219 protein-coding genes and 2 pseudogenes (1 of these 221 running past the window's edge) are annotated in these 230,686 nt (G+C 64.9%); 88 read left to right on the forward strand and 133 right to left on the reverse strand.

Annotated features, from left to right (window positions below; all coding sequences use genetic code 11):
- From RND64_RS21650 to ku, 5 genes are all read right to left on the reverse strand, one after another.
- A protein-coding gene (locus RND64_RS21650; RefSeq protein WP_049699491.1) for a DUF4267 domain-containing protein crosses the window boundary here: on the reverse strand, positions 1-206 show its 5' portion. It extends 166 nt beyond the left edge of the window; only the first 206 of its 372 coding nucleotides appear in the window; the start codon lies at positions 204-206; its stop codon lies off the left edge, out of view.
- Between the two features lie 119 nt (positions 207-325).
- Positions 326-1,072, reverse strand: coding sequence for an SGNH/GDSL hydrolase family protein (locus tag RND64_RS21655; RefSeq protein WP_235434373.1), 747 nt, complete (start codon positions 1,070-1,072; stop codon positions 326-328).
- A 23-nt stretch (positions 1,073-1,095) separates the two neighbouring features.
- On the reverse strand, positions 1,096-2,397 hold the full coding sequence (locus RND64_RS21660; RefSeq protein WP_049699400.1) for an MFS transporter: 1,302 nt from the start codon (positions 2,395-2,397) through the stop codon (positions 1,096-1,098).
- A gap of 29 nt (positions 2,398-2,426) precedes the next feature.
- A complete protein-coding gene (locus tag RND64_RS21665; protein ID WP_049699399.1) occupies positions 2,427-3,899 on the reverse strand; it encodes a flavin-containing monooxygenase in 1,473 nt (490 codons plus the stop codon).
- The gene (gene ku, locus RND64_RS21670) at positions 3,896-4,864 is read right to left on the reverse strand and encodes a non-homologous end joining protein Ku (protein WP_442903959.1); all 969 of its coding nucleotides are present in this window, start codon (positions 4,862-4,864) and stop codon (positions 3,896-3,898) included. The genes RND64_RS21665 and ku overlap by 4 nt, the downstream gene beginning before the upstream one ends.
- A 91-nt stretch (positions 4,865-4,955) precedes the next feature.
- On the opposite strand from ku, the gene RND64_RS21675 reads away from it, so the two are divergent.
- The 3 genes from RND64_RS21675 to RND64_RS21685 all read left to right on the forward strand — a co-directional run bounded on the left by RND64_RS21675 (position 4,956) and on the right by RND64_RS21685 (position 9,204).
- Positions 4,956-7,436: an ATP-dependent DNA ligase gene (locus RND64_RS21675; protein WP_049699397.1), complete on the forward strand. Its 2,481-nt coding sequence runs from the start codon at positions 4,956-4,958 to the stop codon at positions 7,434-7,436.
- A gap of 75 nt (positions 7,437-7,511) precedes the next feature.
- Positions 7,512-8,291: a dienelactone hydrolase family protein gene (locus tag RND64_RS21680; protein WP_049699396.1), complete on the forward strand. Its 780-nt coding sequence runs from the start codon at positions 7,512-7,514 to the stop codon at positions 8,289-8,291.
- A 172-nt stretch (positions 8,292-8,463) separates the two neighbouring features.
- Complete coding sequence (locus RND64_RS21685; protein ID WP_049699395.1) at positions 8,464-9,204, forward strand: metallophosphoesterase; 741 nt, start codon at positions 8,464-8,466, stop codon at positions 9,202-9,204.
- On the opposite strand, the gene RND64_RS21690 is transcribed toward RND64_RS21685, so the two are convergent.
- From RND64_RS21690 to RND64_RS21725, 8 genes are all read right to left on the reverse strand, one after another.
- Positions 9,176-11,500 carry a SulP family inorganic anion transporter gene (locus RND64_RS21690; protein WP_200903259.1) on the reverse strand — a complete coding sequence of 775 codons (2,325 nt, stop codon included), beginning with the start codon at positions 11,498-11,500 and terminating at the stop codon, positions 9,176-9,178. The two genes, RND64_RS21685 and RND64_RS21690, sit on opposite strands and share 29 nt — an antisense overlap.
- Positions 11,501-11,624: 124 nt before the next feature.
- A complete protein-coding gene (locus RND64_RS21695; protein ID WP_049699394.1) occupies positions 11,625-12,653 on the reverse strand; it encodes a YdcF family protein in 1,029 nt (342 codons plus the stop codon).
- Positions 12,654-12,747: 94 nt separating this feature from the next.
- Positions 12,748-14,856, reverse strand: coding sequence for a DUF308 domain-containing protein (locus tag RND64_RS21700; protein ID WP_235434372.1), 2,109 nt, complete (start codon positions 14,854-14,856; stop codon positions 12,748-12,750).
- A 103-nt stretch (positions 14,857-14,959) separates the two neighbouring features.
- Positions 14,960-16,477 (reverse strand): NAD(P)(+) transhydrogenase (Re/Si-specific) subunit beta, encoded by a 1,518-nt coding sequence (locus RND64_RS21705; RefSeq protein ID WP_083444394.1) that lies wholly within the window; start codon positions 16,475-16,477, stop codon positions 14,960-14,962.
- Positions 16,474-16,779: an NAD(P) transhydrogenase subunit alpha gene (locus RND64_RS21710; protein ID WP_005177965.1), complete on the reverse strand. Its 306-nt coding sequence runs from the start codon at positions 16,777-16,779 to the stop codon at positions 16,474-16,476. Before RND64_RS21710 ends, RND64_RS21705 begins: the two co-directional genes overlap by 4 nt.
- On the reverse strand, positions 16,779-17,876 hold the full coding sequence (locus tag RND64_RS21715) for a Re/Si-specific NAD(P)(+) transhydrogenase subunit alpha (RefSeq protein WP_005203205.1): 1,098 nt from the start codon (positions 17,874-17,876) through the stop codon (positions 16,779-16,781). Before RND64_RS21715 ends, RND64_RS21710 begins: the two co-directional genes overlap by 1 nt.
- A gap of 229 nt (positions 17,877-18,105) precedes the next feature.
- A complete protein-coding gene (locus tag RND64_RS21720) occupies positions 18,106-19,437 on the reverse strand; it encodes a PE-PPE domain-containing protein (RefSeq protein ID WP_049699392.1) in 1,332 nt (443 codons plus the stop codon).
- A gap of 85 nt (positions 19,438-19,522) precedes the next feature.
- On the reverse strand, positions 19,523-21,115 hold the full coding sequence (locus RND64_RS21725; protein ID WP_049699391.1) for a molybdopterin-dependent oxidoreductase: 1,593 nt from the start codon (positions 21,113-21,115) through the stop codon (positions 19,523-19,525).
- 94 nt (positions 21,116-21,209) lie between these two features.
- Here RND64_RS21725 and RND64_RS21730 point away from each other — a divergent pair, with 94 nt between their 5' ends.
- Entirely contained in the window at positions 21,210-22,670 is a 1,461-nt protein-coding gene (locus RND64_RS21730) for an FAD-binding protein (protein ID WP_049699390.1), read from the forward strand.
- A gap of 109 nt (positions 22,671-22,779) precedes the next feature.
- On the opposite strand, the gene RND64_RS21735 is transcribed toward RND64_RS21730, so the two are convergent.
- From RND64_RS21735 to RND64_RS21760, 6 genes are all read right to left on the reverse strand, one after another.
- A complete protein-coding gene (locus tag RND64_RS21735; RefSeq protein ID WP_049699389.1) occupies positions 22,780-25,056 on the reverse strand; it encodes a heavy metal translocating P-type ATPase in 2,277 nt (758 codons plus the stop codon).
- A 1-nt stretch (position 25,057) separates the two neighbouring features.
- Positions 25,058-25,261 carry a heavy-metal-associated domain-containing protein gene (locus RND64_RS21740; RefSeq protein ID WP_005203212.1) on the reverse strand — a complete coding sequence of 68 codons (204 nt, stop codon included), beginning with the start codon at positions 25,259-25,261 and terminating at the stop codon, positions 25,058-25,060.
- A 50-nt stretch (positions 25,262-25,311) separates the two neighbouring features.
- Positions 25,312-25,647: a metal-sensitive transcriptional regulator gene (locus tag RND64_RS21745; protein WP_049699488.1), complete on the reverse strand. Its 336-nt coding sequence runs from the start codon at positions 25,645-25,647 to the stop codon at positions 25,312-25,314.
- Between the two features lie 110 nt (positions 25,648-25,757).
- The gene (locus RND64_RS21750; protein ID WP_049699388.1) at positions 25,758-26,636 is read right to left on the reverse strand and encodes a hypothetical protein; all 879 of its coding nucleotides are present in this window, start codon (positions 26,634-26,636) and stop codon (positions 25,758-25,760) included.
- A gap of 133 nt (positions 26,637-26,769) precedes the next feature.
- Positions 26,770-28,443 (reverse strand): L-aspartate oxidase, encoded by a 1,674-nt coding sequence (gene nadB, locus RND64_RS21755; protein ID WP_049699387.1) that lies wholly within the window; start codon positions 28,441-28,443, stop codon positions 26,770-26,772.
- A gap of 76 nt (positions 28,444-28,519) precedes the next feature.
- Entirely contained in the window at positions 28,520-30,607 is a 2,088-nt protein-coding gene (locus tag RND64_RS21760) for a heavy metal translocating P-type ATPase (protein ID WP_442903960.1), read from the reverse strand.
- 79 nt (positions 30,608-30,686) lie between these two features.
- On the opposite strand from RND64_RS21760, the gene RND64_RS21765 reads away from it, so the two are divergent.
- The 4 genes from RND64_RS21765 to RND64_RS21780 all read left to right on the forward strand — a co-directional run bounded on the left by RND64_RS21765 (position 30,687) and on the right by RND64_RS21780 (position 35,492).
- Entirely contained in the window at positions 30,687-31,994 is a 1,308-nt protein-coding gene (locus RND64_RS21765; protein WP_049699385.1) for an MFS transporter, read from the forward strand.
- Between the two features lie 9 nt (positions 31,995-32,003).
- Complete coding sequence (locus tag RND64_RS21770) at positions 32,004-32,360, forward strand: ArsR/SmtB family transcription factor (protein WP_049699384.1); 357 nt, start codon at positions 32,004-32,006, stop codon at positions 32,358-32,360.
- A 109-nt stretch (positions 32,361-32,469) separates the two neighbouring features.
- A complete protein-coding gene (locus tag RND64_RS21775; protein ID WP_049699383.1) occupies positions 32,470-33,840 on the forward strand; it encodes an ABC1 kinase family protein in 1,371 nt (456 codons plus the stop codon).
- An 89-nt stretch (positions 33,841-33,929) separates the two neighbouring features.
- Positions 33,930-35,492: a DUF3068 domain-containing protein gene (locus RND64_RS21780; RefSeq protein WP_049699382.1), complete on the forward strand. Its 1,563-nt coding sequence runs from the start codon at positions 33,930-33,932 to the stop codon at positions 35,490-35,492.
- 282 nt (positions 35,493-35,774) lie between these two features.
- On the opposite strand, the gene RND64_RS21785 is transcribed toward RND64_RS21780, so the two are convergent.
- Positions 35,775-36,734 (reverse strand): alpha/beta hydrolase, encoded by a 960-nt coding sequence (locus tag RND64_RS21785; protein WP_049699381.1) that lies wholly within the window; start codon positions 36,732-36,734, stop codon positions 35,775-35,777.
- 346 nt (positions 36,735-37,080) lie between these two features.
- On the opposite strand from RND64_RS21785, the gene RND64_RS21790 reads away from it, so the two are divergent.
- From RND64_RS21790 to RND64_RS21810, 5 genes are all read left to right on the forward strand, one after another.
- Positions 37,081-38,757, forward strand: coding sequence for an FAD-binding dehydrogenase (locus tag RND64_RS21790; protein ID WP_414651996.1), 1,677 nt, complete (start codon positions 37,081-37,083; stop codon positions 38,755-38,757).
- Positions 38,758-38,855: 98 nt separating this feature from the next.
- Positions 38,856-39,932: a Dyp-type peroxidase gene (locus tag RND64_RS21795; RefSeq protein ID WP_049699486.1), complete on the forward strand. Its 1,077-nt coding sequence runs from the start codon at positions 38,856-38,858 to the stop codon at positions 39,930-39,932.
- 64 nt (positions 39,933-39,996) lie between these two features.
- Positions 39,997-40,797: a family 1 encapsulin nanocompartment shell protein gene (locus tag RND64_RS21800; RefSeq protein WP_049699380.1), complete on the forward strand. Its 801-nt coding sequence runs from the start codon at positions 39,997-39,999 to the stop codon at positions 40,795-40,797.
- Between the two features lie 71 nt (positions 40,798-40,868).
- The gene (locus tag RND64_RS21805; RefSeq protein ID WP_049699379.1) at positions 40,869-42,602 is read left to right on the forward strand and encodes an ABC transporter ATP-binding protein; all 1,734 of its coding nucleotides are present in this window, start codon (positions 40,869-40,871) and stop codon (positions 42,600-42,602) included.
- A complete protein-coding gene (locus tag RND64_RS21810; protein WP_049699378.1) occupies positions 42,599-44,554 on the forward strand; it encodes an ABC transporter ATP-binding protein in 1,956 nt (651 codons plus the stop codon). The genes RND64_RS21805 and RND64_RS21810 overlap by 4 nt, the downstream gene beginning before the upstream one ends.
- Here RND64_RS21810 and RND64_RS21815 read toward each other — a convergent pair.
- Both RND64_RS21815 and RND64_RS21820 read right to left on the reverse strand, forming a co-directional pair.
- The gene (locus tag RND64_RS21815; RefSeq protein WP_049699377.1) at positions 44,470-45,483 is read right to left on the reverse strand and encodes a type IV toxin-antitoxin system AbiEi family antitoxin domain-containing protein; all 1,014 of its coding nucleotides are present in this window, start codon (positions 45,481-45,483) and stop codon (positions 44,470-44,472) included. The two genes, RND64_RS21810 and RND64_RS21815, sit on opposite strands and share 85 nt — an antisense overlap.
- 67 nt (positions 45,484-45,550) lie before the next feature.
- Positions 45,551-46,219 (reverse strand): hypothetical protein, encoded by a 669-nt coding sequence (locus RND64_RS21820; protein ID WP_049699376.1) that lies wholly within the window; start codon positions 46,217-46,219, stop codon positions 45,551-45,553.
- Positions 46,220-46,263: 44 nt separating this feature from the next.
- Here RND64_RS21820 and RND64_RS21825 point away from each other — a divergent pair, with 44 nt between their 5' ends.
- A complete protein-coding gene (locus RND64_RS21825) occupies positions 46,264-46,836 on the forward strand; it encodes a YdeI/OmpD-associated family protein (protein WP_049699375.1) in 573 nt (190 codons plus the stop codon).
- 12 nt (positions 46,837-46,848) lie between these two features.
- Here the strand turns inward: RND64_RS21825 and RND64_RS21830 are convergent, their stop codons facing one another.
- The 6 genes and pseudogenes from RND64_RS21830 to rnhA form a co-directional block, all read right to left on the reverse strand.
- Entirely contained in the window at positions 46,849-47,640 is a 792-nt protein-coding gene (locus tag RND64_RS21830) for an SDR family oxidoreductase (protein WP_049699374.1), read from the reverse strand.
- Positions 47,641-47,706: 66 nt separating this feature from the next.
- A complete protein-coding gene (locus RND64_RS21835; protein ID WP_049699373.1) occupies positions 47,707-48,708 on the reverse strand; it encodes an aldo/keto reductase in 1,002 nt (333 codons plus the stop codon).
- Positions 48,705-49,172: a MerR family transcriptional regulator gene (locus RND64_RS21840; protein WP_049699372.1), complete on the reverse strand. Its 468-nt coding sequence runs from the start codon at positions 49,170-49,172 to the stop codon at positions 48,705-48,707. The genes RND64_RS21835 and RND64_RS21840 overlap by 4 nt, the downstream gene beginning before the upstream one ends.
- 29 nt (positions 49,173-49,201) lie before the next feature.
- Positions 49,202-49,686 (reverse strand): annotated as a pseudogene (locus RND64_RS21845) (gluconokinase).
- Positions 49,679-50,614, reverse strand: a complete 936-nt coding sequence (locus tag RND64_RS21850; RefSeq protein ID WP_049699371.1) for a D-isomer specific 2-hydroxyacid dehydrogenase family protein — start codon at positions 50,612-50,614, stop codon at positions 49,679-49,681. The pseudogene RND64_RS21845 and the gene RND64_RS21850 overlap by 8 nt, the downstream one beginning before the upstream one ends.
- A complete protein-coding gene (gene rnhA, locus RND64_RS21855; protein WP_049699485.1) occupies positions 50,614-51,102 on the reverse strand; it encodes a ribonuclease HI in 489 nt (162 codons plus the stop codon). The genes RND64_RS21850 and rnhA overlap by 1 nt, the downstream gene beginning before the upstream one ends.
- A 69-nt stretch (positions 51,103-51,171) precedes the next feature.
- On the opposite strand from rnhA, the gene RND64_RS21860 reads away from it, so the two are divergent.
- Complete coding sequence (locus RND64_RS21860) at positions 51,172-51,948, forward strand: methyltransferase domain-containing protein (RefSeq protein WP_049699370.1); 777 nt, start codon at positions 51,172-51,174, stop codon at positions 51,946-51,948.
- 102 nt (positions 51,949-52,050) lie between these two features.
- Here the strand turns inward: RND64_RS21860 and RND64_RS21865 are convergent, their stop codons facing one another.
- On the reverse strand, positions 52,051-53,280 hold the full coding sequence (locus tag RND64_RS21865; protein WP_049699369.1) for a citrate synthase: 1,230 nt from the start codon (positions 53,278-53,280) through the stop codon (positions 52,051-52,053).
- A 54-nt stretch (positions 53,281-53,334) separates the two neighbouring features.
- Between RND64_RS21865 and RND64_RS21870 the strand changes: the two genes are divergently transcribed.
- Positions 53,335-54,468: a citrate/2-methylcitrate synthase gene (locus RND64_RS21870; RefSeq protein ID WP_049699484.1), complete on the forward strand. Its 1,134-nt coding sequence runs from the start codon at positions 53,335-53,337 to the stop codon at positions 54,466-54,468.
- 1,564 nt (positions 54,469-56,032) lie between these two features.
- On the forward strand, positions 56,033-56,557 hold the full coding sequence (locus RND64_RS21875; RefSeq protein WP_049699368.1) for a DUF1697 domain-containing protein: 525 nt from the start codon (positions 56,033-56,035) through the stop codon (positions 56,555-56,557).
- Here RND64_RS21875 and RND64_RS21880 read toward each other — a convergent pair.
- From RND64_RS21880 to RND64_RS21900, 5 genes are all read right to left on the reverse strand, one after another.
- Positions 56,554-57,042: a hypothetical protein gene (locus RND64_RS21880; protein ID WP_049699367.1), complete on the reverse strand. Its 489-nt coding sequence runs from the start codon at positions 57,040-57,042 to the stop codon at positions 56,554-56,556. The genes RND64_RS21875 and RND64_RS21880 overlap by 4 nt on opposite strands.
- Positions 57,043-57,092: 50 nt before the next feature.
- Positions 57,093-58,058 carry an isopenicillin N synthase family dioxygenase gene (locus RND64_RS21885; RefSeq protein ID WP_049699366.1) on the reverse strand — a complete coding sequence of 322 codons (966 nt, stop codon included), beginning with the start codon at positions 58,056-58,058 and terminating at the stop codon, positions 57,093-57,095.
- Between the two features lie 33 nt (positions 58,059-58,091).
- A complete protein-coding gene (locus RND64_RS21890; protein ID WP_049699483.1) occupies positions 58,092-58,544 on the reverse strand; it encodes a MarR family winged helix-turn-helix transcriptional regulator in 453 nt (150 codons plus the stop codon).
- Between the two features lie 81 nt (positions 58,545-58,625).
- Positions 58,626-59,369 (reverse strand): hypothetical protein, encoded by a 744-nt coding sequence (locus tag RND64_RS21895; RefSeq protein WP_049699365.1) that lies wholly within the window; start codon positions 59,367-59,369, stop codon positions 58,626-58,628.
- A complete protein-coding gene (locus RND64_RS21900) occupies positions 59,366-59,830 on the reverse strand; it encodes a CoA-binding protein (RefSeq protein ID WP_442903961.1) in 465 nt (154 codons plus the stop codon). The genes RND64_RS21895 and RND64_RS21900 overlap by 4 nt, the downstream gene beginning before the upstream one ends.
- Positions 59,831-59,937: 107 nt before the next feature.
- Here RND64_RS21900 and RND64_RS21905 point away from each other — a divergent pair, with 107 nt between their 5' ends.
- Positions 59,938-60,405 (forward strand): hypothetical protein, encoded by a 468-nt coding sequence (locus RND64_RS21905; RefSeq protein WP_005177875.1) that lies wholly within the window; start codon positions 59,938-59,940, stop codon positions 60,403-60,405.
- Positions 60,406-62,127: 1,722 nt separating this feature from the next.
- Here the strand turns inward: RND64_RS21905 and RND64_RS21910 are convergent.
- The 12 genes from RND64_RS21910 to RND64_RS21965 all read right to left on the reverse strand — a co-directional run bounded on the left by RND64_RS21910 (position 62,128) and on the right by RND64_RS21965 (position 67,959).
- Complete coding sequence (locus RND64_RS21910) at positions 62,128-62,613, reverse strand: phage protease (RefSeq protein WP_331436300.1); 486 nt, start codon at positions 62,611-62,613, stop codon at positions 62,128-62,130.
- 16 nt (positions 62,614-62,629) lie between these two features.
- Positions 62,630-63,505 (reverse strand): major capsid protein, encoded by an 876-nt coding sequence (locus RND64_RS21915; RefSeq protein WP_331436301.1) that lies wholly within the window; start codon positions 63,503-63,505, stop codon positions 62,630-62,632.
- 11 nt (positions 63,506-63,516) lie between these two features.
- Entirely contained in the window at positions 63,517-63,894 is a 378-nt protein-coding gene (locus RND64_RS21920) for a capsid cement protein (RefSeq protein WP_331436302.1), read from the reverse strand.
- 2 nt (positions 63,895-63,896) lie between these two features.
- Positions 63,897-64,448, reverse strand: a complete 552-nt coding sequence (locus tag RND64_RS21925) for a hypothetical protein (RefSeq protein WP_331436303.1) — start codon at positions 64,446-64,448, stop codon at positions 63,897-63,899.
- Positions 64,449-64,450: 2 nt separating this feature from the next.
- Positions 64,451-64,846 carry a helix-turn-helix domain-containing protein gene (locus tag RND64_RS21930; RefSeq protein WP_331436304.1) on the reverse strand — a complete coding sequence of 132 codons (396 nt, stop codon included), beginning with the start codon at positions 64,844-64,846 and terminating at the stop codon, positions 64,451-64,453.
- A complete protein-coding gene (locus RND64_RS21935) occupies positions 64,836-65,111 on the reverse strand; it encodes a hypothetical protein (RefSeq protein ID WP_331436305.1) in 276 nt (91 codons plus the stop codon). The genes RND64_RS21930 and RND64_RS21935 overlap by 11 nt, the downstream gene beginning before the upstream one ends.
- Positions 65,104-65,280 carry a hypothetical protein gene (locus RND64_RS21940; RefSeq protein WP_197501571.1) on the reverse strand — a complete coding sequence of 59 codons (177 nt, stop codon included), beginning with the start codon at positions 65,278-65,280 and terminating at the stop codon, positions 65,104-65,106. The genes RND64_RS21935 and RND64_RS21940 overlap by 8 nt, the downstream gene beginning before the upstream one ends.
- The gene (locus tag RND64_RS21945; protein WP_331436306.1) at positions 65,277-65,579 is read right to left on the reverse strand and encodes a WhiB family transcriptional regulator; all 303 of its coding nucleotides are present in this window, start codon (positions 65,577-65,579) and stop codon (positions 65,277-65,279) included. Before RND64_RS21945 ends, RND64_RS21940 begins: the two co-directional genes overlap by 4 nt.
- The gene (locus RND64_RS21950) at positions 65,576-65,986 is read right to left on the reverse strand and encodes a hypothetical protein (RefSeq protein WP_331436307.1); all 411 of its coding nucleotides are present in this window, start codon (positions 65,984-65,986) and stop codon (positions 65,576-65,578) included. The genes RND64_RS21945 and RND64_RS21950 overlap by 4 nt, the downstream gene beginning before the upstream one ends.
- A 199-nt stretch (positions 65,987-66,185) precedes the next feature.
- Positions 66,186-67,430 (reverse strand): winged helix-turn-helix domain-containing protein, encoded by a 1,245-nt coding sequence (locus RND64_RS21955; protein WP_331436308.1) that lies wholly within the window; start codon positions 67,428-67,430, stop codon positions 66,186-66,188.
- On the reverse strand, positions 67,427-67,708 hold the full coding sequence (locus RND64_RS21960; protein WP_331436309.1) for a DUF2742 domain-containing protein: 282 nt from the start codon (positions 67,706-67,708) through the stop codon (positions 67,427-67,429). The genes RND64_RS21955 and RND64_RS21960 overlap by 4 nt, the downstream gene beginning before the upstream one ends.
- A complete protein-coding gene (locus RND64_RS21965) occupies positions 67,708-67,959 on the reverse strand; it encodes a DUF6011 domain-containing protein (RefSeq protein ID WP_331436310.1) in 252 nt (83 codons plus the stop codon). Before RND64_RS21965 ends, RND64_RS21960 begins: the two co-directional genes overlap by 1 nt.
- On the opposite strand from RND64_RS21965, the gene RND64_RS21970 reads away from it, so the two are divergent.
- Positions 67,950-68,099 carry a hypothetical protein gene (locus tag RND64_RS21970; protein WP_331436311.1) on the forward strand — a complete coding sequence of 50 codons (150 nt, stop codon included), beginning with the start codon at positions 67,950-67,952 and terminating at the stop codon, positions 68,097-68,099. The two genes, RND64_RS21965 and RND64_RS21970, sit on opposite strands and share 10 nt — an antisense overlap.
- A 652-nt stretch (positions 68,100-68,751) precedes the next feature.
- Here the strand turns inward: RND64_RS21970 and RND64_RS21975 are convergent.
- The 4 genes from RND64_RS21975 to RND64_RS21990 all read right to left on the reverse strand — a co-directional run bounded on the left by RND64_RS21975 (position 68,752) and on the right by RND64_RS21990 (position 72,746).
- Entirely contained in the window at positions 68,752-70,137 is a 1,386-nt protein-coding gene (locus RND64_RS21975) for a recombinase family protein (protein WP_331436312.1), read from the reverse strand.
- Positions 70,138-70,237: 100 nt separating this feature from the next.
- Complete coding sequence (locus RND64_RS21980) at positions 70,238-71,110, reverse strand: hypothetical protein (RefSeq protein WP_049699364.1); 873 nt, start codon at positions 71,108-71,110, stop codon at positions 70,238-70,240.
- A 1-nt stretch (position 71,111) separates the two neighbouring features.
- The gene (locus RND64_RS21985) at positions 71,112-72,422 is read right to left on the reverse strand and encodes an NAD(P)/FAD-dependent oxidoreductase (RefSeq protein ID WP_049699363.1); all 1,311 of its coding nucleotides are present in this window, start codon (positions 72,420-72,422) and stop codon (positions 71,112-71,114) included.
- A gap of 3 nt (positions 72,423-72,425) precedes the next feature.
- The gene (locus RND64_RS21990) at positions 72,426-72,746 is read right to left on the reverse strand and encodes a hypothetical protein (RefSeq protein WP_049699362.1); all 321 of its coding nucleotides are present in this window, start codon (positions 72,744-72,746) and stop codon (positions 72,426-72,428) included.
- A 96-nt stretch (positions 72,747-72,842) separates the two neighbouring features.
- Between RND64_RS21990 and RND64_RS21995 the strand changes: the two genes are divergently transcribed.
- Positions 72,843-74,543 carry an FAD-dependent oxidoreductase gene (locus tag RND64_RS21995; RefSeq protein WP_049699361.1) on the forward strand — a complete coding sequence of 567 codons (1,701 nt, stop codon included), beginning with the start codon at positions 72,843-72,845 and terminating at the stop codon, positions 74,541-74,543.
- 2 nt (positions 74,544-74,545) lie between these two features.
- On the opposite strand, the gene RND64_RS22000 is transcribed toward RND64_RS21995, so the two are convergent.
- Positions 74,546-75,628, reverse strand: a complete 1,083-nt coding sequence (locus tag RND64_RS22000) for an alpha/beta hydrolase (RefSeq protein WP_049699360.1) — start codon at positions 75,626-75,628, stop codon at positions 74,546-74,548.
- A 66-nt stretch (positions 75,629-75,694) separates the two neighbouring features.
- Between RND64_RS22000 and RND64_RS22005 the strand changes: the two genes are divergently transcribed.
- The 4 genes from RND64_RS22005 to RND64_RS22020 all read left to right on the forward strand — a co-directional run bounded on the left by RND64_RS22005 (position 75,695) and on the right by RND64_RS22020 (position 79,183).
- Positions 75,695-76,555 carry a ribokinase gene (locus RND64_RS22005; protein WP_049699359.1) on the forward strand — a complete coding sequence of 287 codons (861 nt, stop codon included), beginning with the start codon at positions 75,695-75,697 and terminating at the stop codon, positions 76,553-76,555.
- Positions 76,556-76,649: 94 nt separating this feature from the next.
- Entirely contained in the window at positions 76,650-77,201 is a 552-nt protein-coding gene (locus RND64_RS22010; protein WP_049699358.1) for an AAA family ATPase, read from the forward strand.
- A 124-nt stretch (positions 77,202-77,325) separates the two neighbouring features.
- Entirely contained in the window at positions 77,326-78,936 is a 1,611-nt protein-coding gene (locus tag RND64_RS22015) for an HNH endonuclease signature motif containing protein (protein WP_049699357.1), read from the forward strand.
- 16 nt (positions 78,937-78,952) lie between these two features.
- Complete coding sequence (locus RND64_RS22020) at positions 78,953-79,183, forward strand: hypothetical protein (protein ID WP_235434371.1); 231 nt, start codon at positions 78,953-78,955, stop codon at positions 79,181-79,183.
- A gap of 41 nt (positions 79,184-79,224) precedes the next feature.
- On the opposite strand, the gene RND64_RS22025 is transcribed toward RND64_RS22020, so the two are convergent.
- Entirely contained in the window at positions 79,225-80,322 is a 1,098-nt protein-coding gene (locus RND64_RS22025) for an NAD(P)/FAD-dependent oxidoreductase (RefSeq protein ID WP_049699355.1), read from the reverse strand.
- Positions 80,323-80,426: 104 nt separating this feature from the next.
- On the opposite strand from RND64_RS22025, the gene RND64_RS22030 reads away from it, so the two are divergent.
- Complete coding sequence (locus RND64_RS22030) at positions 80,427-80,996, forward strand: type 1 glutamine amidotransferase domain-containing protein (RefSeq protein ID WP_049699354.1); 570 nt, start codon at positions 80,427-80,429, stop codon at positions 80,994-80,996.
- Between the two features lie 6 nt (positions 80,997-81,002).
- Here the strand turns inward: RND64_RS22030 and RND64_RS22035 are convergent, their stop codons facing one another.
- Entirely contained in the window at positions 81,003-81,488 is a 486-nt protein-coding gene (locus tag RND64_RS22035; protein ID WP_049699353.1) for a PPOX class F420-dependent oxidoreductase, read from the reverse strand.
- A gap of 160 nt (positions 81,489-81,648) precedes the next feature.
- Between RND64_RS22035 and RND64_RS22040 the strand changes: the two genes are divergently transcribed.
- Positions 81,649-83,652: an OPT family oligopeptide transporter gene (locus RND64_RS22040; RefSeq protein ID WP_049699352.1), complete on the forward strand. Its 2,004-nt coding sequence runs from the start codon at positions 81,649-81,651 to the stop codon at positions 83,650-83,652.
- A 26-nt stretch (positions 83,653-83,678) separates the two neighbouring features.
- On the opposite strand, the gene RND64_RS22045 is transcribed toward RND64_RS22040, so the two are convergent.
- A complete protein-coding gene (locus RND64_RS22045) occupies positions 83,679-84,281 on the reverse strand; it encodes a TetR/AcrR family transcriptional regulator (RefSeq protein WP_049699351.1) in 603 nt (200 codons plus the stop codon).
- Between the two features lie 41 nt (positions 84,282-84,322).
- On the opposite strand from RND64_RS22045, the gene RND64_RS22050 reads away from it, so the two are divergent.
- From RND64_RS22050 to trxA, 3 genes are all read left to right on the forward strand, one after another.
- Positions 84,323-85,465 carry a phosphotransferase family protein gene (locus tag RND64_RS22050; protein WP_049699350.1) on the forward strand — a complete coding sequence of 381 codons (1,143 nt, stop codon included), beginning with the start codon at positions 84,323-84,325 and terminating at the stop codon, positions 85,463-85,465.
- Positions 85,465-86,580 carry a hypothetical protein gene (locus RND64_RS22055; RefSeq protein WP_049699349.1) on the forward strand — a complete coding sequence of 372 codons (1,116 nt, stop codon included), beginning with the start codon at positions 85,465-85,467 and terminating at the stop codon, positions 86,578-86,580. Before RND64_RS22050 ends, RND64_RS22055 begins: the two co-directional genes overlap by 1 nt.
- Before the next feature lie 66 nt (positions 86,581-86,646).
- The gene (trxA, locus tag RND64_RS22060) at positions 86,647-87,036 is read left to right on the forward strand and encodes a thioredoxin (protein ID WP_049699348.1); all 390 of its coding nucleotides are present in this window, start codon (positions 86,647-86,649) and stop codon (positions 87,034-87,036) included.
- Between the two features lie 4 nt (positions 87,037-87,040).
- On the opposite strand, the gene RND64_RS22065 is transcribed toward trxA, so the two are convergent.
- The 3 genes from RND64_RS22065 to RND64_RS22075 are packed head-to-tail and all read right to left on the reverse strand — an operon-like array spanning position 87,041 to position 89,629.
- Positions 87,041-87,475: a hypothetical protein gene (locus tag RND64_RS22065; RefSeq protein ID WP_049699347.1), complete on the reverse strand. Its 435-nt coding sequence runs from the start codon at positions 87,473-87,475 to the stop codon at positions 87,041-87,043.
- Positions 87,476-87,478: 3 nt separating this feature from the next.
- Positions 87,479-88,408 (reverse strand): cytochrome c oxidase assembly protein, encoded by a 930-nt coding sequence (locus tag RND64_RS22070; RefSeq protein ID WP_049699346.1) that lies wholly within the window; start codon positions 88,406-88,408, stop codon positions 87,479-87,481.
- Between the two features lie 3 nt (positions 88,409-88,411).
- Positions 88,412-89,629, reverse strand: coding sequence for an NAD(P)/FAD-dependent oxidoreductase (locus RND64_RS22075; protein WP_049699345.1), 1,218 nt, complete (start codon positions 89,627-89,629; stop codon positions 88,412-88,414).
- A 304-nt stretch (positions 89,630-89,933) separates the two neighbouring features.
- On the opposite strand from RND64_RS22075, the gene RND64_RS22080 reads away from it, so the two are divergent.
- Entirely contained in the window at positions 89,934-90,914 is a 981-nt protein-coding gene (locus tag RND64_RS22080) for an alpha/beta hydrolase (protein ID WP_235434370.1), read from the forward strand.
- A gap of 27 nt (positions 90,915-90,941) precedes the next feature.
- Here RND64_RS22080 and RND64_RS22085 read toward each other — a convergent pair whose 3' ends face one another.
- Positions 90,942-91,703, reverse strand: a complete 762-nt coding sequence (locus RND64_RS22085) for a siderophore-interacting protein (RefSeq protein ID WP_049699344.1) — start codon at positions 91,701-91,703, stop codon at positions 90,942-90,944.
- A gap of 147 nt (positions 91,704-91,850) precedes the next feature.
- Between RND64_RS22085 and RND64_RS22090 the strand changes: the two genes are divergently transcribed.
- From RND64_RS22090 to RND64_RS22105, 4 genes are read left to right on the forward strand one after another with little or no spacing between them, the layout of a single operon-like run.
- Positions 91,851-92,543, forward strand: a complete 693-nt coding sequence (locus RND64_RS22090; RefSeq protein WP_049699343.1) for a hypothetical protein — start codon at positions 91,851-91,853, stop codon at positions 92,541-92,543.
- Complete coding sequence (locus RND64_RS22095; RefSeq protein WP_049699342.1) at positions 92,540-93,340, forward strand: carotenoid biosynthesis protein; 801 nt, start codon at positions 92,540-92,542, stop codon at positions 93,338-93,340. The genes RND64_RS22090 and RND64_RS22095 overlap by 4 nt, the downstream gene beginning before the upstream one ends.
- The gene (locus tag RND64_RS22100; protein WP_083444393.1) at positions 93,324-94,496 is read left to right on the forward strand and encodes a glycosyltransferase; all 1,173 of its coding nucleotides are present in this window, start codon (positions 93,324-93,326) and stop codon (positions 94,494-94,496) included. Before RND64_RS22095 ends, RND64_RS22100 begins: the two co-directional genes overlap by 17 nt.
- Complete coding sequence (locus tag RND64_RS22105) at positions 94,493-95,983, forward strand: phytoene desaturase family protein (protein WP_049699479.1); 1,491 nt, start codon at positions 94,493-94,495, stop codon at positions 95,981-95,983. Before RND64_RS22100 ends, RND64_RS22105 begins: the two co-directional genes overlap by 4 nt.
- A 23-nt stretch (positions 95,984-96,006) precedes the next feature.
- Here the strand turns inward: RND64_RS22105 and crtI are convergent, their stop codons facing one another.
- The 3 genes from crtI to idi are packed head-to-tail and all read right to left on the reverse strand — an operon-like array spanning position 96,007 to position 99,088.
- A complete protein-coding gene (crtI, locus tag RND64_RS22110; RefSeq protein ID WP_083444392.1) occupies positions 96,007-97,617 on the reverse strand; it encodes a phytoene desaturase family protein in 1,611 nt (536 codons plus the stop codon).
- Positions 97,614-98,528: a phytoene/squalene synthase family protein gene (locus RND64_RS22115; RefSeq protein WP_049699341.1), complete on the reverse strand. Its 915-nt coding sequence runs from the start codon at positions 98,526-98,528 to the stop codon at positions 97,614-97,616. The genes crtI and RND64_RS22115 overlap by 4 nt, the downstream gene beginning before the upstream one ends.
- Complete coding sequence (gene idi / locus RND64_RS22120) at positions 98,525-99,088, reverse strand: isopentenyl-diphosphate Delta-isomerase (RefSeq protein WP_049699340.1); 564 nt, start codon at positions 99,086-99,088, stop codon at positions 98,525-98,527. Before idi ends, RND64_RS22115 begins: the two co-directional genes overlap by 4 nt.
- 222 nt (positions 99,089-99,310) lie before the next feature.
- On the opposite strand from idi, the gene RND64_RS22125 reads away from it, so the two are divergent.
- A complete protein-coding gene (locus RND64_RS22125) occupies positions 99,311-100,171 on the forward strand; it encodes an LLM class flavin-dependent oxidoreductase (protein ID WP_049699339.1) in 861 nt (286 codons plus the stop codon).
- Positions 100,172-100,217: 46 nt separating this feature from the next.
- The gene (locus RND64_RS22130; RefSeq protein ID WP_049699338.1) at positions 100,218-101,525 is read left to right on the forward strand and encodes a competence/damage-inducible protein A; all 1,308 of its coding nucleotides are present in this window, start codon (positions 100,218-100,220) and stop codon (positions 101,523-101,525) included.
- A gap of 13 nt (positions 101,526-101,538) precedes the next feature.
- Here the strand turns inward: RND64_RS22130 and RND64_RS22135 are convergent, their stop codons facing one another.
- The 4 genes from RND64_RS22135 to RND64_RS22150 all read right to left on the reverse strand — a co-directional run bounded on the left by RND64_RS22135 (position 101,539) and on the right by RND64_RS22150 (position 105,564).
- A complete protein-coding gene (locus RND64_RS22135) occupies positions 101,539-102,357 on the reverse strand; it encodes an SHOCT domain-containing protein (protein WP_049699337.1) in 819 nt (272 codons plus the stop codon).
- Positions 102,358-102,578: 221 nt separating this feature from the next.
- Positions 102,579-103,643 carry an NAD(P)H-dependent flavin oxidoreductase gene (locus tag RND64_RS22140; RefSeq protein WP_049699336.1) on the reverse strand — a complete coding sequence of 355 codons (1,065 nt, stop codon included), beginning with the start codon at positions 103,641-103,643 and terminating at the stop codon, positions 102,579-102,581.
- Between the two features lie 114 nt (positions 103,644-103,757).
- Positions 103,758-104,864, reverse strand: a complete 1,107-nt coding sequence (locus RND64_RS22145) for an ABC transporter permease (protein ID WP_049699335.1) — start codon at positions 104,862-104,864, stop codon at positions 103,758-103,760.
- Positions 104,865-104,943: 79 nt separating this feature from the next.
- On the reverse strand, positions 104,944-105,564 hold the full coding sequence (locus RND64_RS22150) for a TetR/AcrR family transcriptional regulator (RefSeq protein WP_049699334.1): 621 nt from the start codon (positions 105,562-105,564) through the stop codon (positions 104,944-104,946).
- Between the two features lie 79 nt (positions 105,565-105,643).
- Between RND64_RS22150 and RND64_RS22155 the strand changes: the two genes are divergently transcribed.
- Together RND64_RS22155 and RND64_RS22160 are read left to right on the forward strand one after the other, a co-directional pair.
- Positions 105,644-106,048 carry a DoxX family protein gene (locus RND64_RS22155; RefSeq protein WP_049699333.1) on the forward strand — a complete coding sequence of 135 codons (405 nt, stop codon included), beginning with the start codon at positions 105,644-105,646 and terminating at the stop codon, positions 106,046-106,048.
- A complete protein-coding gene (locus RND64_RS22160) occupies positions 106,045-106,470 on the forward strand; it encodes an HIT family protein (RefSeq protein WP_049699332.1) in 426 nt (141 codons plus the stop codon). Before RND64_RS22155 ends, RND64_RS22160 begins: the two co-directional genes overlap by 4 nt.
- Positions 106,471-106,500: 30 nt before the next feature.
- Here the strand turns inward: RND64_RS22160 and RND64_RS22165 are convergent, their stop codons facing one another.
- From RND64_RS22165 to RND64_RS22175, 3 genes are all read right to left on the reverse strand, one after another.
- Positions 106,501-107,658: an acyl-CoA dehydrogenase family protein gene (locus tag RND64_RS22165; RefSeq protein ID WP_049699331.1), complete on the reverse strand. Its 1,158-nt coding sequence runs from the start codon at positions 107,656-107,658 to the stop codon at positions 106,501-106,503.
- A 68-nt stretch (positions 107,659-107,726) separates the two neighbouring features.
- Positions 107,727-109,268 (reverse strand): acyl-CoA synthetase, encoded by a 1,542-nt coding sequence (locus RND64_RS22170; RefSeq protein ID WP_049699330.1) that lies wholly within the window; start codon positions 109,266-109,268, stop codon positions 107,727-107,729.
- A gap of 51 nt (positions 109,269-109,319) precedes the next feature.
- Positions 109,320-110,759 (reverse strand): aldehyde dehydrogenase, encoded by a 1,440-nt coding sequence (locus RND64_RS22175; RefSeq protein ID WP_049699329.1) that lies wholly within the window; start codon positions 110,757-110,759, stop codon positions 109,320-109,322.
- Positions 110,760-110,997: 238 nt separating this feature from the next.
- Here RND64_RS22175 and RND64_RS22180 point away from each other — a divergent pair, with 238 nt between their 5' ends.
- The 3 genes and pseudogenes from RND64_RS22180 (at position 110,998) to RND64_RS22190 (ending at position 113,464) form a co-directional block, all read left to right on the forward strand.
- Positions 110,998-111,921 carry an oxygenase MpaB family protein gene (locus RND64_RS22180; protein WP_270486367.1) on the forward strand — a complete coding sequence of 308 codons (924 nt, stop codon included), beginning with the start codon at positions 110,998-111,000 and terminating at the stop codon, positions 111,919-111,921.
- A pseudogene (locus tag RND64_RS22185) lies at positions 111,918-112,972 on the forward strand (AMP-binding protein); the annotation flags it as partial. The gene RND64_RS22180 and the pseudogene RND64_RS22185, both read left to right, overlap by 4 nt.
- A 174-nt stretch (positions 112,973-113,146) precedes the next feature.
- Positions 113,147-113,464 (forward strand): AMP-binding enzyme, encoded by a 318-nt coding sequence (locus tag RND64_RS22190; RefSeq protein ID WP_270486645.1) that lies wholly within the window; start codon positions 113,147-113,149, stop codon positions 113,462-113,464.
- 59 nt (positions 113,465-113,523) lie between these two features.
- Here RND64_RS22190 and RND64_RS22195 read toward each other — a convergent pair whose 3' ends face one another.
- The 5 genes from RND64_RS22195 to RND64_RS22215 form a co-directional block, all read right to left on the reverse strand.
- Positions 113,524-114,189: a TetR/AcrR family transcriptional regulator gene (locus tag RND64_RS22195; RefSeq protein ID WP_049699327.1), complete on the reverse strand. Its 666-nt coding sequence runs from the start codon at positions 114,187-114,189 to the stop codon at positions 113,524-113,526.
- A gap of 138 nt (positions 114,190-114,327) precedes the next feature.
- Entirely contained in the window at positions 114,328-114,939 is a 612-nt protein-coding gene (locus RND64_RS22200; protein WP_331436313.1) for a TetR/AcrR family transcriptional regulator, read from the reverse strand.
- Between the two features lie 14 nt (positions 114,940-114,953).
- Positions 114,954-117,119, reverse strand: coding sequence for a 3-hydroxyacyl-CoA dehydrogenase NAD-binding domain-containing protein (locus RND64_RS22205; protein WP_049699325.1), 2,166 nt, complete (start codon positions 117,117-117,119; stop codon positions 114,954-114,956).
- A gap of 78 nt (positions 117,120-117,197) precedes the next feature.
- The gene (locus RND64_RS22210; protein WP_049699324.1) at positions 117,198-118,337 is read right to left on the reverse strand and encodes an acyl-CoA dehydrogenase family protein; all 1,140 of its coding nucleotides are present in this window, start codon (positions 118,335-118,337) and stop codon (positions 117,198-117,200) included.
- A gap of 36 nt (positions 118,338-118,373) precedes the next feature.
- On the reverse strand, positions 118,374-120,152 hold the full coding sequence (locus tag RND64_RS22215) for an AMP-dependent synthetase/ligase (RefSeq protein ID WP_049699323.1): 1,779 nt from the start codon (positions 120,150-120,152) through the stop codon (positions 118,374-118,376).
- Positions 120,153-120,270: 118 nt separating this feature from the next.
- Between RND64_RS22215 and RND64_RS22220 the strand changes: the two genes are divergently transcribed.
- Positions 120,271-121,626 carry a flavin monoamine oxidase family protein gene (locus RND64_RS22220; RefSeq protein ID WP_049699322.1) on the forward strand — a complete coding sequence of 452 codons (1,356 nt, stop codon included), beginning with the start codon at positions 120,271-120,273 and terminating at the stop codon, positions 121,624-121,626.
- Positions 121,627-121,633: 7 nt separating this feature from the next.
- On the opposite strand, the gene RND64_RS22225 is transcribed toward RND64_RS22220, so the two are convergent.
- Positions 121,634-122,185, reverse strand: a complete 552-nt coding sequence (locus tag RND64_RS22225; RefSeq protein ID WP_049699321.1) for a YceI family protein — start codon at positions 122,183-122,185, stop codon at positions 121,634-121,636.
- A 60-nt stretch (positions 122,186-122,245) separates the two neighbouring features.
- Here RND64_RS22225 and RND64_RS22230 point away from each other — a divergent pair, with 60 nt between their 5' ends.
- Positions 122,246-123,103: a D-hexose-6-phosphate mutarotase gene (locus RND64_RS22230; RefSeq protein ID WP_049699320.1), complete on the forward strand. Its 858-nt coding sequence runs from the start codon at positions 122,246-122,248 to the stop codon at positions 123,101-123,103.
- 10 nt (positions 123,104-123,113) lie between these two features.
- On the opposite strand, the gene RND64_RS22235 is transcribed toward RND64_RS22230, so the two are convergent.
- From RND64_RS22235 to RND64_RS22255, 5 genes are all read right to left on the reverse strand, one after another.
- On the reverse strand, positions 123,114-124,154 hold the full coding sequence (locus RND64_RS22235) for an NAD(P)-dependent alcohol dehydrogenase (RefSeq protein ID WP_049699319.1): 1,041 nt from the start codon (positions 124,152-124,154) through the stop codon (positions 123,114-123,116).
- A gap of 199 nt (positions 124,155-124,353) precedes the next feature.
- Positions 124,354-124,881 (reverse strand): hypothetical protein, encoded by a 528-nt coding sequence (locus RND64_RS22240; RefSeq protein ID WP_152930085.1) that lies wholly within the window; start codon positions 124,879-124,881, stop codon positions 124,354-124,356.
- 59 nt (positions 124,882-124,940) lie between these two features.
- On the reverse strand, positions 124,941-125,540 hold the full coding sequence (locus RND64_RS22245) for a DUF6611 family protein (protein ID WP_049699477.1): 600 nt from the start codon (positions 125,538-125,540) through the stop codon (positions 124,941-124,943).
- Between the two features lie 213 nt (positions 125,541-125,753).
- On the reverse strand, positions 125,754-126,053 hold the full coding sequence (locus RND64_RS22250; protein WP_049699317.1) for a YiaA/YiaB family inner membrane protein: 300 nt from the start codon (positions 126,051-126,053) through the stop codon (positions 125,754-125,756).
- A 91-nt stretch (positions 126,054-126,144) separates the two neighbouring features.
- Positions 126,145-126,981 (reverse strand): Cof-type HAD-IIB family hydrolase, encoded by an 837-nt coding sequence (locus RND64_RS22255; RefSeq protein WP_049699476.1) that lies wholly within the window; start codon positions 126,979-126,981, stop codon positions 126,145-126,147.
- A gap of 124 nt (positions 126,982-127,105) precedes the next feature.
- Between RND64_RS22255 and RND64_RS22260 the strand changes: the two genes are divergently transcribed.
- On the forward strand, positions 127,106-127,759 hold the full coding sequence (locus RND64_RS22260) for a hypothetical protein (RefSeq protein ID WP_049699316.1): 654 nt from the start codon (positions 127,106-127,108) through the stop codon (positions 127,757-127,759).
- 51 nt (positions 127,760-127,810) lie between these two features.
- On the opposite strand, the gene RND64_RS22265 is transcribed toward RND64_RS22260, so the two are convergent.
- From RND64_RS22265 to RND64_RS22285, 5 genes are all read right to left on the reverse strand, one after another.
- On the reverse strand, positions 127,811-128,542 hold the full coding sequence (locus tag RND64_RS22265; RefSeq protein ID WP_049699315.1) for a DUF1206 domain-containing protein: 732 nt from the start codon (positions 128,540-128,542) through the stop codon (positions 127,811-127,813).
- A 221-nt stretch (positions 128,543-128,763) separates the two neighbouring features.
- Positions 128,764-129,147, reverse strand: a complete 384-nt coding sequence (locus RND64_RS22270) for a YybH family protein (protein WP_049699314.1) — start codon at positions 129,145-129,147, stop codon at positions 128,764-128,766.
- A 45-nt stretch (positions 129,148-129,192) separates the two neighbouring features.
- Entirely contained in the window at positions 129,193-130,335 is a 1,143-nt protein-coding gene (locus tag RND64_RS22275) for an alcohol dehydrogenase catalytic domain-containing protein (RefSeq protein WP_200903258.1), read from the reverse strand.
- The gene (speB, locus tag RND64_RS22280) at positions 130,332-131,318 is read right to left on the reverse strand and encodes an agmatinase (protein WP_049699313.1); all 987 of its coding nucleotides are present in this window, start codon (positions 131,316-131,318) and stop codon (positions 130,332-130,334) included. The genes RND64_RS22275 and speB (RND64_RS22280) overlap by 4 nt, the downstream gene beginning before the upstream one ends.
- Positions 131,318-132,817, reverse strand: coding sequence for a purine-cytosine permease family protein (locus RND64_RS22285; protein WP_049699312.1), 1,500 nt, complete (start codon positions 132,815-132,817; stop codon positions 131,318-131,320). The genes speB (RND64_RS22280) and RND64_RS22285 overlap by 1 nt, the downstream gene beginning before the upstream one ends.
- A 167-nt stretch (positions 132,818-132,984) precedes the next feature.
- Between RND64_RS22285 and RND64_RS22290 the strand changes: the two genes are divergently transcribed.
- The gene (locus RND64_RS22290) at positions 132,985-134,481 is read left to right on the forward strand and encodes a PucR family transcriptional regulator (RefSeq protein WP_049699311.1); all 1,497 of its coding nucleotides are present in this window, start codon (positions 132,985-132,987) and stop codon (positions 134,479-134,481) included.
- A 9-nt stretch (positions 134,482-134,490) separates the two neighbouring features.
- Here the strand turns inward: RND64_RS22290 and mhpA are convergent, their stop codons facing one another.
- From mhpA to RND64_RS22310, 4 genes are all read right to left on the reverse strand, one after another.
- Positions 134,491-136,113 carry a bifunctional 3-(3-hydroxy-phenyl)propionate/3-hydroxycinnamic acid hydroxylase MhpA gene (mhpA, locus tag RND64_RS22295; protein ID WP_049699310.1) on the reverse strand — a complete coding sequence of 541 codons (1,623 nt, stop codon included), beginning with the start codon at positions 136,111-136,113 and terminating at the stop codon, positions 134,491-134,493.
- A 59-nt stretch (positions 136,114-136,172) separates the two neighbouring features.
- Positions 136,173-138,035 carry an acetoacetate--CoA ligase gene (locus RND64_RS22300; protein ID WP_331436314.1) on the reverse strand — a complete coding sequence of 621 codons (1,863 nt, stop codon included), beginning with the start codon at positions 138,033-138,035 and terminating at the stop codon, positions 136,173-136,175.
- An 82-nt stretch (positions 138,036-138,117) separates the two neighbouring features.
- Complete coding sequence (locus RND64_RS22305) at positions 138,118-139,041, reverse strand: VOC family protein (protein WP_049699308.1); 924 nt, start codon at positions 139,039-139,041, stop codon at positions 138,118-138,120.
- A gap of 21 nt (positions 139,042-139,062) precedes the next feature.
- The gene (locus RND64_RS22310) at positions 139,063-139,926 is read right to left on the reverse strand and encodes a fumarylacetoacetate hydrolase family protein (RefSeq protein WP_049699474.1); all 864 of its coding nucleotides are present in this window, start codon (positions 139,924-139,926) and stop codon (positions 139,063-139,065) included.
- Positions 139,927-140,102: 176 nt separating this feature from the next.
- Between RND64_RS22310 and RND64_RS22315 the strand changes: the two genes are divergently transcribed.
- Complete coding sequence (locus RND64_RS22315) at positions 140,103-140,804, forward strand: GntR family transcriptional regulator (protein WP_049699307.1); 702 nt, start codon at positions 140,103-140,105, stop codon at positions 140,802-140,804.
- Positions 140,805-140,849: 45 nt separating this feature from the next.
- On the opposite strand, the gene RND64_RS22320 is transcribed toward RND64_RS22315, so the two are convergent.
- The 10 genes from RND64_RS22320 to RND64_RS22365 all read right to left on the reverse strand — a co-directional run bounded on the left by RND64_RS22320 (position 140,850) and on the right by RND64_RS22365 (position 150,682).
- Entirely contained in the window at positions 140,850-141,956 is a 1,107-nt protein-coding gene (locus RND64_RS22320; protein WP_049699306.1) for an MSMEG_0565 family glycosyltransferase, read from the reverse strand.
- Positions 141,957-142,802, reverse strand: a complete 846-nt coding sequence (locus tag RND64_RS22325) for a carbon-nitrogen hydrolase family protein (RefSeq protein ID WP_049699305.1) — start codon at positions 142,800-142,802, stop codon at positions 141,957-141,959. It lies immediately after the preceding gene.
- Between the two features lie 57 nt (positions 142,803-142,859).
- The gene (locus RND64_RS22330) at positions 142,860-144,299 is read right to left on the reverse strand and encodes an MSMEG_0567/sll0787 family protein (protein WP_049699304.1); all 1,440 of its coding nucleotides are present in this window, start codon (positions 144,297-144,299) and stop codon (positions 142,860-142,862) included.
- Between the two features lies 1 nt (position 144,300).
- A complete protein-coding gene (locus tag RND64_RS22335) occupies positions 144,301-145,368 on the reverse strand; it encodes an MSMEG_0568 family radical SAM protein (RefSeq protein ID WP_049699473.1) in 1,068 nt (355 codons plus the stop codon).
- Between the two features lie 26 nt (positions 145,369-145,394).
- The gene (locus tag RND64_RS22340; protein ID WP_049699303.1) at positions 145,395-146,840 is read right to left on the reverse strand and encodes an AMP-binding protein; all 1,446 of its coding nucleotides are present in this window, start codon (positions 146,838-146,840) and stop codon (positions 145,395-145,397) included.
- Positions 146,841-146,861: 21 nt separating this feature from the next.
- Positions 146,862-148,157 (reverse strand): MSMEG_0569 family flavin-dependent oxidoreductase, encoded by a 1,296-nt coding sequence (locus tag RND64_RS22345; RefSeq protein ID WP_049699302.1) that lies wholly within the window; start codon positions 148,155-148,157, stop codon positions 146,862-146,864.
- Between the two features lie 18 nt (positions 148,158-148,175).
- Positions 148,176-148,472 carry an MSMEG_0570 family nitrogen starvation response protein gene (locus RND64_RS22350; protein WP_049699301.1) on the reverse strand — a complete coding sequence of 99 codons (297 nt, stop codon included), beginning with the start codon at positions 148,470-148,472 and terminating at the stop codon, positions 148,176-148,178.
- The gene (locus RND64_RS22355; RefSeq protein WP_049699300.1) at positions 148,465-149,364 is read right to left on the reverse strand and encodes a carbon-nitrogen hydrolase family protein; all 900 of its coding nucleotides are present in this window, start codon (positions 149,362-149,364) and stop codon (positions 148,465-148,467) included. The genes RND64_RS22350 and RND64_RS22355 overlap by 8 nt, the downstream gene beginning before the upstream one ends.
- 34 nt (positions 149,365-149,398) lie before the next feature.
- Positions 149,399-149,923 (reverse strand): MSMEG_0572/Sll0783 family nitrogen starvation response protein, encoded by a 525-nt coding sequence (locus tag RND64_RS22360; protein WP_005203430.1) that lies wholly within the window; start codon positions 149,921-149,923, stop codon positions 149,399-149,401.
- A 375-nt stretch (positions 149,924-150,298) separates the two neighbouring features.
- A complete protein-coding gene (locus RND64_RS22365) occupies positions 150,299-150,682 on the reverse strand; it encodes a DUF5997 family protein (RefSeq protein WP_049699472.1) in 384 nt (127 codons plus the stop codon).
- Positions 150,683-150,728: 46 nt separating this feature from the next.
- Between RND64_RS22365 and RND64_RS22370 the strand changes: the two genes are divergently transcribed.
- Entirely contained in the window at positions 150,729-151,490 is a 762-nt protein-coding gene (locus RND64_RS22370) for a LysR family transcriptional regulator substrate-binding protein (protein ID WP_049699299.1), read from the forward strand.
- Positions 151,491-151,624: 134 nt separating this feature from the next.
- On the opposite strand, the gene RND64_RS22375 is transcribed toward RND64_RS22370, so the two are convergent.
- The 5 genes from RND64_RS22375 to RND64_RS22395 form a co-directional block, all read right to left on the reverse strand.
- A complete protein-coding gene (locus RND64_RS22375) occupies positions 151,625-152,905 on the reverse strand; it encodes an FAD-binding oxidoreductase (protein WP_049699298.1) in 1,281 nt (426 codons plus the stop codon).
- Positions 152,905-153,672, reverse strand: a complete 768-nt coding sequence (locus tag RND64_RS22380) for an SDR family NAD(P)-dependent oxidoreductase (RefSeq protein ID WP_083444391.1) — start codon at positions 153,670-153,672, stop codon at positions 152,905-152,907. Before RND64_RS22380 ends, RND64_RS22375 begins: the two co-directional genes overlap by 1 nt.
- Positions 153,669-154,148 (reverse strand): MarR family winged helix-turn-helix transcriptional regulator, encoded by a 480-nt coding sequence (locus RND64_RS22385; protein WP_049699296.1) that lies wholly within the window; start codon positions 154,146-154,148, stop codon positions 153,669-153,671. The genes RND64_RS22380 and RND64_RS22385 overlap by 4 nt, the downstream gene beginning before the upstream one ends.
- A 91-nt stretch (positions 154,149-154,239) precedes the next feature.
- Positions 154,240-154,689: a winged helix-turn-helix transcriptional regulator gene (locus RND64_RS22390; RefSeq protein ID WP_049699295.1), complete on the reverse strand. Its 450-nt coding sequence runs from the start codon at positions 154,687-154,689 to the stop codon at positions 154,240-154,242.
- 82 nt (positions 154,690-154,771) lie between these two features.
- A complete protein-coding gene (locus RND64_RS22395) occupies positions 154,772-155,707 on the reverse strand; it encodes an NADP-dependent oxidoreductase (RefSeq protein WP_049699294.1) in 936 nt (311 codons plus the stop codon).
- A 177-nt stretch (positions 155,708-155,884) separates the two neighbouring features.
- Here RND64_RS22395 and RND64_RS22400 point away from each other — a divergent pair, with 177 nt between their 5' ends.
- The 5 genes from RND64_RS22400 (at position 155,885) to RND64_RS22420 (ending at position 161,890) form a co-directional block, all read left to right on the forward strand.
- Positions 155,885-156,562 carry an SDR family oxidoreductase gene (locus tag RND64_RS22400; RefSeq protein WP_049699293.1) on the forward strand — a complete coding sequence of 226 codons (678 nt, stop codon included), beginning with the start codon at positions 155,885-155,887 and terminating at the stop codon, positions 156,560-156,562.
- Between the two features lie 57 nt (positions 156,563-156,619).
- A complete protein-coding gene (locus tag RND64_RS22405; protein WP_049699292.1) occupies positions 156,620-157,099 on the forward strand; it encodes a MaoC family dehydratase in 480 nt (159 codons plus the stop codon).
- 53 nt (positions 157,100-157,152) lie between these two features.
- Positions 157,153-157,998 carry an MBL fold metallo-hydrolase gene (locus RND64_RS22410; protein ID WP_049699291.1) on the forward strand — a complete coding sequence of 282 codons (846 nt, stop codon included), beginning with the start codon at positions 157,153-157,155 and terminating at the stop codon, positions 157,996-157,998.
- Positions 157,999-158,145: 147 nt separating this feature from the next.
- A complete protein-coding gene (locus tag RND64_RS22415; RefSeq protein WP_049699290.1) occupies positions 158,146-158,967 on the forward strand; it encodes an alpha/beta fold hydrolase in 822 nt (273 codons plus the stop codon).
- A gap of 190 nt (positions 158,968-159,157) precedes the next feature.
- Positions 159,158-161,890: an ATP-binding protein gene (locus RND64_RS22420; protein ID WP_049699289.1), complete on the forward strand. Its 2,733-nt coding sequence runs from the start codon at positions 159,158-159,160 to the stop codon at positions 161,888-161,890.
- Between the two features lie 21 nt (positions 161,891-161,911).
- On the opposite strand, the gene RND64_RS22425 is transcribed toward RND64_RS22420, so the two are convergent.
- From RND64_RS22425 to RND64_RS22435, 3 genes are all read right to left on the reverse strand, one after another.
- Positions 161,912-162,763: an LLM class flavin-dependent oxidoreductase gene (locus tag RND64_RS22425; protein ID WP_049699288.1), complete on the reverse strand. Its 852-nt coding sequence runs from the start codon at positions 162,761-162,763 to the stop codon at positions 161,912-161,914.
- A gap of 25 nt (positions 162,764-162,788) precedes the next feature.
- Positions 162,789-163,532, reverse strand: coding sequence for an SDR family oxidoreductase (locus RND64_RS22430; RefSeq protein ID WP_049699287.1), 744 nt, complete (start codon positions 163,530-163,532; stop codon positions 162,789-162,791).
- 120 nt (positions 163,533-163,652) lie between these two features.
- Positions 163,653-164,231, reverse strand: a complete 579-nt coding sequence (locus RND64_RS22435) for a TetR/AcrR family transcriptional regulator (RefSeq protein WP_049699286.1) — start codon at positions 164,229-164,231, stop codon at positions 163,653-163,655.
- Positions 164,232-164,697: 466 nt separating this feature from the next.
- Between RND64_RS22435 and RND64_RS22440 the strand changes: the two genes are divergently transcribed.
- Positions 164,698-165,219, forward strand: coding sequence for a PadR family transcriptional regulator (locus RND64_RS22440; RefSeq protein WP_200903257.1), 522 nt, complete (start codon positions 164,698-164,700; stop codon positions 165,217-165,219).
- Positions 165,212-166,297 carry a BtrH N-terminal domain-containing protein gene (locus tag RND64_RS22445; RefSeq protein WP_049699284.1) on the forward strand — a complete coding sequence of 362 codons (1,086 nt, stop codon included), beginning with the start codon at positions 165,212-165,214 and terminating at the stop codon, positions 166,295-166,297. Before RND64_RS22440 ends, RND64_RS22445 begins: the two co-directional genes overlap by 8 nt.
- Here the strand turns inward: RND64_RS22445 and RND64_RS22450 are convergent.
- Both RND64_RS22450 and dnaB read right to left on the reverse strand, forming a co-directional pair.
- On the reverse strand, positions 166,183-166,677 hold the full coding sequence (locus tag RND64_RS22450; protein WP_331436315.1) for a TnsA-like heteromeric transposase endonuclease subunit: 495 nt from the start codon (positions 166,675-166,677) through the stop codon (positions 166,183-166,185). The two genes, RND64_RS22445 and RND64_RS22450, sit on opposite strands and share 115 nt — an antisense overlap.
- Positions 166,678-166,812: 135 nt before the next feature.
- On the reverse strand, positions 166,813-169,047 hold the full coding sequence (dnaB, locus tag RND64_RS22455; protein WP_049699283.1) for a replicative DNA helicase: 2,235 nt from the start codon (positions 169,045-169,047) through the stop codon (positions 166,813-166,815).
- Between the two features lie 617 nt (positions 169,048-169,664).
- Between dnaB and RND64_RS22460 the strand changes: the two genes are divergently transcribed.
- Complete coding sequence (locus RND64_RS22460; protein ID WP_049699282.1) at positions 169,665-170,285, forward strand: hypothetical protein; 621 nt, start codon at positions 169,665-169,667, stop codon at positions 170,283-170,285.
- A 14-nt stretch (positions 170,286-170,299) separates the two neighbouring features.
- On the opposite strand, the gene RND64_RS22465 is transcribed toward RND64_RS22460, so the two are convergent.
- The 3 genes from RND64_RS22465 to RND64_RS22475 form a co-directional block, all read right to left on the reverse strand.
- Positions 170,300-170,911, reverse strand: a complete 612-nt coding sequence (locus RND64_RS22465; RefSeq protein WP_083444388.1) for a universal stress protein — start codon at positions 170,909-170,911, stop codon at positions 170,300-170,302.
- Between the two features lie 281 nt (positions 170,912-171,192).
- On the reverse strand, positions 171,193-171,894 hold the full coding sequence (locus RND64_RS22470) for a hypothetical protein (protein ID WP_160318052.1): 702 nt from the start codon (positions 171,892-171,894) through the stop codon (positions 171,193-171,195).
- Positions 171,891-172,784, reverse strand: coding sequence for an Lrp/AsnC family transcriptional regulator (locus RND64_RS22475; RefSeq protein WP_049699279.1), 894 nt, complete (start codon positions 172,782-172,784; stop codon positions 171,891-171,893). Before RND64_RS22475 ends, RND64_RS22470 begins: the two co-directional genes overlap by 4 nt.
- Before the next feature lie 260 nt (positions 172,785-173,044).
- Between RND64_RS22475 and RND64_RS22480 the strand changes: the two genes are divergently transcribed.
- From RND64_RS22480 to speB (RND64_RS22515), 8 genes are read left to right on the forward strand one after another with little or no spacing between them, the layout of a single operon-like run.
- Positions 173,045-173,881 (forward strand): ABC transporter substrate-binding protein, encoded by an 837-nt coding sequence (locus RND64_RS22480; protein ID WP_049699278.1) that lies wholly within the window; start codon positions 173,045-173,047, stop codon positions 173,879-173,881.
- A gap of 2 nt (positions 173,882-173,883) precedes the next feature.
- Positions 173,884-174,618 (forward strand): amino acid ABC transporter permease, encoded by a 735-nt coding sequence (locus RND64_RS22485; RefSeq protein ID WP_049699277.1) that lies wholly within the window; start codon positions 173,884-173,886, stop codon positions 174,616-174,618.
- Positions 174,615-175,382, forward strand: coding sequence for an amino acid ABC transporter ATP-binding protein (locus tag RND64_RS22490; RefSeq protein WP_049699276.1), 768 nt, complete (start codon positions 174,615-174,617; stop codon positions 175,380-175,382). The genes RND64_RS22485 and RND64_RS22490 overlap by 4 nt, the downstream gene beginning before the upstream one ends.
- A gap of 57 nt (positions 175,383-175,439) precedes the next feature.
- On the forward strand, positions 175,440-176,417 hold the full coding sequence (locus RND64_RS22495; protein ID WP_049699275.1) for a C-terminal binding protein: 978 nt from the start codon (positions 175,440-175,442) through the stop codon (positions 176,415-176,417).
- Positions 176,411-177,301, forward strand: coding sequence for a sugar phosphate isomerase/epimerase family protein (locus RND64_RS22500; protein WP_152930082.1), 891 nt, complete (start codon positions 176,411-176,413; stop codon positions 177,299-177,301). Before RND64_RS22495 ends, RND64_RS22500 begins: the two co-directional genes overlap by 7 nt.
- Positions 177,298-178,494, forward strand: coding sequence for an aromatic ring-hydroxylating oxygenase subunit alpha (locus tag RND64_RS22505; protein WP_049699273.1), 1,197 nt, complete (start codon positions 177,298-177,300; stop codon positions 178,492-178,494). Before RND64_RS22500 ends, RND64_RS22505 begins: the two co-directional genes overlap by 4 nt.
- On the forward strand, positions 178,494-179,258 hold the full coding sequence (locus tag RND64_RS22510) for a class II aldolase/adducin family protein (protein ID WP_049699272.1): 765 nt from the start codon (positions 178,494-178,496) through the stop codon (positions 179,256-179,258). The genes RND64_RS22505 and RND64_RS22510 overlap by 1 nt, the downstream gene beginning before the upstream one ends.
- A gap of 6 nt (positions 179,259-179,264) precedes the next feature.
- Positions 179,265-180,233, forward strand: a complete 969-nt coding sequence (gene speB, locus RND64_RS22515; RefSeq protein WP_049699271.1) for an agmatinase — start codon at positions 179,265-179,267, stop codon at positions 180,231-180,233.
- A 111-nt stretch (positions 180,234-180,344) separates the two neighbouring features.
- On the opposite strand, the gene rplI is transcribed toward speB (RND64_RS22515), so the two are convergent.
- The 4 genes from rplI to rpsF form a co-directional block, all read right to left on the reverse strand.
- A complete protein-coding gene (rplI, locus tag RND64_RS22520) occupies positions 180,345-180,797 on the reverse strand; it encodes a 50S ribosomal protein L9 (RefSeq protein ID WP_049699270.1) in 453 nt (150 codons plus the stop codon).
- An 18-nt stretch (positions 180,798-180,815) separates the two neighbouring features.
- A complete protein-coding gene (gene rpsR / locus RND64_RS22525; RefSeq protein WP_005177187.1) occupies positions 180,816-181,073 on the reverse strand; it encodes a 30S ribosomal protein S18 in 258 nt (85 codons plus the stop codon).
- 61 nt (positions 181,074-181,134) lie between these two features.
- Positions 181,135-181,656, reverse strand: a complete 522-nt coding sequence (locus tag RND64_RS22530; protein ID WP_049699269.1) for a single-stranded DNA-binding protein — start codon at positions 181,654-181,656, stop codon at positions 181,135-181,137.
- Between the two features lie 126 nt (positions 181,657-181,782).
- Positions 181,783-182,064 (reverse strand): 30S ribosomal protein S6, encoded by a 282-nt coding sequence (gene rpsF, locus RND64_RS22535; RefSeq protein WP_005202393.1) that lies wholly within the window; start codon positions 182,062-182,064, stop codon positions 181,783-181,785.
- Between the two features lie 206 nt (positions 182,065-182,270).
- Here rpsF and RND64_RS22540 point away from each other — a divergent pair, with 206 nt between their 5' ends.
- Both RND64_RS22540 and RND64_RS22545 read left to right on the forward strand, forming a co-directional pair.
- Positions 182,271-183,722 carry a membrane protein gene (locus tag RND64_RS22540; protein WP_049699268.1) on the forward strand — a complete coding sequence of 484 codons (1,452 nt, stop codon included), beginning with the start codon at positions 182,271-182,273 and terminating at the stop codon, positions 183,720-183,722.
- Between the two features lie 10 nt (positions 183,723-183,732).
- Positions 183,733-184,314, forward strand: a complete 582-nt coding sequence (locus RND64_RS22545) for a GNAT family N-acetyltransferase (RefSeq protein WP_049699267.1) — start codon at positions 183,733-183,735, stop codon at positions 184,312-184,314.
- Here the strand turns inward: RND64_RS22545 and RND64_RS22550 are convergent.
- The 4 genes from RND64_RS22550 to RND64_RS22565 all read right to left on the reverse strand — a co-directional run bounded on the left by RND64_RS22550 (position 184,305) and on the right by RND64_RS22565 (position 189,918).
- Positions 184,305-185,255, reverse strand: coding sequence for an 8-oxoguanine DNA glycosylase OGG fold protein (locus tag RND64_RS22550; RefSeq protein ID WP_049699266.1), 951 nt, complete (start codon positions 185,253-185,255; stop codon positions 184,305-184,307). The genes RND64_RS22545 and RND64_RS22550 overlap by 10 nt on opposite strands.
- Before the next feature lie 5 nt (positions 185,256-185,260).
- Positions 185,261-186,892 carry a glycosyltransferase family 87 protein gene (locus RND64_RS22555; RefSeq protein WP_083444387.1) on the reverse strand — a complete coding sequence of 544 codons (1,632 nt, stop codon included), beginning with the start codon at positions 186,890-186,892 and terminating at the stop codon, positions 185,261-185,263.
- A 76-nt stretch (positions 186,893-186,968) separates the two neighbouring features.
- Positions 186,969-189,281: a transglycosylase domain-containing protein gene (locus RND64_RS22560; protein WP_049699265.1), complete on the reverse strand. Its 2,313-nt coding sequence runs from the start codon at positions 189,279-189,281 to the stop codon at positions 186,969-186,971.
- Positions 189,282-189,519: 238 nt separating this feature from the next.
- Positions 189,520-189,918: a DUF5318 family protein gene (locus RND64_RS22565; protein WP_039854392.1), complete on the reverse strand. Its 399-nt coding sequence runs from the start codon at positions 189,916-189,918 to the stop codon at positions 189,520-189,522.
- 231 nt (positions 189,919-190,149) lie between these two features.
- Between RND64_RS22565 and RND64_RS22570 the strand changes: the two genes are divergently transcribed.
- A complete protein-coding gene (locus RND64_RS22570) occupies positions 190,150-190,845 on the forward strand; it encodes a PadR family transcriptional regulator (protein WP_049699264.1) in 696 nt (231 codons plus the stop codon).
- Positions 190,838-191,926, forward strand: coding sequence for an inositol-3-phosphate synthase (locus RND64_RS22575; RefSeq protein WP_049699263.1), 1,089 nt, complete (start codon positions 190,838-190,840; stop codon positions 191,924-191,926). Before RND64_RS22570 ends, RND64_RS22575 begins: the two co-directional genes overlap by 8 nt.
- Before the next feature lie 110 nt (positions 191,927-192,036).
- Here RND64_RS22575 and RND64_RS22580 read toward each other — a convergent pair whose 3' ends face one another.
- On the reverse strand, positions 192,037-192,768 hold the full coding sequence (locus RND64_RS22580) for a response regulator (protein WP_049699262.1): 732 nt from the start codon (positions 192,766-192,768) through the stop codon (positions 192,037-192,039).
- A gap of 235 nt (positions 192,769-193,003) precedes the next feature.
- On the opposite strand from RND64_RS22580, the gene RND64_RS22585 reads away from it, so the two are divergent.
- The 6 genes from RND64_RS22585 to RND64_RS22610 all read left to right on the forward strand — a co-directional run bounded on the left by RND64_RS22585 (position 193,004) and on the right by RND64_RS22610 (position 198,691).
- Positions 193,004-193,618: a helix-turn-helix transcriptional regulator gene (locus tag RND64_RS22585; RefSeq protein ID WP_049699470.1), complete on the forward strand. Its 615-nt coding sequence runs from the start codon at positions 193,004-193,006 to the stop codon at positions 193,616-193,618.
- 49 nt (positions 193,619-193,667) lie between these two features.
- Positions 193,668-194,597, forward strand: coding sequence for an NADP-dependent oxidoreductase (locus RND64_RS22590; RefSeq protein ID WP_049699261.1), 930 nt, complete (start codon positions 193,668-193,670; stop codon positions 194,595-194,597).
- A gap of 61 nt (positions 194,598-194,658) precedes the next feature.
- Entirely contained in the window at positions 194,659-196,068 is a 1,410-nt protein-coding gene (locus tag RND64_RS22595; RefSeq protein ID WP_049699469.1) for an acyl-CoA synthetase, read from the forward strand.
- 223 nt (positions 196,069-196,291) lie between these two features.
- Positions 196,292-196,867, forward strand: coding sequence for a TerD family protein (locus RND64_RS22600; RefSeq protein ID WP_049699260.1), 576 nt, complete (start codon positions 196,292-196,294; stop codon positions 196,865-196,867).
- A 125-nt stretch (positions 196,868-196,992) separates the two neighbouring features.
- A complete protein-coding gene (locus RND64_RS22605; RefSeq protein ID WP_049699259.1) occupies positions 196,993-198,153 on the forward strand; it encodes a DUF475 domain-containing protein in 1,161 nt (386 codons plus the stop codon).
- On the forward strand, positions 198,083-198,691 hold the full coding sequence (locus RND64_RS22610) for a TerD family protein (RefSeq protein WP_049699258.1): 609 nt from the start codon (positions 198,083-198,085) through the stop codon (positions 198,689-198,691). The genes RND64_RS22605 and RND64_RS22610 overlap by 71 nt, the downstream gene beginning before the upstream one ends.
- 95 nt (positions 198,692-198,786) lie before the next feature.
- Here the strand turns inward: RND64_RS22610 and RND64_RS22615 are convergent, their stop codons facing one another.
- Genes RND64_RS22615 through RND64_RS22625 form a run of 3 tightly spaced genes read right to left on the reverse strand, consistent with a single transcriptional unit; the run spans position 198,787 to position 200,886 of the window.
- The gene (locus RND64_RS22615) at positions 198,787-199,551 is read right to left on the reverse strand and encodes an AIM24 family protein (RefSeq protein ID WP_049699257.1); all 765 of its coding nucleotides are present in this window, start codon (positions 199,549-199,551) and stop codon (positions 198,787-198,789) included.
- On the reverse strand, positions 199,548-200,258 hold the full coding sequence (locus tag RND64_RS22620; protein ID WP_049699256.1) for an AIM24 family protein: 711 nt from the start codon (positions 200,256-200,258) through the stop codon (positions 199,548-199,550). Before RND64_RS22620 ends, RND64_RS22615 begins: the two co-directional genes overlap by 4 nt.
- A gap of 7 nt (positions 200,259-200,265) precedes the next feature.
- Entirely contained in the window at positions 200,266-200,886 is a 621-nt protein-coding gene (locus tag RND64_RS22625) for an AIM24 family protein (protein WP_049699468.1), read from the reverse strand.
- A 127-nt stretch (positions 200,887-201,013) separates the two neighbouring features.
- Between RND64_RS22625 and RND64_RS22630 the strand changes: the two genes are divergently transcribed.
- From RND64_RS22630 to RND64_RS22655, 6 genes are read left to right on the forward strand one after another with little or no spacing between them, the layout of a single operon-like run.
- Positions 201,014-202,117 (forward strand): hypothetical protein, encoded by a 1,104-nt coding sequence (locus RND64_RS22630; protein ID WP_049699467.1) that lies wholly within the window; start codon positions 201,014-201,016, stop codon positions 202,115-202,117.
- A complete protein-coding gene (locus tag RND64_RS22635) occupies positions 202,114-203,316 on the forward strand; it encodes an HpcH/HpaI aldolase/citrate lyase family protein (RefSeq protein WP_049699255.1) in 1,203 nt (400 codons plus the stop codon). Before RND64_RS22630 ends, RND64_RS22635 begins: the two co-directional genes overlap by 4 nt.
- Positions 203,313-204,638, forward strand: a complete 1,326-nt coding sequence (locus tag RND64_RS22640; protein WP_049699254.1) for a phosphoribosyltransferase family protein — start codon at positions 203,313-203,315, stop codon at positions 204,636-204,638. Before RND64_RS22635 ends, RND64_RS22640 begins: the two co-directional genes overlap by 4 nt.
- Entirely contained in the window at positions 204,635-205,777 is a 1,143-nt protein-coding gene (locus tag RND64_RS22645) for a cysteine protease StiP family protein (protein WP_049699466.1), read from the forward strand. The genes RND64_RS22640 and RND64_RS22645 overlap by 4 nt, the downstream gene beginning before the upstream one ends.
- Complete coding sequence (locus tag RND64_RS22650) at positions 205,774-206,613, forward strand: hypothetical protein (protein WP_049699253.1); 840 nt, start codon at positions 205,774-205,776, stop codon at positions 206,611-206,613. Before RND64_RS22645 ends, RND64_RS22650 begins: the two co-directional genes overlap by 4 nt.
- Positions 206,610-207,839: a TerD family protein gene (locus tag RND64_RS22655; RefSeq protein WP_152930081.1), complete on the forward strand. Its 1,230-nt coding sequence runs from the start codon at positions 206,610-206,612 to the stop codon at positions 207,837-207,839. Before RND64_RS22650 ends, RND64_RS22655 begins: the two co-directional genes overlap by 4 nt.
- A gap of 22 nt (positions 207,840-207,861) precedes the next feature.
- On the opposite strand, the gene RND64_RS22660 is transcribed toward RND64_RS22655, so the two are convergent.
- Positions 207,862-208,353, reverse strand: a complete 492-nt coding sequence (locus RND64_RS22660; RefSeq protein ID WP_270486431.1) for an LURP-one-related/scramblase family protein — start codon at positions 208,351-208,353, stop codon at positions 207,862-207,864.
- Between the two features lie 195 nt (positions 208,354-208,548).
- Here RND64_RS22660 and RND64_RS22665 point away from each other — a divergent pair, with 195 nt between their 5' ends.
- Together RND64_RS22665 and RND64_RS22670 are read left to right on the forward strand one after the other, a co-directional pair.
- Positions 208,549-208,923 carry a YidH family protein gene (locus tag RND64_RS22665; RefSeq protein ID WP_049699251.1) on the forward strand — a complete coding sequence of 125 codons (375 nt, stop codon included), beginning with the start codon at positions 208,549-208,551 and terminating at the stop codon, positions 208,921-208,923.
- Positions 208,920-209,258 (forward strand): DUF202 domain-containing protein, encoded by a 339-nt coding sequence (locus RND64_RS22670; RefSeq protein WP_049699250.1) that lies wholly within the window; start codon positions 208,920-208,922, stop codon positions 209,256-209,258. Before RND64_RS22665 ends, RND64_RS22670 begins: the two co-directional genes overlap by 4 nt.
- A gap of 114 nt (positions 209,259-209,372) precedes the next feature.
- On the opposite strand, the gene RND64_RS22675 is transcribed toward RND64_RS22670, so the two are convergent.
- The 8 genes from RND64_RS22675 to RND64_RS22710 all read right to left on the reverse strand — a co-directional run bounded on the left by RND64_RS22675 (position 209,373) and on the right by RND64_RS22710 (position 220,192).
- Positions 209,373-210,110: a DUF429 domain-containing protein gene (locus tag RND64_RS22675; RefSeq protein ID WP_049699249.1), complete on the reverse strand. Its 738-nt coding sequence runs from the start codon at positions 210,108-210,110 to the stop codon at positions 209,373-209,375.
- A 2-nt stretch (positions 210,111-210,112) separates the two neighbouring features.
- Positions 210,113-211,414: a TrpB-like pyridoxal phosphate-dependent enzyme gene (locus RND64_RS22680; protein WP_049699248.1), complete on the reverse strand. Its 1,302-nt coding sequence runs from the start codon at positions 211,412-211,414 to the stop codon at positions 210,113-210,115.
- 127 nt (positions 211,415-211,541) lie between these two features.
- A complete protein-coding gene (locus RND64_RS22685; protein WP_049699247.1) occupies positions 211,542-213,962 on the reverse strand; it encodes a phosphoketolase family protein in 2,421 nt (806 codons plus the stop codon).
- Positions 213,963-214,110: 148 nt separating this feature from the next.
- A complete protein-coding gene (locus RND64_RS22690) occupies positions 214,111-214,785 on the reverse strand; it encodes a response regulator (RefSeq protein ID WP_235434364.1) in 675 nt (224 codons plus the stop codon).
- Entirely contained in the window at positions 214,782-216,446 is a 1,665-nt protein-coding gene (locus RND64_RS22695) for a sensor histidine kinase (RefSeq protein ID WP_049699245.1), read from the reverse strand. Before RND64_RS22695 ends, RND64_RS22690 begins: the two co-directional genes overlap by 4 nt.
- 47 nt (positions 216,447-216,493) lie before the next feature.
- Positions 216,494-217,930, reverse strand: coding sequence for a CitMHS family transporter (locus RND64_RS22700; RefSeq protein WP_049699244.1), 1,437 nt, complete (start codon positions 217,928-217,930; stop codon positions 216,494-216,496).
- Positions 217,931-218,069: 139 nt separating this feature from the next.
- The gene (gene dinB, locus RND64_RS22705; RefSeq protein ID WP_049699243.1) at positions 218,070-219,332 is read right to left on the reverse strand and encodes a DNA polymerase IV; all 1,263 of its coding nucleotides are present in this window, start codon (positions 219,330-219,332) and stop codon (positions 218,070-218,072) included.
- A 53-nt stretch (positions 219,333-219,385) separates the two neighbouring features.
- Positions 219,386-220,192: an IclR family transcriptional regulator gene (locus tag RND64_RS22710; protein ID WP_049699242.1), complete on the reverse strand. Its 807-nt coding sequence runs from the start codon at positions 220,190-220,192 to the stop codon at positions 219,386-219,388.
- A 174-nt stretch (positions 220,193-220,366) separates the two neighbouring features.
- On the opposite strand from RND64_RS22710, the gene dhaK reads away from it, so the two are divergent.
- The 4 genes from dhaK (at position 220,367) to RND64_RS22730 (ending at position 225,653) form a co-directional block, all read left to right on the forward strand.
- A complete protein-coding gene (gene dhaK, locus RND64_RS22715; protein ID WP_049699241.1) occupies positions 220,367-221,356 on the forward strand; it encodes a dihydroxyacetone kinase subunit DhaK in 990 nt (329 codons plus the stop codon).
- 15 nt (positions 221,357-221,371) lie between these two features.
- Positions 221,372-222,016: a dihydroxyacetone kinase subunit DhaL gene (dhaL, locus tag RND64_RS22720; protein ID WP_049699240.1), complete on the forward strand. Its 645-nt coding sequence runs from the start codon at positions 221,372-221,374 to the stop codon at positions 222,014-222,016.
- Positions 222,013-224,607 carry a phosphoenolpyruvate--protein phosphotransferase gene (gene ptsP / locus RND64_RS22725; RefSeq protein ID WP_270486445.1) on the forward strand — a complete coding sequence of 865 codons (2,595 nt, stop codon included), beginning with the start codon at positions 222,013-222,015 and terminating at the stop codon, positions 224,605-224,607. Before dhaL ends, ptsP begins: the two co-directional genes overlap by 4 nt.
- An 83-nt stretch (positions 224,608-224,690) precedes the next feature.
- Positions 224,691-225,653 (forward strand): aldo/keto reductase, encoded by a 963-nt coding sequence (locus RND64_RS22730; protein ID WP_049699238.1) that lies wholly within the window; start codon positions 224,691-224,693, stop codon positions 225,651-225,653.
- A gap of 7 nt (positions 225,654-225,660) precedes the next feature.
- On the opposite strand, the gene RND64_RS22735 is transcribed toward RND64_RS22730, so the two are convergent.
- Positions 225,661-226,323 (reverse strand): class I SAM-dependent methyltransferase, encoded by a 663-nt coding sequence (locus tag RND64_RS22735; RefSeq protein WP_049699237.1) that lies wholly within the window; start codon positions 226,321-226,323, stop codon positions 225,661-225,663.
- A 378-nt stretch (positions 226,324-226,701) separates the two neighbouring features.
- On the opposite strand from RND64_RS22735, the gene RND64_RS22740 reads away from it, so the two are divergent.
- From RND64_RS22740 to RND64_RS22750, 3 genes are all read left to right on the forward strand, one after another.
- Positions 226,702-227,484: an LLM class F420-dependent oxidoreductase gene (locus RND64_RS22740; RefSeq protein WP_049699236.1), complete on the forward strand. Its 783-nt coding sequence runs from the start codon at positions 226,702-226,704 to the stop codon at positions 227,482-227,484.
- A gap of 11 nt (positions 227,485-227,495) precedes the next feature.
- Positions 227,496-228,293, forward strand: coding sequence for a DUF1295 domain-containing protein (locus RND64_RS22745; RefSeq protein WP_049699235.1), 798 nt, complete (start codon positions 227,496-227,498; stop codon positions 228,291-228,293).
- A 202-nt stretch (positions 228,294-228,495) separates the two neighbouring features.
- Complete coding sequence (locus RND64_RS22750) at positions 228,496-230,472, forward strand: TPM domain-containing protein (RefSeq protein ID WP_331436693.1); 1,977 nt, start codon at positions 228,496-228,498, stop codon at positions 230,470-230,472.
- Positions 230,473-230,686: the final 214 nt, after the last annotated feature.

Raw genomic sequence — 230,686 nt, forward strand, 5'->3', positions numbered from 1 at the left:
AAGGTGAAGACGATGACGAGTAGTCCGGTCACGACGTCGCGAATGCCCTTCACCTGCCACCAGCCCCGTGCGTCCGGAGCCGGAGGCGTCGGTAGTCCGAAACCGGCCGCATTCTTCTCGTTCCTCGCCAGGTAAGCGCAGCCGACTGCAATGATCATCAGCGCGCCGGCCCAACTGAGGATGAGTCCGATCGAGGTCGCGAGCATCGCGATTCCTTCCAAGAGGATTTCTTCTATCGTTGTTAACTTCCAACGAACCAAACTCTATCAGTGATAGATCGAAGGTGCGGGGGATTCGCTCAAAAAGAAGCGACGCTGCCTGTCGGTCAGCGACGCGCCGGAGAATCTCCATCAGTAGTGCTCAACGCGGCGTCGATCTGCTCGGCGTAGATCGCGTGGAACGCTGCGGAGGGATGGAATCCGTCGGCGGCGAACAATCCGTCGCCGGACGGCTCGAAGCGCATGATTCTGCGGACTCGCCCGGATCCGGCGACCACGTCGTCTGCGATCGCGTCGAACTGCGCGGCACGCATGCCCAGCGTCTGGGCCAGCGCACCCGGCAGCGCCGGGCACATCTGCAGCATCGGCACCGGCAGCAGCACGATCTCGGCCCGCTCCGCCGCCGCGCACACGGCGTTGAGCAAAGCAGTAAGCTCGTCACGCCACCGACGGGCCGTGTGCATGTTCTTCGCGTCGTTGGCCCCGACGGACACGACCACGACGTCGGCCTGTGCAAGCACGGCGTCGTCGATCAGTGTCATCACCTGCGCAGCGGTGAAACCAGTTCGTGCGGCAACAACCCACTGCACCGAGCGGCACTCTCTGGTGGCGAGCCGTGTCGCGACTCCGCCGGCGAGGGTGTCGAGGTGGTTGTCGACCCCGACGCCGCCCGCGAGGCTGTCGCCGAGGACCACGAGGCGCAGACAATTCGGATCCGACGCGTCGCCGACGGTCCCGAAGTCGCCCTCGGCCTGCGGTAATCGCACGACGCTCCGCTTGGCGCGCAGCCCCTGCCACGCGATCACCGGGGTACGCCAGGTGGCGGCGGCAGCCAGGGTCACAATCTCGCGCATGGCATCCATTGTCGCAATCCCACTCAGGACTCGCTCGGGGCCGTCACCACCACGGCGTCGTCCAACGGATGCTCGATCTCGTCGCGCCAGAGTCGCGCCGCGACGTAGAAGGCGATCGCCGCTGGAACAGGCAGGATGCCGCCGATCACGAACACCGCGGTGAGCCCGATGGCGTTGCTCAACGGTGCGGCGATCGCCATCGACACCGGCATCAGAATGACGGAGACGAAGAAGTCGAGACTCGCGATCCGACCCAACAGCTCAGGCGGCACCCGCCGCTGCAGCAATGTTCCCCACAGCACCGACGGGGCGTCGAATCCGAATCCCAGCAATGCACCGGCGACGATGAACAGCCAGGTGTGCTCGGCGACGCCCATGACAACAAGCGACAGGCTCGACAGACCCCAGATGACGAACATGACGGTGAGGTATCGCCGAGGCATCCTGATCGACGCGAAGTACGCCGAACCGATCGCCGCTCCCGCCCCGTAAGCGGCGAGGACGAGCGCATGGTCTCCCGCGCCACCGTCTACGCGTTCGCGCAGCGCGAAGGGAACGAGCACCTCGATCGGACCCATCGTTGCCAACACAAGCAGCGTCGCGAAGAACAACGTGGCCCATAACCACGGAGTCCGCAGGACGTATCCGAAGCCCTCGACCAGATCGGTGACCGCCGATCGTGCCGGGTTGCCCCGCAACGCTTCTCGACGCTGAGGTAGCGGCTTCATCGTGAGATAGCACGCGCCCGAACAGATACTCGCGACCGCGGCAACCACGACCGCCGGTCCCGGCGCGGCAACCGACACGATCAATCCAGCAACCATCGGGCCGATCGCCTGAAAGACGACGGGCCGGGAGAACCCTTCGATTCCGTTGGCGGCCTGCAACTCCGATGCCGAGACGATCCGCGGGAGCAGCGCCGAGTAGGCCGGGTAGTACATACCGGTGGTGACTCCACCGAGCAACGCGGCGATCACCACCATCGGCAGGGTGAGCACCCCGAAGATCGACAGCACTCCGACGAGTCCGAACACACCCATCTTGACCACTTCGAGCGCCACGATGATCGATCGTTGCGAGACCCGGTCGGCGAGCACTCCGCCCGCGAGCGTCGAGACGATCATGCCCACCGCCGACACACCAGACGCCCACGCGACCTGCGTCGGGCCACCCCCGAGCTCGATGATCTGCCATACCAGTGCGATGGCCCAGACGCCGTCGGAGAACAACGCCAAGATGAGGCCGGCCACGAGCCGACGGAACTGCGCGCCGGCCAATGGCCGTAGAGCGCGCGGCAGCCGGGACTCGCTGGCGGTGATGGTCACCTCCCGAGGATGCCCGTCAGCGCACCCGTTCAGCCAGCGCTTTTTGCCGCCGACTCGCCGACGGTGTGGAACTCCATCGCTTCGGTGACCTCGTAGCGACGCGAATCGATGGCATCGAGTACCAGGTTGTGCCGGACCTGCCACGGCGCTTGATCCGACGACTTGGGGAGAGCGACGGCACCGCGTCGGACATAGCCCGCATCCAGTGCGAACAGCATGTGCTCCGGCAGCGTCGCCGACCCGACGGTCGGCGCCGCAGACGTGTATCCGTGCGCCCGCATGTACGCGATCAGATCACCGACCGCCTTACTGGTCAGATCGACGCGCAATGTCCATGACGCGTTGGTGTAGCCAATGGACCACGCCAGATTCGGTACGTCGTTGAGCATGTACCCGCGATAGGCGAACTTCTCGTGCGGTTTGAATTCGACGCCGTCGATCGACAGCTGCGCTCCGCCGAAGGCGAGCAGCTCGAGTCCGGTCGCGGTCACGATGATGTCGGCGGGCAACTCCTCGCCCGACACCAGCTTGATCCCGCCGGGCGTGAACCGGTCGATCTGGTCGGTGACCACATCGGCATGGTCGGAGCCGAGAGCCTTGTAGAAGTCGGCGTCGGGGATGATGCACAATCGCTCATCCCACGGGTTGTACCGCGGGCGGAAGTGCGTGTCGACGTCGTATCCCTTGGGGAGGTTGCGGATCGCGATCTGACGCAGCAGCTTTCGCGACGTACGCGGAAACCGCCGCGCGAACAGGTAGATCGACAACGTGACAAGTGCGTTGCGGTACCGGATCACGTCGTGTGCCCACTGCCTCGGCAACAGTCGCTGAATCCACGGCGTCGTCGGCTCCTGCCAGCCGACGGGGAACAGGTACGTCGGCGAACGCTGCAGCATCGTCACATGACCGGCGCGGTCGGCCATACTCGGGATGAGGGTGACAGCCGTTGCGCCACTGCCGATCACGACGACGTTCTTGCCCGCGTAGTCGAGATCCTCGGGCCAGAACTGCGGATGCACGATGGTTCCGGAGAAGTCCTCGGCGCCCGCGAAATCGGGGGTGTAGGCCTCGTCGTATCGGTAGTAGCCGGTACACAGATAGAGGAATCGTGTTGTGTACGTGCGGGTTTCGCCGCTCGCGTTGGTCGTGACAGTCCAGGTGTCGGACGCGGTGTCGAAGTCGGCCGCGGTGACCGTGACGCCGAAGTCGATCTGGTCGTAGATCCCGGTGTCGCGGGCGGTGTCTTCGAGATAGTCACGAATCTCGGCACCCGACGCCATGGTCTTGGTTCCGCGCCACGGCCGGAACGGAAAACTGAGTGTGAAGATGTCGGAGTCCGACCGCACTCCCGGGTAGCGGAACAGATCCCACGTGCCACCGATACGTTCACGCTGTTCGACGATCCGATACCGCAAGCCCGGATTTCGCTCCGTCACACGGTAGGCGGCGTCGATCCCCGCCAACCCTGCTCCCACGATGAGCAAATCCAGTACGTCGCTCAACTTGCCGCTCGCTTTCGGGTCGTCTTCTTGGCTGCTGTGGACTTCTCGGCCGTTGCCTTGTCGGCTGTTGCCTTCTTGGCTGCAGTTTTCTTGGCGGCAGCCTTCTTTGCCGGCGCCTTCTTCGCCGCGGCCTTCTTTGCGGGCGGCTTGTCGGCAGCATCGGATGAACCGCCGCTCGCGTCTCCCTTGTCCTTCACCGAAGCACGCAGTGCGGCAAGAAGATCCGCGACGTCGGAGTCCTCGTCGGCGGCTTCTTCCTTCTCATCGCTCTCCGGAAATGCCTCGCCGCCTTCGGCTTTCGCCTCGATCAGCTTCGACAGTTCGTCCTGGTAGGTGTCGGAGAACTCGTCCGGGTCGTAGTCGGTGGCCATCGAGTCGATCAACGACGACGCCATCTTCAATTCCTGGTCGCGGATCTGCACGTCGTCGCCGAGGAAGTCGAAGTCGGGCTTGCGCACCTCGTCGGGCCACAGCAGCGTCTGCAGGGTCATCACGCCAGGTTCGATGACCCTCAGCGCCGCCATGCGCGTGCGGTTGCGCAGGGTGAACGACGCGATCGCCAACCGGTCGGTCTCCTGCAACGCCTTCGCCAGCAGCACGTAAGCCTTCGGAGACTTCGACGACGGCTCGAGATAGTAAGGCTTGTCGAAGTAGATCGGGTCGACCTGGTCGACGGGTACGAACTCGACGATCGAAATCTCCGGACTCTTCTGCACCGGCAGACTCGCAAGGTCGTCCTTCGTCAGGATCACCGACTCGCCACTGTCGGTTTCGTACGCGTTGGCGATGTCGGAGTAGTCGACCTCGGTATCGGTTCCCTCCCGCACCCTGCGATAACGGATGCGGGCGCCGTCGGACGAATCGACCTGATACGACTTGCGGTCGTGACTCTCCGTCGCCGAATACACCTTGACGGGCACGTTGACCAGGCCAAAGCTCAGATCGCCCTTCCAGATCGAGCGCATGGGCACCATTGTGCCATCGGTCACGTCGCAAAGTGGCCGCGTACCGACACCGGATATGGGCACGCGACCAGATTCTGGGCACAATGAACTCATGGCGCCCTCCCAGAGCCTGGAGATCGACGGTCACACGATCGCTCTCACCAACTTGGGCAAGGTGCTGTATCCCGCGACCGGCACGCGCAAGGTCGACGTCGTCGACTACTACACCCGCATCGCCGACGTCATGCTTCCGCATCTGCGCGGCAGGCTGATCACCCGCAAACGCTGGCCCAATGGCGTCGAGTCGACGCCCTTCTTCGAGAAAGATCTACCTAGCGGGGTTCCGGAGTGGATTCCCCGCCACGCCGTCGCACACAGCGGGCGCACCATCACCTACGCGATGGCAGATTCTGCAGCCGTTCTCGTATGGCTGGCACAGATGGCCGCGCTCGAACTCCACACGCCCCAGTGGCTCGTCCCGCCGCCCGGCGTGCAGGCCGATCCGGAGAAGTCCGGTCCCAAGGGACTCGGCGAGATCCGCGCGAATCGACTCGTCCTCGACCTCGACCCGGGCCCCGACGTGTCACTCGACGAATGCGCGCAGGTGGCCCTCATGATGCACGAGATGCTCGACGGCGCGGGCCTTGCGTCGTATCCGGTGACCAGCGGCGGCAAGGGAATTCACGTCTACGCGCGTTTCGACCGACCCGTTGCGCCGGATTCCGCACGCACTGTTGCACGTGAGATCGCCTCGACGCTCGCGGCGGCACATCCGAAGACGATCACCGCCACGATGTCGAAATCCGAACGCGCCGGCCGTGTCTTCATCGATTGGAGCCAGAACAGCGCGTCGAAGACGACGCTGGCGCCGTACTCCATGCGCGGACGCGAAGAACCCTGGGTCGCCGCACCGCGGACGTGGGACGAACTCGCCGGTCCGGGACTGACACAGTTGCACTTCGGCGAGGTGCTCGAGCGCGCCGCCGACGGCGATCTGCTCGACGGCCTCGACGACCCCTACTCACCAGACACCGACGACGCGACGACAACCACCAGCGGCTCCGCGGACTCCGCAGACGACTCCGAGGAGCAAGTCGAGGACGCCGGCGCGCGCCCGGTCGTCGACCTGAGCACCTACCGTGCCAAGCGCGATGCGTCGAAAACCCCGGAACCCTTCGGCGACGAAGCGCATCGTCGACGCCGCGCCCAGTCGTCCGACAGCGACGACGAGAGCGACCCCGAGGACTCCGACGACACGGTGAGCGCGGCGTCGGCGGGACCGATCTTCGTGATCCAGGAACATCACGCTCGCCGCCTGCACTACGACTTCCGGCTCGAGCGCGACGGAGTGCTCGTCTCCTGGGCCGTGCCGAAGAACCTGCCGACCGATTCGGGTCAGAACCGGCTGGCCGTACACACCGAGGATCACCCTCTCGACTACGCCGACTTCTCCGGCGACATCCCCGGCGGGGAGTACGGCGCCGGGCACGTGGAGATCTGGGATCGCGGCACATACGAGACCGAGAAGTGGCGCGACTCGGAGGTCATCGTCCGCCTTCACGGCGAGCGAATCCAGGGCCGCTACGCGCTCATCAAGACCGGCGACAAGAACTGGCTCGCGCACCTGATGAGCGACGAGCCGCGGCCCATCCTCCCCGACAGCCTCACACACCCGCGCCCGATGCTGGCCACCGACGAACCTGTCGAACGTCTCGACGGCAGGGACTGGGCGTTCGAGGGCAAGTGGGATGGGTATCGAATTCTGTTGCGCTCCATCGATGGAGACTTCCGCCTCACCTCGCGATCGGGAATCGACATGACCGACGACTTTCCCGAATTGCGCTCGGCGGCAGACGAACTCGGCCTCATCGACGTCGTCCTCGACGGTGAGGTCGTTGCCGTGGACTCCGCCGGGCATACCAACTTCACCCTGCTTGCCTCACGCAGCAATACCGCGGAGGCGTACTCGCTCAAGCTGTACCTCTTCGACATCCTCTATCTCAACGGCACATCGCTCTTGCGTAAGCCGTGGTCGGAGCGTCGACAACTCCTGGAGGCTCTCGCGCCGGCATTCAAAGAGTCTGCGTACGTGGAGATTCCGCCGCTTCTACCCGCTCCCGGCTCGGCTGCTGTGCGTCATAGTCGCGACCACGGACTCGAGGGCGTCATCGCCAAACGCAGGACGTCGACATATCAACAGGGACGACGAAGTAGCCAGTGGCGCAAGCAGAAGAACTGGAGCGACATCGAGGTCGTCATCGGCGGTTACCGACTCGGTCGCGGCAATCGCGAGGGTGCCATCGGGTCACTGCTGGTCGGGCTACCAGAAGAGACCGGGCTGCGCTACGTCGGCAGAGTGGGCACCGGATTCACCGAGGCGTCGTTGAAAAGCCTTGCAGAAGAACTCAAGCCACTGGAGATCTCACGAAGTCCGTTCCTGGAGAAGCTCGACCGCCCCGTCGCGTCCACCGCGACCTGGGTGCTACCGAAGATCGTCGGCGAGGTCAGGTTCATGGATTGGACCAGCACCGGCCACCTCCGCCACCCGAGCTGGCGCGGAATCCGCCGCGACAAGCTTCCGGGCGACCTCTGACAAAACCTTCTGACAAACACCCTCTGACAAACACCGGATAACAGGCCCACCCGCACCAGCGACAGGACACCGAAGATGAGCATCACCCACGACACCGTCGGGAAGTACATCACCGTCGCGGCCGCCGACGGCGACGCGGAGGCATACCTCGTCCGACCCGCCGGTGAAAACCCGGAAAGCGATTACCCCGGCGTGCTTTTCATCATCGACGCCATCGGGTTGCGCCCACAGACCCGCCGCATGGCCGACCGCATCGCGTCGTGGGGCTACGTCGTGCTGGTTCCGAATGTCTTCTACCGCTGGGGCACCGCGGAGGAAACATCGCCGGAGGACGAGCTCCTCGACGCCGACGCACGCAAAGAGTTCTTCAGCGTGGCCATGCCGCGCGTGCATGCTCTGACCGACGATCTCGCCGAACCCGACCTCTCCGCATATATCGACGCCTTGAATGCCACACCCGGCGTCTCGAAAGGCCCGATCGGCGTGACGGGGTACTGCGCGGGCGGCAGACTTGCCCTGCTGGCCGCGGCGACCCGGCCCGACGACGTCGCAGCTCTCGGCATGTTCCACACGGGCGGGTTGGTCACACAGTCGTCAGGCAGTCCGCATCTGCGCCTCGCCGACGTCGACGCCCAGGTGCTCGCCGTGCACGCCGACCGCGACCGTTCGCTTCCCTCCGAAGCGATCGCCCAGTTCGAGCACGCTCTCATAACCGCGGGCGTCACTCACTCCGCGACCGTGTATCCGGGCGCAGAACACGGCTACACGATGGCCGACACCGCGTCGTACAACCACGACGCCTCCGAGTACCACTTCGCCGAGCTTCGGAAGTTGTTCGCACATACGCTGCACTGAATGGCAACGCTGCCCTGAATGCGAACTTTGCACCGAATGCCACGTTGCACACGATCGCCGTCATCGGTCATAGGGGCGCCATAAGTGAGTCTCTCGCCACGCCCACCGACCTCGCTTCGCGATCGGGAACTCCGTTGGCTATGTTCAGTGGTGTCCAACCCCGGGAGAGCCTGTGTTCGTTGTCGCGCACATCAGCGACCTGCATTTCAACGGCACCCGATTCAATCGCGCCCGAATCGAATCGACGTTGAGCTATATCAACGCGCGCGCGGACGGCATCAATGTCCTCCTGATCACCGGTGACGTAGCCGACGAAGGCAGCCCGAGCGAGTACCGCGAGGCATCGCTCGTCATCGACAGCCCGCTGCCCATCCTCATCACCGAGGGCAACCACGACGAGCGCGTTGCGTTCAACGCAGGCATTCTGCGGGCCGAATCATCTGCGCCGATCAACTCGTCGAGCCTCGTCGACGGCGTCTTGTTCGTCGTGGTCGACAGTTCCATCCCGGGCCGCAACGACGGCTACATCGACGACGACACGCTCGCGTGGATGTCTGCGGAGATCGCCGCGCACGGACCCGACACCCCGGTGTTCGTCGCATTCCACCATCCGCCGGTCACGCTGGAGATGCCGTTCATGGACAGCATCCGCCAGACCGGCGAGGAGCGCATCGCAGCCCTCGTCGACACGCATCCCAACATCGTCGCGTTCCTGTGCGGACACGCGCACACGCCCGCGGTCACCCGATTCGCCGACCGCCCGCTTTGCGTCGCACCCGGCGTCTCGTCGACGCTGAACCTGCCCTTCGAGGGCCACGACATCGTGAACCGCGGCCAGCCGCCCGGCATCGCCTTTCATGTCCTCGACGACGCCGGACGGCTGATCACACACTTTCGCTCGGTGATGTTCTAGCGCCTTCGCGGTCCAGCAAGCCACTCACGTGATGGCCGACGCCTGCGAGGTGGATACCGGTCTGGGTGACCTCGTAGACCTGTGCGGTACGAATATCGAAGTAGAGTCCGATGATTCGCAGGCGCGCCTCGGCCGCTGCCCGCCCGACGAGGTGATGGCGACTCAGAATCTCCACCTGCTTGGCGACATTCACCACCGCGAGTTGGTCCACATCGTTGAAACCCATTCTGGCGGCCGACCTTCCAGCGGGATGCCCGAGTTGCAGTGCTGTCCTACTCGGTTCGGCCTGGGCCAGCCACGAGCGGATCGGCGAACTCGACGCCGCATCCGAGGACGATTCGCGGCCACGACTCTGGTCGAGCACCGCTCGCATCGCACCACACGATGAGTGTCCGCAGACCACCACGGCGGTTACGCCGACCTCGTTGATCGCGAAATCCAGTGCGGCCTCGATGGATTCGGCGCCGCCGTTGGGCCCTCCGACGATATTGCCGACGTTGCGCACCGTGAACAGGTCGCCAGGACCGCTCGAGGTGATGATATTCGGCATGATGCGCGAGTCGGCACAGGTGAGGAAGAAGGCGTCCGGCTGCTGGTAGTCGACAACATCCTGCAGGTGGCCACGCAGCACGTCAGCGTGTTCGCGGTGATAGTCGGTGACGCCCGCCATGATCGACCGCAGCGATGCCGGGACGTCGGCAACAGCCTTGTCGTCGACCGGGATCCGTTGGCTGCGCCAGGGGGTAAGACCGACGATGCCGCCGGTGTGTCGACGGGGCGGAGCGAGCGGTGCATGCTCGATTCGAGCCCGACCGCGCTCGACGATCGTGACCTCGTTGCCCGTGGCCTCGCGCGCACGCACCCAGTCGGAGATCATCTCCGACGCCGCGTGGTCGAGGAAGTCGACGTCGAATTCCAATGTGACCGGGACGTCGTCGGGAACCTTGCTCAGAGTGCTGTTGAATCGCGGCATTGACAGGAAGCTCAGCGATCCCCGTACCGCGATCAGCCACTCGTCCGATTCGCCGGTCGCCACCGGTCCCGAGTTGATCTCGACTCGGATGACCCGCCAGAGGACCAGTGCCACAGCGAGGGCAAGGCCGATTGCCACACCCTCGAGAAGATTCAGGAAGACGACGCTGACAACGGTCACGCCGTACACCCACAGGTCACCGGTGCGCAGAGCGGTTTTCATGTGCGCCAACTTCACCAGTTGCATGCCGATCACCACGAGGAGCCCGGCGAGCGCCGCCAGCGGGATCTGCTCGACCAGTGCCGTCAGGAACACCGCGAAGACGAAGACCCACACACCGTGCAGAACCGCCGACCACCGAGTACGCGCTCCGGCAGCAACATTCGCGGTGCTCCGCACGATCACGCCGGTGACCGGAAGCCCGCCCAGGAGTCCGGACGTCATGTTCGCGCTGCCCTGCCCGATGAGTTCGCGATTGAATCTGCTGCGCGGACCGTCGTGCATCTTGTCGACGGCAACGGCAGAAAGCAGGGATTCGACACTGGCGATCAGTGCGACGGTGAGCACGCCTAGAACGAATCCACCCCAATTGCCATGGGGCAGTTCAGGCAGCGAGATTGCGTCGAAGAAGTTGCCGTCGAGACGTACCCGCTCGACGTCGAGGTTGAGCACAGCTGCCAACACGGTCGCTAGCGCGATCGCCGCGAGCGGTCCCGGAATCTTGCGTGCACGTGCGGGAAGATACTTCCAGCCAACCATCACCACGATGACGATCACTCCGATCGTGGCGTCTGCCCAGCTTATGTCGCCGATCCGCTCGGGCAGCTCGCTGATGTTGGCAAGTGCAGAACTCTGCGATTTACCGCCGAGCAGTACGTGGATCTGTTGCAGCGCAATGGTGATTCCGATTCCGGCGAGCATCGCGTGCACCACCACCGGCGCAATGCCGAGCGCGGCGGTCGCGATCCGGCTGACACCGAACAGAATCTGCAGGATTCCCGCACCAACGGTGATCGCACACGTCACCTTCCAACCGAAGTTGGCGACGAGTTCTGCCACCACCACTGTCAGTCCCGCCGCAGGCCCCGACACCTGAAGCGGGCTACCTCCGATCGCTCCCGCCACCACACCACCGACCACCGCCGCGATCAGCCCCGCCATGACGGGCGCACCGGAGGCTACTGCGATGCCGAGCGAAAGTGGCAGTGCCACAAGGAAAACAACCAGCGATGCCGGTACGTCATATTTCAGAACACCACGCCATCGGTCGCGCGATTGTTGGGCCGTGCCTATCCGTCGAGAATCTGTCGGGGTAGTTGCCATGAAACGAACGTACAGATGCAGAGTTAATTAGAGATGCCCTGAGGCATAAAATTCTTGTGAGACTTACACAGCCCGATTTTGATTGTGATTCAGTTCACGCCATCATCGAAAGTCGTTGCGCTGTTCAACTTTTCGATCCGGTCTGCAATAGCTGATCGAGAATCTTGCCGCCGATTTCGGGAATCAGGCCTGGTCCGGTGTCCGGAAGATCATTCGGCAGACCAGGCATATTCGGGATCGATAATTCTGAATTCTTAGTGGTGGGAATTCTTGCGGCGCGGGTCGCTTCGAGGCGAATGCCTTTCTGCTGATCTTTCGTCAAAGGTTTGAGATACTTCGCCATATCGGTCGGCGTAGTGACAGATCCGCTCACCTTCAGTCCCACTGCAGCGAAGTCGGCCGCGGCTCGCCGAATGTGATTCGGTGAGGTGACCAGCACGATGTCGGCAATCCCCCGCGCACCGAGAATTGCGGCCGTGTTCTGTGCGTTCGACACCGTGGACACCGACTTGTCCTCCGTCGTCACCCGCGACGCGTCGACGCCATTGGCGACGAGCCACTTCTTCATCGCCGACGCCTCGGTGATGCCCTTCTTCGGCACGCCACCGGTGACGACGATCGGGAGCGACGGCGCGGCGTCGGCTTGGGCTTTGCCCGCCGTCAGCCGCTTCACCAGTTCGGGTGCCATCGTGCCGTCGGCGCCGAGCCCGTAGCCGAGTATCACAATCGCCGGCTGCCCCGACGCGGGCGCGGGCGAGGTGGACGGGACGATCGCGGCGGCAGCAGAGACGCCGGCAGTGATGTTGCGGACGCTCGTCGCGAGCGTCGGATTGATCATCGAGAGTCGGCTCAGTGCCGCCTTCCCGGTGGCGGCATCGTCGACCTGATCGGACCATACCGACTGCAGCGCAAGTGATTCGGCGTCTGCGGGTGCGACGATCAGCGACTGTTTGAGCGACTCGAGTCCGCCAGCCACGTCACCGGCCGCGAACTTCTGCTGGGCGGAGTTGTAGAGCGACGCCGGATCGATGGCGGTCACGGTCGGTTGCACCTGCGCGTGGTGCACCACCGGCAACGAACCCACCACACCGCCGACCGCTGCCGCAGCGACGACCGCGACGACGCCGCGTCGAATCCGTTTCACTCTGGCCACATGAGTCACTCGTGTAACTCTAGGTTGACTTGTCCAGTACTGGGTCTCCCTGCGATCCCAAGTCGATAACAGCGAGGCTCAGCAGTAGTAAGAGCTAGCTCACCCCGTTGAGCCGGTTCACCGACGCGAACAGGTCTCCGACCCGATAGTTGTTCACCGCGACGAAATTCGGAATCATGTTCCGCTCTGCGCGGCACTGCTCGAGCCGGTTGAACAAGAACTCCTCGCGATTGACCACACCGGCGTCGCGGATCCTGCTGGTGAAGTTGCTCATCCAGTGATTCACCAGAAACAGTGGCGCTGTGGTCGACCCTCTGTTCCGATCGCAGTTGAACTCGGCTGTCGTCCGGAATTCGTACGGTGTGTCCTGGGTCCACTCCTTGCCGTCGAGCAGCCAGGGGCGCTCGGCGCCGCCACCGACGTTCTCGTGCAGCCAGACCAGGGTGTGACGGCTGTCGATCATCTGCCGCAGCGTCGGCCACGGCTGGCCCATGGTCGGGGTGTAGAGCCGGTCGTAGAGTCCCGCCTGCCGCAGCAAGGTCTCCACGTCGGCGGGTGCGACCATGTCCTGCACAAAGAATGTGACCACCTCATTGGGGTGGGCGTCCATCCACTCGCGCACCTTGATCATCAGCGGCAGCCACTCCGTCGAACCGAGTTCGCACAGCTCGTGACACAGGTAGGGCTTGACCGGTCCGACGGGAGTCAGATCGAGGGCGTCGCGCACCCTCAAAGCACTCTGCACGGTCTGCGCGCCATACAGCTGCTCTGCCGCTGCCAATGCCTGTGCGCGGCTGTCCTGAGTGTTGGCGATGATCGGCGGCTTGTTCGACATCTGACCGTTCCAACTGTCGATGAGGAACACGCGTACGCCGTCGTCGAGTTGCCCCATGACGCCGGTCTCCTGTTCCGCGAGAAACCATCGATTGCCGTCGGCCGCCGACATCGAATTGTGCGTCGCGGGAAACGCCACGTCGTTGTATGGCCGGTCGCACAACTCGACGTGACCGTTGCACGCATTCGGATCATTCTCGGCGACAGCGGAACTCAACGCCGGGGTCGGCTGCGGCCAAGACAGTACGCCGACAGTCGCAAGCAGGACCGCTACGCCGACTATCGCCACCGCCGGAATCGCCAACCGGCCGACGATCTGGCGCCGATCGCTGTGCTGCAGTTGCCGATTCGCTGCCCGCAGCAACTCCCCCGCACCTGCGAAGAGCGCGAATGCTCCGAGCAGCACAGCGACGACCGTGACGAAGGTCAGCGGGCGCACCACCGCCAGCACGCCCAGCAACACCAGCACTCCGCCACGCGCGGCGATGGCCGCGGGGGTCGAAGGTCGTCGTATCACCCACTCGCGCAGACGCTCTGCGAGTCTGTCGAGATCGTCGACCGGCGCGAGACTCGACGCCGCGCGCACGGCCAGCCCGATGAGCGCCGCAACCGCAGCGATGATCCACAGCCTGCCGTCGACCTCGCGCCAGACCGCTACCGTGAGAGCGCCGTCGAGGGTGTCGGTCGGGAGGAAGGCGGCAATGATGGTGCAGGCGAGCAGGATTGCGGCGACGAGTGCCGCGAGCCAGATGATCGCCGCGCCAAGGGAGTCGGTGACCGCGGCGATGCGCGAGGCCCGACCCGTAGCCGCGGGCGGAGGTCGGATGAACGCCGCACCCACAATCAGCAGTAGGCCCAGCAGCGGCAACAACCACGCGAGGACTCGTACCCATCTGACGTAATCGAGGATGCCCGAATCCCATTCACTCGCACCGATCGCCGAGAGCGTGACATCCATGTTGTCGGGTAGTCGAGCAGCGACGTCGGGTGCCACCGTCCGCAGCGCGGCGACGGTAACCGCCCCGAGATCGGCCAGACGCAACACGAACAGATTGCTGTCGCCCTGGGTTATCGACCTATGGATCGACGCGGTGAGTCCTCGCACCGCGGGCCCCGCCGCGGGACTCGACACCGCCGAGATCGACACCGATTCCACCAGCGGACGCAGCGCGATGAGTTCCGGCGACGCCGAGATGATCTTGCCGGACACGAGCAGCCCGAGTTGCCGCGCGACCGCGGGATCCTGCCGGATCGAGTCGACATGCGCGGCGAACCGGGCGCTGTTGACGGCCTCGCGGTTGACCACACCCGCGAACAACCCGCCGAGCAGACACAGCACTCCGAGCGCGAAAACAACGTGCGAAATCACCGTGCGAACTCGGGAAGCGTCGACTGCCATCACATACACATAGCAGCGGGCGGCACATTGTGCCGCCCGCTGCTACCAAATCGTAAAGCACTTCATGAGGCTGCTACAGCGCCTTGAGCTCCTCGATGACCTCGGCGACCGACTTCTTCGCGTCGCCGAACAGCATCGACGTCTGCTCCGCGGTGAACAGCGGATTGTCGATACCGGCGTAGCCCGAACTCATCGAACGCTTGAGAACGATGACCGATCGGGACTGGTCGACGTTGAGGATCGGCATTCCGTGAATCGGCGACGACGGGTCGTTGCGCGCCGCCGGATTGGTCACGTCGTTGGCGCCGATCACGATGGTGACGTCGGTGCGAGTGAACTCGCCGTTGATGTCGTCCATCTCCTTCATCGAGTCGTACGGCACGTCGGCCTCGGCCAGCAGCACGTTCATGTGGCCCGGCATACGACCGGCGACCGGGTGGATCGCGTACTTGACCTCGACGCCCTTGTCCTCCAACAGGTCTGCCATTTCCTTGACCGTGTGCTGCGCCTGGGCGACGGCGAGACCGTAGCCCGGAACGACGACGACCTGGTTGGCGTATGCCATCTGGATCGCGGCGTCGGCAGCCGACGTGGCCTTGACCGTGTCGCCCGCACCACCGGCAACACCCGCGGCACCGGCGTCGCCGCCACCGAAAGACCCGAAGATGATGGCGGGAATGGAGCGGTTCATGGCCTTGGCCATCAGCATCGTCAGGATCGAACCCGACGCTCCGACGATCATGCCTGCCACGATCATCGCCTGGTTATTCAGCGCGAGACCCGCAGCGGCAGCGGACAATCCGGTGAGTGCGTTGAGCAACGAGATGACGACGGGCATGTCGGCGCCGCCGATGGGGAACACCACGAACAGACCCATCAGACCCGCGACCACCAGCAGGATGACGATCCAGTACCACGGAGTCGCGTTGGTCGAGCTCGCCTTCACACCGATGACCACGGCCACCGCGACGGCCACGATCGCCAGCACGACGTTGGCGACCTGGAACAGCTTGGCGGCTGCGACGAGCTTCTTCTCGAGGTTCTTGTTGAGCAGTTCCTGCAGCTTCGCGAAGGCGACCAGCGAGCCCCAGAAGGAGATCGAACCGATGATGGCCGCGAAGAGCGATCCGACGATCACGGCCACGTTCGGCTCGTGCGGCACCTGGGTGAAGCCGTCGTACTCGATGTACTCGGCCCACGCGATGAGCGCGACGGTGCCGCCGCCGACGCCGTTGAAGAGCGCGACCAACTGCGGCATCGCCGTCATCTTGGTCTTGAGGGCCGGCGGGATGCCAAGTGCGACACCGATCGCGAGACCGATGGCGATCAACACCCAGTTGACCGTCGGGACACCGACGTCGCCTGCGTCGTTGTAGACGCTGAGCAGGGTCGCGACGATCGCGATGCCCATACCCGTTGCCGCGATCCAGTTTCCGCGCACAGCGGTCTTGGGGCCGGTCAGCCCCATCAGGCCGTAGATGAACAGCGAGAAGGAGACGATGTAGAGAGCCGTGACGCCGTAGCCCAGGCCTTCGGAGACCTGTCCCGTCGACTCGCTCGCCAGCACCGTCGAGGCGAGGATGGCGCTCACTTGGCAGACTCCTTCTTACCCTTGAACATTCCGAGCATGCGGTCGGTGACGAGGAATCCGCCGACCACGTTGAGCGTGCCGAAGATCAGCGCGACGAACGCGATGATCCGGGTACCCCAATTGGCATCTGCCGGAAGCGAACCCAGCACGACCAGCGCGCCGAGCACAACGATGCCGTGAATAGCGTTGGTACCGGACATAAGTGGGGTGTGCAGCGTGTTGGGCACCTTCGAGATGACCGCGAAGCCGACGAATCCCGCTAGAACGAGAATGGCGATGTTCGCCATGAGACCGGTGTACATCAGGCCTTCACCTCCGAACTGGTCGACGTCGACCCGGTCACGCATGCGGATGCGATGACCTCATCGTCGAAATCGGGTGTGATGGCGCCGTTCTCGTCGAGCATGAGCTCGATCAGCGCCTGCAGGTTCTTCGAGTACAGCTCGCTGGCATGCTCGGGCATCGTCGCCGGCAGGTTCAGCGGAGACGTGATGGTGACGTCGTGTTTGACGACGGTCTGACCCGGTTCGGTCAACTCGCAGTTGCCACCGGTTTCACCTGCAAGATCGACGACGACGCTGCCGGGCTTCATGCCCTCTACTGCAGCGGCGGTGACCAGGCGAGGCGCCGGGCGACCCGGAACCAGCGCGGTGGTGATGACGATGTCGAAACCCTTGATCGCGTCTTCGAGCGCCTGCTGCTGCTTGGCGCGCTCGTCGTCGGTGAGTTCACGGGCGTATCCGCCTTCACCGGCGGCGTCGATTCCCAGATCGAGCCACTGCGCGCCGACCGAACGGACCTGCTCGGCCACCTCGGGTCGCACGTCGTAGCCGGTGGTGCGGCCACCGAGGCGCTTGGCCGTTGCCAGCGCCTGCAGGCCGGCGACACCCACGCCGAGCACCAGCACGGTTGCAGGCTTGACCGTGCCCGCCGCGGTGGTGAGCATCGGGAAGAATCGCGTCGACTTGTCGGCTGCCACGACGACCGACTTGTAGCCGCTCACGTTGGCCTGCGAGCTCAGCGCGTCCATGACCTGCGCGCGCGAGATGCGCGGAATCGCCTCGACGGCGTACGCCTCGACGCCCGCTTCTTTCAGCGCTCCGACCTTGGTGTCGGCATTGCGCGGTGCCAAGAAGCCGATCAGCTTCTGGCCGCGCCGCAGCTTGGCGATCTCGGCGTCGCTCGGCGGTGACACACGAAGCACCACATCCGCCGCGTACGGATCGCCGATCGTCGCTCCTGCCTCGACGTATGCGTCGTCGGGGATCAACGCCTCCACACCGGCGCCCGATTCGACGGTTACCGGCACTCCCTTACCTACCAGCGTCGCAACGACCTTCGGGACGAGCGCCACGCGACGCTCACCCTCGGCCGTTTCGCGCACGACTCCCACGCTCATGTTGTCAGTTTCTTCTCTGTCTTCTTCGGCACTGGTCTTCGTCAGTGCTCGATCTGTTTGGGTACGAGCGCACGGTGATCCGCGGGTTTACTCCTCCGGCCACTGCGTTTGGCGCCTCGTCGGGGCGCGTTCGTCAATGAGGTGGTCATCCGCACGCCGCGCCCGCTCGAAATTCGGTGCGACGAACATAGCATGACCTCAGCAGACGCAGATCACGCCGTTGAATTGCTCACTTTTGCTTGACGTTGCCGGCTGCCCACCGAACTAGATGGGCAACCAAGTCGCCGACGGGGTCCTCGGGGACCGCTGCGGGCGCGGTGTCGGCGGCTGCGGGGAGCTGGCCAGGGTTTGTGGGAGCAGGGGTCGGCGTCGCGCTGGTGTTCTGCGGCGGCTGCCACGTCTTGCCCTGTGCCGCGAGGGCGTCCGGGTCGGTGACCGGTACCTGCAGCCCCAACGCGTCGTACAGAGCAACCTGAATCTCGCGCGGTGTCGGCAGCTTCTCGCCTGCATTCGTCGACGCCTCACCCGGCTCCGGTACGGGGACAAGAGTGTCGAGCGCGTCGTCGAATTCTGGTGGAACGGGTATGCCCAAGCTGCGCAGAAAGATCCCCTGCGGATTGCCACCGTCGAGGACCACGTAGGTGGTGGCGCCGACTTCTTTGGTCGAGACCACCCGGTACTGGTTCACCAGGTTGCCCTTTTGGCCGTGGATCGTAGCGCCGGGCAAGAAGTAGAAGGCGGAGGTCAACGGGTGCGCGAGCGGATTTCCCAAGCCGCACACCGAGTCTCCGCGCACGCAGTAGGAAATGACCCGAATGTCGCCGGTACTCGATTCGTCGCGCGGACCGTTCGTGTAGGCACCGGGGATGACGCTGGGTATGACCGTTTCGATGCCGGTGTTGGGAAATCGCGAGTCGGCGCCGACCACCACGACGACGTCGGCGTCCGGGATCGCATCCGCGTCTCCCGCCAAGTACTTCTGGTGGAGTTTGTAGGCGACGTTCATCGCGATGGGCCCGCTCTGCGAGTAGCCATTGAGAACGATGGTGCCCGATTTACCGCGATCAACCCATGCCCGCTCGGCGTCAGCGACCCCGTCGGCGGTACCGATGTCGACCGAATCGTTGTAGGTGCCGTTGCCGGTGAGATCGAACTTCTTATTGCCGACTACGACTCCGAATGCCGCAGGGTATTGCACGACAGGGATTTTCGGATTGTAGGAGCCCGCGCCATGCGGTGCGTCGTAGAACCCGACGTCGACCGTGCGGCCGTACTGGTCGCCTCCCATCGGGGAGCCTGCGCCGCCGATCGCCGTCGAGCTGATCGGTGTGAAGTCGCTGGTGCCGGGGATGAGGAGCACCGTCGAGTCTTCTCCGAGACCCTGCGGGAGCCAGCTGGGTTTGTCCCGGATCGGCGTCGGCTCGTACCAGGACCTGGGCAATTGAACCGTGGGGAGCCGGACGGGACCCTGCGCGCCCTGCGAAGCCGCACCGGCGGTGCCGGGGGTCAGCAGTAGGGCCGCGGCGCACACCGCGAGTCCGGAAGTGACAACCCCGCGCATGTGACCCACCCCTCGATGTGTGCTGCGTCGAAGGGTAACCCCGGCAATAGCCTCACGCCCACGGCGGCACCACTCCGTGCTCTCATCAGCCGACGGTGTAGTCGCGGGAATCGAGTCCGGTCGCGCCGTCGGGAACCGGGTCGGCCTCGGTCTCGGTCTGCGCTTTCCCGTTCTTGTCGATGGCACGGCATTCGACGGTGTGCTGGCCGCTCGTCGCCTGCCAGGTGAACTTCCACTGGCGCCAGGTGTCGATGCTGTACTCGGTTGCCAATTGCGCGTCCTGCCAGGGCCCGCGGTCGATGCGGACCTGCACAGCGGAGATACCCGTGTGCTGCGCCCACGCCGTCCCGGCGATGATCACCTCTCCGGGCTTGACCGAGCCGCCCGCTGGACGGTCGATGCGCGACGCGAGTTTGATCGGACCAAGCGCCGACCAACCGCGCGTCGTCCAGTACGCCTGAGCGTCGGCGAACCGAGTGAGTTCCCAGTCGGTCACCCACTTCGTCGCCGACACATACCCGTAGAGCCCCGGAATCACTTGTCGCACAGGGAATCCGTGTTCGATGGGAAGCGGCTCGCCGTTCATAGCGACTGCCAGCAGCGCGTCACGCTTGTCGGTGATCGCAGACACCGGGGTGCCCGCGGTCCATCCGTCTGAGCTCGTCGAGAGCAACATGTCGGCGCCAGGGCGCACTCCGGCCCTGTCGAGGATGGCCTTCATCGGCACGCCGAGCCAGCGGGCATTGCCGATCAGATCACCGCCGACCTCGTTCGACACGCACGTCAACGTCACGACGCGTTCGGTCATGGGCATGGCGAGTAGTTCGTCCCAGGTGAGGGTGAACTCCTCGTCGACGAGGCCGTGCACCCGTAGCTTCCAGTCCGTGGTGGTCAGTTGAGGCACTTGCAGGGCGGTGTCGATGCGGTAGAACGACGCGTTGTCGGTGACGTACGACGTCGCTCCCTGCACACCGATGTCGACGCCCGCGGGGATCGGCGGCGCGGGTGAGGCGGGCGCGGGGAGCTTGATGCCCGCGCGATCGGCGACGGTGCGCGCGGCGTCGGCAAGTAATTTACGGCCGATGGCGCCCACCGCGATGGCGGCGACCGCGATGCCCGCAGCCGTCAGGACGAAGCGCCGCGGGACCCCGGACTGTCGCTCGTCGTCCTGTTGCTCGTCGCCGTTGCTGGATTGCGGGGCGTCGAGTTGTCGCAGGAGCAGTCGCAGCACCCCGATACCGACGACTCCGGCGAGCAGCGAGGGAATGACGTAGGCGCCGCTCGAACCCGCTCGGTTGAGTGCCGCGACCACCCCGAGCACCGCGAACACTCCGATCACAACGCTCCCGAGCGGAGGTCGACGCCGCTCCAGCACGCCCGTCGCCGCTGCGAGGACGACGATGATCAGTGCCATCCCGGTGAACAACGCCGTCTTGTCCGAGGTGCCGAACACCCCGATCGCCCACTCACGGACCGCCTGCGGCGTGTGGTCGACGACCGTCGACCCGACGCCGAAGAACGGTGAGGAGTTCTCCGAGATCGGAACCGCACACAACTCGCCAATGGCGAGGCCTGCGCCGACGGCGATCAGCCCTGCGACCGCTGCCGGGCCGTCATGAGTCGACGGTCGACGATTGTCGTCGACGTCGGGTCTGGTGAGGGTTCGTCCAGAGGACACACCCCTTGATACCTCCAAAGCCTGAGGAGAAGGCAAACGTACGCGACCCTCAATCACTAGAACACGTTCTAGTTTGTGGTCTACGCTAAGCCGCATGGCTGACGGCACACGGATTCCCGACACCCTCCCCCTCGGCGCGGTGACGCAGTTCAGCGACGAGGTCGACGTCGTGGTGATCGGACTGGGCATCGCGGGCGGTTGCGCCGCGGTGGAGGCGGCGTCGAATGGAGCACGCGTTCTGGTTCTCGAGCGTGCGGCGGCGGCCGGCGGCACGACGGCACTGGCGGGCGGACACTTCTACCTCGGCGGCGGTACGGCGGTCCAGAAAGCCACCGGACACGACGATTCCGCCGAGGAGATGGAGCGGTACATCACCGCGGTCTCCAGCGACCCCGAGCCGGACAAGATCCATGCGTACTGCGTCGACAGCGTCGAGCATTTCGACTGGCTCGAAGCTCTCGGCTTTCAGTTCGAGCGCAGTTACTACCCGGAGAAGGCCGTCGTCCAGCCCGAGACGCAGGGTCTGATGTACACCGGCAACGAGAAGGTGTGGCCGTTCAACACCATGGCCGTTCCCGCCCCGCGTGGGCACAAGGTTCCGGTCCCCGGCGACACGGGTGGTGCCGCGATGATCGTCGAGTTGCTGGTCAAACGTCTCGCCGACCTCGGAGTGGAGGTGCGATACGAGACCGGCGCTCGGCAACTCGTCGTCGACGACGGCGCTGTCGCCGGAGTCGCGTGGCACAGCCCCGGCAGTGGCGACGGGGTGATCAGGGCACAGGGAGTCGTCATCGCCGCGGGCGGGTTCGTGATGAACTCCGACATGGTCGCGGAGAACGTGCCGTGGCTCACCGAGAAGCCGTACGTACTCGGCAACACCTACGACGACGGCCTCGGACTCCGCATGGGTGTCTCGGTGGGCGCCGAACTCAAGCACATGGATCAGGCATTCTGCACCGCACCCGTCTACCCGCCGGCGATTCTGCTGACCGGGATCGCGGTGAACAAGAATGGCGATCGATTCGTCGCGGAGGACTCCTACCACTCGCGGACGTCGAGTTTTGTTCTCGAACAACCGGATTCGACGGCCTATCTGATCGTCGACGAAGCACACATGAAGCGACCACGCATGCCGCTGGTGCCGTTTGTCGACGGCTACGAGACGATTGCCGAAGCCGAACAGGCGCTTGGCATTCCGACCGGGAAGCTCCAGGCGAGCCTCGATCGGTACAACGAGAACGCCGCACGCGGCGAGGACCCTGACTTCCACAAGGCACCGGAATACCTTGCGCCGCAGGACAAGGGACCGTGGGCCGTCTTCGACATGAGTCTGGGAAAGGCGATGTACGCGGGGTTCACCCTCGGCGGCATGGCAACCTCGGTCGACGGCGAGGTGCTCGACGCCTCCGGGACCGCGATTCCCGGGCTCTACGCAGCCGGCGCGTGCGCAGCGAACATCGCACAGGACAGCAAGGGCTACGCCAGCGGAACACAGCTGGGCGAGGGCTCGTACTTCGGACGCCGCGCCGGACGCCACGCCGCCGCGCGCCGCTGATCGAGCGCCCCACTGCAGATCGAGCTGTTCCCGCTGATCGAGCCGCTCCCCGCCGATCGAGCTGGTCCCCGCCGATCGAGCTGCTCCCCGCTGATCGAGCTTGTCGAGATCACCGTCGCGGCGTAAACCGCCGCAGGCGAAGGCTGTTCAGCACGACGAACACCGACGAGAGCGCCATCGCGGCGCCCGCGATCATCGGATTGAGCAGCGCGGCAGCGGCAAGCGGGATCGCGGCGACGTTGTAGCCGAACGCCCAGAAGAGGTTCTGCTTGATCGTCCGTAATGTCGCGCGCGACAACGCGATCGCGTCGAGCACCTTGTTCAGGTCACCGTCGACGACGGTCACGTCGCTGGCGGCGATCGCGACATCGGTACCGGTGCCCATCGCGATGCCGAGGTCGGCCTGCGCGAGGGCCGGCGCGTCGTTGATGCCGTCGCCTACCATCGCCACGGTCGCGCCGGCCTGCTGTAGGCGGACGACCTCTGCGACCTTGTCCTCGGGCCGCACATCGGAGATCACGGTGTCGATCCCGACGATGTCGGCGACGTGCCGGGCGGCTCCTGCGTTGTCTCCGGTCAACAGAACCGGTCGCAGCCCCGCCTTCTTCATGCGCGAAATCGCTTCGGCGGCACCCGGTTTCACCGTGTCAGACACCACGATGACACCGATGGGCGTACCGTCGCGCAGCACGACGACGGGAGTCGCTCCCGCGGCCTGCGCATCGCCGATGGCATTGCGAAGTCCTTCGTCGAGTTCGACGTCGAGATGCGCGGGCCCACTGACGGCCACGCTGCTGGGTCCAACCCTGCCCGACACCCCGACACCGTGAGCGGCGTCGAATTCATCGACCTCGGGCACCGGAAGATCCTGTGCGGCAACGACGATCGCGTGACCGATGGGATGTTCAGAACCCTTCTCCACCGCTGCGGCGAGAGTGGTGACCTCTTCCGGGGTGACCCCAGCTGCAGGGTGTACGGCGTCGACGCGCATCTCGCCGGTGGTCACGGTGCCGGTCTTGTCCAGCACGACGGTGTCGATGCGTCGAGTCTTCTCGAGCACTTCGGGGCCCGACAGCAGGATTCCGAGCTGCGCACCACGTCCGGTGCCGACCATCAACGCAGTCGGTGTCGCCAGTCCGAGCGCACAGGGGCACGCGATGATCAGAACCGAGACGGCTGCGGTGAACGCGGTCAGCACCGAACCGTCGACCCACCAGAAGATCAGTGCGCCAAGGGCGATCAGCATGACTGCGGGAACAAAGACGCCGGAGATCCGGTCGGCGAGTCGCTGGACCTGGGCCTTACCCGCCTGCGCGGCCTCGACCATCCTGGCCATCTGTGCCAGCGCGGTGTCGGAACCGACGTGGGTCGCACGAACCACGAGTCGACCGCTCGTATTGATCGTCGCGCCGACGACGTCGTCGTCGACGGTCACCTCGACGGGCACGGATTCGCCTGTGAGCATGGACATATCGACAGCTGAGGCACCCTCGACGACCACTCCGTCGGTGGCGATCTTCTCGCCGGGACGAACGACGAACTCGTCTCCTACGGAGAGTTCTGCGATCGGGACCCTGACCTCACCGCCCGAACGTCGGATCACGACATCCTTCGCGCCGAGGTTCATCAGAGCACGAAGCGCATCCCCCGCACGGATTTTGGCACGCTTCTCCGCGTAGCGACCGGCGAGGATGAACGTTGTGACGCCCGCTGCGGCCTCCAGGTAGATGAACGACGCTCCCGCTCCGCGATCGGGGAGTAGCTCGAATCCGTGTGTCATGCCCGGCATTCCGGCCATACCGAAGAACAAGGCGTACAAAGACCACCCGAAGGCGGCAAGAGTGCCCATCGACACCAACGTGTCCATGGTTGCAGTGCCATGCCGCAGATTGCGCCACGCGGCGAGATGGAACGGATAGCCGCCCCAGATGATCACGGGTGCAGCAAGAGTCAGCGACAGCCACTGCCAGTTGGTGAACTGCCACGCCGGCACCATCGCGAGGACGATGACCGGTATCGACAACAGCGCCGAGATGATGAGTCGTTGACGCAACCCCCGCAGCTCGACGGCAGCAGGACTCGAATCGACCCCATCGGGCTCGATCCCGTCACCCGGCCCCGAATCAGGGGACTCACCAAGAGTTTTCGGGCGCACGGGTGTGGCCGTATATCCGGCGTCCTTAACCGTGGCGACGAGGGTGTCGACGTCGGCTGTGCCGTCGACCGTCGCCCTTTCCGTCGCGAAGTTCACCGTGGCGTGGACGCCGTCGAGTTTGTTGAGCTTGCGCTCGATGCGATTCGCACACGACGCACACGTCATGCCGGTGATGTCGAGGTCGACGACGGTGGCCGGCCCCTCACCGTGCGTCGTGTACGTCGTCGACATGTCAGACCAGCTCGTATCCGGCTTCGGACACGGCGTCGGAAACCTCGTCGCGAGCGAGTTCGCGATCGCTGGAGATCTCGACGACGCCCGTCTCCAAAGTCACGTCGACATTGTTCACGCCGGGGATCTCGCCGATCTCTTCGCGAACCGATGCGACGCAGTGCCCGCAGGTCATGCCGGTGACGGTGTAGGTGCTCGTAGTCATTGTGTTCGGTTACCTTTCGTAATGGTTGATCGTCGTAGTGGTCGGCTGCATCAGGACTTGACGAGCCGGGCGATCGCGGCCATTGCCTCGTCGACCTTGGCTCGGCCGGCCTCGTCGCTCTCCTGCGCGGCGTGCACCACGCAATGGTTCATATGGTCTTCGAGCAGACCGAGCCCAACGGCCTGCAGCGCTTTGGTCATTGCCGACAACTGGGTGAGGATGTCGATGCAGTACTCCTCGTCGTCGACCATGCGTTGAAGCCCACGCGCCTGACCCTCGATGCGTCGAAGACGCTTGAGGTAGTCGTCTTTGCGCGTGATGTACCCGTGTGCGTTGTGCTCGGCGTCTGTATTGGCCCCGGCGTCCGGTGTCGCGTCTACGGTCATGGTCACTCTCCTCGTATACCCCTCACCGGTATACCAGGAAATGACAATAAACGGTACCCCCCTAGGGTATCTGGATAGCCAACAGCTGAGAGCGGAAGACGAGAGACATCTCAGGAGCGCGCGTGATGGAGCGCGTCGGCGAGCTTCGACAACGCCGCGGCAACCTCGTGTAGCGCGTCACTCACCGGATCGGGCTGCGCCCCGGATGTCGGGTGACCACCCTGCAACGGATCGACGCGCTGCGGCGTCGGGGGTCGAGGTGACGGTGGTTGGGTTGACGGGGGTTGAGGTGACAGCGGTTGAGGCTGCTCGACGGACCGCTGACCAGCGACGTCGAGAGCCTGGTGCCTGTTGGCTTGGTAGACAGGCGTCGAGGGTGGTTCAGCGTTGGTCGACCGGCGTCCACCGCGGTAGGCGTGTGCCGCAGCCGACTGGCCTGACCCCGACTGGCCTGACCCCGAATGTGACGAGACCGGATGCTGTGCGGGTGGGGCCTCACGGAGCGACGACCCGCGCGGATCGTCGAGCCGATGCGACCCGGCGTTACCCGCGGCGATCGGGAGATCGCCGGTCGACGGGCCGCTGCGCTGCGGCTGATCGGGTGCACCGACGGGCTCCCGGGCATCGCCACCGGGCGCGCGCCGGGGACCACCACTGCCGGGACGAGGGCTCGGGGCATGCCCGTTCGATCGGGCATAGAAGTGCGGGCCGCCGTGTCCGTTGAAGAAGACGCAGCGCGCTCCCTCGGGCGACGGGACCGGGCACGGGTTGCGCTCGATGAGCGATTGCGCGCGGTCGTCGAAGTCGTTCCACTCGAGCCAGAGACGTCTGTCGCTTCGCGGTCGAGCACTCGCATCCGTGGCGTGGTTACCCGCGTGTCCGGCCGCCAGCCGACACTGCAGCAACCATTCCGACGACCCGCTCAAACCGAGCGCACGACGTTCCTCCGCGGAGCACACAACCGTTGACCAGCAACCCTGGCCGTCCATACGGTCCTCCCATCGGCCCGAATACGCGCTGCTTACGTGTGGCGACGACGCTACTCGCGATTACCCGGCACGTCACAGTCGAATCGACTGTCATCACGGCCGTGCGGTGCGTCGACCGACCCTCTCCCCGGCGTCAGTCTACGGAAGTCAGCGCCGGCACTTCTACCCCGACGGCGCAGATGTTGCCGTCGACCAATCGGAAGGGTCGCGAGCGCTGTTCGCCGGTCCCGTGATGATCCGTACCCGGGTACTGCTCGTCGGTACGCACATGGCACCCGCGTGAGCTGGTCCGCGCCAGGGCGGCCGTCACGACGGCCCGCGCGGCAAGTGTCAACGCCGCATCTTCGACGTCGCGCCGCGTCGCGAGGACGCGTGGACTCGCATCGTCGAGCATCGCCGCGACTCGCCCGAGTCCCTCCGCGTCGCGGCGCAACCCGACGAAACGCGACATCGCATCCTGCAGCACCTCTCGGTCCACCACCTGCTCGACACCGGGCTCGTCGCCGAGTGACCCGATCGCCTCGGCGACGACGTCGGTGCCGGCCATCGCTGCGACATCGGCAGCACGGACACCCATCACCAGCCCTTCGAGCAGCGAATTGGATGCGAGCCGGTTGGCGCCGTGCAGCCCGGTGCGGGCTACCTCGCCTGCCGCGAGTAGACCTGCGACCGTCGTGCGCCCGTGCGCGTCGGTGAAGACGCCACCGCACTGATAGTGGGCGCCCGGCACCACCGGGATGCGCCCGTCCGCTGGGTCGAGGCCGGCCGTGCGCAGTCCGGCGGTGACCGTCGGGAACCGTGTGACGAAGTCGTCGATCGCCGAGATGTCGAGGTACACGCACGGATGTCCGGTGCGTTCCATCGCCGCCGTCACGGCGTTGGCGACGACGTCGCGCGGTGCCAGGTCGCCGAGCGGATGGACGCCCTCGGTCACCGATTTTCCGTCGGCGTCGACGAGACGTCCGCCCTCGCCTCGGATGGCCTCTGTGACCAGCGTGCGCCGACCTCGCGCTCCCGGCGTGTAGAGCATCGTCGGGTGGAACTGAACGAACTCGAGGTCGGCAACGTCGGCACCCGCGCGTAGTGCGAGCGCGAGGCCGTCTGCCGTGGCGCCCGCCGGGTTGGTGGTCGCGGCAAAAAGGTGTCCGCTGCCGCCCGTCGCGAGCAACACCGTCGGGGCATGCACCACTCCCGGTCCGTCCGCGCCGAGGTACGCGACGCCGACGGCGCGCCCGTTCACGGTGAGGACGCGGGTGACAGTGCAGTCGTCGAGAACGCGCACATCGCCGCGTCGAATCACGGTGGCGACGGCCTCCGACAGTGCCAGCTGAATCTGCGCGCCCGTGGCGTCGCCGCCGGAATGGATGATCCGACGCACGCTGTGCCCGCCCTCGCGCGTACGGGTGAATCTCCCCGAGGCATCGCAATCGAACTGCGCACCCCATCCGAGCAGGCGCGACACCGCAGACCATCCGTCAGCGAGGATCTCCCGCGAGATCTCGGCATCGCCGAGTCCCGCACCGGCGGCCAGCGTGTCGTGCAGGTGCAATTCGACGCTGTCGTCGACATCGTCGGGTGCGACCACTGCGACGCCGCCCTGCGCGTAGTACGTCGACGTGCTGTGTTCGACCGGCCGCCCTGAATGTTCAAGCGATCCGGCACCTTGAAGCGATTCAGGGCTGTACGCAGCACCTTTGTTGCAGATCACCACGCGTAGCCCGAGCTCTGCTGCGTGCAGTGCAGCGGTGAGTCCCGCGACCCCCGCCCCGACCACGACGAGATCGGCACGTGCCAGATCGAGCCCCATGTGCGTGCTCCTTCGCCGAATCGATGTTGTCGACCCCGAGTGTTTTCGACCCACAGTCGAAAACCCTCCACGAAGACTACGCCGAGATTCGCGGTTCGTGTAGATCGGCTCGACGCAGGAGTTGAGCGTTGAGCGCGACGATGATCGTCGACAACGACATCAGCAGGGCCCCGACCGCCATCGGGAGCACGAACCCGATCGGCGCGAGGATGCCCGCCGCCAGCGGCACAGAGATGAGGTTGTACCCGGCGGCCCACCAGAGGTTCTGCTTCATCTTGCGGTACGCCTTGCGCGAGAGCTCGATCGCCGACACGACGGTCCGCGGGTCGTCTCCCGCGAGCACGACGCCGGCCGACCCGATCGCCACATCGGTACCCGCGCCGATTGCGATACCGACGTCGGCGCGCGCGAGCGCAGGCGCGTCGTTGACACCGTCACCGACGAAGGCAACGGTGTGGCCCTGCTTCTGCAGCTCGGAGACGATCTGCTCCTTGTCTTCCGGCCGCACCTGCGCGTGTACCTCGGTGATGCCCACCGCCTTGGCCACCCGGTCGGCGACGTCTCGGGCATCGCCGGTGATCATCACCGACTCGATGCCGCGGTCACGGAGCTCGGCGACCGCCTGTGCCGATTCGGGACGCGGTTCGTCGGCGAGTGCGATCACGCCGACTACCTTGCCGTCGATCATGATGTACAGCACCGTGTTTCCCCGAAGATCCTGTGCAGCAGAGGCGAGATCATCTGGAACCGTCACGTTTTCGACGAGCCTTGGACCGCCCACGGACACCTGCCGACCGTCGACGACAGCGCGCACACCCGTTGCGGCGTGCGTACTGAAATCCTTCGACGGAGCGGTGCTCACTCCCCTGTCCTGCGCGGCGCGCACGATGGCGCGGGCGAGCGGGTGCTCGCTCTGCAATTCGGCCGACGCTGCGAGACCGAGAAGCTCGTCCTTCGAATACCCCTCGCGCGCAACGATATCGGTCACCTCGGGCCGTCCACGAGTAAGCGTTCCGGTCTTGTCGAAGCAGACGACGTCGATTTGCCGAAGGGTTTCGAGCGCGATCCGATTGGTGACGAGCACACCCATCCGGGCGGCACGTTCGGTGGCGATCGAGACCACCAGCGGTATCGCGAGTCCGAGTGCGTGCGGGCACGCGATGACCAGCACCGTGATCGTGCGGATGACTGCGTCCTCGGGTTGTCCGATCGCCGTCCAGATGATGGCGGTCAGCGCCGCGGCGCCAAGCGCGAACCAAAAGAGCCAGCCCGCAGCACGATCGGCGAGTCGTTGCGCACGCGACGTCGAATTCTGCGCCTGCGCGACAAGGCGCTGGATGCCCGCGAGCGTCGTGTCGTCGCCGACAGCTCTGACCCTCACCGTGATCGCCGAGTCGGCGGTGACCGTTCCTGCGACCACCTTGTCGCCGACCTTGCGGGTGACGAGATCAGACTCTCCGGTGATCATCGACTCGTCGAGTTCTGCTGTGCCGTCGATGATTACACCGTCCGCGGGCACCCTGCCCCCTGGACGCGCGATCACCACGTCGCCCTCGACGAGGTCGGCCGGGGCGACCATCTCGGTCTGCCCACTACCCGGATCGCCGACGACGCGCTCGGCTTCGTCCGGCATCAGTGATGCGAGCGAATCGAGTGCCGACGTGGTCTGCGCGATCGAGCGCATCTCTATCCAGTGCCCGAGCAGCATGATGACGATGAGAAGTGCCAGCTCCCACCAGAAGTCGAGATCGTGCGGGAGCAGGTGAAGCGACGCACCCCACGACGCAACGAATGCGACCGTGATCGCCAGCGCGATGAGGGTCATCATTCCGGGTGTGCGCGAGCGAAGTTCGCTTACGGCACCGGTCAGGAACGGCCGTCCGCCCCAGAGGTACATGACCGTGCCGAGCACCGGCGAGATCAGGCGCACCGCGTTGTCGGGGACGGTGTAGCCGACGATCGACCCGAACATGGGCGAAGCCACAACGACCGGGATCGCGATCACGCACATGATCCAGAACAACCGTCGGAACATCGCGACGTGGTCCATGTGCCCGTGCGCCATATCCCCGTGGTTCATGTTGCCGTGGTCCATGTGCTCGTGGCCCATGTGTTCGTCGCTACCTGGTTCTGCGCCCTTGGGCGCGTGCCCGTGCGTTTCCATATCCCCTTTATACCCCCCTAGGGTATGTATCGCACGCGTATATGTGCGCAGATGCGCACATATAGCTTAATATCGCCCTGTGCGGGCATTCACCTATCCGACTTTCCGTCGGCTCTACGGCGCGCAGGTGGTGTCTCTGCTGGGCACTGGCCTGCTCACCGTTGCGTTGGGTCTGCTCGCCTACGACCTCGCGGGCCCCGACGCCGGACGGGTTCTTGGCACGGCACTCGCGGTGAAGATGGTCGCGTACGTCGTGATGGCCCCCGTGATGCGCGCGCTCGTCACCGCCCTACCGGCCTCGCGAGTGCTCGTCGGCGCAGACGTCGTACGTGTCGCAATGGCCTGCTGTCTGCCCTGGGTCGGCCACGTCTGGCAGATCTATCTCCTGGTGTTCGCCTTGCAGACCGCGTCGGCGACCTTCACTCCGACCTTCTCCGCAACCATCGCGCGTGTGGTCGACGACGGTGACGACTACTCATCGGCCGTCGCGGCATCGCGGATCGCCTACGACCTCGAATCCGTCGGCAGCCCGCTGATCGCAGCGGCACTGCTGACCGTCGTGTCGTACTCGACGCTGTTCGTCGGCACCGCGCTCGGCTTTGCCGCGTCCGCCACCCTCGTCATCTCGTGCCGCAGGGGCATCAACGGCCGCCGCATCAACGAAACGCGCGCCCCCAATTCCGCCGAAAGCTTCGCCCGCCGAACCTTCGCGGGTTGTCGAATCATGCTGGCGCGCAGCGCATTTCGCGGCGTGTTGTGGGTCAACGTCGTCGTCGCCGCGGCAACCGCACTGGTCATGGTCGGCACCGTGGTCTTCGTTCGAGCCGACCTCGGAGGTTCCGCGACGGCGGTCGCGGTGGCCTTCGCCGCGTTCGGCGCGGGGTCGATCGCCGCGGCGATCCTCGGGCCGCTGATCTTCCGACGCGCGGGAACTTCACGACCGATGTTGGCCTGTGCCCTCGCCTGCGTGATCGGCGTTGCCGGGATGGCGGCGTGGTTGGGCGCGCCGTCGTACATCTCTTTGCTCGCACTCTGGGCGGTTCTCGGTGCCGCGACGTCGATCATCTCGACCGGTACCGCGCGTCTGCTGCGCGATCACAGCACCGACGCCGACCGCGACGACGTGTTCACCGCACAGTTCTCGCTCTCACACGCCGCGTTTCTGGTGGCCTATCCCCTCGCGGGTCTCGGCACGTCGACCAGCGGGCAAGCGGCGTGTGCGCTCGTGCTGTCGGCGCTCGCGCTGCTCGGACTCGTCGGTGCCGCGTACAGCTGGCGACCAGCGACTACCACCCGAACAGCGAACACACGACCGGCGAACCTACGAATCCACCCGCGGATCTCACTTACGATGAACCGAGCAACCGCAACCGCCGACGAACGGTGATCACCGCCGATGAAACAGGCAGCCACCCCTGCCCCGAGCCTCGAGCACCGGGTCAGTCCCGACCCCGAGCTCCTCGGTACCGCAACAGCGCTCTTCACCATGCTGTCCGACCCCACGCGGCTGCACATCCTGTGGCTGTTGCGCGACGAGGAGCGTGACGTCACCGCTCTGACCGAGGCCGTCGGAGCGTCGCGGACCGCGGTCAGTCAGCATCTGGCAAAACTGCGCTTCACCGGGCTCGTCGACACCAGACGCGAGGGGCGTCGAATCATCTACCGCCTACGCGACGGGCACGTCGGCAGGGTCATCGCCGAGGCTCTCAACCACGCCGACCACCGCGTTTCAGGGGAGCCCGAGCACGGCTGAGGCGCGACCCGATACCTGGGCCGTTCGTACGCCTTGTCCGATTCCCGACACCGACCTCCTACACTGGGCGCGACGCGGGAACCCGCAAGCACGACGAGCAGGGGGGAATATGGACAGCACAGTTGACGACGGTCGCCACGCGCGTCTACGCCCGGCGTCGCCGATCGCCGAGGTCACGCGCCTCGGTGTGACCACCGCCCACGCAACGCTCGGCGTCGGCAGATTCCTCCTTGACACCGCATTCGACGCAGCGCATCTGCGCGCACCGAGTGGCAAGCGCGCGGCGGCGCAGGTGCGCGCGACCTTCGAGCATCTCGGCCCCACCTACGTAAAGCTCGGACAACTCATCACGTCGAGTCCCGGTGTCTTCACCGAGACGTTGGCATCGGAGTTCGAGTCGCTCCTCGACAGCGTGCCACCCGCCGACCCCGATGAGATCCGACAGGTTTTCATCGACGAGATCGGCCGCGCACCCGATGACGTCTTCGCCGAGTTCGACCCCGAGCCGATCGCATCGGCATCCATCGCCCAGGTCCACACCGCGAGGCTGCACAACGGCGACGAGGTCGTCGTCAAAATCCAACGCCCTGGAATCGCCGAGCGACTCGCACCCGACGTCGCGATCCTCGAACGACTCGCCAGCCTTGCCGAGATCTCGGAGTACGGCCGGATGTTGTCGGCGCGACACGTCGTCGAGGATTTTGCCGACGGTCTCGACGCCGAGCTCGATTTCCGCAATGAGGCCGACGCCATGCGCGAATGGTACGAATGTCTCAAACCGGGACAGTTCGGAGATCGCGTCCGCGTTCCCCACGTCTACGACGACCTGACCACCGCGCGCGTCATGACGATGGAACGCATCTACGCCACCCGCATCGACGACGCCGCCGCTGTGCGCGCCGCCGGACACGATGGGGTCGCGCTGTGCCGAAACCTGTTGCTGTCGCTGCTCGAGTCGGCGTTTCACGGCGGCTTGTTCCACGGCGACCTCCACGCCGGCAACGTCCTCGTCGACGCAGACGGTCGCCTGGTGCTGCTCGACTTCGGCATCGTCGGACGCTTCACACCACGCACCCGACGCATCCTGCGTCAGCTCGTCGTCGACCTGATCGTCCGCAACGACTACGAATCGGCGGGTCGCGCCATCTTCTTGCTGGGCGCTGTGCGTAACCCCGGTTCGACGACACAGGGTGGGGCTGACATCCGCAAGATCACCACACCGCTGTCGACCACGGATCTCGGCGACATGAGCTACACCGACCTCGGGCGACAACTCGCGGCGGTCGCACGGGCACACGACGCCCGGTTGCCGCGCGAGTTGGTGCTCGTCGGAAAGCAACTGCTCTACGTCGAGAAGTACATGAAGCTGCTGGCACCGCGCTGGAAGGCGATGTCGGACGCGGAGATCTACGGCTACATGGCCGGAATCATGAAAGAAGCCGAACGGGACAGGCGTGCCGATCGCACCGGCATGGGCTGATTCCCGTTGGCCGACCATTAGGGTGAGAGCGTTGACCGTGGCCTGCTCGTCGACACGACGGGCCAGGCCGAACCGCACAGGAGTCGAGAATGAGACGAGTTTGGCTGGCGCTGCTGGCATTCCTCGGGGTTGCTTGCATTACCGCGGCGATCGCCATCCCGGCGTTCCTGGTGCCTCAGTTGCGGGTGGTGCCACTCGATCTCGACATCACTTCCGTTGCCTCGACGGTTCCTGCCGACGGATCGGCCGGCGAACGGTTCCCGGCGGTCATCTTCGATCGCTGCTCGGTCTCACAGCCCAAGGCCCGCACGCTTGACGCACACCTGACGCAGCAGCGTCGAAGCGTGATCATCGAGCCTTCGGACAAGCGACAGGCCACTCTGCAGTCGGCGCAAACCGTCCAGATCGACCGCATCCGCGACGCCGACGGCAAGGAGACAGACCCACCGGCCCCGCGCGCCGACGGCGACCTGAAATGCGACGACGGCCTGCTCACCGCAACCATCGACAGGGTTTCGGTCAACCGCAAGACGTCGGTGCCCAACGGCACCGTCAGCGCACTGCAGCTCGAGGCCGCACCGGAGGGCGTGAACGTCAAGGACGTGTCGGTCCAGTTGCCCGACCGTAAGGGGTTCCAGTACAAGTTCGGCTTCAACGTCAAGAAGCGGTCGTACCTGTACTACGACCTCAACACCCGCCAGGATCAGCCTGCCAAGTACGTCGGTGAGAAGACCTTCAACGGGGTCAAGACCTACGAATTCGTCTCCGAGGTTCCCGAGACCGACCTCTCGTCGCTGCCCAACGCACAGGGTGAGGCCGCGCTGGGCACGATGCTCACGATGCCCGCGAAGTGGTGGGGAATCACCGGGCGCGGCGTGAAGCCCGACGACAAGATCACGATGCATCGCTACGCATCGGCGACGCGGCACGTCTTCGTCGAGCCCGAGACCGGCACCATCGTCAACGGCCGCGAGGACCAGCGCCAGTACTTCAAGTCGCCCGACCAGAGCGACGGAACGCCCGCACCGGTCCGCGATTTCAAGCTCGACGCCCTGAAGGCCACGTTCCAGTGGGCAGACGGCACCGTCAACGCGCAGGCTGATCGCGCTGGCCACTACATGAATCTGCTCAAGCTCGGCGGATTCTGGTTGCCGCTCATCCTCGGCATCGTCGGAGCACTACTCCTCCTCGCATGGATTCTCATCATCTGGCGGACACGTAACAGCGCCGACAAGAACCTCGAGAACCCCGACGTCTACGACGACGAACCGGGCTTCTTCGACAAACGCGAGTCCGATCGCAGCAGCGCCGCGACAACGACCGCCCTCGCCGGAACAGCCGCGGGTGCAGGCCTTGCTGGCCGCAACCGCCACGCCGCGGCCGACGACACGGACGACGCCGCGACGACCTCGATCGGTGCGGCTGGGACGGAAGCGAACGCCGACGAGGACGACGACGCGTACATGTGGGACCGCCCGACTCAGCGCATCCCGCGCGTCGAAGGTCCCACGGCCTCCGACGCCCCGGAGGGCGACGACCAGCCGACCCGCCAGGTGCCCGCAGTCGATGACGACTCATCCGACACCCCGCGCTCCGCGCTCGACGAGGCCCGCGCCTTCCGCCGCCGCGGCACGCAGGACTCGGGCGAGTAGGCCGCGGCTAGCTCGCCGCTGGTCGGGCCGGCTCACCCCTCGCTGGTTGAGCGGCCGCGAGCGGAGCGAGCAGCCGAGTCGAAACCACTATCCCGCTGTTTGAGCCGCCCTATCCGCTGGTTGAGCCGCCTTTCCCGCTGGTTGAGCGGCCGCGAGCGGAGCGAGCAGCCAAGTCGAAACCACTTACCCGCACACAACACAACGACGAGGGCCGGCGATCGATCCGATCGCCGGCCCTCGTCGTGTTCAGTTGTGCAGTCGTTCAGCTACCTAGCCTCAGGCTCAGAAGAACGCGGGGCGGAAGGTGGTGTTCCACGACTGGCGGAAGTTCTCCTGCCAGTAGTCCCACCAGTGGTCGCCGTCCGGGGTCACATGCGTGGTGAGCTTGACGCCCGGGACCGCTGCGACGCGCGGGATGTAGAGCCGCGTGCTGACCGATGCGGCCACCTCGAGCGGAACCATCTGCGAGAACTTGACCGGGTTGAAGTTCGCGCTCGTCGGGTTGATCGAGCTGTCGAACTTGCTGCCGAGTCCGGTGCCCGACGACAGGTACACGTAGTCGCCGGCCAGGTTGTTGGCACTCAGGAACGGGTCGTTCTGGAACCACTGGCCTGCCGGGTAGAAGCCCCACATGTTGTTGGGGTCGCCGCCCATGGTCGCGACCGACGCCTGGATGCCCTGCGTGAAGCCGGGGAAGGTGACGGTCGGGTAGCCGCTGTAGGACGCGACCGCCTTGTAGAAGCCCGGGTGCCGCGACGCAAGGTTCAGCGCCGACGTTCCCGACATCGACAGACCCGCGATGCCGTTACGACGGTTGTCGGAGTTGTGGTTCTTCTTCATGTACGCGGGCAGTTCGCGTGTCAGGAACGTTTCCCACTTGTTCACGCCCAGCTTGGGGTCGGGACGCTCCCAGTCTGTGTAGAAGCTGCCGCCACCGCCGAAGGGGATGACCAGGTTGGTGCCCTTGCCGGCCATGAAGCGGTCGGCGCCGGTGTTGTTCTGCAGCCAACCGCTGGTGTTGTTGGGAGCCCGCAGACCGTCGAGCAGGTAGAGGGTGGGCTTGGGGCCGCCGCCACCACCGTCGACGATGCGAACCGGGATGTTCTTGTGCATCGATGCGGAATACACGTATTCGGTCTGGCCGGCCGCGTGGGCTTCAGGGGCCACGGCCATGGTCAGGCCGCCGAGCGCCGCCATGGCGCCCACAGCGGCAACGAGGCGCTTGCGCGCACGAGTCAACATATGAGAAGAGTCCTTACGATCTTGACCCGGACGGGCCTCGTTCATACGGGCAGGAAATGGGGGTCAGCGGCCATACCGACTGAGTTGGTCCCCAACGCGACAGAGTGTAACGGCTGCATAACGCAGCAGCAAAAGGTACATCGACCCTTGACCGTCGGTTGAGACACGCAGATGATCATTACCCACGTCACACGCGCGGTCCATACCTGCGCTGCGTCAACTAGGTCACAGGGCGCCCAATTGTCACATGTCGGTCGTCACATCTCGATACCCGTCGGCGCTACCTCACCAAGGGCCCCGGGGATAGGGTCGATCCCACAAGCAGGACATATCGAGGAAGGCTCTCGTGAACACAGCGCACGTGGATGCAGGACAAGCCGACGCCATCGTTGTCGGGTCCGGCCTTGCCGGACTCGTCGCGACCTACGAACTCACCAAGGCGGGTCGTCGGGTGATCGTCGTCGACCAGGAGAACCGCAACAACCTCGGTGGGCAGGCGTTCTGGTCGCTGGGCGGACTCTTCCTCGTCGACACTCCCGAGCAGCGTCGTCTCGGCATCCACGATTCAGCGGAACTCGCCCTTCAGGACTGGATGGGCTCTGCGGGTTTCGACCGCGACGACGAGGACTACTGGCCTCGACAGTGGGCTCGCGCCTACGTCGACTTCGCAGCCACCGAGAAGCGTCAGTACCTGCATGACCTCGGCCTGCGCATCACGCCGGTCGTCGGCTGGGCTGAACGCGGCGGCGGTTTCGCCGACGGCCACGGCAACTCCGTACCCCGCTTCCATCTGACCTGGGGCACCGGCCCCGAGGTGGTCCGGATCTTCGCCGAACCCGTGCTCGACGCCGAGCGTCGCGGACTCGTCGAGTTCCGCTTCCGACATCGCGTCGACGAGATCGTCGTCGAAGACGGCACCGCTGTCGGTGTGCGCGGGTCAAAGCTCGCCCCGACCGCCGCCGGGCGCGGCGAGGCGTCGAACCGCGACGAGATCAGCGACTTCGAGATCCGAGCGGGTGCGGTCATCGTGACGACCGGCGGCATCGGCCACAACCACGAACTCATCCGCAAGAACTGGCCGACGGAACGTCTCGGGCCCGCACCGAAGACGATGATCTCCGGCGTCCCCGCCTACGTCGACGGTCGCATGCTCGGCATCGCCGAGGAAGCGGGCGCAAGCCTGGTCAATCGCGACCGCATGTGGCACTACACCGAGGGCATCCACAACTGGGATCCCATTTGGCCCGACCATGCCATTCGCATCATCCCCGGGCCGTCGTCGCTCTGGCTCGACGCCAACGGCAATCGCCTCAAGCCGCCGAACTTCCCTGGCTTCGATACCAATTCGACGATGCGCGAGATCCTCGCGACCGGCCACGACTACTCGTGGTTCATCCTGACGCAGTCGATCGTCGAAAAGGAGTTCGCGCTGTCGGGTTCGGAGCAGAACCCCGACATCACGGACAAAGACCTGAAGTTCGCCGCGAAGAGTCGTTTCGCCAAGGGCGCGCCCGGTCCTGTCGAGGCTTTTCTGAAGAACGGCAGCGACTTCGTCGTCGCCGACAATCTCGCAGAACTCATCGCAGGCATGAACGAGATCACCCGCGGCCCCAAGCTCGATCTGCAGCATGTCGAGCGCGTGATCTCCGCCCGCGACAACGAGATCGACAACAAATTCTCCAAGGACGCGCAGTTGATGGCGATCACCAACGCGCGCCAGTTCCTCGGCGACAAGATCGTGCGCGTGGCCAAGCCCCACAAGATCCTTGACCCTGAACACGGGCCGCTGATCGGGGTGCGACTGAACATCCTGACGCGAAAGACGTTGGGCGGTCTCGAGACCAACCTCGAGTCGGCTGTGATGCGACCAGACGGTTCGGTATTCGACGGCCTGTACGCCGCGGGTGAGGTCGCCGGATTCGGCGGCGGCGGCGTGCACGGATACAACGCGCTCGAGGGAACGTTCCTCGGCGGTTGCATCTTCTCCGGCCGCGCCGCCGGACGAGCGGTCGCGCGCGGCTGAACCGAAAAGTGTCGTACACGACCAGGCGTGCCTGACCTGAGTTTTGTGAGGACACACTTTCACCGGCGCGCATTGCGCGCTGCATTAGAGTGAAAACCGTGCCCGTACCGCAGACGATTCTGACACGCAAGACAAAGCACGCGTTGTTCCTCGTCCTGACGATCAACGCGGGTGGCGAGGACGCTGTCCGGGGAATGTTCGACGTCCTCGGGTCACGCATCAACTCCGTATCGTCCCGAGCGCCCGAGCAGGCACTTGCGGGCATCGTGTCGATCGGCTCGGACGCGTGGGACCGCTTGTTTGCGGGCAACCGCCCCAAGTCGCTTCGACCCTTCGTCGAGTACGCGGGCGATGTCCACACCGCCCCAGCGACTCCCGCAGACCTCCTGCTCCACCTCAAGGCCGACGCGATGGACCTCTGCTACGAGCTCGGCCGCATGCTGATGAGCGAACTCGGCGACGCGGTCACCGTCGTCGACGAGGTGCACGGCTTCCGCTACTTCGACCTTCGCGACCTCATCGGCTTCGTCGACGGCACTGAGAATCCCGTCGGCCAGGCCGCGATCGACGCGATCACGGTCGGCGACGAAGACCCCGCGTACGCGGGCGGTAGTTACGTCGCCATCCAGCGCTACGTCACCGACTTCAAGGAATGGGATTCGATCTCCGTCGAAGACCAGGAGGCGGCGATCGGGCGAACCAAACTCGACAACATCGAGATGTCCGACGACGTGAAACCGACCAACTCGCACATCGCACTCAATGTGGTCAACGACGTCAACGGTGAGCAGATCGACGTCGTCCGCGACAACATGCCCTACGGTGAGGCCTCGGGCATCGGCGACTCCGGCACCTTCTACATCGCGTATTCCTCGGCGCCCGACGTCACCGAGGAGATGCTGCGCAAGATGTTCATCGGCGATCCCGCCGGAAACTACGACAGGCTGCTCGACTTCACCACCGCCGTCACCGGGGCACAGTTCTTCACCCCGACCGTCGACTTCTTCGACGACCTCCCCGATGCCCCACCCGCGGCCGAGTCGGATTCCGACGACGACGCTCCCCACGACGCACCCGCGCCGGTCACGCTCGACGCCGCATCGCCGGTTCCGCCACCCGAGCCGACGGACCCCGGCGACGGCTCGCTGGGAATCGGATCGCTGCGCCCCTCGTGACTCCTCTGCACCTTCTGCCTGACAACACAACTCGCCGCCAACACCGACTACCAGGAGACGCACCATGAACAACCTGCATCGCGAACTCGCCCCCATCTCCGCGTCCGCCTGGGAGGCCATCGAAGAAGAGGCGGCTCGGTCGTTCAAGCGCAACATCGCGGGCCGTCGACTCGTCGACGTCAAGGGACCGCTCGGACTCGAGGCGTCGTCGGTCACGCGCGGACACCGCACCAAGATCGACGCCCCCGCTGACGGCATCCAGGCGTTCAAGCGCAGCGTTCAGCCGCTGATCGAACTCAAGGTGCCGTTCACCGTCACGCGCGAGGCCATCGACGACGTCGACCGCGGCGCGGAGGATTCGGACTGGGATCCGGTGGTCGACGCCGCGCGCGAACTCGCGCTGGCCGAAGACCGCGCGATCTTCGAGGGCTACGCCGCCGCAGGCATCTCGGGCATCCGCGCCGAGGCCACCGCAACCCCCATCCCGCTGCCCGAGGACGTGCGTGACTACCCCGAGGCGTTCAGCGCGGCGCTCTCGACGCTCAAGCTCGCGTCGATCGACGGGCCCTACTCCATCGCACTCGCAGCGGATGTGTACAACCTCGTCAACGAGACGTCGAATCACGGCTACCCGGTCCGCCAGCACATCCAGCGTCTGATCGACGGCGAGATCGTGTGGGCGCCCGCGATCACCGGAGCGTTCGTATTGTCCACGCGTGGAGGCGATTTCGAGCTGACGATCGGTCAGGATGTGTCGATCGGCTACGACTCGCACGACGCCGACGTAGTGAACCTGTACTTCCAGGAGTCCTTCACCTACCTCACCTACACCGGTGAAGCGGCAGTCGCATTGACGTCCGCCTGACGCGAGCCCCCGGGGTATTTCCCTCGCACCGTGTCGGCACACCTTGCTAGCGTCGTGTGAGTGAGCGCCACATGCTGACCCGCCTGATCAGGACATACCTCTCGCGGTATCCCTGGCACATGCTCGCCGTCGTGATACTGCAGCTCGTCGCGACGGTGGCCATGTTGTACCTGCCGACGCTGAATGCCGACATCATCGACAACGGCGTCGCGAAGGGCGATACGTCGTACATCCTGCGCATCGGTGCGGTCATGCTCGTCATCACGATCGCCCAGATCGTGTGCACCATCATCGCCCAGTACTTCGGCTCGCGGGCAGCGCTCGCGACCGGACGCGACATCCGGCACGACCTACTGCACCGGATCAACACCTACTCCGCCAGGGAAATGGGAACGTTCGGTGCGCCGTCGTTGATCACCCGCACCACCAACGACGTCCAGCAGGTGCAGTTGTTGATCGTCATGAGCACCACCATCCTGGTGATGGCGCCCATCATGTGCATCGGCGGCATCATCATGGGCATCAAGGTGGGGTCGCAGTTGTCGTGGGTGCTCGTCGTCGCCGTACCCGTCCTTGCGGTCGCGATGGGGGTCATCATCGCGCGTATGATCCCCGGCTTCCGCGCGATGCAGGAGCGTATCGACGCGGTCAATCGTGTTCTGCGTGAACAGATCACGGGCATCCGAGTGGTCCGCGCGTTTGTGCGCGAACGCTACGAGATCGACCGCTTCGCCACCGCGAACGACAGCCTCGCCCAGGCGACACTGCGCGTCGGCCGCATGCAGGCGTTGATGTTCCCCGCCGTCATGCTGATCACGAACGTCACGATCGTCGCGATCATCTGGTTCGGTGGCCACCTGGTGTCCGACGGCAGCATCGAGATCGGTGCCCTGACCGCGATGATCACCTACGTCATGCAGATCCTGATGTCGGTGATGATGGCGTCGTTCCTCGCAATGATGGCGCCGCGCGCGACGGTCTGCGCCGAGCGCATCTGCGAGGTCCTCGACACCGAGACCTCCGTTGGCGCACCGCAGGATCCGGTGCCGTTCGCAGCGCAACCGTCGACCGTCGAGTTCCGCGGGGCTCAGTTCCGCTATCCGGGCGCCGACGATCCCGTGTTGTCCGACATCAGCTTTCGCGTCGAACCCGGCACCACGACCGCCATCGTCGGCTCGACCGGCTCCGGCAAGACCACACTCGTCGGTCTGGTGCCCCGACTCATCGACGTCACCGCCGGTGAGGTTCGTGTCGGCGACACCGATGTCCGACGCCTCGACCCCAACACCCTGCGCGACGCCATCGGCCTCGTCCCGCAGCGCCCGTACCTTTTCTCGGGCACCGTCGCGTCGAACATTCGCAACGGCAAACCCGACGCCACCGACGACGAGATCTGGGAGGCGTTGCGCATCGCGCAGGCCGCCGACTTCGTCGAGCGCATGCCCGACGGCCTCGACACCCCGATCTCCCAGGGCGGCACCACGGTGTCGGGTGGTCAACGTCAGCGCCTCGCAATAGCCCGCGCGTTGGTGCGCAAACCGTCGGTCTACCTCTTCGACGACGCGTTCTCGGCCCTCGACGTCGCCACGGACGCCCGCCTCCGCGCCGCACTCGCACCCGCGACGTCGGAGTCCGCCGTCATCATCGTCGCCCAGCGCATCTCGACCATCGTCGACGCCGAGCAGATCGTCGTGCTCGATCGCGGTCGGATCGTCGGGATCGGCACACACGACGAGCTTCTCGCGACCTCCGAGACGTACCGCGAGATCGCGGAGTCGCAGCTCGCGATCGGAGAGTCGGCATGACCCGCGCAGGCGGCGGCGCCCCCGCATCCCCGGGGCCCGGCCGCGGCCCGATGGCTGCGGGACCTGTGGTGGCGAAGGCGCGATCGTTCGGTCCGTCGATCAAGCGGCTCATCGGATTGCTGTTCTCCTACCGGACGTCGATGAGCGTCGTCGTGTTGTCGATCATCGGATCGGTGATCCTCACGGCGTTCGCACCGCGAGTGCTCGGCGACGCCACCAACATCATCTTCGACGGCGTCGTCGGCAAGATGCTCCCCGCGGGGACGACCAAGGCGCAGGCCGTCGAAGGGCTGCGCGAGCGCGGCAACGGCACCCTCGCCGACATGGTGAACTCGATGAACGTCACCCCGGGCGTGGGCATCGACTTCGGCGACGTCGGCCGCGTGTTGCTGATCGTGCTGGCGCTCTACATCGGCTCGTCGCTGTTGTCGTGGCTCGGCGCGTATCTGCTCAACATCGTCGTCGTCGGTACCGTCAAGCATCTGCGCGCAGAGGTCGAGTCCAAGATCCACCGCCTCCCGCTGAGCTATTACGACACCACCGCACGCGGCGATCTGCTCAGTCGCGTCACCAACGACCTCGACAATCTGTCACAGACGTTGCAGCAGACCATCTCCCAGTTGCTGAACTCCATCCTGATGGTGATCGCGATCCTGGTGATGATGCTCTGGATCTCGCCACTGCTGGCGCTCATCGCGCTCGTCACCGTGCCGCTCGCCGCGGGTGCGACCGCGCTGATCGCCAAGCGCTCCAAGCCGCACTTCCTCGCGCAGTGGTCGTCGACCGGCAAGCTCAACGCCCAGGTCGAAGAGGCGTTCACCGGGCACGAACTGGTGACCGCGTTCAATCGTCAGGCCGACGTCGAATCCGAATTCGACGAGCGCAACGAGAAGCTCTACCAGTCGAGTTGGCGTGCACAATTCATCTCGAGCACCGTCATGCCGACGATCATGTTCCTCGGCAACCTCAACTACGTGGCGGTCGCCGTCGTCGGCGGACTGCGCGTGGCGTCGGGCGCGTTGAGCCTCGGCGAGGTGCAGGCGTTCATCCAGTACTCGCGTCAGTTCACGCAGCCGCTCACCCAGATCGGGTCGATGGTCAACCTGCTGCAGAGCGGAGTGGCGTCTGCCGAGCGCATCTTCGACATCCTCGACGCCGACGAGCAGACCCCCGACCCGAAGAACCCGAGAACGCCAGAGCACGACCGTGGCCTCATCGAATTCGACGACGTCTCGTTCCGCTACGTCGCCGACAAGCCGCTCATCGACGACCTCTCACTCGTCGCGCGTCCCGGCCACATGGTCGCCATCGTCGGACCGACCGGCGCGGGCAAGACCACCCTGGTCAACCTCATCATGCGCTTCTACGACGTCGACTCCGGAACCATCACCGTCGACGGCGTCGAATCCCGTGAGATGACCCGCGACGACCTACGCGAACGCACCGGAATGGTGCTGCAGGATTCGTGGTTGTTCGGCGGAACCATCTACGACAACATCGCCTACGGCGACCCCACCGCGTCGCGCGAGGAGGTCCTCGAGGCCGCGCGCATGAGCCACGTCGACCACTTCGTCCGCATCCTGCCCGACGGCTACGAGACGATGCTCGACGACGAGGGCGGCGGCGTGAGTGCCGGTGAGCGACAACTCATCACGATCGCGCGCGCCTTCCTCGCCCGCCCGACCATCCTGATTCTCGACGAGGCCACCAGCTCCGTCGACACCCGCACCGAGCTGCTCATCCAGAAGGCGATGGCAGCGCTGCGCACCGACCGCACAAGTTTCGTTATCGCGCACCGCCTTTCGACCATCCGCGACGCCGACGTCATCGTGGTGATGGAGGACGGGCACATCGTCGAGCAGGGCAATCACGACGAACTCCTCGCCGCACAGGGCGCGTACTGCCGGCTGTACCGCAGCCAGTTCGCCGGGGCCGTCGACTCGGAGGCTTGAGCACTACCCATTCCGCCAATCTCCAAGCGCTCCAGCCACTCTCGGACCATCGGCACCATGCGGTTCTGTCGCAGATCGGCCCAGACCCATCGGATCACCATCGGTCCGAGGCGCCTGACGCCGTCCTCGCGCGCCTTCTCGCGCTTCATCACGTCGAGCGCGGTCTCGTCGTCGCCCAGGTCCTTGGTGTACTTGCGCATACCGTCGAACTCGCCGACGAGCTTGCCCTCCCAGTCGTAGTCGACCTTGGCGACGAATTGGCCGTCGGCGTCGAAGTATTCTCGCTGCAGTCGTGGGACCGGCAGTTCGGCGACGATCATCTGACCTCTGCCCCACGACTCGCCCGCGTTGTCGGCCAGTGGGCTCGCGAACGCAAGCGCCCTTCGTGCGACGGCGACACCGCGGCGTCGAGAGTCGAGTAGCGCCGACATCTTCTCGCGATCGGCACCGAGTCGCAGCGCGGAGTCGAAGACGGCGAGTGCCTGGAAGAAGTTGCCGCTGCACGCGATGTCGACGGCGGTGACCTCCAGTGACGTCACCGTGATGCCGTCGATCACCGTGACGTCGTCGGGCCCCAGACGACCGGAGTGCAGATGCCGCTGGGTTTCGATGCGTCCGCCGGTCTTGTGCCCTGTCGTCAGGTGGACCCGCGAAAGGTCGGGGAACAGCAGCGACATCCCGTGGAGCACGCCCGCCGACTGATGACTCAGCGGTACGTCGGATTCGGACAGCAGCGTTGCCGCGACCGCCTTCAGCCGATGCTTGACCTCCGGCGTGCGGCTCTTGTCGGGCAGCACGTAGGCGCCGGGCCACACCCGCACCAGGGTGCCCGCGTCGACGGCGCGCGTGAGTTGCCGATCGGAGGCGCCCGCGTCGAGCGCCGTGCGTCGCAGTATCAATCCGTGTTCGTTGACCGGGAAAGTGTCCATGTATATCCGACGTCGAGAACGTCGATCTGGATCCACCCGATTCCGACTTGCGCACAGCTCGCCCCGCTCAGCGCTCCAGCTCGCCCGCGATTCGCTGCTCGATCTGGGCGGCGGCGACGTCCGGGACGTCGATGAGTCCGTCGAGCTCCTGGCGGGCCTTGCGGTAGGCGGCCTGGCGTTCCGCGGGTGTGGCGGCGGCGTCTGCGGCGACGGAGATCAGCTTGCGCGCGCGGTCGAGCGACTCGCGCTCGATGGGCGAGAAGTCGGACTGTTTGCGACGCCGCGCCTCGCGTTCGGCCGCGTCGAACGCCGCTGCGTAGTCGCCGACGGCGTCGCGGTAGCGCTCGAACTCGAGCGGGTCGAGCTTCTGGTCGGCCGACGTCGGGCGCAGATCGTCGGCCCGGATCTTCGCGCGATGAAATGCGAGCGTCAGCGGCTCGCGCATGTCGGTCATCATGGGGAACTCGATCAGTGTCGCCAGGTCGAGTTCAAAATCGAACCATCGCTGATCTATCGCGTCGTGCTTCTCGAGCACCTTGGTGATGGCTGACTTGTCGGCCTGGGTGAGTCGTAGTTGCTCGGTCTGCGCGCTCGCCTTGACCCGGGCGAGTTCGATCTTGTCGCGTCGACGCTTCTCGTTGTAGCGGGCGACCGACCCGGCCCAACCGCCGATAACTCCGCCAATCGGGAAAATCAGCCACCAGTTATTGCCCATGAAGTGCAAGAACTGATCCATGAGACAACAGTACCCACGTCAGCGGCCGCGACTACTGTGTCGACATGGCCAAAGCGGACGCCCCTACGCACGTCTTCGACACCATCGACGACTGGCGGAACTGGCTCGCAGACAACCACGATTCGTCGTCGGGAATCTGGTTGGTGTTCTGGCGCAAGGACTCCGGCCGCGTCGCCCTCGACTACGACGAAACCGTCCGCGAGGCGCTGTGCTGGGGGTGGATCGACGGACACACCCGCACACTCGACGAGCAGCGTCGCGGAATGTGGTTCACTCGCCGCGGCCGCACCAGCGCGTGGTCGGCGTCAAACAAGAAGCGCGTCACCGAACTCCTCGCCGCCGGCCGCATGCAACCGGCCGGCCAGGCCGTGATCGACGACGCCAAGGCGCGCGGTCTCTGGAATCTCCTCGACGACGCAGAGGCGGGTGTTGAGCACCCCGAGCTGACCGCGGCACTCGACGCGACGCCGCAGGCGCGCGAGCACTGGGACGCGTTTCCGCCGAGTGCGCGGAAGCTCGCGCTCACCCAGATCGCGATGGCCCGCAAACCCGAGACCAAGTCCACGCGCATCGCGACCATCGTCGAGCGCGCGTCCCGCAACGAACGGCCGTCGTAAGGAGAACCCGTCCTACATATCGGGGATCGGGAGATCGAGGTTCGGAGCGATGATACCGCCGTCGACCTCAAGCACCTTTCCGGTCACGTAGGCACCGGCGGGCGACGCGAGGTAGACGGCCGCAGCAGCGATGTCCTCGGGCTCGCCGAGACGGTGCATCGGAGTCGAGTTCTCGATTGCCGTCCGCATCGTGTCGTCGGCCGCCACGATATCGAGGGCCGACGTCAGGATCGCCCCAGGCGCGATGGCGTTGACCCGGATACGCGGGTTGAGATCCATCGCCGCGAGCCGCGTGTAGTGCGCGAGCGCGGCCTTGGCCGTCCCGTACGCCGCGTATGCACGGCCGGGTAGCCGCCCCATCGCAGAAGTGATGTTGATGATCGAGCCCGAGCCGGCCGTCTCCAACACCAGCGGAACCGCGGCCGTTACCAGCGCATGAGCATTCGCGACGTTGAAACCGAAGGCGTCGCTCAGATTCTTCGGCGAGGTGTCGAGCAGCGGACGTGGCATCGCGCCGCCGACGTTGTTCACGACGGTGTCGAGCCGTCCGAACGCGTCGACGGCGGTCTGCGCGAGGGCTGCCGCAGCGTCGGGATCGGAGAGGTCGGCGACGACGACGCGCGCACGCCTGCCCCGGTCGGCGACCTCGGCGGCCACCTTCTCCAGTTCACTTTCGCTGCGCGCTGAGATCACCGCGTCGGCGCCCGCCTCGGCGTAAGCGACAGCGATCGCCGCTCCGAGTCCGCGCCCCGCGCCCGTGATGACCGCGACGGTGTCGTCGAGTCGGAATCTGTCCAGGATCACGACTCCCGACAATGCCACAGAACTGCAACACGTTCTAGATTTTCACACACAGGAGTGCTGCGCGGACTACGACGACCTGCCCGCCACCCAGTCCATGTCGGGGTAGCGGTCGCCCGCGGGGCGCAGCGTCGACAATCGCTCGAGCTGATCTGAACTCAATTCCACCGACAGCGCGCCGAGGTTCTCGTCGAGGTAGCGAGTGCGCTTGGTGCCGGGGATCGGCACGACGTCGGCACCCTGAGCCAGCAGCCACGCCAACGCGACCTGACCCGGCGTGGCGTCGACCTCGGTTGCCACGGTGCGGATCTCATCGACCAGGGCCAGGTTGTGGTCGAGGTTCTCGGCCTGCCACCGCGGGAGTGTAGAACGGAAGTCGTCGTCGGAAACCTGCACTGCCGCAGCAGATCCCGTCAACATGCCACGGCCGAGCGGACTGTAGGGCACCATCGTGACGCCGAGTTCGCGTGCGGCGACAACATCCGACGATTCGACGTCGCGGCTGAACAGCGACCACTCCGATTGCAGCGCGGCGATGGGATGCACAGCTGCTGCGCGGCGCAGGGTGTCGGCGTTGGCCTCGCTGATGCCGAGCTCGCGCACCTTGCCCGCGGTCACCAACTCTGCCATCGCCCCGACAGTCTCCTCGATAGGCAGCTTCGGGTCGACACGATGCAGGTAGTAGAGGTCGATGGTGTCGACGCCGAGACGTCGCAGCGAGGCGTCGACCGCCGACCGCACATACTCCGGCGAACCGTCGACTTCGCCGTTGGGATAACCGGTTTCGGGATCGAGCACAATGCCGAACTTGGTCGCGAGCACCACGTCGTCTCTGCGGTCGGCCAGAACTGCCGCGAGAAGTTCTTCGTTGGCTCCCGCACCGTATACGTCTGCGGTGTCGAGCAGGTTGACCCCGACGTCGAGAGCGTGATGCAGCGTCGACCTCGCTTCGTCCTGGTCGGCCTCGCCGTACGCGAAACTCATTCCCATACAACCCAATCCGAGCGGTGAGACCTCGAGGGAGCCGATGCGCCTGCGGTTCGCGGTTGTCGGGTCTGTTGATGCGGTCATGGCTGTGTCCTTCCGCCGTAGGTGGCGATCTTGTATTCGGTTGCTGCCAACGAGAGCGTGAGTTCTGAGATCTGCCGTCGAATCGTGTCGCGGTGCTCCAGCAACATCTCGAGCCGCTCCGGGACGGTGTCTTCGCCCTCGTCGACCAGTTCGACGTAGTGCTGGAGGTCACGAATGGCCATGCCCGACAGCCTCATTCGTGTCAGGAAGACCAGTCTCCGCACGGCGTCGGCGTCGTAGCGCCGGTTTCCCGACGCATCGCGGGGCACGGAGACAAGTCCGATCCGCTCGTAGTACCGCAGTGTGTGCGCCGAGACGTCGAGCATCTCCGCCGTCTGGGCAATGGTCAGCGGCTCGTCGATCTCGTCGGCTTCGACCAGGCGGTGGATGACCTCGACCGACAGCGGACCGTCGAGTTCGTTCAACGTGGCCAACGCCCTGCTCATGAGGTGATCTGTGCTCATGACAACAACGCTAGGCCTTTGAGCGCGCTCTAACGCAAGACCTGATCGATGATCACGTCGAGCGGCAGCGTGGCGTCGACGGTCATTCCCCGCTCGTCGGGTCCGAGTGGTTCGAGTGCGGCGAACTGCGAGTCGACGAGCGCGGCAGGCATGAAGTGATCACGCCGCCCGCGCACGCGTGCCAGTGCGGCGTCATGGTCGAGGGCGAGCATCACGAAGAACACCCCGGGAGCCTTGCCGCGCAGTCGATCCCGATAGGCGCGACGCAACGCCGAACAGGCGGCCACGCCGTCGTCGTGCTCGGAGAGCCAGGTACCGACCACATCGAGCCAGGGCAGCCGATCGGCGTCGGTGAGTGGATGTCCCGCAGCCATCTTCGCGATGTTGGCGGCGGGGTGCAGATCGTCGGCATCGACAAACGGCACGGCACCGCCAGACGCGAAGCGAGCGCCAGACCGACAGTGCTCTTCCCGCACCCCGACACACCACAGACGACGATGGGGGACTCAGTAATCGCGACCAGCCGCCACGGTCGACACGAGATCGTCTCCTGCGCGGAACCGACGGATGTTCTCCGCGATCCACGGCGCGAGCTCGCGGGTGAGACCCGACGATGGGTTGGCGATGTGCGGTGTGATGATCACGTTCGATAGCGACCACAGCGGATCGTTTCGCGCGGGCGGTTCGGGATCGGTCACGTCGAGTGCAGCGCCCGCGATCTCATGCCCCTTGAGCGCCCAGTACAGCGCCTGTTGGTCGACGAGAGGTCCGCGTGCGATGTTGACCACCCACGCATGGGAAGGCAACTGCGCCAACACCTTTCCGTTGATCAGGTGATGGGTTTCGGGAGTCGACGGGGCGGCCAGGACCACGTGATCGCACGACGACCACACCTCGTCCATCCGCGACGACGGCAACGTGCGCTCGGCGCCGTCGACCTCGCGTCCCGAATGATTGACCGCGAGAACCGAAGCGCCACAGGCCTTCAGACGTGGGATCAGCGATCTCGCGATGCCGCCCGCACCGATGATCGCCACGGTCGCCCCGCGCAGTGTGCGCACCGCGGGGTCAATATGGTCTTTGTCCCAGCCCCACCGCACCGACGTGTTGATCTGCCGAAGACCGGCCAGCAAGAGCGCGAGTGCGTGCTCGGCGACATTCTCTGCATAGAAGCCGGACGCATTCGTCCACACGCGCTTGTCGTCGAGAACACCCGCGGCGACGAACTCTTCGATCCCCGCCGTCTTCAGCGCCACCCATTCGACGGTGTCGGGGAGATCGGGGAATCCCGCCGCGCCTCCCAACCAGATCAGGACCCGGGCGGCGTCGAGGTCGGTCTGCGTCGCGTCGGCGTCGTCGAGGGCCGCGGTGATGTATTGATCGCGCTCGGGGAGGACGGCGACCGAGATCGTCGAATCAGTATGCGAGGCGGCCGAACTCATCACTCACGCCCAGCGAGTTTCTTTGCGGCTGATGTTGCGAGCGTGTCGGCGATCTCGTTGTAGTGGTCTCCCGCATGACCTTTCACCCATTTCCAGGTCACCTCGTGCACCTTCTCCTCCTCGATGAGGCGGCGCCACAGGTCCGCATTCTTCACGGGCTTCTTGTCTGCTGTTTTCCAGCCGTTGCGCTGCCAGCCACTCACCCACTTGGTGATGCCGTTTCGCACGTAACTCGAGTCGGTGTAGAGGATCACCTTCGACGGCTTGGTCAGTGCCGCGAGTCCCTCGATCGCTGCCGTCAATTCCATCTTGTTGTTGGTGGTATCGGGTTCAGCGCCGGAGATTTCCTTCTCATGACCGCGGTATCGCAGAACCGCACCCCATCCGCCCGGCCCGGGATTCCCCAGGCAGGCGCCATCGGTAGAAATTTCGACGACGTCCGCGGCAGCCGATGCGGCCGTCACCAGTGCGTTGTCACCATCGTTCACGAGAGTCTCTGACACTCCTCCCAGGTTACCCACTGCCATGATCGCTGTGAATTGCATAGAGTTGGTTGCATGCCGGTCTGGGATCCGAGTCGATACCTACAATTCTCCGACGCTCGTGCCCGCCCCTTCCTCGATCTGATCGCCGAGGTGCCGACCAATCCGTCGACCATCGTCGACCTCGGATGCGGGCCTGGGCAGCACACCAAGCACCTACGCGAACGCTGGCCCGAAGCCCTGGTCCTCGGAATCGACGCCTCGACAGAGATGATCGCCGAGGCCATCCGCGAGAACATGGACGGGCTGGCCAACTACGACGTCGCCGACCTCACCGAGTGGACACCTCCCGAACCCGTCGACCTGTTCTTGTCGAACGCGGTGTTCCAGTGGGTCCCCGATCAGGAAGTCGCAATCGAGCGGCTACTGCCCCACCTCAACGACGGTGGCGCCTTCGCAATCCAGGTTCCCAACAACACCGGTGCCGCCACCTATCGCAGCCTCAACGAGCTCGCCGAAGAGGAGCCGTACGCGCAGTACCTCGGCGACGTCCGCAGACTCCCCTGGCTCGAGCCCGATTTTTACCTGAACTTCTTCGCCGAGCGCGGCTACGAGGTCAACGCGTGGGAGTCGACGTATCTGCACATACTCAAGGACAAGGGCGACGACCCGGTCTTCGACTGGATCTCCGGCACCGGTGCGCGCCCCTTCCTCGAAGCGCTTCCCGACGAACTGCGTGACGAGTTCAGCGAACAACTCAAGCACCGACTCCGCGCGGCCTACCCCGCCCGCGACTGGGGCACGGTGCTCCCCTACCGCCGCACCTTCGCCGTGGCCTACCTGCCCCGCTGATCACCCCACCGAACGAGCCTCCTCCGCTGATCGAGCCCCGCCCCGCTGATCGAGCCCCGCCCCGCTGATCGAGCCCCGCCCCGCTGATCGAGCCTGTCGAGATCACACCCCCACCGGCCGCACGCCCGTGTACACCCCCTCGGGCCGGAACCGCAGCCGCTTCTCGCCGTACTCCTCGAGCGCGTGCGCGGTCCACCCGACGATCCGAGCAACGGCGAAGATCGTCTCCGCGGCATCGGGGCGCATCCGATAGCTCAGCGCGAGCGCGGCCAACGCGAAATCGGAGTTGACGAACGTCGACGACCCGAGCGCCCTGGTCACACTCGACATCGCGCTCGACACGCGCGGGTCCCCGTCGCCTGCGTCCCGCAGTAACTCCGTCAACGTCTCCGCGCGCGGATCACTGTGCCGATAAACCACATGCCCAGTACCCGGAATCCGCTCGCCCAGGCGCAGGCGTTCACCGACAACCGATTCCGGATCGTCGAGCGTCTCTGCGAGAAATCGGTACGCGAAAGTCGTTGCGCCGCCGTGCATCGGGCCGTCGAATGCACCAAGACCCGCGCTGACCACGGCGTACACACTTCCCCGCGCGCTCGCCGCGACACGGGCTGCGATCGTTCCGGCGGACAGGTCGTGATCGGCGAGCAGCACAAGTGCCGCGTTGAGTATCCGCACCCGCTCCGGCGTCGAGGGGTCGTCTGTCAGAAGGGGCCAGAGCCGCTCCGCGAACCCACGACCCTCGACGTCGGAACCGTCCACAACGTCAACGCCGACGATCGTCTCCAGAATCGTCGCCGCCTTGACGGTCACGGCTGCGGGATCGAGTTGATGCCTGCGCGCATCGTCGGCTCCGAGAAGGTCGACGATCAGTCGTATCCGATCAAGACCTCGCGCAGCCGGCCCGAGCGCGGCGTCGACCCGACCCGGCACATCGCCGACCGCACCCGGCGGGATAGTCGGCCACGGTTGCTCCCACAGCAGTGCCGCTACCTCCTCGAATGACATGTCCCGCGCGAGGTCGCCGACGGCGTGTCCCCGGTAGTACAGCCGGTCGTCGTGCAGATAGGTCAGTTGCGTCCGAATACGTTCGACGACGCCTGCCGGTGGCCGTGGTCGGCCTGCGGTCAACAGCTTCTCGACCTCGTCTACCGGAAACACGCTCCCCGACACACCGTCGATCCGCTGACTCTGCAACCGCCCGCGACTGACGTAGGCGTAAACCGTTGATGCCTTGACGCCCAACGCCTTTGCGACCTGTTCTGTGGTCAGGTAGTCGCGCCCGTCATGGTGCACCGGTGTTGGCCAGCGGCGTCGATGAATGCGTTGCACATATTGATTGAATCAACATTGACGACGATGCACCAAGGGGTGATCGTTGCACCCATGACTGATGTGCTGATCGCGCCCGCGGGCCTCGCGAATGTCGTTGTCGCCGACACCGAAATCGGTGACGTCCGTGGCGACGAGGGCTTCTACCATTACCGAGAGTTCTCGGCCGTCGACCTCGCACGCACCAAGACCTTCGACGAGGTGTGGTTCCTGTTCGTGCACGGACACCTACCCGACGAAGCCGGACTCGACTCCTTCGTCTCAGCGACCAGAGCGTTGCGGACACTCCCCGACGAGATCTCCGGCATCCTCGCGACGTCGGCGATGCTCGGTGGCGAGCGTGAACTCCTGACCGGCCTGCGCACGGTGATGTCGGCACTCGGGCCCACCTTCGGCGTCCGGCCCCTCTGGGATTCCGACGCACAGACGCGGCACTTCGACGCACTGCGGGCAACCGCGCTCACGCCGACGATCCTCGCAGCGCTGCACCGCATTCGCACAGGTCAGGAGCCGCTCACGCCCCGAGATGACCTGGGCGTCGCGGCCAACTGGCTCTACCTGATCACCGGCACCGAGCCATCACGGGAGCACGCCCGCGCCGTCGAGCAGTACCTCATCCTGACCATGGATCACGGATTCAACGCCTCGACCTTCACCGCGCGTGTCATCGCGTCAACGGGGGCCGACGTCCACGCAGCTCTGTGCGGCGCGCTCGGCGCATTCTCGGGTCCGCTGCACGGAGGCGCCCCGGATCGCGCGCTCGACTCCCTCGACGAGATCGTCGCACACGGCGACGCCCTGACGTGGGCGCGCGAGCAGGTGGCGCAGCGTCGTCGAATCATGGGTTTCGGGCACGCCGTCTACCGCACCGAGGACCCCCGATCGGTGCTGTTGCGCGAGGTCGCGCAAGGTCTAGGCGGACCGACGGTCGACGCCGCGATCGCCGCCGAGCAGGCCATCGTCCAGGCACTCGCGCAAGCCCACCCCGACCACCCGCGCTACGCCAACGTCGAGTTCTACGCCGGGGTGGTGATGGACGCCTGCGGCATTCCGCGATCGATGTTCACGCCGACCTTTGCGGTGAGCCGCACGGTCGGCTGGTCGGCCAACATCCTCGAACAAGCCAACAGCCGCAAGATCATTCGACCCGCCGCGCGGTACGTGGGGCCCGCTCCGATGGTGGGGTGACCTACGAGCCCGACGGCGCGTCGAAGCGCCTGGTGCCTGCCAGTCACACCACCACCACCACGGTTGCGAGACGACCCCTATTCAAGGACGTTCACCGATACGCCTCCTCGCCGACCGCACCCTCGACGAGCAACACCACATCCCCACGACCCAGCTAGGCGGTGCGCTCCCATTTTGCTTGCAGTGTCCCACGTCCACTCTCCGGCAATCCTGGACGCAACAACGTCCAGCTCGGCGCGCGAAGCAACACCACCGGCAGCAACGGAAATATCAATTGACCATACGTCATATTCCAATATCGTCAATATGCAACACAGACGACGAACACTTCTTAAGTGTCTCCGTTAGCGCCCATACGTACGACCCTGCGGGAAGAAGAATGCCAGGCGAGAATGTAACGAGTGGTTTAATCAAGCCCTTTACTGCCGCGACACCACCTAGTCGAAGAGCAATGATTATTGGAACCGCGAGTAGCGCGCCGAATCCACCCAGACAAATCGCGAAGTTGACCGAGTCGGCAATCCAGTCTCTCTTGGGATTATTGGGCTGACTACGCACAGGGCCGGAGCCATCGATGCTAATCCCAATCTTAGGCGGATCGGTTAGAGCACCCCATCCGTTTTCGCCCGGCAAGCCGTTACAGATGACTGAAACTTGGTAGTCGCCATTCGCGATCGGTGTCGTTTGATTCGGCCCCCACGCCCTTGTCGACCAGGTACCGTCCTCCTTCACGGGTACCCAACCGCTGAGGAAAGAGTAGCCTTTACCGCCGTCCGCGTTCGCGGACTGGCCTGTGAAGTAGCACTCGCGGATCACGACCCGCCCAGGAGTGAGCTCGAACCTTGTCCGCAGGCCCGAAGCAGAAGCAGTCAACAGACCGCCACTCTGCGAACCGAATCCGACAACGCCCTCAACCGCTCGATAGTTCGGGGTGGTGACCTTGTCAGCCGAGGCGACTGGGGTGGAAACTACATACGCAGACGCAATGCTCGCGGCTACCACTGCGATCGCGGTTAGTCGAGCCGAGCGGTTCATGAGATGCCTTTCAAGTTCATAGCCTTTGCCGCAACAAACGCTACTTCCAACGTCTGGCCATAACCAGCTCCGGGCCGCAGATTCCCCCGTTCAGACCAACGACTCTCGGTACCGCTAAGAGACCGCGGAAATGCATCACTAGGACGATACGTCGATATCTCAGAAGAGTGACCGATGCCGGTCATCCCGAAACATCAAACTCTTGTTGACGATGCCAAGGAAGTACGCAACGCATGCAACGCCGATGCGACCTTCGTAGCTTTGTCCGGTACTTACTGCAGCGCCTCAATACCGACTCCAACGAGATTCCGCGCCTCTCTGACGACCGCTCCCGCTGAGGGGGCGTCGAGGTCAATGTTCACCGGGTCACCGGCGCCGGCGTTGTGATCGGGGCCACCAGACCTGCTGCCCGCTGCACGGTACGTGGGGCCCGCTCGACGGTGGGCTGACCCACGAGCCTGACGGTGAGTTGACGTTCTGGGGACCAACGACGCTTACAGAGCGCCAAAGTCGGTGAGACACTGTAAACATGCCACGTCGAGCAGTACTGATCAGAGCGATCAACGTCGGTGGTGCGAAGGTTCCGATGAAGGAATTGCGCAGCATCGCAGGCGATCTCGGAGCAACCGACATCTCGACGTACATCGCTTCCGGCAACCTGATCTGCACGCCACCGGCGGCGCCGAACCATTTCGACAGAGCACTCGAGGCGGCAATCGAGCAGCGCTACGGATTCTTCCGCGAAGTGATCAGCCGTTCGCGCGACGAACTCGTGACCGCTCTCGACACCCACCCGTTCGATGTCGTCGACGAGAAGTTCTCGTACGTCTACTTTTTGGTGGATACGCCACCGGAGGATCGACTGAAAGCGTTTTCGGACAAGGTCTTCGGCAACGATCTCTCCCAGGTCATCGGCTCCGACCTCCACATCCGCTACGCGGAGGGCGCAGGCACCTCGAAGCTGACGGCACCCGTGATCGCACGGGGACTCGGCGTGCAGGGCACAGGGCGCAACCTACGGACCGTCCGCAAGCTGATCGAGCTGACCGCCTAGTGGCAGGCCCGCCCGATCGTGCTGATCGCGGCGTCGATATCGCTGCGCTGCTGCTCCGCGGGCGTCTCCCACAGCTTCTTCGGTAGTTCCTCGAGTTCGACGATGGCGGCGTCGATCGCTTCGAGTTCCGAGTCCCGCTCCTCCTCGGGGAGGGTCGAGACGTGAATGAGCTTGTCGTCCAAGTCGAACACTGCCGCGTCCAGACGATCGCGCTCGGCCACCAGGCCGGCGTCGTTGGCGATCCACGGGTTCTGGTGGACGTCGGCGATGGCATAGCGGATTCGACGGTGCATCCGCGCCTCCCGTGACGTCGACGTCGTCCAGTCGTCGGGGGCGCGGCTCGGCTGGCCGGGGATGAGGTCGTTGGAGCGCGCGAAGCGTCGAACCCGCTTGTCGGAATCGACGGCGAACCACGCCGCTCCTGCCAGAATGATCAACGCGACCGCAATGGTCACGATGATGACTATCCACGCGACCGCGCTCATGACTGGACTCCCTGCACCGACATCTCACCCGACACGGACATAGTCCGACCTTAGCCGTGGTGCCGCGCCGCGACGTCGGGATGCGCGCGTGTCCTCGACTTCCACGCGTTCTCCCCGTACGTCGAGTAGAGCGGGTTGGCCGGATCCTCTTCGACGCCGCGCGAGAGTTGTGCGAGGTCGGGCGGTAGGGCGAGCGTCGGGACCCGGGCGTCGAGCGCCGGGTTGAGGAAGTAGGGAATCGAGATTCGGTCGGTTCCCGGCGCCGGAGCGAGTACCCGGTGCCGCGTCGCCCGCAGGAAGCCGCCCGTCGCGACCTCGAGCAGTTCTCCGATGTTCACGATGAACGCACCCTTGAGCGGCGGTGCGTCGATCCACTCGTCGGCACCCGCCTCCACCTGTAGGCCGGTTGAATCCGGTTCGACGAGCAGCAGCGTGAGCACACCCGAATCCTTGTGTGCGCCAACGCCTTGCGATGTCTGCGTGGTGCCCGGATAGCGCACCACCTTGATCAGAGTGGCCGGTGCCGTCGCGAAGGCGTCGTCGAAGACGGTCGCATCGCCGGTGAGTGCGTGCGCCCAGTGACGCAACAGCTCCAACCCGACCCCCGACAGCGCGGCGTCCCACTTCTCGAACGCCGGACGCAGCTCCGGAAGGGCGGACGGCCACAGGTTCGGCCCCTGCAGATTCCAATACCCCTGGGCGTCCTCGATCACGTCGCGCTCGGGTCCGATATCGATCTGCTCGCGCCAGTCGACCTCCGAGTTGGTCAGTTCGCCACCGAGGCGCGAGTAACCACGGAAATGCGGACTCTCGAGCTGGCTGATCTCGTCCTTGGCATCAGCGGGAAGCGCGAAGAAACGCCTGGCCAGCGCCAGGATCTCGTCGATCTGCTGTTGCGGGACGCCGTGTCCGACGAGGTAGAAGAAGCCGACTCGGTGCGTCGCGTCGAGGAGCGCGGATTCGAACCCCGCGGGATCGGAGGCGGCCGTCGAGAGGTCGATGATCGGTAGACCCATCAGTCCATTATCTACCCGAGCTAAAACGGGTCCCTACGCGCTCGGCGCCTTCGCCGCCGCAACCGCGGCAGTGTTGACGCGCGTCAGGGCTCGGTGCAACTCTTCGAGATCAGACAGCTCGACGCCCAGTGCATCGACGACGGCCCCCGGAATCGACAACGCCTGCTCACGCAGTGCACGACCCGACGACGTGAGCTCGACGTCGACGTTGCGTTCGTCGTCGCCGCGACGCCTGCGCACGATGAGTTGCTGTTGTTCGAGTCGCTTGAGCAGCGGAGAAAGGGTCGCGGAGTCGAGTTGCAGCACCGCACCGATGTCTTTGACCGCCCTCGGTTCCGACTCCCAGAGCGCGAGCATGACCAGATACTGCGGATGCGTCAGGCCGAGCGGATCGAGCAATCGGCGATAGATGCGCAGTACCGAACGATTCGCCACGGCCAACGCGAAACAGACCTGCCGCTCCAGGAGTAGCGGGTTGGTGTCCATGTCGTGCGGATCGGCCGTGTCCTGCGAACTCACCTATTCAGTGTGTCATATTCAATCGTTCGCTATCGATTGGCGAGCTGCTCAGGCGGCAGTGCTCGGTGCTTCGGGGTCGGGCTGCGAAGGCCTACCCGCGACGAGGTCGGCAAGCTTCAGTCCATAGGAACCGAATTGCGCGTCGAAATGCTCCGCGCGATACGTGGCACGGTCCTGTTTGGCCTTCGAATAGTGCTTGCGTGCCCAACGAGAACCCGGGCGCGCCAACCGAACTGCGCCGATCCACGCGACCGGCGGGAGGTACGCCCCGATGACGGCCGTCGAATACTTGCCCTTGGCCACGCAGACGAGCAGCACACCGATGTGCACGACGAGGACCACGAGAATCACCACGTGGCCTGCGCCGAACCGTGCCGACTCGTCGTCGTCGGTGGTGACGGGATTGAGACCGAGCAGCAGTAGCCCGAGTGCCGCCACGGTGAGGGCAACGACCTGCACCGAGAGCTGGCCCTCCCGCGACCAGTACACGTCCTGCATGTGGAGGATCATCGCGAACTCGTCGAGCACCAGCGACGCCCCGATGCCGATCAGCACTGCCGCGATCTCGCCGGCGGGCGCAGTGCCGTCAGCCGCCACGGACGTGATGGCGCCGATGATCAACAGGATGATCCCGGGTACCGCGTGATGGATGTGCACGCCACCGGAGACGTTGTTGCGGAACGGCCCCTTGCCTGCGCGGATCAGGCGGGTGATGACGCGGGTGATGACGAACGTCAGCAGGAACGCCACGAACAGCAGCGCCAGTGGTAGTCCCGCCGGACCGTGGTTCATCGCTTCGGCGTGATCCCGGTGCGCTGCTGCTCGATCTTGAGGCAGCGATCCTCGACGTACAGCAGGCCTGCCTCCTCGGCGATCGCGCGCGCCTCCGGCGACGTGATCCCCAACTGCAACCAGAGCGCCTTGGCGCCCGCGGCGACGGCTTCACGAGCGATCTGCGGGCAGTCGGCCGACGGGCGGAAGACGTCGACGAAATCGACCTGCTCCGGAACGTCGGCGAGGGCCGGGTAGACGGCCTCCCCGACAATCGTCTCGGCAGTGGGATTGACCGGAATGATGCGCCAGCCCAGCGACTTCATCAGCGCGGGAACCCCGTTCGACGGCTTGGCGGGGTTGGCGCTGGCCCCGACAAGCGTACGACTTGAACCGTTCTCATATAAGAACGGTCCCGCTCGGTGTTCCAGCACCGGACGAGACCTCGGCCCACAACGGATCGGAACTCCGTCATGAACCATGCCCGGATCATACATCTCGCCGACTGCGTCACGATCATCGTGACGCTGGCTCTCTACTTCGTCCCCCTCGCTGTTCTGCGACTCTGCATGGAGCTGGGGTGGCACGCATGAGCCTCACAGTTGTCGCAGTTCGACGCTCGGAACCATCGGATCTGTCCCAGTTCGGCATCACCGTCAAGCAACGCAACGAGTCGCCGACCTACACAGCGGAGGACGGCGTCGTGTGGAAGTCTGCGTGCCTCATCTATGTCTGGGACGACGGGCGGATGACGGTAGTTGTGTTGACGGCGCTCACTGAGCGAGAACTCGGAGTCGTCTACGGACTCGCAGAAGACGTGTTCAGTGCCGGCGTCGCGAAATGCAAATACGAGAAGTGGACGCGGCTGCGGAAGACCAATCGGCGTCGCATCGGCGGGTACCGGGTTCACTACTACGTGCGTGCCGACGACGCTGATCCCCATAAGAAGTGGATGTCGGCGGCGATGGGCGACGAGCCAGAGAAGCTGTTGAGCACGTTGAAGGAGTCGGTTGACACCGAGGTCTCCGAGCAAGACCGGGGCACTGTGCAGCACTGAGTGCTCAGCACGGGGCTGCTCTTCACCAACAAGTGGATAAGAGCAGACCGACCTGACGACTACGCCGCAACCGTGGGCGTCATGTACACGGTTGGCCCCGCGCGGTGCTCATCACCGCAACTGCATGGCGAATCTCACCACGCAGCTACCTCCTAACGCCCTGACGGCTCAACCGTTGTGCTCATCTCAACGGTTGCCGGGTTCAACTCCCGGCGAGGGCACTCAGCGCACGCAACCACTCCAACCGCGTGCCCGTCGTCATCGACCAGCCCGACGAAAACCAGCGGTCAGCACGTAGCCCAGTCCTCAGCCGTGCTCTGAGGCCACCAGTCCCGACCTCGCGAACCGAGACCCGGTGCCATGACGATCACACCTGTCCAACGGACACGGTGCTAGCAGTCGTGGCCGGACGCGATAGGGGCATGGTTGTCGTGGGTCGAACGGGATGGGGTTAAAGCTTCTGCCACCCGCAGGGTGACACATCTGTGTCAGTAGATGTTCTTCGTCCCGTGTGGCAACGGCTCGGGATAGACCACCCTGAAACAAGCGGCTTTCCCGGCTTTCCCGGCTCACCCGGCTATTCACCCAGATCGAAGCCGGAAGGTGTTGTGCAATCCGGCTCACCCGGCACAACCTCAGGAAAAGGCTCTGAACAGCACGAACGCGAGGCGCGTAAGCCGGATACGCCGGATAAGCCGAGTGAGCCGGATCAAATGGCTATACCCAGCGAGCCGATTCGGATGGGTACCTGCAAGCTGTGCGGACGCCCCTGCAAACCCACGATTGCGGCTCACGTCGAGTGCCTGATGCGGAGAGCATCGTGAGAACGGACTACTCCGCGGGCCTCGTCGGTCTACTCACCGCCACCGCAGTGACCAGGCACGGTGAGGGACTTTCCGTCATTGGCGCCGCCCTGTTCGACCATTTCCTGACGCCGGGAAATGGCGTGCTCAGCGTCGGAGTTCGCCCCGTACGTGAGGTACTGAACGGGGGCAGGTGCAGGTGTGGCATTTGCCCCACCATGCGCCCCCCGTACGTGAGGGACTGAACCGGAAGGGTCGCGTTTGAAATGCGACCCTTCGAGATGCGCCCCGTACATGAGGGACTGAACGTCGGTAGGAGATCGGAATCTTCGGAAGTTTTCGATGCGCCCCGTTCGTGGGGATTGATCCATGCATGGTCATCATGACCACGGTTGCCGGAGCAGATTGCGCGGGTGCGGCGGGCGGAAATCCCAGCGGCGAGTGCCCCATTTGGACCACCTGTCAACTCTCGTGGCACGAGAATTACCCAAGAATCCGACACCGCCGATGCCATCACCGCCCGACTCAAGCGCGACGGCCCTGAACTCGTGCGACCTTATGCCTACGCTCCCACCACTTTCGTGACGCCACGAAAGTGGTGGAACGGAGCCAGGGCGGTGGCTCGAAGCTCGCGGACGTCCTTCGGCGAAAACACCCCGCGACCTGCGAAAAAATAAAAGCCTGACTTACCTCGGCAGTCATGGTGTGGGGGGTGTCTGGATATTTGGTGGGGGTGCCGGGATGGGTAGACCCCCGCTCGCCCGTGGTGGGTTTGCGGGGGTCTGGTGTCGGCGCGCTGGTCGGTCTGTGAGCCTGGAAAGTCCACTGGTGGGGACGGGGGCTCTCGCGGCCATGCATTCCCGTTGCCGGAACTGGAGCTACAGCGAGGGTGAGTTTGACGCGCCGAACGTTGTGGGGGTTACCGGAACCAGGTTGCGGCGTCGGTCAGGTCGTCGGTGTCGGCGGAGTGTCCGATCTCGGTTCGGGGGACGGCGGTCTCGTCGGGGACGGAGGCGAGGACGTCGGCCATGCCGGGGTCTGCGGTGATGAGTGTGACCCAGTGGTCACGTCGGGCTGGGGTGATCTTGCCCGCTCGGATCGCATCGTTGACCTGGCCGTCGATCTTGGCTTTCGCGGCTGCGGCTTTGACCTGTCGGCCTTCGGCGGCTTCGGTGCGGAGTGCGGCGAGGCTGTCGCTGTCGATGACTTCCATGCCGATACGCTTCGCGGCAGCGGCGACCGCAGACGGCTTGGTGTCCTTGCTGTCGCCGGTGTTGGCGGCTTGCTTGGCGAGGTCGTCGATGACGGCGAGGATTGCGTCAACGTCGGCGGGGTCGGTGTCGGCGGGCAGCCCGAGCAGTTCGAACAGTCGGGTGGTCTGGTCGTCGCTGAATGTCAATGTCATGCTGATCGTGTCTCCTTTATCCGGCGAGGCCGGTGATCTTCTTGGCGGCGTAGGGGCGGTCGACACCGAACCCGGGCACACAGAAGGTCTGAACCCATATGGAGCGCGTCGAGCGGTCGTCCCACTTGTCGACGGTCAGGGGTGCTTCGAATCCGACCGTGCCCACAGCACCTGCCTGCACAGCCCACGCGGTTCCAGCAGCGACGCGCGGGTTGGCGAACAGGCTCACACCTGCGCTCTTGAGCATGTCGGCGAGTCCGTCTCCGTAGGCGACGCGCAGGCTGTGCGCTTCGTTCGGATGTGCGACCAACAGGTCGTGGGTGACACCGAGTTCCTCGAGGTCTGCGGCCAACTGTGCGGCCGACAGGTCAGCGGTCGGTCGGGAGCCGGACGGGGTGAGTTGGGTTTCGGGACCGACGAGCACCAGATCCGACCAGTCGTGCCCGGTGACGGCTTCGATGGTGGCGTCGGCAATGGCGCCCATCGCGGCGATGTCGAGCTTGCGGGCAATCGTGTTCGCCAACTGCGTAACCTGCTGGTCTAAGTAGCTGACATCGTTGCGGCTGATCTGTTCGTCGGTGATCTGAAACTTGCCGCCCCAGTCCTCGACGACGGCAAGTTTGGGTTCGGGATCGACACCCTCGACAACCCGGTATTCGTTACCGGGAGAACGCTTCTCAACGTCGGTGGAGTAGAAGTCGGATGCCTGCACCACCGAATAGAGCATGCCGCCCCCGGTGACAGGTGCGCCGAGGTTGGAGAAAAACTTCGGCAGCAGTAGTTGTTCGTCGGCGATCTTGGCGATCTGGTTGCGGATGAGGTTGGGCTGTTTGAGCGCGACATCGACGGTCAGTCGACGCCCGTTCAGTTCGGGGATCAAAGCGTTGGGCATGTCAGTTCCTCTCAGAGAAGCGCGATTTCGGCGTCGGAGTTGTTGGTGGCGGCGGTGACGGCGTAGCCGACGACTTTGCCGCTGGTGGCGGTGATGACGCGGCCCGCGGTGCCGACCTCGACGTCGGCGCCTGCGGCGATCGCTGCTCCTGCGGTGACTTTGACAACGCCGTCACGTGCGACACCGACGAGCTCTCCGGTGTTGGCGTCGTGCTTGGCGACACCGAATGTGCGGGCACCTGCGGCGGGGTGTGCCACTGCAAGGTTGCCGTCCGCGGTGCGGTTGCCTGAGATTGCGACGAATCGGCGTGCGGTGATGGCGGCGGTCGCCTGGGCGGTGACATCACCACCGGGCGCGTACACGCGCGGGTTGGAGATGGATGTCGACATGTTCAGAGCACCTTCCGTTGGTTGCGGCGACGTCGAGCCGCGGCGATGAGAATGGTTGTGCGGTAACCGGTGTCGGGCCATCCGGCACCAGTGGTTGTGAGGGCGACGCGTTTGCGGGCTGACGCGGCCACCAGATCCTGTAGCGAATCAAGGGACGTGATGGCGGGTGCGGCTTCGCCGAGCAGTGCGAGGCCGGTCAAAGCCAGAGGCCACACCGTGCCGGTACCGTCCTGAAAGTCGTAGGCGGCTTCCACGGAACGGTCCGGGTAGTGCAGTGGTGCGGCGTCGGCCAACCATGCCGGCATCACGAGATCACCGACCAGAGTGTCGCCGTTGTTGGTTGTGCGTAGTTTGTCGACGAATCCGAAACTGGGTGTGCCGTCGAATCGTTCGTCGGTGTGACCGAGTTTGATCGGGGGTTTGCGTACGGCTCCCGCTGTGAATGCGTCGATCATGGCGGCGATGTCGTCGCGGGTCACTGTCCACGGTCCGGTGGAAGCTTCCCAGGTGCCTACCTTCACCAGATCGACGCCGGTGATGCGTTTTTCAGCCACGGTCACCCCTGTCGCTCGGCGCGGGCGACCACCGCTGCCGCTGGATATAGCCACCGCCCACCGGAACGTATGGCGGGGAGCCGACCGCGGCGCGCGAGGTCTCGGACGTTGCCGGGGGTGCATCCGAGGACGTTTGCGGCGCGTTCGGTGTCGACGAACTCATAGGCAGACAATGCGTCACGATCCGCCGAATCCTTTGCGCCACTGACGTACCCGCTAGTGGTAGAGCGTGTCGCGTCAGAACTCGCGCGAGAAAGGCGGCGTTCGAGGTCGACCAGCCGAGGCGACGGACGTGAATCTTGCTTGGCCAGTAGCGCGGCGAGTAGTTTCATCGCGCGTGCGAGGTAGTCGGCGTCGGAGGCATCGAGCAGCACACCGGAGACCTTCTCAATCGTCATCAGACACCCCATAGAGGACCGTGAGCCGATCCTGTAGCTGTGTGGGTTCCTCACCGTTGCGAGGCAGGCGAGACAACGCCCAGAACAGGGCGACGTTAATGTCAACGGCGCTCGCCTGCTCGGTGACCCACAGATCGGTGAGCGCGGCGTTGAAACCGTGATTGTCGGCGCGGTATCCGTGCAGCACCGCGCCGATCACCGCGCGCTCGATGCGCAGGCTACGGCGTACAGCTTTCACGTCCTGGTCGGGGAACTTGTCAGTCATGCTGTTGTCTCCTGAGTTCGTCGATAGCTGCGACTAGATCAGTCGCCAGTTGTGTGGCTTCGTCGATGTCGAGGCCGTAGCGGTCACCGACCAACGTCACGACGACTGGCCGCGCATAGTCGCGGGTGACGTAGACCGACGCCGAACCGCCTCTGCCGTAGCGCCTCACGCGGCACCGCTCCGTGGTCGACCAGGCAGGCGGGGTGAGCGAGCAGCGACGACAGAGCCGTCAGTGCGCCGCTGTGCCGCCCAGTCCCGGCACCGCTCGAGCACCGGGCAGCGATGACACAACGCTTCGGCGTTCGCGTGTCGGTACCGGGTGTCGGCGGCGTCCTCGTACGGGGCAGGAGGATCGAACAACTCCGGCGAGCCGACGCACGCGGCACCCGACAGGTCTGCGGTGCCGCGCAGTATCGCCTCGAGCAGATCAACCACGCCGCCCTCACGACGAGACACGTTGCGGCTCATATCGCCTCCAGCGGTCCGTATAGCTCGACACGCATAGTTGCCGCTGCGTCGTCGACATACACGCGGTAGTGGCCGCGGTCGGGTGTGCCGGGGTCACGCAACCTCCGATCGGTGAAGAGGAGTCGTTCGCCGCGTTGCTCGACGACGGCCGCGAACACATGCGAGATGTGAATGCCGCCGTCGACGACCTCGGTGGCTCGGATTGGTCTGCCATCGGAGTAGTGGGTGAACTCGAAGGTGGCTCGGTGCAGATTGGCGACCGTCTCGGCGAGCGCATCGGTCTCGAACTGGTGGTCGTCGCAGACGCCGTGATCGCTGAGGGTGTCAATCACCCACGAGAAACAATCTGTCGTCTCGAGCGCGGCGTAAATCAACATGTCGGTCGTGGGGTTCGGGGATTGGCTCATCAGTGTGTCTCCTTCGGGAAGTGGAATGGTCGTCGAATGCGGGCGCGTTGCACGGAGCCTCGAGGCCAGGCGATGGACGCGCATGTCAGGTGCTGGCCGCGCTCGATGTCCTCGTCAAAACTCATCGGGAACCGGCAGGCGCCACAGAGGGGGAGCCTCCGAGAGTTGTGCCAGATATGTAAGTAGGGGCGGGTAGGAGTCACCTGGAATCACCGCTCTTTCCAGTAGTCCTACGCGCAGGTACTAACTTTTCTGGCACAAGTAGGGACGACGGATCGATGTCGTCGGCGAGGAAGTATCGCCACACGGTGCGCATGTCCCCTTGCTGTTCCTCGTCACAGGTGAGGACTCCCAACATGTGCAGCGCCTGGAGTTGGCGGTCGACGGTGTTGCGCGGTTTATCCAGCCGCTTGCGAACCTCGGTCGTAGAAGATCCTGGGTGCGCAGCGAGGTCGTCGACAATCGCCAGGCGCAGCGGAGGCATCGAGTCACGAGCGCACCGAATCGCCAGCCGCAAGGCATGCTGGCGGTCCATTCCGAGCGCGACCGCACCGCGCATCACCTGCGCGAGTTGCTTGGCGAAGCGGGTGGGCATCTCGGGCGCGTGCGCGTCAATGACGTCGCCGCGGTAGTCGAACTCGACACCCGTGCGCGCGAGCGTCACCAGATCGGCAGCGGCGAGCACCTTGTCGGTCTCGTCCTCGGTGAGTGCGACGCCGACGAGACCTCGTCGCAGAAGCGCAGCCACAACATCAGCGAGGTCACCGCGCATCGCAGCCTCGTGGCCGGTGTTGCCGATAGCCTGCCTGCCGGCCTTCTGGCGACCAGAACGGGAATCCATGCGCACCAGCACGAACCGATCACCCATCGACGCGATGGCCGCGTGCGCTTTATCCCAGGCGGTCGTGACGGCTCCGACGACAACGATGCGACCATGCCAGTCGAGCGTGCGGCCACCATCAGAACCGACGTTGCGCGACCAGTGCCCGTCGTAGACCTCGCGCAGCGCGGCGAGCACCTCGGCGCGAGCGTCCTTGTTCATCGAAAGAATGCTCGTGACGTCCTTGATGACCAGTACGCCGCGCTCACCGATCTTGCGCAGCAGACCACCCGTCGCATCCTTGGCGCGGTCCTTCTGTGCCGTCGCCGACAGCAGTGCGCCCGGTGAGGACACCGTGGACGTGACGATTGCCCCGGCCCCGGCGAGCGCCTGCGCGGTCTCCGTCTTGGCATTGCCCGACCCGGAAATGAGCAGCAACCAGACCGGGTCGCCGTCGAGTTGCTCAACGGCGGCAGCAGCCAACACCGCATCGAGCGCGTCGGTGTCGTAATCGTCACCGAGCCAGTCGGTGAACGCCGCGTGGACGTCAGCGAGAGTCGCTGTCTGACAGGGTAATCCGTTCTCGTCAAATTCGGGCGTGTCGTAGAAATTGGGCACGCTCATGTGGTCACCCGCTCTATATAGGCGCCCGAGCGAACTGCAGCATCACGGTCACGAAGCCGCTTGGCGACCGCGGACCAATCCACAGCCTGCGAGACCGCCACGGCTGCATCCTTCAACGCATTCCGCTTGTCCTCGAGCGCGTCGAGCTCTTGCTCAAGACAGCCGCGGACGCCCTCAGTCAGCAACGCACAGAACATCGCCCGGTCGACGCCCTCCGGCAACTCGACGTCGATGAGTTTGTACCGAAGATTGTTTGCCTGCTCGTAGCTCAGTGACATCACGCGTCACCGTCCCTGCTCCGGCACACCGGGCCACGATGCAACGCAACGGATTTCGGAGCTACGAGCCACGACCCGCACGACCTGCACTGCACGGCAGGCCGGTAGCCGAGTTCGACGACGACAGACACGGCAGCGACCTCAGAGCGCTCCTCAGTGGTGAGGGGTTCGCTATAATCAAGGTAGTCGCGCACCCAATCGACTGCTTGAGATTCCCCGGCCCGCCCGCCGGGGTTTTTCTTTGCAATCATTCGACATCGCCGCCGATTGCGTCGTGGTCGACGTCGACGAGACCGAGGTCCGCGTGATCGGCCTGGGGTCGTGGACCGACGCGGAGCAGAGCCGCGATTCGTTCGCGTTGTTCGGAAGTGAGGGGCGGAGCTTGCGCTAATACCTTCGCGACATAGCTCTCTAGCGTCGCGGCTTTCAGATCCTGACGCGCTTCCGCAAGGGCGGGGTCGTCGGGCTGGCGATCACGAGATAGCGCTCCTACTCGAGCGCGATGGTGTGCGACTACGGAAGATGGCGCGGTAGCCATTGGTGCCTCCAGGGCAGGTCTGAGTAACCCGCCCGCTGAGGCGCTTGAATGCTGCGGATTAACCCTGTCCCAGCTCGGGGCCCATGCCTTAGGGCACCACGCTCGACTACCTAGGTCGAGATGCTTGCAACGCTAGCAGCTAGTCCCGTTAAGCTAATTTCCGACACGCCGTGTATCGACAGTTTGTTCAGAACCGCGAACAGCTTCTCCTCCCGCACAGGAACCGACGACACTCCTCGACACTTGCGGCATTCGAGGACGTAACGAGACCGAACCCGATCGGGTGACACGCGCTGATTGCGAGAGAACATTCCCTTCTCGGGAATGGCGTCATCGACCAACGTCGTGCCCGACTCTCTTTTTCCACTTCCCGAGAAGGGCGACGTATAGTGCTCGTTCCAGCGCCCCTGAGACCACAGCGGTCGTCGGAAGTTGGTTACCGCAACCCTCTTTGAGTGCCGGGGCGAATCACAGAAGATAAAAACCTGTTCGATTGACGGCTCGCTCATTGCTTCCATTCCACTTTCACTCGTTCGCTCACATGAAAGTCTTTACGACGCGCGCGCCCAGGGCCGAGTGGTAGCACCGTCACAACCATTAGCGCGTCGATGATCTTTCCTCGAATATCGGCCGTCAGCGAATCCCATTGAGATGCAATATCTTCCGCCATTATCATGCCGGCAACTGGGGAGCACTCACGCGCGACCGCCAATTGTTTATCCAATCGGTCTATGTCGGACTGGATTCTCGCACTGCCAAGGCGTAGCTGCGAACCGTCGATACTTCCCGTCGCGAAAAGCGCCGCCAACTCATCTTTCCGTGCTTGAAGTTCGGCGCGACGCCGACGCACATCCGACAAGTCCACATCATCGTCAGACGTAAAAACAGAAATCGCGTCCTGTCTTGAGAGCCTTTCCAAGACAAGGGCGCTCACAAACTCGTCTAACGGAGCTTGCATCTGCGACAGGTGATAACTCCGCGAGCACTGATAGTACCGCTCGCGCTTCACCCCGTGTTGCACGCGCATCGGCGCATCACATCGGCCGCAGCGGTAGACACCGGCGCCCTGGTTCCTTCGAGCGAAAGACACGTAGGACCGTCGACTCGGGTCGGACACGATGGTTCGGATTGCATTGAGGGTGTCGGCGTCGTAGATGGCGGGCCACTGGGCGGGTCCGACGATCTTTCCATCGGACTCGACGAGGCCCGCGTTTCGGGCGCGCGTCAACACGCGCCGGACGCTGGTCGCGGTCCAGCGATTCCCCTGACTTGTCGTGAACCCTTCCGCATTCCAAGCCCGCGCCGTCGACATCAACGACGCACCTGCGAGTAGGTCGTCAGCCGCCTTGCGGATGCGTGCTGCCTCCGTCTCGTTAAGCACCATCCCGCCGACCTCGTAGCCGATTGGCCGAACGCCGCCCCGGTACTTGCCCTCACGCGCCTGTGCCTCCTTGGCGCTCCGGATGCGCTCCGCGGATCGCTCGACCTCGTAACGTGAGATCGAGGCGAACATCGTTGCGCTCAGCCGTCCGCTTGGTGTCGACAGGTCGACTTCACCTGCACGGCAAGTTCGAATCTCGATTCCGCGGTCGTCGCAAATCTCGATCAGTTCCGACAGGTCGGGGATTGAGCGATACAGCCGGTCTGTATGCCAGGCCAGGACCGCGCCGACGTTCCCGGTCTTGAGCTTGTCGAGCATCCGCCGATACTCCGGTCGCGGCTTGCCGCTGTAGGCACTCACGTCGTTGTCTACGTAAGTCTCGACGACAGACCAGCCGAGGGAGTCGGCGAGCTTGAAACAATCGGAGCGCTGGCGCTCTACGCCGACGCCTTCACCGGTCCGATCCTGTGAGATTCGGCAGTACACCACTGCCGGTGAGTCGATAGGCACGAAGACAGTCTATCTTGACTTTGTGTCCCGACGACCGTGATCGTGTCGAAGGTGCGCAGGATCTGTTCGGCGACATCATCGGTGCTCATGGTGCCCAAGTCTAGGTGTGCACTCCCTGCGTGGCGGGCTGCTCGCCTTCCTCACTCGTCAACCACGCAACCAACGACGCACCGATGATCGCGCACACGAAGCCGACGACCGCGAGCCACTCCAGTCCGTCGACGGCCTTGTCTCCGAGGAACACCACACCGACGATGGCGGGAAGACCGGTCTCTCCGACGACGAGGACCGCGGTGACGGCGTTGACCGGTCCGATCTGCAGCGCAAGGGTCTGGATGTAGAACGCCATGGCACCCGCGATCGCGATGGTCCATGCTGCCGGATCTTTCAGCACCGTGAGGGGGTCGAACGGGGAGACGCCGTCGAGCACACGCACCGCGACTGCCAGCGCGCCGTACATGAGACCCGCGATCGCGCCTCCGAAGATGGCTCCGCGACTTCCGAGTGCCCGCATGACCGCGACGCCGAGTACCGCAACCGCCGTGGTGATCACGAACAGCGCACAGTGGAATTTCATGTCAGCGTGTGTCGACGCCTCTTTGGACGCCGATGCGCCGAGTACACACAGCGCGAACACGACGAGCAGGATCGCCGCCCAGTCTTTTGCGCGCAGCGCGGTATGGAGCATCACCGTGCCCAACAGTGCGGTCACGATGAGATTGCCCGCCACGATCGACTGCGCGAGGAACAGCGGCAGGAATCGCGCCGCGATCGCGCCTCCGATGAAACCGAGCATCACGGTCAGCGTGCCGAGGAGAAACGTCGGATTGGTGAACGCGGCTAGCGCACCGCTCGCCGATCCGCTGTTGCCGGAACCCTGTGCCGCCTCTTGTGCCCCTTTGGCACGCAGGACCGTCGAGAGTCCGTATGCCAGTGCAGCCAGACACGCCGCGACGATACCGATGACGTACATGTCACTCGTCGGGGTAGGGCTGATGCGCTCTGCGAGGGTCGCCGTAGGTGATCGCTCGTTCGCTTCGAGTTCCGGTGATCAGCGTTGCCGACCAGGTCACCAGCGCGCCCATGCGGTTCCGAACGCCCGCGAGGAAGGCCACGTGGATCACTCCCCACGCGAGCCAGCCCAAGGTTCCCGACATTTCCAGAGGACCACTCTGCACGATGGCATTTCGTCGCGCGATGTAGGCGGCATTTCCGAGGTCGTGATACTTGAAAGGCTTACGTTCTGATTGTCCCGCAACGAGATCCGCGATCACGCCACCCACGTGACGTCCACCCTGCATGGCCACCTCTGCCACGCCCGGCAGTTTGTTCAACGACGACGTGTCGCCCGCGACGAATACCTCGGGGTGTCCTTCGACGGAGAGGTCGTCGCGCACCGGAATCCGACCGGAGCGGTCGGCCTCGACGCCGAGCGCCTTGGCGAGAGTCCGCGCGAACGGGACAGCCTCGACGCCCGCTGTCCACAACGTCGTCCTGGCTTTGTATGTCGTGGTCTCGTCGGTCTTCTTGTCCTTGGTCGTGACCGTGTCCTCGCCGACGTCGACGACATGGACCCCGAGATGGGTTTCCACGCCGATCCTGTCGAGGGTGCGCTGCGCCTTCTTGGACAGCGACTCGGTGAACGACGGCAGGATGCGATCGGCTCCGTGGAAGAGGAGAACCCGGGCTTCGGTCGGGTCTATCGAATCGAACTCTCGACCGAGTGCGAGCGTCGCCAATTCGCGTATCTGTCCGGCGATTTCGACGCCGGTAGGGCCCGCGCCTGCGACAGCGAAGGTGAGCCACTTCCTACGCTCCTCGGGATCGGTGAGTGTCTCGGCAATCTCGAAGGCGCCCAACACTTGTCGTCGAATCGCAAGCGCGTCGTCGAGCGTCTTCATGCCGATCGAGTTCTCGATCGCGTCGTCGCAGCCGTGATACGCGGTCCGCATGCCGGTCCCGACGACGAGGTAGTCGTAGCTGATCTGTGCGGGACTGCCGTCGGCACCGAGAACGGTGAGAACCTTTGCCGCGACGTCGATGTCGTCGGCCTCGCCGAGCACCACGTTGACGTTGCGCTGACGTCGAAGCAGATGCCTGATCGGGCTGGTGATGGCACCTTCCGAGAGCACGCCGGTTGCGCACTGGTAGAGAAGCGGCTGGAAGAGGTGGCTGGTGCCGCGATCGACGACGGTGATCGAGACCGGCACCTTCTTGAGTCGCCGAGCTGCGTGTACTCCGGCGAACCCGGCTCCGATGATCACTACGTGTGGCTTGGAGGCCATGCTTCAGGCTCCCGTGTGAGAGGTGGTGGCGGTGCGGGAGGTGACCGCGTACGTCGCGGCGCCGAAAGCACCGGTCACCGCGAAGACCGCTGGCCATGCGCCGATCTTCTTCGCGAGTGGGTGCGACAGCCCGAACGCTGCGAGGTAGCCCGTGAGAAGTCCGGCCGCCGGTCCCGGCCCCCTGCTCAGCCACTGGCGCGTGCACCAGGCGCCCGCAATTCCGAGGACCACGCCCCCGAGTGGACGTTTGCCGGTGTACCGTGCGGTCGCATATCCGCCGATCAAGCCAGCACTGGCAACACCGACAGTGGGATCCACATGCATGCCGGTCAGCCTAGCAATGGTTGAGGCTGCGCCGCGTGGTTGCGCGTTGAGCTGAGCGCCCACTCGACCGACGCCGATTCCTGCCACACTGGAGCCATGGGTGACCAACCCGCAATCGTGCTCGTGTCGTCCGGCCACGCAGAGCAACTTCGCGGCGAGTTCGGCCGGTACCTCCGTGACTATCGCATCGAGTGTGCGGAGTCGGCCGTCGGAGCGGTCGTGCTCCTCGGCAGCCTTGTGGGCGAGGGGGTTCCGGTGGCGCAGATCGTCGTCGAGTCCGAGTTGCCCGACATGTCGGTGTTCGAGGCGCTGAGCACTTTCCGAAGCATCGTGCCGACGGCCAAGCGTGTCGTCGTCATCTCGTGGGAGAACTTCGGCGCCCACATCGAGTTGCTGCGACCCGCCCTTGCGAAGGGCAAATTCGACACATTTTTACTCATGCCGCGCGGCGCTCGCGACGAAGAATTCCACTACGCGATCACCGAGATGCTCTCGGATTGGGGAGCGACTGTCGCGACCCCGGTCGTCGATTCCGTTCGTGTCATCAGCGACTCGTCGTCGGCGCTCACGCTCGGCATCAGGGACATCCTCGACCGCATGGGGATGCCCAATCGGGTGTACCCCAGCGACAGCGTCGAGGGGCAGGCAGCCATCGCGCTGTACGACTCGGGTGGCGCGCCCGTTCCGTTTCCGCTCGTCCACTCCATGGCCCCGAAGTTGCGTAACCGCGTGATCGCTCCGGGCACAGCCCGCGACGTGTCGGCGCTCATCTACGGACGGCCGTCGGATGTGGATGAGGACGAGATCGTCGACCTGGCGGTCGTCGGCGCGGGACCTGCGGGACTTGCTGCCGCCGTGTACGGCGCTTCGGAAGGCTTGTCGACGGTGGTTCTGGAATCCGATGTCGTTGGGGGACAAGCGGGTACGAGTTCGATGATCCGTAACTACCTCGGCTTCCCGCGCGGCATCTCCGGCATGCGTCTCGCGCAACGCGCCCGCACACAGGCAACACGTTTCGGTGCGCGCTTCTACTCCGGCTGGCCGGTCGACGAACTGCGACTCGGCGTCGACGACGCTCCGCATCGCCTCTGCACCGAGGGTGGCGACGTGTTGGCGAGAAGTGTGCTCATCGCGAGCGGTGTCGCGTATCGACGACTCGGTGTCGAATCGCTGGAATCGCTTGTCGGGTCTGGTGTGAACTACGGCGCAGGGATGTCCGCGGCTCGCGAGATGGACGGCCGTGACGTGTTCGTCGTCGGCGGTGGCAACTCTGCCGGACAGGCCGCGATTCATCTCGCCCGCTTCGCGCGCTCGGTGACGATTCTGGTTCGACGAGCAGACCTCACCGAGACGATGTCGCAGTATTTGATCGGCGAGATCGCCTATCACCCGCGGATCAGCGTGCGTGGTACCACCGAGGTCATCGACGGCGGTGGTGATGGTCAACTGGAATGGCTCGAGTTGTGCGACACCGTCACTCGCGCCAGCGAACGGGTGAACGCAGGCGGACTGTTCTTGCTGATCGGCGCCGAACCGCACTGCGACTGGCTGCCCGACAGTATTGCGCTCGACGACCGCGGATTCGTGCTGACCGGACGCGACGTTCCGAAGGATCAGTGGCCCGGCGAACTGCCGCCGCCGAATCTTGCCACAAGTGCCGCAGGGGTTTTCGCCGCCGGCGACATCAGGGCTCAGTCGATGAAGCGTGTCGCTGCAGCGAGCGGCGAGGGTGCAAGCGCCGTCCCGATGGTGCACGCGTGGTTGGCGGCAAGAAGGACGGCATCAGCCGAGAGCTGACGTCACTTGCGTTGCAGCACTTCTCGCGTGTCGAGGTCGTCGAGGAACTCTTCGACGCGCGGCCACGTCTGTTCCGCGGCGGCGTCGCCCGCGATCAAACCGAGATGACTGGTCTCGACCGTCTGGAAGTGCACTTCGGTTGAGCTGCCGAGAAGTTCGACGCCGTGGTGGGCCGCTTCCCAGCTCGCGATGGCGTCGCGGTGGCTGCCGAAGAGTTGGATGGGCTTGCGGATCGTCGTGAGATCGACGACGCGTCCGTCGAAATCGACTACACCCGACGCCAATTCGTCCCGGAAGACGAAGTTCTCCCACATCTGGAGCGATACCTTGCCCGCGTAGCCGGGCATGGCGTTCTGGAATCGGTCGATGACCTGCATACGGGCGAGTGCCTCATGGTCGTCGGCGTTGCGCATGATGTAGAGCGGCTTCTTGAGTTCACGGTCGGCGGCCAGGGCGCGGTAGGCGATACGCACCAGTGGCGCGGGAATGCCACCCATCACCTTGAGCGCGCCCGTGATCGGCGCGCCTCCGACCGGTCGCATGACCCGCTTGACGAGCGGGTACGGGGTCACTGCGTCGTAGTCGAGCGGCGTACCGATAGCGGTGAGGGAACGCACCGGCAGGTCGGGGTGCGCTGCGAGCATCAGGAGCGACACGGTCCCGCCCAGGCTCCAGGCGGCGGCGTCGAGCTCGTCGGCCGTGTAATCGGTGAGCACTCGGTCGATCGCCTGCGGCACGATGTCGTCGAAGTAGGTCTCGAAGCCGACCTGACGGTGCGCCTGCCCGACGTCACCGAAGTCGACGACGTACGGGATGCGTCCCGCGGCGAGGAGATGTTCGACGGCCGACTGTCCCGGCCCGAGGTCGTAGCAGCGAGCGGGCACCGCGAGTGGCGGGACCAGCAGGATCGGCGGCTTTCCGGACGCGCGGGCAGCCGCAACTTGTTCGGCGGTGCCGTAGCGACGCAGCGTGCGCTGCGGATCGTCGAAGAGCGTGACGTGAGGTGTCTCGGTGTCTGGCGCTACCTGATGTCCGCCGAGGATGCGTGCCAGTGTCTGCACTCGTTTCCAGCGTGACGCGGCCATCTGCACTCCTCTATCGCGGTGATCGAACAGCAATCTACGCGACGGGCCGACCGGCATACTCGGGGTATGGAGGCAACAGGTTCAGGATTGGTGGCTGTCGTCGGAACGTTGAATCTCGACCTGGTGGTCACACTCGCTCGCAGACCCGCCGTCGGCGAGACCGTCCTCGGTCGGTCGTTGACCGAGCGTCCCGGCGGCAAGGGAGCCAATCAGGCACGGGCCGCCGCCGCGGTCGCGTCAACCGCGCTGGTGGGGGCGACGGGTACCGACGCCGCCGGAGACCGGATGGTTTCCGATCTCGTCGACGTGGGCGTCGACGTCACGTACGTGCGTCGGGTATCGGGCACCAGCGGCCATGCGGTCATCGAGGTCGACGACGATGGCGACAACAGCATCATCGTGATCTCCGGCGCCAACAGCGAACTGACCCCCGACGATGTCGGCGCGGCACTCGACGCACTGCACCCGGCCGTCGTGATCACACAATTGGAATCACCCACCGAGGTCACCGCTGCAACCGCGAAGTGGTGCCACGACAACGGGATTCGTTTCGTCCTCAATCCCAGCCCGACGGCACCCGTTGACTCGTCGATACTCAGCGAGGCCGACCCGCTGATCGTCAATCAGATCGAGGCGGCGTACTACGCCGATTTGTCGGACGATGCCGAGCCGGCTGATCTCGCGCGAAAGTTGTTGACGATCAGCAGATCCGTGATCATCACGCGAGGTGGCGACGACGTGGTGGTCGCCGGAAGCGAATCTCTGGACATTCTCGACGTTCCGCAGGTCGACGTCGTGGACACCACGGGCGCGGGCGACGTCTTCGCGGGCACGCTTGTTGCGCATCTGGCCGACGGCGCAACACTTCTCGACGCCGCACGCGCCGCGAACAGGGCGTCGGCCGATCACGTTTCCGCGTCGAGATGAGGCGTGTTGGCTGTGGGCCGCAGACGACTCCCGCCCCCAACATGATTAGCGCGGGGCTCGGCTTGCCCGGCCACTGATACAGAAGGAGAAGCGCGTGCAGCGACCGTCGCGTGCAGTCGTGTTGTCGGGATGCTCGGGCGGCGGCAAGTCAACTGTGCTGGAGGACTTGGCTTCTCGCGGATTCGCCACGGTTGACGAACCGGGCAGACGGATCGTTCGCGACGAGCTCGCAACTGGTGGTCTAGCGTTGCCATGGGTGGACGCCACTGGCTTCGCTCACCGCTGCATAGATACTGCACGAGCCGACCTTGCCCACCACGAGCGCGATCAGTGGGTGTTCTTCGACCGCGGCCTCGTCGACGCCGACACCGCTCTGCGTCACTACGAGGGCGGTCATTGCACGGGTTCATCGGCATGCTCGATCGAGGAACTGCAGAGCTACCACAAGCGGGTCTTCTTCACGCCGCCGTGGCCGGAGCTGTACGCCAATGACGAAGAACGCCAACTGAATTTCACTGACGCTGTCGACGAGTACTCACGTTTGCTCGACGCCTATGAACGGCTCGGCTACAGCATCACCGTTCTGCCGAAAGTAGGCGTCACCGAGCGCTCAGACCTGATACTCGCCGAGCTGGACCTCCTGTGACTCGCTCTGATCCATAGAGCCTGGCCGACTTCGGAATCCGTTGCGCGACTTCGCCGCAAGACGGATTCCACAGGCCGCCGCGCAGGGAACGAGAATTGTCAGACCCCGTCTGTATGTTCGATGTATGTCCTTGGAAACCTTCCCCGACCCGGCCGACGCGGCCGGCGCCACAGGCGTGCCCGCGTCGCAGCCGCCGGTGCTCGCGCGTGTCGCGGAGGACAAATCCCTGTCGAAAACCGATCTGGTGGAGGTGATCGCGCACTGCGCGTCGACCATCGCGTCGGCACAGTTCCGTCTGTTGACGGCGATCAGTCTCATCCACGAGGAACACGAAGAAGACTACGGCGCCGAAATCGGCGAACTCACCGACGGCCGAGCCGACTCACCAGAAGCTGTGCGCGAGTTCGCTGCTCGCGGACAGACCGGCGACGACCCCCGCGCACAATACGGCCCAAATGGTTTGGAACGCACCATCTCCGACGTCGGCGCAGTCTTGTCGCTACCGCCGGGTCGGGCACGCGAACTGATCATCGACGCCCACGCCCTGCGCTACCGACTCCCCTACACCTCCTCACTCCTGGCCTGCGGGCGCATCGATCTGCAGCGGTTCCACATCGCTGTCGCCCGCACCAGCCTGTGCGGCCCCGACACCATCGACGAGGTCGACGCCCGCCTCACCGCAGCACTCTCAGCACGTGACCATTTGTCGACAACACGCTTTGCTGCGCTCGTCGATTCGGTTGTCGCCCACGTCGATGCCGACGCCGTCACACGACGTCGTGCCCGCATCGACGCCGACCGCAACATCCAGGTCCGGCCCGATCGGTGGACTCCCGGCCAATCCCGACTGACCGGCACCGTGCCCGCCGCCTCCGGCGCATTGATCGACCAACGCCTCACCCAACTCGCCACCAGCGTCCACGACGCCGACCCCCGCACCCACGCGCAACGTCGCGCCGACGCCCTGACCGCCTTCGCCAACGGCGACACCACCCTCGCCTGCCGATGCGACACCTGCACCACCCCCAACACCGAACCTGCTGACTCAGACTCCGACCCGACGCCAGCACCAATGCCGGTAGGTCCGCGCGCAATGATCCACGTGGTGGCGAATCAGTCCACCCTTGATGGTGAGGACGATCAGCCTGGCTACCTCGACGGTGTCGGGGTCATCGACGCCGACACCGTCCGCGAACTCGCCGCTAACGCAGCATTCGACTACCTCGACACGGGCGTCGGCGTCGGCGCTCTGGATCCGCGCCACCCCGACCACGCTGCGGCCGCCCGCGCCGCCTTGCGCTACGTGCCCAGCAAGAAGCTCCTCTCGCTGGTCCGCTCGGGGGAACTGTGCTGCACCTTCCCCGGGTGCACCAACCCGGTGTGGCACGCCGACGTCGATCACAGCACCCCATACGCCCACCACAACCCGTCCAGCGGTGGGTTGACCGTGCGCGCGAATCTCAAACCGCTGTGCCGGTTTCATCACCGCACCAAAACATTCGGCCGCTGGCGTGACTATCAACTCGACCTGCAGACAGCGATTTTCGTGTCCCCCACCGGGCACTGCTTTGTCGGCAACGCCTTCGGCGGACTCGACCTGTTCCCCAAACTCATCCCCACCAAACCACCAGATCATCCCGCGCGCCGAACCATCGACACCATCCACACCCAACGACGTGCCAAAGTCACACGCGCCGAAGAGAAGTGGAATGAAGATAACCCGCCTCCCTACTGATCACAATGCAGTGCATGTGAGCAGTCGCCAACCCGAGCAAGACGGCTGCTTCATTGCGCGCGGACCGTGGCAGCGCGACTACTTCGTCGACATGAACAACACCGGCGGGCCAGTCGACGTGTGGCGAGTCTCGAACATCGATCCCGAAGAGTTCGTGACCTCACCCGAGGGATACAGCTACGTGCCCGGCGCCATTGCGGCATCACAACTTGTCCTCACCGACACGGACATCCACCCGCGGGCGTGAGCCGCGCGAATATCGCGACGTCGACCATGGCCTTTCGCGGTTCAGCCCTGGTCGGCACCCAGCTCGTCGGCAGGGGTGAACGGGGTGGGAACCGAGCCCACGTCGACGGCAAGCGCGAGGGTCTCGCCGATCGTCGGTGCGTGCTTGAACAGGTTGTGCCCAGCTAGGGCGAAAACCGGTCCGTTCTGCCAGATCCCGACGCCGTCGTCGCCCCACGGCAGGGCGGTGACCCAACAGTGCACGATGCCGATCGGCGTCGGATCGAATCCTGGGAGTGCGCGCGACATATAGGCGCGGGCGTCGTGGGCATGGCGCGCGAGGGCGTCGCCGTCGACGATCGCGCCGTCGACGTCGGCATCGACCGAATCGGCGAGACCGAGGCCGTACGCCGACCTGTCCGGATAGGCGGCCGCGTAAATGCCACTGAAACCGAAGGCGTCACTACCGTCCTGCAACGTCGGAAGCCGACCGGCGCCATCGCGCACTGCGAACGACACCCGCACGTGCGCACCGAGTTTCACCGGGATCTCGATCCCGACGCCGCGCGCCAGCGCCGCAGTTCCACGCCCGGCACACACGACGGCCGCGGCGTGCTCACCCACCACCGTGGGGCAACGAACCTGCACGCCGTCGTCGACACTCCTCAGCGAGATAACCTGTTCGCGCACAACGTGATCGCCCAGACTCTGGGTGAGCAGTTCGATGGCCGATCGTGTGTGGATGGAGCCCGCAGAGGGATCGAACACCGCCGGGCCGTCGTAGTCGGCCAACTGCGGCAGTAGCGAATGCAACTCGTCCGACCCGATCTCACGCGCACCGATCTCCGAATACTGTTGCATCGCAGGCAATCTCCGTAGCACGGTGTCGCCGAGAGCGAGACCACCGTCGCCGGACACCAACGGCGCGCCGAGTTCGTCTTCCCATCGGCGCCAGTGCGCACGGGCGCGCACCGCGAGTTCGACGAGGCGCGGGTCGTCGTGCGCGTGCCGGAAGATCCGTGACTGCCCGGCCGACTGGCCGAATCCCGGCGTTCCGGTCTCGTACACCGTGACGGTCGATCCCTGTTGGGCCAGTTGATATGCGGTCGAGAGTCCGATGATCCCAGCGCCGATCACTGCCACGTCTGACGTCAGTGCCATGCCCTCACCGTACGTCCGCCCTGCGCATCCGCGTGCGGACCGGCGCGCCCATCTCGACGCGTACGGTCGAAGTAGGGGAGAACAAACGAGAGGAATCGTGTCACATGGCAGACGAACTCAATGGGATCACCGTCGCCTTTCTGGTCGCACCGGAGGGCATCGAGCAGGTCGAGTTGACCGAACCGTGGCGCGCCGTCGAAGAAACCGGCGGTACACCGAAACTCATATCCACCAGCGACGGCGAGGTGCAAGCGTTCAACCACCTCGACGCCGCCGACAAGTTCACCGTCGACGCGACAACCGATTCGGTCACAGCGGCCGACTTCGACGCGCTGGTCCTACCGGGCGGCGTCTCGAATCCGGATTTCCTGCGGACAGACGCATCTGCGGTCGCATTCGCCAAGGGCTTCTTCGATGCCGGCAAACCCGTCGCGGCGATCTGCCATGCACCATGGACGCTCGTCGAAGCCGACGTCGTGCGCGGACGCACACTCACCTCGTGGCCGAGCCTGCAGACCGACCTTCGCAATGCGGGCGCCACCTGGGTCGACGAGGAGTTGGTTGTCGACCGCGACGGCCCGAACACCCTGATCACCAGCCGCAAGCCCGACGACCTACCAGTGTTCGACGCTGCACTGGTCGCCGAGTTCGGACGGAGCAAGGTCGCTCACTGACCCGACCTACCCGTCCCGCGCGTCGAGCTCGGCGGCGATGTCGGCGGGAAAGCCGCCCGTGGCGACCGGACCCCAGGACGTCGGGGTGATGCGGATCAGCGACTTGTTCTGCACCCGCATCGCCGCGCGGTATTCGTCCCAGTCGGGATGCTCACCGGAGATCGATCTGAAGTAGTCGACGAGCCCGTCCTCGGCGTCGGGCATGTCCAACACCTCCGCGGTGCCGTTCACCTGGACCCAGGGTCCGTTCCATTCGTCGGACACGACGCACACGCTGACATTCGAATCACGTTTGGCATTAGAAGTTTTCGCTCGGCCCGGGTAGGTCGCGATGACGATGCGGCCGTCTTCGTCGACTCCGCCCGTCACCGGCGAGAGCTGCGGCGAGCCGTCGCGCCTGCGGGTGAGCAGCAGTAGATGATGACGCGGGCGAACGAAATCGAGAAGAGCATCACGGTCGACGGCGTCGGCGGTCGCAATTGTTCTGGCCATGCCTCGACCATACGTTCTGTGCCCCGACCCAACCTCTGCCCCGACACAGAAGGCCGCGCGCGTGCAACAACACACATCGCTGTGCCCTCGGCCTTAGAGTTGACGAACCAGTCTCGGCAGGCGACGGACACCGAGTGTCCGGGATGCGAGAGGAACTCAGATGTCCGTCACGGCTCCAGAACGTCCGACAGGTCTTCGCGAACTCACGCTGCGCGGGGTGATCCTCGGCGGCGTCATCACCCTGGTCTTCACGGCGGCCAACGTCTACCTCGGCCTCAAGGTCGGACTCACGTTCGCCACGGCGATCCCCGCAGCAGTCATCTCGATGGCTGTGCTGCGCAACTTCGCACATCACTCCATCGTCGAGAACAACATCGTCCAGACCATCGCGTCGGCCGCGGGAACGCTCTCGGCGATCATCTTCGTGATCCCCGGCCTCGTCATGGTCGGCTACTGGACGGGCTTTCCCTACTGGATCACCGTCGCGGTCTGCCTCGTCGGCGGCATTCTCGGCGTCATGTACTCCATCCCGCTACGCCGCGCACTCGTCACCGGATCGGACCTCCCCTACCCCGAAGGGGTTGCAGCCGCAGAGGTCCTCAAGGTCGGTGACACCGCAGAGGGAGGTCGACGCAACCGAATCGGACTGCGCGCCATCACGATCAGTGGCATCACGTCTGCGGTCTTCGCACTACTCGGCAACCTCAAACTGATCAGCACCGACGTCTCGACAGCGTTCCGGGTGGGTTCGGGCGGCACGATGGTCGGTGCGGGACTTCAACTCTCACTCATCGGCATCGGACATCTCGTCGGACTCACCGTCGGCCTCGCCATGTTCCTCGGTGTCATCATCTCGTACGGCGTCATCCTCCCGATCAAATCCGCCGGAGAGTTCGCCGCCAACTCCGACGTCGCAGACGTCGTCAGCACAGTGTTCAAGAACGACGTCCGATTCGTCGGTGCGGGTGCCATCGCGATCGCCGCGATCTGGACCCTGCTCAAGCTCATCGCCCCCATCGTCAAGGGCATCGTCGACGCTCTGGCATCAGCTCGCGCACGCCGCGAGGGTGTCACCGTCGACATCACCGAGCGCGACATCCCCTTCCCCATCGTCGGCGGAACCATCGTCTTCATGCTGCTCCCGATCGGACTCCTCCTCTGGGACTTCGTACACGGCACAGCACTCTCCGGAACTGCGGGCGGAATCATCGCCGCCACAGTTCTTTTCATCTTCATCATCGGCATGGTGATCGCTGCGGTATGCGGCTACATGGCAGGCCTCATCGGATCGTCGAACTCCCCGATCTCAGGCGTCGGCATCCTCGCCGTGATCATCGCCGCACTGCTCATCAAGTTCGTCTACGGCGCCGCCGATCCCGCGCAGTCGTCGACGCTCGTCGCGTTCACACTCTTCGCAACGGCGATCGTGTTCGGCGTCGCGACCATCTCCAACGACAACCTGCAAGACCTCAAGACCGGCCAGCTGGTGGGCGCGACACCGTGGAAACAGCAGGTGGCGTTGATCATCGGCGTGTGCTTCGGTTCGCTGGTCATCCCACCGATCCTCGGGGTGATGAACACCGCCTTCGGATTCGACGGCGCACCGGGCGCCGGAGCCGACGCCCTGCCCGCCCCCCAGGCGAGTCTGATCTCCGAGCTCGCCAAGGGTGTCTTCGGCAACGATCTGAACTGGTCCATGCTCGGCCTGGGAGTCGCCATCGGAGCGGTCGTGATCGTCATCGACGAGGTCGGCCATCGCGTGAACAAGAAGGTCGCCCTCCCGCCGCTCGCTGTCGGCATGGGGATGTACCTGCCGATGTCCGTGACGCTGATGATCACGGTCGGCGCGATTCTCGGTCACTTCTACAACAAGTGGTGCGAGCGCGTCGGCGGCGACGTCGCACAGAAGAAGCGGATCGGCGTGCTCGTCGCGACGGGACTCATCGTCGGCGAGGCGTTGTGGAGCGTGGTCTATGCGGGCATCGTCGCGGCGACAGGCGACGATGGCGTGCTTTCGATCGTCGGCGACGGCTGGGCCAACGGCTCGCAGATCGTCGGCGTGATCGCCTTCGTCGTCGTCGTCCTCGGCATGTACAAGGTGACCGAGATCCTCGCCAAGCGCAGCGAAGACGACGACCCCGCACCGGATCTCACAAAGAAGTGAGCATGCTTCGACGACCCGCCAGCCGCTCAGTCCACGAGAACACCGTGTTCGAGGATGGCGAGAATTCCTGCGCCCCAATCGTTATCCAGCTCGACGTCCGGTAACAGCAACGCCCGCAACATCGCCGCACCGCCCATCATCTCGACGACGCGGTCAGGATCTGTGCCCGCACGCACCTCACCCTTGTCGACCGCGGCCACGAGCCGCTCCCGAAACGCGGCGAACACACTCGCGAACCCCTCGAGCACACGACGATGGAGTTCGGGATCGGCCGCCATATCGGTGACCAACCCCGGCAACGCGGCACGGGTCACCGGCGAGTTGAACACCTCGCGCGCACGGTTGACCATCACCTCGAGATCATCGGCGACGTGGCCCGTCGACGCCGACAAGACCGTCATGCCGGAGAAGGTCGCGTCGTGCACCAGATCCTGCTTGCCCGACCACCGTCGGTAGATCGCCGTCTTGGTGGTGCCCGCCCGCTCGGCGACGGCCGATACGGTCAGCCGCGCATATCCCAGTTCCACCAACAGTTCTCGCGCCGCTGCGAGCACCGCCACGTCGATCGCGCCGTCGCGGGGACGACCTTTTCCGAAAACCTTGCCATCCGTCGTCGTATCTGGTGTCATAACGCTACTCAGCGTAGCGTAATCCGGCGAAAGGACTCGCCATGAGCACCCGACCCACTCTCGAGGAACTCGACCACCTGCAGCGATCGGAACGCGACACCGCGACGATCCCGACGTTGCTGGCGGAATGGCTCAGCGAACTGCTACCGCCGGGTGCCAACCCGAGCGTGACCGTCGACGCGGGCATCGAAGCCAACGGCATGTCGTCGGAAACCGTCATGCTCACCGGCCACTGGACCGAGAATGGCGTTGCGCAAGAACAACAGTGGGTGATGCGGATGCAGCCACGCCCCGCCGATATTCCGGTGTTCGCGGAATACCACCTCGACTACCAATTCGAGGCGATGCGCCTCGCCGCACAACTGACCGACCTGCCCATCCCCACCACGCGTTGGCTCGAACCGACCGGCGACGTACTCGGCTCACCCTTCTTCCTGATGGACCGCGTCGACGGCCTCGTCCCTCCCGACGTGATGCCCTACACCTTCGGCGACAACTGGTTCTTCGACGCCCCCGCCGACAAGCGCAGATCCCTTCAGGACGCGACAATCGGCGTCGTCGCGACACTGCATTCAATTCCCGACGCGCAGAACACCTTTGGGTTCCTCGACCAGCGCGACGACGCGTCGTCGACTCCCTTAGGTCGACGCCTCGACGAGCTACAGCGCTTCTACGACTTCGCCGCAGACGATCTCGGCCGCTCACCGCTCCTCGACCGCGCAATGGTCTGGCTCGACACCCACTTCCCCACCGAGATCGCGGCCGGCGAGACGGTCTTCAACTGGGGCGACGCGCGCATCGGCAACGTGATCTATCAGGACTTCTCACCCGCCGCCGTCCTCGATTGGGAGATGGCAACTCTGGGTCCACGCGAACTCGACATCGCGTGGTTGATATTCGCCCACAACGTCTTTCAAGAACTGGTCGGCCTCGCGAGCATGCCAGGTCTACCCGACGTGCTCCGCGAGGACGACGTCCGTGCCACCTACCGCAAGCTCACCGGCGTCGAACTCGGCGACCTGCACTGGTTCTACCTGTACTCGGCGGTGATCTGGGGAGTGATCTTCATGCGCACCGCGTCACGACGCATCCACTTCGGCGAGATGGCGCCCCCAACCGACATCGACGCCGAGCTGTTCTACCACCGCCCACTATTGCAGCGACTACTCGACGAGGAGATCTGATGCTGGGACCACTCGACGAGTATCCGGTTCACCAACTGCCCCAACCGATTGCGTGGCCGGGCAGCTCCGACCGCAACTTCTACGACCGCTGCTACTTCAACGCCCACGACCGCACCGGCGACATCTTCCTCGTGACCGGCCTCGGTTACTACCCCAACCTCGGGGTCAAGGATGCGTTCGTCGTGATCCGCCGCGGCGACGAACAGACCGCGGTGCACCTGTCCGACGCGATCGATCAGAATCGGCTCGACCAGCACGTCGGCGGCTACCGCATCGAGGTGATCGACCCACTCCACACGATCCGCCTCACCCTCGAAACCACCGACGGGATCTCCTTCGACCTGACGTGGAACGGACTATTCGACGTCGTGCAGGAGTTGCCGCATGTGATGCGCAGCGGCAACCGGATCACGTTGGACGCGCAGCGTTTTGCCCAACTCGGGTCGTGGTCGGGGTGGATCCGCGTCGACGAGACCGAGATCGCCGTCGAACCGTCGACGTGGATCGGGAGCCGGGATCGCTCCTGGGGCATCCGGCCCGTCGGAGAAGCCGAACCCACCGGACGTCCCGCCGACCCGCCGTTCGACGGTATGTGGTGGACCTACGTCCCCATCGCATTCGACGACTTCGAGCTCGTGCTGATCGTCCAGGAGTCGCCCGACGGCATCCGCACGCTCAACGACTGCTCCCGGGTCTGGAAGGACGGCCGCGTCGAACAGCTCGGCTGGCCGCGATTCGACATCCATTACCGTTCCGGAACCCGCGAGGTCACGGGCGCGACCATCGCGGCAACCGCCGCAGACGGTGCACCGATCACCTTCGAGGTCGACTCGCTGCTCGCGGCACCGCTGCACGTCGGCGGCGGATACGGCGGCGATTCCGACTGGCAACACGGCATGTGGCGCGGCGAGGGTTTCACCGAACGCGTCACCTACGACATGACCGATCCCGCAGTCGTCGGACGAATCGCATTCGGTGCCACCGACCACGTGGCACGTGTGCGGTGCCGCGAAGCCGACGGCACAACGCGCGAGGGCTGGGGCATGTTCGAGCACTTCTGCCTCGGCAGACACGACCCGACCGGGTTCACCGATTGGCTCGACGTCGCCCCGTAGCGATCCCGCCGCGTCGATGGTGCGCGAGCACATGACGGGCGTGTTCAGCGTGCGTACCGTGGACTCATGAGCACACAAGAGATCACGCTTGGCAATTTCGAGGACACCATTTCGGCCGGCGGTACCGTGCTGGTCGATTTCTGGGCGGAATGGTGCGGCCCGTGCCGACAGTTCGCCCCGACCTTCGAGAAGGCGTCGGAGACTCACCCCGACATCGTGTTCGGCAAGGTCGACACCGAGGCCGAACAGCAGCTCGCAGCGGGCTTCGGCATCCAGTCGATCCCGACGCTGATGGCTTTCCGCGACGGTGTGCTGGTCTTCAATCAGCCGGGTGCACTCCCGCCGGCTCAGCTCGAGCAGCTCATCACCGCGGTGAACGATCTCGACATGGATCAGGTGCGCGCCGAGATCGCCGCCGCCGACGCCGCACAGGGCGGCAACCAGCAGGAGTCCTGAACTCCTAGAACCGCCCGGCGACGAAACCGGCGAACAGCACGAGAAAGCCGCCGATCTCGCCGACCATCAGCGCGATCATCGACACCCGCAGCACCGGGTCTTCGCGGGCGAACTGGTTGGTGGTGTCGCGCAGCATGCCGTGCATGATGTAGCTGCCGATAGCTCCGACGAAGAACACCACCATCACCATCGCGGCGGCGAGGTTCAACCACGTCGGCCATGCGCTGAGGTAGACGAAGACAGCGACGAGAGCGGTCGCGAACGCGTAGAGCAGCGCCGACCGGTGAGCGATGTCGACGTACGGATGCGCCAGGTGGTCGGGCGAGTTGCGCATCTGCTCGTACTTCCAGACCCCGAGAATCAGGGCAAGAAGGAACACCAGGCCCGATGCCCCGAGAGTGATCGCGGTCGCGTAATCGAGGTCGACGGTTGTGCGCATCGCCTAACGATATCTGTCCCGCAAATTGGGATCCGACTCCCACCACAATCCGCTCGTGGCGTCATCGGCGTCGGGGACGGCCGCCTCGTCACTCGACTCCAGCGCGGCGTCGACCTGCTTTTCGGCCTCGCGTTCGTCGGTACGGAAGCGTCGGAACAGCACCATGAGAAAAGGCAGTCCGACGACGTCGCCGAGAATCCAGAGAATGCCCGCACCGATCGTCTGATCCATGCGCAGACTCGGACCCCAGGTTCTGTGCAGTGCCGTGTAGTAGTCGACCGCCACCAGCGACCCCTGCCACAGCACGATCCCGAGCAGTCCGTCTGCGATGCTCTCGACCGTGGTGATGCCGAGCGACAACGCCTGCGGGTATCTGCGCGGAACCGGATCGACCTGCAGGCGTGCATAGAAGTACCCGACGCCGATCGCCACCAGTAGTAGACGCGTCGCGACGTCGACCGACTCGTCGCGCAGCACCAGCTCGTACCACCCGGTGAAGTAGATCAGCCAGGGCACGCTGAGCATCAGCGCCGACGTCGGGATCGGCCCGAGCAGCACGCGTGCAGCCCGGCTGTTCATCGCGGCGTCGAGTCGTGCACGGCCGCGCGAGCCGAGTGCTTCGCGCAGCACCGTCACGGGTCGGCCCAGGGCCAGGCCGAATGGCGCAACCAGCAGTAGCAGCACGAACTGCAGCGCACGGACCCAGAACAGGGTGTCGGCGTAGACGCCGACCACGCTGACCCCCGCGAGCAGCCAGACTCCGACGCCGAGGACGGTGAACACACACGCGGACCCGCGCGAGACCGTCGAGCTTCGCCGCCAACCCGCCCAGTAGACGGCCAGGACCGCTGCCACGATCACCGTGGTGACCGTGTCGAGGCGCCAGGAGATGAGCGCGACGTCGAAGGTCAGCGGAGTTGTCGACGCGTGCACGACTTACAAGTCTGCAAGTGCCACAGACGAATCGGCAAGAGCGTCCGGGTCGACGGGGTCTCCGCCGAGGATCAGTTGCTTGATGCCGTCGAGCTGATCCCAGATGTTGACCTGCATGCCCGCAAGGACGGTGTTGTCGCCGTCGAGCCAGAAGACGACGAACTCACGACCCGGCACGTCACCGCGGAAGACGACCTTCTCGTAGCCGTCGGCCAGTCCGCTGTACTCCATGCCGAGGTCGTACTGGTCGGTGAAAAAATACGGCAGGTTCTCGTACTCGGCGCTGCCACCGAGCATGTTGGTGACGGCGACGGCCGGTTGGTTCAGGGCATTCGCCCAGTGTTCGACGCGCACCCGACGTTCGAGGATCGGATGCTCGGCATTCGCGATATCGCCGACGACGTAGATGTCGGGGTCGCTGCTACGCAAGCCCGCGTTGACCAGCACGCCACCACCGTCGATGTCGAGTCCCGCAGACTCCGCGACGTCGAGGTTGGGAACAGCGCCCGCGGCGATCAGTACCGTGTCGGCAGCAATGGTGTCGCCGTCGGCGAGACGCAATCCCGTCGCCGCGCCGTTCTCGGTGGTGATCTCGGCGACCTTGACCTCGGTCCGAAGGTCGACGCCGTGCTCGCGGTGCAGGTCGGCGAAGACCTGGGCCACCTCCGGCCCCAGCGCACGCAGCAGCGGGAGCTTCGATGCCTCTGCGATCGCCACCTCGACCCCGCGCTCACGCGCGGACGCCGCGACCTCCATGCCGATCCAGCCCGCTCCGACGATCGCCAGGCGCGACCCCTCGGTGAGCGTCTCGCGGATCGCGCGGGCATCGTCGACGGTCCGCAGGTAGTGGACGCCCGAGGCGTCGGCACCCGGCAGGTCGATAACCCGCGACGACGAGCCCGTGGCCAGCAGCAACTTGTCGTAGGACACCGTCGAACCGTCGGGGAGCGACACTGTCTTGCCAGCGGCGTCGACCTTCTCGATACGGGTTCCCGGACGGAACTCGACGCGCTGGTCGAGGTACCAATCGGTGTCGTGGACCGTGAACTCCGACAGGTCCTGCTTGCCCTGCATGAATTCCTTCGACAACGGCGGACGTTCGTACGGAAGCTCGTTCTCGACGCCGAAGATCACGACGTCGCCGTCGAAATCTTGTTCACGTAGCGCCTCGGCGGCCTTTGCCCCCGCCAGCCCTCCTCCGACTATCGCAATCGTTGTCACAGCGCAGACCTTCCGCCTCGGTAAAAGAATTCCTTCGTGGTGCAGTTACTCGGACTCGACTCCAACGCTACGCGTCGACCCAGCACACGCTGGGCAAACGGCGCATGATGATCACGAAACAATCACGGCGGATTTGTCGGATTGGCGAAGTACACAGGCGTTGGTGCGTCAATATTTGCCGACTTCGTATTACCAAATGATAACGACGCGCTGTAGGCTCAATCGCGATTCCTGAATCGACTGTCACCGATCGGACGATCGGACAACTCTCGAATTCATGTTCTCCTAATGGAAGTGGTCGCTCGTGTCCCACACGCGTCGTCGGGTCCTGCCCGTCTCAGTCCTGATTGTGGCGCTGGCCCTCGTGGTCGGCTTGATCTCCGGTGCCGGTGGCGCGCATGCGTGGGGTCCGCCCGCCAAGCAGATCAAGGGCTTCATCAACGAGCAGATCTACAACTACGGCATGGACCACCCGGTCTCTGTCCGCGCATGGCCGTCGCAAACCACCAACCCGCGCAATGCGCCGACGGTGATCTTCCTCGACGGCCTGCGCGCCACCAATGATTTCAACGGCTGGGAGCGGGAGACCAACGTCGCCTACCTGGCACTGCGTGGTTACAACGTCGTCATGCCGATCGGTGGCCAGTCGTCGTTCTATGCCGATTGGCAGCGAGCATCGGCCAGCGCGGGCCAGCGCAATCCGTACCGCTGGGAGAGCGTGCTCAAGGGCAGCCTTCCGCGGTTCCTCGACAACCACGGCTTCCGTAACCGCACACTCGTCGGCCTCTCGATGTCGGCGAGCCAGGCCGTGATCATCGGCAACGAACGGCGCGATCTCTACCAGCGCGTGGTCTCGATGTCGGGCTTCATGAACCTCGTCGCGACCGGCATGCAGACCATGCTGCGCGCAGCGGCCTGGGATGCCGGCCACTACAACCTCAACGACATGTGGGGCTGGTTCCCCAACGGGCAAGCCTTCCAGCATTCGCCGACGGAAAACCTTCCGGCGATGAACGGCCTGCACCTGTGGATGTACGCGGGCACCGGCGTGTGGGGCGATCACCAGCCTCCCGGCGCCAACAACACCGACTTCTACATCACCGGATTCAACTCGACGGCGATCGAGGCGGTCTCCGGTGAGCAGAGCCGCACCTTCGCGCTCGCAGCACCGCTATTCGGCGTGAACCTGCGCACCGACTTCCCGATCACCGGAACCCACGCGTGGGGTTACTGGCAGCAGGCGATCTGGAACATCTACAACAACGGTTGGTTCCGCAACGGATAAGCGGTGCGCTACCGGCGCCCGGATCGGTCAGGACGGATCGATACCGGTGCGCCAGTACGCCTGGGCTTTGACCGCTTTCTTGTCGAGCTTGTAGTCGGTCTTGAACACGCCCGCGATCGCGCGGGTCGCGGTCATGTCCAGCGCCACCCACGCGAAGTGGTCCGACGCGTCGAACGCCGCTGCCCGCACCTGCTCGACGATCGCGCTGCCGTCTGACCCGCGGTCGACGTAGCTCAGCGTGTCGTGCTCACGCACCGCGATCGGCAGTTCCTTGTCGTCGCCGTGGGAGACCTCGAACCAGATCGTCGCGGGAACGGTCGGCGTCGACGCAGTCAGGGCTTCCAGGAGCGAGTTGATCGCCGGTAGCGCTGCGGGATCACCCGCGATGAGCCACCCCTTCGGCGCGGGTTCGGGAAGCGCGAACTTCGATCCCATGAACGTCGCGCTGATCACGTCTCCCGGCTGTGCCGAGAGCGCCCAGCGTGGCGCAGCGCCGTCGTGGATCGCGAACTCGATCGAGAAGGTGTCGGAGGCGGGGTCGGGATCGACGAGGGTGTATCCGCGCTGGTGGATCTTGCCGTGCTTGTTCACGAACCACATACGAATCCACATGGTCGGATGCACCGGGCGATCCTTGAGCAGTCCCCCGCCGACGAAATCGACGCGGACATAGTGATCGGTGATTTGCCGCATACCGGTCACGGTGAGTTCGTAGTCGTCGGCCCCCATGAGCTTGAGGACCGCGCCCTGCCAGCCACGCGACTTATTCTTCGTGGGTGATTCGACCATTTCTCGACCTTCCGTCCGCGCATCGCCGCCTGTTTGTGAGGGTAGCCTACCTTTTCTCGGTGTCGTGACCGCTCTCCGTCTCACCCATCCCGACCGATGGCCACTCCGAAGAACGTGTGTGAGTTTCCGGCCAGGCGAGGGTGCGCGATGAGCGGACAGGTCGTTGAGCTGCGAATTTGGGAGACCCCGCGGGTGAGCCGAGCAGTGAGCCGCGTGGCGATCAGCCGGCTGCAACTGCGGCGCATATCCGGTCTACGGTTCGCCAAGCTTCTCGGGACCGGTTCGGGAGAGACTTTCACCATGCGCGACGCCGACCCACATCACTGGGCACTGCTCACGGTCTGGGATGACGGTCATGCGGCAGATGCGGGGGCGGCGTCGACGGCGATCGGTGGCTGGTCGGAGGTGAGCACGACTGAGTTGAGGGTCCGCATGACACCGCTCGCGACCAAGGGACGCTGGTCGCGTCGAGAACCGTTCCTCATCGACGATCCGTCGCGCAAACGCGAGTGGGACGGTCCGGTCGCCGCGATCACCCGCGCACGACTTCGACCAACCCGTGCACTCTCGTTCTGGCGCGCGGTTCCGCCCGTCGTCGCCGACCTCACCGGTAGCGATGGACTGCGCCTCGCCGTCGGAATCGGAGAGTCGCCCATTGGATTGCAGGGCACGTTCTCGCTGTGGGAGAACGCCGCCGCCCTCACCCACTTCGCCTATCGGTCCCCCGCCCACGCGAATGCGATCCGCGAGACCCGGCCGCAACGCTGGTACGCGGAAGATCTGTTCGCACGCTTGGCCGTGCTCGATGTCGAGGGCACTTACACAGGAGTCCGCCCGTGACATCGCGACTGGCGTGGCTGCTCCTGGGGGCGACGATCCTTGTGCAGATCTGCTTTCCGCTGACGTCCGGCGGTACCCCTGCCCTGACCACTGCGGCGGTGCTCCTGTTCGCCTCGGCAATGCTTGTCGACGCCGCGACGACTCGGGGCCTGGGTGCCGCGGCGGTATTGCTCGTCGTCGCGGGCGGTGGCGGACTGCTCGCGGAAGCGATCGGTGTGCACACAGGATTTCCGTTCGGCGAGTACGACTACACCGGAACACTCGGGCTGGAGATCGCGGGCGTACCGATCCTGGTTCCGCTGGCCTGGATCATGATGGCGTGGCCCGCGTGGAACGTCGCCCGACGACTCGTCGGCAGACACGGACACGTCGCGACGGTTGCCGTGGGCGCGTGGGCACTGACCGCATGGGACGTCTTCCTCGACCCACAGATGGTCGACGCCGGGCACTGGTACTGGCTGCACACGACTCCGAATCTGCCTGGTGTCGAGGGCATTCCGCTGACCAACTTCGGTGGATGGCTCCTCGTGTCGGTGTTGATGATGACCGTGCTCGAAGCCACCGTCGGGCGCTCCGATAGCGTGCCCACGCTGCACACCGACGCCGTGCCCGTCGCCGCATACCTGTGGACCTATTTCTCGTCGGTGCTCGCCCACGCGGTGTTCTTCGGTCGTGCGCCGGTGGCGTTGACCGGGGCGCTGGTGATGGGGGCGATCGCGATACCGCTTGCGGTCTCGGTGGTCCGGGAGATCCGCACAGCCCGACGGTCGGGAGGTCACCGTGTCCCGACGGCCTGACGATCGGTTCGCGCATCGGCTGTGGCGCAATCTGATCCGCGTCGGTGCGGTCGGTGCACTTGGCGGCCTGGCCCTGACCGTCGACAACGCGCGCCGCATTCGCGTTCCCGACGCCACTCTGCCGTGCGAGCCCGAGCCGCTGTGGGTGTTACTTCCTGTCCGCGACGAGGCCACTGACGTGACGGACTGCGTTCGTTCCCTGCAGGGTGCCACCGCGCGCTGGCCCGGCCCGTCGCGGATCGTCGTACTCGACGACGAATCGACCGATGCGACACCGGAACTGCTCGCCCAATTGAGCGCAGACGACGACGGCCTGGTCGTGCTGCGAGGCGAACCGCGCCCCGACGGATGGCTCGGAAAACCTTGGGCCTGTGCCCAATTGGCCGCGTTCGCCGCCGCCGATACGGATCCGGACCGAGCTCCCGGTGGAGTCCTCGTCTTCGTCGACGCAGACGTCCGCCTGGCCGCCGACGCGCTCGTCGCGACAGCTGCCACGATGCGCGCCGCCCATCTCGATCTCTTCTGCCCCTATCCCCTGCAGGAAACAAGCGGTGCCGCAGAGCGATTGGTGCAGCCGCTGCTGCAGTGGTCGTGGATGAGCACCCTGCCGCTCGGGCTCGCGGAACGGTCGCCGCGACCGAGCCTGTCGGCGGCGAACGGACAGTTCCTTGCCGTCGACAAGAACGTATATGAACGTGCGGGCGGTCATCGGGCCGTCCGTGCCGACGTTCTCGAAGACATCGGACTCCTCCGTGCCGTCAAGAACTCGGGCCGGTGCGGCGTGGTCGGCGAGGGCAGTGCTGTGGCGAGTTGCCGGATGTACGACGGCTGGGAGCAGGTACGTGCCGGCTATCGAAAGTCGTTGTGGGCGGCCTTCGGTTCACCCTCGGGCGCCGTCGCGGTGATGACGTTCTTGATCGTCTCCTACGTCGCGCCGGCTGCAGCGGCCCTCGGAGGCTCGCGAATAGGCCTCGTCGGCTACCTCGCGGGCGTCGCATCGAGAGTCGTGACGGCTCGACGCACCGGCGGCCACTCGTGGCCCGACGCCCTGCTCCATCCGGTGTCGGTTCTGGCGCTGGCGACTCTCACCGCAGATTCGATCGTCGGACATCGACGGGGCGCGCTGCGGTGGAAGGGCCGTCCGGTGCACGCATGAGCGCGATCATCGTCGTCGGAGCAGGTGTCGGAGGACTCGCCGCTGCCGTCCGACTTTCCACGCTCGGACATGAGGTTACCGTTCTCGAACAGGCGCGCGAGATCGGCGGCAAGCTCGGCGTGATCTCGCACGACGGGTTCGTCTTCGACACCGGTCCGTCGTTGGTGACGTTGCCGCACATTCTGGAAGAGCTGTTCGCAGATACCGGTGCACCACTGTCGGATTCGCTGACCCTGCAACGACTCGAGACAGCCGCACGCTACCGCTTTCCCGACGGGACAACCTTCGACATGCCGGGCGAGATGTCGGAGATTCCGGCCGCACTCGACGCCGCCCTCGGCGCAGGTACCGGCCACCAGTGGGCATCGTTCCTTGCGCGGGCAGAACGCATCTGGGACGCGACGCACCGCCCGTTCCTGGAATCACCGATCACCCTGCGCGACATGGCCTCCGGCGCTCTCGACATGCGCGATCTCGCCACCGTGGCACCGTGGCGTACGTTGCGCGGGTTGGGCAATCAGTATCTGCGCGATCCCCGACTGCGGATGCTCCTCGACCGCTACGCCACCTACACCGGGTCCGATCCTCGGCGCGCACCCGCGGCGCTCGCGAGTGTCCCCTACGCCGAACAGCGTTGGGGATCGTGGTACGTGCGTGGTGGGCTCGGCTCGATCGCGACGGCGCTGGCCGATAGGTTGACCGCGCTTGGCGGGAGCATCGAGCTCGGCGTCGAGGTGTCGGCACTGACCACCGATGCCCGTGGACGCGTCGACGGTGTGCGCACCGCCGATGGCAGTGTGCGTGGTGCCGATCTCGTCGTCGCCAATGCCGATGCCGCACAGGTGTATCCGACACTCGTCGCAACTCGTCAGGCACGGCGCGCCGCACGACGACTGAGCAAGACCACGGCGTCGTTCTCCGGTTTCGTACTCTTGCTCGCGCTCGACGATCCGCCGACCGATCAGCCCCATCATCACGTCCTGTTCACCGACGATTACGACGACGAGTTCGACTCGGTCTTCGGACGCGGCGGTCGCGCTCGTCCGGTCGCGAATCCGACGATCTACATCGCTGCGGCCGACGATCCGACGGTCAGTCCCGGACCCGGCACGGCCTCCTGGTTCGTGCTGGTCAACGCTCCGCGCCACGATCCCGCTCGCGGAACCGACTGGGACAGCAGCGGATTGGCCGACTCACACGCCGACCACATCCTCGATCTGATGGCGCACCGCGGGGTCGATGTTCGAGACCGAGTGCGCCACCGCATCGTCGTCAGTCCCGCCGACCTCGAACGTCGGACGCTCACGCCCGGCGGATCGATCTACGGATCGTCGTCCAACGGTGCGCGCGCGGCATTCCTGCGGCCCGCCAACGCATCTGGTGTACCGGGCCTCTACCTGGTCGGAGGGTCGGCCCACCCGGGCGGGGGCCTTCCGCTGGTGATGCTCTCGGCGAACATCGTCGCGGGACTGATCGGACCGGCGTGAATCCCAGGGCGAGGACGGCTGCGTCAGCCCTGCGACGGCCCGGGTGAATGATCGCCACGCAGGCGCTTGCGGATCAGTTCTGCGCTGATCAGACACATCGGCAGCCCGATACCTGGGCGCGTCGTGCCGCCCGCGTAGTACAGCCCGCCCACCTTCGCCGATCGGTTGTTGGCGCGCAGAAATGCGCTCTGCCACAACGTGTGTGCCGGTCCGAGCGCGCCGCCCGACCACGAGTTGAGATCAGCCTCGAAGTCGCCTGGCCCAGTCGTACGTCGGACGACGATTCGCTCGGCGAGATCGTCCACCCCGGTCCACGAGGCGACGAGATCGATGGCACGATCGGCGATCTGCTCGATGACCGGGTCGCCCGCGCCGTCCACACCGCCACGTCCCAGGCCGGGGTCGGCAGGTACCGGGATCAGTATGAACAGATTCTCGTAACCATCGGGAGCAACGGAGTCATCGGTCGCCGACGGTCGGCACACGTACAGCGATGCGGGATCGGGTACAGCCGTTGGTGTTTCGAAGATGTCGTCGAAGTTGGCCGTCCAGTCGGCGGTGAAGAACAGCGAATGATGTTGTAGCTGTGGCAGTTCGCCACGCACACCGAGGAAGACGAGCACCGCACCGGGACCGGAGGTGCGGCGGTTCCACCACCGTTGCGGAAAGGTCTGCAGCGCGTGAGGCAGCAGCCGAGTCTCGATGTGGTGGAGGTCGGCGGCACCGATGACCACGTCGGCGTCGACGATCCGCTCGTCGCCGTCGGCGTCGCTTATGCGCAGACCCGACACGTCGGCCCGGCGTCGGGATACTGAGCGTAGCTTTCCCGCGTGTTCGGTTGGGCGCGTGAGTATCTCCGACACCGTGGTGCCCGTGTGCAGCCGCACGCCCTTCTGTTTTGCCAGCGCGGCGAGCGACTCGACGAGTCGGGTGAAACCACCGTCGGGGTAACGCACCCCCTCGTCGAGGTCGAGCCAGCTCATCAGGTGGTACATGGCGGGCGCGCGCTCGGGAGACGACGCGAGGAAGACCGCGGGATAGCCGAGGATCTGTCGCAGTCTGCGGTCGGTGAAGCGTTTCGCGATGAGCGTGTCCAGGCTCGTGCCCAGCAGCTGCACGAGCGTCTTCGCGTGGCGCAACACCTCCGGGTCGACGAACGCCCGGGGTGTGTCGAAGTTGGTGTAGAGGAAGCGACGGACCGCGATGTCGTAGGCGTGCCGCGCCGATGCAAGGTACTCCGACAGCTGTTGTCCTGCACCATCTTCGAGCTTCTCGAACAGTTCGACGGAGCGTCGTTCATCGCTGTGGACGTCCACCGGATCGGTGTGGCCCTCGAAGAACACCCGGTAGCCGGGGTCGAGTCTGATCAGATCGAGTTGCTCTGCGGTCGACGTGCCGAGCAACTCGTAGAAGTGGTCGAAAACCTCCGGCATCAGCCACCACGACGGTCCGGTGTCGAACCGGAAGCCGTCGGATTCCCACGACCCCGCGCGCCCACCGAGATCGGCGCGCTGTTCGTAGAGATCGACCTCGTATCCGTCGTCGGCGAGCAGCGCTGCCGTCGCGAGTCCCGCGACGCCGCCGCCGATGATCGCCACCCGCTTCCCCTGGGGTTTAACACGCACTGCTTTCACGCGCCCACCACCACGGTCGTCGTCGTGCGGGGGTGGCCCCGCCGCAGCAAAGCGGTCGCCGCGATACGCGTCTTCGTGGCGGTGGGAACCCGAACACGCTGGCGCGCAGCCATACTCGCCGGTGTTGCACGCAGCCTGGCGTTGAGTTCCGCGAAGAGATCATGGGCGACACACACCGCTACCCGACTTCCGCGGGGGAGTCGGGGAATGGTGTCCGCGGCGATGGTGAGGTCGGCGTCGATCTCGTCGAGCCAGCGCGTCCACGCGGCGTCGGTGGGGTCGGCAGGGTCGAGACCGATCAGGTATCGACGCCCCAGGTCGCCACTGTCAGTGCCGAAGTCGCGCAAGAAGTTCACCTTCTGGAAGGCTGCACCCAGATGCTTTGCACCGGTGTACAACTCGTCATAACGCTGGTCCGGCGCGGCTTCGTCGGCGACGAATGCGCGCAGGCACATCAACCCGACGACCTCCGCCGAACCGTAGATGTACTCGGTGAGGCTGGCTTCGTCGTGGACGGTGCGGGTCAGGTCGGTCCGCATGGATGCGAAGAACGGTGCGGTGAGAGAGGTGTCGATGCCGACGTGTCGCGCCGAACGCGCAAACGCATGGACGACGAGATTCGTGCTCGATCCCCGCTCCATCGCCGCGTTCGTCTCGGCTTCCAGCTCGTCGAGCGCCACCTGCCGTTCGTCGACGCCCTGTCCCGGTCGCGGAGCGTCGACGATCTCGTCTGCCACGCGGACCAGCGCGTAGATGTTGCGGACGTGCGATCGCGCCGGTTCGGCGAGCAGTCTCGACGCGAGGCCGAACGACGATGAGTACGAGCTGATGACCAACGCCGCGCTGGCGTCGGCGACCTCGTCGTATCTGGCGTGCGGTCGCACCAGATCGACACGCGTGCGTCTGCTCATCGGGCATCCCGAAGGTCTGACGCTGTGCGTCCGTAGGCACCGACCGCTGGACCCAGTTCGGCGATCTGGTCGACGAACCACGGGCTGAGCATCCACGGCGTGCGTCGCGCGATCTCCCAGATGTCGTCGATCGACGCCCAGGTGTACTGCATGACCTCGTCGGGGTTGGGCGCCACGTCGCCGACCGGTCGCGCCGCGTAGACCGGGCAGACCTCGTTTTCGACGACGCCGCTGGCGTCGACCGCCCGATATCGGAAGTCGGGGATGACCGGCCGCAGATCAGCGACGTCCATTCCGAGTTCGCGCTGCGAATAGCGCGCTATCGCGTCCTCGACGCTCTCACCCGGGCGGGGATGTCCACAGAATGAGTTGGTCCACACGCCTGGCCAGGTCTTCTTCTCCAGAGCACGCCGTGTCATGAGAATGCGCCCGTCCGCGTCGACGAGGTGACACGAGAATGCGAAGTGCAACGGGGTGTCGGTGCCGTGCACGGTGAGTCGATTCGCGGTGCCACGCGGGTGGCCGTTGTCGTCGACGAGCACCACCAAGTCGTCGTTCATCGATGCTCGCAGTTCATCGATCCTCGCAGTTCATCGATCCCCACACCTCTCAATTGTCCGTTGCGGAAGCGATTCGCGCTTCGCGGGGGCTTACGGGCGTGCTCAACAGCGTCTGAACTCACGTCGGGCGAGCTCGGAAGTGTTTCGACGCCGCGCCATTTCTGGATGGGAGCTCGCGTCCGGACGGGAATTGCTGTCGGGGTCGAGCACTAGGCTGACTGCGTGCGCTTTGGAATCTGCATTCTCCCTGATCTGGACTGGCGGCACTCCCGCCCGCTGTGGCAACGGGCCGAGCAGATGGGCTTCGACCACGCCTGGACCTACGACCACCTCGTCTGGGGTGGTCTGCGCGATTCCCGCTGGTTCTCCTGCATGCCGATACTGACCGCGGCGTCGACCGTCACCAGCACCATCGGCCTCGGGGCATTCGTCGTCTCCCCCAACTTCCGACATCCGGTCGCCTTCTCCCGCGAGGTACAGACCCTCGTCGACATCTCCGACGGCCGATTCCTACTCGGACTCGGCGCCGGCGGAACCCCCGACGACCGACTACTCGGTCAGCCGGAGCTCACCGCACGTCAGAAGGTGGATCGCCTGCAGGAATTCTCCCGATTGCTCGACCGCACACTGCGAGACGATCACGTCGACGCCGACGGCGAGTACTACACCGCGCGCGACATGCGGCTCGTCGGCGGATCGGTGCGAGACCGGGTCCCGCTGCTGATGTCGGGCAACGGACCGCGGTCAGTTCGGTTCGCCGCGAGCTTCGGCGACGGTTGGATCACCACCGGCAACACCACAGCCGCCACAACCGACGAGTGGTTCGCGGGCATCGCTCGCAACTGCGAGATCGTCGACGCCGAGCTCGCGAATCGACCGAATGGCTCCGACTTCGCCCGGTACCTCAGCATCGATTCCGGACCCGCGCAGTCGATGGAGAGTATCGGGATGTTCGACGAGCTGACCGGCCGCGCGGCCGAGCTGGGTTTCACCGACGTCATCATGCATTGGCCACGAAGCACCCCACCGCACGTCGCCAGCGAGGCGGTGCTCGACGAGGTCGCCGCATCGAGACTCTCCTGACCTGCATGGATGCTTCGGCCGTCGCGTCAGCGATAGGCTTTTTCCCGTGACGGTACGCGCGGGCATCGTGGTGACTGGGACCGAAGTCCTGACCGGACGAATCACCGACAAGAACGGCCCGTGGGTCGCCGAGCGGCTGTTCGCGATGGGCGTCGACGTCGCTCACATCACCATCTGCGGCGATCGACCGGAAGACCTCACCGCCCAGCTACGGTTCCTTGCCGACGAAGGCGTGTCCTTGATCGTGACAACGGGCGGACTCGGACCCACCGCCGACGACCTCACCGTGGCCACCGTCGCCGAGTTCACCGGCCGACCACTGCAACTCGACGAACCGCTCCGCGACCATATTGCCGACATCATCCGACGCTGGCAGGGCCGTGGCGGCAGCGAGTCCGCCAGCGCGGCAACCCTGGCCGGCATCGACAAACAGGCCATGATTCCGCAAGGCGCACAACCTATTCCACCGACAGGTACCGCACCTGGAGTTGCCGTGCCCGCCGGTGAGGACCCGCGCGCCCGCGGTCGGCTACCCGCTGTCCTGGTGCTCCCAGGGCCGCCACCCGAGTTGCAGGCCATGTGGCCCGACGCCATCACGGCACCGCCGATCGTCGACGCCGTCGCCGGTCACCCCGACATGCGTCAGGACACGATCCGCATGTTCGGGCTGCCCGAGGCCGACCTGGCCGAGGGGCTGCGCGCAGCACCCGACCGCGTACCGGGTTTCGATCAGCTCGAGATCACCACATGCCTACGACGCGGCGAACTCGAAATCGTCACGCGCTACCCGACTTCCGCCGCCGAGGATTACACCGAACTGGCCGACTTTCTGACCGAGGTCTACCCAACCCAGACCTTCTCCACCGACGGCTCGACCATCGACGACCAGGTCGCCGCACTGCTGGCCGGGCGACTGATCGCCACGGCGGAATCGTGTACGGGCGGGATGGTTGCCGCACGACTCACCGATCGAGCGGGATCGTCGGCCTACGTGCAGGGCGGCGTCGTCTCGTACTCGAACGACGTGAAGATCAACAGCCTCGGCGTACCGGCGTCGATGCTCGACGAGTTCGGTGCTGTGAGCGAACCGGTTGCGGCAGCGATGGCCGAGGGCGTCATGGCTCGCCTGGGCGTCGACACCGCGATCTCCACCACCGGCATCGCTGGCCCCGGCGGCGAGACTCCCGGAAAGCCCGTCGGCACAGTCTGTTTCGGCATCGGCATCGCGGGCAGGCCCACACTCACCCGGACACTGCACCTCCCGGGCAACCGGGCAGCCGTGCGCGAACGCTCGACGACGATCGCGTTCCATCTTCTCGCCGGCGCGCTGCGCGCTGACGGAGCGTCGTCTTAAAAGCGGTTCGGACTCAGAGCCTGCCGAGCAGTTCCGCCTTCTTCACGGAGAACTCGTCGTCGGAGAGGATTCCGCGCTGGTGCAGACCTGCGAGCTGCTCGATCGCCGCGATGATCGCGTCCGATCCTGCGGGCGCTGGCGGGGCGTTGTCTGGCACCGGGGCGAACTGCTGCGGTGCGTCGAACTGCTGCGGTGCGGCGTCGAACTGTTCGGGTGCCGCGTGGCGTGGTTCCGGGGCGGCAGTTGGTGTCGCGGCGACGTCGTTGACGCCGAGTTCTCGCAGGCTCGTGGTGTCGAAGGTGCCGAACTGGCTTGTGAAGCTGACCGTCCCGGGCGGTCCACTCTGCTGCTGTTGCACGCCGCCGATCTGGTGCTCGCCGGTGTCGAAGACGCGGACCACACCGTTCACCTGCGTCGCGAGGCGTCGAGTCGCAGGGAACACCGCATACCGCGAGTCGTTCTGACCTCCTGACGAGCTGGGTACTCCCAGGTCAGCGGGCCACCAGGTGTTGGGGGCGGCGTATCCGAACGGCGTGCTGGTCGTCGCGGCCGGCGGGAACACCTGGGTGGTGTTGAGCAGTTGGGAAAGCTCGTTGCAGAGTCCGTCGACGCGGGCTTTGAGGCCGTTGTTGAACATGTCGCCGACCATCGTCATGCCGCCGCGCATCCACTGCCCTGAGCCGCCGAGCTCGGGGATGTTGAACTGGGCCATCGTGCCCCCGCCCGAGTTGACCGCGTAGAGCATGGCCACGACGGCGTCCTGCGAGAGACCGTAGCGCGCGGAGATATCGGAGATGACCTGCTGTGCCTCAGCAGTGACGCCTGGCTCCATTGTGTGCTCTTTCGTCAGCGGAATGTCGCCTACAGCGTAGTGGCCCACGCCCGCCGGGGTCGGGGCGAAGTGGCCCGCCACCGCAGAAACTAGGGGAAACACACTTTCCTCGGGTTTCACACCCTTCCCCGCGAAGCAACTCGAGGAAACGTACAGAACCCGCGGAAAGAACCTTCCCTACTTTCTGCCAGGCCGCGCACCCGCGCAGAGACCCGAGCCGGTCAGCTCCCCGACCCGCGCGCGGCGGCGGTTTGCGACCAGATGTGCGCGATGATCTCGGCGGCGGGGCCGAAGTCGCTCTCGCGGAACGATGTCCCGGCCCACAGGTTGAGGAACTCCGGATCGCCGGCGAGAGCCGCGGCAGAGCGGAGTGGACTCGTCAGATGGTGCAGCTGCGGGTACTCGGCGGGGGCGAGTGGCGAGTAGCGATCGGTGAACTCGTTGCGCAGCGCACGCGCCGGTCGCCCGGAGAACGCTCGGGTCACCACGGTTTCGGTGAACCGCGAGTTGCGCAGTGCTGCACGATGCGTCGGCTTGGTGCCGGCCTCCGCACTGTCGAGGAACGCTGTACCCAACTGCACTGCGACGGCGCCGGCGGCCAGCGCGGCGTCGACGTGCGCGCCGGTTGCGATCCCACCTGCGGCGATGATCGGGATGTCGACGAGTTGGGCGACCTCACGCACCAACTCGACCGTGGACGTCTGCGAAGGTTCCGCCGTCGCCGACAGTGTCGCACGGTGCCCACCGGCTTCGACGCCCTGCACGCAGAGCGCATCAACCCCTTGCGCGGCAGCAGCTTTCGCGTCGATCGGATCGGCCACGGTGGCAACGGCAGCGATTCCGGCGCCGTGAAGCCGGTCGACGACGCTCTCGCCCGGCAGCCCAAACGTGAACGACACCATGGGAACTCGTCGATCGATCACCAGATCGACCTTGTCCGCATACTCATCGTCATCGGATTCGACGACCCGCCCGACGTCGACGTTGTACCTTCGCCCGACGGGCTCCAACTCCTCTCGGTAGCGGAGCACCGCACCCAGATCGCGAGCCGGTCCGCCCGGGACGAAGAGGTTCACGCCGTACGAACCCACACCCGACGCGGCAACCTCGTCGATCTCGCCGGCAAGGGCGTTGACCGACTTGTAACCACCAGCCAGAAAACCGATGGCCTCCGCTTGTGCAGCCGCGATCACCAGCGCAGGCGTCGACGGACCGCCTGCCATAGGTGCGACGACGATCGGCACACGCAGGCTCATCAGGTCGAATACCTCTGCGCTGTGAGGCATCTGCAGCTCCCGTCGTACGAGTTGTGGCGGTTGATCCGACCACTGCCACCGTCGAGGCTACTCACCGCAGCCTTGTCTGGGGGCTACTCGCTGAACATGAACTGCGCCCCTGGGTCACGAGGACGCGGACTCACCAGCCTCACGGCGATGCTCGTGATCACCATCATGATGGTGGTGCTCGTGCGTGATCGGGTACAGGACGTCGACGTCGACGGCGGATGTGCGAGAGCTTCTGTTACCCAAGATGTTCCAGACCAGGACCGTCACCGTGCCCAGACCGGCGTAGAGCCCGAGGCAGATCAGCGCAGTCCCCGACCCCGCTTCAGGGAAGTAGAGCGAGTTGCGAATCAGTTGCGCACCGCCGCCGGTGGGAAGCCACTCGCCGAGCCACGCCCAGAAGGCCGGCATGAAGTTCCACGGGATCGACGCACCCGAAAGCGTCGCGCCGATAAGGAAGTAGAAGCCACCTGCCAACGATCCGATCGGCCCGAACAGCGTCACCAGGCCGGCGGTCGATCCCGCGATGGCCAGCGAGATCAGGGTGTACGTGCCGAAGAGCCGCCACTGGTCCGCAGAGCTGCCGACACCGTAGAACCAGGAGAACAGGAGCACGATCCCCGCCGACACCGCGGCATAGGCGATCAGCGCCGCCACGTGGCCGAACCCGCGTCGTAGCGACTGCGGCACTCGCGGCATCAGCCGCCCGAGGCCCAGCGACGCGATACTGCCGCCGAGCGAGATCACCTGCAGGATATAGCCGATCGACGCACCGTTGATGTCGTCTTCAGAGAGCTTGACGACGTCGACCGCCAGCGTTTGCGGGAGATTGTTGCTCACATTGGCTTCTGAGGCAACGGTTTTCAATGCAGTTGCGGGTAACGCGCCGCCGGCACTCGCCACCACCGGAACGATGCCCTGCTGCGTCACCTCTAGGCCGCCATCGACCTCCCTATCGACGATCGCCGCCCGCAACGAGTCCATGGAGTCATAGGATCGAGCATCGAACTTGCCGTCGGCTTCGACTGCGGCAGTGAGCTTTTGCACCTGCTGCTCCGGGCCGACGATCCCGATGGGTGCGTTTCGCGGCGACGGAGAATGTCCGACGCCGAGATAGAAGGCACCCAGCCCGAGCTGGGTGAGCGCACCGAGGACAACGACGGCGAGCAGCAAGCGCCGGTACTTTGCGCCGAATGACAACGGCTCGGCTTCAGTTTGGAGCATGGTCAACTACCTCAAGGTTTCGTGGACTGGATTCTCGCGAAGAACGGGAAATGAACGAGAAGTACTGGGGAAGATCTGATTACGCGCGGAAGCCGTCGACGGCGATGCTCACCTGGGTGCGCACGTCGTCGAACGGATCGCGATCCGAATGCGCACCTGTCGACGCACGGGCGATTGCCAGTGCGGCGACAGCGAAGATCATGTTGGCCGTGAGCGTTGCCCTGTCTGACACCGCGTCGTCACCGGAATCGGCAACGAGTCTCTGTGCGATCCGGTCCTGCAGTTCGGCGACCAACGCGAGTCCCGCTGCGCGGTAACGATCACCGGAGCCACCGAAGAGCAGCTCCCGGTGATAGGCGTTGCCGTTCTCGGGGTTGGCGCGTGCGTATGCGAGCAGTGGACAAACCATCTCGTAGATCGCCTCGGCTGTATCCGTTGTCGACGCCGCCGAGGCCGCGCCGACGTCGAGTGCTCGACGCAGCTCTTCGTTGAGCACCATCAGGAGCAGTTCACCCTTGGTCGACGCGTAGCGAAAGACCGTGCCCGCCGCGACGTCGGCGCGGTCGGAGACCTGGCCCGTCGACACCGACTCGAAGCCGCGTTCGGCAAACAGGTCGGCTGCCGCGCGGAAGATGCGGTCCTGCTTGTCGCGCATATTGCGGGCGCGCCTACCGTCGGCGGTCGCTGCGTCGGGTGTCATGTCACCTCCAATAATGAGTGGACTCAGGAATGAGTCTACTCATTGCTACGCGCATGACAACGGCGTTAGGCTCGATTTCATGTCACCTCGCACCCTTGTCCGAATCGTCCTCGGCGCATTTATGACCTTTGCCGGAATCTCCCACCTGACCTTCGCGCGCGACGAGTTCCAGGCCCAGGTTCCCGATTGGTTTCCCATCAACACCGACGTCACCGTCCTCGCGTCCGGCGTCGCTGAAATCGGCCTCGGAGCGTCGTTTCTGGCGCTGCCCAAGCACAAGCGTGTGATCGGCATCCTGCTCGCGCTGTTCTACGTCGCGATCTTCCCCGGCAACATCGCGCAGTACGTCGAGCACAAAGACGCGTTCGGACTCGACACCGACCGCAAGCGGCTCATCCGGCTGTTCTTCCAGCCGGCACTGATCGCAGCAGCGCTCTACGGGGGCGGCGTCGGTGCGAGTGGCAAGGGCGCAAGCAAGTCATGACCGACTGCGTCTTCTGCGGCATCGTCTCAGGCGACGTACCCAGCGTGAAGGTCGCCGAAACGGCGTCGACCTACGCATTCATGGACATCAACCCTGCCAACGACGGCCATCTGCTGGTGATCCCCAAGCAGCACAGCACCGATCTGCTCGACATCGGCGCCGACGATCTGAGCGCAGTCACGCTCGAGGCTCAGCGGATCGCGCGAGCGATGGTCGACGACGCAGGCGCCGACGGCGTGAACCTACTCAACTGCTGCAAGGCTCCCGCGTGGCAGACGGTGTTCCATTTCCACCTCCACGTGATCCCGCGCTATGCGGACCGCAGCGTCGACCGCCTGTCGCTGCCGTGGCAACCGGGTGTCGCGGGTGATCGGGTCGTCATGTCGAAGTACGCCGAGACGTTGGCAACAGCGCTTCACTGAGCAAAGGCGCAATGCCATTGCGCCGTGGAGCTATTGCGAGTTTCGGGCGATCTCGCGACCAATGATCTCCTTCATGATCTCAGTCGTTCCGCCGTAGATCGTCTGGATGCGACTGTCGACGTACGCCCTCGCGATGGGGTATTCCATCATGTAGCCATAGCCACCGTGCAGCTGCACGCATCGGTCGACGACCCGCTTCTGCAGCTCGCTCGCCCACCACTTTGCCTGTGCAGCCTCGACCGCGGTGAGGTCGCCGGCGTTGAGCGCCAACACAGCCTGGTCGATATAGGTTTGAGTGACGTCGAGCTCGGTCAGTATCTCAGCCAGCACGAACCGGGTGTTCTGGAAATCACCGACGGACTGCCCGAATGCCTTGCGCTCGAACACATACGTTTTCGTCCACTCGTATGCAGCGCGGGCACTCGCGATGGCACCAACCGCGATGGAAAGCCGCTCCCGAGGCAGTCGCTCCATCAGGTGCATCAGTCCACGACCTTCGGTGCCGAGCAAGTTCGCGGCAGGAACACGCACGTCAACGAATGACAGTTCGGCGGTGTCCTGACCAGCGAGCCCGACCTTCTTCAGTTTGCGACCACGAGTGAAGCCGTCCATATCGCGTTCGACGACGAAGAGACTGTATCCGCGGGAACCTGCGCCGGGATCGGTCCTGGCCGCGACAATCACAAGATCCGCGTGAATCCCGTTGGTGATGAAGGTCTTTTGTCCGTTGAGAACCCAATGGTCTCCGTCACGGACTGCCGTGGTCTTGATTCCCTGGAGGTCGCTGCCCGTACCCGGCTCGGTCATTGCGATGGCGCAGATCAGTTCACCACCGGCCATACCGGGGAGCCATCGTTGCTTCTGCTCTTCCGTCCCCAGGTCGCAGATGTAGGGGATGATGATGTCGTCCTGGGTGCCGAGTCCAGCACCGAACGAGGTGGTGCCGGTTCGCGCGATCTCCTCCGCCACCACATACCGGTACCGATAATCGGACTCCCCCGGACCACCGAACTCCTCAGGGACAGCCAATCCCGTGATGCCGACCTTTCCGGCCGCCAACCATGCCGCCCGGTCGATCAGCCGAGCATCTTCCCACTCCTCGTAATAGGGAATGACTTCCCGCGCGAGGAATTCACGGACAGTCTCCCGATATGCCTCGTGATCCTGGTTGAAAATTGTGCGACGCATTACTTCTCCTCAGTTGTGGACCCGGACGTGCAAGATTTTTGTCAAGGCTGTGGGCAGCTGGTGCGCGGTCAAGCGGAAAGGCTGGCGATACTCGCAGAGAGCTTGCGCTTGATCAGCTTGCCGGTGGGCGTGCGCGGCAGGTCGCCGCTGAACACGATGCGACGCGGCACCTTGTATTTCGCAATCCGCTCCCGCAGATAGGCGTTCAGCTCGGCGGCAAGCGCTTCGTCCCCGACGACGCCCGCGGTCGGTTCGACGACGGCGGTCACCGTCTCGCCCATTTCCAGATCAGGAACCCCGATTACCCCGGCATCGATGACCTTCGGGTGTTCGACCAGAAGATTTTCGATTTCCTGAGGGTAGATGTTCACTCCGCCGGAGATGATCATGAATGAGTCACGATCGGTGAGGAACAGGTAGCCATCGTCGTCGAGATATCCGACGTCACCGGTGGTGGTCCAGGTCGGGTGAGTGGGATGCTGCGCCTCGCGTGTCTTATCTGGCGCATTGTGGTATTCGAAAGGCAAGCTTTCGCGTTCGAAATAGACGGTGCCGATATCTCCAGCGCCCAATTCGTTGCCGTCCTCGGCGCAGATGCGCGCGACACCGAGAACGGCCTTGCCGACGGTGCCGGGCTTGCGGAGCCATTCGTCGGTGTTGACAAGGGTAAGGCCGTTGAGCTCGGTGGACGAGTAGTACTCCGACAGTATCGGTCCCCACCACTCGATCATCTGCCGTTTGACCTCGACCGGGCAGGGGGCAGCTGCGTGAACCGCCACCCGCAGACTCGACACGTCGTAGCTGTCGCGGACGGTCCGCGAGAGTTTCAGCATCCGAACGAACATCGTGGGAACCCACTGGCTGTAGGTGATCCGATACCGCTGGATGTACTCGAGCGCCTTTTCCGCATCGAATCGGTCCATGACGACGACCGTGCCGCCGAGCGCTTGAACCGCTGCGCACGTGCGTAGCGGGGCAGCGTGATACAGCGGCGCGGGCGACAGATACACCGTTTCCGGTCCAACGCCCCACACCGTTGCGTTCATCGCTGTCATCGTGTCGCCGGGGTCACCGATCTGGCGGTCGGGCAGTGCAGGCTTGATTCCCTTGGGCCGACCGGTGGTTCCCGAGGAATAGAGCATGTCGGCGCCCCGGGGCTGATCCGGTAGCGGCTCAGTCGATTCCGCCGCCGCTGCTCGGTCGAGGTCGGCGAAGCCGGGGAGAGCGCCTCCGAAGGAGAGGAGATGTTCGACGTCGGGCACCAAGGAACGGAATTCGTCGGCGAACGAATCGAGCGCGGCGTCGACGATCACGGCCCTGGCGCCGCAGTCGTTGACGATGTAGGCAGCCTCGGCGGCGGTGAGGTGCCAATTCACCATCGTCAGATACAGCCCCGATCGCATTGCCGCCCAGTACAAGTCGAAGACTCGTGGGGTGTTGGTGGCGAGGACGGCCAGGTGATCGCCCCGCCCGAGACCTAAACGTCGGAAGTGGCGGGCGAGTTGGATCGAGTTCGACTCGAGTTCGGCGAACGTGACGGATCTACCGGTAGCGGCCATGATCACCGCCGGCTTGTCCGGCGTGGTGTCGAGATGGGCGCCGGGATACATGCTGAATGTCTACCTCTCGGAAAAGCTTCGGATACCTTGGCAGCGGCGTTGTCAGTCGGTGAGGAAGATGGACTTGGTGTTGAAGTAGGCAAAGAGCCCTTCCGGACCCAGTTCTCGTCCGAGGCCGCTGGCCTTGATCCCACCGAAAGGCGCACCGAAATCCAGGGTGTAGCCGTTGACGCCGAACGACCCTGTCTCCACCCTTCGTGCAACATCGAGCCCGTGGTCGGCGTCGGAGGTCCACACCGTTCCACCGAGCCCGTATTCGGAATCGTTGGCAATCGCGATCGCCTGCTCTTCGTCAGCGTAAGGAATCACCGACAGCACCGGCCCGAAGATTTCCTCACGGGCGATGGTGTGGTCCAGCCCGACCTCGCCGAAGACCGTCGGTTCGACGAACCATCCACGGTCGCGGTCGGCCGGTCGCCCGCCGCCGGTGGTCAACTTCGCACCTTCGCTGCGACCGGCTTCGATATAGGACTCGACTCTGGCCCGCTGACCAGCACTGACGAGCGGCCCGATGAACGTGCTCGGGTCGAGTGGATCACCCACCGGAAGGGAGGCCACCATGGCGGTCACCGCATCGAGCACCTCCGCGTAACGGCTCTGCGGGGCAAGAACTCTCGTCGACGCATAGCACGTCTGACCGGTGTTGATCAGTGACGCGGTCGCCAGTCCCTGCACGGTAGCCGCCAGGTCGGCGTCGTCGAGGATCAGTGCCGCCGACTTGCCGCCGAGTTCGAGTGAGACGGGGCGCAGCAGCCGACCGCATGTCTCGGCAATCTGGCGTCCGGCTGGTGTGGATCCGGTGAAGGCGACCTTCTGCACTCCGGGGTGAGCGACGAGATGCTTTCCGATCTCCGGTCCGCCGGTAACGATATTGAGGACACCGGCAGGCAGACCCGCTGCGGCTGCGGCCTCGGCCAGCACGAAGGAATCAAGGACGGTCTCCGGAGAGGGCTTGAGGACGACGGTGCACCCCGCCGCGAGCGCCGGGGCGATCTTCATCATTGCCAGCAGCGCGGGGAAGTTCCACGGCGCGATCGCGGCGACGACACCGATCGGTTCCTTTCGCACCACCGTGGTTCCGTTGCCTGCCAACGCCGGCCGATGCTCTTCCAGCGCAGTGCCGCGGATCAGCGCAGCGTAATAGTGCAGCAGACCCGCCGGCCCCTGCCCCTCAGCGACCGTGGAGATCGCGATCGGCATTCCGTTCTGCTCACTGACGAGGCGTGCGGAAAGCTCTGCGCGACTTGCCAACTCGATAGCGAACCCGTCGAGGACATCGGCGCGTTGTGCCGGGGTGAGCGCTGACCAGGTCCGGAACGCACGACCAGCGGCAGCCACGGCGGCGTCGACGTCGGCGGTGGTGCTGGCAGGGACCTGCCCGATCTGTTCCTCCGTAGCCGCCGAGTGCACCTCGATGACATCAGCCGAGGTGGGCGCCTGCCAGTCTCCGTCGATGTACAGAGCAGCGTGATTGTGAACCATGGGGCCTCCTCGGGCCTGTGGGTGCCACGTCGAACTCCGATGCCTCGGCGGCGCCCCAAGTGATCTAGCTCATATAGCGAACGTTAAGTAACTTAGGCATGCGGCGCGCGGCTGTCAACGCATCGGGGATGTCGGAGACCAGCCGTGGCCTAGACACGCGTAGTTATCGATCGCTAAGCTAGCGTGTGTTGCCGGTCACACATCCGGCGTCGTGCCGTCGTCCAATGGAGAACACCAGATGAAGCGCTACGAACTGCGTCACCGCACCGATCACCTCGATCCCGACACGCAATACGAGGAGATCTATCGCATTCTCGCGACACAGGAATTTCCCTGGGACATCAACCAGGCGCTCAGCTTCGCGCTGTTTCGCACCTACGCCGTGCCGTCCGTCGGCAGCTTGTTGTTCGGAACCGACGAGTTCACCAGCAGAACGCAAAAACGCTACGACGACACCGGCCTGATCCTCGACGCCGTCCTCGAACACGGCATCACAAGCACCGAGGGACGCTCCGGCATTCGCCGGATGAACCAAATGCACGGCGCCTACGACATCAGCAACGACGACATGCTCTACGTCCTGGCCACCTTCATAGTCACCCCCGTCCGCTGGATAGACCAGTACGGCTGGCGCAAACTCACTGCCAACGAAATCGCAGGTTCGACCAACTACTACCGCGAACTCGGCCGGTACATGGGAATCAAGCAGATCCCCGTCACCTGGGACGACTTCGCCCTGTTCATGGATGCCTACGAGCGCGCGCACTTCAGGTACGACGCCGGCGCTCGAGCTGTCGCCGACTCCACACTGAACCTGCTATGCACGTTCCCCCCAAACAATTTCGCCCCCGCCGTCGCGGTCAAGCACTTCGCCTGGGCTCTGATGGACGACCCCCTCCTGGACGCGTTCCATTACCGCCGTCCCGCCCGCATCGAACGGATCCTGTCAATCGGCGCACTCAAGGTTCGCGCCCGCATCCTCCGCTTCTTCCCGCCTCGCAGCACCCCCAAGTTCGCCCGCGACCTTCCCAACATCCGCAGTTACCCCGACGGATACCAAGTCGACCAACTCGGAACCTTCCCCAAAACCTGTCCCGTGCAGCACAAGACCGTGCAACACAAGACCACGAGTGACGAGAAGCAAGGACACACCATCCGATGACCTACCGCCTCGCTGACGAACCCCGTCGCCATGCACTCGAACGCCCCGACGCTCCTGCCCTGACCGGTCGCGGGAGTTCACTGACCTACGGCGAACTCGATCAGCGCACCAACCGTCTCGCCAACGTGCTTGCGCAGCGCGGGATCGGCCCTCAATCTCGAGTGGCTGTCCTGGACCGCAGTTCAGTGCAGGTGGTCGAAGTACTGTTCGCGAGCGCCAAGGTTGGCGCGGTCACCGTTCCCGTCAACTGCGGCTCACGGCGGGCGAACTCGCCGAAGTCCTCGACGACTGCGAAGCTCAAATCTTGTTCTACGACAGCACTTTCGGCGATACGGTAGCTCAGCTGCGAACCCAGGTACCCTCGCTCACCCAGTTCGTGGTCATCGACGGTGAGGAAGACAGCGACTACGAGGCCCTCATCGCCGCCGCTGACGACACCGATCCCGGGTGGGTGGGCGACGACGACGACATCGTGCTCCAGCTCTATACCTCAGGCACCACCGCCAAACCGAAGGGTGTGCTCAGCTCCAACAGGAATCTCGGTGCCTGTACTCGTTCCGGCGGCCCGTGGGGATTCGACTCCTCCTCGGTGAGTTTGTGTGCGATGCCACTGTTCCACATCGGCGGCCTTGGATTTGCGCTCGTCGGCATTGCTTACGGCGCCCACAACATCATCGTGCGCGATTTCACCCCGGAGTCGCTACTCGACACCTTCGAGCAATACCGCATTACCAACACCTTCCTGGTTCCATCGGTAATCGGAATGATGGTGGAGGTTCCCGGCGCAGCGACACGAGACTTCACGGCGTTGCGCTCGATCGCCTACGGCTCCTCACCGATCACCCCGGCGTTACTCAAGCGCGCGCTGGCCACTTTCGGACGGCCACTGTTCCAGGTGTACGGACTCACCGAGACCCACGGCGCCATTACCCAGCTCGACGCCGATGACCACACCACCGCGGGTGACCGAGTGCACCTTCTGCGCTCCGTCGGAAAACCGTACCCGTGGGTGGAGCTACGAATAGTGCGTCCATATTCGACGGAGCCTGCGGATATCGACGAATCCGGAGAGATTTGTGTGCGGTCCCCGCAGAACACTGTCGGCTACTTTCACCGACCCGAGGAAACCGCGAAGGCGATCGACAACGACGGTTGGTTTCACACCGGTGATGTAGGACGATTCGATCAGGACGGCTATCTCTTCATCACCGACCGGATCAAGGACATGATCATCACCGGCGGGGAGAACGTCTATCCGATCGAAGTCGAGTCGGTCATCGCCGATTACCCAGGTGTCTCCCAAGTAGCCGTCATCGGTGTTCCTGATCCGGTGTGGGGAGAAGCAGTCAAAGCCGTGGTCATCGCCGCACCCGGACAGATGATCGAGCCTCTCGACCTGATGGCGTTCGCTCGCGATCGTCTCGCCGGCTACAAATGTCCCAAGTCGATCGACATCGCGAATGCCCTTCCGCTGGGAGCAACGGGCAAGATCCTGAAGCGTGAACTGCGCAACCAGTACGCCCAACAAGTCTCGACGAGTTAGTCTCCACGTTTCGACGAGTGACGGTGAATGCGAACTGCCGCGCTTGGGTTCAGTGACGGCTACGTAGGCGTCGAGGGTGCTCGCTTACGTGGTTTGGCTGCCGCAGAAACATAGCCAACAGCTGTCAGGGCAATTTCTGAGTACTTGGCGGCAACGACCTCCGGCGCCATGTTCCCCTCAGCGTGGTACCACCGTGGGATCGACTGGCACATAGCCAGGACGGCGCGGGCGGATTCAGCGGGGTCTGCCGTGTAGAAAATTCCTCGCTCGTTCCCATCCTCGATAATGCCGAGTACGAGCTCTTCGATTCCTTTGCGGACGACTCGATACCGGAGGAGGTTCTCCGGACTGAGGTATCGAACCTCACCTTCGAGTGCCGCCAGCCGGGAACGCGTGGTCATGCGGAGGACAATTGCCTCGATGACATTGGATAATTGTTGCGCCGGATCATCGCGCCCATCCGCTTTCGCGGAGTGAGCGCGAGCCAGAACATCGCTCGTGGAGTACTCCAGGAGGGCGAGCAAAATACCCTCCTTACTACCGTGGTGGTAGTACAGAGCCGGGATCGTCACGCCTACCCGCTGAGCAATTTCTCGCACCGAGGTTCCATGGAAGCCGTTCTCATAGAACGCATCCAAAGCGTGCACCAGGATCGGTGACAGCTTCGGCGGATCAACACTCCGCCAGTGTGGATTCCCGACGACAGACGAGCTCACCGTCGCCACCCTCGTACAATGCCCACCAGCCAGAGCCTAACCGTCGATAGTCGATGTCTTTTCAGCATCTAGTCTAGCTAGGTTCACAATCCACGAGGATCACCCGGCACAGCCACGTAACCGACCGCTCCCCCGCCGATTGCGAGTTCAGACAGAACCCGACATGACCCGCTCGGCGAGCGGGACGAGCGTCTCGACGAGAATCGTGCGAGCCTGCTTGCGGGAGAGCGTCTTTCGATCGACCCATTCACGGGCGGTGGCCTTCATCATGCCGCCCCAGCTCCGGAACACGGCGAGCGCCACCTGGTGCTCGCTGCCCGACCCGTCGAAACCGATAGCGTCGAGCACGCGTTGGGCCGCGCGATCGTCGGCCTCGTTGAGGATCGCCGCGATCTGCGGGTCGTCGCCGATCCCCTCCACGCCGACGGCCAGCCACGTCTTTCCGTGGGTGTCGAGGACGGTCATCAGCCAGTCGACCGAGGCCTCGACCCGCTCGCGCAGGGTGCCGCCCGGCAGATTCACCGTGTCGATCTCGGGCACGATCATCATGGCACGCACGACTTCGACGTAGAGGTCGCGCTTGGTGCCGAAATAGTGGTTCAGCAGCCCGCGCGCCACTCCGGCCTCACGGGCGAGCTCGGCCATCTGCACCGTCGCGTAGGGCTGCTCACCGAACATCCGGATGGCGACAGCCAGGATTTCATTGCGCCTGGCGTCGGGGCCGAGTCTGCGCCAACGCGGTTCATCTGCGGTGGTCACAGTGTGTGATGTTGTCACACAAGCTCGCTGCCGTCTGCCGCACGGGCGCGCAGAGCCTCACTGACGACGAATCTGTCGCCGTAGCGCGCACGGAGCTCGTCTGCGCGCGCAACGAATCCGCCCATCCCGCCCGGATACTGATTGATGTACTGCAGCGCACCGCCGGTCCACGCCGGATACCCGATACCCATGATCGAGCCGACGTTGGCCTCGGCCACCGACCCGATGGTGCCCTCGTCGTAGCAGGCGAACGCCTCCAGTGCCGCGGCGACGAGCATCCGTTCTTTCGCATCCTCGAACGGGATCTCGACGTCGGACCTCGTGTAGAGCTCCGCGAGGTGTGGCCACAGTCCCAGTCGCTTTCCACCGGGACCGTCGTAGTCGTAGAACCCGCGGCCTTCCAGGCGACCCGGGCGATCGAACTCCTCGAGCATCCTGTCCACCAACGGATACGACGCACTGGGTACGAATTCGACGCCCCGCGCAGCGGCGTCGGCGATGAATCCCGCACGGATCTTCGCGATGGTCTTCATGTTGATCTCGTCGAACAAAGTCAACGCGCCGGCCGGGAAACCCGCCTGCAGCGCAGCTTGTTCGGCGCTGGCGGGATGCATGCCCTCGGCCACGAGCGAGAGCGCCTCGTCGACGAACTTCGCGATGACCCGATTGGCGTAGAAGCCGTACGTGTCCTGCACGACGATGGGCGTCTTGCGGATCTGCTTCGTGAAATCCAGTGCACGAGCGAGTGATTCGTCTGAGGTCTGCGGTCCGACGACGATCTCGACGAGCGGCATCTTGTCGACCGGTGAGAAGAAGTGCAGGCCGATCACGTCGGAAGGTCGGGTCACCGCACCTGCCATCTCGGCGATGGGCAGTGCCGAGGTGTTCGACGCGAGCAGGGCATCGTCGGCGACGTAGCCTTCGACCTCGGCGAGAACCTTCTTCTTGAGTTCGACATCTTCGAACACGGCCTCGACGACGAGGTCGGCACCCTTGACGTCGGAGATGTTGTCGGTGGCCAGGATTCGGTTGAGGACTCGATCGCGACTCTCCTCGTCGAGGCGGCCCTTGGCGACCTTGGCGTCGAGGATTCGCCGGGAGTAGTCCTTGCCGCGTTTCGCGCCTTCGATCGTGACGTCGCGCAGCACGACGTCGACTCCTGCCTGCGCGGTGACATACGCGATAGCCGCGCCCATCATGCCCGCGCCGAGGACGGCGACCTTGGTGGCCTTGCGTACCGGAACGTCGGCGGGGCGGGCGGTTCCCTTGTTGACCTTGCCCAGGTCGAAGAAGAGGGCCTTGATCATATTGGCCGAGATCTGACCACAGATCAGTCGCGCGCAGTAGCGCGTCTCGGTGGTGAAGGCGGTGTCGATGTCGACCGACGCGCCCTCGACTGCGGCGGCCAGCACCGAGATCGGGGCGTTCATCGGCGAGCCCTTGAGTTGCTTGCGCAGTGTCGCGGGGAATGCGGGCAGGTTGGCCGCAAGTGCGGGCGACGACGGCGTGCCACCCGGAATGCGAAATCCCTTGCGGTCCCACGGTTGCGCGGCGTCGGGGTTGGCTTTGATCCAGGTGCGTGCGGCGTCGAACATCTCTTCTCGGGTTGAGACGACCTCGTCAATCACCCCGACCTGTAATGCCTTGCGCGGCTTCATCCGCTGCCCCTGGCCCACCACGTTGAGCATCGCGTCGACCACCCCGAGCATGCGCACGACGCGTGTCACACCACCGGCGCCGGGCAGCACCCCGAACGTGACCTCGGGGAGGCCGAGCAGGCTTCCTCTGGCGTCCAATGCAATTCGACGATGCGCCGCCAACGCGACCTCGAATCCGCCTCCGAGTGCTGTGCCGTTGATCGCCGCGACCACAGGCCTACCCAGGGTTTCGAGTCTGCGGAACGTCTCCTTGTAATGGTCGAGCCCTGCCGAGATGGCTTCGATGTCATCGGGGCCCGCGGTCATCAGCAGGTTGAGGTCGCCGCCCGCGAAGAACGTGTCCTTGCCCGACGCGATGATCACGCCGGTGATCGAATCCTTCTCATGCTCAAGGCGTTCGACGGAGCTGCGCAGAGCCGCGGCCATGTCGTCGGTCATCGTGTTGGTCGACTGGGTCTTGTCGTCGATGGTGACCGTGACGATGCCGTCCGCGTCGACGTCCCAGCCGATGATGCCGGACATGTGAGTGGTCAAGTCGGTCAAGGGTTTCGCCTTTGTGAGTGTGTGAATCAGATCGCGGCCGAGCTAGAGACTGCAGAGTCAGAGACTGCGCGCGATGAGGTCTTTCATGACCTCGTTGGCTCCCGCGTAGATCTTCGCGATGCGACCGTCGACAAAGAGCCGCGCGATCGGGTACTCCTCCATGTAGCCGTAGCCGCCGTGCAACTGCAGGCACCGGTCGACGACCTGCGTCTGCTGCTCCGAGCACCACAGTTTGATCATGGCGGCGCCCTTGACGTCGAGTTCGCCACGCACGTGCTTGTCGATGGCATCGTTGACGAAGGCGCGCATCACCTCGACGGTGGTGGCGATGTCGGCGAGCTCGAACCGCGTATTCTGCAGTGCGAACAGCGGTTTGCCGAAGGCGTGGCGCTCACGCACGTACTCGAGCGTCAGCTCGTACGCTGCTTCGACGACGCCGAGCGCAGCGACGCCGACGATCAGTCGCTCCTGCGGGAGTTGCTGCATCAGTTGGACGAAGCCGGTCCCCTCCGTGCCGCCGAGCAGATGCGTCGCGGGCACGCGCAGGCCGTTGAAGAAGAGCTCCGTGGTGTCCTGTCCCTTCTGGCCGATCTTCTTGAGCTTGCGTCCACGCTCGAAACCCGCTGGGTTGTCGCCTACTTCGGCAACGAGCAGTGACAAGCCCTTGGCGCCGAGCTCCGGGTCGGTCTTGGCCGCGATGATCAGCAGGTCGCAGGTTGCGCCGTTGGAGATGAAAGTCTTTGCGCCCGTGATGGCATACTCGTCACCGTCGCGCACCGCGCGTGTGCTGATGGCCTGCAGATCCGACCCGGTTCCCGGCTCGGTCATGGCGATGGCACCGATCCACTCACCCGAGACGAGCTTGGGAATCCACCGCTTCTTCTGTTCCTCGTTCGCGTACGAGAGCAGGTAGTGGGGAACGATCCCGGAGTGCACACCGAGTTGCATGGAAAGGTCGGCGCCGCGGGCCTGCTCGCGGAAGAGTACGGCCTCGTGCGCGAATGTCGCTCCGCCACCGCCGTATTCCTCGGGGATCGACATGCCGAGCAGACCGAGTTCGCCCGCGCGACGGTAGAGCGCACGGTCGGGTTGACCGGCCGCCGCGAACTCCTCGTGGCGTGGCGCAACCTCTTTGGTGAAGAACTCGCGGGCGAGCGCAGTGAGGTCGGCGAGTTCGGTTGTCAGATCGTTTGTCATCGTGGTCTGCCTTCGTGGTGCTGGTCGGGAGCGCGTTCAGCGCTGATAGAGCGCGTCGATCTCGTCGGCATACTTTTTGGCGATCGGTGAACGCTTGAGCTTCATCGTCGGCGTGAGCTCGTCGCCACCCGGGGCCCAGTACGTCGGCAACACCTGCCACGCGCGGATGTGTTCGACGCGGCTCAGGCGCGAGTTGGCCTGCGCCACTGCAGTTTCAATCATGCCCAGGATCGTCGGGTGCAGTGCGAGCACTTCTGGTCGGACGTCGACGATGCCGGCCTTCTGACCGAAAGCTGCCACCGCATCGGGGTCGAGGGTGATCAAGGCCGACACGTACGGGCGATTGTCGCCGATGGCGACGACGCTGCCGATCAGTGGACTGGCCGCGGTGAGCGCGCCCTCGATATTCGACGGTGACATGTTCTTTCCGCCGGAGTTGATGATCAACTCCTTCTTGCGGTCAACGATCGTCAGGAAGCCGTCGGCGTCGAGCGTCCCTATGTCACCGGTGTGCACCCAGCCGTCGGCGTCGAGTGTCTGGCCGGTTCGCTCTGGATCGTTGCGGTAGCCGCGCATCACGCCTCCGCCGCGCACCATCACCTCACCGTCGGACGCGAGTGTCACCTCGGTGCCCGGAATTGCCGTACCGACGCTTCCGTAGCGCGGTCGGGCGACCGGGTTGACCGTGGTGACCGCGGACGTCTCCGACATGCCCCACGCCTCCATCACCGGGATGCCCAGTGCGAGCATGAATTCGAGCGCCGCCACGTCGACCGGTGCGGCGCCGGAGACGGCGGCGACGAGCGAATCCATGCCGAGCTTTGCACGTAGCTTCGACAGCACCAGCTTGTCGGCGATCGCCGCGGCGATGGTGTCGCGCAGGCCGAGTCGCCGTCCGCCGACCGTCGCCGCAGCCTTCTTCTTGCCTGCCGCGAGAGCCCACGTGGCCAGTGCGCCTTTGATTCCCGGCTCGGCGTCGAGCGTCGTCTCGATGCTGCCCTTGATCTTGTACCAGAGCATGGGAACGGCGACGAAGAACGTCGGGTGGACCTGACCAAGCGTCCCGACGAGTTGCTTCGTGTCGGGGAGGTCGGTGACCGTGATGCCGAAGTACATGGGTGCGTACTGGCAGATCCACCGGTTGATGAGGTGAGCGTCGGGCAGGTACGAGATGACGCGGCCGTCAGACAGGTCGCCGATCACATCGGTGATCACCTCGAGTTGGTAGAGCAGGTTGGCGTGCGTGAGTTCGACGCCCTTGGGGTTGCCGGTGGTGCCGCTCGTGTAAATCAGCGTGAGCACGTCTGAGCGTTCGACCCGCTGGTACGCGGCGTCGAAGTCGAAGTCGGCCGGTGCGGGCGCGGCGATCAGTTCGGCGAGGGTCGTGACGCCCGCGGTTCCATTCGGCGCGTCGACGACCACGACGGCGGCGGAGCCGTCCCCCGCCTCGACGACCCTCTCGAGGAACTGCGTCTCGGTGATGACGACCGACGGCTCGGCGTTGTGGAAGAGGTAGGCGATCTGCGGGGCGGCGTTGGTGTTGTAGACCGAGAAGGTCACAGCGCCGAGGTGCATCGCCGCGGCGTCGACAATGTGGAACTCGGGTCGGTTGGTGAGCATGATGCCGACGGTGTCGCCGCGTGTGACCCCGAGTGCGGCGAGACCTGCAGCCACCTCGCGCACGCGCCGCCCGTACTGCGCCCAGGTCAACGACGTCGTGCCGTCAGCGGTGCGGATGGCCACCCGATCCGCATGGTCGACCACACGGCGCTGAAAGTGCGTGCACAGGGTGTCTGGTTTCGGGGTACCGGTCATCGTCGTCCTCACTCTATTTGGCGTCGCGCCAACAATCATCGAGGCTCGTTGGCGGGATGTCAATAACTCGGTCGACGCTGCGGTGGCCCCACCTCGCGTCGCGGTGTAGACCGATCTCATGGAGACCTCACGGGCCGGATCGCCACTCGACTACGACACCGTCGTCGTCGGGGCGGGGATCGCGGGCTTGACCGCAGCCCGACTACTCACCCGCGCCGGTCGGCGGGTCACTGTTCTCGAAGCGCGTGACCGGATCGGCGGACGCGTGCACAGCGACCGATCGGGTGGCACGGTGACCGATCGTGGCGCCTCGTGGATTCACGGAATCAACGACGCCCCGCTGCACGCCGTCACCGAGGCCTTCGGCATGCGCACCGTCGAATTCACGGTTGGCAGTTACCAACCCGACAGTCGGCCGATCGCCTACTACGACCCTGACGGCAGACGACTCGACGACGACGCCGTTGCCGCCTTCGCTGCCGACGTGCATGCCTTCGACGACGCACTGTCGAAGTTCGTCGCAACGATCGGCGCCGGGGTGTCGTACGGCGAGGCGACGGAAACGACGCTCACCGCTCTCGGTTGGGATGACGCACGAGCACAACGTGTTCGAGAGTTCGCGCGTCACCGCACCGAAGAACAGTACGGCGTGTGGATCGACGAGCTCGATGCCCACGGACTCGACGACGACGAGACGGATGGCGACGAAGTCGTGTTTCCCGACGGCTACGACCAGCTGGCCACCCACCTGGCAGACGGGCTCTCGGTGACACTCAATCGTTCTGTCGCTCAGATCCATTGGGACGAGAACGGTGTCACCGTGATCGATGCCGCGTGCAAGGAGACGTCGGCCGCACGCGTCGTCGTGACGGTACCCGTCGGTGTTCTCAAGTCCGGCACGCTGACCTTTGATCCGCCACTATCGGAACCTGTTGCGGGAGCGTTGGATCGGCTGGAGATGAATGCGTTCGAGAAGGTGTTCCTGCGGTTCGAATCGAAGTTCTGGGATGACGGGGTGTATGCGATTCGCCGACAGGGACCGGCCGCCAAGTGGTGGCACTCCTGGTACGACCTCTCCGCACTTCACGGCGAGCCGACGCTGCTCACCTTCGCCGCCGGCCCCTGCGCTCGCGCGGTTCGCGAGTGGAGCGACGAGGACATCGCGGCATCGGTCCTCGAATCGCTGCGCGAAATCTACGGCGACGCTGTCCCCGAGCCGACTCGCATCGACGTAACCCGTTGGCAGGATGACCCTTTCGCGCATGGTTCCTACGCATACATGACCGTCGGCTCGACGACAGCCGACCACGACGTGCTGGCGACACCGCTGGGCGGGGGCGTCGTGCATCTGGCGGGCGAGGCCACGTGGACCGACGACCCGGCAACGGTCACCGCTGCGCTCGAGTCGGGACGCAGAGCGGCGTCGAACATTCTCGGGCGCGACGTGCAGGTCGCCGAACTGTGGTCGCGCTGAATAACTCTCAGTGATCTGCCGGTAGCTCGACGTTGATGGTCACGCGCACCTCGTCGTCGACCTTGAGCGCCCCCATCATCATCGAGTACGGCTTCAGCCCGAAGTCGCGGTGGGAAACTGTGGTTTCGATTGTGGCGGTGCGCTTCCCGTCCGCGTCGGCAACCTCGACGTCGAGCGGATGCTGACGTTGCTTGCCGTTGATCGAGAGCGTCCCGTCTATGCGATAGCCCGCCTCGATGGTCGTGATCGACGCGGCGTCGTAGGTGATCGTCGGCGACTTCGACGCGTTGAGCGACTTGAGCGCATTACTTCTGGCGAGAGACTTCTCCGGCCCGGTCAGCGGCGTGACCCCGCCCTCACCGGAGACGACGGTCAGCGAGTCGACGTCGATCGAGGCGGACACGTCGGACGGCACGCCGTCGCTGAGACCGACTGACGCCGACCACTGCTGCATCTCGATGGTCAATCGGTGACCTGTTCGCGATGCCGGACCGGTCACACCGGTGTGAAGGATCAGCGTCCCGTTGGCCGGGCCGAATTGCCATGACTCCTGCGCCATTGCGCCTCCTCGAGTGTCGACGACCACCCTAGGCGCTTCTGCTGTGCCAAGGTTGTCGATGTGACTGCATCGGAAAGTCAGGGAGTCGTGCTCGGGACAGCATTCGGATTCGACGCGTGGCTCGTGACGACGCCGCACGCCACCGCGGCGATCTCGATCTTCGGTGGGCAGGTGCTCTCCTACCGTCCGACCGGAGCCGACGACGTGCTGTGGGTATCGCCGCTGGCCGCGAGGCCGCCGACTCCCATCCGTGGTGGCATTCCCGTGTGCTGGCCGTATTTCGGGAAGGAGAACCAGACCGGTGACGTGCCCTCGCACGGTTACGCGCGCACCGCGACGTGGCAGGTCGTCGACACCGAGGTTCTTGCTGACGACGTGACGCAGGTGCGGTTGGCACCGCAGGGACTCGAGCAGCTCACGCTGCGCCTGGAGCTGATCGTGCGCGTGGGCACGACGCTGGAGATCGGTGTGCGCACCACGAACCTCGCCGACGAGCCCGCGGTGCTCACCGAGGCGCTGCACAACTACCTGCGTGTCTCGGATGCCACCGACGTCCACGTGGAGGGACTCTCGGGTAAGTCGTACGAGGACAAGTTCGACGACCTGAAGGTCAAGACCCAGGAGGGCGACTGGCGCCTCCCTGACGACGTGCCGCGCAGCGACCGGCTCTACCCCGATGCGGGTGGAACCTACCGGCTGGTCGACCCGGGTCTTGGCCGGACCATCCGCGTGACCGGCGATAGCGCGCGCACCGCCGTCGTGTGGAACCCGGGGCCCGACGTCGCCTCCGGGATGGCCGACGTCGGGCCGCACTGGCGCGAGTTCGTGTGCGTCGAGACGGCGAACGCCGGTCCGGATCTCCTCACCGTCGCTGCAGGCGCGACCGTCGAGATGTGGCAGACGATCGCTCTGGAGTGAGGCTTAGGCTTTACGGAACGACGACCGCTCGTCCGCGCAGGTCGTTGGCAGCGAGCTTGCGGTACGCCGCCACGCCGTCGTCGAGGCTGAACCGCTCCACCGCGACGTCGAGGACGCCGTCGCGCGCGAGGTCGAGGACCTCGATCAGCTCCGCACGGGCGCCCCAGTAGGGCGTGCGGACCGACACCTCGTAGGGCTGTGACCAGAAGCCAACACTCGCGGCTGCTTTTCCGTCGCCGAGTCCCACGATCGTGACGTCACCCATCGTGCCGACGACACCCATCGCCGTGTTGATCGTCGGCTGATATCCGACGAAGTCGAAAACGGCTGTCGCTCCGTCCTTCCCGGTGATCTTGCGGACGTTCTCGACGGCGTCGGCGTCGCTGAGTACTGCCTCGTGCGCACCGACCTGCTTGGCGAAATCGAGCTTCTCCTGCGTGACGTCGAGCGCGATGACCCGCGCCGGGGTGAGATGCCGCAACATCTGGATGGCGACGTGCCCCAGGCCGCCTGAGCCGATCACGACGGCGGTTGTGCCGCCGAGAAGCTTGCTCAACGACGCCTTGATCGCGTGATAGGGCGTGAGGCCGGCGTCGGTGAGCGGAACCGTGGTGGCGGGATCGAGGTCACCGATGGGGACGAGGTGCCGCGGGTCGTCGACGACGACGTACTCGGCCATCGCGCCGTCGTGTCCGAGTCCGGGCGGCGTGATCTGCAGGTCGGCGGCCCGCGAGCAGTAGTTCTCGAGGCCCTGCGAACAGAAGTGGCAGACTCCGCATCCCCACGGGCCGTAGATGGCGACCGCCGTGCCCTCGCTGACCGTCGAAACGCCCTGTCCCAGTTCGGCGATCACGCCGACGCCCTCGTGGCCGAGCGTCATCGGGAGCGGATACGGGAATGCGCCTTCCGGCGCGTTCAACACGAAGTCGTCGGAGTGGCACGCGCCCGCCGCGGTGACCTTGACGAGCACCTGCCCCGGACCCGGCGTGGGCTTCGGAACGTCGCGGAGCTCGGGTTCGGCTCCGGCTTTGACCATCTGTACGGCCTTCATCGGTGAACTGCCTTTCGGATCGGCGTACTCCCCTCCCTGATCTCAGGTTTACTCTCCCATCAAGAACTGTGCTTATGAGGGGTGCCGACCCGGCTCGTGGGGTCCGCGGCGGGTGCGAGCACTCCCAGCAGACCCGCTGCCAGCCGAGCCCGATCGCGGGCAGTCGAGCTCATCGACCACCGACTGCGCAACCACGTTGTCACTGCCACGGCCGTGGCTCCGCACGATGCTCGGCGTGGCCACACCACGACGTCACCGCATTGGCGATGTAGTCGCATGATGCCCTGTTCGAGAACAACTTCGACGTGATCGACGGCGCAGGGAGTCCGCCGTTCATCGTCAGGTGATACCAGCTGTCGGCACACACCTGGCCGAACCAGTGCTTGAAGATGACCGGTTCCGTCGGCTCGATTCCCGGGGTGCAGACGACCAGGACGCGGTCGACGTCGGTGTCGAGCACGAGGTCGGTCAGCGAGGAGACAACGACGTTGCGCAGCGCTCGCGTCGGGCGTGCCAGCGTGTCCAGTCCGAAGCGCGATGTCGATCTCTTGATCGAACCTCCGTCGACGAGGATCAGTCCGATCCGTGCTTCGGGCGACGGCTCGGCGTCGACGCGCACTCCCATGTCGCCCAACGCCGCGGCGATATCGGGATTGATCGGCCCGAACGTGCGGACGGCGACATGGTGACGCGAGACCCGCGCGGCACGTTCCATCGCGATGGTCATGAGATCTCCTCCTGGTCTGCGGTACAGCGTGATGTGGGATGAGTTTCGGATCGCCCGGGTCATCGGCGTGCCATTCGCGGGAGTCGACGGCGCCGCTGCGGAATGGAGTCGTAGACGTGCTGCCAGATGAGCTCGTGCTCAACAGGATCGATCACGCCTCGCTCCAATCGACGGTCAGCGGACCGCAATTCGGCGAGGGTGTCGGCGATCGACTTGGGAGTCGGCATCCCTGCGGGGAGGTCGTATCCCGGAATGGTGGTGAGGTCGACGGTGCGTACGGCACCCGGCAGAGTTCCCGCGGTCCGCCGCGCGGCCACACCCGAAACGACGAGCACGGCGGTGGCCGTCGCGAGAACCGTCGTACCCGACGCGCCGATGGAACTGAGACCGACGGCCACGGCCAACCACGCGACCAGGCCCCAGACCGGCCACCCGCGCCACAGTCGCAGACGTCGACGCTGCATCGAGCTGATACCGGGTGGGAAGACAACCAGGCGGTAGCGGCACACTCCGTAACGGCCCGCGCCTGCACTGAACGATCCCCACACCGCAGGCCCCTCGGCGAGCCGGTCGATGATCGCGGAACCCGTTGTTTCCGTACCCAATCGCCCCGAACCCAATCGCTCCGTACCCAATCCCTCGGAGCCGTGTGAACTCATCGTCGTCATTCCGATAGTGCTACGCCGCGCGCTCGACGTCGGGAAGTGTCTTGACTGGTCTTTGACGAGACTTTGACGCGGCGTCGAACAGCCTTGACGGGATGCTGACAGTCGAGTTGCTGACAGTCGAATTGCAGGCGGCACGCATGAGACCGCCCCGGAGTCGAGTGACGCCGGGGCGGTCGGGGGGATTGTTGACGGGTGGAGTGCGGATTATCCGGCGACCCGGTTGAAGGGGTCGTGTTCGGCGATGAGCTTGTCGACGCGGGCTTCGTCGATGCGGGCACGGACCGTTGTGAGTTCTTGGCGGTCACGGACGACCTTGGCGAGCGTGAAGGTGCTGGAGGTGAGGAACAACAGCGTGATGGCGAGGAATCCGCGCTGCCAGGGGTCGATCGGGAGGTAGAGGATGCCGACACACGCGGTGGCGAGGCTGACAGCGAAGGCGATGGCTGCTTGGAGAAAGAAGGCTGCGGTGGTTGCGGTCTGGGGAACTTCGTTGGGGGACGACATGCGTCAACGGTGTCAGCGACGGCAGGCGCGGCGGATGCGTAGGACTACGCGGTTCCCCTGAGTGTTCTGGGCGACTGAGTTTTCCGGGCGGTCAGGAGCCGGCCGCGTCGAGTGCGGCGCGGATCGTCCGCACCACCCCGTTGTCGGTGTTCGACGGCGCGACGTACCGCGCGGCGTCGAGGATACTTCGGTGCGCATTGGCGACCGCGTACGACCAGTCGGCGGTGCCGAGCATCCCGAGGTCGTTGAGGTAGTCACCGAAGACCATCGTCTGCGCCGGACTGATTCCGAGCCGACGCTGCACCGCTCGAACGGCTTGCGACTTGTCGACGCCGCGCGTCATCACATCGAGCCAATGTTGCCCGGACACAACGGCTTCGGCGTCGATCGGCAGTCCTGAGATCGCCGGGGCGGTGGTGTCCTCGATTCCGTCGAAGTCGTAGACCGCCACCTTGACCAGTTCCGCGTCGATGGCGGCGAGGTCGTCGACGATTCTGTTCGCGTAGTAGTAGGGGCGGATCTGTTCGAGGAACCGCTCATCGGACCGCTCGACGTAGGCGACCTCCGGGCTGCACAGCACGACACCGATGTCGGCGCCGTCGGACTGCAGCGACCGTGCGCGGGCGAGGACCGCGGCGGCGCTGCTCGCGGCAAGCGGTTGTGTCCGCAGGATCTCGTTCTGCCGCGCCACCACCGCACCGTTCTCGGCGATCACGACGAGCCCGGGCACTGCCTCACCGAACTGGTGCAGCAGGGTCGCTGCCTGGCGTCCGCTCGCGGGACTGAACACGATGTCGCGGCTGGTCAGCTCGTCGAGCAGCGGCCAGAGGTCGTCGGGGATGTGCTTGGCGTCGTCGAGCAGAGTGCCGTCGAGGTCGGTGACGACGAGGCGCAGGTCAGCGGGCACGGGCGGAATCGTGGTGGACATCGTGGTCCATTGTGGCAGTTCGGTGTCCCAGTCAGGTGTCGCAAACCCGGCCGGAACATTCTCCGTGTCCGGCCGCATCCAATCGGTACTTGCTTACGAGAAGCCACCCGAGAGGACCCCCGACGTGAAGACCACACCGCTCCACACAACAGCCATCCGACGCACCATTCTTGCCCTGCTCGCAGGTATCGCGGCACTCCTCGCCACCGCCGGGGTCGCGGCGACCGCCCACGCCGATACCGGTGGGCGTTACCCGTCAGCGCCGATGCGCGGCGTCGACGGCGATGCGGGGCCGGTCAAGGGCAGCAACTTCAGCCCGTCGGATCGTCCGTACGTCATCTCCAACGACTTCGCAGGCATCGAGTACACGTTCGGCATTCCCGGCGACTGGTCGTGCGGCGCAGGATCGTCAGTTGTCTCGGCCAACGGCGAAGCAACGTGTTTCGAGGAGGACACCACGAAGACGACCGCGGCCGGAGGCTTGGTGGCCTACCAGAAGTGTGCGGAGTCCCGGTGCACCACAACCGACGTCAAGCGCGCCACCTCGCAGCTACGTGTCGATCGTGAAGCGTGGCGAGCTGTCGACGAAACCACCTGGTACGCAGAGCAATCCGGCACCCTCAATGGCGTCCGCAAGGTCCGCGTCGCAGTCGCCCACGTGTTCCGCACCGCAGACGGCGAGCACGGCGTCGCCTTCGCCCAGTTCGACGGTCCGCCGTCCAAGCGCGGCGAACTCCTCAAGATCATCAACAGCATTCGCGCCAACACTCCGCGATAGCACCGCCGACGCCCAGCCCCGGCCTCCCCTGAGGAGGTCGGGGCTTGGGCATTACATGCGCGCGTACCGCGCCATGACGAAGCAGTAGATGCCATACGCCGCAAGGCCTATCGCCGCCAGCACGAGGAAGAACTGCCCGGCAGGCCATCCCGCAACGGTTTTCACCGCACCATCGACGCCGGTGGCTTTCGACGGGTCGGCCGTGATCGCCGCAACGATCACCAGAACTCCCGCTCCGACAAGGACAAGGCCTTTCGCCGTATAACCCACGATGCCAGTGGCATTCACGACAGGATTGCTGTCGATGGTCAGATCGTCGAAGAACGACCTCGTGACGCCCTTGTAGATGTGGTACGCCCCAACAGCAATGATGACGATGCCTGCTACGACGAGCACGAACTTCCCGAAGCCCGAGCCCATCAATTTCGCGCTCATGCCGGCGTTCTGCTGGCCACTCGACTGCCCGTGCCCCATCGCGAATTGTGCTGCCGTCCAGGCGAATGCGAAATAGACGACAGCGAGCGCACCCGCCTTGGCCCGATCGAGCCAACCGTCACCGTCGTCGGCCTTCGGATTGGCCGGGTGCGGACCGATGATGACTTCGGCGATACGCCACAGAGCCATCGCCACGAAGGCGATCACCGCGAGCCACAAGGCAATTCGACCGCCGGTTGACGACGCAAAGATTCCGAGCGCCCCCGATTGGTCTGCATTGCCCGCATCGCCGAACGCCAGCCTCAGCACGATGTACGCGATCAGCAGGTGCAGCAAACCGCTCACCACATGCCCGCCGCGCGCAAGCGCCTCAAACCAACCTGAATCCGTCGCTTCTTGGACGGCCTGCTTACCCGTATGTGTAGGGATGGTGATCGCCGCCCGTCAGTAGTTCAGTCGATACGCGAGTCAGCCGACCCGCATCCACGAGGAATCCTAACGTGTCGACCGAGGCGGTTTGCACCGCACGGCAAAACCGGCAAAACACCCGGCTGGACCGGATGGAGTCATCACGCTGAGAGATGCTCATGCACGACGAGCGGATGCGGTGAGGTCGCGAGGTCGAAGACCACCGTCTCGCGCTCGCTCAGCTCGGTTCCGTCGCCAAGCGTCGTCGACACCCGGTGGGTCACGATGGCGGTGTCACCCACGATCAACACATCGCGCTCGGTGCTGACACACTTGTCGACGCGCCATCCTTCCGAACGCCAACCACGCCAGAGAGTTCCGTACTGTTCGACGCCGAGCGCAACCTCCGGAGTGTCTGGAAACACGAATCGTGCTGTCGGGGCACAGCATCCGAAGTAGGTGGACTCCTCGTTGGAGGCAAACGCGGCGACGAGGCGATCGAGCGCCGCCAAGGCGCGGGTGGACGTGTTGTCAGTGGGCGACATTCGAGCTCCTGTTGGTGAACGGTCGATGATGAAACTGGCGCACGTTCACGGAATGAGAACTGTGCGAAGGCCGGTGGCGGCACGCAGATCTTCGAGTGCCGTGTTGACCTCACCGAGTGGTCGCGTGCGGCCGATGAGGGCGTCGAGCGGGAGTCGACCCGACAGGTAGAGCCGCGCAATTCGGGGGAAGTCCACCGCGGGCACGCTCGAACCGTAGTTGCAGCCCAAGATGCTCTTGCCTTGGTCGGCGAGGTCGAAGGGATCGATCGACGCGCGAGCGCCGATTGCTGTCATACCCGCCAAGACCGCCACCCCTCCCGCCCGCAGCATGGGCGGACACTGCTCGATGGTCGACGTCCGGCCGATCGCCTCGAAGACGTAGTCGGCACCACCTTCGGTCATTTCCTGCACCGTCGCAACGAGATTCGGATCGGATCCGTCGAGCGTCGCGGTGGCTCCCAGATTCTCAGCCTGCGCGCGGCGTCGGGGATCGAGGTCGATGGCAATGATCGGATCGGCCCCGGCAAGCTGCAGTCCGAGGATGATCGACTGACCGATACCACCACAGCCGAACACCACCGCGGACGCTCCGTACGGAACCTTTGCCGTCGACGTCACCGCTCCGATACCCGTGGTGACAGAACAGCCGATCAAGGCGCCTATCTCGAAGGGGAGCTCGTCGGGAACGACCACCGCCGCGGCAGCCGGGACGACGACGCGCTCGGCGAACGCGCCGAGTCCGAGGAACGGCCACACCGGTTCGTCGTCGAGTGTCGTTGTCGCCGTTGACCCGTCAGGTAGCCGGTTTGCCACCGCATTGGTGTTTGTGCACAACCACGCCTTGCCGGACAGACAGTTTCGGCACCGACGGCATGCCACGAACCAGGAAAGTACGACATGGTCGCCGACCTGCACGTCGTCGACACCATCTCCCACTTCCGTCACGATTCCGGATGCCTCATGACCGCCGACGAGGGGTTCGTCCACGGGCCAGTCGCCCGCCACGAGATGCAGATCGGAATGGCACACTCCGACGGCCTTGATATCAACCGCGACCTCGCCTCGGGCAACGCCACGCAGCGCCAATGGTTCGACGGTGAGCGGCTCACCGGCTCCGCGCAACACTGCGGCATGTGTGTGCATATCCGTACCTTCGATCGTCGTGTTGTTCACCAGTTCTGCGGTCATCGATTGGCCGCCAGAACCGAAAGCAGTTCGTAGGCAACGTGTGCGGCAGCGATGCCGGTGATCTCGGCGTGGTCGTACGAGGGTGACACCTCGACGATGTCGGCACCGACCACCTGTAGGCCTGCTAGTGCGCGCAACGTGTGGAGCAGTTCTCGCGACGTCAGTCCGCCGGCTTCCGGTGTTCCCGTCCCCGGCGCGTGCGCAGGGTCGAGGACATCGATGTCGACGGAGACATACACTGGCCCGCCCGCCAGCCGACGACGCATTCGTTCGATGATGCTCCGGGTTCCGTCGACCTCGTAGTCGTCGGTGCGGATGATCGAAAAGCCAAGCCGTGAGTCATCTTCGAGATCGTGACGACTGTAGAGCGGTCCGCGGATTCCGATGTGCAGAGACCGCTCGAGGTCGATCAGCCCTTCTTCGGATGCGCGACGGAACGGAGTGCCGTGAGTGTAGGGCGCACCGAAGTAGGTGTCCCAGGTGTCGAGGTGGGCGTCGAAGTGCAGCACGGCGATCGGCTGTCCATGCAACTTCCGCATTGCGCGGAGCATGGGCAGCGCGATGGTGTGATCCCCACCGAGGATGAGTGGAGACGCTCCGTCCTCGCCCAGCGCGGTGACGGAGGTGTCGATCGTGCTGATCGCCTCTTCGATGTCGAACGGGTTGACTGCGAGGTCTCCCCTGTCGACCACCTGCTGCGTCGCGAACGGCGATACGTCCATCGCGGGATTGTAGGGTCGCAACAACTTTGACGACGCTCGGATGTGAGCGGGTCCGAAGCGTGCCCCCGGCCGATAGCTCACGCCGGTGTCGAAGGGGATGCCCAGGATGTTGACGTCAGCGGCGTCGACCTGATCGAACCGCGGAAGGCGGGCGAATGTGCCCGGCTCGGTGTACCGCGGCACCCGCGCGGCGTCGACCTGTCCGACGACTCCGCCGTCAGTGGTGATGAAACCCGCTGTCGCGGAGTAACTCTGATCCATCAGTGTTGTTCTTTCTCTTCGACGGCGAGTTCGGCGCGAATCTCGCCGGTGTCGCGGGGATCTGTGACCTCCGGGTGCGCTGCCATCAGGCTGAGCTCCTTACTTCGATCCTGGCCACGAGAGAACAGCACGTACGCCAGGCCGGAGACCGCGAGCCCGACGACGAACGCGATGTCGACCCCGCCCAGAGCCGTGGCGACCGGTCCGACGAAGAAGGGCAGATCCATGAACGGGATCTCCGCGGCGATGCCGATGAGGAAAGCGAGGATGCCGCGCCACGGCCACGTCCCGTACACGCCGTGCGGTGTGAAGAGATCGGCGATCACGTAGTGGCCGCGCCGGATGAAGAAGTAGTCGGTGAGGTTGACCGCCGTCCACGGAACCAGCAGGTACAGCATGATCAGAAGCGCGGTGTTCAACGATTCAGTGGCGTCGGTGAGCGCGAGACCCAGCACGAGCCAGATCACCGTCAGTCCGACGATCGTCACCACGCGCAGCCGTCGCGTCGGGGTGATCGGGCGGATGGAGTCGATGGCCGTGACAACGGTCAGCATTCCGCTGTAGGCGTTGAGTCCCATCGTGGCGACAAGCACTGCAGCTGCGACAAGCGCGAGTACTCCACCAAGTCCATTGACAACCTGGTTGCCGCCCGCGTAGATACCCGAAAGTGCATCGGTAGCACCCAAATAGGTTGCAAGATACGCGCCGAGCGGGATCAACCAAGCCGGCGATGCCGAGGCACCGATGAACACCGACGCAATGATCGACGATGGCTTGGTGTCGCGCGGGAGGTACCGACTGTAGTCGGAAACGTAAGGCGCATAAGTGATGTTGTACGACGCCGCGACCGAGAACTGCACGAGGAAAGCCACGAGGGTGAAGCCGCCCGCCCCGGACGGACCGATCGAGCCATGCACACCGCCTGCGAAGATACCGATGGTCAGGATGGTCCACAGCGGCAGCGATACCCAGAACAGAATGCGAAATGACTTGTGCAGCAGGTCATGTCCGAAGATGGCCACGGCCGCCGCGACGAGCGAGATCACCACGGCGACGAGCACGGAGTTCCATCCGAAGATCGACTCGAGTCCAGCCTTGATGATCACGGTGTCGACGACATTGAACCCGACGAACGTGAACAACGTGCCGATCAGAGGCAGCAGCACGCCGCGGTACCCGAACTGCGCGCGTGACTGAATCATCTGTGGCAGTCCGAGAACCGGGCCCTGCGTCGCGTGGAACGCCATGAACAGTGTGCCGAAGGCGATGCCGGAAAGTCCCGCGACGATCGTCCACCACAGTGACAAACCCATTGCGGGACCGACGAATCCCAGCGCCAGTGTGAAGGGCTGGAAGTTCCCGACGAACCAGAAGGGCCCCTGCTGGGAGACCTTTCCATGGCGCTCGCTGTCTGGGACGTAGTCGATCGAGCGCGTTTCTATGGCGGTAGCGCGACCGGCGGAGTCGCTCGCCGCGGTCGGGTTTGAAGATGCCGTCATCTCGGATGTCCTTGCTGTGGGTGTGACCTGGGTTACGCACCGTTGCGGTTTGTCCAGACTGCGCCACCGATGACCTGCATGAACATCGTCAAAGTGTCCAAAGCGTCTATTACCATTGGATGATATGTACAACAGCGGTCTGGACGACCGCTGCCGACAGGAGCGCCATGATCACCGTTGCCGACGCCGTGGCAGCCCCTGAGCTGGGCTTACGCGTCGTGAGCGGGCACGACCGACTCGACGTACCGATCACCTCGGCGCACGTTTCCGAGCTGGTGACGCCGCACGAGTGGTTGCGTGGTGGTGAGCTGCTGATGACCGTCGGACTGCTGCTGGAGATGGACGAACCCAGCTGTATCGCATATTTGGAGAACTGCCAGGCGGGAGGCGTCGCCGCCGTCGCACTCGGCCTCGGGGCTCAGCTGCCGTACCAGGATTGTCCCCCGCCGTTACGCAGCGCCGCGGATCTCGTCGGGGTTCCCCTCCTGGAGGTACCTGGGAACGTGCCATTCATCGCTGTCACCAAGTGGGTGTTCGCGACCATGGCCGAACAGGAACGTCGAGACCTCGAGGCCGCGATGAGCGCGAATCGTCGACTCACACAGGTCGCCACGGCGTCGACTCCACTGGCTGCACTGCTCGACGTGTGGGCCGATATCAGCGAGGCCGACTGTGTGGTGACCGACGGCGTCGGTCGCGTGCTGGCACGCACTCCCGGTACCTCGGAGGAGGTCACGCGCGAGGCGACAGACATCCTGCACACAGCAATCGAGAAATCGTCCGGCTCGTTGACGGGGTGGTCGCTGCACGGACGGTTCGAGATACACACTGTCGGAGACCACGTTCCGTTGGCCTACGTGATACTCGGCGCACAGTTGAATCCCGTTGCGCGGCACTCGTCGACGGTGCTCGTCTCGCTGCTCGCACTGGAAGTGGAACGTCGGCACGTCGCGACGCAACCCGAACGACAGCGTCGTGCATCGGTTTTCGGACAACTCATGCGCTCGGCCATCAAGCCCGCACATGCGCAGCAACTCGCCGAGAGTGTGGGTTGGAAGTCGACATTCGTACAGGTAGCCGTGATCAAACCCGACCCGGCCAACACCGACGCGTTGGTGTATCGACTACGAACATCGTTGTCGCCCGGCCTGGTTCGTGTGCACGGCGGAATGGTCGAGATCGCCCACCCGGAGTCTGATCAGCTGATCGGCACGATCAGTGCGCTCGCACCGGGGCTCGCAGTCGGGGTCGGCACCGCAGTGCGGGTCGATGCTCTGGCAGTATCCGCGACGCAGGCCCGCTCACTGGTACTCGTCAGCGAACAGGTCGGCCGAGTCGTCAGCGCCGCGGAGGGCGACACGGTGCAGCTCCTGCTCGGTCTGGCCGCGCCGCGCGTTCTGCGCGGTTTCGCCGACTCCGTACTCGCACCGCTCGACCAACTCGACGGACACGAGCGCATCGACCTGCTGCGCACGCTCGAAGAATGGCTGCGCGTCAACGGCGCCTGGGACCCTGCCGCCGCGCGGCTTTCGTTGCACCGCAATACCGTTCGCAATCGCATCGCCCGGATCTCCACGCTCACCGGACGTCACATGGACAACGGCGACGACCGCATGGAGCTCTGGCTAGCCCTCAAGGCTCGGGCCGCCGCACCGCGCGGGTGACCCGGACCGTCATAGCTCCGACAGCGAACCGACCGTCGAACCCAACTGATCACGAAGAGCGTCGACGACGAGTCCAATCTCGTCCCCGCTGCGCGCGACTCCGAAGAGGTAGTGGTCGGGTCGGACGAGCGCTGCGACGTGACCGGTCTCCGTCATGTGCGGTAGGTAGATCCCGTCCAGATCGACTGCGTCGTCATCGGATTCGACGTCGGCTTCCGTCGCGACGAACCGCACGAACTTCGCGCCGAGCCTGTCGAGAAGCGCGCGCTGGTCGTCGGTGAGGAGTTCACGCGCATTGATCGTCGACGCGAGGACGAAACCGGTTCCGACGACGTCGTCGAGCAGTCCGGTGGTGCCGCGGTAGATCAGGCGGCCCTGCGGTGAGAGGTTGCCTGCTCCAGGTCCAGGGGTCCCGTCCGGAAGGCGGTACAGCAGGCCGTCGGTCAGCGTCGCCGGTGGTAGCGGCGGCAGGATCTTGTCGGGGTCGCCGCCCTGGCTCAGCATGAAGGTGTCGCGTTCGGCAACCGCGGCCGGGTCGGTGACGCAGATGACCTTGCCCAACTCGATGGAGAGGTCGATCGCGTGGCGGACGTGTCGCGAACGCTCGGCGCCGTAGGTGTCGAGCAGCGCGTCGTCGGCGAGTCCGCGCAGGACGAGGTCGAGTTTGAAGCTGAGGTTTGCGGCGTCGCGGATGCCAGAGCACATGCCCTGCCCTGCGAAGGGAGGCATCTGATGGGCCGCATCGCCGGCGAGAAGCATTCGCCCGGAGCGCCATTCGTCTGCCCAGCGCGCCTGGAAGGTGTAGACGGCGTGTCGCTCGAGGGTGGAGTTGCCGGGGTTCAGACCCCACGGCGTGAGCAACTCCCACGCCGTTTCCTCGGTGCTGAGATCGTCGATAGTCTCACCCGGCATGCGCATGAACTCCCAACGACGACGACCGGGACCGCCCGATACCGCGGTTGTCGGTCGCGCTGGATCGCAGATCTGGAGATTGATCGGATTCCACTCGCGCTCGTCGTGGGGTAGGACGTCGACGATCAGCCAGTCGAAGAAGAAGCCGAGATCGGTCATCTGCGTCGGCATGTGCGCGCGCACAAAGCTGTTCGCGCCATCACAGCCGATCACGTACGAGGCAGTGAACTTGGCCAGTTTGAGGGTCGGTCCGTGAGCGGTGACGACGACCGAGTCGTCGGATTGCGTCAGCTCGACGGCCTCGTGCCCGCGTCGAATGGTGATGTTCTCCGACGCCTCTGCCGCTGCGACGAGTTCGGCCTCGAGCGACGGCTGGTTGAACATCGAGGCGCGTGGCCATCCCGACTCACCCGTGCCGCTCCAGTCGAAGCACAGCAGGGTGTTGCGGTCGGCGTTCTGCCACTCGTACGTATCGGCCGCCTCGGAGAACTCCCCGAGGCGGTCTCGGAGTCCTGCGCGTGCAAGCAGGCGCGCGATCTCGTCGTCGTAGTGGACAGCACGCGGCTGTGCGTACGGGGCGGGCCAACGCTCCAGAACGGTTACCTGCCAACCATATTGGGCAAGATATAGCGCCGTGGTGAGTCCCACCGGACCTGCTCCGACGATGAGAACGTCGCTTGTTCGTCCGACCTGGTTCCGCTCTGAACTGTTGTCTGACATGTCATTTCCTTGCTACTGAAACTGCCGTGGTCATGTGGGCTTGCTGAGGTGGCCTTGGATCACCAGGCGTGTTGATCGCCGACTCGCTGATACCAGGCCAGAAGGTCGGGGTTGTCGACGGACTTGGCGTCGATGCTGACCTGCCGTCCGGCGAGCATCGCGGTCACCGGAACCTCGAGCTTCTTTCCTGTGCGGGTGTGTGCGATGCCGGGAGCTTCGATCACCTCGTCGGGAACATGCCGTGGCGACAACCGAACTCGCACCGAGTCGCGGATGGTTCTCACCAACTCGTCGGTCAGGCTTACACCCGGGATCAGTGTGAGGAACATGGGCATCCAGTACGTCGCGTTCGGGCCGTCGACGCCGACGACCACCGCCTCGGCGACGTCGGGGATGGCTTCGACCACCTCGTAGATGTCGGCCGACCCCATACGAATACCGTTGCGGTTCAACGTCGCGTCGCTGCGTCCGTGGATGATGACCGAGCCTCGGTCAGTGACCTCGAGCCAGTCTCCGTGCCGCCACGCGTTTGGGGCGACGCCATCCGCCCACTCGTGGTCGAAGTAGGCGGCTCGATACTTTGCGTCGTCGGGGTCGTTCCAGAAGGAGATCGGCATCGACGGCATGGGCTCGGTGATGACCATCTCGCCGACCTCGCCGATCAGGGGCGTGCGGTCGGGCGCCCACGATTCGAGAGCGCACCCGAGGTAGCGCACCGTCAACTCGCCGGGTACGTACGGGACCGACGGCGTGCCACCACAGAACGCGCTACACACGTCGGTGCCACCCGAGGTCGAGCTCACCGGGAGCCCAGCGGCCACGTGCTCGTCGACCCAGGTGAACAGGTCGGGGGCCAGCGGCGATCCGGTGCTGCCGATCGCGCGGAGCGACAAGTCGTGATCGCGGCCAGGCTCGAGTCCGGCCTTGCGTGACGCCTGAAGCTGTCCGGGACTGGTGCCGAAGAACGTGACCTCGTTGTCGTCGCAGATCTGCCAGAGCCTATCGGCGTCGGGCGCCAACGGGTGTCCGGAGAACGTGACGATCGTGGCTCCCATCAGAAGGCCTGCGACCTGGAAGTTCCACATCATCCACGAGAGCGCGGTGTGCCAGAAGAACACGTCGCCCGGACCTATCTCGTTGTGCAGTCCCAGTACCTTGACGTGTTCGACGACGATGCCGCCGTGTCCGTGCACGATCCCCTTGGGCTTTCCCGTTGTGCCCGAACTGAACAGCACCCACAGTGGGTGACCGAACGGCACCTGTACCGGTGCCAGCGCGGGAGTGTCATTGGTGGGTTCGGGTAGCTCCGTGATCACGTGGCTAGACGGAATATCAAGCAGCCCAGCCAGTTCGGCAGTGTCGGCGCGCTTATCCACCTGCTTGTCACCGAAGTGGTATCCGTCGCTCGCGAACAGAACCTTGGGTTTCAACTGCGCCAGACGACTCGCGGCGCCCTCGGGTGCGTAGTCCTGACCGCAGCCCGACCAGATCGCTCCCAGGGATGCAGTTGCCAGAAACGCGATCACCGCGAACGGTTCGTCGGGAAGGTAGGCGGCAACGGTATCGCCGATGCCAACACCTCTCTCCCGCAGCAGTTCTGCCGTCGCGGAGACCCGCGCCGGAAGCTCCGACCAGGGGATCGATACCCGCTTGCCGTCGTCGGACACTCCGACGATGGCGTCTCCGGGCAACGACGACCACCGCATCACCCGATCGACGTAGTTCAGGTGCACCTCCGGAAACCATTGCGCACCAGGCATTGTGCGTGACGCCAGCACGGGGCCGGTGCGCTCACCGAGGTCGAAGAAGTCCCACACCGCACCCCAGAACCGGTCTGGCTCGTCGACGGAGAATTGGTGCAGGGCGTCGTAGTCGCCGGGAGCGACACCAACGGTCTTGGCGAACCGGTCGATGGTGAACATGTGCGGATTTCCTTCTCGGATCGGTCTTCTCGGCCGGCGCTTCTTCTTTCGGCTTGGCGCCGTGAACTCGTTGGTAGAGCGCCTATTCGGAGCTGTGGGAGCCGGTCATCAGGGCGGCGAGGTCTTCTGGCATGAGGAACGACGGCGGTGGCGGCGGACCCCAGTTGAACAGGCTCCTTGCGCCCTCCCACACGCCTGGCTTCCAGAGCGCGTCGTCGACGATGCAGTCGATGTCGGAGTAGTACTCGGAGAAGTTCCCGGCCGGGTCTTTCAGATACCAGAAGAAGTTCGACCCGATGTGGTGGCGGCCGAGTCCCCAGACGTGGCGTTCCGGATTGCCTTCGAGCATTGCCATTGCGCCACGGCCGATTTCGTCGATGTCGTCGACCTGCCACGAGGTGTGGTGCAAGAAGTTCAGCGGCGCCTGCTGTACGAGAACGTTGTGGTGGTCTGTCGAGCACCGCATGAATGCGGCCATCGACGGCACGGTGTCGCTGATCTTGAAGCCGAGGCCGTCGGTGAAGAATTTCTGGGTGGCGGCCTGATCTGTGGAGCCGATCACGACGTGTCCGAGCTTGTGCGGGACCACCTGACCCTGACGCTCGATTCCCGGTGCGCGACTGTCGGGTCGGTCGACGCGGCCGGGACCGTTGTAGGGCGTCGGGTCGACGATCTTCTGCTCGATGCGCGGCGCGATGGACACGACGGCCTTGAAGCCTGCGATGGGTTCGGTCGCGGTGAGCGAGTCGTCGGACCGCTCGGTGTCCAGACTCAGCGCGTCGAGTTGCCGTTGAACGCGGTCGAGGTCGTCGGGATCGTCGACGCCGACGCCGATTTCGACGAGTCGACGCTGCGTCGAGTGTGTGAGACGGAACTGTTCGCCGCCGTCCGAGGTGGCAAAGGCGTTGTCGCCCAACGGGGTGAGGCCGAACTCGGTGTAGTACGCCGCGGCGGCGTCGACGTCGGGGACGCCGATCGTAATGGTGGTCAGTCTGTGCAGAGGCATGTGCTTTCCTTTCTCCGCCGGCTACGCGAACGCCGTCGTGTGGCGCTTGCCGGGGACGCATTTCTGGCGCAGCTCCCCGATTCCCTCTATGCGCGTGACGATTTCCTCGCCCACGCGAAGGAACCGCTTCGGGCTGCGTCCACCACCGACGCCGCTGGGCGTTCCGGTGAAGATCAGGTCGCCGGGCAAGAGGGGCAGAACAGCCGAGAGTCGTTCGATCAGAACGGGAATCGAGAAGATCAGTTCACTCGTCCGTCCGTGCTGCATCGTCTCTCCGTCGACGGTGCAACTGATCTCGAGGTCGGCGGGATCGGCGAACTCGTCGAGTGTGACCACCGCCGGGCCGATCGGCGAGAAACCGGGGAACGACTTGCCGAGGCTGAACTGGGGTGCCGGAGGGACCAATTGGCGGGTCCGCTCGGAGAAGTCCTGCCCGACGGTGAGTCCGGCGACGTGGTCCCACGCGTTCTCTGCCGATACATCGCGTGCGGCGCGACCGATGACGACGACCAGTTCGGCTTCCCAGTCGACGGTGTCGGTGGGCAACTCCAGGTCGCCGACCGGGCCGGCCAGCGAGGTGCGGAACTTGGTGAAGACGGGCGGTTCGGCGGGGAAGTCCAGTCCGGATTCGACGGCGTGGTCTCGATAGTTGAGGCCGATCGCGAAGATCTGCGCGGGCTCGGGCACCGGCGCACCCAGGTCGGCGTCGTCGTATGACGTGCCTGCCGGCAGGTCGGCGCTCCGTGCCCACGCGACGAACTCGTCCCACTTCGCGTAGACGGCCGTCGGGTCGGCGCCGAACTGTCCTGCGCTGGCCTTCTCGACGTCGACCGCACCCGTATCGGTGAGCAGCGCCAACCGCCCGCCGAGATTGCTGATTCTCATTCGCTTCGTCCTTGTCAGGTCTCGTGTACTGCAGCCCACGCCATTCTTGGTGTCGAACGTGAGATGGCTCACTAGCTTGATGCCAGTATGCAGGCATCTCCGTCGGCAAAGCAAATAAAAAAAGATATTCGGGCCGAACATCGGCTGAGCGCCGGTTTGTCGGATACCCTCGGTTCATGACCCTGAGCCCCGAGAAGGCGACGCTCGCCGCGACAGTCCACGACAGACTTCGCGACGAGTTGCTGCGCGGCGACCTGCCGCCGGGATCGAAGGTGCACATCAGCGAGACCGCCACGCGCTACGGCGTGAGTCCGAGCGTGCTGCGCGAGGCGTTGACTCGACTTGCCGAGCGGGGGCTCGTCGTCGCGATGCCGCAGCGCGGGTTCACCGTCGCCGACCTTTCTGTCGACGCACTACTCGATCTGACTCGTGCGCGCACCCTCATCGAGGCGATGGCGTTGCGGGAATCTATCGCCGACGGCGACCTGAACTGGGAAACCGACGTGCTGGGCGGGCATCACAGACTTCAGCGCACGCCGTTGACCGATGCGGACGGAATCATCAACCCACAGTGGTCAGTTGCCCATCGACAGTTCCATCACGCGTTGCTCGCCGGAGGAACCAGTACACGGCTCACCGCAATCGCCGACGGATTGCGGGACTGCTCGGATCTTTACATCCATTGGTCGAGGGCGCTCGCCCACGACGATCATCGCGACGCCGCCGCCGAGCACCAGCAGATCGCCGATCTGGCCCTCGCCCGCGACGCGGATGGCGCCGCCGCCGCGCTCGTCGCACATATCGAGCGCACCACCGAAGCGCTTGTGGGCTACGCGAACTCGGCGTCGAAGCTGGGCGAGGGGTCGGATCGGGAGTGAATAGCTCCAGCCATCAGGGGTGAGCTCGGCCTCCACACGCATCAGTCAGGCAGCGGCCCGAGGGTAGGGATGTCGCTCGTAGAACCGAAGGTGGGCGCGCGCCGCGGCGTCCCACGTCAATCCGCGTGCGAGACGCCGACCAGCGTCGACGTCGGGGTGATGTCCGTTGAGCGCGGCGCCAAGGTGCATGGCCAATGACGTCGGATCGGTCGCATAGGTGACGACATCTCCGAAAACCTCACGCAGGATGGGTAGTTCGCGCACGGTGACCGGTCGGCCAGCCGCCAAGGCCTCCATCGCTGCGAGGCCAAAGCCCTCCTTCACGGACGGGAATGCGAAAGCGTCACATGCCGCGACGAGTGAGGGGAGCACGTGCTCGTCGACGGCCCCGAGGACGATCGGTGTCACGCCGATCTCGGCTTGGCGGCGGTCGAACTCGGCACGATAGCCGCGATAGTCGAAAAGCGTTTCGCCACCGGCGAATACCAGCGATAGGTCGGGGTGGTCGTGACGGAGCAGCGCGTAGGCCTCGAGAAGATCGATACTCCCCTTGCGCGGTTCGATGCCCCCGACCGCCAGGATGTAGCGACCCAATTTCGCTTGCCACTGCTCTCGTGCGACAACGGCCGAACGGCTGTGCTCGGCGGCCGCTGCGAAACGTTCGTAATCGACACCGTTGGGAATGACGGTTGGAGTGAAACCCCATCCGTCGTTGACCTCCTTGGCGACGGCCTGCGACACGCAGATGCGGGCGTAGGGGTTGACCACAGCCTTCTCGTGGCATTCGACGAGCACCGGCGTGGTGAATTGGTCGAGGTGGTGAATCGTGCGGATGCATGTTCCGACCGCGTTCGCGCTGATGCAGTCCTGAGCATGCACGATGTCATAGTCGCTGGGGTCGAACGCATTTCGGATCGCATCGATTGATCGCAGAATGCGATCGGTGACCGTCTCGTCGGGAATGTCGTCGAACGGGACCAGGTGTTGGGTGACTGCGGCGTCGACGCTGCGGAAGAACCCCGAGTCGCCCCCTCGCGCAAGACTCCACACGTCGACTTCGACACCTTGCTTGACCAGAGATTCCGCGAGGTTGAGGGTGTGCACGACTCCCCCGCGCGGTTTGGTCGAGTAGGTCAACAGTGCGATGCGCATTCAGTGAGACTCCGCACTCGACGCGGAATAGATGTCCGGCCGGAGTTCGGACAGATGGTTGAGGACTCTGCGGGCACGAGCGATGTCGGCCTCCACGTCGACCTCGACCTTGGCCAGTCCACCCTTGGATCGCGTGGTCGCCAATATGTCGCCACCGGGTCCGACGACCTTGGCCTGTCCGAGGAATTGCAGCGATCCGGTCACCCCGGTGAGGTTGGAGGACACCATGAATACCTGGTTCTCCGCGGCGCGAGCGCAGTCGTAGAGATCGAACAGCCGAGACTGCCGGTCAGCGGGCAGCCGAGCTGCGCGGTCGGTGACGCTGGCCGGCCACGCCGAGAGAGACGCGATGATCCCGGCGCCGTCGAGCGCGAGCTTTCGGGCCGACTCGGGGAATGTCTTGTCGTAGTCGATCAACATGCCGATGCGTCCGACCGGTGTGGAGAAAGTGGAGAACCTGTCACCAGCCGCATACGCCTTCGATTCACCGGCGGGCTGATGCACTTTGCGATGCCAGCCCAGCACGCCGTCACCGGTCAAGCACGCCGCCGCGTTGTAGTGGACGTCGCCATCGCGCTCGGTGTATCCGATACACACGGTCATGTCGCGGGCGGCCTCTGCGATGGCAGCCAGTTCCGGTCCGTCTGGGTCCAGTGCCGGCGGTAGGTCGTCGAGATCCGGGGATCGCAGATCGCCGATATAGCCGCCGAGTGCAGCGTCGGGAAAGACGAGCAGATCGACTCCGTCACGCGCGGCCGCCTCGATGATGCCGACTGCCTTGGACACACCTCGATCAACGTCGCGGCCGAAGTGGCCCGCGAGCGCGCCGATCGTGACGGTTCCCATGTCAGCGCACTTTACTCACGTCACACGAGGCGCGCCGGTGCACATTCGACAGCTTTCTCATGCTCGGCCCAGTCCCGTCACAGCAGAGGCGATCGCTTCGGTACGACGACCGTCGGGCCATTTCAGCCGGATTCCTGTCGTTTCGGTGAGGCGACCGCAGCCGGCCGCGACGGCAGGGCCGTGCGCCCGAGTGATCGGACTGCGGTCGGCCATCAGCATGGCGTAACCCGGGAAGCAGGTGAGCCAGGCACCCATTGCGGCGTCGGCCGGTCGCGGGATCGCGGCCACGTCGAGTTCGGCCCCGGTGCCCGACGCCTCGGCCAGCATTCCCAACGTTCCGACCAGTCCGGCCATGCTGACGTCCTTGGCGGCGGCGGGTCGCAGCTGCGCCACAGCGGATGCCATCTCACCGAGCTCATGTGCTGTTCGCGAGCTCGTCGAATCCCACTGTTGCCCGAAATAGCCTGGGCGCCAAGAGCCTCCGAGATCGGCGAGCAGCGACACGTGGTCGCCGACCCGTCCACCGCCAGCGGCGACCGGGGATTCTGTGCGACCCATCGCAGTCAGCGAGAGCGCCGCGGGTACACCGACCTGAGTGTGGCCGCCCAGAATCGGGGTTCGCCAGGCGTGTGCCGCTGCCGAGATGCCTCGCACGATCCGATTCAGATGCGCAACGGTTGGCGCGCCAACCGCGTCGAGCATGCCGACAGCATGAGCTCCCATGGCCGAAAGGTCGTTGATGTTGACCAGGACCGAGCACCACCCCGCCCATTCGGGGTCACGCTCGACCATCGACGGGACGATCGCGTCGCAGGCGGCAAGTAGGTCACTGTCCGGTACGGGGACGGCGTCGTCGCCACGGAATCCTGCGGGGCCGAGACCGCCTTCTTGCTCAACGAAGGGACGAAGTGATTGGGCGAGAACCGCTTTGGTGGAATCGACCTGGCCTTGGATTCGGCCGATCGGCCACGACTTGTGGCGGTGTGCCCGGCCGTTGATGGTGGGACCGGCACCGTGGTCCTCCCAACCCAGCGAGGCAAACAGCCGGCTGTAGCGGTCCTGGACGGTGGCATCGAAACGCAGAACGTCGCGGCTCTCGACCAAGGCACAGGCGGCCGTGATCAGTGCGGCACCGATGCCGGCCGCGTGTGCGCTGTCCGCGACAACCAGCCGACTCCCCGACCACCAGCCGATGTCGATCGAGGTACACGGCGACACCCGGACACCGCCCAGGACAGCGTTGTCTGCGGCGACCGCGATCAGGATCGTGGTGCGCGGATCGTCGTCGCAGTCATCGTGATCGGAGTGTGTGAACAGCCCCTGCCGCTCGACGAACTCGCAGTGGCGCAATCGTCGATAGTCACCGATCTCGGAGTTCGTCTCGGCGACCCGGATGAGAAAGGGCGGTGCTGAGACTCGGGGAGAGCCGGCAAGAATCGACAATTCTGTTGCGGCGGGGCGTACGGACTGGGTGGGCGTGGTGCGGCCGTCGAGCATCTCATGCCCCTACGCTCTGCAGAATGCTGCAGGCACCGCATGCCGCGCAGCCCGCTCGTTGGTCAGCCCCTGCCATCCCGATCAGTTGCAGGTGCGCAGCGACTTCTCGGCTGACCTGCTCGACGATGCGGGGCTCGGGGGCGGTTGCCCCGTCGATGTCGACGGCAAGTGTCCCCTGATGGGGGCGGAACGGGACGATGAAAGGGTAGATTCCGGCGTCGGCGAGTTCTTTTGCCCCCGAGATCATCTCGTCCACATCTTCGCCGAGCCCGACGAGCAGGTACGTCGAGACCTGGTTGCGTCCAAAGACGCGTACGGCCTCACGCCAGGCATCCCAGTACTCGCTGAGCGGCACGGTTGACTTGCCTGGCATCCAGCGCCGTCGGACGTCGTCGTCGAGTGACTCGACGTGGAGGCCGACGGCGTCGGCCCCGGCCGCGCGCAGATCACCGATGGTCGACAGATCGGCCGGCGGCTCGCATTGCACTTGAATTGGTAGCTCGGGGACCGCTGCTTTGACCGCTCGGACGCAGCGCGCCAGGTGGCGTGCGCCGCGATCCCGGCCGGCCGATGTTCCGGTGGTCATCACCATGTTCGTCACACCATCGAGGTCGACTGCTGCTCGCGCCACCCGGGCGAGGTCCTCTGGCTTCTTGACGGCGACGGTGTCGCCGGATCGCAGCGACTCCTCGATCGAGCAGAAGCGGCACCGCTGGTCTTCGCCGTAACGAATGCAGGTCTGCAGCACGGTGGTCGCCAAGACGTTACGTCCGTGCAGTTTGGCGATCTTGTCGTAGGCGACGCCGTCCTCGGTCTGCAGGTCGTAGAAGCGTGGTCGGCCGATGACTGCGACGTCGAGCCCGGAATCGACTCCGTCGTAGAGGATCTGATCGCCGTCGAAGACGAACGGGCTGTTGGGATTTCGGGGTATTGCCGCATGCAGTCCGTCGATGACGAGGTGACCATCGTCAGTCGGTCCGGCTCCGCCTGAGCGGTTCACCGGTGGGGTGCCCCGGATGCCGAGGAGCGCCAGGTCGACGCGGGTGGATGTAGTGGTGGATGCGGTCATCGTGGGTTCCGTTCGTGTCGAGGGGGTCAGGCCGACGCGCACAGGACGCAGCCGGCCAGCGCGCGTCGTCGAATCTTGCCCGCGTCGTTGCGGAGTGGCGATGTGGTGAGGATGACGCGCACAGGACGCCAGTCGGAGCCGAAGTGGTGTTGGACATGATCTGCGATGAGTGCTGCGGACACATCGTTGTCTGCGATGTCGACGCTGACCGAGAGATGTTGCCTTCCAGCCGAATCAAGATCGGCGAACGCAACAGCGCCGCGCACGAAAGGCAGTTGTTCGACGACTTGCTCGATATCTGCCGGGTATACCGCGGCGTCTCCACTACGAATGACGTCGGCTGCTCGGTCCAGCACGTAGAGATAGCCGTCGGCGTCGAGAAAGCCGATGTCGCCGAGGGTATCCCAACCATCTGCGCGGCGGCGCGACTGCGCCCCCAGGTAGCTGTAGGACGGTCCGTCTCCGCGGCGCATCCAGATCAATCCCGTTTCGCTGGTGTTCGCACGGGTGCCGTCGTCGCGTCGAATAGCGATCTCGGTGCCCCCGATCGGCCGACCGACAGTGCCGGGGTGCGCAAGCCACTCGCGACCTGTCGCCATTGTGACGCCGTTGGATTCGCTCCCCGCGTACACCTCGACAACGCGGTGCGCGCCCAGCCACTTGATCAGTGCGCGCTTGTCGGGCACAGGACACCGTCCGCCGATGTGCAGAATCGATGCCAACGAACTGGTGTCGTGTTCGGCACGTATCTCCTCCGGTAGGCGGACCAGCCGCCGGATCGACGGAGGCGAGAGGACTGTCCAGGTCACCGAATGTCTGTCGACCAGTTCGAGAAATCGGCGCTCGTCGAAGTCCGGTTCGATGATCAGGCGATGGCCAGCGGTCAAGCCCCGGAACGCGTAGGTGAAGGCGGTCGAATGCCACAGCGGAGATGTGACCAACTGTGTTGCCGCGCAGGGGAAGAACGTCGCCACTCGAGCACCGGGGTCAACCAGTGCGGGAGTCAAGGAACGAACGATCTTCGGGAGTCCTGTGCTCCCGGAGGATGCAGGCGCCTTCCACGAACTTGCCCAGACATCGGGAGGCGCGTCTGCAGGCAGCTCACGGGCATCGTTCTCGTCGACCGTGACTGTATGCGGAGATACGTTGTCGCCGATGGTAACTCGAGGCTGGGCGATCCGTTCGAGCATCTCCCGCTCGTCTGCGGGCATCGCCGGGTCGAGCGGCATCGGCGTGGCGCCCGCACGCCACACCGCGACGCAAGCAACCACGAAGGCGGCACCGTTGGGTAAGGCCACTTCAACGAGATCGTCGTGGGCGACGTGATGGCGCTGCAAGAGGTGAGCCAGCCGGTTGGCCCGCACGTCAATCTCACCGGCGGTCACAGGCCCGTGGGCGTCGATGACCATGACTTCGCCCGGCGAGGTACGGGCGCGATCAGCGAATACCGAGGAGATCGACTGCACAGTCATGTCGGTTACCTGTGGTCCCGGTTAGCCGACGGCGAGTCTGAGCCCGGGCAGACCGAGTGCGCCGGTGACGGATTCAGCGATGTGGCGTGCGTCGCGGTCGATCCCGAGGAACCGTCCCGAGCCCCAGGTATGCATCCACGGGAGGCCGATGAAGCTCAGTCCCGGTACCTGGGTGATGCCGCGGGTCTGCATCGGCCGGCCCGCACCGTCGAATGCGCTTGCCTCGATCCAGCGGTAGTCCGGTCGGTACCCGATCGCCCACACGATGCTGGTGATGCCCTCGGCAACCAGGTCGACCGCGGAGGGGTCGGTTTCGGGTTCCCAGACGGGCTCGTAGCGCGAGGCGGGAGGCGCGTCGATTCCGGCTTTCTCGATGTAGCGGTCGATGTCGGCGCAGATCGAGTTGTACACCGCGTCGGCCTGATCGAGTGATTCGCGCAGCGTCGGCGCGAACCGCAGGACCGTGTCCTTGCCGTCGGTCAAATGCCCGTAGAGCTTCATCCCTTCGACGGCGAACTGTCGCAGATCGACGTCTCGTCCGCCGTCGCGGCCGGTGACGTAGTGATTTGTCTTCTCCTGTGCCGCTTTACCTCCGGGGAACTGTTCGGTCGGTGTGTCATAGATGCCCATGTCCGCCAACCAGGTCATGCAGTCACGGCCGCGGTAAGTGCGCGCAACCCTCGGCGCGTTGCCGATGGCTAGATGCACCTGCCGACCTGCGAGGTGGAGGTCCTCGGCGATTTGTGCGCCGGATTGTCCGGACCCGACGACGAGAACGGCGCCGGCTGGCAGCTGATCAGGTGTGAAGTACTGCTCTGAGTGGATCTGCTTTACAGAAGCGTCCAACGACGGCGCGAACGACGGCACCACCGGCAGCGGGTAGCCGCCAGTCGCGACGACGACCTGGTCACACGTCAGCAGTTCGACAGATTCGTCGGTGGTGAGGGTGAGCTCGAAGCCTGTATCCCCGATGGTTCGCAGGCGAGTTACCGTGGTGTGTTCTCGCAGTGGGGCAGTGAAGGTTTCACGCCATCCGGCGAGCCATTCGACAACTTCGTCGCGGGTCATGAAGCCGTCGGGGTCCGGGCCGTCGTAGGCGTAGCCGGGAAGCCGGCAATGCCAGTTCGGAGTGACGAGGGTGAAGTTGTCCCACCGCTTGGACTGCCATGCATGGACGGCGGTCCGAGATTCGATCACGGTGTGCTCGATACCCGCGCGGCCGAGATACCAGCTGACCGATAGGCCTGCTTGTCCGCCGCCGATGATCGCCACCGGGATGTGGGTGGTGTGGGGTGTGGAATGAGCTCGTGCGCTCATGATGTCTCCAGAATGTGGTCAGGAAGTGGGTAGTGCCGGATGCATGTCGAGAACCTCGACGGTCGACTCGTCGTCGTATCGGCGGGCTGTGTTGTTGATGTCCTCAGCGGTTGCAGCGGCAGACGTACAAGCGAATCCATACTTGGCGCGGACGCGCTCAGCGGCTTCGCCGAGGGCGGCGTCGGTACGGGTTCGGAATTCAGCCACCGTGTAACTACTGCCGACATTGAGGTGGTCGTGCATGACGAGACTCGGCGAATAGCACTGCTGCACAGCGCCATCGGGCCACCTCACGGTGAACGTCATCTCAGGCATGAGCGAGGTCCCGCCATCCCGCGGTTCCGGTGGGGTCGACCTCGACGAGTTCACCGTAGACGTCCGGACGACGATCTCGCAGGTGGAACATCCCGCCTCGCATCGCTCTGAAGGTCCCGGCGATGTCGACGTCGGCTACGGCGAGTCCGCTTTCGAGCAGCGTGGTGTCGAGGATGTTGCCGCCGGGATCGACGATCTTGGCGTTGCCGACGTACCGCAACGAACCGAACGTTCCCGATTGGTTTGCGGCAACCCAGAACACCTGGTTATCGAGGGCACGGGCTGTATCGAAGAGATTGAACCGGTAAGTCCAGCGATCGTCCTGCAGATTCTCCGCGGTCGCGGTACGCGCCGCCGGCCACGCCGAAAGACTTGCGATGATCTCGGCACCGTTGAGTGCCATGATACGCGCGGCTTCGGGAAATGCTTTGTCATAACAGATTTGGAGTCCGACGCGCCCCACAGGAGTGTCGAAGACTCCGTACTCCGAACCCGACGAGTAGGACATGTTTTCGCCAAGCGGTTGGTGCACTTTGCGATAGTTTCCGTAGATCTGGTCGCCGTCGAGGACTGCGGCCGCGTTGTAGCGCGTCACGCCGTCCTCAGCGAGTTCGCAAAAGCCTATGGCGATCACCATGTCGCCGACAATCTCCTGCACGCGTGCGATTTCGGGACCGTCGAGGCGGATTGCCGGCGGCAACGATCGCTTGGTGTTCTTGACGGTGTCGCCGTGGTTACCGAGCGATGAGAGGTATCCCCCGATCGCAGCCTCGGGAAACACCAGGAACTCGACACCTCGTGCGCGGGCCTGCGCCACATAGTCGGCGATTGTCTGATAGTTCTGTTCAAGGTCGCGCGTGAAGTTCGCGGCGACTGTACCAATAGTGGTCATGTGAATGTCTCTCGGGGAGTGGGGATCTCGACGATCAGACCATGTAGGTGGAGTTGATGATCGCACCCTTGCGGGCGTAGTGAATCAGCGCGTCCTGCACGTCGAGCGGATGTGCCGGAATGACGCCCTCGATCAGATCTTCTTCCCGACCACCATGCAGCGCGAGACCGAAGCGACACGCAAAGACGGTTCCACCCTCCTTGATGAAGGTCTCCAACGCGTCGTTGATGTTCTGCTCGCCGGGGAAACCGGAGTCACCGGTCTTTGGAAACCCGCGTGTGGCAAGGCAATTGATTGCTCCGGGACCGTAGAAGTAGATAGCCGACTCGAAGCCCTTGCGTAGCGCGCGGGTGGCCTGCAGCACTGCGACGAACGATACCGAGGACTCGTGCGCGATGCCGTGGACGAGCGTGAAGTAGGTTTCGCCCTCCTCCGCCTGGTAGTCGGGGAAGATCTTGGTGCCGCCGTAGATATTCGAACCCTTGGGCAGGGAGGGATGCGGAATCTCGGCAAGAGACTTCGCAATGTTCTCGGTGATGGTGTCGTCGAACATGGCCATGGGGTTACTCCTCGATGAGACGGGCGAGACCGCCGTCGTGTGATGGGGGTGTGCGGGCGACACTGCCCACTGGCGAAGAATTGATGGTCGGATGGCTTGGGATACTTGACGTTCCGACTGATAACAGTTCACGCCCGATTTATTACGTGATGGTTACTGATGGAAAAATTGGCGCCCGGATCGAGTTAACGTGAGCGTGCGGGTTCCACCCCTCACGATTCGGGGAACTTCTGAATACTGAAACGGTGCGGTCGGCCCTGCGCTGAAGGCAAGAGGTACCTAGCTTCGTCTCATGAGTATCGGCGGCTATTCCTGCGCGCGGTTGCATCTGCGGGAGAACCACCAGGTGGATATGTCGGCCGGACCGGCGGAGGCTCACTCCTCGCTGGTGGGCGCCTCACGCTCGCGCCGACGGTCGGCTTGCAAGGATTTGATCCGACGCTCCTCGCGTAGGGCCTCGACGTGCTTGGTGCGCTCGGCGGCAAGCCAGTCGGGCATCTCTTCGAGCAACGCGTTGATCTGATCGGTCGTCAACGCCTCGGTCACCTCGCCCCGGACCAGCCCGGAGTTGGAGATCCCGAGTTTGGCGGCTACCAGATTCTTCGGGTGCGGTCCGTTGGCACGCAGATCGCGCAACCACTGCGGCGGATCGGCCTGCCAGGCCGCCACCTGTTCCCGGGTAATCGTTCCGGAGCGAAACTCGTCAGGTGTCGCGGGAAGGTAGATGTCGAGCTTCTTGGCGGCGGTGGCCGGCTTCATGGACTGCGAGCTCATACTCGCAGCGTATCCCCGGTAGCCTCGGGGCGTGAATTCGCCCGTCGATCCCGATGAGTCCAGCGCTGTGGTCTTCCGGCTCGCATTTGTGCCGGGTACCACACCGGGGAAGTGGGTCCGCATTTTCGGGGAGCGTCACCCGAACGTCCGACTCGACCTTGTGCCGACTGCGGTCGCCGACACCGCCGCAGCGCTTATCAACCGCAGCGTCGACATTGCGATCACCAGGCTGCCCGACGCACTCTCCCATGCCGATCTGGGTCCGCACCACATCATCGCCCTGTACGAAGAAACGACGGTGGCGGTGATGGGTAAGGACAGTGTGCTCACCGCAGGTGACGAGTTGTCACGGGCCGACCTTGCCGACGAGAACCTGCTCTGGCCCCTCGATGAACCGCTCGTCGTCACCGAACGTCCCGGTAACGCCGTGGACCATCGGCCGGAGACGACCGCCGACGCGATCGAACTCGTGGCCAGCGGGATGGGGGTGGTGCTGGTGCCGCAATCGCTGGCGCGTTTGCACCACCGCCGCGACCTCGACTATCGCCCGGTCACCGACGTCCCGACAAGCACCGTCGGACTGCTGTGGCCGCAACCCACTTCGGATCTGGCGGCGGAGTTCATCGGGATTGTGCGTGGACGCAAGGCCACATCGTCGCGTGGCACGTCCGAACCGCCACCGAAGCGGTCGGCGAAAGAGAAGGCGGCCGCCAAGCGGGCATCTCGCGAAGCGGCCGGAACGATACCGACACGCGGAAAAGCAAAGGCGCGCAAAACTCGACGGTCGCGGTGAAACCTACTGTTGGGCTGCGCATCTCGAATCCGAACTTCTGCACGGCTGTCCACCTCGACCCCCGCTCAGGCGAACCCCACAACGGACTCGCCGATCGGTTACCGCCGCGCGTCCCTATTGCGCGAGAAGGATTCTCAGCGAACGGTGGCGTCGAAGTTCTGGGTGAACACGCCATCGGGATCCCACTCGTGCTTGATCGTGCGCAGTCGCGCGAGGGTCGGCGCGGGAAACGCCGCGGCGATGTCTTCTGGCCGGTGGTTTGACTCGAAACTGAGGTAGATGCCGTCTCGGCGAGCGCGGATCGGTTCCCACGCGTCGTCGAACGCCTGGGAGGAGTGGTCGGCGACAGCGGTGACCGAGAAGTTCTGGTGGCGGTGGGCATACGCGGTGGCATCTGCCGGCACGTCGTTGATCGCCCCTCCCGCAGAACGGATCTGGATCATCTGCGCACCGTAGGATGCGAGTAATTCGCCGATGTCGGCGGCGAGATCGTCGTCCAGATGCTCGACGAGTGCCGTGTGCATGACAGCGGGTTGCTGGCCGACGTGGAGCGCATCGGACGTGAGCGGGACGGCCGGGTAGGGAACCAATTCGGCTCGTGCGCCGACGATGTCGGGCAACTCCGTAAACGGTGTGAGCGCGCGGGTCGCCGCCGCCGCGTCGTCGCCGGCGTAGACTACCGTCGCTTGCGCGAATGGTCGCGCACCGGCGCCGATGTACAGGAACGCCGAGATCTCGCGAGGAGCGGCCTCGACCCGGGGTCCCCATTCGGTGAGAAACGTTGCCACGTCGGAGATGTCGAACGCCAGCGCCGCCCGCGCCACCGTGGGCGTGGTGGCGGCCTCGAACTCGAATCGGGTAACGATTCCGACGTTGGCGCCCGCGCCGCGGATCGCCCAGAACAGGTCGGGATGCTCATCGTGCGACACCCGCATGATGCGCCCGTCGGCGGTGACGATCTCGGCCGCGCGTATGCGGTCGATCGTCAACCCTTGTGCTCGTCCGAGCAGTCCGATTCCGCCGGTGGTCGCCAGGCCACCAACACCGACATCGCCTGAGTCTCCAGAAGTCAGGGCCAGTCCCCAGCCGTAGAGGTTGCGAGCGACCGCGCCCCACCGCCCGCCGGCTCCGACGGCCACCGTCGCGTCGCCCACATGCTCCACGTGATTGAGGTGTCGCAGATCGATGACGGTCCCTCCGTCATTGGTGGCGATGCTGCTGATCCCGTGCCCACCGCTGCGGATCGCGAACGGATCACCCTGCCCTACAGCGATTTCCAATGCGCGAGCCGTTTGGTCTGCGTCGACCGGCAGAAGCACACGGCCCGGACTGCCCGTGGCCGAGTAGACGTGCCGAACATCTTCGTAGCCGGGGTCGCCGGGAGTAATGATGTGAAGCTCATCGGTCGTGCCCATCAGTGCGCCTCCGGTCCGACACGCTTGTCCGTGAGGTAGTGCACCGTGGTGTCGGAGAGGGGGCTGGTCCCGACGACCAACGCCGCGACATGTGCGCCGACCTCCTCGCCCTCGAGCCACGTCGGATCGTCGACGCCTGCACGCTGCCGCGCACGCGTCCGTACGACGCCCAAGATGACCTGATAGAACCGCGGGCCACGACCATCCTGTTCAGCGGCGATCGTCCGCGTCAGCGACTTCGACGCCGCCGCACTCAATGCGACACCGGCTGCGCCCGGGAACGGGATGTCGGCACTCATTCCGTTGAGCTGCAGGATCATTCCGGTGCGCGCTGTGTGCGGCAGGAAGCCGCGAAAGAGCCGGAAGACGGTCGTCAGATTGGCATCGAGCAAGTGTTGCCACTCGTCGTCGTTGAGTGACAGCGCGGGTCTGCGCCCCTGATTCCCCCACGACGCGACCGCGACGACGACTCCGTCGAACGTTCCATAGGTTGTGGCGAGTGCCTCGATCTGCGCGTCGAGATCGGGCGCCGATGCGTCCAGAACCTCGGTGTGCAGCCGCTGATCGGTCTCCGCGTCGACGACGTTCGCCCGCAGCTCATCGAGTCGGGCGCGATCACGGCCGGTCGCGATGACCGTCGCGCCGTCGTCGAGCAGTGTCCGAACGACGCCTTCGCCCACGCCCCCGGAGCCGCCGACGACAACGACTGTCTTTCCCTGAAGGTCCGGTGTGGTCAATTCCCAGGCCGGGTGTACTGCAGTGGTCATGCTTGCGCTCCTTGCGTGTTGGCGGCGACTCGCGCCGCGTTGGTTTCCAGTGCGGTCAGGGCGTCTCCGAGCGCGGTCAACTGCGCGTCGGTGAGTGCATCACCGAACCACTGTTTCGCCGCCCGCAGATGTGGTCCGACGGCCCTTCGGTGGGCGCGGCGACCGTCATCGGTCAGCGAGATCGTCGACGCGCGACCATCACCGTCGATCTCCGGTCCGCGCTCGAGCAGGCCCCGTTTCTCCATCCGACCGAGTTGGTGTGCAAGTCGGCTGGAGTCCCAACCCATCTCCCGTGCGCAATCCGACGGCCGCGCAGATCCGCCGGCCTCGACGAGATGAGCCAACACGGTGAATTCCTGCTCGGAGAGGCCGGCGTCTTTCAGTCCCCGACCAACCTCGCGTCGCAGGGTCTCGGTCACGGTCTGTAAGCGCTGCCAGACGTCGAGCTGGCGGGCCGATAGGTGATTAGCTGACATGTCAGGTAAAACCCAGTAGGCGTCGATCTATTCCCGTTTGTTCGGAGCGGTGTGCCGCACGCCTCGTTGACGCGGAACCAGGGAGTCCGACTTACTGCCCCTTGCGCACCAGAGCCACACCTGCGGGGTCGGCAATTTCTCCGCCCCGACGACGCAAGCTGGCCAGCACCGGTTCCTGCGTTGCCGAGTCGACAAAGCGGTATCCGTTGTCTGCGGCCTGAGGTAGATAGCTGTATCCCCACTGCGCGAGCGAGGCCAAGACGGTACTCAGCGCGTGGCCGGCCTCGGTCAGCTCGTAGGCCTGCCGACGACGGTCACCGACTTCCTGATACTCGACCTGCTCGAATACGCCTGCAGCAACCAACGACGCCAACCGCGCACTGAGGACGTCGGGCGCGATCCCGAGTTCTGATCGGAACTCCGAGAACCGCGTTCTACCCCGCAAGGCCTCTCGGATGATGAGCACCGACCACCGTTCGCCCAACACCCCCATGGCGCGAGCTATCGGGCACGCATCGTCCGTCCACGCTGTTCTTGGCACACGTCGATTGTCACACACCCTAACTTGGCTTATACAACCCAGGAGTTCTCTTGTGCCGCTGCACATGGCGGCCCGGGGTTGATCAGGAATCGTCCTCGACCACGGTGAGGACTGTCTTGCCGGGTCCGGCCTTACTGCTCTGCGCCTGCCCTGCGTCCGCCAACGGGAAAGTGGCTGCCACCACAGGCTGCAACCGCCCATCCGATACCAGTTTCGCCAACTCGGTCATACCGAGCCGGTCGGCCTCCACGAACAGGCCGGCCAATCGAATTCCCTTGCCGGTAGCCGATTCCGCGACGTCGGGCAATGACTGGGGAAGAGTCGATACGAGGATGCCACCAGGCTTGAGTGCCTGCACAGCCTTGCTCGGATAGTCGTGTCCGATGACGTCGAAAACCACATCCAGATCGGTGACGGCATCAACGAAATCTGTTGTCGTGTAATCGATCACCTCGTCGACGCCCAACCCGGTAAGAAAGTCGGCGCTTGCCGCGCCTGCCACGGCGTAGACGTAGGCGCCGCGGGCCTTGGCGATCTGGACTGCCAAGTGCCCGACTCCACCTGCGGCGCCGGTGATCAGGACTCTGCTCCCCTGCCCCACGTGTGCCGTCTCGACCAGAGCCTGCCACGCGGTGAGTCCCGCCAGTGGCAATGCCGCTGCGTGCACGTGGTCGAGAGCAGCGGGCTTCGGCACGAAGACACGGGTGGGCGCGACGACGTACTCGGCGTACGCGCCGTGCCCCTGCGGAAATGGCAATAGCCCGACCACTTCGTCTCCCGGCGCAAACAGCGTCGACCCGAGTCCGACCTTTTCGACCGTCCCCGACACATCCCAGCCGAGGACGAATGGCGGGTTTCCGACGAACATGCCCGTTTCGCGGTTCATCGCATCGACAGGGTTCACGCCCGCAGCGTGCACCCGAACGAGGATCTGGCCGAGCCCTGGAGTAGGGGTGTCGATATCGACCTCGGTAAGCACTTCTGGTCCGCCGAGCCTGTCCTGGCTGATAGCGCGCATGAGAATCGAAGTCCTTTCATCGAGGTGTCTCTGTGCCCATCCTTGCTCAGGCTGACGGCGGCGGGTATCCGTCAGATGACTGTGGCGTATCGATACACAGTCATCTGACGGATACCTGTCCAGACGTACTTTGGATCAAGCTCGTCCGTGGAGACCCCGAGCGATAGCGAGACTGATGTGGCGACAACAACAACGGTAAGCGGAGCAACTGCCGTAGTGACCGGTGGACGACGCGGCTTGGGTAAGGCCATCGTCGACGAACTGCTCGCCCGCGGAGCGACCAAGGTGTATGCGACCAGCCGGACACCTGAAGCCAGCAACGACGCACGGATCGCCAACGTCGCACTCGACGTCACAGTTGAATCGTCGGTACTGGCCCTGGCGGACGCGGCCGCCGATGCCACGATCATCGTCAACAATGCAGGTCTACTCGCCGGGCAGTCGCTGTCGACGTCACCGATCGACGACATCGAAGCAGCAATGGAGACCAACTTCTTCGGCCCGCTGCGTGTGACCCGTGGGTTTCTGCCGAAATTCGTAGCGACCGATGCCGCCACCATCGTCAACGTCGCTTCGGTGCTGGCGTGGATACCCGGTTCCGGGGCGTACGGCTGCTCCAAAGCCGCGCTGTGGTCGGCGACGAATTCACTGCGTATGGAGCTCGAACCGCAGAACATCAACGTCGTGGGGGTGTATCTCGGCTACACCGACACAGACATGGTGTCGGGCCTCGACGTCCCGAAGAACGATCCTGCAGATGTCGCCCGTCAGATCGTCGACGCCATCGAATCCGGCGCACCCGAAGTGATTGCCGACGACGTCACCCGCGCCGCCCGCAGTTCCGTCTTTCGCTGACGTCTGCGCGACGAGGTGCAATACATACCGGTAAAACGACACACGGACGGATTCCCAATGCCAACGTTGTTTCTTGAAGACCTCACACCTGGGCAGAGCTTTTCCGGCACAACGACGATCCAGATAACCGCGGAGGACATCCAGCGGTTCGCTGCCGAGTTCGATCCTCAACCGTTCCATCTCAGTAGCGCGGGTGCGGCCGATTCCGTCTTCGGGACGCTGGCCGCCAGCGGCTGGCACACTGCCGCAGTCACCATGCGGTTGCTGGTCGACAGCGAGTTCCGGCCCTCCGGAGGAGTCGTCGGAGCGGGATTCGATGATCTGCAGTGGCCGCTACCGGTGCGCCCGGGCGACGAACTGCGAGTCACGAGTGAAGTCCTCGAGGTCCGCCGATCGAGATCGAATCCACTCATCGGCATCGCCAAGGTTCGTACCGTCACGCTGAATCAGAATGATCAGCCGGTGCAGGTATCAGTGGGTAATCTCGTGATCCCGGCGCGCGATACTCCGAAAGAGCCTGGCACGCAGTCGGACTGACCGACTGCACAGTTCCTAATACCGGCGAATGCAGTACAGAAGGAGTATTAGCGATGCCAGAGCTGACATACGACGTTTTGGTTCTCGACGGCACGCCGCGTTCCGGGGACATGCGCCTCCCGAGCGGGGAGTCCATCGTCTCCTCGCCACTCTCAGTCACACTCGTGCAAGGCAGTTCGGATGCAGTTCTCGTCGACGCGCCGTACACCTATGGTCAAGTTGAGCGAGTCCGCAACTGGATCCGTGATTCGGGACGAAACCTCATCGCCGTCTATATCACCCACGCGCACGGCGACCACTGGCTCGGAGTTCACGAACTTCTCCGGGAGTTCGGCGACGTGCCGGTGTACACCACTGCCGGCCCTTTGTCGCGGATGCCCGGCGAAGCGACAGAGGGGCGAGATCGGTTGTGGGACCGCGTGTTCGGTGGTCTGATTCCGCCGTCTCCCGTCATCGCGCAGTTGTTCCCTCCTGACGGACTGCAACTCGAAGGTCACGACCTGGTTCCGATCGACCTCGGCCACACCGACACTGCAGACACGACCGCGCTCTGGGTGCCCGATCTGCGACTGTTACTCGCCGGAGACTCTGTCTACAACGGCGTCCACCAGTATGTCCTGGAGACACCTGACGGCGGCTTCGATTCCTGGCTCGCCGCACTTGACACCATCGCCGCTCTCGACCCGGCCTTCGTCGTCGCCGGCCACAAGGCCCCAGGGAGCGACGACGATCCGCGATGCATCGCCGAGACCCGCGACTACCTGGTCTTTGCCCGCGAACTGCTCGCAACTGTCGACCGTCCTGACGAGTATTACAAGCGGATGCTTCGGCGATACCCGAAGCGCGTCAACGCAGGACCCGTCTGGTACTGCGCGCTCGGTCTGCTCACCGGTCGATAGCACATTTTCGGTTAGGTAAATCAGCGCGATTACACCCTGTGCAGTCAACACACGTATACCGCAGGCAGGAAGGCCCGAACAGAATCGGTCTTGGGGCGTCACCAATCGTGTTCGCTCCCAATGCCGCCATCCGTGAGGGAGACTCAGATGCCATTCATAACCGCTGCCGACGGCGCCCAGATCTTCTACAAGAAATGGGGGTCGGGCCGCCCGGTGATCTTCAGCCACGGATGGCCATTGAGCGCTGACGCGTGGGACGTCGAGATGAAACTCCTTGCCGACCATGGCTATTGCGCAATCGCTCATGACCGTCGCGGACACGGCAGATCCGAGCAGACGTGGACCGGCAACGACATGGATACCTACGCCGCAGACCTCGCCGGTCTCGTCGATGCCCTTGACCTGACCGATATTTCACTCGTTGGGCATTCCACCGGAGGGGGCGAGGTCGTGCGTTATGCAGCCCGCCACGGTCAAGGTCGGGTCAGCAAGATTGTCACGGTCGGAGCGGTACCGCCGATCATGGTGCGTTCCGAACGGAACCCCGAGGGCACTCCGATCGAGGCCTTCGACGACATCCGCGCCAACGTTCTCGCCGACCGCTCAGCCTTCTGGCAAGACCTTGCTCTGCCGTTCTATGGTTTCAATCGCGAAGGGGCGGCCGTCTCCAAGGGCCTCATCGACGAATTCTGGCGTCTGGGCATGCAGGCAGGACTCTCCGCCGTCTACGACTGCGTTGCCCAGTTCTCCGAAACCGACTTCACCGAAGATCTCCAGAACCTTCAGGTACCAATCCTCATCGCTCACGGGGACGACGATCAGATCGTGCCCATCCACGATTCCGCGGCCAAGGCAATCGACCTGGTCAAACACGGCACTCTTCGCATCTACCCCGGTGCGTCGCACGGTATCCACGGGGCCTATCAGGCGGCGCTGGGGCGCGACATCGTGGAGTTCCTCGGCGAGTGACGACACCAGCCATCAGCGGCGCCCTCGCTAGGTGTAGGGCAAATCCCTCTGGGTTGGAATAGCCTATTCAGGGTGCTAGGGTCCAATTGTGACTCTCCTGCAGTCGGATATGCGGACAGGAAACAGCACCGACGCACGCCGGCGAACTGATAGCTCGAGCAGTCCGGCGGGAGTTAACCGAGCCGGATCAATGATCGGTCGCGTCGAAGAATTCGAGGCCATTGTCACTGCCGCTTCCTGCGCCCGAGAGCAGGGATGTGCGCTCGTCGTCGAGGGACATCCCGGAATCGGTAAGACGACGCTGCTCACCTCGGCCGCGCAATGGGGCAAGGACAACGGGTTCACGGTTCTGTCCTGCGCCGGAGTCCAGTGCCAGACCAAGGTGGGCTACGCCGCAGTACACGAGTTGGTACGCCCGATTCTCGGGAATGCCGATTCCCTTCCGCCACACCAGAAGCGCGCCCTCCTCGGTGCGCTCGGATTGGGCGAGCCTTTCGAGTCAGACCCACTTCTGATCGGTGTCGCGGTGCTCGGGCTGATCGAGGAGGCGTCGGCGCGGCGTCCGCTGATGCTCATCGTCGACGACGCGCACTGGCTCGACGGCTCGTCTCTGCATGTGTTGACGTTCGTCGGGCGCCGGATCTCCTCTGCGGCAGCGGTCTTGCTGTGCGCGGCTCGCCCGGGACTCGACGGTGAATCGGCCCGGCTCGTGTCTCTACCTCGTCTGACGTTGGGTCCTGTCGACGAATCGGCCTCACGAACTCTGCTCGCCGAGGCACTCGCGGCCGGACCGGAGTTGAGTGAACTGGCCCAGCGCCGGGTGCTTTACGAGGCGGCTGGTAACCCGTTGGCCATTGCCGAGCTCGCGAAAGCCGTCGCCGCGACGGACGACCACCATCTCTGGGGTGGAACGCCGCCACTGCCAACCACCCGACGCATCGAAAGGATCTTCCTCGAACAACTCGGCGTACTACCCGAACCCAGCAGGCAGATGCTCGCACTCGTCTCGGCGAGCGACGCGACGTCGTTGACGGAAGTGTTGGACGCCGCACGGCGCGTCGACCTACCCGAGACCTGCTTGGACCCGTTGGAACGCACGGGCTTGATCACTGTCGATGACGGCGTCATCAAGGTGCGACATCCTCTGATCCGATCGGTGGCGTACAGCGCAGCGACGTTATCGCAGCGTTCGACGTTTCATCGCGCGCTCGCTGAAGCCACCAGCGACCCAGCGCAGGCCACCTGGCAACGAGCCGCCGCCTCTTACGGGCGAGACGAGGTCATCGCTACAGAACTCGAGTACGTCGCGCGCGCCGCAGGACAGCGGGGCGCCAACGCCGAAGCCGCCGCGGCGTGGCGGCGCGCGGCGATACTGTCGACCACACCGGGTGAGCGCGTGCGCCGCCTGGTGCGCGCGATCGAACCGGCTTGTCGAGCGGGGTTGACCACGGAGGCGATCAACATTGTCGACGAGGCCGAACCGTTGGCCACCGGCCTGGATGATCTCGTCGAACTCGCCACCGCCCGTTTCACTCTCGGCGTCACCGCCGGTGTGGCGGTGCCCGCGATCGCCGACTTGCTGTCGTTGGCAGATCGACTCGCCGACGCCGACACACCGGAGCACCATCTTGCACGCGTCAACTTGGTGGCCGCTGCCGCGGCACAGTGTCGGATGCACGGCCTCGACGAGGGCGATCGCCACCTCGTGGCAGACAGCCTGCACCGTCTGGAAGTCCTTGACGAACCCGCGATTGAGGTCGCGTTGGCGACCGTCGAAGACACCAAATACGCGCACCAGTTCCGTTCGCACGCAACGACTCTTCACACCGCTGCCAACGACGACACCATGCTGCTGATGTCGATGGGCTTGGCCGCCGAATCAGTCTCTGATCTGTCGACGGCTCAGCAATGTTGGGACAGAGCTATTCGAGTTGCACGTACCAGCGGTGCGCCCAGCATCGAATGCGAGGCACTGCGCGGATCAGCTCGCGCACAGATCATCGCAGGCCAGCTCCCCGAGGCGGCAATGAGTGCGCAAACCGCTTTGCGTATCGCAACTGACTCCGACATGTCCCTCAGCATGGGGAGCGCCGCAGCACTACTTGCGCGGGCTCATGCGTGGCGCGGGAGCTTCGCCGATGCTCAGAGCGCACTGGCAATCGCTCGTCAGCACCTCCCTGTGGACACATCACTGCTCTGGATCGACGACCTGGCTTGGGCCAGTGGTCTTCTCGCTCTCATCCGGCACGATTACGACGAGGCGTTCACGGAATTGTCGAAGATGGTGCGGGACCGTAGCTCTCGTCGGTGGGCCATTGCAGATCTGACGGAGGCAGCGGTGGCGAGCCACAACGTCGACAATATTGGCACGCTGGTGGACGAAATCAACACTGAGGCAGCAACATTGGGCTCCCCATATCTGCTCGCCCTGGTGCATCGGAGCCGAGCATTGTTGGCCGGCAACGGTACCGACGCCGAAGAACACTTCCGGATAGCACTGCACGACGGTGCCCGTGCCGAAGCGTCGCTGGAATACGCGCGAACCCAACTGAACTACGGAGAGTGGCTGCGTCGGCAGCGTCGGATCGTCGATTCACGGGTTCAACTTTCGGCGGCCCTCAGGGCGTTCCAATCGCGCGACGCCGAGCCGTGGGTGCAACGGACCCGCACCGAACTTCGGGCAGCCGGGGTGCAATCGCCCGGAGACTTGACCCCCACGAACGACGTAGAAGCGGAATTGACCCCACAGGAAATGCAAATCGCACGCCTGGCAGCGTCGGGGCTCAGCAACCGTCAGATCGCTGATCAGATCTACGTGTCGCACCGAACCGTTGCGGCACACCTCTACAAGGTGTTTCCCAAACTCGGGATCAGTAGCCGGAACCAGATCCGAGACGTCCTCAACGAACGCGAGCGCCATTGAATTGGCACTTGCGTCTGCCCTTCAGCCAATGATGTTGTTCGCCAACCAGAGTGCCGCGTGCGCCGGAAAGGGGGCGGGCAGGATGAGAACTAGGTGCGTGAAGCCCGCGTCGACGACCTCAGCGATAGCCGCCCGCGTCTGAGCGGGATGCTCGTAGGACGTCGGCAACGCGACCGATCGTACGATCGACGCCGGGTCGCGACCGATCTCGTCGCACAGTCGATCGAGCAGCGCATTGCGCTCGACCATCTCGGCGATGTCGCCGCCCGGCATGTTCCAGATGTCCGCATGCTGTGCGACCACCCGCAGTGTTGCCCGCGATCGGCCACCGATCAGCAGGGGTGGGTGCGGACGCTGCAGCGGCTTGGGATTACCCACCGCCCCGGTCAACACGACGTGCTCGCCGGTGAAGTCGAACGGATCGTCCTCTGTCCAGAGCCGTTTGATCACTTCACACGCCTCGGCAAGCGCTTCCACTGATTGCCCGAAACTGTTGTACGGCAACCCATTTGCCTCGTACTCACGGCGAGCTATCGGAATGCGCGGGTTGGAGCCCGCGCCGATGCCGAAGTCCAGCCGACCGTCGGACACGACGTCGACGGTGGTCGCGATCTTCGCCAGCATCGCCGGCGGACGAAAGCGGTTGCTCGTCACCAGCATTCCGACCCGCACCCTCTCGGTGACCGCGGCCAGCGCAGAGAGCAACGTCCACCCTTCGAAGATGGGTCCCTCCAGCGGTCCACCGATCGGCAGGAGGTGGTCGAACAACCACATGTGTTCGATCGCCGGTATGCCGTCGGCGTCTTGCCACACTTGGAGTAGGTCGGAGTAGTTAACCTGTTGCGGCGCAGTGAGAATCCCGAACGAAGGCATCACGCTTCTCCCTCGGTGCGGGCGCCTACCATGCCACCGGACCGTTGACGTCGGTGAACGTACCGGTGGGTCCGTCCGCAGTTATCGACGCCATACGCACGGCGGAGACGGCGCCTTCAGCGGGAGTCAGGACTCCCCGGTGTCCGTTGAGGTCGGTGGCGACGAAGCCGGGGCACACCGCGTTGACGAGGATGTTGTCGGCGGCGAGATCCCTCGCGTACTGCAGGGTGATCGCGGTCAGCGCCGTCTTAGACGGGACGTAACCCAGCGCGACCGGGGCCGACTCAAAGGTCTGCGGATCCGTCATCATCGTGAACGACCCCGCGCTGCTGGACACATTGACGATGCGCCCGGCCTTCGACTTCCGCAGCAGTGGCAGGAAGGCACTCGTCACATTGATGACGCCGAATACGTTGGTCTCGAACACGAATCGGATGTCGTCGACGTTGGCCGAGCGAGGTAGCTGACCGGAGAAGTCCGAACCCGGCCGGTGGCTGATCCCGGCATTGTTGACCAGTGCGTCGACCCGCCCGAACAGACTCTCCACCGTCTCGGCAGCAGCCGCAGCCGACCCGGGATCGGTGACGTCGAGAGCGACGGCGACCGCGTCGCCGCCAGTTGCGCGGATCTCCGCGACGACCTGCTCCCCGGCTTCCTTGTTGCGCGCGCCGACCACCACCACGTTGCCCAGGTCTGCGAGCTGCTTGGCGATCTCCCGGCCGATCCCCTTGTTTGCGCCGGTTACTACTGCGATCTGCTTGTCACTCATCGGTTCTCCCTGAGTTCGACGTTCACGGCGCCGCTTCCAGGCACTTGCTAACCGGAGCGGTACTCCACTTAAAGTATCGGATAGGCTATCCGGTTAGCAAGAGGCGGAGACGCACAGGAGCTACGTCGGGATACGAAGGCCGTCCAGGAAGGTCGCGAGAATCGGCCGACGGTAGCGCGCGTCTCCGGGAATGGCCGCGATGGCGACGACGGAGTCGAGAATCTGTTCCAGTGACAGGTCGCCGCGGACTTCCTGCGCGTGCTGCGCCGCGATGAGCAGTGGTCGGCCGGACGCGATCACTCGCGCCCGGCTGGTGTCGAACATCGTCTCGTCGCCGTCGACATGGGCCAGCAGGTCCGCGGCGAATGGGCGCTTATTCAGCGCGAACGTCATGAAACTCCGCAGCCAGTACTCGAGCCTTGCGGCAGGCGTGTCGCCCTGGGCGTCCTCGCCTGCGTCGCAGATGACCTGGACCTCGCCCTGGTAGAGCGCTTCGAGCAGAGCGCGGCGGTCGGCGAAGTTGCGGTAGACGGTCGCCATGCCCACGCCTGCGCGCCGGGAGATCTCGGCCATGGACACGTCGCTGCCGGATTCCTCGAACGCAGAGCGGGCAGCGGCGAGGATCTTGTCGCGGTTGCGCTCGGCGTCGGCGCGGCGAGAAGAGGCCTGCGCGGCCGACAGGGGCCTCGCTGCGTTCATTCGTGGTTAGCCTATCCGGTTAGTGATGCGGATCGCGCGTCCGCTACGGGTAGAGCATAGCGTTTCGGCACAGGGTCGAGCGCCGGTCCGTGGGTCGTCGTGGCCCGTGACCCACGCCGAGGTCCGACAGAGAACGCGTAGCTGGTCCGCCCGATTCGTCGACACCCGAGGCGCGGACCGCTTCCCAGCTGAAGTCAGCCTCGGTCGCGCGCAACTCGGCAGCCGCTGGTCTGACCAGTCTCAACCCGTTTTGAGGAGCCAGTAGAGCGGTTCGGCAATGCTGCTGATCCGAGCGTGCCCTGACCCTGTCGGTCTCGTCGGACACCGATTGTCGACGTCCGTGAACACCTTTGGCACCGCCGTCGGATCGCCCGTCGACGAGGTCTGACGCCATAGCGCCAGGCGGACCTCTCCACTTGTGGCGAAGTGACCTTCTCGGACACTATTCTAGTACTAGAATATGCGGGTGCTGACTCCTGCCGAACTAACGGTGCTGGGCCTGATCGTTGAGCAGCCCCGGCACGGCTACGACCTGCAGCAGGTGATCGAGCAGCGCGGTATCCGACAGTGGACGGACATCGGCTTCTCATCCATCTATTACGTGCTCGCGAAGCTGGAGAAGCGTGGCCTCGTCGAGGCCGCTGAGGGCAGTCCTGCCGCGAAGTCTCGGCGGGTGTTCCATGCCACCGCGGAGGGGCGGCAAATGGCAGTCGATGAAGCCGTTGCGTTCATCGCAGATCTTCGAGCGGTCGCGCATCCGGTCCTCGTCGGCCTGGCCAACTTGCCGCTGGTCTCGAAGCGTGCCTATGACGAGGCGCTGCGTAGCAGACTGACTCAGCTTGAGGCCAGGATCGCATCAGTTATGGAAGCCCAGCGGATCCAAGCTCCCCTACCGCACCCAGCGCGTGAAGTCTTCTCCTACTCCCTCAGCCTCCTGGAGGCGGAAAGGTCGTGGCTCGCCAAACGAGTCCAGGTACCCGATGAGTGAACAGACCACGCCCAAGCCACCCGACACGACGATCATCGACGGAGTCACCACGGTCGGCGGCGCGCATTGCGAGACAACAGCACTCGGCGTGCTTCTGAGCCGCGCCGGGATCGATCTCTCCGAACCGATGCTCTTCGGGCTGGGCAGCGGGCTGTCTTTCATCTACTGGGACTCGAAGCAGCAAGGGCTGCCCTTCCTGGGCGGCAGGGTGAAGCCCTTCGTGCTCACCCAGAACCTGACGCAACGACTGGGGCTCGAACTGCACGTACACGAGACCACCTCCGCGCGAAGGGCTTGGGAACAGGTCCGCTCCTCGATCGACCAGGGGAGCCCCGTAGGCCTTCAGCTCGACAGCCATGACCTGGAGTACTTCGGATCCCGTGTGCACTTCGCCGGTCACGTCGTCGCCATGTACGGCTACGACACCGAGCGGGCACATCTGGTCGACACCGCGCAGCAGGGCGGAGCCGTGACAACCAGCCTGGAAAGTCTGGCCAGGGCGCGAGCTGCACGCGGGCCGATGTCGGCCCGCCACCGGTCCTTCACCGTGAAGGCGGCGGCGAACACGGATGCCGGGCACCTCATCCCCGCGATCATCCCCGCGATTACTGCATGCGCTGAGGACTTCCTGGCGCCGCCGATCGCCAACATCGGCAACCGAGGAATCCGCACAGCTGCCAAGCGCGTGAAGTCGTGGTTCGATCGAGTCGAAGATCCCAGCCGCGACCTCGCCGTCATCGCCACCCTGATGGAACGCGCGGGCACCGGAGGCGCACTGTTCCGCAACCTGTACCGCGACTTCTTGACCGAGTGCCAGCGGCTACTCGAAGGTGAGCCGGTCGCGGACGTCATAGAGCAAGGAAGGAACCTCTTCGCCGAGTCTGCGCTGCTCTGGACGAGCGTCGCGGAACTCATCGAGAAGGCCGGTGCTATGGGTAGCCCGGACCATCTCGCAAGAGCGAGTCAGCTGCTCGATGACATCGCAACGATTGAGACCTCCGCGATGACTGCACTCAGCGCCCTGACGGAGTCCAAACCCGACCCACTCCCCACAGCGCTCCCAAGCGGGTCGAGCTGAGTGCGCGGCTTCACATCAACGACCACCGGTCCATCGTCTGTCAACAACAGATAGTCCGGCACGTGCCTGCGCGGACGCTTCGCGATGGAGGTACGAATCAGGAACGGCTGCGCAATGATTCGACTCACCGCAGGATCGAAGTCCGCGAACAAAAGTCGGGTGAGTTCTAATCGAGATTCGTAGACTACGTGCGCTTGGTCGGTCGCCGACCAGTAGGTACCCGAGTGCTTCTGGCCGTGGCGCCAACGGAACATCCGCCACGGCACCGCATTGCCGATCAGCTCAAGGGAGGCGTGGTCCCATTCAATGCAGGATTCCTTCAAGGAGTCCTCTGAGCGCAGCGAAATATTCGGGAGTGGCATTGCCCCCACCTCTGGCATGCCGCCACCATCGCACCTCCGAAATGCCGCTATGCGGATTCCAGACGGCGTGTCTCAGTCCGTCTGCACAAATGCCGCCGAGGTGCAGTCAGTCGTGAGAAAGTGCAGTCAAACTTGAGAACCTACAAACACCAACTACCCCCGCGCCATATCCACGAAGCGGCTCAAATGTAGTTGGTGCGCAACGGTTATCGTCGCCGTCGGACCGTTGCGGTGTTTGCCGACGATGATGTCGGCCTCACCCGCGCGCGGGTCGTCGCGTTCAAACGCGTCGGGACGGTGGAGCAGGATGACCATGTCGGCGTCCTGCTCGAGCGATCCCGATTCACGAAGGTCCGACACCTGCGGCTTCTTGTCGGTGCGCTGTTCTGGACCACGGTTCAGCTGGCTGATCGCGACCACGGGAACCTCGAGTTCCTTTGCGAGCAGCTTCAATTGGCGGCTGAACTCCGAGACTTCCTGCTGACGCGACTCGACCTTCTTGCCCGACGTCATCAGCTGCATGTAGTCCACCACAACGAGTTTCAGGTCGTGGCGCTGCTTGAGGCGTCGAGCTTTGGCGCGAATCTCCATCATGGTGAGGTTCGGCGAGTCGTCGATGAACAGCGGCGCCTCGGAGATCTCACCCATTCGGCGTGCGAGGCGCGTCCAGTCGTCGTCAGACATCGAACCGCCACGCATGTCGCCGAGCTTGATCTTGGCTTCTGCCGAGAGGAGTCGCATCACGATCTCGACCTTGCTCATTTCCAGGGAGAACATCGCGGCCGTCATCTGATGGCCGATCGAGCACGACCGGATGAAGTCCATGGCGAGCGTCGAATTGTGCGTCGGCACCATCGCCTCACCAGCGAGGTACATGTGCTCGTCGTTGTCGACCTGCACGCACCGCACCGGGACGCTACGGACCGGACGAACGGCGACGACGCGTCGAACTCCCGACTGCATGCGAAGCTCCTTGTGGCGCAACGCTTTATGGTAAACGGTGAAGACATCGTCGTCGCCGGTGTCGACGCGGAGCCAGCCGGTGGCCGACCTCTTGTATGTGTAGCCGAGTCCGGCGACGAGGTCGGCGATGACGGCGGTCATGTGTCGGGTAGCGGCGGGAACGATGATCCATCCGTCCTCGTCGACGCTCGCGCGGGCATCGAGGAGTCCGGCGAGCAGTGCTCGACGCTGGGCGATCGACCCGCGCAGATACTCATACGGAATACGACCACCGAGGTCTGACATCAGCGCCATGACGTCGACGTCGCCCTCGGCGTCGATGCGGATGCCGATCTCGGGGTCGTCGAATGCCATTCCGGCAAGTGCGGCAACGGTATACGGACCGTAGGCAAAGTTCTTGCGCGGCAACTCGAGTGGCTCGGTGTTGCGCACCATGGCGCACCCGACGTGCACCCGCAGATCGGCGGTGGTGAGGGTGCGGCGCTCGTCGTCGATCTCTGCGACCCACTGGTGCTGTTCGTCGGCGACGAGCACGCTGCCGTCGCTGAACTCCACCTCGAAGCACGGCCGCTCGGTCATGACCTCGGTCGCGGCAACAACGCGCGTCGGCCTACCGTGCGGATCGATGAGCTCGTCGCCGACGCTCACCGTGCCCATCGTGGTCCAGCCGGTCGGGGTCGGTAGCGGAGTGTCGAGCGAGAGCGCTTTGCCGACACCCGGGCGGGCCGCCACGATGATCATCTGCCCGGGGTGCAGTCCGTTGGTGAGCTTGTCCAGGTCGGCGAAACCCGTTGGCACACCGAGCGAAATGCCACCACGGGAGGCGATGGAGTCGATCTCGTCCATCGTCGGCTGCAGCAGCTCTTCGAGCGGCACATAGTCTTCGGCGGTACGCCGCTCGGTGACCTCGTAGACCTCGGCCTGTGCGCGGTCGACCACCTCGGCGACATCCTGACCGTCGGCACCGGAGTAGCCGAACTGCACGATGCGCGTGCCAGCCTCGACGAGGCGTCGAAGAATGGCCTTCTCGGCGACGATCTCGGCGTAGTAGCCGGCGTTGGCCGCGGTGGGCACGGTGGAGATGAGGGTGTGCAGGTAGGGTGCGCCTCCGATGCGGCGCAGCTCGCCCGCGCGCTCGAGTTCTGCGGCGACCGTGACGGCGTCGGCGGGTTCGCCCTTGCCGTACAGCTCAAGGATCGCCTCGTAGACGGCCTGGTGCGCCGGGCGGTAGAAGTCGTTGGTGCGGATCTTTTCGATGACGTCGGCGATCGCGTCTTTCGAGAGCATCATGCCGCCGAGAACGGACTGCTCCGCCGCCATGTCTTGCGGCGGTTGACGGCCATATTCCTCGACCGGCATGTCTGGCTCGTCTGGTCGTCCGGAATCCCGAGCCGCACCGTGGCCGCGATCATCGACAACTGCCACGTGTGCCAACCTTTCGAAATCGAACCCTGACGATGGACGGCCCCCCAACCGTCAACTCGTCGACACGGCGGTGTGCTGACGACTCTGCCGTCCCCCGGAAGCCTGACTGGCTGAGTCGTCTTTGTTCATACCCGAGGGGTCTGACAGGTCGGACCGCACATCGCGACGCGCAACACCATCGGGCACTGATGGAAGACAGTAGGAGTTCGTCTCGTCGCACTCAAACGCGCTTGTGGACGAACTTGTGGATGGCCTGTGGACGGCGCGCGCGCAACCGCGTGTCAGTTGTGCAGCCGCTGTGGAGAACGCTGGGGAGTAGATGTGTGTGTAACTCAATCTTCGCAGGTCAGATGCTGTGTGCGATTTCCACAACGAAGAACTTTTCTTGGCTCGGCGTGTCTTGGGAAACTCACAGCCGGGCGTGTTGTGGGCGGGTGACAACCACCATTGCGCTACAACGCAGTGAACAGTGGGTGTGACCTGCGCAACAACAAGATTGATGCGCGGCGATTCGCCTTCGCCGCGCCGCGTAACCCGCCACTGTCTGAGTTTTGCCCTCGCCCGACGCTGCGATGTGGTGCACTGGCCCCGTGCCGACGACCCGCAGACGCCACCGGATGTCTCGCTCCCGTCTGGCGTCGTGTTTTCTGGCGGCCGCAGCACTTCTCGTGCCGCTACTGAACGCATCCCCGGCATCCGCGGCACCCCTACCGCTGCCCGCCGCGTTCGACCTGTCGCGGTACACACCAGTCGATCCGACGCCGTTCCGCTCACTGGCCTACGACGACAACGGACGGTCGTTCTTCACCACCGGACGGTGGAACTGCCAGATCGGCCCGACGTTCCGCTCGGTGGGCTGCCAGGGCCGCCCCGCGACCGCACCTCCCGTCATCCAGGGCGCAGCCATCACCGCCGACGCCCAGGGGCCGTGGTGGGTACCTGAACCCGATCTGCTGACCGGCACCTCATACCGCTTCGGCTCGACGTCGGGCTTCCGTCCGCCGCGTCTGAGTGTCGGCACACAGGTGACGATCGCGGGTGTCACCTGCACGGTGCCCTCAGCCACGCAGGTTGCCTGCCGCACCGGCAATCGGGCGCTGATCTTCTCGCCCGGATTCCACAAGTTCTACTACCCCGCGGGAGACACCGCGCACAACGGCAATCCCGCTCCGCGCTACCTGCCGGCGTCACTGCAGGCGTCGAGTCAGCTACCGCTCGTGCCGGCGCCGCCGAGCTGATAGGCCCCCTACCGTCACTCCGCAGTCGCGGGGGTGCCTGCTCGACGCCGCTCACGCAGGTTGCGCACGCCACGTGGCGTAGCGGTGAGTAGGTACCCCGCATCGACACCCTTGTTGACCATCAGGATCGGAATATCTGTTGTGGCGCAGAGCCTTCGGGCCAATCGACCCGGCCCGGACGCATACCCGAGAACCATTGCGGCCGCGTCGAGGTCGCGGGATTCACGAGCCAACACGACGTGGGGACTACCGCTGCGCACCAGCGCTCGAACATCGGAAGCTCCTGCGGCAGAAGCGACTTCTCGTGCGCGTCGCTGAACTTCATGGATCACCGAGAGTTCCTCGAGTTGATAGGCGTCGACACCCAGCTCATCCCGCCAGCGTCGTTCCTCGTGACTGCGGTGGGGATTCGCGCGCTGCCGCGCGACGGCACTGACGAGGTAGAGCGGCGCCTCGGCGCGGACCGCACGCGCGCAATACTCGACCGCCCAATATGATTCGTCCGTTCCGCACACTCCGACGACGACGGGCGGTACAGACGTTTGGGTCTGGTTCTGGGATGACCTGCGCAAGGGAATTGTTGCGACGGGATTGTGCTGGATCTGGTGACCGAAGAGAGTGTGCATGGCGGTGACTTCCGAGATGGGACTGCATAGCTGTGAACGCGAATCCCTTACACCGGCACACCACGTCGGGCACCATTACCGAGCTGGACCCGGGGAACTCGCTGCACATGACGCTAAGAGCGCGAGCCCCCGCGGTATCGGGTAGCCGTCTACCCCACTTTCGCGGCTGCGCGTGCGCGTCGCGGCGTACGAGTACGCAGTTCACGCGATATGCCAACTACATCGTCCACACGATCTCGCGCCACCCGGGACGCTCACGAAACGAGTGCGCGTGCCCGCCTTCACAAATAGGACGCACGCCCCAGGTAGTCACGCGGCAGACGGGCGCTTCCGGGCACGAGATACTCGTCGGCGCTGATCATCCGCGACCACTCCGACGCCACCCCGGGCCACAAGTTCTCAACTCGGTCCCACTCCGACACGGCGACGCCATTGACGACGAGCCCTGTCAGAAGTCCTGTCAAACCGAGAATCGGTGTGGTTGTGGTCCATTCGATCGACCTCAGTGGCTGCGGCGATACCTCGATGCGGTCACTGTGGGCCCCAATGTCAGCTCCCGCCCGTCGCAGATTGTTGATGGCCGCGAGGTCGGCGGGCGATGGGGTTCCCAAGAAGACGCTGGGTCCGGTGGCCAAACACGCAGTTACGAGCAGAAGCGGGGTGAATGGCTCCGTCGCGCCCGAGGCCACCGTGATCGGTGCCAGAGCACCACTCGTGGAGCGCCCGGTGACCGTGAGGCCATCGGCTGATGACACTACGTAGCCCCCCATATCCGAGAAAGCCATCAGCATCGACTCCGCGGCAGGGAGGTCTGTCGGCCAATTACGCACCAGCACAGTGCCGCCCGTTATCAGACCTGCAGCAGCGAAGGCTACCGCGACGGCACCGTCCGTGCTCGGCGACTGCGTTACCGATGCCGGAACCGTCACTCGTGCACGCACAGGTGATGTCGTACTCGGTACCTGCCATCGTTGCGCACTCACGATAGAACCTCCAGCGGATAGGTATAGCTCTCTTTCACTGTGCTCAGATGGACCCAACTATCCAGATGCAGAACCGGTTTGAGCCCGCGCAGCCGATCCAGAACACTAACGACCTCAGCCAGCGAATCGGCATCGACGGTGGCTAGCAAGTCGTAGCGACCGATCGTCTCGGCCAGAAACCGCACCTGGGGCATTTCAGACAACAGGTCAGTACAACTCGATGCCGGCCCCAGTACCGAAAGTCCTACTCCTACATCGACTCTGGTGTCTCGCCGACCCGCGCGAGAGATGGCTCCGATCCGGACGACGCCGGTGTCGATCATCCGTAACACTCGTGTCCGTGCGGTCCCGGTGGACACACCCACCTTATCCCCCAGTGTGGTGAAAGCCATGCGCCCGTTCTCCTGCAGAAGCGTCAACAGCCGACCGTCGACCGCATCGATTTCGACGTTTTCGGCATGACTCGGGCGTAGCACATCCGCCACGAGCTTCGTGTAGAAGAGCGTTTCGGTTGCACGAACGCCGTCAATCGATCGCACGCGATCTAGCGCGCGTGCGAGGTCGTCGTCACTTCTGCTGCGTACCTCAGCAATCAGCGGACAGGACCCCGAAGTAAGCGAGACAAATGGCACGTCAGGCAATCGGGACAACTCGTCGGCTACGCGGCGCACCGGCCGGTCGACGCTCAGCGAGACATGGGCAAGGGAACGGATGCCTAGCGTCAGCGGGTGCACAATGCCCACCACCCGGATCACCTCGTCGTCGAGGAGTTGGGACAGCCGACGGGCGACGACCGACCGCGATAATCCCACACGGTCGGCAAGCTCTTGAGTGGTGATGCGGCCGTTGAAACGCAGTGCCTCCAGAATCTGCAGGTCCGCGCCCGACATTCCTACCGAGGTCGCAGCGCGACCGACCTCACGAGAAGTTAACAATGCCAATGCCCCTTGTCACGACGATCAGATCTTCAGCGTCTCCGGCTCGAAGCAGCTTCAGCGCGGACAATATGCGCCGATTCTAGTCACTATTGCAGTGAGACCACCATCTGGCTGACAACTTGCATTGCGGCCGAAGTGCCACGTCCTTAGTGTGGTCCCCGATCCACTGGCGCGTCCACCCATCAGCCCCACTGAACAATTGAGGAACCCTCATGTCACGAAAAGTCCTGGCAACTGTCGTCGCATTCGCAGCCACAGCTGCACTGGCCGCATGTGGCGGGGGCGGCGAAGGCACCCAGGCGTCCGGCGACGCACCCGCTGGCCTACTGAGCAACGGAAAGCTTTCTGTGTGCACCGATCCCGAGTACCCGCCGATGGAGTACTTTCAGGGCGGCGACACGTCTAACCCCGTGGGTTTCGATCCGGACGCCGCTCGTGCCCTAGCCGACAAGTGGGGCCTTGAGATCAGTTGGCAGAACACCGCATTCGACGGTCTGATGCCAGCGCTTCAGGCGAAGCGGTGCGACATACTCTGGGCGGCACTGTATTTGAGCCCGGAACGCCTTCAGGTGGCGGACGGTACACCATTCATGAACACCGGCCCGGGGCTGATCGTGCCATCAGGCACCACCGACATCACAACCTCCGATGACCTCGCAGGCAAGACGGTTGCCGTGCAGGGAGGCGGAAGCAACGAGCTGACTCTCAAGGAACTCTCAAAGAAGTTCACGAGCGAAGGCAAGGAGCCGATCACCATCCAGCCATACCCCAAAACCGCGGAGACCGTCGCGGCCGTCACGAATGGGAAGGCCCAGGCTCTGATCGAGACCGACGTCGCAGTCGTCGAGATGGTGAACAAGTCCGACGGGAAACTCAAGAGTGTTCCCGGCGTGTTTCCCACTGATACCAAGTTCGGGGTCTTCACCCGCAAGGGCTCCCCGTTGAGTAGCGCTGTGGCCGAGGCACTTCCACAGTTGCAGGAAAACGGCACTCTTGAGAAGATCGCCACGAAATACGGACTCGATCCCAAGCAGATCGTGACGAAGTAGTCATGACCTTCGATTGGGGAGTCTTCGTCAGCGCACTGACGTCGGAAGCCTTCTTTCGTGGTGCGCTGCTCTCGCTCGCGCTGGCCGTAACGGCGATGATCGCGGCCAGCATCGTCGGATTCGTGGTGGCTCTGCTGCGTATCGCGAGGAACCCTGCTGCCCGATTGGTCGGCTGGACCTATGTGTGGTTCTTCCGGGCCATTCCGACGCTGCTGGTGCTACTACTGATCTGGAACGCCGGACCGCAGCTGTTTCCCGCCTTGCGTGAGAACTGGTTTACCCCATTCCTGGCTGCCTTTATTGGCTTTACAGTCGTCGAGGCCGCGTACATGGCCGAAATCTTGCGCTCAGCACTGCTCAGCGTCGACGAGGGGCAGCACATCGCGGCCAGGGCAGTCGGCCTGCCACCCCACAAGGTGCTGTTCAAAGTGGTTCTGCCACAGGCAATCAAGGTGGCCATTCCACCAAGCGGGAACGAATTCATCGCAATGCTGAAGTACACGTCGCTCGCGTCTGTCATCTCACTGCGCGAGCTTCTGACCACCGCGCAATCCGAGGTGTCAAACACGTTCCGGTACGCGGAGTACTACTCGGCCGCGCTGGTCTACTACCTGGTGATCGTCAGCGTCGCCATGGCCTGTCAATACTTCGTCGAGGCACGCTATCGCTGGATCTCGAAAGGCCAGCACACCGAATCCACCCCGGTGCCCGCTGCCGGTCAGGAGGTCCCAGCATGAATCGACCGGTCCTGGAAGCGCTCAACCTTCACCGCACGTACGGCGATACCGAAGTGCTCAAAGGTGTTGACCTGTCGCTTGATCGAGGTGAGGTCAAGGCCCTGCTCGGGCCGTCGGGATCGGGCAAGTCGACGATCCTGCGACTCATCGCCCTGCTCGAGCCTGCCGACGAAGGAGAGATCCTGCTCAACGGAAAGCAGGTGGGCGTCACGACCAACACCAATGGGACCACGCGCCCGCTGCGCGAAGCGCAGTTGGCAAAGCAGCGACGCGACATCGGAATGGTATTCCAGCGCTTCAACCTATTTGCGCATCTCGATGTGCTGCACAACGTGACACTTGCACTTACCGAGGTCGCAGGCATGTCCAAGAAGGAGGCCGCGGAGACCGCCGCCGTGATGCTGGAGCGCGTGGGCATGGGTCATCGGCTCAAGCACTATCCGAGCGAGTTGTCCGGCGGACAGCAGCAGCGGGTGGCAATCGCACGCGCTCTGGTACTGAACCCCACAGTCATGCTGTTCGACGAACCTACCTCTGCCCTCGACCCAGAACTCGTCGGGGAGGTTCTCGCCGTGATGGAGAAGCTCGCCGATGAGGGAATGACCATGGTGGTGGTGACCCACGAGACGCGTTTCGCGCGTCGGGTCGCCGATGAGGTCGCCTTGTTCGACCACGGACGCATCATCGAATCCGGCGAACCCAGCGCCTTTTTCGATGATCCCCAGCATCCCCGTACTCGACAGTTTCTTTCCCACCTGCACTGAACACCGTGTCGCTGAGAACCGAACGTTTCTCATTTACTCGGAGATGGAGCACCAAAGATGAAGACCACACCGCTCGCGGTGTACACCGACGTCGGCGATCTCGATGCAGCGTCGGGCGTCGCGATGCTGGAGCACAACGGTTTTCGCGTTGATCAACTCGAGACCGAGGATGCCGACGTCATCGCCGGAGCGGCAGCCGAGGCAACCGCCCTGTTGGTGGGATACGCACCGATCGATGCCGAACTGATGGACCGGCTACCGAATCTACGGGTCATCGCCTTGTTGTCACGCGGATTCGACAACGTGGACGTCGGCGCCGCGAGCGCGCGCGGTATCTGGGTCAGCACTGTCGCCGACCTGGCCACCGAAGAGGTGGCCACCCACGCGTGGACTTTGACCCTCGCACTGGTTCGGCGACTGGTCTACTTCAGCGGCTCCGGCCTCCGCACATCGTGGTTGGATCGACCAGATACGCTGCCGCGCAGACTGTCCGAATTGACCATCGGTGTGGTGGGTCTCGGCCGCACCGGTCGGACCTACGCCCGGTATGCCGCCGCGATGGGTGCGCAGGTCATCGCATGTGACTCCGGTAGCAGCCAGAGTTCGGGTCCCGCCGGCGTGACGATCACCGATTTGGACACCGTCATCGAGAACTCCGATGTGCTTTCACTGCACCTCCCACTCACCGACGAAACCCGGCGAATCGTCGGTGCAGACCTGATCGCTCGCATGCGAGACGGCGCCTATCTGGTCAATGTCGCGCGCGGCGGCCTCATCGATAACGCGGCGCTGCTGGCCGCGTTGCAGTCCGGGCATATCGCCGGCGCGGCGCTTGACGTCATTGACCCCGAACCACCTGCCGCCGACGACCCACTGTTCAACCATCCCGAAGTGCTCACCACCCCTCACATCGCCTATCTCTCGCAGACGACATCGACCGGCTACATCGACGCGCAGGCAGGTAATGCAGTGGCGTGGCTACGCGACGGGCGGCCACTCAATCCGATCAATGATCCGGCGGTCTCGACATGCTGAATACCTCCAACCTGTTTGTGTACCAGTCCCTCTGGGCGATGGAAGACCTCCCCACGGTCCGAAATAGTTGGACGCTCGCAGAACAGATCGAACGCATCGCAGGATCGGGATTTGCGGGCCTTGCCGTAGATCTGGGTGCACGTCAGGCACCTTCCGCCGAGCAACTCGTGCCGCTTCTCGCCGGAAGCGGCTTGCGCACAGCAGTATTCGCTTTCGTCTCCGACGACGACGCAGTACGTTCGGCCGTAGCCTATGCACAACGAGTCGGGGCAGATCGGATGGTGTTGTGCGCCCAGATCTACGGGTTTGATCCGAAACCATTGGCCGCCACCCTCTTGCGTTGGTACGAGATCGGCTCCGACGCAGGCATCCACATCGAGATCGAGACACACCGAAACACGGTGACCAACGACCTCCGCTTCACCGCATGGCTGCTGGACTATCTCGACGAACGAGTCGAACTCGCCGGCGATTTCTCCCATTTCGTCTGCGCCAATGAACTTCCCGAAGAACCGACCGCCGAGCACGACACTCTCTTTGCGAAAGTTCTCAGCCGGTGTGGATCGCTTCAGGGACGCATCGCGACGAGGGGCCAGGTGCAGGTTCCGGTCGAATCGCCCGCAGCCAGACCGTGGGAGAAGCGATTCCGAGACTGGTGGCGTACCGGCTTCGAGCAGATTCTCGCCCGCCGAGGTGCCGAAGCGGAAATCATGTTCTGCACCGAACTCGGCACACGCCCCTACGCCATCACCGATATGGGCGGCAATGAGATCTCGGACCGGTGGGCCGACGCACTGATCCTCAAGGGTTGGGCCACAGAGGAATTCGACGCTGCGCTCGCCTTGCACTCGTCAACCCACGACTACACGGGAGTCATCCGATGACTGTAGACAATCCGGCACCCGCCACAGTGGTCAACGGTAGCGGCAACCGCATCATCGCAGGGCCATTGACTTCTGACTCGAGCCAACACTCGATCATCCCGACACGGGCTTATACGGGAACCGCTGAGTACGCACTCGAGCAGGAGCGGGTGTTCTCGTCGGGTTGGGTGTGGGCAGGCTTCGCCCACTGGGTGGACGAACCGGGCAAAGTGCATCCGGTGTCCATCGGCGGCAAGCCGCTGTTGATCGTGCGCGACGAGGAGCAGCGCATTCGGGTGTTCCACAACTCATGTCGACATCGCGGCATGGTGATGATGGAGGAACCCGCAAAGGTGCGACGTCGAATCCAATGCGCCTATCACTGCTGGTCGTACAAGCTCGACGGCAGCCTCAATGCCACGCCGTATCTCAAGCGTGAACGTGGCCGGGAAGTGCCCCAAGGCGCGGAGCACCTTGGACTACTTGGCGTCTCGTCGCACGTCTGGGCCGGGATGGTCTTCGTCAACCTCGGCGTCGAGTTCAATTCAACCGAGGCAGCTGCAGCCGACTTCGAAGGGATGCTTTCGCCAATCTTGCAGCGCTGGAATCACATCGACTTCTCGCGCCTCCACCTCGCGCAAGAACGCGAGTTCGACATCGGCGCCAATTGGAAGCTCATCGTCGAGAACTTTCTCGACTTCTACCACCTGCCCTTCATACATCCGCAGGTCGGGCCGGTGAGTGCGTCACTTGACGTCGACGATGTGTGGCTCGCAGACCATATTCTCGGCGGGACCTACCCACGAGGCGCAGCGGGCAAGGCAGCCAAAACCGACGATGCACTGCCATTTTTGGGTGATGTGCCACCGGAGCGAACCGAAAGTCAGGACATCTTCTGCGTCTTTCCCAATGCGCTGCTGTTCTTGGAGGCCGACTGGTTCCAAGTGATCGGTTTCGACCCGACGGCGCCGGACCGCACAATGGAGCACATGGCAATCTTCGTCGACGCCGAGGCCGGTGGGGAGCGATACAGCGCGGCTCGAAAGAGCCTCACCGACATTCTCTTCGAGGTAAACGAGCAGGATGTGCCCATCCTGTACCGCATGCAGGCCGGACGACACTCTCCCGCATCGAACTTCACCAACCTGGTGACTCATTGGGATCAAATCACCGCCGCATTCCAACAGCTGGTGGCACAGCGGGCGGGGTACTGATGAGGACGGTCGACGCGGTCGAGCCGACCGAAGCGCAACTGCGGCGAGAACTGGCCGCGGTGTATCGGCTGGTAGCGCACTTCAAGATGACCGACCTGATCTTCACCCACATCTCGGTGCGGCTGCCCGGTCCCGACGATCACTTCCTCATCAACCCCTATGGCCTGCTGTTCGAGGAGATCACCGCGTCGAATCTGGTGCGGATCGACCTGAACGGCCGAGTCGTCGGCGACTCTGACCACACCGTGAACCCGGCTGGCTTTGTCATCCACAGCGCCATTCACCGCGAACGCGAGGATGCACACTGTGTGCTGCACACCCATACGCTGGCCGGGTGTGCGGTGGCCGCTTCGTCGTCGGGTCTGCTTCCGCTGAACCAGATCTCGATGGAGTTCTACAACAGAGTTGGCTATCACGACTACGAGGGCGTGGCGCTGAACCTCGACGAACAGAAGCGGCTGATTGCCGACATCGGCGATCATCCCGCGCTGATCCTGCGCAATCACGGTCTGCTGACGGTGGGTCGTACTCCGGGACAGGCGTTCCTGCGGATGCACTATCTCAACAAGGCATGCGAGATCCAAGTAGCGGCAACGCGCGCCGGAGAGGTGATACTGCCGGATCCCGCGATCGCCGAGCACACCGCACAGCAGCTGAGTGGCCAAGATGCCGGCGACGACTACACCGACGACGTAGGCCTCGAACTCGCCTGGCAGGCGATGTTGCGATTGGTCGAGCGCGTCGCACCCGACTACAGGGAGTGAAACACGATGTCGGACAACACTATTAACGATACGACCATCCTGGGCCCGCCGGACGCAAGCCGTGCACCCCGCTACACCGAGCCCGGCACGTTTGCGCGTCTACCTCGACTGTCCGAGGTGGGCAATGCCGCGGTCACGATTGTCGGTATCCCGTTCGACACGGGTGTCAGCTATCGGCCGGGCGCACGATTCGGACCCGGACACATCCGAGCGTCGTCGAAGTTGTTGCGGCCCTACAATCCTGGCCTGGACATCGCGCCGTTCGGCGTTCATCAGGTGGCCGATGCAGGCGACATCGCGGTCAATCCGTTCGACATCGTGGAGGCTCTGGACACCGTCGACCACGCGGCCACGGCTCTGAGCGAGAACGGCTCGCGACTACTCACGCTGGGCGGTGATCACACACTGGCACTGCCGCTGCTGCGCGCGATGCACAAGTTGCACGGGAAAATAGCGGTGCTGCACTTCGACGCCCACCTCGACACCTGGGATACATATTTCGGGGCGCCGTTCACACACGGCACCCCGTTTCGCCGGGCCAGCGAAGAGGGCCTGATCGACATGGAACGGTCCATGCACGTCGGGACCCGCGGCCCTTTGTACGGCAAACAGGACCTCGAGGACGATGCGGTTCTCGGCTTCCAGGTAGTCCGAAGCGACGACTACCAGTTCGACGGTGTGCGTTCAATCATCGATCGAATTGTCCGGCGCGTTTCCGGTGGACCGGTGTACGTGTCGATTGACATCGACGTCCTCGATCCGGCGCACGCCCCCGGGACCGGCACCCCGGAGGCCGGAGGTATGACCTCACGTGAGTTGCTCAACACGTTGCGTGGCTTGGTGGGGCTGAACATCGTCGGAGCTGACATCGTCGAAGTGGCGCCAGCTTATGACCACGCGGAGGTCACAGGTATCGCCGCAGCCCATGTGGGATACGAGCTCTTGTCGGTGCTGGCGTGTAACGAGGTGCGGTAGCCATCTTCCGCGTCTCGTACCCGTGCCCCACAGACGACGAGAGCCGGGCGGAACGGCGTCCGCCCGGCTTTCGCCCGGTGTAAAGCTACTGCGTATCAGGCAGCGGGTAAATCAAGCAGCGACGACGTCGACCTGAACGGTCGCGGTGACGTCAGGGTGCAGGTTCACGACGACCGGGAAGGTGCCGGTCGACTTGATGTGCCCCTTGGGCAGTTCGACGGTGCGCTTGTCGACTGCGGGGCCACCTGCGGACTTGATCGCGCCGGCGACATCGCCAGCGGTGACCGAGCCGAACAGCTTGCCCGAATCGTGCGTCTTGACCGACAGGCTGATGCCCGACAGGTTCTCGAGTGCCTGCTTGAGCTCGTTGGCGTGCTCGACGCCACGGACCTCGCGGGCCTCCTGCGAGCGTCGGATGGTCTCGACCTGCTTCTCGGCACCACGGGTGGCCTTGATGGCCAGGCCGCGGGGCAGCAGGAAGTTGCGGCCGTAGCCGTCCTTGACCTCGACGGTGTCGCCTGCTTCGCCGAGGTTCTCCACGGCAGCGGTGAGGATGAGTTTCATGTCGTTATCCCCTCCGGCTTATCGGGCGGTCGAGGTGAAGGGCAGCAGTGCCACCTCACGCGAGTTCTTGACGGCCACAGCGACGTCGCGCTGATGCTGGACGCAGTTGCCGGTCACGCGACGCGACCGGATCTTGCCACGATCGGACAGGAAACGACGCAGCAGCGCGGTGTCCTTGTAGTCGATGTCGGCCTTCTTGTCCTTGCAGAAGGAGCACGCCTTGGTCTTGGTGACCTTCTCGACGCGCACCTTCCGGGTGCTCTTAGCTTTTGCCATGTGTACTTACTCCAAAGTTGTTGCGAGAACGCTTCTTTCACATGAAGGGCGTCGTCGCGGTTCAGAAGGGGGGTTCGTCGTCCCCGCCGCCGAAGTTTCCGCCGCTGCTCGCGGGTGCACTGCCCCACGGGTCGTCGGCGACCTGCTGGCCCGAGCCCGACCCGCCGCTGCGGCTTCCGCCGCCGGACGAGCCGAAGCCTCCGCCGCCGCCCCCACCGCGCGAGGCCTTGTTGACCTTCGCGGTGGCGTACCGCAGCGATGGGCCGATCTCGTCGACCTCCAGCTCAACAACAGTGCGCTTCTCACCCTCGCGGGTTTCGTACGACCGCTGCTTGAGACGGCCCTGCACGATGACCCGGGATCCCTTGGTCAGACTCTCGGTCACGTTCTCCGCGGCCTCGCGCCAGATGTTGCAGCGCAGGAACAGCGCTTCGCCGTCCTTCCACTCGTTCGTCTGACGATCGAATGTGCGCGGCGTCGACGCCACCGTGAAATTGGCCACCGCCGCGCCCGACGGAGTGAACCGGAGTTCCGGATCAGCCGTGAGGTTGCCGATGACCGTGATGACCGTGTCGCCTGCCATGTGTTTCCCCTTAGGTCTACGTGTGGGCACTCGTCGAAATCGATGTGCACCGCGAGTTGAGTTCAACCCTAGGTGTCGACACCGACGAGATCGATGGATTCGTTCGGTCGATCAGGGATCTGTGGGTTACTTGCGCAGAACCTTCGTGCGCAGAACCGACTCGTTGAGCTTCAGCTGACGATCGAGCTCGCTGACCGTCTTGGGCTCGGCGTTGAGATCGATGACGGCGTAAATGCCTTCGCTGTGCTTCAAGATCTCGTACGCGAGTCGGCGCTTGCCCCAGATGTCGACGTTATCCACCTTGCCGCCGTCGTTACGGACAACGTTGAGGAAAGTATCGAGTGAAGGGGCGACGGTGCGCTCGTCCAGATTAGGATCGAGAATGACCATCAATTCGTAGTGACGCATAAGACCACATCACCTCCTATGGGCTCATCGGCCACGGACTGTCCGTGGCAGGAGGGTCGCCTGCGTCGGCAACCGCTCCACCATACACGGGGCACCCCTGACCAGCGAAATCGCGCTGCAACGCACAACCCCGCCCCGCCGAGACGACGCCGGCCGACGGGTAGGTGACGCAGACCACCGGCCCGCCATCTCTTACCCTGTAGGCCATGCCCGCGCTCCGCTTCTCTCCGACCATGGGCTTCGGGCAGTACACACTGTCTCGCCGAGGCGAGACGGCGTTGATCCTTCTGGTCTCGCTCCTTCTCACGTCGGTGGCTCTGTACTGGTCCTATGTCATCAAGGTGAAGTGCGGCGGCGAGCCGTTCTTTCCCGACGGTCGGTCGCATCGCTTCCCCGTCGGCGACGTCGACGCCGTGGTCCCCTGCTACTCCGACCTGATGTACCTGTGGGTCGGGCGCGACATCAACAACCACATCTTCCCGTACATCCACGGCGGGATCGGCCCGAACGGTCACCTGTTCGGCGGCGTTGTCGAGTACCCGGTGCTGTCGGGGATGTTGATGTACCTCGGCGCGATCGGCGCCAACACCGACACCGAGTTCTTCCAGCATTCCGCACTGCTGCTCGCCCCGTTCGCCTTCGCGATCACCATCATGCTGGCGTTGATGACCCGCTGGTGGGTTCTTCTGTGGGCAGCCACGCCGCCGCTCGTGCTCTACGCCTTTCACAACTGGGAGCTGCCCGTCGTCGCGACAGCGGTCGGTGCCGTCGCGGTGATGGCGTGGGGTGCGTCGACCAATCCACGAACCGGCGAGCGTCGACTCTCACTACGAACGTCGGCGATGCTCGCGGCCGTGCTGTTGGGAATCGGCTTCTGCCTCAAGCTCTATCCGGGCTTCTTCGCGCTGCCGCTAGCGCTGTACGTACTGACGCGCGGCGCGGGCGGCATGATCAACGCGCGTCGTCGAACCGAAGATCTCGATTGGACCGGCGCGATCATGACGGCCGCGGCGGCTGCCGTGACGGTGATCGCGATTCAGTTGCCGTTCATGATCGTCGGCTTCGAGGGCTGGAAGGCCGCACTCTCGTTCCAGGGCAAGCGGAAGTCCGACGTCGACACCAACTCCATCTGGTACTGGGGACTTCGACATTTCACCGGCGGACAGACCGACACGTACAACTCGCTCGTCGGCATGCTGTCACCACTGCTGATCCTGTGCGCCTTCGCGCTCGCGGTCTATCTGGGGTGGCGGGTGTACCTGCAGTCGGGCACCTATCCGTGGATCGGCGTCTCGGGTGCGATGCTCGCCGGATTCATGTTGTTCCACAAGGTCCACTCGCCGCAGTACGCGCTGTGGATCCTCCCGTTCTTCGTGCTCCTGAAGACGCGGTGGCCGATCATTGTCGCCTACCTCATCGCCGACTTCCTGTTGGACACCACCATCTTCCGGTTGTTCGGCATCTACACGGCGCACGCGCCGATGCAGTGGTGGGTGATGGCGGGCGTGAACATCGGCGTCTGGGTGACCGCCGCGATCCACCTCTACCTGATCTTCGCGTTCGTGCGTGCCCCGCTGCGGGAACCGTTGGCCACCATGGTCGCTCGACGCCCACGGCCCTCCGACGACCCCGAACCCGTGCTCGCGACGTCGTCGTAGAGGAGTCGACATGAACGAATGGCTTGGCGACGCCCCGCTCGTCGGCGAGCGGGTCACCTTGCGACCCTTGACCTTCGACGACGCTCCCGCACTCGCGCAAGTTGTCGACGATCCGCAGCGCTTCGCCTGGACATCGGTGCCACACGACGAGGAGTCGGCGCGCGAATACATTGCCGCCGCACACGCCGACGATGCGCGCATCGCCTACGCGGTCGTCGACAACAGCAACGGACGGCTGGTTGGCTCGACGAGCTACTACGACATCGACCACGCCAACCTCTCCGTCGCGATCGGGTACACCTTCTACGCCGAGAAGGCGCAGGGCACGGCGGTCAATCCGACCGCGAAATACCTTCTGCTACATCACGCCTTCGACGACTGCGGCGCCGTACGCGTCGTGTGGCACACGCACGAGAACAACGCGCAGTCGAGGGCGGCGATCGCGAAACTCGGCGCCGAGTTCGAGGGACTCCTCCGCAAACATCGACGCTGGGCCGACGGATGGCGCACCACCGCGCAGTACGCCATGACCGACGACGACTGGCCCGCTGCGAGAGACGCACTGCTGCAGCGCATCTCACATCACGGGTAAGACATCCCGATTCGGCCGTCGCGGTATCGTCCGAACTCGTCGTGACGCAGGTAGCCCGGCTCGCCCACGTCTCCGATAGCCCGCATGATCTTCGCTCCAATCTTGGAAAAGTGTTCTGCCGCAGGCGAGCTGGGGTTCATCTCCGACAGCATGCCCATCCAGTGGTAGACGAGCTTCAGGTCGTTGGCATTCAGCGGCCCCGGAACCCACCTGTCGTATGGCTCCTCCTGCCACGTGTCGCGGTGCCACGACTGCCATCCGTAATCCCACCCGCTCGGTGGTGCTATCGCGACGAGACCGTTGACGACGACGTCGAGTCGTTCGACGCCGATCTCGGTGCGCCAGCGTCGTAGCAGGCCCAGATAGGCGACGTACTCGTCGGCCGACCAGTTGGTGGTGCTCAGGCTGTCCCATCCGGCCCACCGCAGCGCGCGTGCCACCGCGGGCTCGATCACCTGGCAGGGATGGTCGGCGGCGCCTGCTCCCGCGAAGTAGAGGTACCAGGTGAAGCCGCTCGGCCCGAGTCGGTCGATGCGGTTGGTGCGTCCGGGACGCAGCATGTCGTAGGCCTTGTCCGGATCGGTTGACGCGATGGCTGCCGCCTCCTGCAGCACGCGGGCGACTCGGCTGCGATTAGCGCTCACCGCGATGATGCGTTTGCGGTTGTCGGAGACGGCGCGCCCGGTGCAGAACGCGACGGAGTTCCAGAGGAGGGTGAGCGCCGCGTCGGGGCTCGTGGACGCGAGTGTGCCGAGGTCGAACAACTCGGCGCGCGAACGGGATGTGCCGATCCCGGCGTCGGGGAGGCCTGCGGCGACGAGCTCGTCGCGCCACCAGTTGCCGTCGATCTGCACGGTGTCGGTCATGAGGGCTGCGGTGCGGTCGGCATGCGCGGCCCATTCGATGAGTTCGGTGGGAGCTGGGAGGTCGGGTGTTGTCATGCACCCTAGGACGTCGAGAACCGCCGCTCGGTTCCACCTGATTTTCCTGCCGTGACGTCTCCCGCCATGACATTTCCTGCCGCGACATTTCCAGCGACGCCGTCGAGGCGCGCGGCATCACGCGGCGGATACGCGCCGACGGCGCCGTCGAGTGGTCCGCCCGCCGGATCGTCGAGCGGTCTGCCGCGTCGATCTCGACGCACCAGGTCGTCCTCGGGGTGGTAGATCTGCCAGATCACGACGATGCACAGCACGATCACCATCAGAGCGCGAACGACAACGGCCAGGGTGAACCAACCCTCGGGGAGCCAGCGGCGCGATGGGTCGAGGAACAGTGACATCCGCGGAATCCACACCAGGGCGTCGATCACCATCCACGTCATCAGCAGTCGCGTATGCGGAATGGCCAGTACAGCGAGCGGCACGAGCCACAGCGAGTACTGCGGACTCCACACCTTGTTCACCAGCAGAAAGCCCGCGACCATGAGGAACGCCAACTGCACGAGACGCGGTCGGGTCGGCGCGCGCAGAGCCAGGTAGCCGATCCCGCACGCGATCAGGGCCAGCAAACCTAGTGTGATCGCGTTCAGCAGCGTGATGTTCCATGTGAAACCAAACGCTTTGGCGAGGATGCGGAAGAGGGTGTCGGAGTCGGCGCCGCGCTCGCTGTTGTAGCGGAAGAACTCGTACCAGCCGCGCGGATACAGCACCAGGATCGGCAGATTCACCACGACCCACGTCAGCACCGCCACCGCCGCTGCGGTCAAGAAATCGGTGACCCGCCTTGCCCTCAGGCATAGCACGAGAAGAACGAACAGCAGCAGGATCGGATACCACTTCGACGCGACACCGAGTCCGATGAACAACCCCGCGAGCCAGGGTTTATTGCGCGCCCACGCCAGGATCGCGACGGCGACCATCGCCACCGCGATTGCGTCGAAGTTGGTGAACGCGTGGACGATCACCAGTGGTGAGAGCGCAGCCAACCACGCCGCCCAGATGCGCGTACGAGCGGTCAGCGCCGTCGCCCAGACGACGACGAGCCAGAACAGCGCGAGGCCGAGCGCCACGAGGTTGAAGAACAAGACGACGCTCAGCGCCCCGGGGATGCCGAACTCGTCATGCAACCACTGCCAACCGTGCGCAGCCTGCGCGGCGGCGTACATGTAGAGGCCGGTCAGCACCGGGTACTCCATGTACCGCTTGATGGTGTTGCCGTTCTGGTCTTGTTGAAACCAGTACGTCTTGTAGGGGAACGCACCCTTGTCCAGTTGTTCGGCGCCGTAGAGCGCGATCACGTCGGAGTAGCAGAGATTGGTGAACTGACGCTGGTTGTCCCAGTCGAGTCGCATCGAGTGCCCGGCGTCGTTGGCCTCCGACGTCGCCGGAGCCTGCTGCAGACAGCCGGCCTTGCCGTACCAACTGAGGGCCAACGCACACAGTGACAGCAGGAACAGCACACGGATCGGTGTCCAACGCCGACTGCGTCCGACGGCCCCGTGCGTACCCAGCGGGCCGCCGATCACACGACTCGCGTCGCGCGCGACGACGTCGGTCCTGCTCGGGATCACGCGCGCGTCGTCGACCCGAAGGTCATCAGACAGCGCAACCGGGCTCGCTACCCCGTCGGAAATCACCCCGCCAGGAATCGATCGCTGCTGTGACTGCGCCGACGCGGCGTCGTCGAAGTGCTTTCCCGACGACGAGCGACGGTCAGCCGACCGGCGGCTCAGGGGTGACTCCGCCCTCGTTGCCGGTGCCGGTATTGCCCTCGCCGTTACCGCCGTTGCCCGCACCACCGTTACCGGTGGTGCCGTTGCCGTTTCCCGGCTCCGGATTACCTGGGAGCGGGATCGTCACGCCGGGAGCGAGGGTGATGCCGCCACCTCCGCCACCGCCGTTTCCGTTGCCCGGAATCTGCGGAATCTGCGGGGTGTTCTCCCGCGGCGCGCGTGTCCGCGGCGTGTTGTAGTCGGGGTTGTACGTCTGCGTCGGCGCCTCGGTCGGCGCACCTGCCTGACCACCCACAGCCGCGGGTTCTGGGAACTGCTCGATCTGGTCGCCCTCGAGCGCATTGTTCATCGACTTGCGCCAGATCTGCGAGGGCAGTCCGCTGCCGTAGACCGGCGAACCCCCGTAATTGGTCAGCGCGGTGCCCTTGTCGGTACCGACCCAGACGGCCGTGGACAGCTGCGGCGTGTATCCGACCATCCACGCGTCCTTGTTCTGCCCGGTGTCGCCGAGCTGCGCGGTGCCGGTCTTGGCCGCCGACGGACGTGTGCCGTAGGTGCCGTCGGAGAGTCCGTTGCCGTTCGAGTACGCGGCAATCGGCTCGAGCGCGGAGGTCACGTTGTCGGCGACCTTGGCGGGGAAGACGCGCTTGCCGTCGTTCTGCTGATGCTCGTAGAGCACCTCGCCGGTCGAGGTCTCGACCTTCTGCACCATGTACGGCTCGCGATACACACCCGACGCTGCGAGGGTTGCGTACGCCGACGCCATGTCGATGACCCGAGACGGGTACTGACCGAGCACGACGCCGCCCTCGACCTGACCGTCGGGGTTCTGGAGCGTCTGCTTGATGTCGCCGAAGGACTCGGCGACACCCGCGGTGTGCGCGGCGTCGGCGACAGCGCGCGCCTGACCGTTGAGGTCCATCATCAGGCGGTAGTAGACGGTGTTGAGCGACATCTTCATCGCCGTGGCGAGGTTGCACGAGCCGCAGCTCTCACCGTCGGAGTTCTCGACGGTCAGACCCGACGACGTCTGATACGGCGCGGAGCTGTACACCTTCGACAGCGGGATTCCCTGCTGCAGTGCAGCGACGAGCGCGAACACCTTGAACGACGATCCGGTCTGCAGACCTGCCTGCGCGTAGTCCCAACCCTGGCCGTCGTCGCCGCCGTAGTAGCCGCGAACTCCACCGGTCTTGGGATCGATCGACACGACGGCGTCGCGGATCTTGTCGGGCTCGCCGTTGAGCACGCCGTTGTCGCACGAGTAGATCTTGTTCTCGCGGCACGCGGCCTGCACGGCGGCGTTCTGCGCCTTGGGATCGATGGTGGTGGTGATCTTGAGACCCTCGGTCCGCACCTGCTGCTCGGAGATGTTCAGCTTGTTCAGCTCGGCCATCACCTGGCGCTTGATCAGACCGTTGGGCCCGGGCGTCTCGACGGCCGCCGCGGGCTGCGGGTAGACCTTCGGGTACTGCATCGACGCACGCTCGGACTGCGTGAGCGAACCGGTCTGCACCATGCCGTCGAGCACGTAGTTCCAGCGACCCTCGGAGGCGACCTTGTCGACGGCCGGGTCGTAGTAGGAAGGCGAACGGATCGCAGCTGCCAGAACCGCGGACTCCTCGGGGGTCAGCTTGCTGACGTCCTTACGGAAGTAGGCCTGCGAGGCTGCGGACACACCATAGGCGCCGCGGCCGAAGTAAATGGTGTTGAGGTAGGCGGCCATGATGTCGTCCTTGGACCACTGTCCCGACATCTTGGTCGCGATCGCGAGCTCTTTGAACTTGCGCTCGTAGCTGTGCTCGTCACCGACGAGCGCGTTCTTGACGTACTGCTGCGTGATGGTCGAACCACCACCGGCGTCGGCGTTGTTGGTGAAACGACCGAGCACCGCACGGCCGATACCCGTCACCGAGAAGCCTTCATTGCTGCGGAACTGACGGTCTTCGGCCGCGATCACCGCGTCCTGCATCGACTTGGGGATGTCAGTGATCTTGACGTCGGTGCGGTTGCCCTCCGGCGGCACGACCTTGGCAAGCGTCTTGCCCGTCGAGTCGGTGATCAGCGCAACCTGGTTCTGCTTGATATCGCCAGGGCTCGGCACCGTCGCGGTCGCGTAGGCGATCGCGAAAGCAAGGATGCCGATCAGGATGACCGCGGGGACCAGCCCGCCGAGAATGCCAAGCGTCCAGGCGATCACGCGATGCCGTGACTGCGTTGTCTGCTCGGCATCTTTCTTGGCCGATCGAGTCGGCCGTTTTCCCGTGCCGCGCGACGACTCCGTCCCGCTCATCGATCACCTTTCCGCACCGCGATCCAGGTCCCGCTCACGCGCGCCTGTGCCGTGTTGTTCGAGGTCAGAACCGCCACCGTGGTCGGTTTACCGTTCCTCACAGTACTTCTCCATCGCATCGAGCCCACTCCACTGTGACGTATGCGGCGGTCGCGCGGCAAAAACCTGCGGCACACACCACACACGTCAGAACGTCGACGAGCGCCTTATCTCTCGTCGACGAACGTGGAAACAACAGTTATTCGGCCACCCGACGACGACGTCGTGTCGATCGTGGCGGCAGACCCGCAACGTACGACTGGACGAGATGGTTCCAGCTACATGTACGGCAGACCTCGACGACGTGCACGGTGAATTCTTCGGCGGTCGCGTCGAGTGAGGCGATCTCTTCTGCGGTACGCGCCGATCCCGACACCTGGCCGAGCCGGTCGCCGAACACCCACGACACCAGCGTGACCTGCTCTTTGCGGCAGATCGGGCACAGCGTCGATGACGGGCGCCCGTGAAACTTCGCGGCGCGCAGCAGGTAGGGATTCGCATCGCACACGTCGGCGACGGCTGTCCGGCCGGAGTGGACATCGGACAGTCGGGACCGACGCTGCAAGGCGTAGTCGACGATCTGGCGCACGTGTTTCAGGGTACGTCGTCGCGCTCGGGGACGTCCGCGCGGACGCGCGCCGCGTCGAGCCTCGCAAACGCGCGGGTCGCCCGCCGGACACCCGCGCGACATGTTGTGGACACTCCCCCGTCGACACAGTTATATCGGTGCGATACATTGGAAACCACATCGACGCGACATGCCGTGCCGTCCCATCGGACTTTCTCGGCGTGCGCGATCAGCCATGAGACTCCGAGGAGGTGCGCACCCATGCTGGAGCTCGCCATTCTCGGATTGCTGCTCGAATCGCCCATGCACGGCTACGAGCTGCGCAAACGCCTTACGGGGTTGCTGGGCGCATTCCGCGCGTTCTCGTACGGATCGCTGTATCCGACGCTGCGCAGGATGCAGGCCGACGGCCTGATCGACGAAGCGAGCACACCCGCGGGCATGAAGGTGCGTCGCGGCCGCCGCGTCTACCAGCTGACCGAGAAGGGTCGTATCCGCTTCAACGAGCTGGTCGCCGACACCGGACCGCAGAACTACACCGACGACGGATTCGGCGTCCACCTGGCCTTTTTCTCCCGCACCCCCGCGGTGGCCCGGATGCGGATTCTCGAGGGGCGTCGGCGTCAGGTCGAGGAACGGCGTGAGGGATTGCGCGAACTCGTCACGCGCGCGACACGCGCGTCGGATCGCTACACCCGCCAACTGCACGAGCTGAGTCTCGAATCGAGCGAGCGCGAGGTGCGCTGGCTCAACGAACTCATCGCCGCAGAACACACACTTCCGGACGCGAACCCACAGCCGGTTCGCGACGGGACACAGGAAACACCCGAGCCGCCGGAATCGGCTGCGCTCGACACCACCCCGGTGACGCAGAATTCGCCGGCGGTAACCCACGTTCCAGGGTCCAGCGACGTTCGCGGTCCCAGAGAAAAAGAAGGAGAACCCGACCATGGGTGAGCCCAATAAGGTGCGCGTGGCCATAGTGGGCGTAGGAAACTGCGCTTCATCCTTGGTCCAGGGCGTTCAGTACTACAAGGATGCCGACGAGAACTCGACCGTCCCCGGTCTGATGCACGTCAAGTTCGGTCAGTACCACGTGCGCGACGTCGAGTTCGTCGCCGCGTTCGACGTCGACGCCAAGAAGGTCGGCTTCGACCTCTCCGACGCGATCTTCGCGAGCGAGAACAACACCATCAAGATCGCCGACGTCCCGCCGACCGGTGTCACCGTGCAGCGCGGCCACACCCTCGACGGTCTCGGCAAGTACTACCTGCAGACCATCACCGAGGCCGACGGCGACGGCGTCGACGTCGTGAAGACTCTCAAGGACAACGACGTTGACGTCCTGGTCTCCTACCTCCCCGTCGGCTCCGAGCAGGCTGACAAGTTCTACGCACAGTGCGCGATCGACGCGGGTGTCGCCTTCGTCAACGCCCTGCCGGTGTTCATCGCCTCCGACCCCGAGTGGGCCGAGAAGTTCCGCGCCGCAGGCGTGCCGATCGTCGGCGACGACATCAAGAGCCAGGTCGGCGCGACCATCACCCACCGCGTGATGGCCAAGCTGTTCGAGGATCGCGGCGTCGCACTCGACCGCACCTACCAGCTCAACGTCGGCGGCAACATGGACTTCAAGAACATGCTCGAGCGCGAGCGTCTCGAGTCCAAGAAGGTCTCCAAGACCCAGGCCGTCACGTCGAACCTCACCGGCTCGCTCGCCGGCAAGGTCGAGGACAAGAACGTCCACATCGGACCGTCGGACCACGTCGCATGGCTCGACGACCGCAAGTGGGCCTACGTCCGCCTCGAGGGACGCGCCTTCGGCGACGTGCCGCTCAACCTGGAGTACAAGCTCGAGGTCTGGGACTCCCCCAACTCGGCAGGCATCATCATCGACGCCGTGCGCGCCGCGAAGATCGCCAAGGACCGCGGCATCGGCGGACCGATCCTGCCCGCCTCGGCCTACCTGATGAAGAGCCCGCCCGAGCAGCTCGCCGACGACGTCGCTCGCCAGCAGCTCGAGACGTTCATCGAGGGCTGATCCGACGGTCTGACCCCGTCACGCCACACGATGCCCCTTGGTCCGGACCCCCGGACCGAGGGGCATCGTCGTGTGTGGGGGGTTGTGTCAGCGACCCCGGGCAGCGACGCTCACGCCTGCGGCGCCAACACGTCCTCGTGTCCGTGTCGTCGGCACCAGCTCACGATGTAGCGCGCGTGCAGGCCGCACCATCGGTACACCGACGCCTGGGTGAGCGGCAGGCGGTCGTCGTGTTCGCGGCGCTCGAGCAGCAGCGGACCGAGGTAGTGGCTGGTCACCTTGTTCGCGGTGTTGTGCGACACCTTCGCAACCGACGCCAACGTCGCGTTGTCCGACGCATTTCCCGCGGCAATGGCGCCCGCCATGCGCGCCGCCGTGATCCCGCGCCTGCCGGAGAACAACTCGTACAGCGGCGGGTGAGTCGGCGAGGGCACCCGGTCGTCGAGCTTCGAGCCGTGAGCGACGGTGCGCAGCGCCGCGATCAGCGAGCCGAATCCGTCGGCCTTGGCGACCACGCCCCAGACATCCGGCCGCAGCCGTGCTTCTTCGAGATGATCGATCTCCATGGAGTGTCCCTGGGTCGCCAACAGCACCGGCGCGAGGCGGTCGGCATGATGGAGGCCGTCGAGGACGTCCAGACCGTCGAACGTCCACTCGATGTCGGGTCGATTCCAGATGAGGTCGGCGCAAACGACGTCGAACCGTACGCGCCCGGACACGCTGCGGACGAATTCCTCCTGGTCGCGGGCCACGACAACAGTGGCACCCTCGATAGCCGAACGCACCGGTTCGGCCACCACATGCCCAAGCGGTGATGCGATCAGGATGCGCATCCCTTCCATGGCCACTCCCCTCGAGCGCGGGTTCGCATGCGTGATTACGCATCCCATGCCACTTTTCATGCGCGATCTTGCACGCACATGTTTGCGTCAGGCGTTTTCGTGCGTGAACCCCGCACATATATGTCATCACAAGTGCTGACTTGCGCAGCCGCCGGGGGCAGGATTCTTTATGCTCGATTTGCTCGAGTACATCAAATGCACACTCGCGCGCTGCGCATTTTCCGGGGGGACCTCAATGACTGCCGACGTCGTCAGCGAACTCGACACCGCACCTTTGGAGGCCGTCAGGACCGCACCCACCGCGGTGATCATCGCAGAACACGACGTCATCGACTCGGCGCTGGCCGTGTTCGTCGAGGACGCCGGACATCGCGCAGTCATCATCGACCTCGACAACGCGACCGATTCACTCGGCGGACTCGACGCCCCTGGCATCACGATCGTGCGGTCCGCGCGCCGCGTCGCTCAGGTCCGGTCCATTCGCGCGCTGAACGGCACCGTGATCGGCGCGATCGGCGTGCCTGTGTCGGACGCGCGCAGCATCGACATCACCGACCCCGGACACGCGCTCGACGTCTTGGCCGCGCTGGCCGGAAGGTCGGAGTCGGCCCAACCCCGCGTCCCCCGCATCCACCTCACCGAACGCGAGCGCGAGATCCTCACCGCGTACGTCCTCGGCGCGACGCTGCGCGAGACGGCTCGCCGGTTCTTCATCGCCGAGAGCACGGCACGCGAGCACTATCGTCGGGTTCGGCAGCGGTATCTCAACGCCAGCAGGCCCGTCTCCAACAAGGCCGAGCTGCTGCTCGCACTCATCGCCGACGGTTGGGTGCGCCCCGAGCAACTGTGAACCCGCGAATGCAAGCCGACGCCTCCGCGCTGATCAGTAGTGTTGAACCATGCGCGTGCAACGGTGGGTGGCGACCGGTCCCGGCGGTCTCGACGACTTCGCATTCATCGATGATCAGCTCCATCCACCAGGGCCGGGCGAGGTCAGTATCGAAGTGCTCGCCGCAGGCGTCAATCCCGCGGACCTCAAGCACACGCTGACCGCATCGGAGTTTCCCGTCCCTGTCGGCTACGAGGTGTCCGGAGTGATCGCGGCACTCGGCCCGGGCACCGAGATTGCCTCTGGCGCAGCATCTCCCGGCGACGACGTCCTCGCATTCCGGGTATACGGCGGGTACGCGACAGCGTTGACTGTGCCCGCGGAGAAGGTGTTCGCAAAGCCTTCGACGCTCAATGAGGCCTCGGCTGCAAACCTGCTGCTCGCGGGCACGACCGCCGCCGACATGCTACGGGCGTCACGCGCGGCGACCGGCGACACGGTTCTCCTACACGGCGCGTCGGGCGCGGTCGGCATGGCGGTGTTGCAACTCGCGCTGCTGCGCGGCATCACCGTGATCGGGACGGCGAGTCCGCACAGTTTTGAGCGGGTCGTCGAATTCGGTGGTCTCCCAGTCGAATACGGCCCAGGGCTGGCCGATCGTGTTCGCGCGCTGGCTCCGAACGGCGTCGACGCCGCACTCGACGCGGCCGGTACCGACGAGGCCATCGATACATCCGAGGAGTTGGTCGCCGACCGCTCGCGCATCGTCACCATCGTGGCGCGCGACCGCGCCCAGCGAGACGGATTCGTAGCTCTTGGCGGTACACAGCCAGAGAGTGCCGCCTACCGCGATTCGGTTCGGGCGGAGTTGATCGCGCACGCCGCGGCAGGCGACCTGGTGGTTCCGGTCGCCCACACCTTCCACCTGTCACAAGCGCGCGCGGCTCTCGAACTCGTCTCGGGCGGACACGCGGGCGGCAAGGTCGCGCTGCTGGTATGAGTCTGATGATCGTGGCCGAGGAGGATAGTGCCACAAGGAAGGCCGTGGCACAGTGAGAGACGTGTTGTTGCCTTACCTCGTCCCCGCCGCGCCCGATGACCCCGACGCGGTGACCGTCGGCGACGACGCGCTCTCGCGCGAAGACCTCGTCGGTGCGGCAACCGCTGTCGCAGAACGGATTCGCGGAGCACGCACGCTGGCCGTGCTCGCCCATCCGACGATCGAGACAGTTCTCGCCGTCGTCGGCGGCCTCATTGCGGGAGTTGCGATCGTTCCCGTTCCGCCGGATTCCGGCCCGCGCGAACTCGAGCACATTCTGACCGACTCGGGTGCGCAGGCGTGGCTCGGCGCCGCACCCGATTCGACGACACTGCCGGTCATCCCGATCCGACGCTTCGCCCGCTCGTGGCATTCGCATCCCGAACCTCCCGGCGAGTCCACCGCGCTGATCCTGTACACCTCGGGCACGACCGGGCTTCCCAAGGGCGTGCCGATCACCCGCCGCGCGATCGCCGCGGGACTCGACGCGCTGGCCGATGCGTGGGCGTGGACCTCCGACGACACTCTCGCCCACGGCTTGCCGCTGTTCCATGTCCACGGGCTGATCCTCGGCGTTCTCGGCCCACTGCGCCGCGGCGGCAAGCTGATTCACACCGTCAAGCCCACCCCCGCGGGTTACGCCGCCGCGGCCGCTCGCGGTGCGTCGATGTTCTTCGGAGTACCGACGGTCTGGACCCGTATCGGCGCCGATCCTGCTGCAGCGCAGTCACTTTCCTCAGCACGACTGCTGGTGTCGGGAAGTGCCCCGCTACCCGTCCCGGTGTTCGACAGGATTCGTGAGCTGACCGGACACGAGATCGTCGAACGATATGGCATGACCGAGACCATGATCACCGTGTCGACCCGATTCGACGGCGAGCGCCGACCAGGCTGGGTGGGAATACCGCTGCGCGGCGTCGAAACACGGCTGCGCAGCAGCGAGATCGACTCCGGTGCAACGGATCTACCGCACGACGGCGAGTCGGTCGGCGACCTCCACGTGCGCGGACCGATGGTCGGGTCGGGATACCTGAACCGGCCGGAGGCCACGGCCGAGAGTTGGCTCGCCGACGGCTGGTTCGCGACGGGCGACGTCGCAGTGATCGGCGACGACGGCATGCACCGCATCGTCGGCCGTGCGTCGACCGATCTGATCAAGTCGGGCGGATTTCGTGTCGGCGCGGGCGAAATCGAGACCGTCCTACTCGGGCACCCCGCCGTCGACGAGGTCGCGGTGATCGGCGTTCCCGACGACGACCTCGGGCAGCGGATCGTCGCATATGTGGTCGGGACGGCAGTCCCCGACGACGAGCTCATCGGGCTCGTGGCCACCGAGCTGTCCCAGCACAAGCGGCCCCGGGAGATCAGGCGCGTCGACTCACTTCCACGCAACGCGATGGGCAAGGTGCAGAAGAAGCTGTTGACGCAGTGACCAGTCCGTTCGGCCGTCGCGGTTCGACCACCGGCGGCGTTCGACGCCCCGCCACCCGGATCGACATCATTCCCTCGGCCTACGGCCAACCAGCTTCTATGTTCCCGTCAGCCGTCCGTGGGTAGGGTGGCGGGCGCGTCGGCAATATGTCCGACTTGTCACTTACGATGTGACCGTCATTCGACAGTGGCTCCCGCCACACCGCGGCAGAAAGGCACGAAACATGGGCGTCAGCCTGAGCAAGGGTGGAAACGTATCGCTGACCAAGGAGGCTCCCGGCCTCACGGCTGTCGCAGTCGGCCTCGGCTGGGATGCGCGGACCACCACCGGTGTCGAGTTCGACCTCGACGCCAGCGCAATCGCGTGCGGTACCGACAAGCGGGTGCTCTCCGACCAGCACTTCGTGTTCTTCAACAACCTCCGCTCGCCGGAGGGCTCCATCGAACACGCCGGCGACAACACGACCGGTGAGGGTGACGGCGACGACGAGGTCATCAACGTCGACCTCGCGGGCACCCCTCCCAACATCGATTCCATCGTCTTCCCGGTCTCGATCTACGACGCCGACTCGCGCGGTCAGTCGTTCGGTCAGGTTCGCAACGCCTACATCCGCGTCGTCAATCGCGCCAACGGCTCCGAGATCGCCCGCTACGACCTGTCCGAGGACGCGTCGACCGAGACCGCGATGGTCTTCGGAGAGCTGTACCGCAGCGGTGCCGACTGGAAGTTCCGCGCCGTCGGCCAGGGCTACGCGTCCGGCCTCGCGGGTATCGCCCGCGACTTCGGCGTCAACGTCTGATCCACGTCGCTACGATGCCGCGCCTGACATTCGCAGGCGCGGCATCTGGCTTGTTTGACCGCGTGAGCCCGGCATCGGGACACGTGGTCTCCCTACTTCGGTGATGCAAGAAAGGCCGCTCCACCGTGATCTTCCGAATATTCGGGCTGTCCATCGCCATCACGATCGCCTCGCTGGTGGTCGCATTCATCTATGGCGGCCCCACCGCCCTGTTCCTCACACTCATCCTCGGCATCCTCGAGGTGTCGCTCTCCTTCGACAACGCGGTCATCAACGCGACCGTGCTGCGACGCATGAGCGCGTTCTGGCAGAAGATCTTCTTGACCATCGGTGTGCTGATCGCGGTCTTCGGCATGCGGCTGGTCTTTCCGCTCGTGATCGTCTGGTTGAGCGCCAAGCTGAATCCCGTCGAGGCGCTGCGTCTCGCGCTCAACCCGCCGACCGACGGCTCTCCGACCTACGAGCAGATCATCACCGACGCGCACCCGCAGATCGCGGCGTTCGGTGGCATGTTCCTGCTGATGCTGTTCCTCGGCTTCGTCTTCGAGGAGAAGGAGATCCACTGGCTGCGGTGGATCGAGCGACCGCTCGAGCGCATCGGCAGGCTCGACCAACTCTCCGTTGTCGTCGCTGTGGCCGTCCTCGTCATCACCGCTGAATGGATCGCACCCGACGACGAGCGCTCGACGGTGCTCTTCGCCGGCGTACTGGGTATGACCACCTACATCCTGGTCAACGGGCTCGGCGAACTGTTCAACACCCCAGAAGAGCTCGAAGAAGGCGCCGAATCGGAATCGCTGCCTCGCTCGGGCCCCAGCGAACTCGCCAAGGCGACAGGCAAAGCAGGCTTCTTCCTGTTCCTCTACCTCGAGGTGCTCGACGCGTCGTTCTCGTTCGACGGCGTCATCGGAGCATTCGCCATCACCGCCGACCCGATCATCATCGCGTTGGGCCTCGGCTTCATCGGCGCGATGTTCGTACGTTCGCTGACCGTCTTCCTTGTTCGCAAGGGCACGCTCAGCGAGTACGTCTACCTCGAGCACGGCGCTCACTGGGCGATCGGCGCACTGGCGCTGATCCTCATGTACTCGATCGGCACCCACGTCCCCGAAGTGGTCACTGGCCTTGTCGGCGTCGTACTCATCATCGCGGCTTTGGTCTCCAGCATCATTCGACGCCGCAACCACCCCGAAGACACCCCGGAAGGAAAATCCGATGGCGATCAACATGAACAAGGTGACACTGAGCAAATCGACCCCGACGATCTCGCTCGCCAAAAGGGGTGACGGCCAGGGAAACATGCGCGTCAACCTCAACTGGGACCAGGGGTCCGGTGGAGGTAGATTCTTCAAGCGCTCCTCGGGCATCGACCTCGACCTCGGGGCCATGTATGAGCTCGCCGATGGCAGTAGGGGCGTCGTGCAGGCGCTGGGCAATTCGTTCGGCTCGCTCGATCGCGCGCCCTATATCTTGCTCGACGGCGATGATCGCAGTGGAAGCAGCACCGGCGGCGAGAATCTGCACATCAACCTCTCCGACATCGGACGCTTCCGTCGGGTCCTGATCTTCGCCTACATCTACGAGGGCACCCCGAACTGGTCGTCGGCCAATGGCGTCGTGACACTGTTCCCGAGTTCGGGGCCGCAGGTCGAGGTTCGCCTGGATTCAGCAGACGACCGCGCGGTCTCCTGTGCCATCGCAATGCTCACCAGCAATGGCAACGAGCTCAGCGTCAGCCGCGAGGTTCGCTACATCCAAGGCGCGCAGCGGCACATCGACGAGGCCTACGGCTTCGGGATGAACTGGACAGCGGGCCGCAAGTAGCGCGTACGACGAAACCGCAGAACCCGGTTACGACGACATTCGTTGTCGTAACCGGGTTCTCGTGGTTCATGTGGCAGCTCTGACAGCGCCACGCCTCAGCCCTGCTGCTGCCCCAACTGCCGGGAAACCTCCTGGTTGATCTGCTGCAGACCCGGCACCGAGAGTCCGGACAACTGTCCTTGAATGGTGCGGACGATGGAGAAGTCGCTGCGAACCTTCTCGCTCGACTGCACGAGAACCGTTCCGCTGCCGGTGAAGTCGAACTGCTTTTCCTCACCCGACTGCACACCCATCCGGTGAGCGGTTGCCGCGATGAGGTCGGTGACCCACGACTGGTCGTAGTGGTGACTCGGTGACGGGCAATCCGCCCAGCCCACAAGCGCTTCCGGGTCGACCCGCACCGGGGGTTCGACGAACATGACCGGGCCGTTCGACGATGCGAGGAACTTTCCCGTGCCGAGCAGGGTGAGGAAGCCGGGCACGATCGACTGTTTCAACGAGAGTTGCGGTTGGAACGCAAGGAGATTCGCGGCTCTGATCGTCAGGTTGCCGTCTTCGAGGTCGTAGGAGTTGATGTTGTAGCCACGGTCTCCGATGATCAGCTTCCCGTGTCCCTCGGCCACCACGAAATCGCCGAGATACAAAGGCGCAGAGAACTGTTGGGCCACCATCTTGAGGAGCTGACCGTTCAACCCGTGCTGCAACGAGCTGAACTTCATCTGCCCGTAGAACGCGATCATCGCGCCCTTCGACATGAACCACGGGGAGTTGAGCTCGATGCAGAACGAGTAGTCGTTGCCCTCGATGTTGTCGTCGACCGGCAGCGACATCGGATTCCACACGGTGTTGAGTGCGCTCACAGCTTCTCCTCCGACGCCTGTACGTACACGGTTCCATGACCCGCACACTGCAACTGCATTGCTTCGCCACCGGTTCGGCCGACGTTGCGCCAACTCACGTTCGACGTCAGCGTGGTGGTCACCTGCCCCGCTGCCGCGACATACGCCTGGGGATCGACGGTGACGGGCGGTCGGTCGGGGGCGACACCGAGTTCGAAGACTCCGCCGTGGCCGAGAATCACCACCTGCCCCTGACCGGACAGCTGAGTGGTGAACATGCCCTGCCCAGTGACCGCGCCCGCAGCGGCGGACCGAAGCGATCCGAACAGTCCGCCACCACCGCCTCCACCGCCGCCGCCCTGCGCGGTCACCGACACCACAGACGCCTGCAGGCCGGACGTGTAGGCCAGCGTGCGCGACGCTTCGACCCGGATCAGGCCGCCGACCCTGCCGACGTCGACGATCTCTACCTCGATGCCCCGGAACCCGAAGTGCACGACCCCGTGTCCGGTGGCGAGCAGCGTCGACTCGTGTTCGCCTGCGAGTCGCTGCCCGATGGCACCTCCGATTCCCGACATCCCACCAGAGCCCGCTCCCATACCGGCGATCTGATGCGGCTGAAACCGGACGTCGCCCGTGTAGAACAACATCGCGCCCCTGCGAGCGACCACCGGTCCGGACTGCGCGACGTCGACCGACACGACCTTGCTGTTGACCTTGGTGAACACGTTTCGCCTACCGTTCCGCCGGCTGGATCGACACCACGCCGGTTCCGTCCCAACGCAGCGAGAATGCCTCGCCACTGCCCTGTCCGACGGCCGAACGCCACGACACATCGGTCACGAACGACTGCGAGAGTGCACCGCGCGCACAGACGAACGCGTCGGGGTCGACGATCAGCGGGTACTGCGGCGAGACCTCGAGGTGAATCAGCGGCCCACCGTGCGACACGATGCCCACCTGCCCGTGCCCGCTGACCGTCGTGGTGAACAGTCCTTGACCGGCTGTCGCGCCCTGCATGCCCGCGAACGTGACGTTGGTCTGAAGGTTGCCGTTGAGCACCATCAGTTGCTGCGACTCCACCTGAAGCGTTTCACCGTTGAGCTCGATGATCGTCGTCTCGGCGGCGTTGTGCGCGAAGTAGACGACGCCGGTACCGCCGGCCTCCATGAGTGACAGCGATTCGCCGGTTGCGCGACGCTTGATCCCGGCGACGAGTCCGTCGCCGCCACCGAACCCCGCGGACTTGAAACTGACCTGGCCCTCGAAGGCGACCATCGAACCGGAAAGCGCGCGAACCGAGGTGTTGTTCAGACGCGCCTCGATCACCCGCTTGGATCGCTGTACCAGTTGCACGTTCATCCTCTCGTCGTACCCTGACGAAACTAGTCGATAGCATCAGACGGTGGGCAGTAGGTTCTGGCGACGGGGAGAGCGTGGCAGCTCAGGTGTGCCCGCCGACACCGCTGCGTCCGTCCAACAGATGACCACGGCCTTCCTGGACTCCGAACAGACCTTGAGCAGCATAGACGGTGCGGTCGCAACGGCTCAGGAGCTCGACCCTCGGTCGCGGCTGCGGGGGGAGTGGAATGCGTTGCGAGAGCGCTACTCCCAAGCAACTGACGGCTATCTCAACCTCTCGAATGCACCACGACCGACGCCGAGCGAACTCGCGCGGTGCACAGAAGCGTTGCGGTCACTCCAAGGCGAGATGCAGCGTTTCGCCGACGCGAACGCCACCGAACTCGGCCGTGCGGCGCGCACCGTCGACGAAGTCGCATCGCTCGAACATCGGGCTCAGGTCGCGGCGACGCAGGTGCGCGGCACACTCGCGCAGGCACCAGCGAACCTGACGACGCTGCGGAGCGTCCGCGTGGCCGCCGAGAGGTTCGACGCCGCGCTGGCCGAACAGCGGGCGGCAACGGGTCTGCTCGACAGACGGGCGACCGCTCAACGCGTGCTCGCCGCGCGCCAATCGCTCGACGACGCGCTCGCCGATGCGCCGTCACTCACCGAGCGCGGCCAGCGGGTCATCCGCTCGGTCGACACACGCCGCAGCGGGATCATGACTCGTGCCGAGCGCATGCCGGGCGAACTCTCGACCCTCCGCAGAGAGTTCAGCCTCGAGTGTTCGCTCGATCTGCAAGACAATCAGGAGGTGTTCTCGCGGTTTCTCGCCGCCGCCGATGGCCGATTGGCGCAGGCCCGCTCCCACCTTTCCGACGCCCCTGACCTCGCCATCAGCGAGGCCGAAGCCGCCCGCGACGAACTCGATGGCGCAGAACAGGCCGTGGATGCGGTCGCCGAGAGGCTGCGCGGTCTGCGCGAGGTGCGCGCCGACCCCGGCGCTCTCGAACAGCGCGTGCGATTCCGCCTGCGAGACGCTCAACACTTCGCCGTCGACAACGCTCTGGTTGACGAATGGGGCTCAGTGCTCGATGCTCAGGCCGACCGAATTGTCCGTTCACGGAGTGCCCTCGATCGGGTACATCCGGACTACTGGACGTATTCAACAGAGCTGACAGCAATTGAGCGCCGCATCGTCGAGATCGTCGAGCGGATGAGGGGGCAGGTGGCCAGGCGATGACACTCACAACCGATGCGCCCAGTGCGAGTCGGGCAGGCAACGGCGCCAGGCACTTTCGTCACCTACCTGAGTCGACGCGGGAACGGTTGTTCGTCGCGCAGCCATCGCCGGTCTCTACGTCATGGTCGACCGACCGCCTCGCGATCGCGCTCGGGGCCACCCTCTACGTACCTGCGACGCGTCCCGACCTCGCCGAGGTGATCACCCGCCGGCACGCCGACGGTGTCGTGTCGATGGTCATCGACCTCGAAGACGCTGTCGCCGACGGTGACCAGGCCACCGCCATCGAGAGCGCCGTCGACGCACTACGCCGACTCGATTCGACCGCCGCGGCAGAGATGATGCTGTTCGTTCGCGTCCGTTCGGCCGATCAGATCGCGACCATCAGCGAGGCGATCGGCTCGTCCGACTCGCTCATGGGATTCGTGCTGCCGAAGTTCGACGCCGAGAACGCGCACGAGTTCTTGATTGCGGTGCGGGACGCCGGTATTCGTGCCGGTAGGCACTTCTGGGCCATGCCGGTACTCGAATCCGCGGGGATCGTTCACCGCGAGAGTCGCGAACACCACCTGTCGGTGATCGGCGAGGCTGTCGACGAGCACCGGTCCCGAGTGCTCGCCATTCGCATCGGCGCCACGGACATGTGCGGACTGTTCGGCATCCGCCGCGATCGCGACCTGACCATCTACGACGTCCGCGTTGCCGCAGACGCAATAGCGTCCATCATCAATCGGTTGGGGCGATGTGACTCCTCGGGGCACGTCATCACCGGACCGGTGTGGGAGTACTTCGCCGATCACGAGCGCCTGTTCAAACCGGCACTCCGGCAAACGCCGTTCCAGGAACAGGGCGCCGTGTGGTTCCGCAGCCAGTTGGTTCGCAGAGATCTCGACGGATTGCTGCGGGAGATCGCACTCGACCGCGCGAACGGGATGCAGGGCAAGACTGTCATCCATCCGAGCCATGCCGCCGCGGTGCACGCACTCAGCGCGGTGACCCACGAGGAGTACCACGACGCGCTCGACGTACTCGCCTCCGACACCGGCGGCGTGCAGGCATCGACGTATCGGAACAAGATGAACGAACGTAAGCCACACCGGAATTGGGCGTCGCGGGTGATCGACAGGGCAGCCGTGTTCGGGGTCACCCACCCCGGCGTCGGCTTCGTCGACCTCCTCACCGCGATGGATCTCTCGTGACAGCTACCGGTTCCCCCGCAGCACACGTCGTCGACTCCGCGGACACGTCGAGCTGGGTCGCCGACACCTTCGGGGTGAGGATCGCAGACACCACTGTCGACCCTCGATCCGACTGGAGCATGGACGAACTCGTCGTCCTCGGACTGCGCCGCAATCGCAGGCGCGCACACCTGCTCGTGTCGACTGTTCTCGGCAAGCACATCCCCACCCCTCCAGAACGCGTCCGACGGGCCGCAGACGACCTCGCAGCGCTCATCCGTGATCGCATCGGCGCCGACGCGGCTGACAAGTCGACGGTCCTCGGGTTCGCGGAGACGGCAACGGGCTTGGGCCACTCCGTCTTCCATGGGCTCACCGCTCACGCGTATCTGCACTCCACTCGTCGACGCCCACCGGGAGCGCTCACCGTCGGGTCGTTCGAAGAGGGCCACTCGCACGCGACAACTCATCTGTTGCAGCCGAGTTCGATCGAGTTGCTGTCCGCCAACCCCGACAGTCCGTTGATCCTCGTCGACGACGAGATCTCTACCGGGACAACCGCGTTGCGCGCCATCACCGCGATACACGAGATCACCGGCAGACGTGACTATGTGGTCGCTTCGCTCGTCGACCTGCGATCACCCGAACATCTTTCAGCTACAGCCGATTTCGCGTCCAACAATGGCGTCCGAATCGAGTACGTGTCGCTTGCGCAGGGCAGCATCAACCTTCCGGAAGGGCTCACCGACGCGGTGTGGGAGTCACCCTCGACGCAACTCAACCCGATCGGCGTCCGGGGTGAGGTCACCACGGTGGCACTACCGTGGCCCGCCGATGTGCCCGAGGGCGGACGCCATGGCTTCCTACATTCGGACACAACGGGATTCACCAACGCTGTCGACGAAGCGGTGGCGACACTGCTGCCAGAACTCGAGTCGTCGACAAGCACTGTGGTGGTTGGCCACGAGGAGCTGATGTATCTGCCGCTCTGCATCGCCGAGGGGCTTGCACATGCCGGCATCCCCACGACGTTCCAGACCACCACGCGCTCACCCGCATTCGTCCGCGACGTCGACGGCTACCCGCTGCGCCGCGGCCTGACCTTTACCGCGCCCGAACACGACCCCGGTACACCGCGATTCGTCTACAACCTGCTCGACCCAGACGGCTCGCCCGACCTTCCGCGGATCGTGTTGATCATCGACGACCCCGCCGACACCCCCGACCTGACGGCACCGGGTGGGGTCCTCGATGTGATGACCGCGGCAGGCCACGACGTCGTCGTCGCGAAAGTTACTGCCACCGGCCAATGCGCGCTGCGCGACGCACGGAGCGACTCGTGACAGCTCAGCGACTCACCCCACCGCAAGCGCGGAACTCCGAGCTACGCGGACCGGACTTCGGTTCGTACGCACCCGATGAGGTGACCTGGCTCCTGAAAGACCTCTCGCATATCGAACTCGAGGCCGACCTGGCGGTCCGAGAGCGCCGAATCCAGGCGGGCACAGCGCATTACGCGGAGTCGTTGCCCATCGAGTATCAGCCGGGAGCCGCATACCAGCAGTTGTTTGCCGACACCCTCGACGACTCGGCGCAGCGCCTCGCGCACGCTGTCGGCGTCGTCGGAGAGCTCATCGTTGCCGAGCGACATCGCGAGCCGACGCTGGTGTCGCTCGCGCGGGCAGGCACGCCCATCGGAATCCTGCTGAGACGCTGGTTGCGCCATGTTCATGGCTGGGCCGCACCGCATTACACGATCTCGATAGTTCGCGACCGCGGCATCGACACGGTCGCCCTCGACCACATCACCGACCGCCACGACCCCACATCCGTGGTGTTCATCGATGGGTGGACAGGCAAGGGCGCGATCCAGCGCGAGCTGACGGCCGCGCTCGACGCCTACGCTCGAGACGGTGGGCCACGCCTCGCCGACGAACTCGCCGTTCTCGCCGACCCCGGCTTCGCCACCACCACCTTCGGTACGCGCGACGACTTCCTCATCGCCTCGGCGTGCTTGAATTCGACCGTCTCCGGGCTGATTTCACGAACGGTCCTCAACGCCGACCACATCGGCCACGGCGAGTTCCACGGCGCCAAGTTCTATCGCCACCTCGCCGAACACGACATGTCGAACCACTTCCTCGACGTCGTGTCCGCGCAGTTCGACGTGGTGCGCGACGCCGTCGCCTCGCACGTCTCGGCTCTGGATGCCGCCGATCGCACGCCGACCTGGGCGGGCTGGGAATCCGTGGAGGCAATCCGCGCAGAGTACGGACTCTCGTCGGTGAACTTCGTCAAGCCCGGTGTCGGGGAGACCACACGGGTACTGCTGCGGCGCGTACCGTGGCGCGTTCTTGTGCGAGACAACGACCTACCCGAGCATCGACACATTCGAATCCTCGCCGCCGAGCGCGGAGTACCCGTCGAAGTGCGCGCCGACCTCGCGTACTCCTGCATGGGTTTGATCAAGGAGGACTCGTGACCGGATTGGTGGCGAGCGATCTGGACCGTACGCTGATCTATTCGCGTGACGCCATGGGAGAGAATCAGTTCCGCGATACGTCGCCGGTGTGCGTCGAGATCTACCGCGACGCTCCGCTCTCGTACATGACGAGTTCGGCGATCGCGCTTCTCACCGATCTTCGTGCGCACGCACCCTTCGTTCCGGTGACTACACGGACTCCCGAGCAGTTCGGCCGTGTCCAGCTCCCGGGAGGAACACCTCACTACAGTGTCGTCAGCAGCGGCGGCCGCATCCTCGTCGACGGTGTCGACGACCACAGGTGGCGAAGCGGCGTCGAACGTGCCGTTGCCGCTGGTTCTGCGCCGCTCGATGAAGTTGTTGCGCGATTGGCCGTTGTGGCAGAAGAGGATTGGGTGAGCACGCTGCGTACCGCCGACGACCTGTTCTGCTACCTGGTCGTCGACACCAAGCGCCAGCCTGAGCACTTTCTGCCCGAGTGGGAGCGGTGGTGTGCCCGGCACGGGTGGGTCGCCTCCCAGCAGGGTCGCAAGATCTACGCCGTGCCCGAGGCGGTCACCAAATCCGCTGCCGTCGAGGAGGTATGCCGACGCTGCGTCGACGATGGTCTGTTGTCAGCTGGCGACCCGGTCTTCGCCGCGGGCGACGGCAGGCTCGACGTCGACCTACTGGAGTTTGCCCATGCCGGTATCCGGCCCGCTCACGGCGAGTTGGCCGAGTTGGATTGGCAGCATCCGACGGTGACCGTCACGGCACAGTCGGGTGCGCTGGCAGGTGAAGAGATACTCGAATGGTTACTCGACGCAGTGACCCGACAAGCAAGGACGGCGATATGACGACAGTGTTGTCGAAAGGCCAGAACGCACCGCTACCTGCGGGCGAGATCGCGATCTCCGTGGATGTTGCTGCGCCGGTTGATCTCTCGGCGCTGTTGGTCACTCCCGATATGCGCGTGCGCTCCGACGCCGACTTCGTCTTCTACAACCAGCCAACCGGAGCAGGCGTCACGCTTGCGCCCGCCACCGGCCGGCAGACGCTACGGATCACACCCGCCGCGGTGCCCGCCGAGATCCACGCGGTGCGCGCGGTGATCACACTCGACGACGCGTCGTCGTCCTTCGGTAGGACGCCACCGCCCATCGCGCGTGTCTTCGACGCCGCGGGCACCGAGCTGTTCTCGTTCACCATCCCCGACCTGAGCAGCGAGACCGTCGTGGTGGCAGTTGAGGTCTATCGCCGGGACACGGGGTGGAAGGTGCGCTCCATCGGCCAGGGCTACGCGGGCGGTTTCGCCGATCTCGTTCGGGATCACGGGGTTTCGGTCGACGACGCCCCCGCCGCTGCCGCGCCCGCTGCGCCCGCGCCTGCTCCGCCGGTGCCGCCTGCTCCGTCCGTGCCGCCGGCTCAGTTCACTCCTCCGCCGGCCCCACCGCAGGCGCAGCCCGCCCCACCACAGCAGCCTGCCGAGATCAGCCTGTCCAAGAACAAGCGCGTCAACCTGGCCAAGGGTCAGAAGGTGACGTTGCGCAAGGATGGCGGCGTCGCGCTCACCCAGGTCCGCATGGGACTCGGATGGGACCCGGTCAAGCAGCGTGGCTTCTTCGGCGGCGGGTCGCAGAGCATCGACCTCGACGCATCGGTGTTGATGTATTCGCGCGGTTCGCTCGCCGAGACCGTCTTCTTCGGCCATCTTCGGAGTCGGGACAACTCGATCGTCCACTCCGGTGACAACCTGACCGGGGCGGGCGAGGGCGACGACGAGGTGATCCGCGTGAACCTGCAGGCGATCCCACCGCAGATCGACAATCTCGCGTTCATCGTGACGTCGTACCGCGGGCAGACCTTCGAGGCGATCGACAACGCCTTCTGCCGACTCGTCGACGACACGACCGGCGCCGAGTTGGCGCGCTTCACGCTGCAGGGCGGGATGCCGTTCACCGGCGTCCTCATGGCTGTGATGTCGCGCAGCGGCGGGGACTGGAAGATGCGCGCCGTCGGCGACGGCTTCAAGGCCAAGACCCCGCGGGCCGCGGAGAAGTACCTCGGCCGGTACCTGGAGTAGGGCTGCGAGTAGGGCGCAGCGGTCACATCGTTGCCGCCGATGAGCTGGCGGCGTCGGCGCGAACGCGGTCGATGGCGACGACGAGCGAGATGATCATCGCTTCGAGCGCGTCGTCGAAGATGTCGACCTCGTAGGTGTCGCCCCAGCTGAGCCACTTCTTGCGAATACTGGCGACCCGCTGACCACTGCGCGACACGTCGAAGTTCATGTCCCACCAGTCACCGGAGACTTCCAGCGCAGCACCCTCGATGAAGTACTTCGGCTTGAAGCTGAACTCCTTGCGGATCGTCGCGACCTCGACGCCCTGCATCTCGACCGTGAACCGTGGCAGCAGACTGAACGCGGTCTTCGTGATCTCCGCGATCGGAGCGCCTGATCCGTCGGTCACGGTGAAGCGCTTCGGCACCCGCATGAAGCTGCCCTGCACGTAGTAGCGCGGTTGCTCGGACTCGCCGAACACCGTGAACTTCTCGCCGACCGAGAAGACCTTCTGCTTGATGTACAGCCTCGACACGATGCACCCTCTTCCGCCGTACCGCCCACCATAGCGACGCCCGAGAATGCCGAGTGGGCGCTTCGGAGCGTCGACTGGGCGCTCGAGAGTGTCGACTGGGCGCTTCTGAGCGTCGACTGGGCGCTCGAGAGTGTCGACTGGGCGCTTCTGAGCGTCGACTGTGCATAGGCCGACGCGATCAGCCACAGTGGAAAGGTGCCCGACAACGCCACGAACGAGTCATCCGTCGCGCCACCGCGCGAGCCCGATTACCGCTTCACGCTCGCAAATGAGCGCACGTTCCTCGCGTGGCAACGCACGGCCCTCGGACTCCTCGCCGCCGCGATCGCTGCGTTGCAGTTCCTGCCCGATCCGACGCACCCCGCGTTTCGGTACGGACTCGGACTGGCTCTCGGACTCCTCGCAATCGTCGTGTCCGCGGGCGGCCTCATCCGGTGGAAGCAGAACGACGACGCGATCCGACACGAGCGGCCACTGCCGAGAAGCTCACTGATTGCAGTGCTGGGTGTCGCATTGACGGTGATCGCAGCGGCAGCGGTCATCACCGCATTGATCGTCGCGCGGCCATGAGCGATCGGTCCGACCCCGCGATGCGCGCCGGATTGCAACCACAGCGCACCGACCTCGCATGGAGCAGAACGTCATTCGCGATTCTCGTCAACGGTCTTCTCGTCGCCGGTCGCGAGGTGTTGCGACCGAGTTCGTCTCCGACGCCGCTGATTTACGCGCTCTGTGCCGTCGCGGCCGTCGCCTCCGTCGTGGTTGACGTCATCGGACGTCGACGTCGGCGAGTGCTCGGCGAGCACTCCGCCCCGCTCCACCGCTCGGACACAGCGGCCATCATGACGACGGCTGTCGCGGTGCTGACGACGATCGTCGTGCTTCTCACCGCTGCGCTCGTATAGGAAGGGTCGACGGAGAGTCGGCCGCGAACTTCCGGTTGCCCAGACGCTCGGATTCCGCGCCTGTGGGCAACCGCAACCGAGGCTCCGACCTAGATACGACGACGCCCGCCCGGGTTATCGCAGGTCGTCGAGCGTGCCCGTCGGAACGTGAATCCAGCCCTCGCGGTGGGCGATCGGCAGGTCGTCCGCCGACGGAAGTCCAGTGCCCCCGAGACTTGCCGCACGGGCGATCAGTGCGGTGACGACGGCGTCGAATGCGTTGTCGTTGACGGCCATGAGTGCAGAGTGTGACTCCAGGTCGAGCCACGGTGCCGCCGCTCGCAGGTCGTCGACGAGCCCGGCCAGCACGGCGCGATGCGTCGAACGCTTGTATCCCCGCGACGTCAGTCCCCAATGATTCAGTGCGCCAGCGGGATACGCTTCGATGGCCCAGCCGTCGACCCGGTCCGACACACCGAGGTCGGCAAGCAGACCCGCGCAGCGGAACGCTACGTGCGCGATCTGATCCGCGGATACGCTGAGCGGTCGCCCGAGCCCGTGCTCGACGAGGTAGCGATCAGTGCGTCGGTATGCGAGAGGGCGACGTGACGCGATGTCGTCGAGCCGCGAATCCTTCGGCGTATCGCCCCGGTGGTGAGCGCTGACGAACTCGACGAAGGCGTCGGGCCACCCGAACGGCGAGTCGATGCCGCAGCGATCAGCGGCGTCGACGAGCGCACGGATCGTCGAATCGTCTGCGGGAGTGACCAATTCGCGGAGCACAGCCGAATACCCACCGTGTTCACGCCATTCGACGACGGCGACTGCGGTCGACGCGGGCGAGGCAGAGAGGTCGACGCCCGCGGTGATCACGCTCAGATCTTTCCGTCGAGGAACTCCGCGTAGGCAGGAAGGTCGAGTTGACCATGACCCGACAGACCGATCACGACGACCTGCTCGGCAGGATTGTCGGCGACGTGTTGGGCGCACGCGGCGATGGCGTGCGTCGACTCGGGCGCGGGCACGATGCCCTGCGTGCGCGCGAACTGCACGCCCGCGGCGAACGCGTCGTGCTGATCGATCGCCACTCCCTGCACCAGGCCCTGCTCGACGGTGTGGCTCAACGCGGGCGCCATGCCGTGGTAGCGCAGACCACCTGCGTGGATGGGGTCGGGCACGAAATCCATTCCGAGAGTGTGCATCTTGAGAAGTGGAGTCAGTCCCGCGACGTCGCCGTGGTCGTAGCGGTATTCGCCCTGCGTGATCGACGGGCACGCGGAGGGTTCCGCGGCGATCACCCTCGGGTTCGACCGACCGTGGATCTTCTCGCGCAGGAACGGGAACGACAGACCAGCCAGATTGGAACCGCCACCCGCACAACCGAATACGACGTCGGCACCACCGGGTTCGACGGCGACGAGCTGTTCGACAGCCTCCTGACCGATCACACTCTGGTGCAGCACAACGTGATTGAGCACGCTGCCGAGCGCGTACCGGGCGTCGGGGTCGTTGGCAGCGACCTCGACGGCCTCACTGACGGCCATCCCGAGACTGCCCGTGGTGTCGGGGGTCTTCGCGAGAATCGCGCGGCCCGACTCGGTCAGCGTCGACGGGCTCGAGTGAATCGTGCCGCCGTACGTGCGGATCAGATAGCCGCGGTAGGGCTTCGATTCGTAAGAGGCGCGCACCTGCCAGACCTCGACGTCGATGCCGAACTGTGCACCAGCGAACGCGAGCGCACTGCCCCACTGGCCGGCCCCGGTCTCGGTGGTGAGCTTCCGGACACCGTCGACGCTGTTGTAATACGCCTGCGCGACAGCGGAATTGGTCTTGTGCGAGCCGACGGGGCTGACGCCCTCGTACTTCACGTAGATTCGCGCGCCCGTGTTGAGTGACTCCTCGAAGCGTCGCGCACGGATGAGCGGCGATGGCCTCCACATCTTGTAGATCTCGCGCACCGGTTCGGGGATCTCGATGTACGGCTCGGTCGAGACCTCCTGCGCGATCAGTCCGCTCGGGAAGAGCGCGACCAGGTCGTCGGGTCCGACGGGCTCTTTGGTGCCCGGATGCAGGTGCGGCGGGATCGGCTCGGAGAGCTCGGCCGCGAGGTTGTACCAGTGCGTCGGCACGTCCACGGTGATGAGGTCCGGGTTGCTTGCGTCCACGTGCATCGTCATGCGGACACTCTAGTCCGCGTGCGGGCCGCGCCGCGGGCGATGTCGGCGCTCGGCGTCGGGCCGGGTGGTTGGGCCCGCGCACGGCTGCTCGACGTCGGGTGGCGCGACTACCCGACGTCGGGCGCGCCTAGTCCCGCGAGCCGCTCGGGGATGACCACTTCCAGTCGCGCACCTCGGGGAGGTCCTCGAAGTGCTCGCGGACGTAGTCGTGGTGGCGGGCGAGCTGGTTGTTGCAGTACGCCACCAGCTCCTCGGCCTTCTCAGGGGCACGGCGAGCTCGACGCAGCGCCTCGATCACCAGGTGGTAGCGGCTCATCTTGTTGAGCACCACCATGTCGAACGGTGTTGTGGTCGTGCCCTGTTCGGAGAAGCCGCGCACGTGGAAGCGACCCGGATGGGTACGCCCGTGCACCAACTGGTGGATCGCGCGCGGGTAGCCGTGGAAGCCGAACACAACGTCGACGTCGCGCGTGAACAGCTCGTTGAACTTGTCGTCGGAGAGTCCGTGCGGGTGATCATTCTGCGGCAGCAGCACCATCAGGTCCATCACGTTCACGACACGCACACGCAGGTACGGCACCCACTCGCGAAGTAACTGCGCGGCGGCGAGGATCTCCTGGGTCGGGACGTCGCCCGCGCTCGCGAGCACGATGTCGGGCAACTCGCCCTCGACGTTCTCGGTGCCTGCCCAATCCCAGATCGACGCTCCGGCGGCGGCCTGCTTGTTGGCCTCCTCCAGCGACAGGTACTGCAGGTGGGGCTGCTTGTCGACGACGATCAGGTTGACGTGATCGCGGCTGCGGAAGCAGTGATCGGAGATCGACAGCAGCGAGTTCGAGTCCGGCGGCAGCCACACCCGAACCACCTCGGGCGAGAGTGGCAGCACGAGGTCGATCAGTCCGGGGCCCTGGTGGGAGAACCCGTTGTGGTCGTTTCGCCAGCACGTCGACGTCAGCAAGATGTTGAGCGACGCGACGGGCTCACGCCACGGGAGCGTCGCCGCGTGCTGCAACCACTTGGTGTGCTGCACCACCATCGACGCGCTCACCATCGCGAACGCCTCGTAGGTCGCGAACACTCCGTGCCGACCGGTCAACGTGTAGCCCTCGAGCCAGCCCTGGCACAGGTGCTCGCTGAGCACCTCCATCACACGACCCGACGGCGAGAGGTTGTCGTCGTATTCGGTGACCGGAAGCTGCCACGCGCGGTCGGTGACCTCGAAGACCGCTCCGAGTCGATTACTCGACGTCTCGTCCGGGCAGAAGAGTCGGAACGTGCCTCCGCCGTCGGCGTCGGAGTTCTGCGTGTAGATGTCGCGCATGAACTCGCCGAGAACACGGGTCGTTTCGAACGAGACGTCGCCGGGTTCGGGAATGTCGAGTGCGTACTGCTCGATCGGTGGCAGTCGCAGCGGCGAGAGCAACCGTCCGCCGTTGGCATACGGCGTCGCACCCATCCGGAGATCACCCACAGGTGCAAGCGAGGCAATCGATTCGACGATGGCGCCGTTGTCGTCGAAGATCTCCTCCGGCTTGTACGACTTCAGCCACTCCTCGAGGATCGCGAGGTGCTCGGGGTTCTCCCGCACACCCGACAGCGGCACCTGATGCGCCCAGTGCGTGCCCTCGATCTTCTTGCCGTCGACCTCTTTCGGTCCAGTCCAGCCCTTGGGTGTGCGCAATACGATTGCGGGCCAGTGGGTGTCGGGCAGCGTCGACCCGGCGCCGTCGGCGCGCGCCTCGGACTGGATCTCACCGATCCGACGACGGGCCTCCACGATCGCAGCACGCAGATCGGAGAACACCTGAGCCGGATCGTCGCCCTCGACGAACGTCGGGATCCAGCCCTGACCGCGCAGGTAGTCGGTCACCTCGGCATCGGTACTGCGGCCGAGGACCGTCGGACCTGCGATCTTCGCTCCATTGAGGTGCAGGATCGGCAGCACGGCGCCGTCGCGCGCGGCGTTGAGGAAGGCGGGAATCTTCCACGATCCCGACAGCGGTCCGGTCTCGGCCTCACCATCGCCGATGACACATGCGACGGTCAGGTCGGGATTGTCGTAGGCCGCGCCCGCTGCGTGTACCAGTGCATATCCGAGCTCGCCGCCCTCGTGGATACTTCCCGGGGTCTGCACGCTCACGTGACTCGGGATGCCGCCGGGCGTCGAGAACTGACGGCAGAGACGCTTCACGCCGTCGGCGTCGAGAGAGATCTTCGGGTAGACCTCGGTGTAGGTGCCTTCGAGGTAGGTGTTCGCGACAAGCGCCGGGCCGCCATGTCCGGGGCCGGTGATGTACAGCCACGAACTGTCGGACTCCTTGATGATCCGATTCAGCACCGTATAGATCGCCGAGAGTCCCGGGCTGGTTCCCCAGTGGCCGAGCAGCCGAGGCTTGATGTGGTCGCGCGAAAGTGGTTCGCGCAGCAAGACATTGTCTTGCAGATAAATCTGGGCGACGGTGAGGTAATTCGCCGCCGCCCACCATCGCAGGTCGGCGTCAAGATCCGCCTGCTCGTACGCGCGCTGTTGGGTGGAGACCTCGGTCATGCGGGTTCCCTTCGAACTCGTCGACTCCTGATGGTGCTCTTATCCATTCCCCCTTCCATCAGTTCTACGCGGACACCAAGCCGCGCGCGCGACTCTTCACCGTAAATTCGCCCAGAGTGTTACCCGGGAGTGGTATTTGCCGGAGATCTCACCCCGGCAGCCGGTACACCTGTCGTGGACGGCCCGTGCTGCCGTAGTGCAGAGACATGAGCAGCCTGCCACTGTCGACGAGCGCCGCGAGGTGACGCCGCGCAGTCGCGGGTGAGACCCCGATTCGTGCTGAGACCTCGTCGGCGAACATCGGCTCGCCAGCGGTGAACTGGTCGAGGATCGTGCGCTCGGTGTGCGAACCGCTGTCGCCGGCGTGAGTGACGGGTCGAGTACCCGTGCGCATGGCCGACAGCGCGGCGTCGACGGCCACCTGGTCGATGTGCTCAGCGCTGAGTGCACGCCGGTAGTGGGCGTAGCCGGCAAGACGTCGTGCGAGTTCGGTGTCGTCGAACGGTTTGATGAGGTAGGTGAGGGCACCGGCACGCAGCGCTCGACGCACAGCGGCTGCATCGGTCTCTGCACCGGCGATGAAGCAGTCACACTCCAACTCGGCGAGGAGGTCGATCCCGGAGCCGTCGGGCAGATGAACGTCGAGCAAGACCAGGTCGGTGTCGGGATGCGAAGCGAGGGCCTCGCGGGCCTGCGTGAGCGACCCTGCCGTCGCGGTGACCCGGAAGCCGCGCAGTGCGGTGACGATCGCCGCGTGGAGTCCGGCGACGCGAAAGTCGTCGTCGACGATCAACACCCCGAGTTGGCGCATTGGAGTACTCATCGGGCAACCACCGTCGAATCGAACACGCCGGGGATTCGTGCAACGATAACCGCACCGCCCCAACGGTTTTCAACGTCGTTCCGACGCTCTCCACCAGGATCGACGACGACGATGTCGCCTCCCAGTCGCCGGGCGAGTTGCCGCGACAACGCCAGACCCATTCCTCGTCCTCCCGGCACCGACGGGGCTTCCTTTGTCGTGACACCGTCGGAGAAGATGGTTGCGGGATCGTCGAATCCGATTCCCGGCCCCGAATCGGTGACGGTGACCAGCAATTCGTCGCCCTCCGTAATCGCGTCCACGTCGACGTGTGGTCGTGAATCGTTGTCGACATCGGACTCTCCGATGCGTTGCGCTGCGGCATCAATCGCGTTGTCGACGAGATTGCCGACGACGGTCGTGACGGTGATCGGATCGAGCAGCGTCCCGCGCACCCACGTCTGATCGCCGAGACCGAGTACGACGCCGCGTTCCCTGGCATGAGAGGCCTTGGCGTCGAGGAATGCGGCGAGATGGGGCTCTTCGATGTTCTCGATTCCTTCCAGACCGAAATGACCTGCACTGCCCGTCAATTCGGATAGGTATGCGCGCGCCTCGTCGACGTGGCCGCGACGCAGGAGGCCGGCGAGTACGTGCAGCCGATTCGCCGTCTCGTGACGTTGCGCGCGCAATGCCGTACTCATCGCGCCCATCGAATCGATCTCGCGGGTGAGCTCTTCGATGTCGGTGCGATCGATGATCGACGCGACGATACCGAGGTCACGCCCGTCGACATCGACGCGGTGCGACGACACCAGCACAATGCGGTCGCCGACGGTCGCGGCGACCGGGTCGGGGGTCGGGGTGCGCAGTACAGCCCTGATCCGGTCGCTGAGCTTGAGATCGTCGACGCTGGTACCGACATCATCAGCGATGTCGAGCAGCTGACGTGCCTTGTCGTTGATGACGCGCATGACACCGGTCGCGTCGACAGCCAGGACGCCGTCGGCCATGGCATGCAGCACGGCACCCTGATCGCGGACCAGTTCGGCCAGTTCGTCGGGCTCGAGACCCAAAGTGAGCCGACGCCAGCGACGCGCGAGCAGGATTGATCCCACCGCGCCGACGGCCAGCGCCGCCAGAGCGATCAGCACCGTGGTCCCGATTGCCCGACGCGTCGCTGCCGCAAGGTCGGCCGTCGAGACACCCACGCTCACCAGTCCGACAACGCGACCGTCGTCGACGATGGGCACCTTCGCGCGCACGGACTCGCCGAGCGTGCCGCGATCGGTGGTGATGTCGGCCTGCCCCGACAGCGCCTTGGTGGGATCGGTCGACACGTGCTTCCCGACCTCGCCCCGATCGGGGTGCGACAACCGGATGCCGTTGGCGTTCGCGATCACGACGAACAACGCTCCGGTCCGCTCACGCACGGCAGACGCCTGGGCTTGAATCGGACCGTTCGCCAGTTCGCTGACGTCGAGGTCGCTGCGGTCGCTTTCCGCGACCTCGCTGACCGTTTCGCGATCGGCCGCCACCGACTGCGCGATCGCGAGCGCGCGTTGCGCGTACTCGTCGCGGCTACGGTCGTCGGTACCCGCGAGCACGACGCCGAAACCGACGCCGAGGCTCACCGCGATGACGGACAGTTGCAGCAGAAGAACCTGCGTCCGTAATCGCATGTGTAGAGCCTAGGCGTCGGCAGTGGCGCGGCGGTTGGAGTTCGAACTCAGAACGGGATCGCGCCGACCGCGACGCCCACAGCGAGCATCGTCACCGATACCAGTGCTGCTCGCCACAGGACCTTCTTGTGATGGTCGGCCAGTGACACCCCCGCGAGCGCGACCAGCAGGAGTATCGCGGGCACTAGCGGGCTCTGCATGTGAACGGTCTGGCCGGTGATCGAGGCGCGTGCCATCTCTGCGGGATCGATGCCGTACCGCGAGGCGGTCTCCGAGAGGACCGGAAGGACACCGTAATAGAACGCATCGTTACTCATCAGGAATGTCAACGGCATCGAAACGATCCCGATGACGATTGCCATGTGCGGACCCATCGCGCTCGGAATCCCGTCGGCCATCCAATGTGCGATGGCGTCCACCATCCCGGTCCCACTGAACACTCCGGTCAACACCGCAGCGGCGAGCACCATCGCGACCACCGAGACGATGCTCGAACTGTGGCGTGTGATGGCCTCCTGTTGATCTTTGATGTGCGGGAAATTCACGGCAAGCGCGATGGCCGCGAAGATCATGAACAGAACAGGGATCGCGACGATATCGGCTCCGAGGATCGCCAGCAGGGCGACCGTCAGCGTCGCATTGACCCAGACCAGTTTGGGCCGCAACGTCTTTCGATTCGGATCGAGAACCCCGGTGAACGCCGACTCCCCGTCGCCATCCGACAGCGTGGCGACATCGCCTGTGCTGGAGTCGGTTCCGCCCGAACCAGTCGAGAGACCTGGTCGGTTGTTCGACGTCGTCCCTGAGCCGCCGACTCCAGCGGCAACCAGTTCACCGCGCGGCACCAGTACCGCGTCGTCGACTTCCAGACGCCCGATCCGACGACGCTCCAAGACGCCGAGGTGATAGGCGAAAGCCAGGACAACCAGCAGCGCGGCTCCGAGTGCGGGGAGCATGGGCAGGAAGATGTCATTGGTGTCGATCTTCAGCGCACTCGCGGCACGGGCCGTCGGGCCTCCCCACGGAAGTATGTTCATCGTGCCGTTCGCGAGACCTGCCACGACGGTGAGGACGACGGGGCTGACGCGCAGTTTCAGATAGAGCGGTAAGAGCGCGGCGGTGGTGATGATGAACGTCGTCGAGCCGTCGCCGTCGAGCGAGACGACCATCGCGAGCACCGCGGTGCCGACGACCAACCGTGCCGGATCATGCCCGACCATCCGAACCACCAGCCGAACGATGGGATCGAAGAGTCCGACATCGATCATGATCCCGAAGAAGATAATCGCAAAGAACAACATCGCCGCTGTGGGGGCGAGTTCTTTGATCCCGTCGGTGATCATGTCGCTGATGCTGAGGCCGGCACCGGCGAACAGCCCGAACGCGACAGGGACGAGGATCAGCGCGACCACAGGGGTCGCGCGTTTGGTGATGATGAGGAACATGAACGTGGCGACCATGCCCAACCCGAGTGCTACCAACATTTCCGTGCTCTTTCTCGTGTCGTACGCGAGCGGTGTGTTGCCCGTTACTGATCGAGTGTCGGGGTAGTCCAGATCACAGTGAAGCTTGTGCGCGTAAGACACGTTTTGCGCGTTCTGCGCACGGGAAACGGACTGCCACTCAGTCCGGAAGCATCGGGGCGTCGTCGCCGTGGTGGCGCCCCAGGAGTACGCCGCGGGTTACGGCGTCGCGGCCGAATCGCGTTCTCAGATCGTCCATCGCTGTGTCGAGGTGAGCGCCCCGACCGCTGAGTGGACTCGACGCCCCGACAGCGCGCACCCGGCGGTCGGCAGGGTCGGGTTGGTCGAACGGCAGGGTGAGCTGTATCGAGTCGCGCTCGTCGAGTCCGGTGAGCGACAACCCGATCAACGTGCACCCGCGGTCGCGGATCACGGGCAGGGCGTCGTCGAGCAATCCGCGCGCCGACGACATGATCACGTCGGTGCGGTCTGTGACGTCGGAGAGTGTCCGCGATCGGGTTGCACGCGAGAAGTCGTCGAATCGGAGACGCAATACGACTGTGCGACAGACTCGTTCGGCATTGCGGAGCCGACGTCCCAAGCGTTCGACGATAGCGACGACGGTCGCCTCGAGGTCGGCTTCACTCTTCGGTCGACGACCGAGCGCCCGCTGCGATCCGATCGACGAGCGTCGACGCCCGGTCTCGACGCGGCGCGGGTCGGTGGCCATCGACAGCGCGAAGAGGTGACGCGCAGAGCCCGGCCCGACGATGTGCTTGAGTGAGCGCTCCCCGAGCCGGGCGATCCCGCCGACCGTGGTGACGCCCGCGTCGTGGAGTTTGGCCTCGGTCACCGGCCCGACGCCCCACAGTCTCCGAACCGGCAGCGGGTGCAAGAACGCAATCTCGGTTCCCGGTGCCACCTCGAGCAGCCCGTCGGGTTTGCCGACGGCGCTGGCAACCTTCGCGAGGAATTTGGTGCGCGCAAGACCCACGGTGATCGGCAGTCCCACGTCGTCGCGGACGCGTGTGCGCAGGCGCTCCGCGATCTCGACCGGCGTTCCCGAGACTCGACGCAGGCCCGCGACGTCGAGGAACGCCTCGTCGACCGAGATGCCCTCGACGATGGGTGTGGTGTCGTGGAAGATCTCGAAGACCGCGCGGCTGGCCTCGACGTAGGCGTCGAAGCGTGGCGGCACCACGATTGCGCGCGGGCACAGCGCCCGCGCCTCGTGGCCCGGCATCGGCGACCGCACGCCGAACGCCTTGGCCTCGTAGCTTGCCGCGAGCACGACACCACCACCGACAAGCACCGGCCGGCCACGTAGCGCCGGGTTGTCGCGCTGCTCGACCGACGCATAGAACGAGTCGAGATCGGCGTGCAGTATCGACGCCTCGTGCCGCTCGCGTCGCTCGATCCGCATAGAACACATGTTCGCATGCGGGTCTGACATTCTCTACACCCGAACAGCCCGGCTCACCCCGTGCGAGACCTCCGCCGCCACGCGTCCTTGTCGGTGGCGCGGTCGTCCTGAACCGCGGGAGGCCAGGTGGCAGCGCCCAGCTCGCGCGAGGTGTTGCGGGCGACGTCACGCAGCATGGACGCGACCGACGACTCGAGAGGCCACTGCTCGACGTCGGCGACGACGCCGACAGCTCCGATCGGACCACCCATCCGGTCGGTCAACACGGCTGCGAGTTCACACTCTCCGAGCACAGCCTCTTCGACTGACTCGGCGAGACCGGTCGCGCGCACATCGGCAAGCGTCGCGCGCAGGACCGCGGGGTCGGTGAGCGTCGAGCCGGTCATGTCACGCAGGTCGGCGCCGAGAATGTCGTCGGTCAGCTTGGCGTCGAACGCCATGACGGCCTTGCCCAGCGCCGACGCATGCGCGGGGATGACGATTCCAACCTCGGGCATCTGCCGCGAACCGTCGAGCCTCGGCTGGTGATGGACCACCACGACGTCGTCGATCAGCATCACCGCGGTGCGGACCGCGAGTCCGCTGCGTCGTGCGAGATCCTCGGCCCACGGCGCGATCCGCGCGCGCAGTTCGAGACTGTCGAGGTAGACGTTGCCGAAGGTGAGAACCGCAGGTCCGAGGCGGTAGCGACCCGAGTCGCGCTCCTGCACGACCATTCGGTGGGCGAGCAGCGTGCGGACGATGCCGTGGACGGTCGACGGCGGCAGCTCGAGCCTCTCGGCGATCTGTCCGAGACTCATCCTGTGGTCGCCCGCAAGCACCGTGAGCACGCGGAGCGCGCGGTCTACGGACTGAATCATCCCGACATTCTCGCAGCAATCGCTTCAGCCATCTGCCCGAGGCGAGATCTCCTCGGTTCCATCTGTGAAAAGTATTGCCCGTCACATCTCGTGTGGCGTAGTGTGACGTTTCATTCGATAATGCCGAATGAATCAATCGGCGTCACCGCGCGCCCCCGGTAGGAGTTGTGGCTCATGAAGAAGTTCATCAACGAGCCGGCCGATGTGCTGGCCGACGCTCTGCGCGGGGTTGCGGCCGCGCATCCCCGACTGCGCGTCGACCACGAGAACAGGGTGATCTTCCGTGCCGAGGGACCGCGCAGAGGAAAGGTCGGGTTGGTCTCGGGCGGAGGCAGCGGCCATGAGCCGCTCCACGGCGGCTTTGTCGGCCCGGGGATGCTCGACGCCGCCGCCTGCGGCGAGGTCTTCACCTCGCCGGTTCCCGACCAGATCCTGGCCGCGACCAGCGGCGTCGACGGCGGCGTTGGCGTGCTGCACATCGTGAAGAACTACAGCGGCGACGTGATGAACTTCGAGATGGCCGCGGAGCTCGCCGACGTCGAGGTGGTGTCTGTCATCGTCGACGACGATGTGGCTGTCACCGACAGCAGCTTCACCGTCGGTCGACGCGGCGTCGCGGGCACGGTCTTCGTCGAGAAGATCGCCGGGGCGGTAGCCGAGCGCGGCGCCGACCTCGCCGAAGTCGCCCGACTGGCACGCAAAACAGATGACAACGCGCGCACCATGGGCCTCGCCCTCACCTCCTGCACGGTCCCCGCGGTCGGTCACCCCACGTTCGATCTGCCCGAGAATCAGATCGAACTCGGCGTCGGCATCCACGGCGAACCGGGCCGCAAACGCGTCGAACTGCCTTCGGCGAACGAGATGGCGCAGATGCTTATCGATCCGGTTCTCGCAGACCTCGACTTCACCGTCGGTGAGAACGGGGTAGTCCTGCTGGTCAACGGCCTCGGTGGGACACCCCTGATCGAGCTCTATCTGATGTGCGCCGAGTTCTCACGACTCCTCGACGCCGCAGGCATCACGGCAACGCGCACCCTCGTCGGCAACTACGTCACCAGCCTCGACATGGCGGGCTGTTCGGTCTCGCTGCTGCGACTCGACGACGAGCTCACCGAACTATGGGACGCTCCGGTCGACACACCGAACCTGCACTGGGCTTGATCGAAAGGGCACGTCATGACCACCCTCAGCACCGACACCATCGCGACCTGGCTCCGCCTGTTCACCAGCGACGTGGTGGCCAACGTCGACGAACTGACCCAACTCGACGCCGCGATCGGCGACGCCGACCACGGATCGAACATGGAACGCGGCATGACCGCCGTCGTCGACGGACTCGCCGACAGTCCGGACCTGCCGGGACCGCTATTGAAGAAGGCCGGCATGACACTCGTCAGCAAGGTAGGCGGAGCCAGCGGCCCGCTGTACGGCACCCTGCTGCTGCGGATGGCGGGCGCCATCGGCGACAGCACGGAGATCGACGACGCAACACTCGCCGCGGCACTGCGTGCGGGGCTCGCCGGTGTGGTCGACCGCGGGCACGCACAGGCCGGCGACAAGACCATGTTCGACGCGCTCAACCCCGCATGCGACGCCCTCGACGCCGCGCTCGCCGACGGCGCAGCGCTACCGAAAGCACTGCAGGTCGCCGCCGACGCTGCCGCTGCCGGGCGCGACTCGACAGTCGACATGGTGGCCCGCAAGGGTCGTGCGTCGTATCTCGGAGAGCGCAGCGTCGGACATCAGGATCCGGGAGCGACGAGCGCGGCGATGCTCGTCGACGCACTCGCCGAAGCCGTGAACGCGGCCGGCACACCATGACCGGGCTGGTGGTCGTCTCCCACAGCAGAGCGTTGGCCGACGCCGCGGTGGCACTGGCATCGGAGATGCTCCACGGATCGACGACGCGCATCGCCGTCGCAGCGGGACTCGACGCCGAGACCTTCGGCACCGACGCCACGGCCATCGTCGACGCGATCGAGAAAGCGGACGACGGCCAGGGCGTCGTGGTGTTGATGGATCTCGGAAGTGCTGTTCTGTCAGCCGAACTCGCGCTCGAACTGATCGATCCGGAGGTCCGCGAGCGCACCGTGCTGTCCGCGGCACCACTGGTGGAGGGACTCATGGCCGCGGCCGTGACCGCCGCCTCGGGGGCTTCTCCCTCCGACGTCGCGGCCGAGGCGGCCGGCGCGCTGATGCCGAAACGGTCGGCGTTGGGCGTCGAGGATGTGTCGGCTGGCCGAGAGAATGCACGGCCCGGGGGTGAGTCCGCCGTCGTCGAGGTCGAGAATCCGCATGGCCTCCACGCCCGACCAGCCGCCCGATTGGTCACGGAGGCAGGACAATTCGACGCTGAGGTCACGCTACGCAATCTCGACACCGGCGCCGGCCCGGCCTCGGCGATAAGCCTGTCGCAGGTCACCGGCCTCGCCGTGCGGTGCGGCCAGCACCTCGAGATCGACGCGAGCGGCCCAGACGCACAGGCCGCCGTCGAGCATCTGACCACGCTGGCGCGCAACCGCTTTGGCGAGGAGGATGCCCCCGCCTCTTCCACTGGTCGAGCGTCAACCCCCGCTGGTCGAGCTGCCCCCGATGCAGGTCGAGCTGCCCCCGATGCTGGTCGAGCCGCCTCCCCCGCTGGTCGAGCTGCCCCCGATGGTCGAGCTTGTCGAGACCACTCCACCGCCGATCGAGCTGCCCCCACCGCTGGTCGAGCTGCCCCCACCGCTGGTCGAGCTTGTCGAGACCACCCCGCCCTGCCGGCGTCGCCCGGGATCGCGATCGGTCCGGTGTTCACGCCCGCGGTCGTCGACATCGAGCCCCCGGACGAGCAGTTCGACTCCGCCGACGCCCAGTCCGCGAGACTGCGCAACGCCCTCGACGCTGTACGCGCCGACATCGAGAGCCTGCGCACCACGACGGCGCAGCACAGCCCCGCCGACGCCGCCATCTTCGACGCCCACCTGGTGATGCTCGACGATCCCGACCTCGTGGCCGCAGCCCTCAAACGCATCGAGTCCGGTGTGCCCGCGTCGCGCGCGTGGGCGGAGGCAGTGGCGGCCGTCGAAAACGAATGGCGCGCCGTCGACGACCCCTACCTGCGCGAACGCGCCGTCGACGTGCACGCGGTCGGACAGCAGGTACTCCGCAAGCTGGCAGGCATCCCCGATGCGACCATCGATGGCACCGGCATCCTCGTCGTCGACGATCTGCTGCCCGCACAGGCGGCCGTCCTCGACGCCGAGAAAGTCGCAGGCGTCATCCTCGCGGGCGGAAGCCCGACCAGTCACGCTGCAATCCTTGCCCGTGCGCGGGGTATCCCCGCAGTCGTTGCGGCAGGCGCCGACGTTTTGGCCATCGAACCCGGTGTCACCGTGGCGCTCGACGGATCGACCGGTGAGGTCGTCGTCGAACCTGATAGTCAGACCCTCGAACGGCTACGCAGCGAGGCATCACGTGCTGCAGAGCGCGGAGAGCTTGCCCGCGCGGCGGCGCACGAGTCCGCGAGCACCGCCGACGGCACGCGAATTCTGGTGGCAGCCAACCTCGGTTCTGTCGAAGACGCACGCGCCGCCGCCGAAAGCGGCGCGGACGGTTCAGGATTAGTTCGTACCGAGTTTCTCTACCTCGACCGTGCGGAGCCCCCCACCGTCGACGAGCAGATCGACACCTACCTCGCGATGGCCGATGCCCTTGGCGGCCAACGCATCACGCTACGCACGCTCGACGTCGGCGGGGACAAGCCGCTGCCGTTCGCGCCGCAACCTGCCGAGGAGAACCCCTTCCTCGGCCTCCGTGGACTCCGCCTCGCGCTGGCCGAGAAGACACTGTTCGACGACCAGCTCCGAGCCATCGTCACCGTCGCACACCAGACCCCGATCAGCATCATGTTCCCGATGGTGACCACCGTCGACGAATTACTTACTGCTCGAGAACATCTCGACGACGCCATCACTTCCGTTGGACGTGGTGATCCGGCGGGACTCGAGGTGGGAATCATGATCGAGGTCCCCGCAGCGGCTCTCAAGACCGCGGCCTTCGCGCCGCACGTCAACTTCTTCAGTATCGGTACCAACGACCTCACGCAGTACACGTTGGCCGCAGAACGCGGCAACACTTCCGTTGCAGCGCTTGCCGATCCACTCGATCCCGCAGTCGTCACACTGATCAACAGGGTCTGCCGCGGGGCGGGACCCGACCGTCTGGTGGCAGTCTGCGGAGAGTTGGCAGCCGACGAGACGGCAACGGATCTCCTTGTTGCGCTTGGGGTTCGCGAGTTGAGCGTCGCTCCTCGCGCCGTACCTCCGATCAAACAGGCGGTCCGTGGCATCAATGTCACGGCCAACCCCAGGCTCGTCGAGCGGTGCCTCGAAGCCGACACTGCTGCCTCGGTGCGCGCGGCGCTCACCTAGTGAGCAGCGTCGCTCGATAGACTCGAACGCATGCAGGTCATCACGCGAGCGAACACCGTCGACGGGGTTTACGAGGTCGAGAAGTGACAACACCAAGTGCCACAATCGGACTGGGCCTGGCAGCCGTCGGCCGTCCGGCATACATCACGACGGGCCGAGACTACGACCTCGGCGACGAACGCAGCATCGAGGACATGCGTGCGCGCACGTACGCAGTGCTCGACGCCGCCTACGCCGACGGGGTGCGCTACCTCGACTGTGCGCGGTCGTACGGATTGTCGGAGCAGTTCCTCGCGGACTGGTTGAGTGATCGACCCGACGTCGACGACGTGGTCGTCGCCTCGAAGTGGGGTTACCGCTACGTCGGCGAATGGGAACTCGACGCCGCGGTCCACGAGGTGAAGGACCACAGTCTCGGCGAATTCGTCGACCAGTGGACGGCGAGCCACTCGATACTCGGCGAAGCACTCTCCATCTACCAGATCCACTCACTGACACCCGACAGCCCGGCACTGAGCAACCCCGCACTGCTCGACGCTCTCGCCCGAGTGCGCGACGACGGCTACCGCATCGGCTTCTCGACGTCGGGCCCGTCGCAGGCCGACGTTGTGCGACAAGCGATCTCGATCGAGATCGGCGGAGCGCCGCTCTTCGGAGTCCTCCAGTCGACGTGGAATCTGCTGGAGACGTCGGTGGGCCCAGCGCTGGCGGAGGCCGCGGAGGCGGGCCTGTCGGTGGTCGTGAAGGAGGGTATGGCCAACGGTCGGTTGGCGCCCGGCGTCGACGACGATTCCGACGCCCGACGCGCCGTCGACCGTGTTGCGGCCGAACTGGATGTGCCCGCCGACCAGGTCGCGTTGGCGGCCGCGCTGGCCCAGCCGTGGGCCGCATACGTGTTGTCAGGTGCGGTGAGCGTCGAGCAGGTCGACAGCAACGTCGCCGCGAGCACCGTGACACTCGAACCCGCAGTTCTCGCGGAACTCGTCGCGCACCCCGAGCCGCCGGCCGACTACTGGTCGAAGCGGTCGCAGCGCGACTGGAGCTAGAGCGGGCTTATCTGGCGGGCAACCTGCGCGCGTGCAGCACCACGTCGTCGATGTGGTGCCCGCCGCCCGCGGGGATGCCGCGCGGACGAGTCTCGTGGGTGAGGATCTCCCAGCCACCTTCTTTGGATTCACCGTCCGTGGACCGGCCCTCGAGCAGTGTCGCGATGTCGTCCGGTTGCACGTAGTCGGCGGGGTCGAATCCGTGCGCGCGCACGCCCTCTGGCGCGTGTCCAACGACCAGCAGTGAGCCGCCCGGCCCGACAGCGTCGACGAGTTTCTTTGCCACCGCACGGTTTTCGGCGAGGATGGGGAAGTAGTGCGCCGCGACAAGCCCGAAGTCGCGACCCGGGACCTCGTCGACGACGAGATCTGCTTGCAGCCAGGTGATCTCGGGACCGGGGAAGCTCTCCCGAGCGCGGTCGACGGCGACCTGCGAGATGTCGATCGCCGTAACCTGCCAGCCGCGCTCGGCGAGCCAGCGAGCGTCAGCACCTTCACCACTTCCGACGTCGAGCGCGGTGCTCGGCGCGAGGTCGGAGGCCTCGGCGATCAAGGAGGGATTCACGTTCGACGTCCAGAGGCGCTCGGTGTCGGCGTACCTCGCGTCCCACTCGGCCGCCGTGTGCGGATTCTGGTCGCCGGTGTTCTGCTGACCGTGTGCAGTGCTCATGCGTCGAGCGTGGCACGGCCGCCGCGCGGCGTCGAGCAGGGTTGCGCCGGAGGCAAGAAGTGGTCTCGACGAGCTCGACCAGCGGGACACGGGCTCGACCAGCGGGGTGGTCTCGACAAGCTCGACCAGCGGGGTGGGCGCTCGAGCAGCGGGGTGGGCGCTCGAGCAGCGGAGGGTGGGCTCGACCGGCGAGCGGGGGTCTCGACAAGGTCGACCAGCGTGGGGGTGGGCTCGACCAGCGGTGGGTGGGCTCGACCAGCGTGGGGGTGGGCGCTCGACCAGCGAGCAGGGGTGCTCGACCAGCGGGCAGCGGGAGTGCGCTCGGGCACCGAAAGTCGGTCATCGACGCGGCGGCGGTGGAGGGGCAGACTGGGAGACATGGCATTTCCCATTCGCATCGGAGTCCAGATCCAGCCGCAGCACGCCCCCGACTACTCGCTGATCCGCGACGCGGTCTTGCGGGCAGAAGACCTCGGCGTCGACATCATCTTCAACTGGGACCACTTCTATCCGCTCTACGGCGACCCCGACGGGGCGCATTTCGAATGTTGGACCATGCTCGGCGCGTGGGCCGAGCAGACCGAACGCGTCGAGATCGGTGCGCTCGTCACGTGCAACTCGTACCGCAATCCCGACCTGCTGGCCGACATGGCGCGCACCGTCGACCACATCTCCGGTGGCCGACTCATCCTCGGTATCGGCGCGGGCTGGTTCGAGAAGGACTACGACGAGTACGGCTACGACTTCGGCACCAAGGGCAGCCGCATCGGCGAGCTGGGCGATGCACTCCCGCGGATCGCCTCACGGTTCGAGAAGCTCAATCCCCAACCCACCCGGCACATTCCGGTCCTCATCGGTGGCAGCGGTGAGAAGAAGACCCTCCCGCTCGTCGCGAAGTACGCCGACGCCTGGCACGGCTTCAACGACGTCGAGACATACCGGCACAAGACCAAGGTGCTCTCGGGGTACTGCGAGGAGATCGGCCGCGACCCCGAGACCATCGAGCGGTCGGCGGGCATCCCGTTCACCGGCGACGTCGAGGAACTGGTGCGCACCGCCGACGCCATCAGCGCCGAGGGCGTCTCACTGATCACCGTCGGCACCACCGGGCCCGACTACGACCTGACGGCCGTCGAAGCCCTGTGCCGCTGGCGCGGATGAACTGAGTCGATATGTCGAGCCTCGCCGTCGTCGCGATCATCGCGGGTGTCATCTCGCTTGGCTGCTGGGTCGCGTCGTTGATCACCGGCGACACGTCCTGGGTCGACCGCATCTGGTCGATCGCGCCTGTCATCTACCTCTGGGTGTTCGCGGCATACAGCCACTTCGACGCCCGCGTGACGGTGATGGCTGTGCTCGTGACGGTGTGGGGTATCCGTCTGACGTTCAACTTCGCCCGACGCGGCGGGTACACCGGCACCGAGGACTACCGCTGGGCCGTGCTGCGCTCCCGAATGAGTAAGTGGCAATTCTGGTTGTTCAACCTGTTCTTCATCGTGATCTACCAGAACCTGCTGCTCGTGTTGATCACGCTGCCCGGCTACACCGCGCAGCGAGATCCGGGCGGTTTCGGTGTGCTCGACGTCGTGCTCGCGGTGGCCTTCCTGGCGTTCCTCGCCGGGGAGGCCACGGCCGACCAGCAGCAGTGGGAGTTCCACGCGCGCAAGACCGCTGGCCAGACGTCGACGCGGTTCTGCACGACCGGGCTGTTCCACTACTCGCGGCACCCGAACTACTTCTTCGAGCAGGCCCAGTGGTGGGTGATCTACCTGTTCGGTGCCGTGGCCGCGGGGGCGATCCTGCAGCCGACGATCGTCGGCGCGGTGCTGCTGACGCTGCTGTTCGTCGGCTCTACCAAGTTCACCGAGTCGCTGACGCTGTCGAAGTATCCCGAATACGCCGACTACCAGCACACGACGTCGGCACAGATCCCGTTGCCGGCGAAGCGACGTCGTACAGCGGCGGCCTGAGCGGCGATCCCCGGCGGGGCACTGCTGTTCACGCGACGTTCGTCGGGCGATCGGGGCAATTGCCCCGAGACGGGCGTGGCTGCCTTCGGTCCGACGGCGTCAACGGCCTAGATTTGATGACATGCTCAGACCGCTTGCTGTCGGAAAGAACATCACGGACCCGCGCGTTCTCATGCGTGTGCTGATTGTGGGAGCACTCCTCATGCTTGCGGCGCTGGGTACGTCGGTGGCCGCGGACTCTGCGCGCGCCGAGCCGCCGATGCGACTACCCGACCAGGTCACCGACCCCGCCGACGCGCTCTCGTCGTCGGATCGCACGCGGGTACAGCAAGCCGTAGAAACGCTATACAGCGAACACGGCGTGCAGTTGTGGGTCGTCTACGTCAAGACATTCAACGGTCTGGGCAGCGAGCAGTGGGGTTCGCAGACCGTGCAGATGAGCGACCTCGGCGAGCACGACGTGCTCCTCGCCGTCGCCGCCGAAGACCGCGCATACCGCTTCGACGCCCCCGATTCGGTCGACGGTCTCGACCGTTCGACGCTGGATTCGATCGCCCAGGACAACATCGTGCCGGCGCTCAAGAAGTCGGACTGGCCGGGCGCGGCCGTCGGCGCCGCGAACGGTCTCGGCTCGGCGCTCACGCCGTCGCACACCGCGGCGATCGTCACCGGAGCGGTCGGTGGTGTCGCGGTCGTCGGCGGCGGTGGCGCCTACCTCTACTCGCGGCGGCGTCGAAAGCAGAAGTTCGAGTCGCAGCTCGACTCCGTTCGCGAACAGGAACTCACCCGCGACGAACTGCTGTCACAGCCGATCGAAGTACTCGAACCCTGGTCGCGCGAGGTCTTGACCGACACCGACAACGCGATCCGCACCAGCGAGGAGGAGCTACGGTTGGCCGTCGACGAGTTCGGTCCAGCCCAGACCGCACCCTTCACGCAGGCGCTCGACGCGGCGAAACGTGGTCTTGCGACATCGTTCTCGCTTCGACAACGACTCGACGACGACATCCCGGAAACACCCGACGAACAGCGCTCGATGCTGGTGCAGATCATCACAACCTGCACCGACGTCGACGCCGCACTCGACGAGCAGGTCTCGGCCTTCGACGAGATGCGCAACCTGTTGATCAACGCCGACACCCGATTCGCTCAGATCACGCAGCAACTCGTCGCGCTGCGAGCACGCCTCGAGGGTGCCTCCGGCCAACTCGCGACGCTGACGCAGAAGTACGGCGCGCCGACTCTGCACTCGATTGAGCACAACGTCGACCTTGCCGCGCAGGAGATCGGGTTTGCCGAGAGCAGCGCGGATCAGGGTCGTGCGGCGATCGCGCGTCCCGTCGGCGAGCAGGGTGCAGCCGTTGCCGCGATCCGCTCGGCGGAGGGCGCCATCGGCCAGGCCGACAAGCTCCTCGACGCGATCGACAACGCCGACACCAACATCGCCGCCGCGCACACCCAGCTTCCCGCGCTGATCGCCGAGGTCGAGGGCGAGTTGCAGGAGGCGTCCGGACTGTCGACGGATGGCGGGCCAGAGTTGGCGACAGCGGTCGCATCGGCCACCACGGCACTCGAACGCGCCAAATCCGGGACAGACCAGGACCTCTTGGGAGTGTTCACCGCACTGGTCGACGCCGACGCCGACCTCGACGACGCGCTCGATGCCGCCCGCGGCGCATTGGCACAGCGCAAGCAGCGAACCGAAGTACTCACCGCTGCGCTGACCAGCGCGCAGGCGAAGGTCACCGCGGCGTCGGACTTCATTTCGACTCGACGCGGCGCCATCGGGTCGACCGCACGCACCCGACTCGCCGAAGCGCAGCGCCTGCTGCAGTCGGCCAACACGACCGCGCAGAGCGACCCCACAGCGTCGACCGACGCGGCGCGTCGAGCCGGCTCGCTCGCCGACCAGGCACTCATGGCCGCACAGGGCGACGTGGTGAGTTGGCAGCAGAGTCAGCAGCCGCGATCGAGCGCCGGATCAGCGGCCACGGGCGCGGTACTCGGCGGCATCCTGGTCGACAGCTTCCTGCGCGGGACCATGCGCGGCGGCGGCTACGGCGGAGGGTTCGGGGGCGGCTTCGGCGGCGGTGGCTACACCAGCGGCGGCGGCCGCAGCCCCGGCTCGTTCGGCGGGTCCTCGAGCTCGGGCCGCATCGGCGTCGGGGGCCGGTTCTAGGCTCGGGTTCGGTCGGGCTGGCGCTGCGCAGAAAGTGACGCCCTGTGGGCCGCTCGCATGTACCGGTACGTGTGGGCGACCCGAGGGGTGCGGTTTTCTGCGGGGGCCCACCGGTGCAGGCCCCGTTGCTGCAGTCTGCACGCGCCCGCCTGCTGCACGCGCCACGTGCTGGACACTCAGCCGCTGCGCGCGCGCGCCGCAGTCCGCAGAAAGT

This window comes from Gordonia sp. w5E2 (assembly GCF_036540975.1).
Taxonomy (GTDB): Bacteria; Actinomycetota; Actinomycetes; order Mycobacteriales; family Mycobacteriaceae; genus Gordonia; species Gordonia jacobaea.

Coding starts and splice junctions, on each gene's coding strand:
- RND64_RS21655 (WP_235434373.1), bottom strand. CDS start 1,072: ATGCGCGAGATTGTGACCCTGGCTGCCGCCGCCACCTGGCGTACCCCG.
- ku (WP_442903959.1), bottom strand. CDS start 4,864: ATGCGCTCGATCTGGAAGGGCGATCTGAGCTTTGGCCTGGTCAACGTG.
- RND64_RS21675 (WP_049699397.1), top strand. CDS start 4,956: ATGGCGCCCTCCCAGAGCCTGGAGATCGACGGTCACACGATCGCTCTC.
- RND64_RS21680 (WP_049699396.1), top strand. CDS start 7,512: ATGAGCATCACCCACGACACCGTCGGGAAGTACATCACCGTCGCGGCC.
- RND64_RS21690 (WP_200903259.1), bottom strand. CDS start 11,500: ATGGCAACTACCCCGACAGATTCTCGACGGATAGGCACGGCCCAACAA.
- RND64_RS21710 (WP_005177965.1), bottom strand. CDS start 16,779: ATGTACACCGGTCTCATGGCGAACATCGCCATTCTCGTTCTAGCGGGA.
- RND64_RS21715 (WP_005203205.1), bottom strand. CDS start 17,876: ATGAGCGTGGGAGTCGTGCGCGAAACGGCCGAGGGTGAGCGTCGCGTG.
- RND64_RS21720 (WP_049699392.1), bottom strand. CDS start 19,437: ATGCGCGGGGTTGTCACTTCCGGACTCGCGGTGTGCGCCGCGGCCCTA.
- RND64_RS21730 (WP_049699390.1), top strand. CDS start 21,210: ATGGCTGACGGCACACGGATTCCCGACACCCTCCCCCTCGGCGCGGTG.
- RND64_RS21735 (WP_049699389.1), bottom strand. CDS start 25,056: ATGTCGACGACGTACACGACGCACGGTGAGGGGCCGGCCACCGTCGTC.
- RND64_RS21740 (WP_005203212.1), bottom strand. CDS start 25,261: ATGACTACGAGCACCTACACCGTCACCGGCATGACCTGCGGGCACTGC.
- RND64_RS21745 (WP_049699488.1), bottom strand. CDS start 25,647: ATGACCGTAGACGCGACACCGGACGCCGGGGCCAATACAGACGCCGAG.
- RND64_RS21750 (WP_049699388.1), bottom strand. CDS start 26,636: ATGGACGGCCAGGGTTGCTGGTCAACGGTTGTGTGCTCCGCGGAGGAA.
- nadB (WP_049699387.1), bottom strand. CDS start 28,443: ATGGGGCTCGATCTGGCACGTGCCGATCTCGTCGTGGTCGGGGCGGGG.
- RND64_RS21760 (WP_442903960.1), bottom strand. CDS start 30,607: ATGGAAACGCACGGGCACGCGCCCAAGGGCGCAGAACCAGGTAGCGAC.
- RND64_RS21770 (WP_049699384.1), top strand. CDS start 32,004: ATGAAACAGGCAGCCACCCCTGCCCCGAGCCTCGAGCACCGGGTCAGT.
- RND64_RS21775 (WP_049699383.1), top strand. CDS start 32,470: ATGGACAGCACAGTTGACGACGGTCGCCACGCGCGTCTACGCCCGGCG.
- RND64_RS21780 (WP_049699382.1), top strand. CDS start 33,930: ATGAGACGAGTTTGGCTGGCGCTGCTGGCATTCCTCGGGGTTGCTTGC.
- RND64_RS21785 (WP_049699381.1), bottom strand. CDS start 36,734: ATGTTGACTCGTGCGCGCAAGCGCCTCGTTGCCGCTGTGGGCGCCATG.
- RND64_RS21800 (WP_049699380.1), top strand. CDS start 39,997: ATGAACAACCTGCATCGCGAACTCGCCCCCATCTCCGCGTCCGCCTGG.
- RND64_RS21805 (WP_049699379.1), top strand. CDS start 40,869: ATGCTGACCCGCCTGATCAGGACATACCTCTCGCGGTATCCCTGGCAC.
- RND64_RS21810 (WP_049699378.1), top strand. CDS start 42,599: ATGACCCGCGCAGGCGGCGGCGCCCCCGCATCCCCGGGGCCCGGCCGC.
- RND64_RS21815 (WP_049699377.1), bottom strand. CDS start 45,483: ATGGACACTTTCCCGGTCAACGAACACGGATTGATACTGCGACGCACG.
- RND64_RS21820 (WP_049699376.1), bottom strand. CDS start 46,219: ATGGATCAGTTCTTGCACTTCATGGGCAATAACTGGTGGCTGATTTTC.
- RND64_RS21825 (WP_049699375.1), top strand. CDS start 46,264: ATGGCCAAAGCGGACGCCCCTACGCACGTCTTCGACACCATCGACGAC.
- RND64_RS21835 (WP_049699373.1), bottom strand. CDS start 48,708: ATGACCGCATCAACAGACCCGACAACCGCGAACCGCAGGCGCATCGGC.
- RND64_RS21840 (WP_049699372.1), bottom strand. CDS start 49,172: ATGAGCACAGATCACCTCATGAGCAGGGCGTTGGCCACGTTGAACGAA.
- RND64_RS21850 (WP_049699371.1), bottom strand. CDS start 50,614: ATGAGTTCGGCCGCCTCGCATACTGATTCGACGATCTCGGTCGCCGTC.
- RND64_RS21860 (WP_049699370.1), top strand. CDS start 51,172: ATGCCGGTCTGGGATCCGAGTCGATACCTACAATTCTCCGACGCTCGT.
- RND64_RS21870 (WP_049699484.1), top strand. CDS start 53,335: ATGACTGATGTGCTGATCGCGCCCGCGGGCCTCGCGAATGTCGTTGTC.
- RND64_RS21875 (WP_049699368.1), top strand. CDS start 56,033: ATGCCACGTCGAGCAGTACTGATCAGAGCGATCAACGTCGGTGGTGCG.
- RND64_RS21880 (WP_049699367.1), bottom strand. CDS start 57,042: ATGAGCGCGGTCGCGTGGATAGTCATCATCGTGACCATTGCGGTCGCG.
- RND64_RS21885 (WP_049699366.1), bottom strand. CDS start 58,058: ATGGGTCTACCGATCATCGACCTCTCGACGGCCGCCTCCGATCCCGCG.
- RND64_RS21890 (WP_049699483.1), bottom strand. CDS start 58,544: ATGGACACCAACCCGCTACTCCTGGAGCGGCAGGTCTGTTTCGCGTTG.
- RND64_RS21895 (WP_049699365.1), bottom strand. CDS start 59,369: ATGAACCACGGTCCGGCGGGACTACCACTGGCGCTGCTGTTCGTGGCG.
- RND64_RS21900 (WP_442903961.1), bottom strand. CDS start 59,830: ATGGTTCATGACGGAGTTCCGATCCGTTGTGGGCCGAGGTCTCGTCCG.
- RND64_RS21905 (WP_005177875.1), top strand. CDS start 59,938: ATGAGCCTCACAGTTGTCGCAGTTCGACGCTCGGAACCATCGGATCTG.
- RND64_RS21910 (WP_331436300.1), bottom strand. CDS start 62,613: ATGACATTGACATTCAGCGACGACCAGACCACCCGACTGTTCGAACTG.
- RND64_RS21915 (WP_331436301.1), bottom strand. CDS start 63,505: ATGCCCAACGCTTTGATCCCCGAACTGAACGGGCGTCGACTGACCGTC.
- RND64_RS21920 (WP_331436302.1), bottom strand. CDS start 63,894: ATGTCGACATCCATCTCCAACCCGCGCGTGTACGCGCCCGGTGGTGAT.
- RND64_RS21930 (WP_331436304.1), bottom strand. CDS start 64,846: ATGACGATTGAGAAGGTCTCCGGTGTGCTGCTCGATGCCTCCGACGCC.
- RND64_RS21935 (WP_331436305.1), bottom strand. CDS start 65,111: ATGACTGACAAGTTCCCCGACCAGGACGTGAAAGCTGTACGCCGTAGC.
- RND64_RS21945 (WP_331436306.1), bottom strand. CDS start 65,579: ATGAGCCGCAACGTGTCTCGTCGTGAGGGCGGCGTGGTTGATCTGCTC.
- RND64_RS21950 (WP_331436307.1), bottom strand. CDS start 65,986: ATGAGCCAATCCCCGAACCCCACGACCGACATGTTGATTTACGCCGCG.
- RND64_RS21955 (WP_331436308.1), bottom strand. CDS start 67,430: ATGAGCGTGCCCAATTTCTACGACACGCCCGAATTTGACGAGAACGGA.
- RND64_RS21960 (WP_331436309.1), bottom strand. CDS start 67,708: ATGTCACTGAGCTACGAGCAGGCAAACAATCTTCGGTACAAACTCATC.
- RND64_RS21965 (WP_331436310.1), bottom strand. CDS start 67,959: ATGATTGCAAAGAAAAACCCCGGCGGGCGGGCCGGGGAATCTCAAGCA.
- RND64_RS21980 (WP_049699364.1), bottom strand. CDS start 71,110: ATGTACGTCATCGGTATCGTCGCGGCGTGTCTGGCTGCACTGGCATAC.
- RND64_RS21985 (WP_049699363.1), bottom strand. CDS start 72,422: ATGGCCTCCAAGCCACACGTAGTGATCATCGGAGCCGGGTTCGCCGGA.
- RND64_RS21990 (WP_049699362.1), bottom strand. CDS start 72,746: ATGCATGTGGATCCCACTGTCGGTGTTGCCAGTGCTGGCTTGATCGGC.
- RND64_RS21995 (WP_049699361.1), top strand. CDS start 72,843: ATGGGTGACCAACCCGCAATCGTGCTCGTGTCGTCCGGCCACGCAGAG.
- RND64_RS22000 (WP_049699360.1), bottom strand. CDS start 75,628: ATGGCCGCGTCACGCTGGAAACGAGTGCAGACACTGGCACGCATCCTC.
- RND64_RS22005 (WP_049699359.1), top strand. CDS start 75,695: ATGGAGGCAACAGGTTCAGGATTGGTGGCTGTCGTCGGAACGTTGAAT.
- RND64_RS22015 (WP_049699357.1), top strand. CDS start 77,326: ATGTCCTTGGAAACCTTCCCCGACCCGGCCGACGCGGCCGGCGCCACA.
- RND64_RS22025 (WP_049699355.1), bottom strand. CDS start 80,322: ATGGCACTGACGTCAGACGTGGCAGTGATCGGCGCTGGGATCATCGGA.
- RND64_RS22030 (WP_049699354.1), top strand. CDS start 80,427: ATGGCAGACGAACTCAATGGGATCACCGTCGCCTTTCTGGTCGCACCG.
- RND64_RS22035 (WP_049699353.1), bottom strand. CDS start 81,488: ATGGCCAGAACAATTGCGACCGCCGACGCCGTCGACCGTGATGCTCTT.
- RND64_RS22040 (WP_049699352.1), top strand. CDS start 81,649: ATGTCCGTCACGGCTCCAGAACGTCCGACAGGTCTTCGCGAACTCACG.
- RND64_RS22045 (WP_049699351.1), bottom strand. CDS start 84,281: ATGACACCAGATACGACGACGGATGGCAAGGTTTTCGGAAAAGGTCGT.
- RND64_RS22050 (WP_049699350.1), top strand. CDS start 84,323: ATGAGCACCCGACCCACTCTCGAGGAACTCGACCACCTGCAGCGATCG.
- RND64_RS22055 (WP_049699349.1), top strand. CDS start 85,465: ATGCTGGGACCACTCGACGAGTATCCGGTTCACCAACTGCCCCAACCG.
- trxA (WP_049699348.1), top strand. CDS start 86,647: ATGAGCACACAAGAGATCACGCTTGGCAATTTCGAGGACACCATTTCG.
- RND64_RS22065 (WP_049699347.1), bottom strand. CDS start 87,475: ATGCGCACAACCGTCGACCTCGATTACGCGACCGCGATCACTCTCGGG.
- RND64_RS22085 (WP_049699344.1), bottom strand. CDS start 91,703: ATGGTCGAATCACCCACGAAGAATAAGTCGCGTGGCTGGCAGGGCGCG.
- RND64_RS22090 (WP_049699343.1), top strand. CDS start 91,851: ATGAGCGGACAGGTCGTTGAGCTGCGAATTTGGGAGACCCCGCGGGTG.
- RND64_RS22105 (WP_049699479.1), top strand. CDS start 94,493: ATGAGCGCGATCATCGTCGTCGGAGCAGGTGTCGGAGGACTCGCCGCT.
- RND64_RS22115 (WP_049699341.1), bottom strand. CDS start 98,528: ATGAGCAGACGCACGCGTGTCGATCTGGTGCGACCGCACGCCAGATAC.
- idi (WP_049699340.1), bottom strand. CDS start 99,088: ATGAACGACGACTTGGTGGTGCTCGTCGACGACAACGGCCACCCGCGT.
- RND64_RS22135 (WP_049699337.1), bottom strand. CDS start 102,357: ATGGAGCCAGGCGTCACTGCTGAGGCACAGCAGGTCATCTCCGATATC.
- RND64_RS22140 (WP_049699336.1), bottom strand. CDS start 103,643: ATGCCTCACAGCGCAGAGGTATTCGACCTGATGAGCCTGCGTGTGCCG.
- RND64_RS22145 (WP_049699335.1), bottom strand. CDS start 104,864: ATGCTCCAAACTGAAGCCGAGCCGTTGTCATTCGGCGCAAAGTACCGG.
- RND64_RS22150 (WP_049699334.1), bottom strand. CDS start 105,564: ATGACACCCGACGCAGCGACCGCCGACGGTAGGCGCGCCCGCAATATG.
- RND64_RS22155 (WP_049699333.1), top strand. CDS start 105,644: ATGTCACCTCGCACCCTTGTCCGAATCGTCCTCGGCGCATTTATGACC.
- RND64_RS22160 (WP_049699332.1), top strand. CDS start 106,045: ATGACCGACTGCGTCTTCTGCGGCATCGTCTCAGGCGACGTACCCAGC.
- RND64_RS22165 (WP_049699331.1), bottom strand. CDS start 107,658: ATGCGTCGCACAATTTTCAACCAGGATCACGAGGCATATCGGGAGACT.
- RND64_RS22170 (WP_049699330.1), bottom strand. CDS start 109,268: ATGTATCCCGGCGCCCATCTCGACACCACGCCGGACAAGCCGGCGGTG.
- RND64_RS22175 (WP_049699329.1), bottom strand. CDS start 110,759: ATGGTTCACAATCACGCTGCTCTGTACATCGACGGAGACTGGCAGGCG.
- RND64_RS22180 (WP_270486367.1), top strand. CDS start 110,998: ATGAAGCGCTACGAACTGCGTCACCGCACCGATCACCTCGATCCCGAC.
- RND64_RS22190 (WP_270486645.1), top strand. CDS start 113,147: ATGATCATCACCGGCGGGGAGAACGTCTATCCGATCGAAGTCGAGTCG.
- RND64_RS22205 (WP_049699325.1), bottom strand. CDS start 117,119: ATGTCCGGCATCATCGGCTGGGACGTCGACGCGGACGGCATCGTCACG.
- RND64_RS22210 (WP_049699324.1), bottom strand. CDS start 118,337: ATGACAAACGATCTGACAACCGAACTCGCCGACCTCACTGCGCTCGCC.
- RND64_RS22215 (WP_049699323.1), bottom strand. CDS start 120,152: ATGACCGGTACCCCGAAACCAGACACCCTGTGCACGCACTTTCAGCGC.
- RND64_RS22220 (WP_049699322.1), top strand. CDS start 120,271: ATGGAGACCTCACGGGCCGGATCGCCACTCGACTACGACACCGTCGTC.
- RND64_RS22225 (WP_049699321.1), bottom strand. CDS start 122,185: ATGGCGCAGGAGTCATGGCAATTCGGCCCGGCCAACGGGACGCTGATC.
- RND64_RS22235 (WP_049699319.1), bottom strand. CDS start 124,154: ATGAAGGCCGTACAGATGGTCAAAGCCGGAGCCGAACCCGAGCTCCGC.
- RND64_RS22240 (WP_152930085.1), bottom strand. CDS start 124,881: ATGACCATCGCGATGGAACGTGCCGCGCGGGTCTCGCGTCACCATGTC.
- RND64_RS22245 (WP_049699477.1), bottom strand. CDS start 125,540: ATGAGTTCACACGGCTCCGAGGGATTGGGTACGGAGCGATTGGGTTCG.
- RND64_RS22250 (WP_049699317.1), bottom strand. CDS start 126,053: ATGTCGTCCCCCAACGAAGTTCCCCAGACCGCAACCACCGCAGCCTTC.
- RND64_RS22255 (WP_049699476.1), bottom strand. CDS start 126,981: ATGTCCACCACGATTCCGCCCGTGCCCGCTGACCTGCGCCTCGTCGTC.
- RND64_RS22270 (WP_049699314.1), bottom strand. CDS start 129,147: ATGTCGCCCACTGACAACACGTCCACCCGCGCCTTGGCGGCGCTCGAT.
- RND64_RS22275 (WP_200903258.1), bottom strand. CDS start 130,335: ATGACCGCAGAACTGGTGAACAACACGACGATCGAAGGTACGGATATG.
- speB (WP_049699313.1), bottom strand. CDS start 131,318: ATGGATCAGAGTTACTCCGCGACAGCGGGTTTCATCACCACTGACGGC.
- RND64_RS22285 (WP_049699312.1), bottom strand. CDS start 132,817: ATGACGGCATCTTCAAACCCGACCGCGGCGAGCGACTCCGCCGGTCGC.
- RND64_RS22290 (WP_049699311.1), top strand. CDS start 132,985: ATGATCACCGTTGCCGACGCCGTGGCAGCCCCTGAGCTGGGCTTACGC.
- mhpA (WP_049699310.1), bottom strand. CDS start 136,113: ATGTCAGACAACAGTTCAGAGCGGAACCAGGTCGGACGAACAAGCGAC.
- RND64_RS22300 (WP_331436314.1), bottom strand. CDS start 138,035: ATGTTCACCATCGACCGGTTCGCCAAGACCGTTGGTGTCGCTCCCGGC.
- RND64_RS22305 (WP_049699308.1), bottom strand. CDS start 139,041: ATGCCTCTGCACAGACTGACCACCATTACGATCGGCGTCCCCGACGTC.
- RND64_RS22310 (WP_049699474.1), bottom strand. CDS start 139,926: ATGAGAATCAGCAATCTCGGCGGGCGGTTGGCGCTGCTCACCGATACG.
- RND64_RS22315 (WP_049699307.1), top strand. CDS start 140,103: ATGACCCTGAGCCCCGAGAAGGCGACGCTCGCCGCGACAGTCCACGAC.
- RND64_RS22320 (WP_049699306.1), bottom strand. CDS start 141,956: ATGCGCATCGCACTGTTGACCTACTCGACCAAACCGCGCGGGGGAGTC.
- RND64_RS22325 (WP_049699305.1), bottom strand. CDS start 142,802: ATGGGAACCGTCACGATCGGCGCGCTCGCGGGCCACTTCGGCCGCGAC.
- RND64_RS22330 (WP_049699304.1), bottom strand. CDS start 144,299: ATGCTCGACGGCCGCACCACGCCCACCCAGTCCGTACGCCCCGCCGCA.
- RND64_RS22335 (WP_049699473.1), bottom strand. CDS start 145,368: ATGACCGCATCCACCACTACATCCACCCGCGTCGACCTGGCGCTCCTC.
- RND64_RS22340 (WP_049699303.1), bottom strand. CDS start 146,840: ATGACTGTGCAGTCGATCTCCTCGGTATTCGCTGATCGCGCCCGTACC.
- RND64_RS22345 (WP_049699302.1), bottom strand. CDS start 148,157: ATGAGCGCACGAGCTCATTCCACACCCCACACCACCCACATCCCGGTG.
- RND64_RS22350 (WP_049699301.1), bottom strand. CDS start 148,472: ATGCCTGAGATGACGTTCACCGTGAGGTGGCCCGATGGCGCTGTGCAG.
- RND64_RS22355 (WP_049699300.1), bottom strand. CDS start 149,364: ATGACCACTATTGGTACAGTCGCCGCGAACTTCACGCGCGACCTTGAA.
- RND64_RS22360 (WP_005203430.1), bottom strand. CDS start 149,923: ATGGCCATGTTCGACGACACCATCACCGAGAACATTGCGAAGTCTCTT.
- RND64_RS22365 (WP_049699472.1), bottom strand. CDS start 150,682: ATGAAGCCGGCCACCGCCGCCAAGAAGCTCGACATCTACCTTCCCGCG.
- RND64_RS22375 (WP_049699298.1), bottom strand. CDS start 152,905: ATGGGCACGACCGATGAGCTTCACATCATTACTCCCGGCGACCCCGGC.
- RND64_RS22380 (WP_083444391.1), bottom strand. CDS start 153,672: ATGACCACTGCAGTACACCCGGCCTGGGAATTGACCACACCGGACCTT.
- RND64_RS22385 (WP_049699296.1), bottom strand. CDS start 154,148: ATGTCAGCTAATCACCTATCGGCCCGCCAGCTCGACGTCTGGCAGCGC.
- RND64_RS22395 (WP_049699294.1), bottom strand. CDS start 155,707: ATGCGCGCTATCAGCCAGGACAGGCTCGGCGGACCAGAAGTGCTTACC.
- RND64_RS22405 (WP_049699292.1), top strand. CDS start 156,620: ATGCCAACGTTGTTTCTTGAAGACCTCACACCTGGGCAGAGCTTTTCC.
- RND64_RS22410 (WP_049699291.1), top strand. CDS start 157,153: ATGCCAGAGCTGACATACGACGTTTTGGTTCTCGACGGCACGCCGCGT.
- RND64_RS22415 (WP_049699290.1), top strand. CDS start 158,146: ATGCCATTCATAACCGCTGCCGACGGCGCCCAGATCTTCTACAAGAAA.
- RND64_RS22420 (WP_049699289.1), top strand. CDS start 159,158: ATGATCGGTCGCGTCGAAGAATTCGAGGCCATTGTCACTGCCGCTTCC.
- RND64_RS22425 (WP_049699288.1), bottom strand. CDS start 162,763: ATGCCTTCGTTCGGGATTCTCACTGCGCCGCAACAGGTTAACTACTCC.
- RND64_RS22430 (WP_049699287.1), bottom strand. CDS start 163,532: ATGAGTGACAAGCAGATCGCAGTAGTAACCGGCGCAAACAAGGGGATC.
- RND64_RS22435 (WP_049699286.1), bottom strand. CDS start 164,231: ATGAACGCAGCGAGGCCCCTGTCGGCCGCGCAGGCCTCTTCTCGCCGC.
- RND64_RS22445 (WP_049699284.1), top strand. CDS start 165,212: ATGAGTGAACAGACCACGCCCAAGCCACCCGACACGACGATCATCGAC.
- RND64_RS22450 (WP_331436315.1), bottom strand. CDS start 166,677: ATGCCAGAGGTGGGGGCAATGCCACTCCCGAATATTTCGCTGCGCTCA.
- RND64_RS22460 (WP_049699282.1), top strand. CDS start 169,665: ATGTCTCGCTCCCGTCTGGCGTCGTGTTTTCTGGCGGCCGCAGCACTT.
- RND64_RS22465 (WP_083444388.1), bottom strand. CDS start 170,911: ATGCACACTCTCTTCGGTCACCAGATCCAGCACAATCCCGTCGCAACA.
- RND64_RS22475 (WP_049699279.1), bottom strand. CDS start 172,784: ATGTCGGGCGCGGACCTGCAGATTCTGGAGGCACTGCGTTTCAACGGC.
- RND64_RS22480 (WP_049699278.1), top strand. CDS start 173,045: ATGTCACGAAAAGTCCTGGCAACTGTCGTCGCATTCGCAGCCACAGCT.
- RND64_RS22485 (WP_049699277.1), top strand. CDS start 173,884: ATGACCTTCGATTGGGGAGTCTTCGTCAGCGCACTGACGTCGGAAGCC.
- RND64_RS22490 (WP_049699276.1), top strand. CDS start 174,615: ATGAATCGACCGGTCCTGGAAGCGCTCAACCTTCACCGCACGTACGGC.
- RND64_RS22495 (WP_049699275.1), top strand. CDS start 175,440: ATGAAGACCACACCGCTCGCGGTGTACACCGACGTCGGCGATCTCGAT.
- RND64_RS22500 (WP_152930082.1), top strand. CDS start 176,411: ATGCTGAATACCTCCAACCTGTTTGTGTACCAGTCCCTCTGGGCGATG.
- RND64_RS22505 (WP_049699273.1), top strand. CDS start 177,298: ATGACTGTAGACAATCCGGCACCCGCCACAGTGGTCAACGGTAGCGGC.
- RND64_RS22510 (WP_049699272.1), top strand. CDS start 178,494: ATGAGGACGGTCGACGCGGTCGAGCCGACCGAAGCGCAACTGCGGCGA.
- speB (WP_049699271.1), top strand. CDS start 179,265: ATGTCGGACAACACTATTAACGATACGACCATCCTGGGCCCGCCGGAC.
- rplI (WP_049699270.1), bottom strand. CDS start 180,797: ATGAAACTCATCCTCACCGCTGCCGTGGAGAACCTCGGCGAAGCAGGC.
- rpsR (WP_005177187.1), bottom strand. CDS start 181,073: ATGGCAAAAGCTAAGAGCACCCGGAAGGTGCGCGTCGAGAAGGTCACC.
- RND64_RS22530 (WP_049699269.1), bottom strand. CDS start 181,656: ATGGCAGGCGACACGGTCATCACGGTCATCGGCAACCTCACGGCTGAT.
- rpsF (WP_005202393.1), bottom strand. CDS start 182,064: ATGCGTCACTACGAATTGATGGTCATTCTCGATCCTAATCTGGACGAG.
- RND64_RS22540 (WP_049699268.1), top strand. CDS start 182,271: ATGCCCGCGCTCCGCTTCTCTCCGACCATGGGCTTCGGGCAGTACACA.
- RND64_RS22545 (WP_049699267.1), top strand. CDS start 183,733: ATGAACGAATGGCTTGGCGACGCCCCGCTCGTCGGCGAGCGGGTCACC.
- RND64_RS22550 (WP_049699266.1), bottom strand. CDS start 185,255: ATGACAACACCCGACCTCCCAGCTCCCACCGAACTCATCGAATGGGCC.
- RND64_RS22560 (WP_049699265.1), bottom strand. CDS start 189,281: ATGAGCGGGACGGAGTCGTCGCGCGGCACGGGAAAACGGCCGACTCGA.
- RND64_RS22570 (WP_049699264.1), top strand. CDS start 190,150: ATGCTGGAGCTCGCCATTCTCGGATTGCTGCTCGAATCGCCCATGCAC.
- RND64_RS22575 (WP_049699263.1), top strand. CDS start 190,838: ATGGGTGAGCCCAATAAGGTGCGCGTGGCCATAGTGGGCGTAGGAAAC.
- RND64_RS22580 (WP_049699262.1), bottom strand. CDS start 192,768: ATGGAAGGGATGCGCATCCTGATCGCATCACCGCTTGGGCATGTGGTG.
- RND64_RS22585 (WP_049699470.1), top strand. CDS start 193,004: ATGACTGCCGACGTCGTCAGCGAACTCGACACCGCACCTTTGGAGGCC.
- RND64_RS22590 (WP_049699261.1), top strand. CDS start 193,668: ATGCGCGTGCAACGGTGGGTGGCGACCGGTCCCGGCGGTCTCGACGAC.
- RND64_RS22600 (WP_049699260.1), top strand. CDS start 196,292: ATGGGCGTCAGCCTGAGCAAGGGTGGAAACGTATCGCTGACCAAGGAG.
- RND64_RS22610 (WP_049699258.1), top strand. CDS start 198,083: ATGGCGATCAACATGAACAAGGTGACACTGAGCAAATCGACCCCGACG.
- RND64_RS22630 (WP_049699467.1), top strand. CDS start 201,014: ATGACCACGGCCTTCCTGGACTCCGAACAGACCTTGAGCAGCATAGAC.
- RND64_RS22635 (WP_049699255.1), top strand. CDS start 202,114: ATGACACTCACAACCGATGCGCCCAGTGCGAGTCGGGCAGGCAACGGC.
- RND64_RS22655 (WP_152930081.1), top strand. CDS start 206,610: ATGACGACAGTGTTGTCGAAAGGCCAGAACGCACCGCTACCTGCGGGC.
- RND64_RS22670 (WP_049699250.1), top strand. CDS start 208,920: ATGAGCGATCGGTCCGACCCCGCGATGCGCGCCGGATTGCAACCACAG.
- RND64_RS22680 (WP_049699248.1), bottom strand. CDS start 211,414: ATGACGATGCACGTGGACGCAAGCAACCCGGACCTCATCACCGTGGAC.
- RND64_RS22685 (WP_049699247.1), bottom strand. CDS start 213,962: ATGACCGAGGTCTCCACCCAACAGCGCGCGTACGAGCAGGCGGATCTT.
- RND64_RS22690 (WP_235434364.1), bottom strand. CDS start 214,785: ATGAGTACTCCAATGCGCCAACTCGGGGTGTTGATCGTCGACGACGAC.
- RND64_RS22695 (WP_049699245.1), bottom strand. CDS start 216,446: ATGCGATTACGGACGCAGGTTCTTCTGCTGCAACTGTCCGTCATCGCG.
- RND64_RS22700 (WP_049699244.1), bottom strand. CDS start 217,930: ATGTTGGTAGCACTCGGGTTGGGCATGGTCGCCACGTTCATGTTCCTC.
- dinB (WP_049699243.1), bottom strand. CDS start 219,332: ATGCGGATCGAGCGACGCGAGCGGCACGAGGCGTCGATACTGCACGCC.
- RND64_RS22710 (WP_049699242.1), bottom strand. CDS start 220,192: ATGATTCAGTCCGTAGACCGCGCGCTCCGCGTGCTCACGGTGCTTGCG.
- dhaK (WP_049699241.1), top strand. CDS start 220,367: ATGAAGAAGTTCATCAACGAGCCGGCCGATGTGCTGGCCGACGCTCTG.
- dhaL (WP_049699240.1), top strand. CDS start 221,372: ATGACCACCCTCAGCACCGACACCATCGCGACCTGGCTCCGCCTGTTC.
- ptsP (WP_270486445.1), top strand. CDS start 222,013: ATGACCGGGCTGGTGGTCGTCTCCCACAGCAGAGCGTTGGCCGACGCC.
- RND64_RS22735 (WP_049699237.1), bottom strand. CDS start 226,323: ATGAGCACTGCACACGGTCAGCAGAACACCGGCGACCAGAATCCGCAC.
- RND64_RS22740 (WP_049699236.1), top strand. CDS start 226,702: ATGGCATTTCCCATTCGCATCGGAGTCCAGATCCAGCCGCAGCACGCC.
- RND64_RS22745 (WP_049699235.1), top strand. CDS start 227,496: ATGTCGAGCCTCGCCGTCGTCGCGATCATCGCGGGTGTCATCTCGCTT.
- RND64_RS22750 (WP_331436693.1), top strand. CDS start 228,496: ATGCTTGCGGCGCTGGGTACGTCGGTGGCCGCGGACTCTGCGCGCGCC.